The sequence below is a fragment of the Cellulophaga sp. Hel_I_12 genome (assembly GCF_000799565.1).
Classification (GTDB): domain Bacteria; phylum Bacteroidota; class Bacteroidia; order Flavobacteriales; family Flavobacteriaceae; genus Cellulophaga.
In genome coordinates, this window is the sequence record NZ_JUHB01000001.1 from 287,471 (window position 1) to 518,156 (window position 230,686).

The 230,686-nt window shown below is 34.0% G+C and carries 214 protein-coding genes and 3 tRNA genes (2 of these 217 cut by a window edge); 84 read left to right on the forward strand and 133 right to left on the reverse strand.

Annotated elements, in window-relative coordinates; translation table 11 throughout:
- Positions 1 to 184 carry the 5' portion of an alpha/beta hydrolase gene (locus GQ45_RS01420; RefSeq protein ID WP_047419901.1) on the reverse strand. The gene continues 461 nt to the left of window position 1, outside the view, so 184 of the gene's 645 nt are visible here — the first part of the coding sequence; the start codon lies at positions 182 to 184; its stop codon lies off the left edge, out of view.
- Positions 185 to 288: 104 nt separating this feature from the next.
- Between GQ45_RS01420 and GQ45_RS01425 the strand changes: the two genes are divergently transcribed.
- From GQ45_RS01425 to GQ45_RS01440, 4 genes are read left to right on the forward strand one after another with little or no spacing between them, the layout of a single operon-like run.
- Positions 289 to 711 carry a PaaI family thioesterase gene (locus tag GQ45_RS01425; protein WP_047414491.1) on the forward strand — a complete coding sequence of 141 codons (423 nt, stop codon included), beginning with the start codon at positions 289 to 291 and terminating at the stop codon, positions 709 to 711.
- A gap of 1 nt (position 712) precedes the next feature.
- Complete coding sequence (locus GQ45_RS01430) at positions 713 to 1,828, forward strand: chorismate-binding protein (RefSeq protein WP_047414493.1); 1,116 nt, start codon at positions 713 to 715, stop codon at positions 1,826 to 1,828.
- A gap of 17 nt (positions 1,829 to 1,845) precedes the next feature.
- The gene (gene menD, locus GQ45_RS01435) at positions 1,846 to 3,600 is read left to right on the forward strand and encodes a 2-succinyl-5-enolpyruvyl-6-hydroxy-3-cyclohexene-1-carboxylate synthase (protein WP_047414495.1); all 1,755 of its coding nucleotides are present in this window, start codon (positions 1,846 to 1,848) and stop codon (positions 3,598 to 3,600) included.
- Positions 3,601 to 3,638: 38 nt separating this feature from the next.
- Positions 3,639 to 3,983, forward strand: a complete 345-nt coding sequence (locus GQ45_RS01440; protein ID WP_047414497.1) for a DUF2853 family protein — start codon at positions 3,639 to 3,641, stop codon at positions 3,981 to 3,983.
- 317 nt (positions 3,984 to 4,300) lie between these two features.
- Here the strand turns inward: GQ45_RS01440 and GQ45_RS01445 are convergent, their stop codons facing one another.
- On the reverse strand, positions 4,301 to 5,716 hold the full coding sequence (locus tag GQ45_RS01445; RefSeq protein ID WP_047414498.1) for an amidohydrolase family protein: 1,416 nt from the start codon (positions 5,714 to 5,716) through the stop codon (positions 4,301 to 4,303).
- Positions 5,717 to 5,926: 210 nt separating this feature from the next.
- On the opposite strand from GQ45_RS01445, the gene GQ45_RS01450 reads away from it, so the two are divergent.
- The 4 genes from GQ45_RS01450 (at position 5,927) to GQ45_RS01465 (ending at position 9,288) form a co-directional block, all read left to right on the forward strand.
- A complete protein-coding gene (locus tag GQ45_RS01450) occupies positions 5,927 to 6,757 on the forward strand; it encodes a S1 RNA-binding domain-containing protein (RefSeq protein WP_047414500.1) in 831 nt (276 codons plus the stop codon).
- Positions 6,758 to 6,975: 218 nt separating this feature from the next.
- A complete protein-coding gene (locus GQ45_RS01455; RefSeq protein WP_047414502.1) occupies positions 6,976 to 7,575 on the forward strand; it encodes an SPOR domain-containing protein in 600 nt (199 codons plus the stop codon).
- Positions 7,576 to 7,577: 2 nt separating this feature from the next.
- Positions 7,578 to 8,486 carry a 1,4-dihydroxy-2-naphthoate octaprenyltransferase gene (gene menA, locus GQ45_RS01460; protein WP_047414504.1) on the forward strand — a complete coding sequence of 303 codons (909 nt, stop codon included), beginning with the start codon at positions 7,578 to 7,580 and terminating at the stop codon, positions 8,484 to 8,486.
- Positions 8,487 to 8,523: 37 nt separating this feature from the next.
- Positions 8,524 to 9,288, forward strand: a complete 765-nt coding sequence (locus GQ45_RS01465; protein WP_047414506.1) for a LytTR family DNA-binding domain-containing protein — start codon at positions 8,524 to 8,526, stop codon at positions 9,286 to 9,288.
- 469 nt (positions 9,289 to 9,757) lie between these two features.
- On the opposite strand, the gene GQ45_RS01470 is transcribed toward GQ45_RS01465, so the two are convergent.
- The 3 genes from GQ45_RS01470 to GQ45_RS01480 all read right to left on the reverse strand — a co-directional run bounded on the left by GQ45_RS01470 (position 9,758) and on the right by GQ45_RS01480 (position 12,526).
- Positions 9,758 to 10,786, reverse strand: a complete 1,029-nt coding sequence (locus GQ45_RS01470; protein ID WP_047414507.1) for a UDP-glucose--hexose-1-phosphate uridylyltransferase — start codon at positions 10,784 to 10,786, stop codon at positions 9,758 to 9,760.
- An 18-nt stretch (positions 10,787 to 10,804) separates the two neighbouring features.
- A complete protein-coding gene (gene galK, locus GQ45_RS01475) occupies positions 10,805 to 11,953 on the reverse strand; it encodes a galactokinase (RefSeq protein WP_047414509.1) in 1,149 nt (382 codons plus the stop codon).
- 499 nt (positions 11,954 to 12,452) lie between these two features.
- A tRNA-Met gene (locus GQ45_RS01480) sits at positions 12,453 to 12,526 on the reverse strand.
- Positions 12,527 to 12,655: 129 nt separating this feature from the next.
- Between GQ45_RS01480 and GQ45_RS01485 the strand changes: the two genes are divergently transcribed.
- Positions 12,656 to 13,039 carry an START-like domain-containing protein gene (locus tag GQ45_RS01485; protein WP_047419902.1) on the forward strand — a complete coding sequence of 128 codons (384 nt, stop codon included), beginning with the start codon at positions 12,656 to 12,658 and terminating at the stop codon, positions 13,037 to 13,039.
- 55 nt (positions 13,040 to 13,094) lie between these two features.
- Entirely contained in the window at positions 13,095 to 13,940 is an 846-nt protein-coding gene (locus GQ45_RS01490; RefSeq protein WP_047414510.1) for an aminotransferase class IV, read from the forward strand.
- Between the two features lie 62 nt (positions 13,941 to 14,002).
- Here the strand turns inward: GQ45_RS01490 and GQ45_RS01495 are convergent, their stop codons facing one another.
- The 5 genes from GQ45_RS01495 to GQ45_RS01515 form a co-directional block, all read right to left on the reverse strand.
- The gene (locus tag GQ45_RS01495) at positions 14,003 to 14,563 is read right to left on the reverse strand and encodes a YqgE/AlgH family protein (RefSeq protein WP_047414512.1); all 561 of its coding nucleotides are present in this window, start codon (positions 14,561 to 14,563) and stop codon (positions 14,003 to 14,005) included.
- A 110-nt stretch (positions 14,564 to 14,673) separates the two neighbouring features.
- Positions 14,674 to 14,946, reverse strand: coding sequence for an HU family DNA-binding protein (locus GQ45_RS01500; protein ID WP_047414514.1), 273 nt, complete (start codon positions 14,944 to 14,946; stop codon positions 14,674 to 14,676).
- A gap of 172 nt (positions 14,947 to 15,118) precedes the next feature.
- The gene (gene fmt, locus GQ45_RS01505) at positions 15,119 to 16,066 is read right to left on the reverse strand and encodes a methionyl-tRNA formyltransferase (protein WP_047414516.1); all 948 of its coding nucleotides are present in this window, start codon (positions 16,064 to 16,066) and stop codon (positions 15,119 to 15,121) included.
- Positions 16,063 to 17,964, reverse strand: coding sequence for an ATP-dependent DNA helicase RecQ (locus GQ45_RS01510; protein WP_047414518.1), 1,902 nt, complete (start codon positions 17,962 to 17,964; stop codon positions 16,063 to 16,065). Before GQ45_RS01510 ends, fmt begins: the two co-directional genes overlap by 4 nt.
- 6 nt (positions 17,965 to 17,970) lie before the next feature.
- On the reverse strand, positions 17,971 to 18,507 hold the full coding sequence (locus GQ45_RS01515; protein WP_047414520.1) for an AAA family ATPase: 537 nt from the start codon (positions 18,505 to 18,507) through the stop codon (positions 17,971 to 17,973).
- A gap of 233 nt (positions 18,508 to 18,740) precedes the next feature.
- Here GQ45_RS01515 and GQ45_RS01520 point away from each other — a divergent pair, with 233 nt between their 5' ends.
- The 3 genes from GQ45_RS01520 (at position 18,741) to murA (ending at position 21,130) form a co-directional block, all read left to right on the forward strand.
- Entirely contained in the window at positions 18,741 to 19,028 is a 288-nt protein-coding gene (locus GQ45_RS01520) for a DUF493 family protein (RefSeq protein ID WP_047414522.1), read from the forward strand.
- A gap of 97 nt (positions 19,029 to 19,125) precedes the next feature.
- A complete protein-coding gene (locus tag GQ45_RS01525; protein WP_047414523.1) occupies positions 19,126 to 19,806 on the forward strand; it encodes a DUF4290 domain-containing protein in 681 nt (226 codons plus the stop codon).
- A 16-nt stretch (positions 19,807 to 19,822) separates the two neighbouring features.
- Positions 19,823 to 21,130 carry a UDP-N-acetylglucosamine 1-carboxyvinyltransferase gene (murA, locus tag GQ45_RS01530; protein WP_047414525.1) on the forward strand — a complete coding sequence of 436 codons (1,308 nt, stop codon included), beginning with the start codon at positions 19,823 to 19,825 and terminating at the stop codon, positions 21,128 to 21,130.
- Between the two features lie 58 nt (positions 21,131 to 21,188).
- On the opposite strand, the gene GQ45_RS01535 is transcribed toward murA, so the two are convergent.
- From GQ45_RS01535 to GQ45_RS01565, 7 genes are all read right to left on the reverse strand, one after another.
- The gene (locus tag GQ45_RS01535) at positions 21,189 to 22,037 is read right to left on the reverse strand and encodes a peptidylprolyl isomerase (RefSeq protein ID WP_047414527.1); all 849 of its coding nucleotides are present in this window, start codon (positions 22,035 to 22,037) and stop codon (positions 21,189 to 21,191) included.
- Positions 22,038 to 22,047: 10 nt separating this feature from the next.
- Entirely contained in the window at positions 22,048 to 22,614 is a 567-nt protein-coding gene (locus GQ45_RS01540; RefSeq protein ID WP_047414528.1) for a PAS domain-containing protein, read from the reverse strand.
- A 114-nt stretch (positions 22,615 to 22,728) separates the two neighbouring features.
- Positions 22,729 to 23,178 (reverse strand): VOC family protein, encoded by a 450-nt coding sequence (locus tag GQ45_RS01545; protein ID WP_047414531.1) that lies wholly within the window; start codon positions 23,176 to 23,178, stop codon positions 22,729 to 22,731.
- A gap of 225 nt (positions 23,179 to 23,403) precedes the next feature.
- Positions 23,404 to 23,820 (reverse strand): GNAT family N-acetyltransferase, encoded by a 417-nt coding sequence (locus tag GQ45_RS01550; protein ID WP_047414532.1) that lies wholly within the window; start codon positions 23,818 to 23,820, stop codon positions 23,404 to 23,406.
- A 207-nt stretch (positions 23,821 to 24,027) separates the two neighbouring features.
- Positions 24,028 to 25,338 (reverse strand): deoxyribodipyrimidine photo-lyase, encoded by a 1,311-nt coding sequence (locus tag GQ45_RS01555; RefSeq protein ID WP_047414534.1) that lies wholly within the window; start codon positions 25,336 to 25,338, stop codon positions 24,028 to 24,030.
- Positions 25,339 to 25,340: 2 nt separating this feature from the next.
- Positions 25,341 to 26,033, reverse strand: coding sequence for an SDR family NAD(P)-dependent oxidoreductase (locus GQ45_RS01560; protein WP_047414536.1), 693 nt, complete (start codon positions 26,031 to 26,033; stop codon positions 25,341 to 25,343).
- An 89-nt stretch (positions 26,034 to 26,122) separates the two neighbouring features.
- Positions 26,123 to 26,620 (reverse strand): SRPBCC family protein, encoded by a 498-nt coding sequence (locus GQ45_RS01565; protein WP_047414538.1) that lies wholly within the window; start codon positions 26,618 to 26,620, stop codon positions 26,123 to 26,125.
- A gap of 224 nt (positions 26,621 to 26,844) precedes the next feature.
- On the opposite strand from GQ45_RS01565, the gene GQ45_RS01570 reads away from it, so the two are divergent.
- Positions 26,845 to 27,687, forward strand: coding sequence for a DUF2911 domain-containing protein (locus GQ45_RS01570; RefSeq protein ID WP_047414540.1), 843 nt, complete (start codon positions 26,845 to 26,847; stop codon positions 27,685 to 27,687).
- Between the two features lie 262 nt (positions 27,688 to 27,949).
- On the opposite strand, the gene GQ45_RS01575 is transcribed toward GQ45_RS01570, so the two are convergent.
- From GQ45_RS01575 to GQ45_RS01605, 7 genes are all read right to left on the reverse strand, one after another.
- On the reverse strand, positions 27,950 to 29,698 hold the full coding sequence (locus GQ45_RS01575; RefSeq protein ID WP_047414542.1) for a sodium:solute symporter: 1,749 nt from the start codon (positions 29,696 to 29,698) through the stop codon (positions 27,950 to 27,952).
- A gap of 110 nt (positions 29,699 to 29,808) precedes the next feature.
- Positions 29,809 to 32,340, reverse strand: a complete 2,532-nt coding sequence (locus GQ45_RS01580) for a PIG-L family deacetylase (RefSeq protein ID WP_047414545.1) — start codon at positions 32,338 to 32,340, stop codon at positions 29,809 to 29,811.
- A 90-nt stretch (positions 32,341 to 32,430) separates the two neighbouring features.
- Positions 32,431 to 33,000, reverse strand: a complete 570-nt coding sequence (locus tag GQ45_RS01585; protein ID WP_047414546.1) for a mechanosensitive ion channel domain-containing protein — start codon at positions 32,998 to 33,000, stop codon at positions 32,431 to 32,433.
- 187 nt (positions 33,001 to 33,187) lie between these two features.
- A complete protein-coding gene (locus GQ45_RS01590; protein WP_047414549.1) occupies positions 33,188 to 34,123 on the reverse strand; it encodes a hypothetical protein in 936 nt (311 codons plus the stop codon).
- A 118-nt stretch (positions 34,124 to 34,241) separates the two neighbouring features.
- Complete coding sequence (locus GQ45_RS01595; RefSeq protein ID WP_047414551.1) at positions 34,242 to 34,832, reverse strand: Maf family nucleotide pyrophosphatase; 591 nt, start codon at positions 34,830 to 34,832, stop codon at positions 34,242 to 34,244.
- A 5-nt stretch (positions 34,833 to 34,837) separates the two neighbouring features.
- Positions 34,838 to 35,365, reverse strand: a complete 528-nt coding sequence (locus GQ45_RS01600; RefSeq protein WP_047414553.1) for an HAD family hydrolase — start codon at positions 35,363 to 35,365, stop codon at positions 34,838 to 34,840.
- A 32-nt stretch (positions 35,366 to 35,397) separates the two neighbouring features.
- A complete protein-coding gene (locus tag GQ45_RS01605; RefSeq protein ID WP_047414555.1) occupies positions 35,398 to 36,150 on the reverse strand; it encodes a Rossmann-like and DUF2520 domain-containing protein in 753 nt (250 codons plus the stop codon).
- Between the two features lie 328 nt (positions 36,151 to 36,478).
- Here GQ45_RS01605 and ccsA point away from each other — a divergent pair, with 328 nt between their 5' ends.
- From ccsA to bshB1, 3 genes are all read left to right on the forward strand, one after another.
- A complete protein-coding gene (ccsA, locus tag GQ45_RS01610; protein ID WP_047414557.1) occupies positions 36,479 to 39,712 on the forward strand; it encodes a cytochrome c biogenesis protein in 3,234 nt (1,077 codons plus the stop codon).
- Positions 39,713 to 39,754: 42 nt separating this feature from the next.
- A complete protein-coding gene (locus GQ45_RS01615; RefSeq protein ID WP_047414559.1) occupies positions 39,755 to 40,909 on the forward strand; it encodes a PLP-dependent aspartate aminotransferase family protein in 1,155 nt (384 codons plus the stop codon).
- 78 nt (positions 40,910 to 40,987) lie between these two features.
- Complete coding sequence (bshB1, locus tag GQ45_RS01620; RefSeq protein ID WP_047414561.1) at positions 40,988 to 41,710, forward strand: bacillithiol biosynthesis deacetylase BshB1; 723 nt, start codon at positions 40,988 to 40,990, stop codon at positions 41,708 to 41,710.
- A 6-nt stretch (positions 41,711 to 41,716) separates the two neighbouring features.
- On the opposite strand, the gene GQ45_RS01625 is transcribed toward bshB1, so the two are convergent.
- Positions 41,717 to 43,768, reverse strand: coding sequence for an ATP-binding protein (locus tag GQ45_RS01625; RefSeq protein WP_052188096.1), 2,052 nt, complete (start codon positions 43,766 to 43,768; stop codon positions 41,717 to 41,719).
- 299 nt (positions 43,769 to 44,067) lie between these two features.
- Here GQ45_RS01625 and GQ45_RS01630 point away from each other — a divergent pair.
- A tRNA-His gene (locus tag GQ45_RS01630) sits at positions 44,068 to 44,143 on the forward strand.
- Between the two features lie 239 nt (positions 44,144 to 44,382).
- On the opposite strand, the gene GQ45_RS01635 is transcribed toward GQ45_RS01630, so the two are convergent.
- Together GQ45_RS01635 and GQ45_RS01640 are read right to left on the reverse strand one after the other, a co-directional pair.
- On the reverse strand, positions 44,383 to 45,948 hold the full coding sequence (locus tag GQ45_RS01635) for a M28 family peptidase (protein ID WP_047414562.1): 1,566 nt from the start codon (positions 45,946 to 45,948) through the stop codon (positions 44,383 to 44,385).
- 80 nt (positions 45,949 to 46,028) lie between these two features.
- Positions 46,029 to 46,868, reverse strand: a complete 840-nt coding sequence (locus tag GQ45_RS01640; RefSeq protein ID WP_047414565.1) for an AraC family transcriptional regulator — start codon at positions 46,866 to 46,868, stop codon at positions 46,029 to 46,031.
- A 141-nt stretch (positions 46,869 to 47,009) separates the two neighbouring features.
- Between GQ45_RS01640 and GQ45_RS01645 the strand changes: the two genes are divergently transcribed.
- The 7 genes from GQ45_RS01645 to GQ45_RS01675 all read left to right on the forward strand — a co-directional run bounded on the left by GQ45_RS01645 (position 47,010) and on the right by GQ45_RS01675 (position 55,961).
- Complete coding sequence (locus GQ45_RS01645) at positions 47,010 to 47,915, forward strand: dihydrodipicolinate synthase family protein (RefSeq protein ID WP_047414567.1); 906 nt, start codon at positions 47,010 to 47,012, stop codon at positions 47,913 to 47,915.
- 181 nt (positions 47,916 to 48,096) lie between these two features.
- Positions 48,097 to 49,680, forward strand: coding sequence for an aldehyde dehydrogenase (NADP(+)) (locus tag GQ45_RS01650; protein ID WP_047414569.1), 1,584 nt, complete (start codon positions 48,097 to 48,099; stop codon positions 49,678 to 49,680).
- Positions 49,677 to 51,422 carry a DUF885 family protein gene (locus GQ45_RS01655; RefSeq protein WP_156125325.1) on the forward strand — a complete coding sequence of 582 codons (1,746 nt, stop codon included), beginning with the start codon at positions 49,677 to 49,679 and terminating at the stop codon, positions 51,420 to 51,422. Before GQ45_RS01650 ends, GQ45_RS01655 begins: the two co-directional genes overlap by 4 nt.
- Positions 51,415 to 52,422: a 4-hydroxyproline epimerase gene (locus GQ45_RS01660; protein WP_047414571.1), complete on the forward strand. Its 1,008-nt coding sequence runs from the start codon at positions 51,415 to 51,417 to the stop codon at positions 52,420 to 52,422. Before GQ45_RS01655 ends, GQ45_RS01660 begins: the two co-directional genes overlap by 8 nt.
- Before the next feature lies 1 nt (position 52,423).
- Positions 52,424 to 53,677 carry an FAD-binding oxidoreductase gene (locus GQ45_RS01665; protein WP_047414572.1) on the forward strand — a complete coding sequence of 418 codons (1,254 nt, stop codon included), beginning with the start codon at positions 52,424 to 52,426 and terminating at the stop codon, positions 53,675 to 53,677.
- Between the two features lie 395 nt (positions 53,678 to 54,072).
- Complete coding sequence (locus GQ45_RS01670; protein WP_047414573.1) at positions 54,073 to 54,477, forward strand: hypothetical protein; 405 nt, start codon at positions 54,073 to 54,075, stop codon at positions 54,475 to 54,477.
- Positions 54,478 to 55,061: 584 nt separating this feature from the next.
- Positions 55,062 to 55,961 (forward strand): sterol desaturase family protein, encoded by a 900-nt coding sequence (locus GQ45_RS01675; RefSeq protein ID WP_047414574.1) that lies wholly within the window; start codon positions 55,062 to 55,064, stop codon positions 55,959 to 55,961.
- Positions 55,962 to 56,188: 227 nt separating this feature from the next.
- On the opposite strand, the gene GQ45_RS01680 is transcribed toward GQ45_RS01675, so the two are convergent.
- The 7 genes from GQ45_RS01680 to GQ45_RS01710 form a co-directional block, all read right to left on the reverse strand.
- A complete protein-coding gene (locus tag GQ45_RS01680; RefSeq protein ID WP_047419905.1) occupies positions 56,189 to 57,019 on the reverse strand; it encodes an arsenite methyltransferase in 831 nt (276 codons plus the stop codon).
- A gap of 35 nt (positions 57,020 to 57,054) precedes the next feature.
- Positions 57,055 to 57,384, reverse strand: coding sequence for a helix-turn-helix transcriptional regulator (locus GQ45_RS01685; RefSeq protein ID WP_047414575.1), 330 nt, complete (start codon positions 57,382 to 57,384; stop codon positions 57,055 to 57,057).
- A gap of 153 nt (positions 57,385 to 57,537) precedes the next feature.
- Positions 57,538 to 58,152 carry a hypothetical protein gene (locus GQ45_RS01690; protein ID WP_047414576.1) on the reverse strand — a complete coding sequence of 205 codons (615 nt, stop codon included), beginning with the start codon at positions 58,150 to 58,152 and terminating at the stop codon, positions 57,538 to 57,540.
- Positions 58,153 to 58,416: 264 nt separating this feature from the next.
- Positions 58,417 to 59,367 (reverse strand): DUF3365 domain-containing protein, encoded by a 951-nt coding sequence (locus tag GQ45_RS01695; protein ID WP_047414577.1) that lies wholly within the window; start codon positions 59,365 to 59,367, stop codon positions 58,417 to 58,419.
- A gap of 92 nt (positions 59,368 to 59,459) precedes the next feature.
- On the reverse strand, positions 59,460 to 59,726 hold the full coding sequence (locus GQ45_RS01700) for a heavy-metal-associated domain-containing protein (protein ID WP_047414579.1): 267 nt from the start codon (positions 59,724 to 59,726) through the stop codon (positions 59,460 to 59,462).
- Between the two features lie 88 nt (positions 59,727 to 59,814).
- The gene (locus GQ45_RS01705) at positions 59,815 to 60,159 is read right to left on the reverse strand and encodes a rhodanese-like domain-containing protein (RefSeq protein ID WP_047414580.1); all 345 of its coding nucleotides are present in this window, start codon (positions 60,157 to 60,159) and stop codon (positions 59,815 to 59,817) included.
- Between the two features lie 166 nt (positions 60,160 to 60,325).
- A complete protein-coding gene (locus GQ45_RS01710; protein WP_047419906.1) occupies positions 60,326 to 60,958 on the reverse strand; it encodes a Crp/Fnr family transcriptional regulator in 633 nt (210 codons plus the stop codon).
- Between the two features lie 279 nt (positions 60,959 to 61,237).
- Here GQ45_RS01710 and GQ45_RS01715 point away from each other — a divergent pair, with 279 nt between their 5' ends.
- Positions 61,238 to 62,488: a mechanosensitive ion channel family protein gene (locus GQ45_RS01715; RefSeq protein ID WP_047414581.1), complete on the forward strand. Its 1,251-nt coding sequence runs from the start codon at positions 61,238 to 61,240 to the stop codon at positions 62,486 to 62,488.
- Between the two features lie 34 nt (positions 62,489 to 62,522).
- Positions 62,523 to 63,365 carry a DMT family transporter gene (locus GQ45_RS01720; protein ID WP_047414589.1) on the forward strand — a complete coding sequence of 281 codons (843 nt, stop codon included), beginning with the start codon at positions 62,523 to 62,525 and terminating at the stop codon, positions 63,363 to 63,365.
- 127 nt (positions 63,366 to 63,492) lie between these two features.
- Here GQ45_RS01720 and GQ45_RS01725 read toward each other — a convergent pair whose 3' ends face one another.
- The 10 genes from GQ45_RS01725 to GQ45_RS01765 all read right to left on the reverse strand — a co-directional run bounded on the left by GQ45_RS01725 (position 63,493) and on the right by GQ45_RS01765 (position 72,581).
- On the reverse strand, positions 63,493 to 63,867 hold the full coding sequence (locus GQ45_RS01725; RefSeq protein WP_047414591.1) for a hypothetical protein: 375 nt from the start codon (positions 63,865 to 63,867) through the stop codon (positions 63,493 to 63,495).
- Between the two features lie 360 nt (positions 63,868 to 64,227).
- Entirely contained in the window at positions 64,228 to 64,704 is a 477-nt protein-coding gene (locus tag GQ45_RS01730; protein ID WP_047414593.1) for a Dps family protein, read from the reverse strand.
- A gap of 236 nt (positions 64,705 to 64,940) precedes the next feature.
- The gene (gene cls / locus GQ45_RS01735; protein ID WP_047414594.1) at positions 64,941 to 66,395 is read right to left on the reverse strand and encodes a cardiolipin synthase; all 1,455 of its coding nucleotides are present in this window, start codon (positions 66,393 to 66,395) and stop codon (positions 64,941 to 64,943) included.
- Between the two features lie 135 nt (positions 66,396 to 66,530).
- Entirely contained in the window at positions 66,531 to 66,974 is a 444-nt protein-coding gene (locus tag GQ45_RS01740) for a GNAT family N-acetyltransferase (protein ID WP_047414595.1), read from the reverse strand.
- A gap of 96 nt (positions 66,975 to 67,070) precedes the next feature.
- Entirely contained in the window at positions 67,071 to 67,277 is a 207-nt protein-coding gene (locus GQ45_RS17945) for a hypothetical protein (RefSeq protein WP_156125327.1), read from the reverse strand.
- A 141-nt stretch (positions 67,278 to 67,418) separates the two neighbouring features.
- Positions 67,419 to 68,792: an MBL fold metallo-hydrolase RNA specificity domain-containing protein gene (locus tag GQ45_RS01745; RefSeq protein WP_047414596.1), complete on the reverse strand. Its 1,374-nt coding sequence runs from the start codon at positions 68,790 to 68,792 to the stop codon at positions 67,419 to 67,421.
- 2 nt (positions 68,793 to 68,794) lie between these two features.
- Entirely contained in the window at positions 68,795 to 69,643 is an 849-nt protein-coding gene (locus GQ45_RS01750; RefSeq protein ID WP_047414597.1) for a restriction endonuclease, read from the reverse strand.
- Positions 69,644 to 69,851: 208 nt separating this feature from the next.
- A complete protein-coding gene (locus GQ45_RS01755) occupies positions 69,852 to 70,691 on the reverse strand; it encodes a universal stress protein (RefSeq protein WP_047414600.1) in 840 nt (279 codons plus the stop codon).
- Between the two features lie 39 nt (positions 70,692 to 70,730).
- Positions 70,731 to 71,576, reverse strand: a complete 846-nt coding sequence (locus GQ45_RS01760; RefSeq protein WP_047419907.1) for a universal stress protein — start codon at positions 71,574 to 71,576, stop codon at positions 70,731 to 70,733.
- A 150-nt stretch (positions 71,577 to 71,726) separates the two neighbouring features.
- Positions 71,727 to 72,581: a universal stress protein gene (locus GQ45_RS01765; protein WP_231555137.1), complete on the reverse strand. Its 855-nt coding sequence runs from the start codon at positions 72,579 to 72,581 to the stop codon at positions 71,727 to 71,729.
- A 189-nt stretch (positions 72,582 to 72,770) separates the two neighbouring features.
- Between GQ45_RS01765 and GQ45_RS17720 the strand changes: the two genes are divergently transcribed.
- Positions 72,771 to 72,983, forward strand: a complete 213-nt coding sequence (locus GQ45_RS17720; RefSeq protein WP_081980955.1) for a hypothetical protein — start codon at positions 72,771 to 72,773, stop codon at positions 72,981 to 72,983.
- 24 nt (positions 72,984 to 73,007) lie between these two features.
- Here GQ45_RS17720 and GQ45_RS18100 read toward each other — a convergent pair whose 3' ends face one another.
- The 3 genes from GQ45_RS18100 to GQ45_RS17725 all read right to left on the reverse strand — a co-directional run bounded on the left by GQ45_RS18100 (position 73,008) and on the right by GQ45_RS17725 (position 74,635).
- The gene (locus GQ45_RS18100; protein ID WP_197056894.1) at positions 73,008 to 73,154 is read right to left on the reverse strand and encodes a hypothetical protein; all 147 of its coding nucleotides are present in this window, start codon (positions 73,152 to 73,154) and stop codon (positions 73,008 to 73,010) included.
- A gap of 9 nt (positions 73,155 to 73,163) precedes the next feature.
- Complete coding sequence (locus GQ45_RS18290) at positions 73,164 to 73,295, reverse strand: hypothetical protein (RefSeq protein WP_255352025.1); 132 nt, start codon at positions 73,293 to 73,295, stop codon at positions 73,164 to 73,166.
- Positions 73,296 to 74,236: 941 nt separating this feature from the next.
- On the reverse strand, positions 74,237 to 74,635 hold the full coding sequence (locus GQ45_RS17725; protein WP_231555138.1) for a hypothetical protein: 399 nt from the start codon (positions 74,633 to 74,635) through the stop codon (positions 74,237 to 74,239).
- A 187-nt stretch (positions 74,636 to 74,822) separates the two neighbouring features.
- On the opposite strand from GQ45_RS17725, the gene cls (GQ45_RS01775) reads away from it, so the two are divergent.
- A complete protein-coding gene (gene cls / locus GQ45_RS01775) occupies positions 74,823 to 76,229 on the forward strand; it encodes a cardiolipin synthase (RefSeq protein WP_047414604.1) in 1,407 nt (468 codons plus the stop codon).
- Here the strand turns inward: cls (GQ45_RS01775) and GQ45_RS01780 are convergent.
- The 7 genes from GQ45_RS01780 to GQ45_RS01810 all read right to left on the reverse strand — a co-directional run bounded on the left by GQ45_RS01780 (position 76,224) and on the right by GQ45_RS01810 (position 81,581).
- On the reverse strand, positions 76,224 to 77,231 hold the full coding sequence (locus GQ45_RS01780; protein WP_047414606.1) for a 2-hydroxyacid dehydrogenase: 1,008 nt from the start codon (positions 77,229 to 77,231) through the stop codon (positions 76,224 to 76,226). The genes cls (GQ45_RS01775) and GQ45_RS01780 overlap by 6 nt on opposite strands.
- Positions 77,212 to 77,868: a hypothetical protein gene (locus GQ45_RS01785; RefSeq protein ID WP_047414609.1), complete on the reverse strand. Its 657-nt coding sequence runs from the start codon at positions 77,866 to 77,868 to the stop codon at positions 77,212 to 77,214. Before GQ45_RS01785 ends, GQ45_RS01780 begins: the two co-directional genes overlap by 20 nt.
- Positions 77,869 to 77,881: 13 nt before the next feature.
- Positions 77,882 to 78,319, reverse strand: a complete 438-nt coding sequence (locus tag GQ45_RS01790) for a hypothetical protein (RefSeq protein ID WP_047414611.1) — start codon at positions 78,317 to 78,319, stop codon at positions 77,882 to 77,884.
- A 234-nt stretch (positions 78,320 to 78,553) separates the two neighbouring features.
- The gene (locus GQ45_RS01795; RefSeq protein WP_047414615.1) at positions 78,554 to 78,961 is read right to left on the reverse strand and encodes a hypothetical protein; all 408 of its coding nucleotides are present in this window, start codon (positions 78,959 to 78,961) and stop codon (positions 78,554 to 78,556) included.
- Between the two features lie 22 nt (positions 78,962 to 78,983).
- Positions 78,984 to 79,823 (reverse strand): universal stress protein, encoded by an 840-nt coding sequence (locus GQ45_RS01800; RefSeq protein ID WP_047414617.1) that lies wholly within the window; start codon positions 79,821 to 79,823, stop codon positions 78,984 to 78,986.
- Between the two features lie 200 nt (positions 79,824 to 80,023).
- The gene (locus GQ45_RS01805; RefSeq protein ID WP_047414619.1) at positions 80,024 to 80,734 is read right to left on the reverse strand and encodes a universal stress protein; all 711 of its coding nucleotides are present in this window, start codon (positions 80,732 to 80,734) and stop codon (positions 80,024 to 80,026) included.
- A gap of 10 nt (positions 80,735 to 80,744) precedes the next feature.
- Complete coding sequence (locus GQ45_RS01810) at positions 80,745 to 81,581, reverse strand: universal stress protein (RefSeq protein WP_047414620.1); 837 nt, start codon at positions 81,579 to 81,581, stop codon at positions 80,745 to 80,747.
- A 109-nt stretch (positions 81,582 to 81,690) separates the two neighbouring features.
- On the opposite strand from GQ45_RS01810, the gene trxA reads away from it, so the two are divergent.
- Positions 81,691 to 81,990 carry a thioredoxin gene (trxA, locus tag GQ45_RS01815; protein WP_047419910.1) on the forward strand — a complete coding sequence of 100 codons (300 nt, stop codon included), beginning with the start codon at positions 81,691 to 81,693 and terminating at the stop codon, positions 81,988 to 81,990.
- Between the two features lie 27 nt (positions 81,991 to 82,017).
- On the opposite strand, the gene GQ45_RS01820 is transcribed toward trxA, so the two are convergent.
- Positions 82,018 to 82,863, reverse strand: coding sequence for a universal stress protein (locus tag GQ45_RS01820; protein WP_047414621.1), 846 nt, complete (start codon positions 82,861 to 82,863; stop codon positions 82,018 to 82,020).
- 115 nt (positions 82,864 to 82,978) lie between these two features.
- On the opposite strand from GQ45_RS01820, the gene GQ45_RS01825 reads away from it, so the two are divergent.
- Positions 82,979 to 83,452 (forward strand): hypothetical protein, encoded by a 474-nt coding sequence (locus tag GQ45_RS01825; RefSeq protein ID WP_047414622.1) that lies wholly within the window; start codon positions 82,979 to 82,981, stop codon positions 83,450 to 83,452.
- Between the two features lie 8 nt (positions 83,453 to 83,460).
- Here GQ45_RS01825 and GQ45_RS01830 read toward each other — a convergent pair whose 3' ends face one another.
- The gene (locus GQ45_RS01830; RefSeq protein WP_047419912.1) at positions 83,461 to 84,426 is read right to left on the reverse strand and encodes an ROK family protein; all 966 of its coding nucleotides are present in this window, start codon (positions 84,424 to 84,426) and stop codon (positions 83,461 to 83,463) included.
- A gap of 112 nt (positions 84,427 to 84,538) precedes the next feature.
- Between GQ45_RS01830 and GQ45_RS01835 the strand changes: the two genes are divergently transcribed.
- A complete protein-coding gene (locus GQ45_RS01835; protein ID WP_047414623.1) occupies positions 84,539 to 84,847 on the forward strand; it encodes a hypothetical protein in 309 nt (102 codons plus the stop codon).
- Positions 84,848 to 84,946: 99 nt separating this feature from the next.
- Here the strand turns inward: GQ45_RS01835 and GQ45_RS01840 are convergent, their stop codons facing one another.
- The 6 genes from GQ45_RS01840 to GQ45_RS01865 all read right to left on the reverse strand — a co-directional run bounded on the left by GQ45_RS01840 (position 84,947) and on the right by GQ45_RS01865 (position 91,107).
- The gene (locus GQ45_RS01840; protein ID WP_047414627.1) at positions 84,947 to 85,792 is read right to left on the reverse strand and encodes a universal stress protein; all 846 of its coding nucleotides are present in this window, start codon (positions 85,790 to 85,792) and stop codon (positions 84,947 to 84,949) included.
- Between the two features lie 10 nt (positions 85,793 to 85,802).
- Positions 85,803 to 86,660: a universal stress protein gene (locus GQ45_RS01845; RefSeq protein ID WP_047414629.1), complete on the reverse strand. Its 858-nt coding sequence runs from the start codon at positions 86,658 to 86,660 to the stop codon at positions 85,803 to 85,805.
- An 18-nt stretch (positions 86,661 to 86,678) separates the two neighbouring features.
- The gene (locus GQ45_RS01850; protein WP_047414630.1) at positions 86,679 to 87,524 is read right to left on the reverse strand and encodes a universal stress protein; all 846 of its coding nucleotides are present in this window, start codon (positions 87,522 to 87,524) and stop codon (positions 86,679 to 86,681) included.
- A gap of 92 nt (positions 87,525 to 87,616) precedes the next feature.
- On the reverse strand, positions 87,617 to 88,450 hold the full coding sequence (locus tag GQ45_RS01855; protein WP_047414631.1) for a universal stress protein: 834 nt from the start codon (positions 88,448 to 88,450) through the stop codon (positions 87,617 to 87,619).
- A gap of 90 nt (positions 88,451 to 88,540) precedes the next feature.
- On the reverse strand, positions 88,541 to 89,593 hold the full coding sequence (locus GQ45_RS01860) for a response regulator (RefSeq protein ID WP_047414632.1): 1,053 nt from the start codon (positions 89,591 to 89,593) through the stop codon (positions 88,541 to 88,543).
- A gap of 17 nt (positions 89,594 to 89,610) precedes the next feature.
- On the reverse strand, positions 89,611 to 91,107 hold the full coding sequence (locus GQ45_RS01865) for a PAS domain-containing sensor histidine kinase (RefSeq protein WP_047414633.1): 1,497 nt from the start codon (positions 91,105 to 91,107) through the stop codon (positions 89,611 to 89,613).
- Positions 91,108 to 91,200: 93 nt separating this feature from the next.
- On the opposite strand from GQ45_RS01865, the gene GQ45_RS01870 reads away from it, so the two are divergent.
- Positions 91,201 to 91,605 (forward strand): hypothetical protein, encoded by a 405-nt coding sequence (locus tag GQ45_RS01870; protein WP_047414634.1) that lies wholly within the window; start codon positions 91,201 to 91,203, stop codon positions 91,603 to 91,605.
- 1 nt (position 91,606) lies between these two features.
- Here the strand turns inward: GQ45_RS01870 and GQ45_RS01875 are convergent, their stop codons facing one another.
- Both GQ45_RS01875 and hpf read right to left on the reverse strand, forming a co-directional pair.
- Positions 91,607 to 92,428, reverse strand: a complete 822-nt coding sequence (locus GQ45_RS01875; protein WP_047414635.1) for a universal stress protein — start codon at positions 92,426 to 92,428, stop codon at positions 91,607 to 91,609.
- Position 92,429: 1 nt separating this feature from the next.
- Positions 92,430 to 92,741, reverse strand: a complete 312-nt coding sequence (hpf, locus tag GQ45_RS01880) for a ribosome hibernation-promoting factor, HPF/YfiA family (protein ID WP_047414636.1) — start codon at positions 92,739 to 92,741, stop codon at positions 92,430 to 92,432.
- A gap of 125 nt (positions 92,742 to 92,866) precedes the next feature.
- Between hpf and GQ45_RS01885 the strand changes: the two genes are divergently transcribed.
- Complete coding sequence (locus GQ45_RS01885; protein WP_047414640.1) at positions 92,867 to 93,319, forward strand: DUF2267 domain-containing protein; 453 nt, start codon at positions 92,867 to 92,869, stop codon at positions 93,317 to 93,319.
- A gap of 76 nt (positions 93,320 to 93,395) precedes the next feature.
- On the opposite strand, the gene GQ45_RS01890 is transcribed toward GQ45_RS01885, so the two are convergent.
- Positions 93,396 to 94,028: a hypothetical protein gene (locus GQ45_RS01890; protein WP_047414641.1), complete on the reverse strand. Its 633-nt coding sequence runs from the start codon at positions 94,026 to 94,028 to the stop codon at positions 93,396 to 93,398.
- A gap of 177 nt (positions 94,029 to 94,205) precedes the next feature.
- Here GQ45_RS01890 and GQ45_RS01895 point away from each other — a divergent pair, with 177 nt between their 5' ends.
- Complete coding sequence (locus tag GQ45_RS01895; protein WP_047414642.1) at positions 94,206 to 94,847, forward strand: WG repeat-containing protein; 642 nt, start codon at positions 94,206 to 94,208, stop codon at positions 94,845 to 94,847.
- A 4-nt stretch (positions 94,848 to 94,851) separates the two neighbouring features.
- Complete coding sequence (locus GQ45_RS01900; protein WP_047414643.1) at positions 94,852 to 95,610, forward strand: SDR family NAD(P)-dependent oxidoreductase; 759 nt, start codon at positions 94,852 to 94,854, stop codon at positions 95,608 to 95,610.
- Positions 95,611 to 95,657: 47 nt separating this feature from the next.
- On the opposite strand, the gene GQ45_RS01905 is transcribed toward GQ45_RS01900, so the two are convergent.
- Positions 95,658 to 96,047, reverse strand: coding sequence for a DUF302 domain-containing protein (locus GQ45_RS01905; protein WP_047414645.1), 390 nt, complete (start codon positions 96,045 to 96,047; stop codon positions 95,658 to 95,660).
- 5 nt (positions 96,048 to 96,052) lie between these two features.
- The gene (locus GQ45_RS01910; protein ID WP_047414646.1) at positions 96,053 to 97,018 is read right to left on the reverse strand and encodes a 1-phosphofructokinase family hexose kinase; all 966 of its coding nucleotides are present in this window, start codon (positions 97,016 to 97,018) and stop codon (positions 96,053 to 96,055) included.
- A gap of 118 nt (positions 97,019 to 97,136) precedes the next feature.
- Here GQ45_RS01910 and GQ45_RS01915 point away from each other — a divergent pair, with 118 nt between their 5' ends.
- The 5 genes from GQ45_RS01915 to GQ45_RS01935 all read left to right on the forward strand — a co-directional run bounded on the left by GQ45_RS01915 (position 97,137) and on the right by GQ45_RS01935 (position 103,695).
- Positions 97,137 to 98,231, forward strand: coding sequence for a site-2 protease family protein (locus tag GQ45_RS01915; protein WP_047414647.1), 1,095 nt, complete (start codon positions 97,137 to 97,139; stop codon positions 98,229 to 98,231).
- A gap of 393 nt (positions 98,232 to 98,624) precedes the next feature.
- Entirely contained in the window at positions 98,625 to 99,281 is a 657-nt protein-coding gene (locus GQ45_RS01920) for a DUF6799 domain-containing protein (protein WP_047419913.1), read from the forward strand.
- A 79-nt stretch (positions 99,282 to 99,360) separates the two neighbouring features.
- Positions 99,361 to 100,269 (forward strand): hypothetical protein, encoded by a 909-nt coding sequence (locus tag GQ45_RS01925; protein ID WP_047414648.1) that lies wholly within the window; start codon positions 99,361 to 99,363, stop codon positions 100,267 to 100,269.
- A 148-nt stretch (positions 100,270 to 100,417) separates the two neighbouring features.
- On the forward strand, positions 100,418 to 100,882 hold the full coding sequence (locus GQ45_RS01930; RefSeq protein WP_047414649.1) for an Hsp20/alpha crystallin family protein: 465 nt from the start codon (positions 100,418 to 100,420) through the stop codon (positions 100,880 to 100,882).
- Positions 100,883 to 101,028: 146 nt separating this feature from the next.
- Positions 101,029 to 103,695, forward strand: coding sequence for a cation-transporting P-type ATPase (locus GQ45_RS01935; RefSeq protein ID WP_047414651.1), 2,667 nt, complete (start codon positions 101,029 to 101,031; stop codon positions 103,693 to 103,695).
- Between the two features lie 6 nt (positions 103,696 to 103,701).
- Here GQ45_RS01935 and GQ45_RS01940 read toward each other — a convergent pair whose 3' ends face one another.
- Complete coding sequence (locus tag GQ45_RS01940) at positions 103,702 to 104,514, reverse strand: patatin-like phospholipase family protein (RefSeq protein WP_047414652.1); 813 nt, start codon at positions 104,512 to 104,514, stop codon at positions 103,702 to 103,704.
- Positions 104,515 to 104,708: 194 nt separating this feature from the next.
- Here GQ45_RS01940 and GQ45_RS17460 point away from each other — a divergent pair, with 194 nt between their 5' ends.
- Both GQ45_RS17460 and GQ45_RS01950 read left to right on the forward strand, forming a co-directional pair.
- Positions 104,709 to 107,066 carry a PAS domain-containing sensor histidine kinase gene (locus tag GQ45_RS17460; protein ID WP_052188097.1) on the forward strand — a complete coding sequence of 786 codons (2,358 nt, stop codon included), beginning with the start codon at positions 104,709 to 104,711 and terminating at the stop codon, positions 107,064 to 107,066.
- Between the two features lie 10 nt (positions 107,067 to 107,076).
- On the forward strand, positions 107,077 to 108,147 hold the full coding sequence (locus GQ45_RS01950; RefSeq protein ID WP_047414654.1) for a response regulator: 1,071 nt from the start codon (positions 107,077 to 107,079) through the stop codon (positions 108,145 to 108,147).
- A 16-nt stretch (positions 108,148 to 108,163) separates the two neighbouring features.
- Here GQ45_RS01950 and GQ45_RS01955 read toward each other — a convergent pair whose 3' ends face one another.
- The 3 genes from GQ45_RS01955 to GQ45_RS01965 are packed head-to-tail and all read right to left on the reverse strand — an operon-like array spanning position 108,164 to position 109,078.
- Complete coding sequence (locus GQ45_RS01955) at positions 108,164 to 108,394, reverse strand: DUF6327 family protein (protein ID WP_047414656.1); 231 nt, start codon at positions 108,392 to 108,394, stop codon at positions 108,164 to 108,166.
- Entirely contained in the window at positions 108,391 to 108,741 is a 351-nt protein-coding gene (locus GQ45_RS01960) for a hypothetical protein (RefSeq protein WP_047414657.1), read from the reverse strand. Before GQ45_RS01960 ends, GQ45_RS01955 begins: the two co-directional genes overlap by 4 nt.
- Positions 108,742 to 108,748: 7 nt before the next feature.
- On the reverse strand, positions 108,749 to 109,078 hold the full coding sequence (locus GQ45_RS01965; protein ID WP_047414658.1) for a YtxH domain-containing protein: 330 nt from the start codon (positions 109,076 to 109,078) through the stop codon (positions 108,749 to 108,751).
- 143 nt (positions 109,079 to 109,221) lie between these two features.
- Here GQ45_RS01965 and GQ45_RS01970 point away from each other — a divergent pair, with 143 nt between their 5' ends.
- A complete protein-coding gene (locus GQ45_RS01970) occupies positions 109,222 to 109,620 on the forward strand; it encodes a hypothetical protein (protein ID WP_047414659.1) in 399 nt (132 codons plus the stop codon).
- 466 nt (positions 109,621 to 110,086) lie between these two features.
- Here the strand turns inward: GQ45_RS01970 and GQ45_RS01975 are convergent, their stop codons facing one another.
- Together GQ45_RS01975 and ppsA are read right to left on the reverse strand one after the other, a co-directional pair.
- Entirely contained in the window at positions 110,087 to 110,473 is a 387-nt protein-coding gene (locus GQ45_RS01975; RefSeq protein WP_047414665.1) for a hypothetical protein, read from the reverse strand.
- Positions 110,474 to 110,540: 67 nt separating this feature from the next.
- The gene (ppsA, locus tag GQ45_RS01980; RefSeq protein ID WP_231555140.1) at positions 110,541 to 112,997 is read right to left on the reverse strand and encodes a phosphoenolpyruvate synthase; all 2,457 of its coding nucleotides are present in this window, start codon (positions 112,995 to 112,997) and stop codon (positions 110,541 to 110,543) included.
- A gap of 659 nt (positions 112,998 to 113,656) precedes the next feature.
- Here ppsA and GQ45_RS01985 point away from each other — a divergent pair.
- Genes GQ45_RS01985 through GQ45_RS01995 form a run of 3 tightly spaced genes read left to right on the forward strand, consistent with a single transcriptional unit; the run spans position 113,657 to position 114,847 of the window.
- Positions 113,657 to 114,106, forward strand: a complete 450-nt coding sequence (locus GQ45_RS01985) for a hypothetical protein (RefSeq protein ID WP_052188098.1) — start codon at positions 113,657 to 113,659, stop codon at positions 114,104 to 114,106.
- A gap of 10 nt (positions 114,107 to 114,116) precedes the next feature.
- On the forward strand, positions 114,117 to 114,335 hold the full coding sequence (locus GQ45_RS01990; RefSeq protein WP_047414666.1) for a hypothetical protein: 219 nt from the start codon (positions 114,117 to 114,119) through the stop codon (positions 114,333 to 114,335).
- The gene (locus GQ45_RS01995; RefSeq protein WP_047414667.1) at positions 114,332 to 114,847 is read left to right on the forward strand and encodes a hypothetical protein; all 516 of its coding nucleotides are present in this window, start codon (positions 114,332 to 114,334) and stop codon (positions 114,845 to 114,847) included. The genes GQ45_RS01990 and GQ45_RS01995 overlap by 4 nt, the downstream gene beginning before the upstream one ends.
- A gap of 8 nt (positions 114,848 to 114,855) precedes the next feature.
- Here GQ45_RS01995 and GQ45_RS02000 read toward each other — a convergent pair whose 3' ends face one another.
- From GQ45_RS02000 to GQ45_RS02010, 3 genes are read right to left on the reverse strand one after another with little or no spacing between them, the layout of a single operon-like run.
- On the reverse strand, positions 114,856 to 115,836 hold the full coding sequence (locus tag GQ45_RS02000; protein WP_047414668.1) for an MlaD family protein: 981 nt from the start codon (positions 115,834 to 115,836) through the stop codon (positions 114,856 to 114,858).
- A 4-nt stretch (positions 115,837 to 115,840) separates the two neighbouring features.
- The gene (locus GQ45_RS02005) at positions 115,841 to 116,623 is read right to left on the reverse strand and encodes an ABC transporter ATP-binding protein (RefSeq protein ID WP_047419920.1); all 783 of its coding nucleotides are present in this window, start codon (positions 116,621 to 116,623) and stop codon (positions 115,841 to 115,843) included.
- A 1-nt stretch (position 116,624) separates the two neighbouring features.
- A complete protein-coding gene (locus GQ45_RS02010) occupies positions 116,625 to 117,407 on the reverse strand; it encodes an ABC transporter permease (RefSeq protein WP_047414669.1) in 783 nt (260 codons plus the stop codon).
- A gap of 389 nt (positions 117,408 to 117,796) precedes the next feature.
- Here GQ45_RS02010 and GQ45_RS02015 point away from each other — a divergent pair, with 389 nt between their 5' ends.
- Positions 117,797 to 118,576, forward strand: a complete 780-nt coding sequence (locus GQ45_RS02015) for a L,D-transpeptidase (protein WP_231555141.1) — start codon at positions 117,797 to 117,799, stop codon at positions 118,574 to 118,576.
- A 1,244-nt stretch (positions 118,577 to 119,820) separates the two neighbouring features.
- On the opposite strand, the gene GQ45_RS02020 is transcribed toward GQ45_RS02015, so the two are convergent.
- The 6 genes from GQ45_RS02020 to GQ45_RS02045 all read right to left on the reverse strand — a co-directional run bounded on the left by GQ45_RS02020 (position 119,821) and on the right by GQ45_RS02045 (position 127,878).
- Positions 119,821 to 120,717 carry a nucleotidyl transferase AbiEii/AbiGii toxin family protein gene (locus tag GQ45_RS02020; RefSeq protein ID WP_047414671.1) on the reverse strand — a complete coding sequence of 299 codons (897 nt, stop codon included), beginning with the start codon at positions 120,715 to 120,717 and terminating at the stop codon, positions 119,821 to 119,823.
- Entirely contained in the window at positions 120,710 to 121,477 is a 768-nt protein-coding gene (locus GQ45_RS02025; protein WP_047414672.1) for a type IV toxin-antitoxin system AbiEi family antitoxin, read from the reverse strand. The genes GQ45_RS02020 and GQ45_RS02025 overlap by 8 nt, the downstream gene beginning before the upstream one ends.
- A 262-nt stretch (positions 121,478 to 121,739) precedes the next feature.
- Positions 121,740 to 122,951, reverse strand: a complete 1,212-nt coding sequence (locus GQ45_RS02030) for a GIY-YIG nuclease family protein (RefSeq protein WP_047414674.1) — start codon at positions 122,949 to 122,951, stop codon at positions 121,740 to 121,742.
- Positions 122,944 to 124,887 (reverse strand): DEAD/DEAH box helicase, encoded by a 1,944-nt coding sequence (locus GQ45_RS02035; protein ID WP_047414676.1) that lies wholly within the window; start codon positions 124,885 to 124,887, stop codon positions 122,944 to 122,946. Before GQ45_RS02035 ends, GQ45_RS02030 begins: the two co-directional genes overlap by 8 nt.
- Before the next feature lie 3 nt (positions 124,888 to 124,890).
- Positions 124,891 to 127,584: a DNA methyltransferase gene (locus GQ45_RS02040; protein ID WP_047414677.1), complete on the reverse strand. Its 2,694-nt coding sequence runs from the start codon at positions 127,582 to 127,584 to the stop codon at positions 124,891 to 124,893.
- A gap of 75 nt (positions 127,585 to 127,659) precedes the next feature.
- Complete coding sequence (locus tag GQ45_RS02045) at positions 127,660 to 127,878, reverse strand: helix-turn-helix transcriptional regulator (RefSeq protein WP_047414679.1); 219 nt, start codon at positions 127,876 to 127,878, stop codon at positions 127,660 to 127,662.
- A gap of 147 nt (positions 127,879 to 128,025) precedes the next feature.
- Here GQ45_RS02045 and GQ45_RS02050 point away from each other — a divergent pair, with 147 nt between their 5' ends.
- Positions 128,026 to 129,192, forward strand: a complete 1,167-nt coding sequence (locus GQ45_RS02050) for a HEPN domain-containing protein (RefSeq protein ID WP_047414680.1) — start codon at positions 128,026 to 128,028, stop codon at positions 129,190 to 129,192.
- A complete protein-coding gene (locus GQ45_RS02055; RefSeq protein WP_047414681.1) occupies positions 129,192 to 129,551 on the forward strand; it encodes a hypothetical protein in 360 nt (119 codons plus the stop codon). Before GQ45_RS02050 ends, GQ45_RS02055 begins: the two co-directional genes overlap by 1 nt.
- A 70-nt stretch (positions 129,552 to 129,621) precedes the next feature.
- Here GQ45_RS02055 and GQ45_RS02060 read toward each other — a convergent pair whose 3' ends face one another.
- The 12 genes from GQ45_RS02060 to GQ45_RS02115 form a co-directional block, all read right to left on the reverse strand.
- Positions 129,622 to 130,566, reverse strand: coding sequence for an HNH endonuclease domain-containing protein (locus GQ45_RS02060; protein WP_047414682.1), 945 nt, complete (start codon positions 130,564 to 130,566; stop codon positions 129,622 to 129,624).
- Entirely contained in the window at positions 130,550 to 132,757 is a 2,208-nt protein-coding gene (locus GQ45_RS02065) for a hypothetical protein (RefSeq protein WP_047414683.1), read from the reverse strand. Before GQ45_RS02065 ends, GQ45_RS02060 begins: the two co-directional genes overlap by 17 nt.
- 25 nt (positions 132,758 to 132,782) lie before the next feature.
- Positions 132,783 to 132,986 (reverse strand): hypothetical protein, encoded by a 204-nt coding sequence (locus GQ45_RS02070; protein WP_156125329.1) that lies wholly within the window; start codon positions 132,984 to 132,986, stop codon positions 132,783 to 132,785.
- Between the two features lie 67 nt (positions 132,987 to 133,053).
- A complete protein-coding gene (locus GQ45_RS02075; RefSeq protein ID WP_047414685.1) occupies positions 133,054 to 136,236 on the reverse strand; it encodes a DEAD/DEAH box helicase in 3,183 nt (1,060 codons plus the stop codon).
- Between the two features lie 504 nt (positions 136,237 to 136,740).
- Positions 136,741 to 137,055: a DUF6730 family protein gene (locus GQ45_RS02080; RefSeq protein ID WP_047414687.1), complete on the reverse strand. Its 315-nt coding sequence runs from the start codon at positions 137,053 to 137,055 to the stop codon at positions 136,741 to 136,743.
- A 17-nt stretch (positions 137,056 to 137,072) separates the two neighbouring features.
- On the reverse strand, positions 137,073 to 137,936 hold the full coding sequence (locus tag GQ45_RS02085) for a relaxase/mobilization nuclease domain-containing protein (protein ID WP_047414688.1): 864 nt from the start codon (positions 137,934 to 137,936) through the stop codon (positions 137,073 to 137,075).
- Positions 137,933 to 138,448 (reverse strand): mobilization protein MbpA, encoded by a 516-nt coding sequence (gene mbpA, locus GQ45_RS18175; RefSeq protein ID WP_231555142.1) that lies wholly within the window; start codon positions 138,446 to 138,448, stop codon positions 137,933 to 137,935. The genes GQ45_RS02085 and mbpA overlap by 4 nt, the downstream gene beginning before the upstream one ends.
- Positions 138,435 to 139,286, reverse strand: coding sequence for a toprim domain-containing protein (locus GQ45_RS02095; RefSeq protein ID WP_047414689.1), 852 nt, complete (start codon positions 139,284 to 139,286; stop codon positions 138,435 to 138,437). The genes mbpA and GQ45_RS02095 overlap by 14 nt, the downstream gene beginning before the upstream one ends.
- 207 nt (positions 139,287 to 139,493) lie before the next feature.
- On the reverse strand, positions 139,494 to 140,699 hold the full coding sequence (locus GQ45_RS02100) for a primase-helicase family protein (protein WP_047414690.1): 1,206 nt from the start codon (positions 140,697 to 140,699) through the stop codon (positions 139,494 to 139,496).
- 70 nt (positions 140,700 to 140,769) lie between these two features.
- Positions 140,770 to 141,057: a helix-turn-helix domain-containing protein gene (locus GQ45_RS02105; RefSeq protein WP_047414691.1), complete on the reverse strand. Its 288-nt coding sequence runs from the start codon at positions 141,055 to 141,057 to the stop codon at positions 140,770 to 140,772.
- A gap of 355 nt (positions 141,058 to 141,412) precedes the next feature.
- Complete coding sequence (locus GQ45_RS02110; RefSeq protein ID WP_047414692.1) at positions 141,413 to 142,663, reverse strand: site-specific integrase; 1,251 nt, start codon at positions 142,661 to 142,663, stop codon at positions 141,413 to 141,415.
- 249 nt (positions 142,664 to 142,912) lie between these two features.
- Positions 142,913 to 142,997: transfer RNA gene (locus GQ45_RS02115), tRNA-Ser, on the reverse strand.
- 249 nt (positions 142,998 to 143,246) lie between these two features.
- On the opposite strand from GQ45_RS02115, the gene GQ45_RS02120 reads away from it, so the two are divergent.
- Both GQ45_RS02120 and GQ45_RS02125 read left to right on the forward strand, forming a co-directional pair.
- Entirely contained in the window at positions 143,247 to 143,879 is a 633-nt protein-coding gene (locus tag GQ45_RS02120) for an NAD(P)H-dependent oxidoreductase (protein ID WP_047414693.1), read from the forward strand.
- 80 nt (positions 143,880 to 143,959) lie between these two features.
- Entirely contained in the window at positions 143,960 to 145,150 is a 1,191-nt protein-coding gene (locus GQ45_RS02125; protein ID WP_047414694.1) for a DegT/DnrJ/EryC1/StrS aminotransferase family protein, read from the forward strand.
- Here the strand turns inward: GQ45_RS02125 and ribB are convergent.
- From ribB to GQ45_RS02180, 11 genes are all read right to left on the reverse strand, one after another.
- Positions 145,147 to 146,277, reverse strand: coding sequence for a 3,4-dihydroxy-2-butanone-4-phosphate synthase (gene ribB / locus GQ45_RS02130; RefSeq protein ID WP_047419924.1), 1,131 nt, complete (start codon positions 146,275 to 146,277; stop codon positions 145,147 to 145,149). The genes GQ45_RS02125 and ribB overlap by 4 nt on opposite strands.
- Positions 146,278 to 146,282: 5 nt before the next feature.
- Positions 146,283 to 147,761 (reverse strand): LptF/LptG family permease, encoded by a 1,479-nt coding sequence (locus GQ45_RS02135; protein ID WP_081980850.1) that lies wholly within the window; start codon positions 147,759 to 147,761, stop codon positions 146,283 to 146,285.
- 3 nt (positions 147,762 to 147,764) lie between these two features.
- The gene (locus GQ45_RS02140; protein WP_047414696.1) at positions 147,765 to 148,406 is read right to left on the reverse strand and encodes an outer membrane lipoprotein carrier protein LolA; all 642 of its coding nucleotides are present in this window, start codon (positions 148,404 to 148,406) and stop codon (positions 147,765 to 147,767) included.
- Between the two features lie 202 nt (positions 148,407 to 148,608).
- A complete protein-coding gene (locus GQ45_RS02145) occupies positions 148,609 to 150,993 on the reverse strand; it encodes a DNA translocase FtsK (RefSeq protein WP_047414697.1) in 2,385 nt (794 codons plus the stop codon).
- 62 nt (positions 150,994 to 151,055) lie between these two features.
- Positions 151,056 to 151,427 carry a diacylglycerol kinase family protein gene (locus GQ45_RS02150; RefSeq protein WP_047414698.1) on the reverse strand — a complete coding sequence of 124 codons (372 nt, stop codon included), beginning with the start codon at positions 151,425 to 151,427 and terminating at the stop codon, positions 151,056 to 151,058.
- On the reverse strand, positions 151,420 to 151,926 hold the full coding sequence (gene tpx / locus GQ45_RS02155) for a thiol peroxidase (RefSeq protein ID WP_047414700.1): 507 nt from the start codon (positions 151,924 to 151,926) through the stop codon (positions 151,420 to 151,422). The genes GQ45_RS02150 and tpx overlap by 8 nt, the downstream gene beginning before the upstream one ends.
- Positions 151,927 to 152,223: 297 nt before the next feature.
- Positions 152,224 to 152,481 (reverse strand): hypothetical protein, encoded by a 258-nt coding sequence (locus GQ45_RS02160; protein WP_047414702.1) that lies wholly within the window; start codon positions 152,479 to 152,481, stop codon positions 152,224 to 152,226.
- Complete coding sequence (locus GQ45_RS02165; RefSeq protein ID WP_047414704.1) at positions 152,462 to 152,776, reverse strand: co-chaperone YbbN; 315 nt, start codon at positions 152,774 to 152,776, stop codon at positions 152,462 to 152,464. The genes GQ45_RS02160 and GQ45_RS02165 overlap by 20 nt, the downstream gene beginning before the upstream one ends.
- Positions 152,777 to 152,859: 83 nt before the next feature.
- The gene (locus GQ45_RS02170) at positions 152,860 to 153,504 is read right to left on the reverse strand and encodes a peroxiredoxin (protein WP_047414706.1); all 645 of its coding nucleotides are present in this window, start codon (positions 153,502 to 153,504) and stop codon (positions 152,860 to 152,862) included.
- Between the two features lie 266 nt (positions 153,505 to 153,770).
- Positions 153,771 to 155,243, reverse strand: coding sequence for a Na+/H+ antiporter NhaC (gene nhaC, locus GQ45_RS02175; RefSeq protein WP_047414707.1), 1,473 nt, complete (start codon positions 155,241 to 155,243; stop codon positions 153,771 to 153,773).
- A gap of 74 nt (positions 155,244 to 155,317) precedes the next feature.
- Positions 155,318 to 156,535 carry a PLP-dependent aspartate aminotransferase family protein gene (locus tag GQ45_RS02180; protein WP_047414710.1) on the reverse strand — a complete coding sequence of 406 codons (1,218 nt, stop codon included), beginning with the start codon at positions 156,533 to 156,535 and terminating at the stop codon, positions 155,318 to 155,320.
- 156 nt (positions 156,536 to 156,691) lie between these two features.
- Here GQ45_RS02180 and GQ45_RS02185 point away from each other — a divergent pair, with 156 nt between their 5' ends.
- Positions 156,692 to 157,150: an Lrp/AsnC family transcriptional regulator gene (locus GQ45_RS02185; protein ID WP_047414712.1), complete on the forward strand. Its 459-nt coding sequence runs from the start codon at positions 156,692 to 156,694 to the stop codon at positions 157,148 to 157,150.
- A 108-nt stretch (positions 157,151 to 157,258) separates the two neighbouring features.
- Positions 157,259 to 158,665 carry a dihydrolipoyl dehydrogenase gene (gene lpdA, locus GQ45_RS02190; protein ID WP_047414714.1) on the forward strand — a complete coding sequence of 469 codons (1,407 nt, stop codon included), beginning with the start codon at positions 157,259 to 157,261 and terminating at the stop codon, positions 158,663 to 158,665.
- Positions 158,666 to 158,774: 109 nt separating this feature from the next.
- On the opposite strand, the gene GQ45_RS02195 is transcribed toward lpdA, so the two are convergent.
- Entirely contained in the window at positions 158,775 to 159,005 is a 231-nt protein-coding gene (locus GQ45_RS02195) for a CDGSH iron-sulfur domain-containing protein (protein WP_047414716.1), read from the reverse strand.
- Positions 159,006 to 159,062: 57 nt separating this feature from the next.
- On the reverse strand, positions 159,063 to 160,256 hold the full coding sequence (locus GQ45_RS02200) for a heparan-alpha-glucosaminide N-acetyltransferase domain-containing protein (RefSeq protein WP_047414717.1): 1,194 nt from the start codon (positions 160,254 to 160,256) through the stop codon (positions 159,063 to 159,065).
- Positions 160,257 to 160,386: 130 nt separating this feature from the next.
- On the opposite strand from GQ45_RS02200, the gene GQ45_RS02205 reads away from it, so the two are divergent.
- Genes GQ45_RS02205 through GQ45_RS02250 form a run of 10 tightly spaced genes read left to right on the forward strand, consistent with a single transcriptional unit; the run spans position 160,387 to position 175,998 of the window.
- Positions 160,387 to 160,920 carry an NADPH-dependent FMN reductase gene (locus GQ45_RS02205; RefSeq protein WP_047414718.1) on the forward strand — a complete coding sequence of 178 codons (534 nt, stop codon included), beginning with the start codon at positions 160,387 to 160,389 and terminating at the stop codon, positions 160,918 to 160,920.
- Between the two features lie 6 nt (positions 160,921 to 160,926).
- Positions 160,927 to 162,225, forward strand: a complete 1,299-nt coding sequence (locus GQ45_RS02210; protein ID WP_047414721.1) for an anthranilate synthase component I family protein — start codon at positions 160,927 to 160,929, stop codon at positions 162,223 to 162,225.
- A gap of 49 nt (positions 162,226 to 162,274) precedes the next feature.
- Positions 162,275 to 163,585 carry a tRNA lysidine(34) synthetase TilS gene (gene tilS / locus GQ45_RS02215; RefSeq protein ID WP_047414722.1) on the forward strand — a complete coding sequence of 437 codons (1,311 nt, stop codon included), beginning with the start codon at positions 162,275 to 162,277 and terminating at the stop codon, positions 163,583 to 163,585.
- A complete protein-coding gene (locus GQ45_RS02220; protein ID WP_047414724.1) occupies positions 163,578 to 165,545 on the forward strand; it encodes a protein-disulfide reductase DsbD in 1,968 nt (655 codons plus the stop codon). The genes tilS and GQ45_RS02220 overlap by 8 nt, the downstream gene beginning before the upstream one ends.
- Positions 165,546 to 165,596: 51 nt before the next feature.
- Entirely contained in the window at positions 165,597 to 167,984 is a 2,388-nt protein-coding gene (locus GQ45_RS02225) for a penicillin acylase family protein (protein WP_047419926.1), read from the forward strand.
- Between the two features lie 19 nt (positions 167,985 to 168,003).
- A complete protein-coding gene (locus tag GQ45_RS02230) occupies positions 168,004 to 168,717 on the forward strand; it encodes a hypothetical protein (protein WP_047414726.1) in 714 nt (237 codons plus the stop codon).
- A gap of 7 nt (positions 168,718 to 168,724) precedes the next feature.
- On the forward strand, positions 168,725 to 171,487 hold the full coding sequence (locus GQ45_RS02235; protein ID WP_047419928.1) for a carboxypeptidase-like regulatory domain-containing protein: 2,763 nt from the start codon (positions 168,725 to 168,727) through the stop codon (positions 171,485 to 171,487).
- Between the two features lie 6 nt (positions 171,488 to 171,493).
- A complete protein-coding gene (locus tag GQ45_RS02240; RefSeq protein WP_197056896.1) occupies positions 171,494 to 172,666 on the forward strand; it encodes a DUF4249 domain-containing protein in 1,173 nt (390 codons plus the stop codon).
- A 10-nt stretch (positions 172,667 to 172,676) separates the two neighbouring features.
- The gene (locus GQ45_RS02245; RefSeq protein WP_047414730.1) at positions 172,677 to 174,404 is read left to right on the forward strand and encodes a hypothetical protein; all 1,728 of its coding nucleotides are present in this window, start codon (positions 172,677 to 172,679) and stop codon (positions 174,402 to 174,404) included.
- A 58-nt stretch (positions 174,405 to 174,462) separates the two neighbouring features.
- A complete protein-coding gene (locus GQ45_RS02250; protein ID WP_047414732.1) occupies positions 174,463 to 175,998 on the forward strand; it encodes a YifB family Mg chelatase-like AAA ATPase in 1,536 nt (511 codons plus the stop codon).
- Positions 175,999 to 176,038: 40 nt separating this feature from the next.
- Here the strand turns inward: GQ45_RS02250 and GQ45_RS02255 are convergent, their stop codons facing one another.
- Together GQ45_RS02255 and GQ45_RS02260 are read right to left on the reverse strand one after the other, a co-directional pair.
- Positions 176,039 to 176,872: an MBL fold metallo-hydrolase gene (locus tag GQ45_RS02255; protein WP_047414734.1), complete on the reverse strand. Its 834-nt coding sequence runs from the start codon at positions 176,870 to 176,872 to the stop codon at positions 176,039 to 176,041.
- Positions 176,869 to 177,267 carry a hypothetical protein gene (locus tag GQ45_RS02260; RefSeq protein WP_047414736.1) on the reverse strand — a complete coding sequence of 133 codons (399 nt, stop codon included), beginning with the start codon at positions 177,265 to 177,267 and terminating at the stop codon, positions 176,869 to 176,871. The genes GQ45_RS02255 and GQ45_RS02260 overlap by 4 nt, the downstream gene beginning before the upstream one ends.
- Before the next feature lie 367 nt (positions 177,268 to 177,634).
- Here GQ45_RS02260 and GQ45_RS02265 point away from each other — a divergent pair, with 367 nt between their 5' ends.
- A complete protein-coding gene (locus tag GQ45_RS02265; RefSeq protein ID WP_047414737.1) occupies positions 177,635 to 178,357 on the forward strand; it encodes a DUF6503 family protein in 723 nt (240 codons plus the stop codon).
- A 140-nt stretch (positions 178,358 to 178,497) separates the two neighbouring features.
- Here GQ45_RS02265 and GQ45_RS02270 read toward each other — a convergent pair whose 3' ends face one another.
- On the reverse strand, positions 178,498 to 178,941 hold the full coding sequence (locus GQ45_RS02270) for a hypothetical protein (protein ID WP_047414738.1): 444 nt from the start codon (positions 178,939 to 178,941) through the stop codon (positions 178,498 to 178,500).
- 212 nt (positions 178,942 to 179,153) lie between these two features.
- On the opposite strand from GQ45_RS02270, the gene GQ45_RS02275 reads away from it, so the two are divergent.
- Genes GQ45_RS02275 through GQ45_RS02295 form a run of 5 tightly spaced genes read left to right on the forward strand, consistent with a single transcriptional unit; the run spans position 179,154 to position 183,751 of the window.
- On the forward strand, positions 179,154 to 180,251 hold the full coding sequence (locus GQ45_RS02275; RefSeq protein ID WP_047414740.1) for a DUF2891 domain-containing protein: 1,098 nt from the start codon (positions 179,154 to 179,156) through the stop codon (positions 180,249 to 180,251).
- 1 nt (position 180,252) lies between these two features.
- A complete protein-coding gene (locus GQ45_RS02280; protein ID WP_047414743.1) occupies positions 180,253 to 181,449 on the forward strand; it encodes an Nramp family divalent metal transporter in 1,197 nt (398 codons plus the stop codon).
- Entirely contained in the window at positions 181,442 to 182,182 is a 741-nt protein-coding gene (pxpA, locus tag GQ45_RS02285; RefSeq protein WP_047414745.1) for a 5-oxoprolinase subunit PxpA, read from the forward strand. Before GQ45_RS02280 ends, pxpA begins: the two co-directional genes overlap by 8 nt.
- On the forward strand, positions 182,182 to 182,919 hold the full coding sequence (gene pxpB, locus GQ45_RS02290) for a 5-oxoprolinase subunit PxpB (RefSeq protein WP_047414746.1): 738 nt from the start codon (positions 182,182 to 182,184) through the stop codon (positions 182,917 to 182,919). The genes pxpA and pxpB overlap by 1 nt, the downstream gene beginning before the upstream one ends.
- Complete coding sequence (locus GQ45_RS02295) at positions 182,912 to 183,751, forward strand: biotin-dependent carboxyltransferase family protein (RefSeq protein ID WP_047414748.1); 840 nt, start codon at positions 182,912 to 182,914, stop codon at positions 183,749 to 183,751. Before pxpB ends, GQ45_RS02295 begins: the two co-directional genes overlap by 8 nt.
- On the opposite strand, the gene GQ45_RS02300 is transcribed toward GQ45_RS02295, so the two are convergent.
- Positions 183,748 to 185,115, reverse strand: coding sequence for an aldehyde dehydrogenase (locus GQ45_RS02300; protein WP_047414749.1), 1,368 nt, complete (start codon positions 185,113 to 185,115; stop codon positions 183,748 to 183,750). The two genes, GQ45_RS02295 and GQ45_RS02300, sit on opposite strands and share 4 nt — an antisense overlap.
- A gap of 362 nt (positions 185,116 to 185,477) precedes the next feature.
- Here GQ45_RS02300 and ilvD point away from each other — a divergent pair, with 362 nt between their 5' ends.
- The 5 genes from ilvD (at position 185,478) to GQ45_RS02325 (ending at position 192,781) form a co-directional block, all read left to right on the forward strand.
- Positions 185,478 to 187,154 carry a dihydroxy-acid dehydratase gene (ilvD, locus tag GQ45_RS02305; RefSeq protein WP_047414750.1) on the forward strand — a complete coding sequence of 559 codons (1,677 nt, stop codon included), beginning with the start codon at positions 185,478 to 185,480 and terminating at the stop codon, positions 187,152 to 187,154.
- Between the two features lie 47 nt (positions 187,155 to 187,201).
- Positions 187,202 to 188,941, forward strand: a complete 1,740-nt coding sequence (ilvB, locus tag GQ45_RS02310) for a biosynthetic-type acetolactate synthase large subunit (RefSeq protein WP_047414752.1) — start codon at positions 187,202 to 187,204, stop codon at positions 188,939 to 188,941.
- A 43-nt stretch (positions 188,942 to 188,984) separates the two neighbouring features.
- Positions 188,985 to 189,509 (forward strand): acetolactate synthase small subunit, encoded by a 525-nt coding sequence (gene ilvN / locus GQ45_RS02315; protein ID WP_047414754.1) that lies wholly within the window; start codon positions 188,985 to 188,987, stop codon positions 189,507 to 189,509.
- A gap of 35 nt (positions 189,510 to 189,544) precedes the next feature.
- Positions 189,545 to 191,020, forward strand: a complete 1,476-nt coding sequence (ilvC, locus tag GQ45_RS02320) for a ketol-acid reductoisomerase (RefSeq protein ID WP_047414755.1) — start codon at positions 189,545 to 189,547, stop codon at positions 191,018 to 191,020.
- Between the two features lie 183 nt (positions 191,021 to 191,203).
- Complete coding sequence (locus GQ45_RS02325; RefSeq protein ID WP_156125465.1) at positions 191,204 to 192,781, forward strand: NADP-dependent glyceraldehyde-3-phosphate dehydrogenase; 1,578 nt, start codon at positions 191,204 to 191,206, stop codon at positions 192,779 to 192,781.
- A gap of 84 nt (positions 192,782 to 192,865) precedes the next feature.
- On the opposite strand, the gene leuB is transcribed toward GQ45_RS02325, so the two are convergent.
- The 6 genes from leuB to recG all read right to left on the reverse strand — a co-directional run bounded on the left by leuB (position 192,866) and on the right by recG (position 200,403).
- Complete coding sequence (gene leuB, locus GQ45_RS02330; protein WP_047414757.1) at positions 192,866 to 193,921, reverse strand: 3-isopropylmalate dehydrogenase; 1,056 nt, start codon at positions 193,919 to 193,921, stop codon at positions 192,866 to 192,868.
- A gap of 250 nt (positions 193,922 to 194,171) precedes the next feature.
- A complete protein-coding gene (locus tag GQ45_RS02335; RefSeq protein WP_047414760.1) occupies positions 194,172 to 195,689 on the reverse strand; it encodes an alpha-isopropylmalate synthase regulatory domain-containing protein in 1,518 nt (505 codons plus the stop codon).
- Positions 195,690 to 195,755: 66 nt separating this feature from the next.
- Complete coding sequence (gene leuD / locus GQ45_RS02340) at positions 195,756 to 196,352, reverse strand: 3-isopropylmalate dehydratase small subunit (RefSeq protein WP_047414761.1); 597 nt, start codon at positions 196,350 to 196,352, stop codon at positions 195,756 to 195,758.
- A gap of 42 nt (positions 196,353 to 196,394) precedes the next feature.
- A complete protein-coding gene (locus GQ45_RS02345) occupies positions 196,395 to 196,742 on the reverse strand; it encodes a four helix bundle protein (RefSeq protein ID WP_047414763.1) in 348 nt (115 codons plus the stop codon).
- Positions 196,743 to 196,786: 44 nt separating this feature from the next.
- Positions 196,787 to 198,193: a 3-isopropylmalate dehydratase large subunit gene (gene leuC / locus GQ45_RS02350; RefSeq protein ID WP_047414764.1), complete on the reverse strand. Its 1,407-nt coding sequence runs from the start codon at positions 198,191 to 198,193 to the stop codon at positions 196,787 to 196,789.
- Between the two features lie 104 nt (positions 198,194 to 198,297).
- A complete protein-coding gene (gene recG, locus GQ45_RS02355; RefSeq protein WP_047414765.1) occupies positions 198,298 to 200,403 on the reverse strand; it encodes an ATP-dependent DNA helicase RecG in 2,106 nt (701 codons plus the stop codon).
- Between the two features lie 168 nt (positions 200,404 to 200,571).
- On the opposite strand from recG, the gene GQ45_RS02360 reads away from it, so the two are divergent.
- Genes GQ45_RS02360 through GQ45_RS02370 form a run of 3 tightly spaced genes read left to right on the forward strand, consistent with a single transcriptional unit; the run spans position 200,572 to position 204,492 of the window.
- Positions 200,572 to 202,668 carry a M1 family metallopeptidase gene (locus tag GQ45_RS02360; protein ID WP_047414767.1) on the forward strand — a complete coding sequence of 699 codons (2,097 nt, stop codon included), beginning with the start codon at positions 200,572 to 200,574 and terminating at the stop codon, positions 202,666 to 202,668.
- 3 nt (positions 202,669 to 202,671) lie between these two features.
- A complete protein-coding gene (locus GQ45_RS02365; RefSeq protein WP_047414769.1) occupies positions 202,672 to 203,592 on the forward strand; it encodes a patatin family protein in 921 nt (306 codons plus the stop codon).
- Positions 203,593 to 203,595: 3 nt separating this feature from the next.
- Positions 203,596 to 204,492: a patatin family protein gene (locus GQ45_RS02370; RefSeq protein WP_047414771.1), complete on the forward strand. Its 897-nt coding sequence runs from the start codon at positions 203,596 to 203,598 to the stop codon at positions 204,490 to 204,492.
- 235 nt (positions 204,493 to 204,727) lie between these two features.
- On the opposite strand, the gene GQ45_RS02375 is transcribed toward GQ45_RS02370, so the two are convergent.
- The 4 genes from GQ45_RS02375 to GQ45_RS02390 form a co-directional block, all read right to left on the reverse strand.
- Positions 204,728 to 205,246, reverse strand: coding sequence for a hypothetical protein (locus GQ45_RS02375; protein ID WP_047414773.1), 519 nt, complete (start codon positions 205,244 to 205,246; stop codon positions 204,728 to 204,730).
- A 192-nt stretch (positions 205,247 to 205,438) separates the two neighbouring features.
- Complete coding sequence (locus GQ45_RS02380; protein ID WP_156125331.1) at positions 205,439 to 206,119, reverse strand: hypothetical protein; 681 nt, start codon at positions 206,117 to 206,119, stop codon at positions 205,439 to 205,441.
- 269 nt (positions 206,120 to 206,388) lie between these two features.
- Positions 206,389 to 207,666: an amidohydrolase gene (locus GQ45_RS02385; RefSeq protein ID WP_047414776.1), complete on the reverse strand. Its 1,278-nt coding sequence runs from the start codon at positions 207,664 to 207,666 to the stop codon at positions 206,389 to 206,391.
- A 3-nt stretch (positions 207,667 to 207,669) separates the two neighbouring features.
- Positions 207,670 to 208,209: a DsrE family protein gene (locus GQ45_RS02390; protein WP_047414778.1), complete on the reverse strand. Its 540-nt coding sequence runs from the start codon at positions 208,207 to 208,209 to the stop codon at positions 207,670 to 207,672.
- 168 nt (positions 208,210 to 208,377) lie between these two features.
- On the opposite strand from GQ45_RS02390, the gene GQ45_RS02395 reads away from it, so the two are divergent.
- Entirely contained in the window at positions 208,378 to 210,708 is a 2,331-nt protein-coding gene (locus GQ45_RS02395; protein WP_047414780.1) for an ATP-dependent helicase, read from the forward strand.
- A gap of 73 nt (positions 210,709 to 210,781) precedes the next feature.
- Here the strand turns inward: GQ45_RS02395 and GQ45_RS02400 are convergent, their stop codons facing one another.
- Positions 210,782 to 211,633: an alpha/beta hydrolase gene (locus GQ45_RS02400; protein WP_047414782.1), complete on the reverse strand. Its 852-nt coding sequence runs from the start codon at positions 211,631 to 211,633 to the stop codon at positions 210,782 to 210,784.
- 99 nt (positions 211,634 to 211,732) lie between these two features.
- On the opposite strand from GQ45_RS02400, the gene GQ45_RS02405 reads away from it, so the two are divergent.
- Positions 211,733 to 212,353 carry an L-threonylcarbamoyladenylate synthase gene (locus GQ45_RS02405; RefSeq protein ID WP_047419933.1) on the forward strand — a complete coding sequence of 207 codons (621 nt, stop codon included), beginning with the start codon at positions 211,733 to 211,735 and terminating at the stop codon, positions 212,351 to 212,353.
- Positions 212,354 to 212,626: 273 nt separating this feature from the next.
- Here GQ45_RS02405 and GQ45_RS02410 read toward each other — a convergent pair whose 3' ends face one another.
- The 3 genes from GQ45_RS02410 to GQ45_RS02420 all read right to left on the reverse strand — a co-directional run bounded on the left by GQ45_RS02410 (position 212,627) and on the right by GQ45_RS02420 (position 215,099).
- Entirely contained in the window at positions 212,627 to 213,478 is an 852-nt protein-coding gene (locus tag GQ45_RS02410; protein ID WP_047414784.1) for an OmpA family protein, read from the reverse strand.
- A gap of 77 nt (positions 213,479 to 213,555) precedes the next feature.
- Positions 213,556 to 214,560, reverse strand: coding sequence for a glycosyltransferase family 2 protein (locus GQ45_RS02415; protein ID WP_047414786.1), 1,005 nt, complete (start codon positions 214,558 to 214,560; stop codon positions 213,556 to 213,558).
- Between the two features lie 92 nt (positions 214,561 to 214,652).
- Positions 214,653 to 215,099 carry a type I restriction enzyme HsdR N-terminal domain-containing protein gene (locus GQ45_RS02420; protein ID WP_047414788.1) on the reverse strand — a complete coding sequence of 149 codons (447 nt, stop codon included), beginning with the start codon at positions 215,097 to 215,099 and terminating at the stop codon, positions 214,653 to 214,655.
- Between the two features lie 26 nt (positions 215,100 to 215,125).
- Here GQ45_RS02420 and holA point away from each other — a divergent pair, with 26 nt between their 5' ends.
- The gene (holA, locus tag GQ45_RS02425) at positions 215,126 to 216,124 is read left to right on the forward strand and encodes a DNA polymerase III subunit delta (RefSeq protein WP_047414790.1); all 999 of its coding nucleotides are present in this window, start codon (positions 215,126 to 215,128) and stop codon (positions 216,122 to 216,124) included.
- A gap of 1 nt (position 216,125) precedes the next feature.
- Here the strand turns inward: holA and GQ45_RS02430 are convergent, their stop codons facing one another.
- The 5 genes from GQ45_RS02430 to uvrA form a co-directional block, all read right to left on the reverse strand.
- Positions 216,126 to 216,503, reverse strand: a complete 378-nt coding sequence (locus GQ45_RS02430; RefSeq protein WP_047414792.1) for a DoxX family protein — start codon at positions 216,501 to 216,503, stop codon at positions 216,126 to 216,128.
- Positions 216,504 to 216,629: 126 nt separating this feature from the next.
- Positions 216,630 to 219,044 (reverse strand): thiamine pyrophosphate-dependent enzyme, encoded by a 2,415-nt coding sequence (locus tag GQ45_RS02435; RefSeq protein WP_047414794.1) that lies wholly within the window; start codon positions 219,042 to 219,044, stop codon positions 216,630 to 216,632.
- A gap of 162 nt (positions 219,045 to 219,206) precedes the next feature.
- Positions 219,207 to 222,047, reverse strand: a complete 2,841-nt coding sequence (locus GQ45_RS02440; RefSeq protein WP_047414796.1) for a metalloprotease — start codon at positions 222,045 to 222,047, stop codon at positions 219,207 to 219,209.
- Between the two features lie 6 nt (positions 222,048 to 222,053).
- Complete coding sequence (locus GQ45_RS02445) at positions 222,054 to 222,740, reverse strand: TIGR00730 family Rossman fold protein (RefSeq protein ID WP_047414799.1); 687 nt, start codon at positions 222,738 to 222,740, stop codon at positions 222,054 to 222,056.
- Positions 222,741 to 222,773: 33 nt separating this feature from the next.
- Positions 222,774 to 225,608, reverse strand: a complete 2,835-nt coding sequence (uvrA, locus tag GQ45_RS02450; protein ID WP_047414800.1) for an excinuclease ABC subunit UvrA — start codon at positions 225,606 to 225,608, stop codon at positions 222,774 to 222,776.
- 119 nt (positions 225,609 to 225,727) lie between these two features.
- On the opposite strand from uvrA, the gene GQ45_RS02455 reads away from it, so the two are divergent.
- Both GQ45_RS02455 and GQ45_RS02460 read left to right on the forward strand, forming a co-directional pair.
- On the forward strand, positions 225,728 to 226,255 hold the full coding sequence (locus GQ45_RS02455; protein WP_047414802.1) for a hypothetical protein: 528 nt from the start codon (positions 225,728 to 225,730) through the stop codon (positions 226,253 to 226,255).
- Positions 226,256 to 226,418: 163 nt separating this feature from the next.
- Complete coding sequence (locus tag GQ45_RS02460) at positions 226,419 to 227,387, forward strand: DUF3887 domain-containing protein (RefSeq protein ID WP_047414804.1); 969 nt, start codon at positions 226,419 to 226,421, stop codon at positions 227,385 to 227,387.
- 118 nt (positions 227,388 to 227,505) lie between these two features.
- Here the strand turns inward: GQ45_RS02460 and GQ45_RS02465 are convergent, their stop codons facing one another.
- From GQ45_RS02465 to GQ45_RS02470, 3 genes are all read right to left on the reverse strand, one after another.
- A complete protein-coding gene (locus GQ45_RS02465) occupies positions 227,506 to 228,282 on the reverse strand; it encodes a TIGR03915 family putative DNA repair protein (RefSeq protein ID WP_047419935.1) in 777 nt (258 codons plus the stop codon).
- A 141-nt stretch (positions 228,283 to 228,423) separates the two neighbouring features.
- Positions 228,424 to 228,582: a hypothetical protein gene (locus GQ45_RS17950; RefSeq protein WP_156125333.1), complete on the reverse strand. Its 159-nt coding sequence runs from the start codon at positions 228,580 to 228,582 to the stop codon at positions 228,424 to 228,426.
- 26 nt (positions 228,583 to 228,608) lie between these two features.
- Entirely contained in the window at positions 228,609 to 229,868 is a 1,260-nt protein-coding gene (locus GQ45_RS02470; protein WP_047414806.1) for a putative DNA modification/repair radical SAM protein, read from the reverse strand.
- A gap of 121 nt (positions 229,869 to 229,989) precedes the next feature.
- On the opposite strand from GQ45_RS02470, the gene GQ45_RS02475 reads away from it, so the two are divergent.
- Positions 229,990 to 230,686: the 5' portion of a LexA family transcriptional regulator gene (locus GQ45_RS02475; protein ID WP_047414808.1), read on the forward strand. Its footprint extends 59 nt past the window's final position; 697 of the gene's 756 nt are visible here — the first part of the coding sequence; the start codon lies at positions 229,990 to 229,992; its stop codon lies off the right edge, out of view.

Below are 230,686 nucleotides of genomic sequence, written 5' to 3' on the forward strand. Positions count from 1 at the left end.
CCTGAGGAGCAATTATATAATTTTCTTCCGCATTTAAGTCTTTAAAATACTTTAAAAAATAGCGGCCTAAATAGCCAATTCCATGAAAAACTAGCCATATATTTTTAGTGTTTTCTGTAAGTGTATTTAAAGTTTCGTAGGTGTTTGTATGGGTATAGCTTACTTTTTTCTCTAATGTCTGCATCATTTTTTTTTCTAACACTGTAATTTAAGAAGAATATTTAATTTCAAGGCTATGATATGCCTTTTGTTGCCTTCGAAATCCTTAATTTTACATAAAAGATTTACATGAACGATTATAAAGAAAAAATTCTAAAGATTTGTAACGATACTTGCAAGGGTACTCTCATGGAAACTTTAGATATTAGCTATGTAGATGTAGGCGAAAATTTTTTAGTGGGTAAAATGCCTGTGAGTCGAAAAGTGTATCAGCCAGACGGTGTTTTACACGGGGGTGCCATGGTAGCCTTGGCAGAAAGTGTAGGGAGTGCCGCATCATTTATATTCCTAAATGCCCAAGAAGTCACCATTCGAGGTATAGAAATTTCTGCAAATCATGTCAAAAGTATTCGTGAAGGTTTTGTTTTTGCCAAAGCTACGATTATCCACAAAGGGCGCACAACGCAGCTATGGGATATAAAAATCACCGATGCCAATGACAACTTAATCTCCGTTTGTAAATTAACGACTATCGCCTTACCAAAAAAATAATATGTTTAGCGATTTAATTTCAAAAGCCGAAAAACACTATGCGAGTGCAAAACCTTTTGTGCTTTACCGCAAACCAAAAGCACAAACGGTCAAAGGAATATTTCAAACTAATGATGTGTTGCATTATGTGCAGGATTACACCGAAAAGGGTTTTGTTTTTGCCCCGTTCAATTCTGAGGCTAACATTATTTTACTTCAGGTGGATGAAACTGTAGAAGCGGTTTTTGAGGCTATGGGTTATACGGACACGGGTAGGTCAAATGAAAATTCTTTAAATGATGACCATAAAGAATTTCATATTAAACTCATAAAAAAGGGAATCAGGGCGATTGAAGAGAATGAATTTAAAAAAGTAGTGCTTTCTAGGCGTTTAGATATCGCATTTGATACATCTGTATTTGCATTGTTTATCAATTTATTAAAACGTTATAGCAAGGCTTTTTGCTATTTGTTTTACCATCCTAAAGTTGGACTCTGGCTAGGTGCCACGCCAGAATTATTATTAAAAACATCGAACAAACAGCTTAAAACCATGTCGCTCGCAGGTACTCAGCAATATACTGGATTGGAAAATCCTGTTTGGGGTAAAAAAGAGTTAGAGGAACAAGAATTGGTCACAGCGTATATCGCGGATGCTTTGAGTCTTGAAGTTTCAAAAGTAGAAATTTCAGAAACTACTTCGGTCAGAGCAGGTAATTTATGGCATTTGCGAACTTCCGTTTCTGGACATTTAAAAAATAATTCTGTGCAGTCGGTCGTAGCAGCTTTGCACCCTACGCCAGCTGTTTGTGGAATGCCAAGAGCTGCCTCAAAGAATTTTATAGCGCGTTATGAAAACTATGATCGAGAATATTATACCGGCTTTTTAGGTGAATTAAATTTTAAAAAAGTTACCTATCGGGATACCAATAAACGAAACAAAGAAAATCAAGCCTATAAAACCATCAAAAACACCAGCTCTTTGTATGTAAATTTGCGCTGTATGAAGATTAAAAATCAAACAGCATCAATTTATATAGGTGGTGGAATAACTGCCGCATCAATCCCAGAAAAGGAATGGGAAGAAACAAAGGCAAAAAGTGAAACCATGCTGCAAGTTTTTAATAATTTTAGTTAGATAAAAAAGAAAATTACGTGAAATATTCTACGATACCCTCAGCTCAAATTGTAGCGCATTATTGTAAAAAGTACGGTATAAAAGATATTATTATTTCTCCTGGTTCTAGAAATGCTCCGCTAACCATTTCATTTACAGAAGATGCCTATTTTAATTGCTACAGTATTGTTGATGAGCGGGCTGCTGCTTTTTTTGCATTAGGTATAGCGCAACAGCAACGCAAACCAGTGGCGGTTTTATGTACTTCTGGTAGTGCCTTACTCAACTACTATCCTGCAGTTTCAGAAGCTTTTTATAGTGATATACCACTTGTGGTTATTTCTGCCGATAGACCACCTTATAAGATTGATATTGGTGACGGACAAACCATCCGGCAAGACCACGTTTTTGAGCGACATATTGGGTACTCTGCAAACTTAAAACTAGATGTGACTCACGCTACAGCAACAATCAAAAGTCAAGCAAAAGAATTTATTTCAGAAACACTAAGTCTTGAAGAACAGCAGGCAGCTATTGAAAGGTACAATAGTGCAAGCTTACAGGAAGCCTTTGCTAAAGCGGTAGGCAATTGTGAACCTGTGCATATTAACGTACCCTTCGAGGAACCTTTATACACTATTACCGAAGAAAAATACAAACTTACAGAACAGTCAATTTCAGCTACAAAACCTGAAGCATTAAAGGATATTTCTAAATTTGTTTCGCTATGGAAAACAGCCAAACGAAAATTAGTTTTAGTAGGTGTGGATTACCCAGGCCTAGTCGATCAAAAATACTTGGAGCTTCTTGCACAGGATGATTCTGTGATCGTATTGACCGAAACAACTTCAAACCTACACCATCCTAATTTTTTTCCAAGTATCGATAGTTTAATAGCACCTATAGAAAAATCAGCACAAAAAGACATGCTTTTTTCTTTACTTCAGCCTGATATTGTGCTCACTTTCGGAGGTTTAATTGTATCAAAAAAAATAAAAAGTTTTTTACGCAAATACAAACCAAAAGAGCATTGGCATATTGATCAAAAAAAGGCTTATGATACGTTCTTTTCGCTAACCCAGCATTTCAAAACATCAGAGAATACCTTTCTAGGAGCACTTTTGACAGCGCCTACTGTCGTTGAAAGTGATTACTATGCGTTTTGGTCTAGCGTAAAACAAGCCTACGAAAAGAAGAGGACTGAGTATATAGAACAGATCCCTTTTTCAGATATGCTGGCATTCTCGAAAATAGCGGAATCAATTCCTAATAATTACCAACTACATTTAGCAAATAGCTCAACAGTTAGGTATGCCCAATTGTTTGATATAGATCCATCTATTAGCGTTTTTTGTAATCGGGGTACGAGTGGTATCGATGGCAGCACTTCAACAGCTATCGGCGCTTCAATCTATGCCGAAACACCAACACTTTTGATTACAGGGGATTTAAGCTTTTTGTATGATAGCAACGCACTTTGGAATAACTATATACGGCCAGATTTTAGGATTATTGTGATGAACAATGAAGGAGGTGGTATTTTTAGAATATTACCTGGTCAAGAGGATACAGAAAACTTTGAGCGTTTTTTTGAAACTACGCATCACATAAATATTGGAGATGTATGCAAAACCTACCATTTTACCCATGAAATAGTGCAGAACATCGATGATTTAAAAAATTCGCTTCAAAATTTTTATTCGCCTAGTACACAAGCTAAAGTGCTAGAAATTAAAACGCCAAGACTTGTTAATAATAAAATTTTGCTTAGTTATTTTGATTTTATATCTTAGGAGGAAGATTAATAATCATTTAAAGAACACTAACAATTATGAGTAAAAGAGACGAACTAATCGAAAAGTATGCGGCAGACATCAAAGACAAATTTGGAGAAGCAGCGAACATGGATTTATTAACAAAAGTTACTATCGGCCTTGGACCTTCTATTTACAATGCGGATTCTTCTAAAGTTTCAGGAGGAGATGATAAAGAAAAAGAAACCGTTAAAAATAACTATCTAATTAAAAAGTTAGGCATGAAAGAAAGTGCTGATATGATGCCAGCTATTGATAGCGTTCTAGTAAAATACGGTACTTCGAACAAAAATAAATACAGAGCTGTGGTATATTATATGTTATGCAAGCACTTTAAAAAAGAGGCTGCTTACAATAAATAATTCTTTCAAGGGAGCCCTCTTTAGAGCGTGGTGGTATTTGGTGTTTGCATTTTACAGAATGCTCCGTATACAACCGTTTCTTTGTACATCACATTAAATTGCGTAGTCTTGAGACTGCGCTTTTTTTTTGAGCTCTACTTTTTATTTATTTAAATTTCAGTCTTGGTTTATATAAGGGTATGCTCCTTATGCCTTTAACAATAAAGTCTTATAGGATTAATAGGACAATCAGGCTGGTCGTTTTTAATGCCAAGACCAATGAAAGTAAAGCGCATTTCAGTACTTAGAAGAAACCATTTTTTTTGCCTTGTATGTTTTTATTCTAGTAGTGCTTGAAGCATAGCTTCTAAGGCTGTTTTGTTATACACCTTATTGTTCTGGATGACCGTATTAATTTTTTGGGTATTTTTTATATCTGATAAAGGATTTGCATCTAAAAGTACTAGATCCGCATGTTTTCCTATGGCAATTGTACCGTAAGACTTTTCTTTTTTTAGAAAATGCGCGCCGTTATAGGCCGAAGTTTTTAGCACTTGTAATGGTGTCATACCCGTTTGTACCATGGCTTCAAGTTCATGGTGCAAAGAAATACCGGGATAAGTGTAGGAATTATATGCGCCGCTATCCGAACCCGCTAAAAGTTGTACTCCTGCATCATTTAAAGACTTCGTGAGGCTGCCGAAAAATTGATCTAATTCTTTTCTGTCTTTCCTTGTTTTTTCAGAAGCATTCAAAGCACCGTTGATTCGCCCTTGGTACGTTTTTATGAGACCTTTCCCCATATACTTTAAATATAAATCATCTGTATGATCTATTTCGTCTAAATAACTCAAGGTTTTTCCAATATGTAGGGTGGGGACAACGTAGACATTTTTATCTTTTAATAGCGCAAAAGTTGTTTGCGCGGTACTCTCGTCATAGCCTTCTCTCAGTAAAGGCATGGCTTGCCAAAAGCCAATTTCCTTGTTTTTAAGCCTTTGAGTGACCTCGATTTCTGCCGAAGAACAACCTTTCATGACATAATAAAGATGCTCAATGCCATCTATCCCAGCATCCACAGTTTCTTTTAAACTTACGGTAAATGGCATATGGCCTGAGCTAATAAGTCCTCTTTTATCCGTTTCTTTTAAGGTTGTAAGATAAGCTTCTCCAGAAATTCGGCTGTCGTATAATTTTACAAAATCTGTTTGTAAAATTTCTAAACTATCCAAGGCCTTTGCTATGTCTTCCTCTGTGGTGACTTCTAAGGATCCTGCCCAAGTGCCATTGGGCCCATCTATTTTTGGTCCCGAAGTGTAAATTGTAGGGCCATGTAATGTGCCTGCAACAATTTCTTTTTTCCATTGCATGACACTGGAAGTTAAATCGCCACCAGCATCGCGCACTGTGGTAATGCCATTCGCAAGAAATAAGGGTAATAGCTTTTTATTTTCTAAAATAAGACTGTCACCACCTCTAAAGTGTGTATGGTTATCCCAAAAACCAGGTAAGATAAACGTGCCAGAAGCATCTATTATTTTTTTGGAATTAAAAGTTTCAGTACTACCAGAGGGTTCAATTTTTACAATTTTACTAGCGCTAATGTAAAGATCTTGGGATTGTATTTGCCCCGTTTCCAAATCAATTGTTTGACCGTTTTGTATCACAAGGTCGTACGAGTTCGGTTGTTGGTTTTTGCAACCAGTTAATACGAGGTAAGCAAGAATAGGGAGAATATAGTTTTTAAGCTTCATGCTTCTAAAAATACTTCAAATTTATTTACGATTCATCAATTTTACTTTTTTTTATCCGCAGTTGGTAGTGCTTTATATAAACCTCAAGTATAAAGTTGCTAAAGAAATCCATAAATAGACAAACTCAATGATTTCAAAAACACTAATTCATCTATATTCTTTATGGGCTAAGGATGAATTAAATTTACAGATAAAGTGTATTTTTGTAGCATGATTGAATTAGGAAATTATAATACATTAGAAATCCTAAGAGATACAAGTGTTGGTCTCTTTTTAGGTGATGATGAAGGTAACGACGTTTTGCTACCCAATAAGTATGTTCCAGAAATTTACGAAATAGGGGATAAGTTGACTGTTTTTTGTTATTTAGATTATGATGAACGCCCCATAGTAACTTCATTAACGCCTTATATTTTTAGAAACACGTTTAAATTGTTAAAAGTTGTTGAGGTAAATAATATTGGTGCTTTTTTAGATTGGGGTTTAGAAAAACATTTGTTAGTGCCTTTTGGAGAGCAGCGTGTAAAAATGCAAGAAGGTCAATGGTATGTTGTTTACTGTTATTTAGATGAAAAATCATTCAGATTAGTTGCTTCTAATAAGTTAGACAAATTCTTGAATAATGAAACCTTAACGGTTGAAGTTAATGATGAGGTAAATTTAATCATTACACGTCAGAATGATTTAGGTTGGGATGTGATTATCAATAACCAGCATAAAGGACTGATCTACCAAAACGAAGTTTTTAAGAAAATAGCCGTAGGTGATTTGGTAAAGGGATATATTAAGCACATAAGACCTGATCATAAAATTGATGTAAGTCTTCAAGCTTTGGGTTATGTAAGTGTAGAGCCAGCAGCAAATACTATTTACCAAATACTTAAAAAAGAAGGTGGTTATTTAAATTTACACGATAAATCTTCCCCTGAAGCCATAAGTGCAAGATTGCAAATGAGTAAAAAAATTTTCAAGAAAAGTATAGGAACCCTGTATAAAGATCGAAAAATAGCAATTAAACCTGATGGTATTTACTTGCTATAAGGCTAATGAGATAAAAACCTAACAAGAACGCTTAGCTATACGCGAACAAATATTTTGGTGTTTCATCTACAATATTTTGGTTTTCAGATTAATAAATTAGATTAATTTTAAATATTGTAAAAAAAAAACTACTTTTATAACATATAAAAATAATGTGTTTTTAACATAGCTTATTTAGAAAGAAAAGTATATTAATCCCCCCTGTAATCCTAAATTTTATGCCGTTTATTGAAGAAAGTGATTTGCTTGATTTACATAAAGATATAGATAAAGCTCAGATTCTTAACGAAAGATTATTAGATCAAATTAAATACAAGAACAAAGAATTAAAATCAAGTAACCTTCAAAGAAATATTTTAGCGGGTTTTACTGGCTTGTTTCTTTTAGGAGTTCTTGCCTTATATTCTTTTAGTGCGGGGGCACGTAGTAATCTAAAAGAAGATAACAGTAAATTGTTGGTCATGAGTTTAGATAGCCTTAAAGTTATTGAAGCTAGACTTAATAATTTAAAGATGAAAAATGAAGAGCTAAGCACCGTAAAAGAATTTTATTTAGCCAAAGAATTTTTAGATAAAGAAAAAATATACTCTGTACAAATTAAATCATTTATTGATAATAATTTATCGCTTACCACAAACGCGTTAAATAACACCTTGTTTGTAAAAACAAATCCTTTTTATTCTTATTCCTTAGGAAATTTCGAAACCATAGAAGAAGCTAGATCTTTTCGCTATCAACTCGTTAAAATGGGCTTTAGTGATGCTTTTGTAGCTTCTTACCAAAACGGAAAAAGGTTAAAAATAGAAGATCCTTATTAGTTTTGACAAAATTTAAAGCTTGGCTTAACGCAGCTCGACTTCGTACTTTACCATTATCTGTTTCTGGAATTATTGTAGGTGCGGCGCTTGCCCATTTAGAAGGTTATTCGAATGTGTTGATATTTTCTCTAGCTATTTGTACAACTATTGGTTTTCAAGTAACTTCTAATTTTGCCAATGATTATGGTGATGGTGTAAAAGGTACTGATAACGATGATCGCATAGGTCCCAAAAGAGCCTTACAAAGTGGTATTCTAACAGCCAAAGAGCTCAAGACAGGAATTATGGTGTCGGTACTAGTCAATGTAGTGGTATCGATTTGTTTGCTCTTAGTAGCTTTTGGACCAGACCAGATTTTTCTGATATTGTTTTTTTTACTTTTGGCGATCGCTAGTATTTGGGCGGCCATAAAATATACTGTCGGTAATTCAGCCTATGGGTATCGAGGTTTAGGAGATATCTTTGTTTTTTTATTTTTTGGGCTATTAGCTGTTTTGGGTTCGATGTACTTATTTACGAATTACCTAAGCTTTCAAGCTATTTTGCCTGCGATAACTATAGGTCTTTTGAGTACCGCTGTTTTAAATTTAAATAATCTGAGGGATGCTATTTCTGATCAAAAAGCAGGAAAGAATACTATTGTTGTAAAAATAGGATTTGAAAAAGGAAAAATATACCATTTCAGCCTCTTAATTATCGCTTTTTTATCCTTGTTATTTTTTACTTTTTTAAACTATAAATCTTGGGTCAATGTGGTGCATTTACTAGTTTTTATACTTATTTTTACTCACGGCAATAAAATTAGAAAAACGGTACATCCAAAAGACATAGATCCGGAATTAAAAAAACTAGCTTTAAGCACCTTTTTACTGGCCCTTATGTTTTACTTAAGTTTTAATTATTTTTTGTAGCTTTGAATTAACACAACCTTAATAAACTATACCAAATTTGGAACAGCCCATAAAAATACTCATAGTAGAAGATAACGTAATCATCGCAGATGACATGCAGTCTATGTTAGAGGAAATCGGCTATGAAATTGTAGACAATGTTATTGTTTACGAACAAGCAGAAGAAGTTCTTAAAACAAAGCAGGTAGACTTAGTTTTAATTGATATTATTTTAGCCTCGGATAAGACAGGAATAGATTTAGGCAAACATATTAGGGATAAATACAACATCCCATTTATTTTTGTAACATCAAACTCAGATAGGGCTACGGTAGAAAGTGCCAAGACTGTAAAACCTAACGGATATTTGGTAAAACCTTTTGAGCAACAAGATTTATATACCTCCATAGAAATTGCCTTATCTAGCTTTAATTATAATGAAAAACAGGGGAGTAGTGCTAAATCTGAGGCATCAGAAAATGAAGAGGATAGTTTAGTTTCAAATTCTGTTTTAAAAGATTCTATTTTTGTCAAAAAGCAGCATTTATATTATCGAATTCAGTTTAGTGACATACAGTTTATAAAAGCGGATAATGTTTATTTAGAAGTAAATACAGCTGATAAAAAGTTTTTGGTTCGATCTCCATTAAAGGATTACTTAGAAAAACTCCCAGCGAAAAAGTTTTACAGAGCACATAAATCATACATTGTGAATGTAGATCATATTGAAGCTATCAATTCAAAAGATATTTTGATCAATAATAATTTAATTCCGATTTCAAAAGAATTTAAGGAATTTATCATTTCTGCGATGAATTCTTAAACAAGATTTTTTAGTTAAAACTAGCGAGCCGATAAAGTTTTTATCGGCTTTTTTTGTTAAAAAAATCGATGAAATACCAAATCAAAAAGTAAACTTAATTTTTACAACATAAAATACCCATTACACAACAAATTAAAAAAGGGTCTTAACTTTCGTTGTATTTTTGAAATGTAAAATAATAGACCCCAAATCTTATCATTTTCATTTTCTTATAGTGTTTAGTTTTAAAAAAAGACCGTCCAAATTTATTTCGACGGTCTTTTTAATTTTACACTGTTTTCTGAGCCCATTCTAATTAGGGGCTAAATGTAAAAACCAATGTGTTCATTCGTTTTTGAAGGAAATCACATAGCTAACAACTGTAACGATAGTAGTTGCAGTAAAAAAGTACTGATTAATGCTATGCAAACTAGGTCTTAGAGCTTTGTGAACGATTTTTATAAATCAGAGGTTAGGTTATGTTTACTTACTATTTAGCTTTTGATAATACCCTTAAGCTATTTGCGGCTACTTCAGCAGTGATATCTCTTTGAGGGGAACCAAACATTTCATAACCCACCATGAATTTTTTTATACTAGCACTTCTTAATAGCGGAGGGTAAAAACTCATATGCCAATGCCAATGACTATTTTCTTTATTATTTGTGGGTGCTTGGTGTATTCCACTAGAATACGGGAATGAGGTATTAAACAATGTGTCGTATGCTTTTGTAATAACTGAAATCGCCTCAGCAAAAAGGTACGATTCTTTGTTTTTTAATTGGGTAATATCCGATTGGTGTTTTTTAGGAACAATCATTGTTTCAAAAGGCCAAACGGCCCAAAATGGGACCAGCACTACAAAAGCTTCATTTTCAAAAATTATGCGCTCTTTCTTTTCTAGCTCTTGCGAAAGATATTCACCCAGTAAACTGCTTTTATGCTTGCTATAATAGTTGAACTGCTGTTTATCCTTTTTATCAACTTCATTAGGTAATGTCAATTGACTCCAAATTTGCCCATGAGGATGTGGGTTGCTGCAACCCATTACCGCACCTTTGTTTTCAAAAATCTGAACATAATTTATGGATTCTTCAGCACCTAATTTCTTATATTCACGCTGCCAGGCTAAAACTACTTTTTCAATTTCTTCTGTATGCATATCCGCTAGACTTTTTGAGTGATCTGGGCTAAAACAAATCACCTTACAAATGCCTGTTTCACTTTGTGCGGTTAATAATCCATCTTGGATTCGAAAAGGTTTTGAATCTTTTTGTAGGGCAGCGAAATCATTGGTAAATATAAAAACATCCTCATACTCTGGATTCTGTTCTCCATGTATTCTTTTATTACCAGCACAGAGGTAACAAGAAGGGTCATGGATAGGTCTCTCTTCCTTAGTTACTTCTTCGTTTTGCCCTTGCCATGGTCTTTTGGCTCTGTGGGGTGAAACTAAAACCCATTCATTAGTGAGTATATTTAAACGTTTATGAGAATAATCTTGTAGATCTGATTTCATGCTTATTGTGAAATTTAATTAATTGGTCACGTGAGTTCCATTAGAGAGTGTTACCGCATATATGGAACAAGGTGTATGGAATTTGTGCTGATATAGTTTGGCAATTTTTGTTTTAAAAACTTTACTAGCCGATCTTTCGATGAGGTTAATGGTGCAACCCCCAAAGCCGCCGCCCATCATCCGTGCACCCAATATATGAGGGTTTAGTTTTGCTTGATCTACTAAAAAATCTAATTCATCACAACTAACTTTGTATTGATGTTTTAAGCCCTCATGTGAGGCATAGATCAAGGCTCCAAGAGTACCTAATTCTCCTGCAGCTATAGCTTTTGAAGCAAGCAGAACACGATTGTTCTCTTGAATTACAAACAATGCTTTTTGATAATCCTCAAGACTAATTTTATGCTTTATAGTCTTTAAATCAGATGTTGTAGCATCACGCAAAGCTTTGATATGTAATAGGTTAGCAACATTTTCACAAACCAATCGCCTATCATTAAAAGCACTATCCGATAAACTATGTTTTACGTTGGTATTGATTAGTAGTAGTTCGTAGTTTTTAAAATCAATTTTAAAAGCTTTGGCTTCTAAGCTTCTACAATCTAAAAGAAGTGCATTATTTTCAATGCCGAACATGCTCGCGTATTGATCCATGATACCGCATTTTACACCTACATAATTATGCTCTGCACGCTGAGAGATCAGTATCATTTCTTGTTTGGTAAAGGCTAAATTAAAAACTTCATTTAAACCAAAAACAAGGCTATTCTCTAAGGCTGCCGAAGACGACATTCCTGCTCCACTTGGGATATTTCCACCAAATGTGAAGTTGAAATTTCCAAGCTTTTTATTTTTTTTTAGTATTTCAGCCACTACGCCAATGATATAGTTTTGCCAACTGCCATTGGCTAAAGTTTTTAAGTCATGTATAGAAAACTCAAAGACTTCGTCTTTGTCCATAGCATAGGCGGTGGAGGCCTTAGCACTGCTTTTTTGTATGCCTGCCACAATACCTTTATCCACAGCGGCAGGAAATACAAAACCGTCGTTATAATCGGTGTGCTCTCCGATAATATTGATTCTTCCGGGAGAAAAAATAAGTACGGGTTCACTTTTAAATTTAGCAATGAATCCCTCTTTTATGGTATTAATGAAACTAGACTTCATTTTGGTGTATTTAAAAAGCGGTTATTTTAAGAAATAACGCCTAGGTCTTTAGAAAGTAGAAGTGATTCTTCATTTATTTTTTTTATCAATCGCAATAAGTTTTTGTCATCAGGAATACCATAAATAGTTCTTTTATAAAGTATTCTGTTCTTTAAAGATGCAATAATTTCATTCGCTATACCTTAAGATAAGGACAAGGCTTGAACAAAAAAGTGAACTAGCGCTATTCTTCAGCCATCAAATGTACTCTTAATCCTAAAATAAATAGCTTGGGTAGTTTCATTTTTTGGATGCATCTTATGGCAGCTCTAGAAATAGAGAATCCTCTGTTTGTGGTGGTTCTTTGGAAGACATAAAGGTTAAGTGGAAATGGGGGCGTATGAGAGATTAACCTAACCTGAATAGTTTCTTTTTAAGCTGAAAAAGGGTATAATTTTTCTGGGTGGTCCCTAAATAAAAAAAGACAGCTACAAATTCATGTAACTGTCTGATTATCAAGTAGCGAGAACGAGAGTTGAACTCGTGACCTCCGGGTTATGAATCCGACGCTCTAACCAACTGAGCTACCTCGCCTTTTTAACGGCTGCAAATATATAGCTATTTATCTTAGCTATCAAAATAAGAAGCATAAAAATATTATATCAATTTTAATTTTTTAATCCTTTATAAATATATATATTGCCCATTGAAAAAGGATACCTAATGAGTGAAAAAGTAAAATTTGAAATTGAGTTTGTGATACAGTCATCACCTCAATTGTTATATAACTATTTATCCACACCTTCAGGACTTTCGGAGTGGTTTGCAGACAATGTAAACTCCCGTGGTGAAAAGTTTTATTTTATCTGGGACGAATCAGAAGAGGAAGCTAAATTACTGAAACGAAAGAATGAAGAATTTGTTAAGTTTAGGTGGGAAGAGCAAGAGGATGATAGTTACTTCGAAATGCGTATTATCGTAGATGAAATTACCTCTGATGTTTCTTTATTTATCACCGATTTTGCTGAAGAAGATGAAGTAGAAGAAGCTAAAATGCTTTGGTCGAATCAAGTAGGTACTTTAAAGCAAGTTTTAGGCTCATCCTAAGGCTATTTTAGGATAAAACAATATCTTTGACCTTGAATTTATTCAAGGTTTTTTTATGCTTAATTTTAACGGAAACATACTTTCTAAAGACACAAATTTTCTAAGCTCAGAAAATAGAGGACTTAAATATGGGGATTCTCTTTTTGAGACCATCAGAGTCGTCGGCCAAAAAATTTATTTCTGGGAAGATCATTATTTAAGGCTTATGGCTTCTATGCGAATTTTGCGCATGCAAATACCTATGAATTTTACCATGGAATATCTAGAATCTCAAATTCTAGAAACTATTGCAGCGAACGCGCTTGAAAATTCAGCAGTTAGAGTTCGGTTCACCGTTTTTAGAAATGAAGGTGGCCACTACTGTCCCGAAACGAATGAAATTTCATTTATGATTGAGGTCAAATCTCTAGAGACAAATTTTTATACCCTAAACAACGAGCACTATGAAGTGGAGCTTTTTAAAGATTTTTATGTGAATGCAGATATGCTTTCAACCCTAAAAACCAACAATAAAATTATAAATGTAGTAGGAAGCATCTTCGCAAAAGAAAATAAATATCAAAATTGTTTGCTGTTAAATCAACATAAAATGGTGGTTGAAGCGCTCAACGGTAATATTTTTATGGTGGTAGGGAAAACGATTAAAACACCACCGAAAAGTGATGGTTGCTTAAATGGGATTATGCGTAAAAAATTAATTGAAATTAGTAAAAAATTAGAAGGATATACCCTCGAAGAATCTTCTATTTCTCCTTTTGAACTGCAAAAGGCAGACGAGCTTTTTATAAGCAATGCCATAGTAGGGATTCAACCTATCTCTAAATATAGAAAAAAGAATTTTACATCTACCGTCGCTAGCAATTTGATAGGAAAATTAAACACTGTGGCCAGATTAGGATAAAACTAGGTTACCAAGAGGAAACAGCTAAACGGATTAGGCCTGTATATTTTATAATTTTTTAGCTAATTTAAACTTGGGTTTTCTGGCGTGTTTGACCATAACAAATAGTTACCACCCAATTCCATCATTTTTTCTTTCCAAAAGGCGCCAGGAGCTTTTTGAATAATATCACTTTCGTATTTGTTCGGAACAATCACCCAAGATTTTGATAATACTTCCTTATCTAACTGTAAAGAATCCCAACCGGTGTAGCCTAAAAAGAAACGAATGTCATCTTGAGAAATAGTATTAGAATTAATAAGATCCACAATTTTATCGAAATCGCCACCCCAATAAATACCATTCGCTATTTCAATACTATTATCAATTAACTCAGGAACTTTATGGATAAAATATAAGTTATCTTGTTCTACGGGGCCGCCATTGTATACCTCAAAAGGCACTACAATTTCTTTCACTAAATCATTTATCGTGTAGGCTAAGGGTTTGTTTAAGATAAAACCTACAGAACCCTCTTTATTGTGTTCGGCCAGCAAAACAACAGACCTACTAAATGACGTGTCGCCGGCAAGTGAAGGTTCAGCAATTAAAAGTTTTCCTTTTTGAGGTTGAAAAGATATCATAAGACTAAAGCTTAGTGCTTCTAAAATACTCTATTTTTATTAAACTTTACAAAAAGGATAAAAAAAAAGCACTTCGAATGAAGTGCTTTACTAATTTTACTAAAGTATTTTTAGTTTACTGCTTTGGCTAATTCAGCACCAGCTTTAAACTTCACAACGTTTTTAGCAGCAATTTTGATAGTTTTTCCTGTCTGAGGATTTCTACCATCTCTTGCTTCTCTTCTAGATACAGACCAAGATCCGAAACCTACTAAAGAAACTCTATTACCTTTCTTTAGAGAACCTTCAACATTCCCTAAAAATGACTCTAATGCTTTCTTAGCAGCTGCTTTCGTGATGCCAGCGTGTTCTGCCATTGCATCAATTAATTCTGTTTTGTTCATAATTTGTAAAATTTATTAGTGTTAAAATTTTTATACTTAAACAAAATTATAAGGATTTGTCGTTAACGCAAGTAAAACAAGGGGAAATTGCTTTTTTTGTTGATAACTCAGGGGCTTTGTTGATAAAGTAGGGCTTTTTTTACACTTCGTCGAGACCAATCATAGCAAGGGATTAGCCAACTTTTGCATTTTCACCTAAACTGAAACCATTTAATACATCTTGGGTTCGCATTTTTCGTTTGCCTGGTAACTGAATTTCTAAGAGTTCTATAAACCCGTCCTGAACAGCTACTTTGATTGATTTCTTGTCAAATATGACCGTTTTAACCTTATGGTCATGTATTTCTTTGTGTACAGCTACCTTATATATTTTTAAAAATAAGGCCTGATCATTCGTGTATAAAGTAGTCCAAGAAGCGGGGTACGGACTTAATCCTCTTATGTGATTGTATATTTCACCAATAGGTTTATCCCAGTTTATTTCACAAGTTTCTTTATGAATTTTGTAGGCTACTTTTTCTATAGGCGTATTGGGCTGTTTTTTTGTAGTCACTTTTCCAGCTTCAATTTGTTGAACAGTTTGTAGCACTAAATCGGCTCCTAAATTCATGAGCGTGTCGTGCAGCGTACCAGCAGTGTCATCTTCCTTAATGGGAATTTTTGACTGTGCTATTATTTCACCGGTATCTATTTTGTCATCAATAAAAAAAGTAGTGGCTCCCGTATATTTTTCGCCCTTCATAATGGCCCAGTTGATAGGTGCTGCGCCACGATAATCAGGCAATAACGAAGCATGTAAATTAAATGTTCCGAACGCTGGTATTTTCCAAACAACTTTGGGCAACATTCTAAAGGCAACAATAATTTGCAAATTGGCTTGTAGGCTTTTAAGTTCCTCTAAAAACGACTCGCTTTTTAAATTAGGAGGCTGTAGTATTTTTAAATTTTTTGTTAAAGCATATTTTTTTACGGCCGATTCTTGTAACTTTTGTCCACGACCAGCGGGTCTATCGGGAGCTGTAACCACACCTACAATGTTATACTTATGTTGTATGAGCTTATCTAAAATTCCCACAGCGAAATCTGGCGTTCCCATAAATACGATTCTTAAGCTATTCATTTTGATGGTATTTTATATTGGTTTGTTGCATTTAATATAATTAATTCTTCTTCCAGTAAGTTTTGTAATGCTTTTAAAATAACTTCTTCCTTATACAAGACCACTTTCAATAAGGCCCTAGAGGTCATCGGAGTTATTTTAAGTTGGGCTAGAATAACTTCCTTTGCGAGTTCAATTATGCTCTGCGCTATAGGAACAGCTTTTATGCAAATATCACAGGTGCCACAGGGCTCTTTTTTTTCTCCGAAATAGCCTAATAAATAAACACTTCTGCACACTGAATCATTTTTCACATAACCGAGCATGGTATCAATATTTCTAGTTTTTTGTGCGGTAAGTAGGGCTACTTTTTTTGCAAATAAATGAATGGTGCTGTCATCTTCCCGAGGTACGAGAAATATAAGTTCAATGTCGTTATGTTGTGCTTTGTACAGGATTATTTTGTCTTTTTCTAATTGCACTAATGTGCTCACAATGATGCTTTCGGGGAGATTTACTTTTTTAGCAATGGACCAGGTATTGATCTTAGTGTCATATTCGAAAATTCCGCCATAAGTGCGTAAAATTGTTTGAATGATCAAGGCACTTTTACTGTAGGTTTCTATATAATCGAAAACTTGATTCTTCGTGGCAATAAACTGAATACTGGTTTTTTTGGAAAAAGATTCTGACAGTGCTAAAACCGAATTCTGATCTAACATTCGAAGTCCGTTATAGGTTAAAAACGGATTTAAGGTATAGGTATCACAAAAGGCATTAAAATTTAAGGAATACACTTCAGGGCTAAGTTCCCCAAAGGATATCTGAAAGTAATTATTGAGTTTATTATAGAGTTTTTTTAAAAACGGAATGCTCGGTAATCCACTTAAAAACTGACCTTTAACTTGATTTTCATCGGCATTATTTGTAATTAAAATGGCTTTTGCTGGAGTTCCATCTCTACCTGCACGACCGGCTTCTTGGAAATAGTTTTCGATACTATCCGGAATTTGGTAGTGAATTACGGTGCCTACATCGGGCTTATCAATGCCCATTCCAAACGCATTAGTAGCCACCATTACTTGTGATTTATTCGTTAACCAATCTTCTAAGCGTTTGTCTTTTTCTTTTTTGGTTAATCCACCATGGTAATATGCGGAACTTATATTTTGATGAATTAAAAAATTAGTCAGCTCAATGGTAAGTTTTCTAGTTCTCACATAGACAATACTACTTTGTTTTGTTTTTAAAAGTAGTTCTTTTAATTGGTAGGGTTTATCTTCATTGAATTGAACAGAAAAAGCAATATTATCGCGAGAAAATGATGTTTTTTCTAACACATAGTCTTTAAAGTTTAAATTCTCAATGATGTCCTTGGCGACCTGTGGGGTTGCCGTTGCAGTGAGCGCAATCATAGGCGCATTAGGCACCAAATCTTTTAAAATAGCACAGTTGAGATAGGCAGGTCTAAAATCATTTCCCCACTGTGATATACAATGAGCTTCATCAATAGCGATCAGGTTTACATTCATTTGTTGAATACGATCTTTAACGATATCTTGCTGCAGACGTTCAGGGGATATGTATAGAAATTTATAGTTGCCGTATAGACAATTATCTAATAAATCAACAAGGTCATCTTGTGAAATACCGCCAGTTAAGGCTATGGCTTTAATTCCTTTTGCCTTTAAAGTATCTACTTGATTTTTGATCAATGCAATTAAAGGAGACACCACGATACAAATGCCATTTTGCACTAAGGCAGGTATTTGAAAACAAATTGATTTTCCACCTCCTGTTGGCAACAATGCAAGCACATCTTTTTGTGCTAAAACGGCATTGATAATTTGTTCTTGAGATGCTTTAAAATCATCGAAACCCCAATATTGTTTTAAGATGTTTTTCGGGTCTTTTTGCACAAGGGACTACATTAAAGAATTCAAAATAAAATCTACTCTTTTGGCTATAGGTAATTTAGGAACTTCAATAACATCATATCCAAAATTGCTGTATGTTTTTTGCAGACAATCATGAATCTTTACAGCTTCCTCAAAATTTTCATAACGTTCATTGTCAGCAGTATGTATTTCTTTCCAAGGTGGTAGTAAAAATATTTTATCGTAGGTATATTGACGGCATACGCTCGTAAACTCCTCTGGATATTCGGTATTAAAACAATCTAAATAGGCGATTACATCATGAATTCCGCGATCTAGAAAAACGATGGAATCTAAATGCGCTTTGGCCTCTTTAAACTGTGTCACCCTACCTTCTAAAATACGTCGGCTAAAAAGTAGTGGATCCGTTAAAAAAAGTTGTTCAACACCCTCTTTTCTAGCTTGTAAGGTTATTTCTCTAGAAATTTCATGAAAACATGTAAATCCTTTTTCTTCAATAGCTTTAATAACAGATGTTTTTCCGGTGCTTGGTCCGCCGGTAATGACAATTTTTTCAGAACTCAAAAGTTATTTTTTAAGCCACAAAAGTAAGGAATAATGAAGAATTAAAAATAACTAATTTAAAGAATTAAGGCTTAGGCCTTAGCCATTAGGTCTAAAGTAAAAAAATGAACTTGCGAAGGAGTACAGCCTTCTTGAGTGTTTTTTAATCGCAGTATGTGCTCTACGCAATAACTTTTACACTTTCAAGTTTCCACTTTTGTTGGTTTTAAAACTATCTTTGCAAAAAAAATCATATGGATGTAAGTAATCAGAATGAATTTTACGATAAGCTTAAAGAGCGATTACTAAAAACAAGTACATGGCCCACGATTTATTTGTATAAATTTATAGTGCCTACAGAAGGGACTGGAGTAAAAGAAATTGAATCGGTTTTTGATGATATGAATGCAGTATTCATTAGAAAGTTGTCTAAAAACGGAAAATACACGAGTGTTTCCATTAGTTTACTTATGGAAAATCCAGATGCTATTATTGAAAAATACAAAATAGCGACAAAGGTAACAGGCGTTATTTCTTTATAATCGATATAAACTTAGTATATATAACAGATTTTTGTTAATTTGCATGCTTTAAGAGCTTACTTTCCTCTTTATATTAATTAAGAAATACACTTTAAATTTGAGTTTAGCCAACAACGAAGTATTCAATCTAGAATACAATACCGAGCGATCACATCTTATTATACCTGAATATGGTCGCCACTTTCAAAAAATGGTCGACTATGCCATAAGCATTGATGATGACGAAAAGCGCAATGAAATAGCCCAGGCTATTATTAGCGTTATGGGTAATTTACAACCGCATTTTAGAGATGTGCCTGATTTTCAACATAAATTGTGGGATCAGTTATTTATCATGTCTGATTTTAAATTAAAAGTAGACTCTCCTTACCCAATAACAAGTAAAGAGATGTTACAAGAACGACCTGCACCTCTAAGTTATCCTCAGAATTTTCCGAAATATCGTTTTTACGGGAACAACATTAAGTTAATGATTGATGTGGCTATCTCTTGGGATAAGGGGGATAAGCGTGATGGCTTAGAATATGCCATTGCGAATCACATGAAAAAATGTTATTTAAATTGGAATAAAGATACGGTAGAAGATAAGATCATTTTTAAACACTTACATGAATTAAGTGGTGGTGAAATAGACTTAGCCGCTGAGGGTGAAAACCTTACGGATAGTGGGCAGTTTTTAAAAAATAAACCGGCAAAACAAAATTCAAATCGCTCGAATAATAAAAAGAGCAGAACAACAAACTCGAATACTAATAATCGCAGTAAAAAGCGATACTAAAAATATTCAAAATTAAATGGGAACATTTAAAATTGAAGGTGGTCACCAACTACATGGTGAAATCACCCCACAAGGAGCAAAAAATGAAGCTTTACAGATTTTATGTGCTGTTTTATTAACTGCAGAACCTGTAATCATTAGCAATATTCCTGATATTGTAGATGTTAATAAATTAATTTCTCTTCTAGAAGACTTAGGCGTTAAAATTCAGAAAAAAGGACAAGGAACCTATAGTTTTGTTGCTGACGATGTAAATCTAGACTATTTACAATCTGAGCAATTTAAGCAAGATGGCAGAGGCCTTCGAGGGTCTATTATGCTTGTTGGTCCTTTATTAGCGCGATTTGGTAAAGGGTACATTCCTAAACCAGGTGGTGATAAAATAGGGCGCCGAAGGCTAGATACCCATTTTGAAGGTTTTATAAATTTAGGAGCAAAATTTAGATATAACAAAGAAGAATCTTTTTACGGTGTTGAAGCAAAAAAACTTAAAGGCACCTACATGCTTTTAGATGAAGCTTCAGTTACTGGGACAGCAAATATTGTCATGGCGGCTGTATTGGCAGAAGGTACTACCACTATTTATAATGCGGCCTGTGAACCTTATTTACAACAACTTTGTAAGATGTTGAATAGAATGGGTGCTAAAATCACAGGAATTGGATCTAATTTATTAGTCATTGAAGGGGTTACTACACTTGTAGGAACCGAACACCGTATGTTGCCTGATATGATCGAGATTGGTAGCTGGATTGGATTAGCGGCAATGACCCGAAGCGAATTGACGATTAAAAACGTAAGTTGGGATGATTTAGGGCAAATACCTACCGTTTTCCGTAAATTAGGAATAACAATTGAACGAAAGGACGATGATATTTATATTCCTGCACATACTAATGGGTACGAAATTCAAAACTATATAGACGGTTCTATTTTAACCATTGCAGATGCTCCTTGGCCCGGATTAACGCCCGATTTATTGAGTATTATTTTGGTCGTTGCCACACAAGCGAGAGGTGAAGTGTTAATTCATCAAAAAATGTTTGAAAGTCGTTTGTTCTTTGTGGATAAATTACTCGATATGGGCGCTAAAGTAATTTTATGCGATCCACATAGAGCAACAGTAATAGGGCACGATTTTAAATCTACCCTAAAAGCAACAACCATGGTTTCTCCAGATATTAGAGCAGGAGTTTCTTTATTAATTGCAGCGCTTTCTGCGAAGGGAACATCTACGATTCACAATATTGAACAAATAGATCGTGGATACGAAAATATCGATGAGCGTTTACGTGCAATTGGCGCAAAGATTACCAGACTGTAAATAAAATTAGTTATATAGATTGAGCCACAGCATTTGATTTCCAAAAGTTGTGGTTTTTTTATGGGAATTCATTCAAAACCCTAACACTTAAAATTCGGATGTCTTTAAGTGGTCTGTCTAAATCGTTCGTAGCCGTTGACGCAATACTGTCCAGAACTTCGAGTCCTTTTGTGGTTTCTCCGAAAACCGTATAATTTTGGTCTAAATGCGGAGTTCCACCTATGGTTTTGTAAACTTCGCGTTGCGCTTCAGGAATTCTATACAATGCGTAGGTTTCACTTTTTTTATGAAAAGACAAAATGCTATCCGTATAATTTAAGATTTTTTCTGGGTTACCTTCAGTTCTTGCTATTTGTAAAGAATCTAGTAGATAGGAAGAAGTAGGGCTGTTAGCAATTGTATTTTCTGCTAACCATTGGTTTATTCTGCCTTCTGCTATCCTTAATAAGCTGTCATTAAATACTTTTCCTTGTACGATATAAAACTGCATGCCACTTGATGCTCTATCGGGTCTGCTTTCACGTGCGGCTGCCAATACTCCTTTTTTATGAAATAGCTTAGGATGAAATTCTGCTGGAATGGTATAATCGACATCCCCTGAACCTAGGGTATCTTTTGGGTTAAAATTTTTACTATTGGGATCGCCAGCCTGAATCATAAAATTTTTAATTACCCGATGAAACAATACGCTATCATAGGCTTTTTCGGCTATCAATTTTAAGAAATTGTCACGGTGTAATGGAGTTTCATTGTATAATTTTAATTCAATAGCTCCATAATTTGTAAGAATTTCAATAGTAGGCGCTGGTTTTTCAACTGGATTCTTTTTGTTTTCTTTTTTAGGACTACATGCGAATAGAACACTAAAAAAAACAAGGACTACCGAAGTAAAAAGCCGTAATTTCATAGGTGTGGGTTTAGGCAACTTCTTTTTCAATGGCCAAATAATAAGTAGCATCCTTACTAAATATGGGTATTATTTTTATTTGGCACTTATAAGGAGTTTTATCTTTACGATAATTAATGATGATGTCGGTAAAAGGAATGTCTTTAGCAATTTTTCTTCTGATACGGTCTTTGACTTGTTCAGAGGTATTTTCTCCCTGCAAAAAGGAAGGCGTTTTGTCGATGGCAAATGTTTTTGGATAGCCAGTCATATGTGTAAAACCGTCATTAACCCACATAATTTTTTTCTGTTGGTCGGTAATTACTAAGGCATCAAAGCTTTCTTCTTTTAAAATCGTGTTTAAATCAACCTTCCATTGAAATTTATGGGCTAGTTTTTCTAACTCTTGAATATCGTTGTCTTTTTTTAATAGCCCACTCATGTTGGTATAAAACGTACTGTACAAATCCCAACTTAATAAGGGCATTAATTGGCTACCAGCATTTTCAATAGTTAAATGTACTTTTTTATTCTTTTGTTCGGTAAAGGAAGATAAGTAAATATCAAGACCCATCATCTTTGTTAAATTATTTTTCATTCGCTTTTTTTTTGTCAAAGATAGGAATTTTATAGTAGCCAATGATATTCGCTTTATTAGTAAAAAGGTATATTAACATTAGTTCACTAGGGATACCCTAACTTTAATCTTCATTTATTCATTTTGAACGGCATCGTTAATTTCAATCCAATAGCCTTCTGGATCTGTGATGTATATTTGGCGAACGCCATCAGCTCTTAAACTTATGGCCCCTTTTTTTCCTGGCCAGTCTTCATAAGAAATATTATTATCCTTTAAGTGACGGATAACCGCATCTAATTTTTGGGTGGATAAACAAATATGACTTGATTTGTGCTTTTTCATGACCACGTTGGTCTTCAATATTAAATGCAATTGGGTGTTTCCATGTAAGGCAAACCACCTAAAATTAGGATCATTTGTTGGGTGTTCTATTTCCTTTAAGCCTATAGTATTTTTATAGAAATCGCCAGTGGTTTCTAAATCGTTTACAATTAGCGTTGTATGGTCAATTGAAAAATTAAAATCTTGGGCTTCAATAAGTAATGTACAGAAAAGAGCAGTAATACATAGAAGTACTTTCATGGATCGAGAGAATTAAAATTTTGTATTTATACACCGAAATTAGGTATTTCTGTTTATTTTAAGTCTTGTTTGTCCAAATAATCCTCTTTAAACATTTGTACTTTACAGTAGATAGCAGCAATTTCAATGAATACGCTAATAAGAAATCACTAAATCAGTTTCTTAAAGTTTACATATAATCCATGGTAAATGACTTAGGTAATTTTTTAAGGGTATTTTTTTGTTTTAGGAACGGTGCAAAACTTTCTCTAAAATTATAAATTTCACTCCTTTTTTGATGTATGTTTTCGAGGTTTCTTTAAAGCCAAATTTTTTATAGAAGTTGGTTTTATCAGCCCTAGCATTACACCACAGTAGTTTTATGTTTTCTGTAGTAGCAAAGTCAATGGTATGTTGCAATAAATCCGTGCCGTAACCTCTCCCTTGTTCTTCGGTATGGGTGGCAAACTTCCGAAATTGTGCACTTTCCCCATCGATAAAAAGAGAAATGACACTTACAAGTTGTTTATTTTTAAAAAGCCCAAAGTGAATCCCTTTTGTATCCTCTGCAAGTTGAATATATGAAATGGGCTGTTCTGGCCACAGCACAGCGTGACGTAAGGGGTAGGTTTCGACGGCGGTAATCTTTTTAATATTGATCATTTACTCTTTTCTAGTTAGATCTGGTGTGCTAATTCGACTTGCTTAAATAGTACTATCAAAACTAAATTTTATGTTTATTTGATAGCTCTGTTTCCCTTATCGATGTCCAAGACAATGAAAGGAACGATTTAGAAAATTTTTTTTATGCAGCGCCTAAACAAAAGCATAGATTTGAATAGCTTCATCCCCTGAAAAGAATAGTATTTTTTAGTCCAATGCTTCTTTATAGGTCTTTAGGCAGCGTTCCCGAGCCATTTTATGATCAACCATTTTGTCTGGATAGCTTAACTCCTGTAAGTCTGGCACCCATTTCTTGATATATTCTTTTTGTTTGTCAAACTTATCAACTTGAGTCATAGGATTAAAAATTCGGAAGTAAGGCGCAGCGTCGACACCAGAGCCCGCGGCCCACTGCCAATTACCTACATTAGAACTCATATCGTAATCTAATAACTTTTCAGCAAAATAGGCTTCTCCCCAGCGCCAATCTATTAATAAATGCTTGCATAAAAAGCTCGCCGTTAACATTCGAACACGGTTATGCATGAATCCAGTTTCATTTAATTCGCGCATTCCTGCATCAACGAGGGCATAACCGGTTTGTCCGTTTTTCCATTTTTCAAATTCAGCTTCATTATTTCGCCATTCAATACGATCGTATTTAGAGCGGAATGCTTTTTGATGTGTATGTGGAAAATGCCATAAAATCTGCATAAAAAATTCTCGCCAAATTAATTCACTCCAAAAAATCTCGTTTTCTTCTGCAATCGCTTTCTTCATCATTTTACGAATAGAGGCAGTACCAAAACGCAAATGGGGTCCTAATCTAGACGTACCGTTTTCTATAGCCGGAAAATTTCTAGTTTCCTCATAGTTATCGATTAATGTAGGCGTAACGGTATAGTCGGGAACTTCAATCTTAGATTTTTCAAAACCCATATCTGATAAACTCAAGTTTGGCAGTTTCGTATGGGCTATGAGATTTTTTAAATAGCTGTTGGTATACTGAATTTCTAGGTCCTTTTCAGGATTAAAAATCGATTTCCATTTGTTTTTAAAGGGAGTATACACCACATAAGGGTCTCCGTCATCTTTTAAGACATCGTCTTTTTCAAAAATTACTTGATCTTTATGTGTTTTGAACGGTACATTACGGTCCGAAAGTAGTTTTTCTATCTTCGAGTCTCTTTCTTTGGCATAAGGCTCATAATCTCTATTCGTATGAACTTCTTGTACCTCGTACGCTTCTACTAAATTTTGAAATACGTTTTCGGGTGTATCGTGATAAAACGCAATAGAACTTTGATTTTGCTCTTGAAGTTCGTTTCGCATTTTTTGTAAGCTTTCAAATATAAAACTCACACGAGCGTCGTCTTTTGGTAATTTATCTAAAATTTCACGATCAAAAATAAAGATAGGAAGTACCGGGTAATCGCTTTTAAGCGCAGCTAAAAATCCTACATTATCATCTAACCTAAGATCACGACGAAACCAAAAAACAGTAACTTTTTTTGACATATTTAGTTGATATTTAAACTCGACATTCCACCATCAACACCAACCACCTGTCCTGTCATCCAAGTGCTATTATCACCTAATAGAAACAAAGCGATGGCTGCAATATCTGAAGCTTCACCAACACGTTTTAGGGGATGTCTTTCGGACATCATTTCAATTTTTTTATCGTTGTTTAATAATCTTTTTGCTAAGGGTGTATTTACTAATGAAGGAGCTACTACATTAACTCTAATTTTAGGTGCATATTCGGCAGCAAGTGATCTTGCAAAGCCTTCAACAGCCGCTTTAGCAGCAGCAACACTTGTATGAAATGGCATGCCTGTACCAACAGCCACCGTACTAAAAAATACCATACTAGAGTTTTCTGCCATTCTAGAAATAATTGTTTTTACTACCTTAACAAGACTAAAAAAATTAAGTTCCATTTCCTCGTAGAAGGTATCAATACTCATCATTTTAAGAGGTTTTAAGTTGATGCTCCCCGGGCAATAGGCGAATCCATGAATCTCCTCAGGTAAAACCGCTGTGTCTAGAGTATCTGTAAGCGCATCAAAAGGAATATGTGTAATGTTTAAATCAGCAATTTCTTCCTTTGTTCTAGAGGCAACAAAAACATTATGCTCTTTCTGTAATTCTTTTGCCATGGCAAATCCTATTCCGTGTGAACCGCCAATCAATACTATATTTTTTTTCATGTTTTTAGATTAAAAATTTAAAGCTTTAGTTTTATTTATTTAAAAATTTGGGTCTTATTGTACCCATCGAAGCGTAATTAAGAGCAACTCTAGATAGTTCTTAGTGCTAAGAAATTAGGCTTATTTTCCATTTTTCCAAATAAGGCTGTTAGTTTATCCTCGCGATACTTGAAAATTGTTTTTAATTGATTTTTTATTAAAATAGAATTTCCTATTTGGCCTAAAATACCGAAAGGTGCTTTGTAATCGATAATATCTTCCATTTCTACGCCGTTTTCTACTTTTTTAATGAAATGTTTATGGTGCCAAAGGGCATAAGGACCAAAGCGCTGTTCGTCTACAAAATATTCACCTTCTTTTACTTGGGTAATTTCAGTTACCCAACGTGTGGTAAAGCCAGGAAAAGGAGTAACGTTATATTGTATAATTTGTCCTGCAAACATTTTTCTATCCGCACCGGAAAGTACTTGAAAACCCATGGCTTCTGGCGTTATAACCTTAAGGTTATTGGGGTTTGATAAAAATTCCCATGCTTCTTGGGGTGTAATGGGTAAAAATTGTTTGGAGTGTAATTGATGTAGTTTCATTGGCTGTTGTTCATTTTTAAAAAAGTACCCTACGTACGATACATACCGCACAAAGATACTCCCAATTATGTTTAATTAAAAATTAATAAAGTTAAACAAAAAATAAATCTTTAGGAGGCTCACCCATCAGTTCGTATTTTTGTTCATCGGCTTATTTAGGGATTTGTTAACAATTGATAGCCTGCTTTATCACTAGATTTGTGGAAATTAAACAACTAAAAACTATGAAAAAAATAATCTTATTATTAATGATGGGTGCATGTTTCACTACAAATGCACAATTTGCAACACCACAGCCTAGTCCGGCTGCAATGGTAAAACAAGTAGTGGGGCTAACAGATGTTACCTTAGAATACTCAAGACCAGCCATGCGTGGCCGTGCGGTATTTGGAAATTTAGTACCTTTTGAAAAGGTATGGAGAACAGGAGCGAATAAAAACAGTGTTATTTCGTTCAGCACGGATGTTAAAATTGCAGGAAAAGATTTAAAAGCAGGTTCTTATGCTATTTTTTCGAAGCCAGGAGAAAGTGTTTGGGAAGTTTATTTTTACACGAATACTGAAAACTGGGGAGCACCACAAAATTGGGACGCTAGTAAAGTAGCCGCCATTGTGAAAGCAAATCCGATCAAAACGGCTGATAAAGTAGAGTCATTTACCCTAGCGATAAATCATTTATCTGACAATGGGGCGCATTTAGAAATTTCTTGGGATGATACAAAAGTAGCTATTCCGTTTGAAGTGCCTACTGATATGGCTGTAATGGCTTCTATTGATAAGGTAATGAACGGTCCAGGGGCAGGTGATTATTATGCCGCAGCAGTGTATTATTTAAGTGCAGATAAAGATATTAAAAAAGCGAAAGAATGGATGGATAAAGCGATGTCAATGACTGAAAAACCAGCTTATTGGCAATTGAGACAACAGTCACTTATCTATGCAAAAGCAGGGGATAAAAAAGGAGCTATAGCCGCTGCAAAAAAATCATTAGCAGGTGCTGAAGAAGCTAAAAATATGGATTATGTAAAAATGAATACCGACTCTTTAAAAGAATGGGGAGCGATGTAAGTTTTTAAATCATCCGAATAAAAAAACGTCATAAGGCCTAGCGCTTATGACGTTTTTTTATGCCTTATAGATTTTCAATCTTCTCCTGAATTATTTTTGACAAGATATGTAGCTCCGAGTAGTATTTAATACCTAGACACTAAACTTTCTGTTCCCATTAAAGTAGGAAAAATGTTATGTTCAGAACCTCATCTTATATTTAGATTATAAAGTCGCAAAATAACCATTTTAAACTATCGTAAGTTTTTAAGAACTGTAACGGTTAGTCTACTTCACTATTATTTAAAGGTTTATTCAACATATTATCAAACAGCTGGAAAAAAACAGCTATGGCCATAACCAGCACACAGCCAATTAAATTTAAGAGTAGGTAGCTAATTTTCTCTTCGCCATCTTCAAAAACATAAATGAAAGAATAGTAAATAAGAAAAATAAGTAATTGCGTTACGATGGCCGCAATAAAAACGGCATTCCCCTTAACGAATTTTACAAAGAAAGCCAATAGAAAAATACCTAAAACGTTTCCATAAAATATGGAGCCAATGATATTGACAAGCTGAATTAAATTATCAAATAAATTAGTAACACAAGCAATGCCAATTGCAACAATACCCCAAGCAAGAGTAAACCATTTGGCTACAGATACGTAATATTCTTGAGATTTTTCGGAGTTTTTATCGGTATGTCTTTTAAAAATATCTAAGGACGTAATGGTACCTAAAGCATTTAGCTCTGATGCGGTTGAAGACATGGCTGCTGATAAAATAACGGCTAAAAGTAGACCTATGAGTCCTTTTGGGAGGTAATTTAATATAAAGTGAATAAACACATAATCCTTATCGTTTGTTTCTGTCTCGTTATCGGCCTTACTAATTAAGGTTTTAGCAGCTTCTCTATTTCTTTTATCTTTCGCATTAATAGCTATAATGTTTTGCTTTGCGTCAACCGTCGCATCATACTCTTTAATATCTAGAGCTGCCGAAAATTTATCTTGTGCCATTTTTTTCTCCATGGCAAGTTCTTCATGCTCTTGTTGCAATAGCTTGTAATCGTCCGCATAAGAGGATTCTAAAACGGCAGAAGTTGCTGCTGGATTAAAATTTAAAGGTGATGGATTATATTGGTAAAAAACAAATACTAAAACACCAACCAATAGAATGAAAAACTGCATAGGAATTTTAAAAATTCCGTTAAAAATTAAACCAAGTTGACTTTCTCGAACCGATTTACCTGATAAATAGCGTTGTACTTGACTTTGATCTGTGCCAAAATAGGCCAGAAACAAGAAAAGTCCTCCTGTAATTCCGCTCCAAAAGGTATAACGGGTTGATGTATCAAAGCTAAAATCTAGAATATCTAATTTGCCACTAGCTCCCGCTATTTTTAAAGCTTTACTAAAGGTGATATCTGAGGGTAAATAGCCGAGTATAAAGAAAAATGCCACAAACATACCCAACATGATAATAAACATTTGTTGTTTTTGGGTAACGTTGACGGCTTTGGTACCACCAGAAACAGTATAAATCGTTACTATCGTGCCAATAATAATATTTAGTGTAAATAAATCCCAACCTAAAACTGCGGAGAGAATAATAGAAGGAGCGTAAATGGTAATCCCTGCGGCTAATCCACGTTGAATTAAAAACAAAATGGCCGCTAAGGTTCTTGTTTTAACATCGAACCTATTTTCTAAAAATTCATAAGCGGTATAGACTTTTAATTTATAGTAGATGGGTATAAAAACAATACAAATAATGACCATCGCTATGGGAAGTCCAAAATAAAACTGAACAAAGCCCATCCCATCATGAAAAGCTTGTCCAGGGGTAGAAAGAAAGGTAATGGCACTGGCTTGGGTGGCCATAACTGAAAGTCCAACGGTTGTCCAGTTGGCTTCATTACCACCAAGCACATATTCGTTTACGTTTTTGCTTCCCTTAGTTTTCCAAACACCATAACCAACAATAAAGGCAAGTGTTCCTATTAAGATACTCCAATCTAGTACTTCCATAATTATCTATTGCCTGTCATTATAAAATAAAAAATTATGATATAGAGTGCATTAAGCAGCAATACGATGGTGTATTCTTTTTTCCAGATAAATTTATCATCCATGATGCTTTAATTTTTTAGGTTTGTAGTTGTGCTAATGTCTTTTCCAACGGATAACATATTAGCAAATAATTTATAGGCACCTGTTACTCCTGCCGGTAATTCTCTAAAAAAACTAAGTCCAGTATATATATAGTGACCCTTTCCATAAGGGGCTATCAATAAACTGCCTGTTTTGGGCGTCTCATCAACATCATTCATACTTAGAATTGGGGTATATTCACTTGACCATTCTCTAGGGAAGTATAAACCGCGTTCTTGTACCCAGCCATTAAAATCTTCAGGGAGAATTTTATTGGGAAAATTAACTAAGCTATGATTTTTTGCTAGAATCGACACTTCAGCATCTTCTTCGGTTACGCGATCATTTGATAATTGTAGCTCGAAAGGAGCAATGTTTTCGAACTGTTTATCCCATCGTCCAGCAGTATTGTACTGCACAATTAAGGTACCCCCATTTTTTACAAAATCGAGGAGTAATTTCTGTTTAAATTTAAGTTCCGGTACAACATTATAGGCTCTAATCCCCATGACGATGGCGTCATATTTTTGTAATTCACTAAGTGAGGAAACCTGAGCAGGATCAATAGTTTGTACGGTATACCCAATTTGTGTTAAGCTTTCAGGCACGGCGTCACCTGCACCTACAATATAGCCAATATACTGGCCTGCTTTTTTAATATTTAAACGAACAACTTTTGTTTCGGCTGGCATTAAAACAGATTGTTGGGGAATATGATCGTATGCAATGGTTACCAATTCTTTTTGTATTGCTTCCCCATCAATGTTTAGAATAGGATAAATAAAATTTTCATCTTCCGTATTAGGAGGGGTTAAAGTGAAATACAAGGTTTGTTCGTCCTCCTTTTTTTTAATACTAAATGGTTTGCTGTCGCTGTCAATTGTCCACCCATTTGGATACTTCAATTGCAATTCACCTGATGCATTTTCTTTGTGTGCTTTTACAACTACAGCTACTTGCTTAGGCGTACCGTCCGCAAAAATTAGTATTTTATCTTTTATACTTGCCGTTGCTTTGGGCAGTATTTCAAAAGGCTGGTATAATTCCCCTTTGTCAGATTTTGAATAACGGTATACCACAGGTTTTTCGATCACTAAAGTGGTCCCTTCTATGGCAAGCGTAAAATATACCTTATGTACTTTAGGGGTTTCGGGCGCACCAATTAAGGCTTGATCTGATACCGTATATTTTCCCAAGCTTCCTTTTTCGTTTAACCAATACGCATTGGTGTAAGCAGCGCTTTTAGGAATAGTTAAGCTAAGATCGAAATTGAATTTTTTGTTATTTGTTAAATCAATTGCGGCAGCAGCAGTTGCGGTTGGACTGAGAGAGGCGGAAATTAAATTTATTTTAGCAGTGCTACGGTTTAAGGCTTCAATATTCACCTTTAAAGTACCACCAGGATACGAAGTGGCATTTTCAGCAGAAGCTTCTAAATACAAGCCTGTTACGGCTTGAATAATAGCCATTAATTCTTGTGATTTTGTGCTCACCCAATGGGTGTCCTTATTTTTTTGAAGTAAATTATAGGCCTTTAGCAATTCGGGTAAGTGTACGGAAGGGTCTTTAAAATTGAATTTATTTTCAATGTCATATAAAATTTCACCAATAGCTTGACCACCTTCAATTCTTGACCAAGTAGTGTTGATGCCATCAAAAATATTCGTTTTATCTTTGGGTAAATCTCCTTTCAGGAGCTCTATATATTCTGTTTCTGAACCTCGAGATGTAAGGCGCCCAAAACCTTGACATAAGTGTTGGCTGCTAGCCATGGCAGCAATTTCATTATTTGAAAGTCCTAAATTTGGGTAGAAAAGTCCAGTATCGAAACTTAATAAATTGGTTTTATCTGCTTCATCAAATTTTTCTTGATTCCCGTAAAACCACCAAGAAGTATTAAAAAATAAGCGTTTTGGTTGCCAAACATTTGTTTTAGATAATTGGTCTGGATAAATAGCTGGATTGTTCGCTAAGTCAAAGGCTTCGTTACTAAGTAATGCTGATGAAGTATGATGCCCATGTGTAGTGCCAGCACTTCTATGATCAAAGCGGTTGATAATGACATCAGGTTTAAAGGTTCTAATAATCCAAACTACATCACTTAAAACAAGGTCTTTATCCCATATTTTTAAAGTTTCTTTTGGGTGCTTCGAAAAGCCAAAATCTTTTGCTCGGGTAAAAAACTGTTCTCCGCCATCAACGCGTCGCGCAGCTAAAAGTTCTTGAGTTCTTAATACCCCTAGTAATTCTGAAAGTTCAGGGCCAATTAAGTTTTGTCCACCATCACCTCTTGTTAAGGATAAATAGGCGGTTTCCGCTTTTACTTCATTTTCTAAATAGGAAATAAGTCGTGTATTTTCATCATCAGGATGCGCCGCGATATAGAGTGCTTTTCCTAAAAAGTTTAACTTTTGAATGGCTAAATAAAGGTCAGATGAATTTAATTTTTTTGGCACTTGAGCGGAAATACTATTTGATGCTAAAAGCAGCATCACAAAAAATCCAGTAATCTGACGCATAGTCCTATATAATTTAGTTGGTCTCCAAATATAAATATATTAATAAGGAGATACTAGTTTTTAAAGTTACTTTAACAAAAGGGTAGGCTGCTAATCTATATTTTCGTTAATACTTTGATCTTGGTTGTATTCGTATATCTGCACCAGTGCTACTCCTTTCTGTAAAACCAAATTATTAGGATAGGTTAAAATTTCTCCATTACTTCGGCGCAAGTGAAGATGAAAAGCTCTGATATCTTCTATAACATATGTTTCGTGTCCGTTTTTATCGGTTTCATGAATCTCCTTATCAAATATTCTAATGGTATTTCCTATTTTAAAAGGGTAAGAAAAAAAGATAATAACTCCAGCAGTGATGTTGCTCAAAATAGACCATTGAGCAAATAAGGCCACCCCAATAACAGCAAATACAGAAGCTAAAATAGCCCCCAGATCCTTGACATTAACACTCCATACTGGAATTAAAACACCTATAGCAATTAAAGTAAGCGTTATTGAAATATATTTAACAATTAAATTTGTTCTTACTTTATCAAAATCTCCAATTTTACCCACTTTGCGAACGGCTTTGGTGAAAATGAATTTCAAGATAAGGATAATTATAATCGTAATTAACGATGTTATTAATTCTTCTTGATGATTAATCAAAAATTGTTTCATTTATTTTTTAGTTTGAATGTTGTCTACAGCAATGGGTCTCAATAAAATAAAGGTACTAGGCTAAAATGGTTTCAATGATGAACTGCAAATTAAGTCATAGGGAAGCACAAAAGCCAAAACCCCTTTTATAATTCTCAAAAGCCCATCCTTAACCCTAAGCTAGCGATTGATTTTTTTTAATCTTAAATTACAATCCTAAACTGTCGCGCAAAAATAAGTCACTATTCTTATTTTGTTCCCAATAAGGTGTTATAATTCTTTTGTTTTTTTGAGCTGAAGAAATTAAAATTCCATTTTCACTAGTTTCAGTCCAGCTTTCAATGCTGTATGGAAATTGTGTTGTAAATTGAATGGTTATGGTTCTTTTAAGTTCTGTATAATTGATGCTGTAACTGGTAAGTCCGGCTTCTAAAGTTTCCATTTGTGCGGTAGCATTTTGTGCTTTCATTTCTTTATGGTACACACGAATATATTCAAAAGAGGGGATGATACTTACTTCACCTACTGGTAATTGAGTTGGATTTATTCTTATTTTATTCCATATTTCATCTTCAAGTAAGGTTTTATCCAATGAAAATTCTTGATCACCTTCCCTTTCAAAATAGGAATAGGAGGCTATATCAAATTTTTCTTTATTATTTAATTGTGCATATACTTGACCACACCATTCTTGCGCAGAAAACGAAGCTTTTAAGGCATGCGAATGATCACCAACAGGATAAAAAATACTCGTCATAATCGAGTAGGGGTAAATTCCGGTCAGGTAATTTTTAGTACTGTTAAGTTTTAAAACAGGAATATTATCAGGATTTGGACGATCGGCCTTGACTTGTTTTTCGGCAGAAAAGGGCTCCGTAACATAAATAAGTACGGCACTGCCATTTCTTAATTCTCCATAACGCGATTGTTGTAAGGTGTAGGAGGTTATTTCGGCCTTACCCGCATACCAGTATTTTTTAAATTCTTCGGTATGTTGTTTTTTAGGCACGTTGCTCACTGAAGTATCTTCAGTAGTAGCTACACTCACTTCTGTGCTGGTGGTTTCTTCTTTACAAGAAATAAATAGGGATAACACAAGGGCAGAGGTAAAGATAGTCAGTTTGTTTTTCAGGAACTTTGTCATGATATTTTTTTTATAAAAATACGAAGTCTTGAGTCGAAAGTCAAATGTCAAAAGTCAAATGTTGTTTGTAGTTTTAAAGTTTAAATTTTCAAATTATAGTTTAAAAATTTATGGTCAACTAACAGGCAGCCAACGCCATCAAAGTTTCATGCACCAAATGCGTCGGCAAACCTACTACATTGGCGTAAGAGCCTTTTATTTCTTCGATGCCAATAAGTCCTATCCATTCTTGAATTCCGTATCCGCCTGCTTTATCAAAAGGTTTAAAAGAATGTATGTAATACCAAATTTCTTCATCGCTAAGAGATTTAAATTTTACATGGGTAGTACTATGAAGTGTTTTTTGAAACGCTGCCGTGGTAAAACATACGGAAGTAATGACTTCATGCCAATCGTTGGATAAAGTTTTTAGCATTTCATATGCTTCAGTTTGGTCCGCCGGTTTTGCCAAAGAGACATGATTATGCCAAACGACCGTGTCGGAAGTAATCACAACTTGATTTTTTGTTAGTGTACCTTTAAATTTTGAAGCTTTAAGTACCGCTAAATAGTCTGATATTTCGCTGCCTTTTAAATGCTCTGGGTATACTTCGTCGATAGGTCGAACATCGATGCTTACTTCGATGGCTAAATCCTCAAAGAATTGCTTTCTTCTTGGTGATCCAGAAGCTAAAATTATATCTAGCGTTTTTAATTTTTCGGTCCACATACCACTTACGCATTTTGCGCATCAAAATTACCATACCAATCGCCTCGCACTTTTAATACTTGCTCAATAACATCACGTACGCAACCTTCACCGCCATTTTTATGAGAAATATATTTTGAAATCGATTTCACTTCAGGCACAGCATCTTGCGGACAAGTAGCTAAGCCCACCAATTGCATGACGGGAAGATCAGGCAAGTCATCGCCCATATACAATACTTCTTCTGCTTTGATGTTCTTGGCTTTTAAAAATTCTTGTAATTCATTTTCTTTATGATGTGCTCCCAAATAAATATCTTTTACCCCTAACATTTTTAGTCGCTCTCGAACGCCTTCATTGGTCCCTCCCGAGATAATACACACATGATAGCCTTTAGTTAAGGCTGTTTTTAAGGCATAACCATCCTTAACACTCATTTTTCGAAGCATCTCTCCCGTACTGGTAATGAGCAAACTACCATCGGTAAAAACGCCGTCCACATCAAAAACAAAGGTGGTAATCTGGTTTAAATATTCTTTGTAACTTTTTTCCATTCGTATTTTTTTTTGAGCTCCTATGTAAAGGTTTATATTTTTTTTTGAATTGATTCGCTGAGTAGTTTATAAATTTTTTGATTATTTTTTGAAGTCAATTGCTCTAGGTGAGCTTGCATGGTTTGAATGTCATTGCGCATGGCTGGTCCAGTTTGTGCTTCTAAGGGAGTCAAAGCATTAATTTTTAATGCGGTCTCCTGAATCAATGGTTTTAAAATTTCGAACGAAACCTTATTCTCTTCACAAATTTCTTGTCCAATCCGGTACATATAGTTGGTGAAATTATTCACAAAAACTGCGGCTAAATGAAGACTTTGCCGTTGTTCAGTGCTAATATCATAAACGACATCAGAAATGGTTTCGGCGATGAAGTGAAGTATTTTGAGATCTTCGTTTTTGCTTGTTTCTAAGCAAATGGGAATTGTTCTGAAGTTTAATTTTTTTCCTTTTGTAAAGGTCTGTAATGGATAAAAAACACCGTAATTACGTACTTCCGAAAGCGCGGTTACGGGAACGCTACCTGAGGTGTGCACCACTAAACCATTCAGGTGTACTAACTGTTTTGCAAGGGGTTGAATCGCATCATCACTTACTGAAATGATGTACACATCAGCCTTTTTTATAGTTTCTAAGGCTTCCGTTGTTTCTGTTTTCGTAGCAAAATGAGCTAATGATTTTTTACTTCTACCAACTACTTGTACCACGTTAATTGTGTTGTAAGCTAAAAAGGTATCAAACAATTGCGTTGCGACATTACCCGTGCCAATAAGTACTACTGAAACCATGCTCAAAAGTACAAATTTTAAAAATTAAGTGACACCATTTCATTTTAATTTTAATTGGAGCTATGCGAAAAATCAGTTCAGAATTATTTTAGATCTATTTCTTAAAAAATAAGAAATAATTAACATCTTAAAGCTGCTTTTTGCTGAATATTACTTTCTAAATACTGTCAAAAGACCGTACTTTTGCATACTAAAATTTAAATGGATTTTTTTTCAAGTATTTTGCCTTTGCAAATGGCTGCATGTTGATACGTACTTAACTCACGAATTGCTTTTAAAGTCCGAGTTTAGTCTTAAAAACCATTAAAATAAATTTAAAAATTACCAAATGAAAGAACTGCTTAAGAAGTACCTCTTTTCGACCCGATTAATGTCTCTTTTGTTTATTGTTTTTGCCACGGCTATGGCCTTCGGTACGTTTATCGAAAGTTGGTATAGTACGGCGACAGCTCGAATTTATATTTATAACGCCTGGTGGTTCGAGGCTATCATGGTTTTCTTTGTTATAAATTTCGCAGGCAACATGTTTAGGTATAAATTATTCAGTTGGAGTAAATGGCCTGTTTTTTTACTTCATGCGTCTTGGATTTTAATAATCGTAGGTGCTTTTGTAACACGCTATATTAGTTTTGAAGGGATGATGCCTATTCGTGAAGGTGCATCAGAGAAGGTTTTTTATTCTGATAAAACCTTTTTAAATGTGAATGTAGACGGATTGATCGATGGCGAAAAACTTAGGAAGCCACTAGAGCATCCAATTATTGTTACTTCTGAAGGCATAAAATCTACATTGCCATGGCGACAAGATTTTAATGGACAAGATTTTAAAATTTCTTTTGTTGAATTTATTGAAGGCGCTAAAGAAGATATAATTCCTGATGAAAAAGGCAGTCAATATTTAAAAATAGTGGAATCGAGTGGGGGAGAACGGCACGATCATTACCTTGAAAATGGTGAAATATCCAGCATACATAATGTATTGTTCTCATTAAATAAACCTACGGAAGGTGCTATCAATATTGTTACCACTGATAGTACGTATCAAATAAAATCACCTTTTGAAGGCGATTTTATGCGAATGGCAGATCAATTTACAGGGATCTTAACCAAAGATAGTCTGCAAACCCTTCAATTACGTTCTTTGTATAACGTGGCAGGAATGCAATTTGTAATGCCTGACCCTCTAATGAGAGGATCTTATGGAATCGTAAAAGTTCCAGAAGAAGAAAGAACAGAAAAAACAAGAGACGCTATTGTACTCGAAATAAGCTCAAACGGTGAAACGGTACAGCAAAAAATATTAGGTGGTCAAGGAAATGCAGATTACTCTAATCCTGTGACTGTAGGTGGTCTGGACTTTACGATTCGCTACGGGTCTAAAGTGTATGAATTACCTTTTAATGTGCGTTTAAACGATTTTATTGCTGAAAAATATCCAGGCACTGAAAGAGGATTTTCTTCTTTTATGAGTAAAGTTACGGTAGAGGATGAACGGCCATTTGACTATGATATTTATATGAACCATGTATTAGATCACAAAGGCTATCGTTTTTTTCAAGCCAATTTTGATCCTGACGAAAAGGGTACAGGTTTATCCGTAAATCACGATTTTTATGGAACTTGGATTACCTATATTGGTTATTTTCTCTTATATATTGGTCTTATGGGTATTATGTTTTTTGGAAAAACCAGATTTAGAGATTTAGCAAAATCATTAGATAAATTAAACGAAAAGAAAAAAAGCATACTTTCACTTATACTTCTGTTGAGTTTAAATTTAGGAATTCAAGCACAAGAAACACACAGCGCTGATGATGGTCATAATCATGCAGCAAAAACAACTGAAGTACATACTGAAGACGATGGTCATGCTCATGCTGCCCAGCCAAATGAGGCTCAATTAGATTCGATTTTACAAACTACTATTGTTCCTAAAGAGCATGCTTTGGCCTTTGGAAAATTGGTTATTCAAGATGAAGGTGGCCGAATGAAGCCTATTAACACCTATTCCTCAGAGCTTCTAAGAAAATTAAGTTTTAAAGAAAAATATAATGACTTAAACTCGGATCAGGTTTTGGTTTCAATGATGCTAAATCCTGCTTTGTGGTATAACATAGAATTTATAGCCTTAGACAAGAAAGGCAAAAACGATAGTATTCGAAAGATAATAGGCGTACCCAACGAGCAGCGGTACGTTAAAGCCACCGATTTTTTTGACAAAGAAGGGCAATCAAAATTTGAACCTTATTTAGAAAAAGCCTTTTCCACCAATAATCCAAATAAATTTGAAACCGATATAAAGGACACCTATCTACGATTAGGTCTTTTAAATAGAACTTTAGGTGGTGAAATTCTGAAAATATTTCCCCTATTAGATGATGAAAATAATAAATGGATTTCAGCTGTTGAATACCGCTCAGGAAATATTCAGGTAAGTGATTCTCTATATGGTAATTTCATCAATAATGGGTTGCCCTTGTATGTAATGACTTTACGAAATGCTATAAAGACAAATGATTTTTCTCAAGCGGATGAATTATTAAAAGCCTTCAAAAAGAATCAATTAAATCATGGTTTTGAAGTTTTGCCCTCTGAAAATAGAATAAATGCAGAAGTCATTTACAATAAGGCCGATATTTTTAATCGTCTCTATAAATTCTATGCCCTAGTAGGTTTAATGATGTTTTTCTTTTTAATTTTTCAAATATTTAAAGATAGAAAAGCATTACGTATCGGTATTAAAACGTTTAAAATACTAATTTGGGTTCTATTTATCCTACATACCTCTGGATTACTTTTACGCTGGTATATTTCGGGTAATGCTCCTTGGAGTGATGCTTACGAAAGTATTTTGTATGTTTCTTGGGCCACTATGGGAATGGGATTAGCCTTTAGTAAAAAGAGTGATTTTACCATAGCAGCGACTTCATTTATCGTGTCTATGTTGTTGTGGATTGCCCATGGCAACTGGGTAGATCCCGCCATTGCTAACCTGCAGCCTGTATTAGATAGTTATTGGTTAATGATTCACGTATCTGTAATCGTAGGTAGTTATGGGCCATTAACGGTGGGGATGATTTTAGGTGTTGTTTGCCTAATTTTAATGCTTTTAATGAACCAAAAAAATAAAGCAAAAATTGAACATACCATTAAAGAGCTCACCGTTATTAATGAATTAGCGCTTACCATTGGTTTGGTGATGTTAACTATCGGGAACTTTTTAGGAGGGCAATGGGCTAATGAAAGCTGGGGGCGTTATTGGGGCTGGGATCCAAAAGAAACTTGGGCGCTAATTTCAATTATGGTATATGCCTTTGTTTTACATATGCGCTTAGTGCCAGGTTTGCGTGGTAAATGGATCTTTAATTTTGCGAGCGTGGTGGCCTTTGCGAGTATTATGATGACGTATTTTGGGGTAAACTTTTACCTAGCCGGCTTGCATAGTTATGCCAGTGGAGCTCAAGTAATAACACCAGCATTTATTTATTACTTGGTATTTGGAGTTGTACTACTTGGTGCTGTTAGCTTTTGGCGCTATCGCATATATAATCCCAAAAAATAATAATGTAATTTTAGTACTTCAGATTTATAAAAAATAAAAATCATGAGCATAAAAAAACCAGGCTTAAATACTATTTGTACCCATGTTGGTGAGTTAGAGGATAAGGAATACAAAGGAGCAGTCTCTCCCTTATATATGAGTACGTCCTATGCGTTTGAGGATGTTGAAGTAAAACGCTATCCACGCTATTTTAATACTCCAAATCAAGTAGCCTTGTCAAAAAAAATTGCAGCCTTAGAGCATGCTGAATCTGCTATGATATTTGGCAGCGGTATGGCGGCTGTAAGTACAGCGCTAATGGCGTTTTTAAGTGCTGGTGATCACATAGTTTTGCAAAAAACCTTGTATGGCGGTACCTACAATTTAGTCACCGAAGAGTTTCAAAAATTTGGAATTTCTTATTCTTTTACCGAAGGTTTAGAGCCAGCACAATTTGAGGCTAAAATCAAGGAAAACACCAAAGTAATTTACATTGAAACACCATCGAACCCCTTGCTTACAATCACAGATCTAGCGGCAGTTGCTACAATTGCAAAAAAACATGGTTTGGTCTCGATGATTGACAATACCTTTGCAAGTCCAGTCAATCAGAACCCTATTGATTTTGGGATTGATGTTGTTATTCACAGTGCAACAAAATATATGGGAGGCCATTCTGATATTTTAGCAGGTGCGGTAGCTTCCACAGCAGAACATATGGAACGTATTTTTCATTTAGCTAAAAATTTTGGAGGTAGTTTAAGTGATTATACCGTTTGGTTGTTAGAACGTAGTTTAAAAACCATGGGGATTCGTGTAAAAGCTCAAAACGAAAATGCTCAAAAAATGGCCGAATTTCTATATAAAAATAAGGATGTTCAAGCTGTTTATTATCCAGGATTGCCTAGTCATCCGGACCATGAATTGGCCAAAGCTCAAATGAAAGGATTTGGAGGCATGCTTTCCTTTGAATTAAATGAAACTATTGATGCCTATAGGTTTCAAAAAGCATTACAATTGATAAAATCATCCATGAGCCTTGCGGGTGTTGAAAGTACCTTATTATTACCAACAAAAACATCACACGCATTACTTAGCCCAGAAGAAAGGGAACATCAAGGTATCTCAGACCATTTAATTCGCTTTTCTATAGGGATTGAAGAAATTGAAGATTTGATAGAAGATATTTCTCAAGCCATAGAAAAAAGCAAAGCCTAATAGCCTTAACGAGCTAAAGAGTACGCGAAGTAAACCTTAAAAACAGATCAACTTTTTTACCAACTCATACACTAAATTATGAAATTAGATATATTGGCATTCGGTGCACACCCAGATGATGTAGAATTAGGATCAGGGGCGACTATAGCTAAAGAAGTGGCAAACGGAAAAAAAGTAGGAATAGTAGATCTAACGCGTGGAGAATTAGGCACTAGAGGGAATGCAGAATTACGTGACCTGGAAGCTGCAAAAGCAGCAAAGATTCTTGGTGTTGTGGTTAGAGAAAATTTAGAATTTGCAGATGGTTTTTTTAGCAATGATAAAGGGCATCAATTAGCAGTAATTAGAATGCTTCGTAAGTATCGGCCAGAAATTGTGTTATGTAATGCGATACATGACAGGCATATTGATCACGGTAAAGGAAGTGACTTAGTAAGTGATGCTTGTTTTTTAAGCGGTCTGGTTAAAATAGACACCAAGTTTGATGGTGAGGATTCATGGCAAGCCCCTTGGCGACCAAAACATGTATATCATTATATACAATGGAAAAATATTACCCCTGACTTTGTGGTGGATGTTACGGGGTTTATGGACAAAAAAAAGGAAGCAATAGTAGCCTACTCTTCTCAATTTTTTGATCCTAAGAGTAAGGAGCCTGAAACTCCAATAAGTAGTAAAAATTTTACCGAGAGTATTGATTATAGGGCCAAAGATTTAGGAAGACTTATTGGCGTAGCCTACGCAGAAGGCTTTACTGCGGAACGCTTTGTAGGTATAAATACTTTAGATGATTTAATTTAGGCTATGCTATTTTTTAGGCAGTTTTATATAAAATGTACTGCCTTTTCCTATGGAGCTTTCAACCCAAATTTCACCTTCGTTTTTCAAGACCATTTCCTTACATAGCGCTAAGCCAAGACCAGTACCTTTCTCATTTGCTGTGCCGTAAGTCGATACTAAAGTATTAGAATCTGTAAAAATCTTTTGTTTAAACTCTTCTGCCATTCCAACACCATTATCTTGTATCGAAAATTGTATAAAGTCTTCTTCCTCCGTGGCAGAAAAAGTGATATGGCCATTTTTAGGAGTAAACTTTATGGCATTGCTCAATAGGTTTCTAAGTACTACATCTATTTGGTTTTTATCGGCCCAAATTGTATAGGCTTCAGAAACGGTATTTTGAATACTGATTTTTTTATGCTTTGCACTTTCATCTAGAAATTTAATAGTGTCGTTTATCATTGAACTCAAACCTATTTTAATTCGTTCCGAAGTTGCTCCAGTCATTTGCGTTCGTCCCCAAGACAATAAATTATTAAGTGTAAAAGATATGGCATCAACGTCAGTACTAACTTTGGGAATAAACTGCGAAAATTCTTCTTCAGTTATTTCTTTTTCTTTTAGCATTTTTAAAATACTGCCAAGCGCATTTATTGGACCACGTAAATCGTGTCCTATGATAGAAAAAAGCTTGTCTTTGGTATTGTTTATTTCGTTTAATTCAATCTCCCTTTTTTCAAGGGCTTTATTTTTTATGCGCAAAATAGCATTAAAATCTTTCCGAACTTTCGATTGTTTTCTCAGTAAAAAAATGATAAATCCAAAAATTACGAGCGTAAATAAAGCCAAATAGGTATACACATTTTGTTTGGCTAATTCTTTTTCATTGGCTATGGCATCATCTTTTTGTTTTTTATCAAATTCTAATTTTGTTTTTAAATTACCTAAGCTGGTCAAATTTTCCTTTCGAGAAATAGAATCAAAAAAGAGTTTGTATTTCTCATGATATTCCAAAGCTGAAATGGGTTGCAAGTCTTCTTTTTTTATTTGATATAAAATGTCATAAGAATTGGTGCTATTTTCTAATAGTCCTAATTTTTGTGATATTTCTAAAGACGATAAGGCAAAGGCTTCAGCTTCTGTATATTTTTTTTGAATTAAATGAGCTCTAGCGATTTCATTGAGTAGTGGGGCTTTATAAACGTCATCGTCAAGATTTTCATGCAATTCTAAACTTTTTCCATACCAATATAAAGCAAGTGTTGAATTGTCTTGATTTAAATAAATATCTCCTTTTGTTTTATAACAAGAAGACAGCCATTCATAGGACTTATTTTTTTCAAAAATAGCAATACTATAATCTATGTTTAAATTTGCATTTTCAAAATCTTTTAAGTCAACATACAAATCAGCCATATTGGCTTTAGTTTCTCCAATATATTGCTCGTTGCCTAATTCATTATTAATGGCAACAACTTCTTTATAAATATCTAGAGCTTGTTGAAAATCGTTTTGTGCAATGTATAAAATAGCAATATTTTCTTTCACAACAGAAAGGAGTATTTTATCTGAGGTTTTTTCTCCTAATTTAGTGGCTAATAAATAGGCTTTTAATGCTTCTGAATGATTTCCTAAGTCGAAATGGTAATATCCGAGCTTATTTAGGATGGCTCCTTCATTCCGGTTATTATGATCCTTTGCTAATTGCAAACTTTCATTTAAGAGTCGAAGAGATTCGGTGTTCTTTCCTACATTGAAATAGTAATGACTAAGATTAAGTAAGGCGATTATTTCTTCATTGATAAAATTATTTTTTTTAGCAATATCATAGGCTATTTTGGAATAGTGCCTTACACTGTCTAAATTTCTAAAAAAATACAAGTCAGAAATCGTATTATGTAATCTTACATAATCTACGTTGTTTTTATTGAATGATTTAGTATTTTCAATATATGCTAACTCTAGTTTTAGGCTATCTAATGAATTTGACTGAGCCTTACCAGGACTTAGCCATAAAAAGAACAAAATAAGAAGCACCTTTTTCGCAAAGGGCTTTAAAATGGTATAATTTGGTTTCATGAAGCTAGAACTGGTGTTTTTTAATTTTTTTAAAGTCTTTAAATCGTATTTCCTATACTTGTGAATTTTTTTTAAATTAGTAATATGATGTACTTAAACGGTGAATATAAGTATTTTAACGGCTAAATATAATTTAAAGTACATCTGATGTAAAATAATTCTGTCAGAATTTATGGTTTTTAAAGATTTTGTTTACGGCTTTCAATACATTTTTAAAATTTATAGTAAATTTTAAAAATAGCAGGTAATTTATTTTGAAGATAGGAACTAAAAAATTAACTTTGCAGCCGCTTACAAATGGTGGTTGTAGCTCAGCTGGTTAGAGCATCGGTTTGTGGTACCGAGGGTCGCCGGTTCGAACCCGGTCTTCCACCCTATAAGTTTTTAAAAGTCCCGTCTTAAGTGATGGGACTTTTTTGTTTTATACGTATAGGTAGAGGGCTGATACGCCCTTACAAGGCGGAGTTTAAGTAAAGCCATTCTACAGGTATACGTTTTATCTAAGTGGTGTTTTTAAAGTTACTGCTTTTTATATGAAGTTTATAACCCACACCTGTATCCAATAAAAAAGCCTTATCTTTTATGGATAAGGCTTTTTTTTAATCTACTTTTTATTATTTACTGGCTTTGTCCACCACTAAGCGGTCAGCTCTATTGGCAACCTCCCAACCTGTGTAAAACACCAATCGGGTTCTGTTTTCTAATAAATCATAATTTATTTTATCAGGTGTATCTCCTGGTTTATGATAATCATCATGGGTACCATTAAAATAAAAGATAATTGGAATATTATTTTTTACAAAATTGTAATGGTCACTTCTGTAGTAAAATCTGTTAGGATCATTCTCGTCGTTATACGTATAATCTAACTCAACATTCATGTACTTTTTATTTACTTCTTCTGAAATTGTGTGTAAATCTGTACTTAGCTTATCAGAACCAATTAAATAGATATAATTACGATCACCTTCTCTTTTCGGGTCAATGCGGCCAATCATATCTATATTTAAATCCGCTACAGTTTCATTCAAAGGAAAAATAGGATCAATATCCGTATAGTATTGAGAACCTAATAGGCCTTTTTCTTCTCCGGTTACATGTAAAAAAACAACAGATCTCTTTGGACCATGACCAGCATCTGCCGCTTTTTTAAAGGCTTTTGCTATTTCTAATAATGCTACTGTACCTGAACCATCATCATCAGCTCCATTGTTTATTTCACCATCGGCACTAATCCCAATATGATCTAAATGCGAGGAAAATACTAAATATTCATTAGGTTTTTCGGTACCTTTAATAAAAGCAACTACGTTTTCAGAATCTACATCCTCATCTGTGCTTTTAACCGACAATTCAATTTTTTTCGAGATGGTTTTACTGGTGTTTTCGTCAGCTATTGTTGGTAAAAGGTTTTTTGCAAAATCCGCATTGATAAAAAAGTTAAAAAAAGCATTTGGATCCTCTACTTTTAGACCCATTCTACCGCTGTCGTTTTTTTGCATATAATCAAAACGATTCTTATACCGACCAAAATTATTTTCATCGTAGTACAATACGCCTTTTGCACCGTTGTTTTTCGCCGCTTCAAAACGTTTTCCTACAGATTCGGACATGTTACTCCAAACAGATTTCTCGTCACTTCCAGAAATCATATAGGTACCGTCAGAATTCATTGGCTCCCCGGCTTTGATTAAAACTAATTTGCCTTTTACATCTATATTTTTATAATCTGAATAGTTTTCGTCTTCGATACCATAAGCGGCATATACAAGCTCGTTATAGCTACCTTCTGCGGCAGAAAAAGTTAAAAGACCTTCACCATTTTCAAAAGATTTGCCATCCACCAAAATACCACCTTTAGGTAATTTACTTAATTTTAAGGGTACTTTTTGAATGTAGTCACCATCGGCTTTGGCTGCTGCAATGCCTAATTTTTTATATTCATTCGCTAGGTATTCTACTGCTTTTTTCTGACCAGGCTCACCAGTTTCTCTTCCTTCAAATTCATCAGAAGCATATATATAAAGGTGTTCTTTAAGTTCAGCTTCTGTAATGGTCTCTGCATATGCCGAAGGATCAACGATTTCCATTTTTGTGTCCGACGTAGCCTCACTGACTGTTTTTTGAGAAGAATTACAAGCCATAGCTAGTAATGATGCAAATAGTACTATTTTTTTCATTTCTGTTTTAATTATAATTTGTATTTTCAAAAATAGTTAAAACTAAGTACTTTCAAACTAAAAATTCTAAAATGTGTCTTTTAGTTTTTGGCATATCTTGAGGGTGATTTGCTTTTTAATGTTTTAAACTGTCGATTAAAATTTGAAACTGAATTGAAGCCCGAAGCCATGGCTATATTTTCTATCGTATTATCGGTAGTGTTTTCAAGTAGTTGACAGGCATGCTCAATTCTAAATTGAATTAAAAACTGAAAGAAAGTTTTATTGGTTCGCTGTTTAAAAAAGCGACAAAAGGCATTGGGAGTCATATAGATAAGGTCAGCTACATCATTTAAACCAATTTGATTTTGAAAATTCTGAATCACGTAGTCAAAGACCACTTGCATACGTTTTCCTTCTATATCCGTAATTTTTTTCAAGGCCTTGAATTCACTTAACCGAATGCTTTTGGCATTTAAAATGAGTTGAATAATTTGGAAGAACTGTATCAACCGGGATAGCTTATCTGACCTAACCATAGCCTCTATTAATTCATATAACGGTCTTGTGTTTGTAATGACCTTAAAATTTAGCTCGGTCTTAGAAAAAAACTGTTTTAATGGCGCTAATTCAGGAATACTCGCATAGCAATCTTCGAACGACTTTCGGGTAAAAAAGAGTGAAATCATATGGATCCCAGAACTATTTTCGGAACTTTTAAATACATGTGGGTGATTACTTCCGATACAAAATAGGGCTCCTTCTTTAAAAGAATGTGCACTATCTGCAATAATTAACTTTCCTTTTCCTTTTTTAATATAGCTGATTTGTATTTCTTCATGCTGATGCAATTTGCTGTAAAATTCGGATGTTTTATCTACCTGAACAGTGATACTTTCATGTGTTTTTTTGGCTATTTTAAACGGTCGAGCTTTAACCATAAATGTATTTATATGACGCAGATTAACTTTAAAACTGGTAAATATCCTAAAAATAAGGTAATATATGCATATATCTGGTTAAAATAGAAGCATAACAAATTTTGATAACAGCTTATATTTGGCTTATAAAAATAAGTATTGATGAAAATAAACTGGGAAGGCGTTCTGCCAGCTGTCACAACTAAGTTCACAAAAGACGATACATTAGACATGAACATGTTTAATGTAAATATAGAAGCACAGTTACAGGCGGGAGTAAACGGAATTATTTTGGGAGGAACGCTTGGGGAAGCAAGTACCTTAACCGATGGAGAAAAAAAGACTTTAATTAAAGAAACCGTTCGCATGGTTGATGGTAAAGTTCCGGTCATTATAAATATTGCGGAACAAACAACGACTAGCGCTATTGATGCCGCACATAAAGCAGAGAAGTATGGTGCTCATGGGATAATGATGTTGCCACCCATGCGGTATAAAGCTACCGATTTTGAAACGCTAAGGTATTTCAAGAAAATAGCTTCAAGTACCGATTTACCCATAATGATTTATAATAACCCTGTAGATTATAAAATTGAGGTAACTTTAGATATGTTTGAAGAACTTCTAAAACATGAGAATATCCAAGCGGTAAAAGAATCTACAAGAGATGTAACGAACATCATCCGTATTAAAAATAGATTTGGTAATCGCTTACGAATCCTCTGTGGTGTGGATACCTTAGCCTTAGAAACCATGATTACAGGAGCCGATGGTTGGGTGGCTGGTTTGGTGTGTGCATTTCCCAAAGAAACTGTTGCTATTTACAAATTGGTTCAAGCAGGTAGAATTGCAGAAGCTTTGGAAATTTACCGATGGTTTATGCCTATTTTAGAATTAGATATAAGCCCACAATTGGTGCAAAATATTAAATTAGCGGAGGTAGCGACAGGAATCGGGACCGAATTTGTGCGTGAACCAAGATTGCCCTTACAAGGTGAAGAGCGTATTCGTGTTCAAAAAATAATTAATGAAGGCCTTAAAACTAGACCCAAGTTGCCAATTTTGTAAAGATTTTGTGCTGAGTTTAGGATGAACTTTTACTTAATTTTCTAGTTTTTTACATAATTTTTCGTGAAGTTAGCTAGCACTTAAGTAAAAATAATAGAGACCATAAAGTGCATCCGCTAAGCATTCAGGAAACTTATTTTTTCATCCATCAACTTTGCTAATTTTTAAAAAAACTAAAAGAATGATTTCAGGAAAAAATTATATTGGAAATAACCTCTCTGGCTTAAATTCAAAAACCTATACCACCTTCAATCCACAACTAAACCAAGCAAATAAGGAACAATTTTATGAGGCCACACCTAAAGAAATAAACGAAGCTGTTTTGTTAGCTACCGTTGCTTTTGAAAGCTATAAAAAAATAGCAGGATCTAAAAAAGCAGAATTTTTAAATAGTATTGCCGATGAAATTTTAGCTTTAGGTGATTTGTTAATTGAAACCTATTGCAAAGAATCAGGTTTACCTGAAGCAAGAGCAAATGGAGAAAGAGCTAGGACTATTGGACAATTGCGATCTTTTGCAAACCTAGTGGAAGAAGGTTCTTGGGTAGAGGCTACAATCGATACTGCTCAAGCCCTTAGAGAACCTGCTCCAAAACCAGACCTACGTAAAATGATGCTGCCTTTGGGGCCTGTAGTTGTATTTGGTGCCAGTAATTTTCCTTTAGCCTATTCAACCGCTGGAGGTGATACGGCTGCCGCTTTGGCGGCTGGTTGTCCCGTGATTGTAAAAAGTCATCCCATGCATGCTGGTACGGGCGAGTTAGTAGCTTCTGCCATCATAAAAGCTGCTGAAAAAACAGGAATGCCAAACGGTGTTTTCTCTAATTTGAATAGTAGCGGTATTGATGTTGGTGTGCAATTAGTGCAACATCCTCAAGTAAAAGCCGTAGGATTTACTGGCAGTATTACCGGTGGTAGGGCTTTGTTTGATGAAGCGGTTAAGCGTGATGAACCTATCCCAGTTTTTGCGGAAATGGGAAGTATAAATCCAGTAGTTATCTTACCAAGAGCTCTAGAAGTAGATAGTGAAAAATGGGCAAAGACCTATGCGGGATCTATTACGCTTGGAGCTGGTCAATTTTGTACCAACCCAGGTTTACTATTAGGAATAAAAAGTGCTATGCTAAGCAGTTTTATTCAGCGTTTATCCCAAGAAATTGTGAAAATAGATCCTACTTGTATGCTGCATCCCAATATTTATGAATCGTACAAAAAAAACAAGCAAACTTCATTTTCGCAGTCAGGGGTTGAAGTGGTGGCAGATTATAGTCCCACGGTAAACAATAACTACGCGAAACAAGCAGTGGTAAGCGTTGATGGTGCTACTTTTTTAAAAAATACAACGCTACATCATGAGGTTTTTGGTCCTTATTCATTGGTGGTACAATGTGATCATGCTAAAGAATTAGAACTCATTATAGCGACATTAGAAGGACAGTTAACGGGTACCATACTAACCGATACTATTGAAGCTAAAGACTACACAGATGTTATTAGTGCATTGAGTAATAGGGTAGGGCGTATCATTTTTAATGGCGTCCCTACAGGTGTTGAAGTTTGCCCGTCCATGCAACACGGTGGGCCTTATCCTGCCTCTACTGATAGTCGATTTACGGCGGTAGGGGTTCATAGCATCAAAAGATGGATTCGACCATTTTCCTTCCAAGATTGGCCTAATGAATTATTACCACAAGAATTACAGAACGAAAATCCACTACAAATTAGTAGATTAGTCAATGGAAATCACACAAGGAATAAAATATGAATTTGAAATTTGATATCTTAATTTGCTGGTTCCTGTTAGGCCTTTTTATTTCTTGTAAAAACTCTAGCAGAGAAACTTGTGACGGATCCACAGCAACACTTGAAACTTTGATAAAGTCGTACGAGGAGCGTGAAAGCTATGACAAAAAAGCGTATCCTTTAGGCTTGTTTACGGAAGAATATTATAAATCCGAAGCCTCTTATGCCGAAGATCAGATGCAGTATTTTGGCTGTATAGCAATGGATGAGCTTAGCGATACCGAACAGATATCGGCGCAGCTTTTAAAGTTTGTTTTACAAGATAAAATCAACTTCTATAGGTTTGAACAGTATTTAAATCCTTTACTTTCTGATGCTGGCTTTCATTCTAATTTAAACTACATCGTTCGCCCATTAACCAATTATGATCAGGTTAAGGCGTATTTACAGAAACTCAACGCTGTACCAGACTTTGTTGATCAGCATTTTATCAATCTAAGAAAAGGTTTGGAAAAAGGCGTTTCTCAACCCAAGGTTATTTTTAAGGGATATGAGTCTACCTATGATACACATATTGTAGAAAATTCGGAAGATAGCTTTTTCTTTTCTCCCTTTAATTCTTTACCCAACGAACTCACTGAAGGGCAGAAAGACTCGGTTTTAGCTGCTGCACATGAAGCAATTGCTAAACACGTAATTCCTGAATTTAAGAGAATCAAAGTATTTTTTGAAACAGAATATTTGCCAAAAACAAGAACAAGTCTTGGTGTTTCAGAAACCCCTAATGGCGCAGCTTATTACCAAAATCGAATTAATTTTTATACGACAAGTGAAAGTTATTCTGCTGAGGATATTCACCAAATCGGGCTTAAAGAGGTAGCTCGAATAAAAACCCAAATGGAAAAAATTATTCTTGACCTAGGTTTTGAAGGGAGCTTTGCAGATTTTTTACAATTTTTAAGAACAGATGAACAGTTTTATGCGAAAACGCCGAATGAATTGTTGATGATTGCTCGTGATATAGCCAAAAGAGCAGATGCACAGCTGCCTAAATTTTTTAATAAATTACCCAGAAAACCCTACGGTGTTGCTCCAGTACCAGAGGCCATTGCACCTAAATACACGACGGGACGCTATGTGGGTACGTCTGTAAACAGTACTGATCCTGGCTATTATTGGGTAAACACCTATAATTTACCGAGCAGAACATTGTATACAATGCCTGCGCTTACCGTACACGAAGCAGTACCAGGCCATCATTTACAAGGATCATTAAATAATGAATTAGGCGATAGTATTCCTCAATTTAGACGCAACTTATACCTTTCAGCCTATGGTGAGGGTTGGGGATTATACTCAGAATTTCTAGCAGAAGAAATGGGACTGTACACCACGCCTTATGAACATTTTGGGAAACTTACCTACGAAATGTGGAGAGCTTGCCGCTTGGTGGTAGATACAGGTATTCATGCCAAAGGATGGTCTCGACCACAGGTAGTGGGTTATATGACCGAAAATACAGCGCTTTCATTGCATGAAATTAATACAGAAACCGATCGCTATATTTCATGGCCTGGCCAAGCCCTTTCGTATAAAATTGGGGAGCTTAAAATTCGAGAATTAAGAGTATTAGCAGAAAAAGAACTCGTAGAAAAATTTAATATCCGCGAGTTTCATGAAATTATTTTAGGACAAGGCACAGTTACCCTTGCCATATTAGAGAAACGCGTAACTGATTATATTAAAAAGGTAAAAAATGGCTAGCAAAACCTTTTTTTGTGTCGACGCCCATACCTGCGGAAATCCTGTTCGGGTGGTTGCCGGTGGTGGCCCTAATCTAGTGGGGGCTAGTATGAGTGAAAAACGGCAACACTTTTTAAAAGAGTACGATTGGATACGAAAGGGGTTGATGTTCGAACCACGTGGCCATGATATGATGAGTGGTAGCATTTTTTATCCGCCGTCAGATCCAGAGAACGAATTTGGAATTTTATTTATAGAAACAAGTGGTTGTTTACCCATGTGCGGACATGGCACTATTGGGGCCATCACCATCGGTATTGAAGAAGGTTTAATTACACCTCACACTCCGGGTAAAATCCACATGGAAACACCGGCTGGTTTGGTGCATATAGATTACCAACAGACCCACAATAAGGTAGATTGGGTGCGGCTCACCAATGTAAAATCATACTTAGCAGCGACAGAGTTGACTATAGAGTGTGCTGGTTTGGGAGAATTAGTATTTGATGTGTCTTACGGAGGTAATTATTATGCCATCATAGACCCACAAAAGAATTTTAAGGGTATTCAAGAATTTTCGGCTGGGCAACTCATTCAGTTTAGCCAAGAAATTCGTACAAAAATTAATCAAAAATATCCCCATACATTTATTCATCCAGAAGATGAAACTATTCGTGATGTAAGCCATATTCTATGGACTGGTACTACCATTTCACCAATGGCAACAGCGCGTAATGCGGTATTTTATGGGGATAAAGCTATAGATCGTTCGCCTTGTGGTACAGGGACGTCGGCACGTATGGCCCAATGGTATGCTAAAGGAAATTTAGCTTTAGGAGCTGATTTTATTCATGAAAGTTTTATTGGGTCTCAATTTATTGGGCGCGTTGAAAAAGAAACTATATTAGCTGGACAACTGGCTATTATACCAAGTATTCAAGGCTGGGCAAAAATATATGGGTACAACACTATTTGTATTGATGATGATGACCCTTATGCACATGGATTTCAAGTGATTTAAAATGGCAAAAAATATAGTTATTATTGGTGGTGGTATTGTAGGCCTAAGTGCTGCTTATTTTTTACAGAAAGAAGGTCATCAAGTAACGGTACTAGATAAGTCAGCTATCACCACAGGAGCTTCTTTTGTGAATGCGGGGTACATTACGCCGAGTCACATTATTCCCATGGCTTCACCAGGTAAAATTAAACAAGGTATTCAATGGATGTTTAATTCTTCGAGTCCGTTTTACATGAAACCGCGCTGGGATATCGACTTTTTTAAATGGTCATGGTATTTTCATAAATCTTCTACCCATGCTAAAGTTGAAAAGGCTATACCGCTCATTAAAGACATCAACCTTTTAAGTTTTGAATTGTTTAGGGGGATTAAATCTTCTGGTGACTTAGGTGATTTTCAATTGGCAAAGAAGGGCTTAATGATGTTGTATCAAACTCAGAAATCTTACGATCATGAAATACAAGTAGCGAAACGAGCTGAATTTTTAGGTTTAGAAGTAAAAGAGTTAAATAAAGCAGAGATCGCCAAACTGGAGCCTAATATTAAAATCAATGCTGAAGGTGCTATTCATTATGAATGTGACGGACATACCACCCCCACAGAACTGATGCCTAAATTACTCCAGTATTTAACATCGGTCGGCACCCAACTAAAAACAAGTGAAGAGGTGCTTGATATTAAAATTTCAAATCGAAAAATTATAGGATTAACAACTTCAAAAGCTTACTATGAGGCTGATGAAGTGGTTTTGGCTGCTGGTTCTTGGAGTGGAGAACTTGCAAAAAAATTAAAATTGAATATTGCCTTACAAGCCGGAAAGGGCTATAGTATCAATGTAGAACGCCCAACAGGAATAACAATTCCTGCCATTTTGATGGAAAGTAGTATGGCCGTAACCCCCATGCAAGGTTTTACGCGTTTTGCTGGAACAATGGAGTTCTCAGGAATTAATACCATCGTAAGGAAAGAGCGCGTACATTCTATCGCCAATGGTGCAAAAAAGTTTTATCCTGAATTTGAAATTACCCAAGAAGAGCGCAATGCTGCTAAAACAGGATTACGGCCCGTTTCTCCTGATGGATTGCCCTATATTGGAAAATCGAGTGCCTATGACAATCTAACTTTTGCAACAGGGCACGCTATGATGGGTTGGAGCTTGGGCCCGGCTACAGGCAAGCTAGTGGCCGAAATTATCGATGGTAAAAAAACTTCTATGGATATAAGCGCTTTTCACCCCGATCGTAGGTTTAGCTAATGAACTCCATTTTTAAAAATGGTGTGGCCATTAAAAAAGTAAAAGTTGATGTATTTAATTTCTGAGCGTACTATCGTTATCAAGGGTTCTAGAATACATGGAAGGACTATATATGTTCACTTCAAAAAAATTTCTTTTTTATTAATTATGTTTGAAAACTAAAAGTCTAATGCCAACCTTTTTTAAAGGTTTATCTCTAATTGAATAATCACCAACATCTATTTAAAGTTTTAAGGGAAAGCAGTGTATTTTTTCAAAATGATGAACTTTAACTTGATGTTTTATATTAGGAAGCCAAGCGTTTAGATGCTAAATTACTCATGATTTTAAGCGATGATATACGCCTAAAACAACTGATTTATATAGAGATGAATTCATTATTAAAATTTGAATGAATGCAAATAGAATATAACAAAGCTGATCAAACAATTGAAATTAAAGACGATATAAAAACGCATTATTTTGCTTTAAAAATTGTATTAGGTTTAAATGCATTAACTGGAATTTTAAATCTGGCTGGTACGTACAAATCAGGAGTTGGTTTTATTGAACTATTTTGGATATTTATGCTGGTTACAGCACTAGTTTTTTTATACTATTTTACCTTTAGAAAATCGGTTGCAGTATTAATTCCATTGCATCAAATAAAATATGTAAAACAACGCTCTATTCTAGGGCGCAAGCAATTTTCATTGGTGCTTCAGAATGGTAAAAGTCGTGATATTCCTAGTTTTAAAAAACAAGCTGATGTAAATCAACTAAAAGCTTTATGCCAGGAGTTAGGAATTCTTATGAAATAATGTAATAAAACACGTAGTTCTGAAAACTTTGACGCTTTTTATTCCATAGCAAAAACGAGCAGCATTTTCTGGTGGCATCGTAGTGGAAAAAATAGGCCGATTTTAACTAGTGATGTGTAATGAATACACAAATAAACCGACTATGAATCAGGTCAGCAATTTACGCTTTGAGCTAGCAACGGAAAAATAGGGTATTGGCAGTATTGAAAATATGATTTCTATAGTTTTTCGCCATGATATTTTTTGAAAACAAGGTATAAACTGCTATTTCTAGAAAATGGGTTTTAACCATGAAAGAAATACAGAAGGTTTAGAATTTAGGTGACTTCGACAGCCATATTTAGTAAATAGATACGGTTATGAATGATATTTATGTTCTAAATCAATTAGAAAGTTGCGTAAATTTAGCAGCTTATTATGTGTTGCAAATCAAATGAGTTTAAATTTTTGATTCAAAGGATATATTCTAAACACTATTGGCGCTTTAAGCCCTCAGAGTACAGGTTGTGACTTTTGCTTCTTTAATTAAAGTTAAAGCTGTTTTGTATAAAAAGATTTGAATTTATAAGTAAATTTTAAAATTAATGAACGAATACATACAAATTATTATCAATGCTATTGTTGGCACGTTCAATTGGACTTGGAAATCTATTATTTTTGAAGTGCCTTGGTATACCAACTATTTTTGGGGTTTAATTTTAATTTCATTGCTTGTTTGGGGATTAGAAATGCTATTTCCTTGGAGAAAAAATCAATCTGTTTTCCGTAAAGATTTTTGGCTCGATGCTTTTTATATGTTTTTTAATTTTTTTCTATTCGCTATTGTTATCAGTGGTTTTTATAAACTTTTAGCGAAAGTATTTTCTGAACTGGGAGTAGCTGCTAGCAGTTTCGCACTAATCGATTTTTCAACGTGGCCCATGTGGGGACAATTACTCGTGTTTTTTGTGTTGTTAGATTTTGTGCAATGGTTTACCCATATTTTATTACATAAGTATCCATTTTTATGGGAATTTCACAAAGTACATCACAGCGTGAAAGAGATGGGTTTTGCAGCGCATCTACGGTATCATTGGATGGAAAACATATTGTATAAACCTTTAAAGACCCTTGCGGTTATGCTATTGGGTGGTTTTGAACCGGAACAAGCTTATATTGTTCATTTTATAGCCATTACTATTGGTCACTTTAATCATTCAAACATTAAAATTACCTATGGTCCTTTTAAATATCTTTTAAACAATCCTGTGATGCATTTATACCATCATGCACACGAGTTACCAAAAGGAACATATGGTGTAAATTTTGGTATTAGCTTAAGCCTTTGGGATTATATATTTAAAACCAATTATATTCCAGAAGAAAGTGGCACCATTCAATTGGGGTTTGAGGGAGATGATGCTTTTCCCAAAGATTTTCTACACCAGAATATACATGGATTTGTGAAATCTAAAAAAAATGATAATTCGAGTGCTGCACATTGATGACTTTACTAGACTAAAGAATTTCTTTTGGTCATCTCTTTAAATATTGCTTAGTTTTTTAGACACACTTTTGTCCTTTATTTTTTATCACAATACTTAAAACCGCCAAGATTGGCGGTTTTTTATTTTTTATAGCAAAATACATTAAGTAGCCTATGGACTCGATGTGTTTTAACAACAGTTAGTCGAAGGATCGCAAGCATTTGAAGTTTGCACTTCTGATAGGATTAGTTTAGCTTTTCTTGAGGTATTCCTTCTTTTTCTGCATACACGGTGATACTGAAAATCCCTGTTTTACTCTCCTTAAAGGCTTGTATTTCATTTTTTGAAAGGTATTTTTCTAGAATATCATCCGGAATCACAATCGTTTTTTCTTTTTGAATTTTAACAGCCTTAAATCCATTGTTTTCAATTAATTTAAGGTATTGGCTCTTTTGTATGGCACCTGCAACGCAACCTGCATACATTTCGGCATCTTTTAATAAAGATGCTGGTAATTCGCCCACAAGAACAATATCAGAAATACTAAAATGACCTCCTGGCTTTAATACTCTATATATATCTTTGAAAACTTTTTCTTTGTTTGGAACTAAATTCAAAACACAATTACTCACGATTACGTCAGCTATTGCATCACTTAAAGGCATGGCATCAATATCTCCTTCTCGAAACTCGACATTGTTAAAGCCTAATTTTTCGGCGTTGATACGTGCCTTTTGAATCATGATAGGCGTAAAGTCTATGCCGATAACTTTTCCTTCGTTCCCTGTTTCGTTTCGAGCTACAAAACAGTCGTTTCCAGCACCAGAACCTAGGTCAACAACGGTATCGCCCTTTTTTATTTGAGCGAATTGTGTGGGCAATCCACATCCCAATCCTAAATCAGCATCTGCTACGTAGCCACTGGTTTCAGAATAATCATCCATCATGATATTATAGACTTTATTCGATGGGGTAGTGGCACCGCAGCATGAAGAAGCATTTTCAACTTTTCCTTGCTCCGCAATTTTACTGTAGCGTTCTTTAACGATATTTTTTAATTCTTGTTCTTTGTTCATGTTAATTAATTTTTTTTGAAGTGTAAGAATAAATGTTAACAACAATCAGTTTTAGAGATGTCTTGGTTTAAAAAGTGAAGCATGACTTCTTTCATTTTTAGCCAATTTTCCTGGTCAATACAATAACAAACGCTTGTTCCTTCCACATTGCCTCTAATAAGTCCTAAATGTTTTAGCTCTTTTAAATGTTGTGAAATCGTAGGTTGTGCAAGTCCAATTTCAATGACTAAATCGCCGCAAATACACGTATTTATTTTAAATAAATGTTCTAGGATAGCTACTCTAGCTGGATGCCCAAAGACTTTTGCAAACAAGGCAATTTTGTTTTGTTCTTCCGTAAATATCTCAGTTTTAGCTAAGCCCATATCGTGTATGTATTTGTTCATTGCAATATTACGATAAATAAACCCAATTTTTACTTTTTTTAGATTTTATTTTAAAAAGTTAACCTAAGCTACCAAGCTTTAGTTACCATTAAAAGATGTAATTTTTTTTGAGCTGGTGTTTTGGCCTTCTAGTTAGGATGTCAATTGAGCTAATTCAAGTTCTAAATTTTCTCTTGCTTGTTTTTCGTATTTTTGAATAAAGAAGTCGGTTTTGTAGATAGATTTTAATGCTAATATGCTTTTCAGTACTTTTTTTCTTCCTTTTCGATACATAAAATCTGGATAAATTTGATACTCCTTGCGTATATTTTTTGCGTATTGTGTGTATTCGATATTGCTTTTTCCTAAAATAGAAAGATCACAATCTAAAAGTAAATTGGTATCATGATCCTCAGAAAATTTATGTTCTTTGGTGGCTTCAATGGCACGCCTGCATTCTTGGATATATGAAAAGGAGGTTTTTGTTATTCTTTTTTGAAAGAGTAATGAACTTTGTACTTCGTTATCACTTTTAGTGGCGGTATAAATGATGTCGTGGTAATAAACCGCAAAGATGAGGCTATCTAAATTCAAAATTTGTGTTTTTACCTCGTCTAACTCCTTCAGCATATTTTCTAAATGCTCTAAATTATGATAGTAACGTGATTTGGAGGAATATTTTTCCTCAATTTCTTTCCAGCAGTATAAATTATACCTTTCATCTTTTGAATAGCTGCTGATAAGTTGTATGAATTTTTCTTTTAGCATTTTTGAAGACTCTTTATCGCTTAAATTTTAAAGCCTACATAAAACACAAACTCCTCGACCAACATATTCCCTTTCTTGTGCTATAAGGGGCTTGTTTTTGTTCTGCGCTTTGGTTATTCGATTGATGTATTCAAGGTTGTTCATAAAATGAAACTTGTAAAGGATGGGCTTCATTTTCGGATCGGTTTATTCTTTGAACCTAAATATTGAAAAATACTGGCCTTCTAAAATAGGCTAAAAGTGCAATACCTTGGTGAAATAGAATTAATTTTCTACATTAAACTGAATACTCCAAATACCTCTCACTTCATTTTCCGCATAGCCAAGCGCTTTATCATTCGGATACAAATTTTTTATGGCTTTATACGTTTCGGGAGAAACTTCTTTTTCGGTTCCATGACATTGTAAACACATCGCATTTGTAGTTATGGGATAGTAAAAACTAACGGTAGAACCCTGTTTTTTGGTAATAGCTTCTACGGCCGTTTTGTTGCTCATTGCAGTTTTAAAATTTTCAATGTAACCTAGTTCCTCGGTATTTGCTTGGTTTTTTGGGTTTCTTGGTTTATCACTAACGCGTTTAATTTTTGCATTATGAACTGTCGACATACTATCTGTTAAAGGGTAGGCTTGAATAGTACAAAACTCTAAAGCTCCTAATGTGCCTTTTTTTTGAATGGCACTCATTAAGTTTTTGCCTAAGGTTTGTTTCGTAGCAAGAGCATAGCTTAAACCAATGTCTTCTGCGGCACGCTCGGGTGCATTTACTTTTTTACGTTCTTGTTTTTGATGATCTTCAACCCATTCTGGTGCATCAATATCGTGGGTAAACATATAATCGGCAATACGTTCTATATCTTCTTCAGGATAGGGAAGGTAAGGCATAAGTCCAAAACGCTTAACTGCACCGGGCATTTTCGATGTTTCTATACCTGGCTTTTTAGTCCAAGCGATGATATCTTTAATGAATGCTTCTTTAGTAGTATTCTCTTTAGTATAATGCTCCTTTACAGCAATCATAGGAGGAGCAATTCGGTTTTTAGCCTTAGCATTGGGGTTATGGCAGCTATAACAGTTCGTTTCCATGAGTTCTTTACCGCGATGTTGTTCTGTGTTTTCGACATTAATTTGTCGCACACTAACATCTGATTTTTTACCAGTCTCTTTACAGGCCACTAGGCTTATAAAAATTACAAGAAGCATCTCTTTTTTCATGGAAACAATTTTAGTTGCTATGTTTAACGAGCGTGTTTAAACCTGAAGCAGATTTTATTTTTATGCTAAGTGAATTTTAGGCCCTTTTATGCTTAGGACATTTTACCAGTAGCACAGCTTACAAACGATTTGGCTTTTGATGTCAATGAATTTTCTTCGTCAATAGCAGGATAGCCTATTTGTTTAAGTTTTTCTTTGACCTTTAAAGTACTTTCTGCACTGTCAGAAGTAAATGATATCGTAGCTGTTTCTATGTTAACGTTAATCCCAGTAATATTCGGAATAGCTGTTATTTTTGAGCTTATTGTTTTTGCACAGCCACCACATTTTAAATTCTGAACGATGATTGAATTTTGCATATATCTAGACCTCTTTAAATAAAAACACGTTGTTTATATAATTTACTTTTGTTCAGCTTTACCAAGACCCAAGACCCAAGACCCAAATTTAGCTCCAAGCAGAATAACCACCTTTTAGATTTACCACCTCAGTAAAGCCCATTTTAACTAACTTTTTGGCGGCACTCATACTGCGAGCTCCAGAACGACAGTAGACATAAACAGGACTTTCTTTTTGATACTTTTCAAATTTTTTTTCAAAGGCAGCACTATTAAAAACATCAATATTTGCCGCATTTTTTATATGTCCAGCGCCAAATTCGGAGGAAGTTCTCACATCTACCAGTTGTACTTTTTTACCTTGTATGGCCATTTTAAATTCGGCCACATTTAAATTTTTTATAGCTTTTAATGTTTCACTTTTTGTTCCAAATAATTGACTTAAAAACGACATATTTTTTTCTATTTAATTTGAGTAAATTTTAAAAATGGAAGTAGTAAAAACCACCTCACTACTTCCATTAAAACAACCAACCAATAAACTTTCTCTAAGTTTATTGTTGCAAATTTAGAGCGATTATAAGTGTTTTACAGTAACCTAAGTTACATAGGATGATTTTTTATAAATCAATAATTTTTATAAAATTACGGTATAGTTTTATTTTGCCCATTTCTTCTAATTTTTTTAAAAGCCTTGAAATAACTACCCGAGAACTGTGTAGATCGTAGGCAATTTCTTGATGGGTATTGTGAATCGTATCTTCTTTGTTAATACGCGATTTTTCTTTTAAAAAATTAAGTAAACGTTCATCCATATTCTGAAAGGCAATCGAATCCACAGTCAGTAAAAGTTCATTTACTCTTTTGTGATAGCTTTCAAATACAAAATTCCGCCACGATTTATATTTCGCCGTCCATTCTTCCATTTTCTGAACCGGAATCATAATTAAAACTGTATCAAGCTCCGCAATGGCCCTAATTTCACTTTTAGAATTGGCGATACAACAGGTTAAAGTCATCGAACAAGTTTCACCCTTTTCTAAATAATATAAAAGTAGTTCATCTCCATCAGCATCTTCTCGAAGTATTTTAATAGCTCCTGAAATTAATAAGGGCATGCTTTTTATATATTCTCCGATTTCTATTAATTTATAACCCTCTGGAACTTCTTTAAAAGTACCAATGGCCACAATTTCATCTAGTAATTCTTTTTCAAAAATTGTCCCGTAATTATCATACAGTTGTTGTAACATAAGCTTCAAGTATTGACTTTCAAAAATACAGCTATTCAAAGATTGTTGCAAGTAAATTAATCCATATGGCTCTTTCATTCTTTTCATCTTTGGCTAAGCTTACCCTATAGATTTGAAAAGATTAGAATGTAGTCACAAAATTAGCGACTGAATGTGATTTTTTGTTAGGAAAGAATTATTCGTTTTACATTTTCATCTCTAGTACAGAATTAACTCTATTATTATACCCACAAATACGGCTACAAGCCGTAGTTTTGTTTTTTGAAAAAAAGCACGATGATGAATGATACTTTTGGACGTTTATTATACGATTATTTAGTAAAAATTGGAATAAACCAGGATGTAGTTGCCTTACTAAATTCGGCGATTATATTAACTTTGGCGCTCCTTTTAGCTTGGATTCTCGATTGGATTATTTGGAAATTTTTACGTTCATTTAGTATTAGGCTTGCGAAAACTACAAAGTCAAACTTTGATAATTTTTTAGTTTCCAATCGCGTTCCACGAGCTTTGGCGCACATTATTCCCTTATTCGTATTATTTGAATTTTCTCCTATAATATTTTTTGATTTTAAATATGTTGGGGGTTTAGCGCTAAAATTGCTTTATGTATTGACCGTCATCTTAGTTTTATCTATTGTTAAAAGAATTTTATCGGCTATAAAAGACTATTTGAGAACACTCCCGCACTTAAAAGATAAACCATTAGACAGCTACATTCAAGTACTTATGATTTTTGCCTGGTTGGGAGGTATTTTAACCATCTTTGCCATATTATCAGGAAGTTCTGTTTGGCAGTTTTTTACGGCACTAGGGGCGGCTTCAGCAGTTATTCTATTGATTTTTAAAGATTCTATTTTAGGTTTTGTTGCCAGTATACAGGTGAGTATTAATGACATGGTTCGTATAGGTGATTGGATTACTTTTGAAAAATATGGCGCAGACGGTGATGTTATCGAGATTAATTTAGCTACGGTGAAAGTTCAAAATTTTGATAAAACAATTACCACGATACCGACCTATGCCATGATTTCTGATTCCTTTAAAAATTGGCGTGGTATGCAAAATTCTGGGGGAAGACGTATAAAACGTTCCCTGATTATCCGTCAAAAAAGTATCCGTTTTTTAACCGAAAAAGACATTGTTGAATTAAAGAAAATTCAGTTGATTGCATCGTATTTAAATACCCGAAGTGAGCAAATAAATAAGTACAATGAACAGCATGAAATTAATAAAGAGGTGACTATAAACGGTAGAAACCTTACCAATATTGGCGTATTTAGAAAGTATATAGAAACCTACTTAGAAAATCATTCTGCGATTAATAAAAAAATGACCTTGATGACACGACAGTTGAGTCCTACACCACAGGGAATTCCATTAGAAATTTACGCGTTTAGTGCTGATAAACGGTGGGAAAATTACGAATATGTGATGGCAGATATTTTCGATCATCTCTTAGCTTCTTTGGATTATTTTGATTTAGAAGTGTTTGAATTACCGGTTTCTTTTGAAGCATTAAACCCTTAGTAAATACGCTTAGCTTGGCAAGAAAACTCACAAAATGGAATTAAAAAAGGCATTTATCTTTATGCTTATCAGTACCTTGTCATTTTCTTTAATGAATGCCATTGTAAAATATTTAGTGCATTTGCCAGCGTATGAATTGGTTTTTTTTAGATCCTTAGGAACTTTACTTTTTTCAACATCATTTTTAGTCTTCCATAAAATTCCCATTTTAGGAAATAAAAGAAAATTATTACTGTCAAGGGCAATCTTTGGTGTTATTTCAATGACCTTATTCTTCATGTCATTGAAATATTTAACCATGGGAACAGCGGTATCATTACGTTATATAGCGCCTATTTTTGCCGCAATTTTCGCCATCTTTATGCTTAGAGAAAAGGTTAAACTCATTCAGTGGTTATTTTTTGCGATTGCTTTTGGAGGCGTTTTGGTGTTGAAAGGACTGGATAAAGAAATAGATACGTTTGGCCTTAGTTTAATCATCGGTGCGGCATTTTTTAGTGGCTTAGTTTTTGTGACGATTACTAAAATAGGGAAACAAGATCATCCTGTTGTCGTGGTCAATTATTTTATGTTTGTCGCTACTTTGGTGGGTGGTTTTTTAATGCTTTTTAATTTTGTGACACCTAAGGGTATAGAATGGCTTTTATTGTTGTTATTAGGAGTATTTGGCTATTTTGGACAATTGTACATGACAAAAGCTTTTCAATCAGCAAGTACCAACCAAGTTGCTCCTTTCAAATACATTGAAGTTGTTTTTACAGTGATACTTGGTTTTTTTTGGTTTCAAGAAAGCTATAGTCTTTGGAGTTTGTTGGGTATTTTGATGATTATTGGTGGTCTGGTACTTAATGCTTTATACAAAAGAGGTTCGCTCTAAATTCTTCCTATCATAAAATCGATTTTAAAAGGCTCGGAATTCTTTTGTTGGCGTACTTGAGTTTGAATGATCAAGTGCGCTTCTAAATTCTTAGACAAACCTTAACGAAACCCGCTATTACATGAAATTAGTGCTCTATTTCCACAGGGTCAAAAGTACTATGTTCTTTAAATTGCTCGTAAATTAACTGTTTTTCTTTTAAGGTAAATTTTTTACTTTCAAACCAGTCGTGAATAGCAATTTTCTTGTTCTCGACTTGAGCATTTCTAATGGCTTTTAAGGTCACTAAATGCCAATGTACCCCCTTTTGTCTCGAAACAGAATATCCTATACTTTCTGTGATATACGAGATTCTGGGTTGGTTTACCAAACGGACGCCATTTTTTAAAATAACTAATGTTTTTGTTACTTCTACAACTTCCGAAAATGAGTATCGTATAAAATCATCAAAGCCATCTTGTTTTGTATTGTATACCTTATCGCCAATCTGTAATGCATCCATATCTTGAGAAAGGTGGCAAAAATAAGCTTCTGAGTTTGTATTGGAAGAATTAAAAGAAGGTAAATTATTAACAAATAATTTATAACATAGTTGTTAAATTAGTTTTATGTTGCTCCTGTAATCGTTCTAAATTACCATCATAAACCCGATCTATGAACCATAAAAAAGAAATAGCAAAAAGCTTAAAACGCAAGACCTTCATAAAAGTCTTTGCTTCTCAGAAGTAATTGTGGCCTTAGAAATTTAATTAAAGGTTTACAGTCATTAATGCTATGCTTTATATCCGTATTAAAACAAAAAAGTTGCCTTGACATAAAAATGTAAAGACAACTTGTATATATGTTAAAAAATGTAGTGTGTTTATTTGGCGATGGTAGCTCTGAGCATCCAAGCCATTTCCTCATGTTCTTGCATTAAGCCTGTCAAGAAATCTCCTGAACCTGCATCTTTAAAATCTTCATCGACTTTAGATATATTTTCTCTAATAAATTGTATGATGGTGTCATGATCTTCTAGTAGGGCTTTTATATAGTCATGGCTGGTATTATCCCCTTGGTATTTTTCAGTCAGATGTGTTAATTCTAAAAATTCTTTTAGCGTTCCAGGAGCGTAATGTCCTAACTTACGAATTCGTTCTGCCACGCTATCCGTAAATAACTTTATAGCATTGTAATGCTCTTCAAAAAATACGTGTTTCGTATGAAAATCATGACCCTCTAAATTCCAATGGGCTTTCAATGTTTTTGTATATAAAACAAATTCATCAGCTAATAATGTTTCGAGTATCGCTGTTACTTTTTTTCTGTTGTCTTCTGATATTCCAATATTCGTCTTCATAAATCTTATTTTCTGTTTTATCCAAAATTAATAGATTTACTGCTGTATGCTTATCGCATTTAGGTTAATTATTGACGCTAACTAAACTCCATTTTTTCACGCCATAAGATAAACGACTATTTTTTTTAAAAATCACTATTTCATGAAAATTAAACACTTTTCCTTGAACTAAATTTATTGTTCAACGAATTGGTTCTTTTGGTATTTAAATCAACACTATATGATTACTTATGCAATCATAAAAAAGGAGATAATAACCTGACTATTTTTTCCCAAAGAACTAGGTGTTTTGGTCGGTTCAACCAATTTATAGCATTTATTTGTTCTGATGCTATTAAATCGTTTTCAAAAACATCAGCTAGTTGTTGGGCTATTTTTTTACTATAGACCATGGCATTGACTTCAAAATTGAGATCAAAACTTCGATAATCCATATTAGCAGACCCAATAATGGCTAAATCATCGTCGATGACCATAGTCTTCGCATGAACAAATCCTTTATTGTATTGGTATATTTTTGCACCATACCTAAGTAATTCTGTATAATAAGCATTGGCCACGGCGTTCACCATTTTTGAATCTGATATACCCGGAATTAATATACGAACGTCTAAGCCGCTTTGAATGGCAATTATTAAAGCATCCATTAAACTTTCTCCAGGAATAAAATATGGACTAGTAATAAAAATTCTTTTTTTAGCCAAATTAATGGCTTTTAATAAGGAATAGAAAATAACAGGCTGCGAACTATCAGGGCCTGAGGCAGCAATTTGCATAGCTTCTTTGCCAATAGTTTTATTTTGCGTGTAATCTTTAAAATAGATAGGACTATAGGCTAATTTATTTGGACTACAAAAATTCCAATCACAGATAAAAAGATATTGTAGTTGCGCTGTTGCTTGACCTGTAACCATTAAATGGGTATCACGCCAAAATAAATGATCTTTTAAAGGCGTATCATTTCGGTATTTATCACTCACATTAATCCCACCAATAAAGCCAACACAGGTATCAATAATTACTATTTTTCTATGATTTCTATAATTAAGTCTATTGGCCAATGCATACCATTTTATTTTATAAATCGGTGCTGTTTGTACGCCAGCCTCATTTAATTTCTCAATAAAAGATTTGTCTAAGCTATGACTTCCAAAATCATCATATATAAACCTTACTTCAACACCTTCTTTTGCTTTTTTTATAAGCAGGTCTGCCACTTGATTTCCAGTAACATCATTTTCATAAATGTAATATTCCATGTGAATATGTGATGTAGCTTTCTCAAGGGCGCTTAATAGTTCAGGAAACTTCTCTTCGCCATTAATCAACAATTTAATTTCGTTGTTTGCGGTAAGTTGGCTGATGCCTGAATTTTGAATATATTCGATTAATTGCTGATAATGATCTGATATAATTCCTGAATGGGTAATGGCATTCGCGTATGATTTTTTTCTCTGGGTTATTTGCTTCCAAAGAGGTTCATCTAGTAGAATTTTTTTGCTGTATATTTTTCTTTTTCTGTAATTAATTCCGAAGGAGAAGTAAAAAAACACTCCTATAAAAGGGACAAAAATGATAAAAAGAATGTAGGCTAAAGCCTTAGTACTGCTGCGGGTATCTAATAATACTCGAAATATGATCACAAGAATTACAAGGATGTAAGTTATTTGTGCAGCTAAAATCCAACTCATACTAAAGACTATTGTTTACTGTTCATTATTCATTTTCTAGCCATAGGGCATCGCTATTAAAAAAATATCAATTACGTATATTTTTACGATTTTTCTATTGTAAATTAAGCTTAATATATATATAATCTATTGCTTTTAAATCATTTTTAAAGTCATTATGATTCGTTCTTCATGGTCTAGAAAATAGTTGTCTAAAATTAAGTCACCTAAGAAACCTAATTCTTTGTAAATTTTAATGGCAGCTAGATTGTCTGGGTACACCGTTAGGGCAATTTCTTCTATAGGTTCTGCTTTCACAACGGTGATTAATGTTTCGGTTAATTGTTTTCCTAAACCTTTTCCTCTTGCCTCTAAAGCCACTCCTAAAGACAAAATCCAAGCTTTCTTTTCATTGGTATTTATACCACCTAATGCATAGCCTAAAACCTTGTCGTCTTCTTTCGCTACCAAAAAATAAGCGCCAGAAATATCAAAAAGCTGTCGTACCACAAAAGCAGGATAAGCATCGGTATTAAAAATTTGTTGTTCAATGGCAATAATGCTTTCGAGGTCTTCTAATTGCGCTTTTTCTATAGTCATTATTATCTTTTCTTTTTCAATGGTAAAGTGATTGGCTACTACAGGAGTAGGTTGGGAAAATTTACTGAGTTTAAAATACCTTTTTCGATCTCTTAATTACGCATAAAGGTCCATTAAATTTAGTGGTATAAGAACACTTGTATTGACTGCGGAGGAACTTTTACTTGCCCCTATAAATAGGCTGATAGCCTCAAAGTCGAGTATGTTATAAGAAGACAAAATTAAAAGTGCATGTGTTCTAGAGGCTAAGGGAGATAGTTTTAGGCTTGCTACAAGTTTTGGCTTCTCCGTGTTTTTAGTCATGTTATACTCAACAATTATTAAGTTTTATAAAAATAGTATTAGTTCATGTAATAACAATCCAAATGGCCAGAAATTTCTATAACCCTGTTTCTAAAACTATTTAAATTTTTGAAAAGTGCTGCTTTGAATCGTAATATTTTTTTAAAGCCTTATTTTTTCTACTTCATGTAGTTTTGGAATATGAACATTCCACGAAAAGGTTTCCTTAATTTTAACTCTAAAGGCATCTAATGCAGCAGGTTCTCCATGGATTAAAAATACTTTTTCTGGAATATTTTTAATAGTACCCATCCAATGAAGTAAGTCTTCTTGATCTGCATGTGCAGATAAACTTTCAATGCTCTCAATTTTGGCTTTTACGGGGTAGTATTTGCCGAAAAATTTAATTTCGTGCGCTCCATCTTTTAATTGTCGGCCTCGTGTACCTTCTGCTTGGTAACCCACCAATAAAACCGTGGTTGTGGGCTCGTCAATAAGTTGCTGTAAATAGGTTAATACTCTACCACCAGTCACCATGCCACTGCCAGCGATGATAATTTTTGAGCGTTTATCATCAATAGTTTCCCAGGTTTCTCGGTAAGAACTTACAATGTTAAAATGATGAAGCATAGCCTTATATGCTTCAGGACTTAGTTTATGCCATTTGGAGAATCTATTAAAAACATCTAATACATTATTGCCCATGGGGCTATCAATAAAAATAGGAATATTCGGAATTTTATTTTTCTTGTACAATTCCCAAAGAATAAACATTAATGTTTGCAAGCGTTCTACGGCAAAGCTGGGAATAATAAGATTTCCTTGGTTATGGATTGTTTCTTTAATTAAAGTGGCCAATTTAGCTTCTATGTCTTCTTTTGGATGTAATTTATCGCCATAGGTGCTTTCTATGCATAGATAATCTGCCCATTCGGGTCTCATTGGTTCCCGTAATAAATAATCTTTTCTTCTACCTATATCGCCTGAGAATACAAACTTTTTGCCAAGGATATCTAACTCAATAAAAACGGCACCAATAATATGCCCGTTGTACTGCATCCGATAAGAAATATGATCCGCTATGGATATCCATTTATTTTCTTTGGAAACTTGAAATAATCTCAGTGTTTTTTCTACATCTTCCAGTCTATAGTAAGGCAGAGCAGGATGGTGTTTTGTGTACTGTTCTTTATTGGCCTTTTGGGCTTCCTCTTCATGTATTTTCGCGCTATCTCTTAAAATAATTTCAGCAATAGCCAGAGTAGGAGCAGTGCCTATTATTTTGCCTTTAAAACCTTGCATGACTAAGCGTGGCAAATAGCCTACATGATCTAAATGTCCATGGGTTAATAGCACCATGTCGATGGCCGAAACGTCAACAGCTAAAGCTTGCCAATTAATTTTTCTAAGTTCTTTTAAGCCTTGAAACATCCCGCAATCTATAAGTATATTGAGCTCTGAAGTTTCCACTAAAAACTTAGAACCAGTGACAACTCCTGAGGCGCCAAGAAAAGTGATAGTAGCATATTTTTCCATAATTATTCGTTTTCAAGAGTACATAAATGTTTAATTTCGTTTAGAATTTTCTGCTTTCGTAGCTCTGAAATACCGAGGTGATCTAAATAAAATTTATCGTCTAATAGGTCGCGACAGAGCACGATATTTCGACCTAATAAAAACTGTTTTTCTCGATTGCTGAGGATGGTAGAAACGGTAATTGGGTATAGTCCTAAAGAATCAATCAAATCTTTTAAGCCTTCATTTTTTGGATAATCCCAACTTATTAAATACAAACCACAGCAATTACCATACTTTAAAGCGTCTTCGGTAAATCTAGTATTTGTAACCAGCCATCCTTTTCTAAGTTTATTATTTTTTGAATTTTTACTCCAATGAGTTTTTACATCTTGAAAGCGAGAATGGATATAAAGCGGAATTTTCACATTACACTTAAATTCTTTTTCACTGTGGAATTTACATTCTACAACGGTAGTTTCATTATCTTTTATAGCTATGACATCTATTTCGTGACTTACGCAATGCCCTTGTAAAATTTTATTAACTTCTGTTCGGTATCCAGAGTTTTCTAACAAGGCGCTAATAAAGCGCTCAAAAGGAAAGCCTGTTGGTCCTAATTCATAGATTGCTTTTTTTAGTTTATAGCGCGAGGCAAAATGACTTTCTTTTTTCTTAAGCAAGGCGAAGGCTCTATGATATACTTCTTTGGTAGAAATTCCTTGGTATAGTTCATCACGAACTACATTAATAATGTTGTCGATAGTGGCTTTATCTGCTTTAGTTTTATTTAAAGAAGCACGCAATTTCTCAAAAGAAAACTTTGCTTTTTCCCCAGATGATTTTATAATTTCAATAGGTGTGTTTTCCATAGGTTACTTTTAAGAAATTTTTATTTTTAAATAGACTGTTGTTAAGGTCTAATGATTTGTATAACAGCAGCATCATCACAATACGCCTCTTTGGGCTAGGATTTCGAAAAATTTGAAAACGAAATTTTTTAGTTTTTTCACAAAAATTAGTATCGAAAGCTCGCGAAGGGCGTGTTCAGAGAGTAAAAATCAAAAATGAAAGTAATTTCTATTTTTCTGTAATACAAGGCACAATTAAAAACGGTATTGTTGTTTTAAAACCTAGTTTTTTTATGATGGGTTCGTTGATTAAATTCTCTAAAAAACTATGCTTGTAATTTACCATTGCCAAAATATTTATATCATGAATATCGATAAAATCTTTAACTCCTTGTGCAACATTGTCGTAATCTCGCATCCAATGAAAGCTATGTAAATGACTTTCCATCACTTTTTTTAGTTGTTCTAGATTTGTTTCTTGTATGGGCGTTAAATTTTCCTTTTCATTGATATGGACCACCCTAATCCTAGCATTAAAATGGGAACTCCACGTTGTGATTGGTTCTAATTCTTCTCCGTAAAACCTATTAAAATCTGTTGGGAAGGCTATTTGTGCTGGGTTTTTAAATACACTTTCCTCAGGAACTATTAGTATGGGACAATCTTTTATTTTCAGAATACTCGCTACGGTATTGCTGCCAAAGAAAATACCCTTTGCTTTTGAAGCACCTTTCGTGCCCATGACCACTAAATTAATTTTAAAGGTTTGGATGGCTTGTAAAATAGCATCCTGTAAATCTTCGGGGCTTAAAACAATTTTAAATTCATGTTTGCTATTTGGATATGTTTTTTTTGCTTTTTCGACAAGTTCATTAAGCTCTAACTTATTATTTTCGGCCATAATGGTCGATAATTTGTTGGAACGTATAGCGGCACTCGAAACTTTGAGTTTCGCGGCATGCATAAAGTAAAAAGTACATGAATCCTTGGCGTACAATTGCAGAATATAGGAAGCCGCACGCCAAGCATTATTTGAAAAATCGGTAGGTAATAATATATTTTCGTTCATTGTAAATGTTTTATTTGTTATTATTGTTTTGACGTTTTTTTACTGATTTGATGGAATCACTAAAAATGGAATTTGTAAATGAAAACCAATTTGATGGATGGTTGATTTAAAAAATAAGTTTTCAAAAAATGAATGTTTGTTATTGATCATGACCAATAAATTAACTTTAGTTTTTATTTGAAATTGAGTAATGGCCTCAGCGACTTCCATGTGCTTAAATTGATGAAAAACAAAGGCTAATTCTTTACATTCTTGTGTTAAAATTTCTTTATTCTTTTCCTGTTTTTGCGTTAACTGATTACCATCGCTTACATACATGGCATTTATTCTAGCCGTATGCGTTTGGGCTAAATCTTTTAGTAATGCTAATTGATTGTTCCGGTAATCAAGTTCTAAATCAGTCGGGAATAAAATATCATGCGGATTTTCATAATCAAAATTTGATGGGATGGCTAAAATGGGGCATTTAATTTCTTTAAAAACATGAACGGTATTAGACCCAAATAACACTTCTTTTGCCCCTGTTGCGCCTTTAGTTCCCATGACAATGATAAGCTTAGGGTACTTTTCGGCATATTCTTTTATGGCTCCAATTAAAGTGTCGAATCGAGACCTAGTTTCAAAATGGTGAAAGGAGTTCACTTTGAACGTGTTTGAAATACGATTTTTAAGTTCTTTTAAATTAAGTTGTGAATTGCTACGTAAGGCATCGCCTATGCCAAATTGAGCAGGTGCTCCGATAGCATATTCAAGATTGTAAATAATGGGTGTATAGGTATGTAATAGGTGAAATGTGCACTTTTCATCCTTAAAAAGTTGAATTGCGTACCTGATAGCATTCCAAGAATTTTCAGAAAAATCAGTAGGGAGAAGAATGTGTTTCATGATATTTTTCATTTAATGTTTTAGGCTTTTAAAAAGCATGCAGTAATGCGGTACAAATAATTTATTGCGAGGTAGGTTTTAGCGTTGAAATATGAGATATAACACATGGCATCTATCCATAAAATAGGTGTAATCAACAATTCATCTCGATCATCTATTTGTATTTTGTAAGGCTAAAATTGGAATCTCGAGTTCTAAACTTACTTCATCCAATGTTGTCGGGAAAAGCATATCTTCTAAAAACGAATGCTGTGTATTTACCATCGTTAAAAGATCTATATTCTTTTCTTTTATGTATTTTTTAATACCCTCTTCTACTTTTTTAGCATCTTCTGTATAATAACTTGTCTTGTTTTCTTGTAATTCATCTTTTATAAATGTTTGATTATCTTCTTGGCGAATTGATAATTTATAGGGTTTTGATATATGCACTACATGAATATGACTGCGATAGGGTTTTGCCAATTCTGATACTAATTTTAACTCTCGACGCTTATAGGGAATCAAGTAATTGGTCGGAAATAAGATTTGTTTGGGTTGTGTATTGGTATAATTCGTAGGTATCGCTAAAACAGGACATTGAACATATTTTAAAACTTGAAAGGTTTGACTACCAAAAAGAATAGTTCTTTTGTTCGATTTTCCTTTAGTTCCCATGACAATTAAATCTATATTTTTATCTTCTACAATAGCATTTGCTTCATCGACAAGGGTATTATTGGCAGAAATAGTATGATAGCTATATCTTGGATTTGGGGCTAATTCTTGAACTGTAGCGATAAGATTTTTTAATTTATTTTCGGATTCATTTTTAACACGTTCTAACACCTCTGTAAATACTTGTCGAGAAGTTAAATCGTCATGATCATAAAATTCGTTTTTATAGGCATGCATAAAATAAAAGTCTACTTTTTGGTATTTAAAGAATTGTAAGGCATACTTTATAGCGTTCATGGAATTGTCTGAAAAACCGTTGGTAACAATATGGTCATCATAGTACTTCAATTAAATCTTGAAACTAAAAATAATTTATTCACAGACCATATACTATGATAATTGTCATGTAAAATTTAATAGCAAGATCTCATAAGAGCGCTAACGACTAGTGTTTTTATAATAATTGTAAACGTCAAACTAAAACTTTAGCTGGGATTGTTTAAATTTGGTCAGATTATTATACCTAAGCTAGATACTTTGAATACCAATAAGTACGTATTATTTTCATCTGACCATCAATATGTGGTAGAATACCTATTTAATCAATTGGTTTTAAGTAATAGTATTTCAGAAGCTTTGATTTTTGAAAATTATGAACTCGCTATTCGGTTTCAAAAAACAATTGTAGAAGAGTGTAAGTGTCAATGTTCTATAAATACGTACATTGAATTTAATTCATCGAACACATAAATGCTGTTCGTGATTTTTAAAGAATTATGATTCTTTAGCTTTTTTAAGAATAGCTTTTAGTCGGTCTTTTCTAAGCTCCTTTTCGGCTTTCTTTTTATTTACTTTTCTAGCCATGAGCTTGGCGTGTTTGGCTTTATTTTTTGTATTTTTTTGACCTTTAGGTTTTGGCATCGTAAGTTTTTATGAGTTTATTTTTTCTAAACTTATACAAGCATTTGAAGCAGTTCCTGCGCTGCAACCTTCATATTCAAAAAGTTCTGCAGTAATCTCACGAATACTTGGATCGTCTTCACTGAATATAATACTAATCATGACATAAGTTAATTTTAAGGTATAAGTAAACAAGGATAATAAGATAAAAAAATATCTCTTTTAGTTAAAGAAAATGATTTTTAAATTGGTTTTATAAATATTTTAGAAGCAAATGTTAAAATTTAGAAAAACGTACTAAACTGATCTAGGTCATGTTCGAACTAAAATTAGTATATTATCTTAGCGGTATAATTAAAGAAAATTTCGTTCATTGAAAATAAAGAAAAGAGGGGATTATAACTATTTTTATACCATTTGAATTCTGAATTAACTTAGTAGTAAGTTCTGTAGGGATCAGTATAAGAGGCAGAAATAGTAAAAAATTTCTTCTAGGAAATCGGAACATTCGGTGTTCCGATTTCTTTTTTAAAATACTAAAACATGTTTAAGTACTATCGCAAGGCAGTATTTATCTTAGTAAAGGAATAAATGATGTTAGTATCTAAATGAATAGTGTAACACATTTTGTAAAAAAAATGTTGAAATTAGGATTAAAAGATCATAGCGATATTTATTACTTTATGGAAAACAGGAAGTTGAAACTTCCTGTTTTTTCTTAAAATTACTTAGCAAGGTTTCTAAGCAGTAATGCCTTAGAAATTATACATAGGTGATCTAGAATTTTTTTTAGCTTTAGAATATGCATAATTATAGTACGGTAGTATTTAGTTGTAGTACTTACTAAGTAAAAAAAGTTAGTTATCACCTTACAAAGGACTGTAATGCTGGAATAGTATTTCAGTCCTTTTTAACATATGATATGATCAGGGACTTATCCTTGAAAAAGTATATAGCCTAGGAAAGTTCGAATAGTTTTTATGAATATTGTCTACCATATCATTTTACGATTAAAATGAAGGACAGATTAGAACAAAAAAAATATTTGAGCTTTGAAAAGAAACAAGTGTACCAAAGGTACGCTTGTTTTTATTTTATACTTTTTAGTTACGATTTCTCGTAGCACTGTTTTTTGAAGTTCTATATTTGCTTTTGCTATAGTTATCATGATAACTGCGAATATTGTCATCCGTATAATTACGAACCCTTTCATATCTTGATCTTCTTAAATCAATATCTTTATATCTTAAGGGTAGGGAACTTCTGCGAACCCAAACACCAGCATCTAAATACACATAAGAATTCGCTGATAAGTCATAATAGAAACTATAGTCAGGAAAATATACATAGCGAACCATTTCTAAGCGATTAGGATAAAACCATGATGGTGGCAGATTATTTGATTTCGATGAAAATACAATTGTACCACAGCTTGATAACATTAGAAGTGTTAAATAAACTAGAAATAACAAGAATGAACGAATAAGGTTTTTCATTTCCATAGCCTTAGTTTTAAAAACAAAGTAAAGGGTCTTTTGTACTTTATGAAATGATTTAGGTCATCCCATTTTGTTTTTTTGTAGAGCAAAGTTTCCATTTCTATAATCTAGGGATAAAATGACCAATATCATAAAAAGTATACTTATATCAGTGTACTTTGAACTGTATGAAAGTTTAGAAAGGAGGAACATGTTAACGATTTTATTTTTAGTCTTTTATCTTGTAGTTGCATTATTCATAATCACAAGTATACTGCTTCATGGAGCAAAACCATCTAAGACGTTAGGGTGGCTTCTAGCCATATTTACAATTCCGGTTGGAGGTATCATTTTATATCTCTTACTAGGTCGAAATCGAAGAAAAAGCAAATTACTAAAACTAAAGAAAGCAATATTTTTAAAGCTTCCAAAGCCTTCAACTGAACATATGGCTTCTATGAGTGGGAAGTACAGGAAGTTGATGACTCTTATTTATAAAAACGCTCATTTTCCGCCAACCTCGAATAATCAGCTTCAATTATTAAAAGATGGTAAAACAACTTTTGAATCTATTTTTAAGACATTAGAAAAAGCTCAAAGTAAAATACATTTACAGTACTATATATTCGAAGAAGGAATACTCACAGACCGCTTGTTGCTTTTATTTGAAGAAAAGGTAAAACAAGGTGTTCAGGTACGAATGATCTATGATGGCGTTGGTAGTTTTTCACTAAGCAAGTTATATTTAAAAAAGTTAAAAGTAATTGGGGTAAAGGTTTATCCTTTTCTTCCTTTTAAGTTTGGTCGTTTTCTTTCCTCACTCAACTATAGAAATCATCGAAAAATAATAGTAGTAGATAGTGAAATTGCATTTACAGGAGGTATTAATATATCAGATAAATATTTAAAGGGTGATCATAGTTTGGGTAATTGGCATGATATGCATTTAAAAATCGAAGGACCTGCAGCAGCTCATTTAGATTACGTTTTTGCTATGGATTGGTATTTGGTTAGTCAAGAAACCATAATACCTATTACTTCATTAAAGCCAAGTACTTCTGAAACTACTGGCAAACTTGTGCAAATTGTATCAGGGGGTCCAGATGATGATTTTCCATCATTAGAACAAGCTTATTTCACCATAATGAATAAGGCAAAAAAATACCTTTATATTACGAATCCTTACATTATTCCTGGTCCCGCAATTATGCAAGCGCTGCAAACAGCAGCTTTAGGAGGTGTAGATGTTCGTTTACTAGTATCTGAGAAAATAGATAGTAAAATTGTAGGTTGGAGTGTAAAATCATACTTTGAAGCTTTACTGAAATCAGGTATAAAAATCTATCTTTTTCCTGATGGCTTTTTACATAGTAAAATTATTGTGAGTGACGATTCCGTTTCAACTATAGGTACAGCAAATTTAGATGATCGAAGCTTTGAGCAGAACTACGAAGTCAATGCTATTATATATGATCAAGAATTTGCTATGTTGCTAAAAGATGATTTTTTAAAAGATGCTCAAATCAGCAGTATGCTTTCATATCAAGAATATATTAAAAGACCATGGAGCGATAAGTTAAAAGAAGGTTTTGGTAAAGTATTCAGTCCTGTTTTATGAGTCTGCCATCTCAAGACCTAATTCATTTTTACCCACTGTATGAGCCAACCAACTATCAATATTTTTGAAGGTAATTTCGGCAATGTGTTGTAAAGCTTCTTTGGTGACAAAGGCTTGATGCGGTGTGAGCAGCACATTAGAAAAAGTTAATAATTTTTTTAAATCTTCATCTTTAATACTGTCTTTACTATTATCTTTAAAGAACGTACCTTTTTCTTTTTCATAAACGTCGGTGCAATAGCCAGCAATGGCACCTTTCTCTAAGGCTTCGATTAGTGCTTTAGTATCCACTAAGGCACCTCTTGATGTATTTATTAAAATTGTATCTGACGACATTAAAGCTAGTTTTTCTTTATTAATCAGATAGTAATTTTGATAGCTCAAAGGAATATGTAGACTTATAATTGCTGCTTTTTTATAAATTTCATCTAAAGTTACATAAGTAACATCGCACAGTTCAACCAGATCATCATCTGGTTGAAGATCATTAGCCAATATTTTACAGCCAAAACCATGCATAATCTTCACCATTATACTCCCAATTCTTCCAGTACCTATAATACCTACTGTTTTACCATGTAAATTAAAACCCATTAAATTATTTTGTAAAAAATTGTAGGCATGTACTTGTTCATTAGCCATTATTATTTTTCTATTTAGGGTAAGCAATAAAGCTACAGCATGTTCTGCAATTGCGTGCGGGGAATAATCTGGAGCATTAGCGACTTGAAAGCCTAAATTTTTAGCCACCTTAAGATTTATATTATTGAAACCCGCCGAGCGTATGGTGATAAAACGCACACCCAAATCCCATAGTTTTTCTAGTACTATGGCTGATGCATCATCACCTGAAAATATACAAATAATTCTATAACCAACTGCTTTGAAAACGGTTTCAGTATCTAAAGCATCTGGTGTAAAAGTAATTTGATACTTGTTGATATTGGCAGCACTTATAAAAGGAATTTCAAAGGCTTTAGCACTATAAACTAGTATTTTCATGGGTGATTTCTTTTTTGAATATTAAATCTTGATCTTCCATAGCTAGAATCACTAATTTTATATAGTCATCGATTGTTTTTTCTATATTTTTAGGGTCTGTGATATCTATACTTCCTCTCCAAATCATCGCTCTTTCTTTACCTTCACAAATACAATATAGGGTTGTCTCTGCATGGTAAACAGTAAATTCATCGTAGTAATCCTCGTCATAATAAATACCTTGGTGTGATCGATAATCTTCATTAAATCGACCCTTATAATTATCTAATTTTGATATGGCTTTTATAAAGCTTTCTCTATCTTCAGAGCCTGTTATTTTAGTAAATAAAATGGCATCAAAATCTTTATCTAAAAGGCTTTGCTCCACAGCATCTAATTCCTTCTCAGTTTTTGCTGAATTCGTAAAGGCTATATCAAAAACATCTAAACTGGCTACAGCCTCTACATTTCTTTGTTTGAATTCTTGCTGTAATTTGTCCTCAAAATTTTCTCTAGCTTCTGCATTTGCAGTCATTCCAACTATTAAAACCTTGTTTGCATTAAAAATTACGATATCTGGATTTTTCCAGTTTTCCACAAGACTAACGGGGGAACAGCCGATTAAAAATAAAGTAGTTATAAACAGTAGTTTTTTCATCGGATACGTATATTTAATGAAGTAAACGTTTATCCTTTTTTATGGCTAGTGATACAATTTTAAAAAGCTCTTTTTTGATGGCTCTATTTTTTTCGATGTAAGTGCTTATGGCAACGATAAGCTTTTTATGAGTTTCTAAATAGGCTTTTTCCATCTCTAGTTGGTCAATAGTATCTACCATAATCTCTAATTGCTTTTCATGCTTTTGAACCATTTTTAATAAAGGCCCTAAATCGTCTTCTAATTTTTTTAGATTGATTATGGTATTTTTACTTTCTTTAAAGAATGATGTATCAATTAATTGCCGTGTGTATGATTGAACTAAGTCATTTAAAAATAGCTGTTCATCTTTAATGAAATTTAATTCGGATAGCCACTGTTTAATAGTTTCATGCATTTCTTCGGCACTTAACCATTCTAAATAGGTGTATTTTAAAATATTATTTTTCATGTCTTTTTTATAGTGTGCTATTAATTAAAATAATCAAGCTTTAATAGTTTTTTTCAGAATAATAGTGGTGAAAATAATGACGATAATACGCTATAATAAGGTTTTAATTCTTTTTATGATGATAGTGACTTTTAAAATATTAAAAGTGTCTGCATAATGAATGCTGAAAATTATTAGCGCTAACGAATTGATTTTTTGTGTTAGAATTTCAAATATTCAGCATTCATTTGATGCTTATTTTTTAAAAAAATCTCTAACTAATGCTTTTACTTGGTTCTCAGTCATACTATCAGCCTTTGCCACTGTTTTTACTTTAAGAGCCAAAGGAATATGATGTTCTTTTAAGTACTTACTAAACTTTTCATTGGTGTTTGCAGGACCAAACAAAGCAATGGCATCGGCGTTTTTAACAGCATTGGCCAAATTTGTAAAGTATGCTTTTAATTGGGACTTTTCTCTTTCGGTATACGTACTTTCATGTGTTATATTTTGAGTACTACCTGTTTTTGCTCGAGAGCCACCTGTACCTGTTCTGTTGAAAAATTCAATTTCCGAAAAAACCGTCTCTAATTTTTCACCTGAATCGCTCAAATAAACAATATGACTTTTTTCTTTATCTATCCAAATTCCAATATTTTTCATAAGTATTATTTTAAATTTATTATTAATGTAAGGCCAATATGGGCGTAATAGCGTCATATCCTATTTCTTTAACCAATGGTTTAGAAAAGATATTACCAAAAAAGAAGTGTTTCCGATTAATAAATGCAATCATATCACTATTTCTACTTTCTACAAATGAGGTAATACCTTCCGATAAATCAGTATCAGAAAGGACATGAAAACTATATTCAACCACACTTAATATAGCTTCTAAAAGTTGTTTGTTATCTTCTTGCGCGGTAGTCAGTTTATTTTCTTTCTTAATATGTAATACCCGAATAGAAGCGCTGTGTAATTTTGCTATTTCAATAAGATAGTTCATTTCTTTACGCTTGTAACTGGTTTTGTAATCTGTAGGAAAAACAATTTCCTTTAGTGGAGAAAATTGAGTGTTTTCAGGAATAGCAAGCACTGGACAAGCTGTAATTTTTTCCATAGTTTTTACGGTGTTACTTCCTAAAATTAAATCTTTAGCATTAGTGGCTCCTTTGGTTCCCATAATTACGATATCGATATCTTTTTTGGCTAATTGTTCTTTGATCGCTTCTGATAGAAAATTAAAGCTTGAGATGGTATGGTATGTATGTTTAGGATTATCATGATGAAGCTTTAAGGTATTTAAAAATTTTACAAAGAAGGCTTTAGATTGGTTTTCTGTATGCTCGTAAGTCTCAGAACCTGGTTCTGGTAATACTAATGTACTGGTGGTATAACCTTCTAATTGAAAAACATTTAAAAAATAAAATTCGCAGTTCACTTTTGCATAAAGGTTTAACGCATAGCGGGTAGCATTTAATGCATTTTTCGAAAAATCAGTAGGAATTAATATTCTTTTGTCCATAATATTTTTTTAAGTTTTTCGATTATAATTGTCAACTTTATTGAGCATTACTAATAGCAAGTATTATTCTTCATAAGGAAGTATTAATAAAGGTATATCCGCAGAAATACTAACATCTTTAATAACGGGTTCTCGTATTATTTTTTCAAAAAAACTATGTTTATAATGTATCATCGAAAACAAATCAATATGCTGTTTTTTTAAAAAGCATCAATTACTTGCGCTTTAGCTGAAAAATTTTGGATCCAATGAAAACTATAGCTATACTCCTTTAGACAATTTTCTAAAAGTTTTCTTTTTAATTCTTGTTCGGCATCTAATATCTCATTTTCGTTTATGTGCATCACTCGAATGTTGGCATTAGAAAGTGATGCAATAAAGCGTAGTGGCGCTATATTTTTCTCTCCACAACCTTTTTTAAAGTTAGTTATAAAAGCAATTTCTTTTAGGGTTTTAAAATTTATTTGTTTGGGTACCGCCAAAATTGGACATAAGTTTATAGAATTCGCAACTTGTACGGTATTACTTCCCATAAAAAGATCCTTAGCACTGGTATTTCCTTTATTTCCCATCACTACAAAATCAATAGCATGATAATGGATGATTTTTTTTAAAATTTTGGTTAATGTGCCTTTTTTCGATATCGTTTCAAAGCTATGTATAGGATTATCAGTATCTAAGTTTATTTTATGAAGTACATGTAATAATTTCTCTTTAGAACTAATCTCTAATAATTTTAGTAATTTTTTATCACCAAAAAGTGATGTTTTTTTTTCTTCTAAAGGTGTAAGCTTATCAAAGACATTTAATATGTAAAAAGTACAGGACTTTGCCGCCAATAATTGTGTGCTATAAAACAGCGCGGCGTAGGCATCGTTTGAAAAATCAGTAGTAACTAGAATATTTTTCATTAAACCATTTTTATAATTGGGGAATGACCATAAAAGGTACCGTAATGTGAAATCCTAATTTTTTGATGACTGGTTCTATAAAAAGACGCTCTAAAAAAGTATGTTTGTTTTGTATCATCACTAGAAGATTTATTTTATTTTTCACTTGAAATTGATTGATAGCATTAATTACTTCATTATCTGGCATTTCGTGAAAAAGACTCATAGTACTTATAAGTTTCTCTAATTGTTTTTTATATTTTTTCTGGAGCGTATTTAAATCTAACCCAGCACGAACGTGCATTACATTGATACGGGAATTATGCTGTTGAGCGATAATGAACAAAGATTCTAATGCTTCTTTTTTGTAATCAATTTCATAATCTGTTGGGAATAATATTTCTTTTGGAGCTTCATATTCAAAATTCGGGGGTACTACAATTATGGGGCGTTTTGTTTTTTTTATTACATGAACAGCGTTAGACCCAAAAAGAATCTCCTTAGCACCTGTTGCTCCTGTAGTTCCCATAATGATCATATCTATCTCTTCTTGTTCTGTAGTCTCTATAACTTCGTTGACTAAGGTGTTAAAAGCAGTGCGAATTTTAAACGTGTGATTTGTATTTTTATATTGACTTTCTAAACGAACTTTTAGTTTTTCTAGACGATTCGTTGAGGTCTCTTGCATAACATCACCCAAACCTATGAGTCCTGGACTTCCTAATAAATATTCGGTTTGGTAAACAGGCGGTGTATAGGTATGCAATAAAAAGAAAGTACATTTTAGATCTTTAAAAACAAGTAATGCATATCTAATTGCTTCAAAGGCATTATCGGAAAAATCGGTAGGGAGCAAAATTCGTTTCATGATCTTTTATCTTTCTATAAATTTAAGGCTGAATAATTTTAAAAACTATGATATTGGTCAGTTCACTATTTTATTAATTTTAGTATTTTTATTTTTTAAATTATTGCAAATGAAACTTAATTTCAAAACAATTATCGACTCTGAAGTTCCAGTTCTTATTGATTTTTATGCTGATTGGTGTGGACCATGTAAAGCATTAGCCCCTATATTAAAGCAAGTAAAAGACGAGATGGGTGACGCTATAAAAATTATTAAAATTGATGTAGATAAAAATCAATCTACAGCTTCAAAATTCCAAGTTCGTGGAGTGCCGACCTTAATATTGTTTAAAAAAGGGGAGCAGCTCTGGCGACAATCAGGTGTACTCCAAAAAAATGATCTTATTAATGTTGTTAAATCTCATTCCTAATACTTGGTCAAAAAAATTGATGCCATTTTATTCGGATTTGTGTAAAACTAAAAGTGGTGTTGTTGTTTGGTAGCTAATTTTTTCAACCGTTGGTTTTACAAAAAAACGTTCTAAAAAATTTAAATTCTTGGTTATCATAACCACCATATCTAGTTCTCTACTTTCTGTAAAACATCGTATAGAGGTCTCTAGTTTTTCTCCTGTTATTTTATGAAAACTATGTTGAATCTCCTTAAAATTAGTAGCTAACCGTTCTTTGTTATCCATTTGTAAAACATTAAAGTCAGCGCCATTAAGTACAACATACAAAAAGCGTATAGTGGAGTTATGGATTAATGCTATGTCTTTTAGATGATCTAATGTTTTTATATTATAGTCTATTTTAAAATCTGTCGGAAAGCCAATTTCTTTTGGTTTTTTAAAAACTGTATGTTCAGGTATTGCTAAAATTGAACATTTTATTTTGGCTATTACATTTCCTGTGTTACTCCCAATAGCTACTGCTTTTAAACCTGTTGCTCCTTTGGTACCCATAATAATGAGATCAATATTCTTGTCTTTTACTTCTTTTTGTATATGATCCGTAAAAAAGCCATAAAAAGCCATAGTATGAAAGCTATGTTTAGTATTGAAAGGTAAATGCTCTATGTCTTTTAGTACTTTATGGAGTTGTTCGGTAGTTTCTTTTAAAATAGTTTCTTCAATAATTTCAGGTGTTATAAATACTGCCGATTCTCCTCCAGAATACGATTTTATTGGATTTACATGAATAAGGTAAAAAGTGCATTTGCTTTTTTTGAAAAATTCCATACCATAAGTAATTGCATTCCATGAATTTTCAGAGAAGTCAGTAGGAATAAGTATGTTTTTCATTTTAGGTGCCTTTTAAGATATAGGATAAATTTAATGGAGTATAAATTGTTTTCAAATGACTTTGGTCATTTGATATCTAATACAACGGCGTTAGTTTTAGACAAAATTTTAACTCATGAAAAAAATAGAAGAAAATATGCTAAAAAAAGATACTTCTTCAAAGATTTTAGCTTGGTATGCGGCATCTAAAGAATGGATTTCAACTATTGAATTTTATTTAGATAGTTTTTTTACTATGAAAAATATTATAGATCGCTATCTTGATAAAATTTTAAAAAATGAAAATTTAGATGAAATCAGAGAATGTGTTATGCGACTTCAAGATATTCGATATTCATGTAGTGAAGCCTTAGAAAAAGTTAAATTACATAAAGGGGTATTGGTTGAGTTTCAGGATAAGAAATTACAACCAATTGCTTCGCTGGAAAAAGAACACTTAAGATTAAAGAAAATTATGGGCACTTGCCACAAAAATTTTAAGGAGATTAAAAATGAGGTTTTTAGTATTACAGAGCATACTCTTCAAATAAGTAAAGAAGAAAATTTAGCTATAGAACTAGAGAAAATAAAAGTAGCAAGAAATAATTAATTAATTAATTAATATTTGGCCTCTAAGCTTACCCATGCTAATGCAGCAGGACCTAATACAGCATCTGAGCTTGTTGCGTTTGAAAGCAATACTTTAATTTTTCCTTTGTAAGCACTAAACAAATACTTTTCCATATTGTTTAGGATAGGTTTTAAAAGAATATCTCCAGCCTTACTTAATCCACCAGATATAATAAAAGCTTCAGGATCTAGATGGGCAACAGTATCTGCCATTTTGCTTCCTAGTATTTTACCCGTTTTTTCAAAAGCATTTAGGGCTATAAGATCACCGGCTAAAGCTGCTTTGGAGATATCTGTTCCAGTCATTTCTGAAAAACTAATAGTTCTTAAAACAGAGTCTTCCCGCATTTCAGAAAGTAACTCAAAAACTGTTCTTTTAATACCAGTTACTGAAGCGTAGGTTTCTAAACAGCCTTGTAAACCGCAATTACACATTCTACCTTGTGGATCAACATTTACATGACCAATTTCCCCAGCGGCCCCATGTTCTCCAATTAATAATTTTCCATCTGTTATAATTCCACTTCCCAGACCTGTACCCAAAGTTAAGGTTACAAAGTTTTTCATGCCTTTGGCAGACCCAAATATCAGTTCCCCCAAAGCCGCTGCGTTTGCATCATTAGCAATAAAAACGGGTAACTTAAAAGCTTTTTTTATGGTTTCTAAAAGTGGAATAGCTTTGCCCCATTTAAGGTTTGGAGGATTTTCTATTTGGCCAGAATATGGGTTTGCATTTGGTGCTCCAACACCGACAGCAATAATTTTAATATCAGAATTTTGTTTTAAAATAAGCGCTTCAACTTCAGATTTTAGTTTTATCATAAAGACTGAGAAGGGTTTTTCTGCTTCTGTTTCAAAAACTTTTTTATCTAAAATGTGACCATCTTTGCTTACTAGACCTATTTTCGTTAAGCTACCGCCTATATCAATTCCTAATACTGTTTGTTTCGCCATTTTCATGATTTTTTAATCGTCTACAAAAGAAAATAATTTTTAATTCTTTCCAACTGATGCATATCATTTTATAAGCCGTAGTCTTTGTTTAATTTGTAGAAAATTCAACATTATGCAAGCTCTCGCAACCTTAAAAAATATAAATTCTAATTCTTGTAAAGAATTAATAGTTCGTAATTTAAGTAGAATTCTTGATATTCGAATCCTTGATATTGATCTTGATATTGGTATTCTCAGTTTTACTTATAGCACGCAACATTCTTTTGAACAGGTAAAAAAAGAACTACATAGAATTGGATATCCTATTCAGAATTACACAAATACTTCTAAAAAGGAATCAAAATTTCAAAAAGCTACTTCTCAAAATTCAACTGAATTTAAAGTAAGAGGTAGAAGACCTTATTATTCTTTTAATCCATAAAAAACTATAAACTCGAATTTTTTACCATAAATATCTTGGAAAAAAATCAAAATTTTACTGTTTTTAAATAATTCAAAAAATGTAACACACTCTATTTAATTAGCCTTCAGGAAGCATTAAAACAGGGATGGCTGAATGGAAAGCAGTTTTTTTTACCACAGGTTCTCTAATAAATTTCTCCCAAAAACTGTGTTGATTACGCATCATAACCATCAAATTTACTTCGTTTTCAACAATATATTTTGCAATAGTTTTACTTAAACTTATCTCAAACGCCATATGATGATGTGAATAGGGAATCGAAACAAGCCGTTCTTCTATGCGTTCTTTGTTTATTTTTTGCTTGGCACTTAATCTAAATTCACTAGTTATATGGAGTATTTGTATGTTGGCCTTCCAAATAGCTGCTAGCTGGCTTAGAGGAAGCAGTTCTGATTTACTTGGAGCTCTATCAAAATTAGTTGAAAAAACTAAAGTTTTTAATTGTTGAAAATGATACCCAGAGGGTATCACCAACACTGGTCGCTTCTTAATATGCTTTAATACTTTTACGGTAGTACTTCCTATAAAAATTTCTTTTGCACCTGTTGCTCCTTGAGTACCCATGGCAATAAGATCAATATCTTTACCTATAATTATCGAATCTAATGCTTCGTTGAGCGTATCTGCTTTTGAAATTGTTTCAATGCTGTGATTCGAATTGATATGATTTTTGTTTAAATAGATTAACATTTTCTCTAATTCTTGTTCGGTATATTTTGAAAGGGAATCATAAATAATTCCTAAGCGTTGCTGACTACTTTTTCCAATAAAATTCAACTGTTTAGGTTCATACACATGTAGTAGATAAAATTTACATGAAATCTTTGCATACAGTTTTAGGGTTGTGAATATCGCGTTCCAAGAATTATCAGAGAAATCGGTGGGTAAAATAATTTTTAACATGGTATATTTTTTAATTTGTTTTTAGTATCGAAGAAAAAGGAAGCACTAAAAAAGGAACAGTAGAATAATAACCTATAGAATCTATGCTGGTTCTTACAATCAAACGCTCTAAAAATGAAAGTTTATGGTTCATGATTGCTAAAAAATCGGTTTGGTGCTCTGCTATATATTCATGGATGGCGTTAGGCATTAATTTGCCTCTTAATTCTTCGAAAGAATGTTCAATACCTTTAAAATGGTTCGCTATTATTTTTTTATTTACTTTTTGATCTTCCGTTAGGTCGTAGGTATCCTTTACGTTTAAAATACGCAAGGATGCCTTTTGTACTCTGGCAATATCAAGCAATATTTTTAATTCTTCTTTTTGGAGCCTTGTTCGATAATCGGAGGGAAATAAAATCGACTTTATTTCTTTGAATTTGTAGTTGTTTGGAATTACCAATACTGGTTTTGTAGCTTTTCGTAACACGTGAACGGTATGCGTGCCTAAAAATATTTCTTTGACTCCTGTTGCGCCCTGTGTTCCCATAACAATTAAATCTATTTTTTCGTTTTGGGTGATACTTAAAATTTCATCAGTCAAGGTATTGAATGCCGCAAAGGTTTTAAATTGGTGTTTTGGATTATTGTATTTGGTTTTTATTTCAAGAAGGGTAGTTTCAAGACCTTCAAGCGCTACATCTATCCCTACATCTGGAATAGCACTAAAACTAGGGCCTCCTAACATATAATCAAGTCGGTAAAAAGCAGGTGTGTAGGTGTGAAGGATATGAAAAAAACATTTTTCATTTTTAAATAATTCAATCGCATAAACAATGGCATTCCAAGCATTCTCTGAGAAATCTGTAGTTAAAAGTATTTTTCGCATTTTTTACAGTTTTAAAGTTTATCGAGATAAATTTTGTAATACTAAAAAGGGTAGCTTTAAATGCAGGCCAATTTCATCAACGGTAGATCGGTATAACATATCTTCTAAAAATGAGTGTCTAGAATTAACCATAACCAATAAATCTATTTCATTTGTGCCTATAAATTCTAAGATAGCTTCAGCTTTATTTTTTACAGGGGATCTCTCAAAAGATAAATAAGCTTTAGATAATGATTCTTGTAAAAATCTTTTATTGTCTATCTGTCGATAACTTAAATCCTCAAAATCAGAAATATGAAGACAATATAGTTGTGATTTGAATAAGGCAGCAAGGGTGTTTAATAATTTTAATTCTCTACGTTTATAGGGTATCATATAATCTGTAGGGAATAGTATTTTTTTTGGTTGTCGATATTCATAATTCTCTGGGATGGCTAGTACAGGGCATTTCACATATTTAAATACCTGTACTGTATGGCTACCGAAAGTGATTTTTTTATCAGCAGTTGCTCCTTTGGTACCCATAACTACTAAGTCTATATTTTGTTCGTCTGCAAAATCATTTACAGCATCGACTAAAGATTCAAAAACGGCTATTGCTTTGTAGGTGTGTTTTGGGTTATGTTCTTTTAGGGTAATTTTTTCAACGAGCTCTTTTAATACGTATTCCGAATTCTTTTGTACAGTTTCTTTTTGTTCTTTAAATGAATCGCCATTCGGTTTTTTAAAGGGGCCATAAACTTCATCAGCGAAGGCATGAAGAAAATAAAAGTTTGTCTCTTCACATTTGTATAATTGTATTGCATACTGAATAGCATGCAGTGCATTGGTAGAAAAGTCGGTAGGGATTAAAACGGTTCTCATAGCTTTCTATTTTAGAATAAGAATATAAAAATAAAAGCACTCGCATATAAAAACTATGACCTTAGTCATGTAACACCAACTAATGATAAGAATTACTCGTGAAGTACAAAGAGTGGTAATTTGGTATGAAAACTCAACTGTTCTGCTGCGGAGTCAAATAAAAGTTGTTCTAAAAAATTGAGATTCTTGGCGGTCATCATCAGCATTTCTATTTTTCTAGTAGCCGTAAACTCTTCCACCACAGTGGCTACTTTTTTGTTTGGCATAGTTTCAAAACTATGCGATGCTGTAAAAAGTTCATTTAGGTAATCTTTTAAGTAGACTCTATTTTGTTCTTGAAATGGTGTTGTACTTTTTTTAATGGCAGCGAAATTCAGAACTTTTAATTTAGCTTGGTTGGTATGTAGCACTTCTGCTATTTCTTCTAGAATAGCGTGGGAATAAAAAATGGTGTAATCTGTAAGTAAAGCAATGTTTTTTACACTGATGAAGTTTGTTTTTTCTGGAATTACCAAAACATTAGTGGCTACTTTAGTGATCACATCGCCAGTGTTACTTCCAATTACTTTTTTTAGTCCTGAGGCACCTTTAGTGCCCATTACAATTAAATCAATATTTTTCTTGTCAATTGTTTTTCTAATACTATGAATAAGATTGCCATACGTTTCTGTGATGCTAAATGTATGGTTGTTATTTATTTTTAGTGCTTTTATTTGAGCCTCTAAATCAGCGATTTTTTCTTTAATTAGAAGTTTGTTATTTTCTTGAAATGTTAAAAATGAATTATGTTGCACACCTGACTCGTATAATGTACCAACATGCAAAATGTAAAAATGGCAAGGAATATTATCGAAAAATGTTACTGCATATTGAAGAGCACGCCAGGCATTATTCGAAAAATCTGTAGGGATAAGTATATTCTTCATTTGGTATAACTACCGTACGAAAGTAGGTGGTTAAGAATGATGTAACCATGATATTTGTCATAAAATTTGTAATTACATCATTTTTTGTTGCTAACATACATATTCAAGTGCTTTGAGCTCTTTTATTTTAATATTCCTTCCTTCTATAGTGATTAACCCTTCCTTTTTGAACACCGAAAGTGTACGGATTAGAGTTTCTGTGGCAATACCTGCCACACTTGCAAGATCTGTTCGTGATATTTTTATGGTGTCTTCGGTTTTTTTATTCATAATCTCCGCAAATTGCAGTAAGGTTTGCGCTGTTTTTTTGCGCACTGAACTATAGGCCATCTGTAAGAGTTGTGCTTTTATTTCTGTTATGTCATTTGAAAATAACTCTATCAATTCTAAAGAAATTGTATGATTGTTTTCTAAAATTTGTTTTAACTTTTCTTTTGAAACTCCAACTAGTTTTGTAACCTCAATACATGTTGCAGATTCGTTATAGGGTATATTATTTAAAAAAGAAGTGAATCCTAAAAAGTTATTGGCTTCGTGTAAAGAGGTAATCAGTTCTTTACCATCTTCATCAATCGTATGGCATTTTACAAGACCTTCTAAAATTAAGTAAATCATGTTAGAGTTTGAGCCTTCTTTATAAATTACTTTTCCTTGGCGAAAATGAATAATTTCTCCATTATCATCAAAAAAATTCTTAAGCTCCTGTAAACTTAGTTTAGTATCTTTTGATGGTTCTGGTTTTTCGTATCTTTCCTGTTCCATGCGTTTTAAAAGTACAGCTTTGGCTAAACGACTTTCAATAGCACTTATTAAATCTTCTTCTTCAAAAGGTTTGGTCAGGTAATCATCTGCTCCCATATCCATTCCTTTTCTTATTTCTTTATGCTCTGTTTTTGCAGATAAGAATATAAACGGAATATGTTTGGTTTTTTTATCAGCAGATAAATTTTCTATTACGCCATAGCCATCAACTTCGGGCATCATAATATCACAAATAATGATATCAGGAAGCTCTTCTTTTGCAAGCTTAATCCCGACTTTTCCATTTGGAGCAGTTATTATGGCATAGTCCGAGAGTTCTAGTAATTCTTTAGTATTCTCGCGTAGTGCTCTGTCATCCTCAATTAGTAAAATTTTTTTCATTTTTTCTATTTTTTGGATTATTGCGGTATGTTTATGGTAAAGGTAGACCCACTGTTTTCTGTACTCATAAAATGAATAGAGGCTCCTAAATTTTCTAAATGTTGTTTGCAAATATTTAAACCGATACCTGTACCCTGAATTAAAAGTGCATTTTCTGCTCTAAAATAACGATCAAAAACATACATTTGATCTTTCGATGAAATACCAATACCGTGGTCTATTACACTTATAACTAAGTTGTTAATTTGTAGCTTAACTACAATTTTTATAGTTGTATTTTCAGGAGAATATTTAATAGCGTTGTGCACTAAATTAGAAAGTACAAGTTCTAATGTTTTTTCATCAAAAAGTATTATAATTTCATCAATTTCTTGTGGATAAGCTATTTTTTGACCCGTTTTAAGTAACATATTTGCACTGTAGATAACCTCGTTTATAAGTTTACTTAGTGGAAATTCTTGTATGTTATAATTTACCTTTCCAGAATCTAGTCGCTCGATAGAAAGAAAATCAGTAAGGATAGTATCTAGATGGCGAACCTTATTTTTTATGGTGTTTACGTGCTTTTCTCTTTTCTCTTGTTGTTCCGTTGCGGTGTATTTTGAGAGTAAAGTTACGGAGGTAAGGATACTACTTAAAGGCGTTTTAAATTCATGAGAAACTAAAGATAAAAAACGTGTTTTTAATTCGTTAAGCTCTTTTTCTTTATCAAGTGCTTCTGAAAGTTGCTTGGTTCGTTCTTTTACAGTTTTCTCTAATTTTTCTGTATAATTTTTACGTTCGGTAATATCAAGAATAATAGCTACATAGACTTTACTATCGCCGTTGCTTGATTTTTGCAGATGTACTTCCACTGGATAGGTAGATCCATTTTTGCGTTGGTGCACTGTTTCAAAGGTTATCTTGACTTCACCCGTAATTAATGGATGAATTATTTTATTGAATTGTTTAAGGTTCATCAAAGGTTTTATGTCAATAGGAGTCATTAACTTAAGCTCTTCTAACGAATAGCCTAAATTACGTTGCGCCTCCTTGTTCACATTTACAAATAATAAAGACTTTTGATTGAAAACATAAATTTCATTTAAAGATTCTTCAAATATGGTTGCCCAATGGCTTAATTCTTTTTGTTTGCGTTTTCTCTTGGTAATATCAATAACTAGGGCCATGACATAGGTAGCCCCGTACAATTCAAATGGGTTTAGGCCGGCTTCAACAGGAAATTCCTTTCCATCTTTTTTTATGCCATATAAATCTTTGCCATGACCCATTTGGCGCTTTTCGCTTTTGTCAATAAAGCTAGTTACATGGTGCCCATGGTTTTTATGGTATTTCTGAGGGATAAGTATAGCCAAAGGTTTACCCAAAAGTTCATCTTTTAGATAGCCAAACATTTGTTCTGCCGAAGAATTGGTTGCTACAATGATTTGGTCTGTATTTACAACGATAATACCTTCAGAAACTCCCTCGGAGAGTATGTTAAAAATATTACTATTTTTTTGGAAAACCTGCATATCTCAAAGTTAAAACTTTACAACTGATTTATATCATAGAAAATGAAAGGTCGTAGTTTTATTTTTAAATCTTACCAACGATAAATATACAACATGTTAAATTCAAAAAAAATAGGTATTGAAATCTACCAAAACTTAGGAAAACTTTTTTATGCAGTAGCTATGGCTGATGGAACTGCCCATGTCAAAGAGTTAAATAAACTTAAAGAAATTGTGCGTCAAGAATGGATACATGTTGATCGCATTGAAGACAGCTTTCATTCAGACGCGGCCTACCAAATTGAGACTGTTTTTGATTGGCTCTTAGAAAAAGAAATTAATAGTGAGGACAGCTTTAAAGAATTTAGTGATTTTTATAAAGAATACCCTGAACTTTTTACAAAGCCCATAAAAAGCTTAATTATGCAAACAGCGAATGCTATAGCGTTTTCGTATGCAGGTAAAAATAAGTCAGAACTGATTGTGATGGCTAAAATAGCATTATTATTTAAAAAATAAGTTACAACGTAACAGTAAGTATAGGGTGATCTGCATGGTTTGCCAAATCCTCTCCAATACTACCTATTAAAAAATTTGATATTCCTTTTCTGCCATGCGTTGCGATGGCCATAATATCAATTTTTTCTTTTCTACTATAATTAAAAAGTCCTTGTTCTACGCTATAATCATTGTATATGTCTACCATTTGATCAGCTTCCATTGCTTTAAATAAAAACTTGGATATTTTCTCTTGAACTTCTAACATGCTTAGAAAATTATCTGGGGTATTGATATAGATCAATTTTAATTTCGCTGAGAAAATTTCGGCAAAGGCTTTGATTTTTTTTAAAGCAGCAATAGCATCATCTTGAAAACTACAAGCAAAAAGAATTTTTTCAACCTTAAAATTCGGATTTGGGTTTTTTATAATGAGCACTGGAATATTGGCGCTACGTACTACTTTTTCCGTATTGGAACCAAAAAACAATTCATTAAAACCACTTGTGCCATGTGAACCCATGACGATTAAATCTGAATGCTCTTCGTAAGCTATCGTATTTAGCTCATTAAAATTTTTGTAATTCTGTACTATTTTATTTATGCTAATACCTTTCAAGTAGGGCTTATCTAAAAAAGGTTTAAATCTTTTTTTGGCCTGTTTTAAATAATAGTTTGCTTCTTCTTGTTCCTGAATTTCATTTTTCGCAAGTACAGCTTCTGAAAGACCTAACATATGAATCACTGTTATTGTGGCATTTTGTTGTTGGGCAATAACTGCTGCAACTTGTAAAGCATTTGATGCATGCTCAGAGAAATCTAAGGGTACTAGTATATTAGTCATTTTATAGTGTTTTTTTGCGTTTACTAATTTTTTCTTTACGTTTTTGCAATTGCTTATTTAGATCTGAAAGTGTTGCAGCGGCAGCTTTTTCAAAATTGTTTTCATTAGATTTGGCAAAAATTCTGGGTCCAGGAGCACTTAATTGCACTTCGCATATTTTTCCATTACCTGTAGGGTCATTTTCCACCTTAAAAAGTACATCAGCGCGGATTAAAAATTGAAATTTATGGGCTAGTTTATTAAGGTTACGTGTAACTATTTCATTCAACGATTCACTAGTTGGCATATCTTGGTACTGAATATTTATTGTCATTTTATTTTAGCTTTAAAATCATATTCGAAAATAGCAATCCCACTTCTTTTTTAAAATGACATAAGTCATTTCATTATAATTGGTAAATCACCAAATTTATAATTCACTATTAAATTTAAGAAATCATGGCACTCAATTTTAATCAATATGCAACAGAGGGAAATACGTTTTTAAAGGAGTACACCAAAGAATTAGATTTGGGCAAGGATACCGATAAGGCAGGAAGAATATTTACAGCAATAATGCATGCTTTACGCGATATTATTCCAATAGAAGAATCTTTACAATTGCTTGCACAATTACCTATGTTTTTGAAAGGTGTTTATGTAAATGGATGGAGCATTAAAAAAACAAGACCTAAGGTAAAACAAGTTGCAGAATTTCTAGATTTGGTAAGAGAACATGATGGTCCTTCAGCAGTTAATGACTTTGAATATGGTGACGAGGTGGCGCAACAATATGTGGATACCACATTTCTATACTTAAGAAAATACATTTCTCTTGGCGAATTGGAGGATATTAGAGATTCCCTTCCAAAAAACCTGAAGAACTTAATTCATTTTAATGTTATGTTTTAATTTATGCCATCAAGCGAGTTCAATAAAAAATCCATAAGCACATTTAAACTCATGGATTTTTGATATGAATGAAATGCTATTTTTTAGTGATAAGGTTTTCTTTTTCCATTTGCTTTATAATTCGAGCAACATAATCTTTTATGGTAGCTGACATATTCTGAGGACTAACAATATCAAATGTACCAACCCATACTAACGATTTGTTATCGGCTTGATTAATATTGTATAGAGAGGTTTCAAGGTGATATACTTTAAAATTAGAATAGTAATTAGGTGTAAAATATACATCTTGATACCTGTAATAGTATCGTCCAAATCGTGTCCATCTGTTATTCATAGTATAATAACCAGGCGAATAATTTGTTTGTTCATCTACCCCTTTAACAGTTGTAATTAAAATAGCATCAAAACCTTCTTTTGCCAATTTTGAAACCATAGCGTTTATTTCTGCTTCATTTTTTTTTGTTTCTGTAAAGCTTTCTTCCAGAACAGTGCCACTTTCATTAGCATTAATATTTCGTCGGCTAAGTGCAAGTTGTAAATCTTCTTCAAAAATCTTTCTGGCCGTCAGGTTATCGGTCATTCCGATGACCAATAATTTTTCAGGCTTAAATTCAGCAATTTCTTTGTTTTTCCAGCTATCAACAAAACGTGTAGATGAACACGAAGTGAAGATGATAAATACCATAAAAAGTGATTTGATTTTCATATTTTTTTTTATGTTGTAAAACTATATTATTAGATTTTCTTTTGCCATGACCTAAGTCATTTCAATTTAAATATAGCTTGGAAAGTCAACATAGTATTAGTAATGCCACTGAATGACTAAGGTCATTTTACAGAATAGTTTAGGAGTTTACTTTTGTATCAATTAAAACTACTACACATGAAACATTTTAATTTTATATGGATAATAGTATTGATACTACCAATTACACTAACGGCTCAAAGTATCAAAGGGATTGACGAAATAGGACCATTTAGTGAAGGTTTGGCTGCCATACGAAAAGGAAATCAATGGGGCTTTATCAATGAAGAGGGTATTTTAGTCATCGATTTTAGAAATGATATCTATTGGAATAAAGATGCGGACATAGCTAAAGCCGATATTTCAGGAATAAAATACCCTATTTTTAAAAATGGAAGATGCTTAATTACTAAAAATGTAGAAGATGGTGTTCCTGTATTTGGTTATATTAATACCAGCGGTGATGTAGTTATTGAGCCCAAATTTTTAAATGTATATCCTTTTAAAGATGGCTATGCCACTGGTGTATTATTTACTAAAACACTTAAAGGAGAAAATGAATTTAAATTAAAAGTATACGAATTTAAGTTTTTTGATGTGCTCTTTAACACTGAAGGAGAAATTATAGAATATTTTGAAAAAAGGGATGCTATTCAAATGACTAAAAAACGATATAAAATGCCTTGGATTGGCTCAAAAATCTTAGCGAACGGCCTAATGGGTATATATACAAAAGATGATAAGGCATGGGAAATAAAAAATATGGGTATAAAAGAATAAAAAAATGGAACGATTAAAAGATAAAACAGCTATAATAACTGGTGGAGCAGGAGGGATAGGCTTTGCTACAGCAAAACTTTTTTTACAAGAAGGCGCCAAAGTAGTTCTCGTTGATGTTGATAAAGAAAATCTTGAAAAGGCGAGTCATGAATTAAATCACAAAAATCTTTCTTTTTGTGTTGCGGACGTATCCAAAATTAAAGATACCGAAAAGTACATAGCAAAAACTTTAGATGTGTATGGCAAAATTGATATTTTATTTGCTAATGCGGGCATAGAAGGTACTACAAAGCCTATCGCTGAATATCCTGATGCTATATTTGATAAGGTTATTGCCGTAAACCTTAAAGGAGTCTGGCTGGGTTGTAAGCATGTAATTCCGAAAATGGAGCAGGGTAGTAGTGTTATGATTACCTCTTCTGTAGCAGGATTAAAAGGTTTTACAAATTTGGGTGCTTATGTGGCTACAAAGCATGCAGTAGTAGGTCTTATGCGTGTAGCAGCTTTGGAATATGCTCCCAAAAAAATACGAGTAAACACCATACATCCAGGACCAGTTAATAATGAGATGATGCGCCGAATAGAAAAAGATATGTCTCCAGAAAATCCAGAACAAGTACTTAAAAGTTTTGAGGCAACGGTTCCGTTTGGACGTTATGTAGCATCAAGAGAAATTGCTGAAATGGCATTATTTCTGGCTTCAAACGAAAGTAAGTTTATTACAGGTCAAACTCATGTGGTAGATGGTGGAATGCTCATTTAATATAGGGGCCTATTGTTAATCCTTAAATAACTTATTATAAATTAAACTTAAAGACTCTGAATAACTTTTTCTAATTTATTTTGTACTTCTTCTGAAATCTCTTGTAAAGCCTGATTCTTTATGGCCTGCATGGAGGCAACTGGGTTTACTGCTGCCACTTCAATCACACCCTTTTCTTTTTCTTGAACTATCACATTACATGGAAGCATGGTGCCAATTTTATCTTCTTTCAAGATGGCTTGATACGCAAAGCTAGGATTACAAGCTCCTATAATTTTATAGTTTTGAAGATCAACACTTAGCTTTTTTTTGAAGGTAGCTTTCATATCAATTTCTGTAAGTACTCCAAAACCTTCCTTTTGTAGGGCATCTTTAGTTTTTTCGATAGCTTCATCAAAGCTGATATTCTCTAATAGGGTTTTAAAATAATAGTCCATTTTTTTTAGGTATTAATATTAATCTTAGTATTTTCTTTAGAATTCTCAGTGATCCATTTATAAAGAGCATCAACATCTTTTTTTCTGCATAGTTGAGTCCCAGGAGTCATCGTTGCTGCTGTACCGCAGGCTACACCGTATTTAGCCATTTCAACTAAAGATTTTCCTTGCGCTAAGCCTAGAATCATTCCAGCAACCATGCTATCTCCAGCGCCAATTGTACTTTGTTGTAAAACAATAGGAGCTGCAATATAGTCTACCGTATTTTTAGTAACCATAACTGCGCCCTGAGGTCCAAGGGATACCACCATAACCTCACAAGGGTTATTTCTCAAAAAATTTTGGGCAAGTGTTTCTATTTCTGAAAAGTGTATAGCGTCTACGCCACATAATCTGCTTAGCTCCCCCAAATTCGGCTTTAACAAGAACACTCCTGCTTTGGCACCATAAACTAAAGGCTCTCCAGAAGAATCTAGAATAAATTTTACTTTTTTACTTTTAGCAATAGTAGCCACTTTTGCAAAAAAGTCCACAGACATTTTAGGAGAAAGACTTCCACTAGCAACCAGATAATCACCTTCTGATAAAATAAGCTCTAGGTGTTTTAATACTTTTGTACATTCTTCTTCAGAAACATCAGGGCCAGGCATTCCAAAACGAAATTGTTGATGCGTTGTCGTATCTGTTACAGCGAGATTTTCTCTTGTCCAGCCAAGAATGGGTATCATTTGTTGTGAAATATTTTCAGCCTCTAATAATTGGTGAAGATGTGTACCCGTTGGCCCTCCAGCCAAATAAAGGCATGTAGAGATTTCATTTAATTCATGAATCACTCTAGAAATATTTATTCCGCCACCACCTGCCTCGAAAATAGGAGTAGTACATCTTAATTTACTATTAGGTTTAATGCAAGTAACAGTTGTGCTTTTATCAATAGCTGGATTAACGGTGAGCGTCACTATATTTTTCATTCTGATGCTGTTTATCTAAGGTCAAAAAACAAATTTACCCCCAAACTGAGCTTTATACTATGACCAAAATCATTTTTATATCTAAGAATTAAAAATATCTTTCATTAAAATTTACAATATGAAAGGTTTTTTAGACTTAGGAAAAGTTGTAGGTGTGCAACTTAAAGTACATTGGACATTTGCATTATTACTTATTTGGGCTGGGTACATAGAATTTCAAAATAGTGGAGATATCAATAGAGTACTTATAAATCAAGGATTTATATTGGTATTGATGGCTTGTGTAATTTTACATGAACTTGGGCATGCATTAATGGCAAGACGTTTTAATATTAAAACAGAAAAAATAATATTATTGCCTATAGGTGGGGTGGCTACTTTAGAAAAAATGCCAGAAAAACCTGGTCAAGAATTGCTGGTTGCACTAGCAGGTCCGGCCGTTAACCTTATTATAGCTATAGTAATAGCTTTACTAATTCCAATAAAAAGTTACTTTAATTTTGAAGCAGTATTTGTTGATGAAATTCTCTATTCCACTTCATTTCAAAATTTTTTATTCTATCTTTTCATTGTAAATATACTGCTCGTATTATTTAATCTTGTCCCTGCATTTCCTATGGATGGTGGTCGAGTGCTTAGAGCTTTGTTAACTTATAAATTAGGAAGAGTAGAGGCAACGCAAATAGCCTCAGGTATTGGTCAAGCCATGGCCTTTGTATTTTTTATACTGGGCTTTTTTTTAAATCCTTTTTTAATATTAATCGCCTTCTTCATTTTTTTTGCTGCCTATGGGGAGAACCAAATGGTACAACAAGAATCGTTATTAAAAGGGCATACTGTAAAAGAAGCTACCTTAACTGCAATCACTATTTTAAACCCAGAAAATAGCGTTCAAGAAGTTATTGACCTTATTCTTGCAGGTACTGAGAGAGATTTTGTAGTTGCAGAAAATGGTAATGTAGTAGGTATTGTTAGCCAAAAAGATATTATCAAAAATGTAAAAACGCCAAATATGCACTTAAAAAACATCATGAAGAAAGATGTTGAAGCCATTGAATCGTCGGTTGAAATAAGTACGATTTTACAGCTTTTTGGCAAAGAAAAAAATAAATTTTACCCCGTTACTAAAAACGGAAAACTTATAGGTGCAATAGATATGTACAATGTAAGTGAGTTTATGATTTTAAAGGCACAAAATAGCATAAACGTTTAGTCCTAATTTATCTTTGATAAGATAATTAGCTTACTGGCCGATGTATAGTTTATTTTATTGAATTCTATACTGTTGTGTGACAATGTATACTAAACCTTATATAATACTCCATTATTGTTTATGAATTAAAAAGGCTAAGGTATAAAAATACTGATGGTTGATTTTATTATCTCTTTAAAGTAGGTTAAAGAACGTTTATTAATTTTAACGGGAGTAGCTTTTAAAAAGTTGCTCCCTTTTTTTTTCCAATTTTTTAGACTTCAGCTACATCAAGTAAATAACTCAAAAAATATTCAAATCTTGATTATTTATGGGATTGTACTGATTCAAGTCATTTTGTATAACACTGTACCTCAATACATTTACCCTATTATTAATTCAAAATATAAAAAAATGAAAAAATTACTTTTTTTAACAGCATTTATAGCCATAGGAACTAGTGCTTTGTTTTCTCAAGATAAAGATCAAGTTCGCGATAGAGACCAAGACCGCCTAATGTTGGTTGATGGTGATGTACTTCAAATACGTGATCGTGACCAAATTCGTTTGCAAGACCCAATTACCTTAAAAGATGGGACAATGGTATATGCAGATGGTTCTTATATGACCAGAGATCGAGACAGATTGCAATTGAAAGATGGGGAGTGTTTAGACAATGATGGTATAAAGTATAGAAATGAATATCAATACCGGTTCAAGGTTCAACAAGAAAATAAAGGTTTAAGCGAGGCACAAATTCAGGAGCGTAATCAAAACAGATTTCAAATAATGGTAATAGATGGAGAAGCCTTTCAAATTAGAAATCAGGAACAAAATAGACTTCAACAGCAACTTAACCTTGGTGATGGCATTGTAGTAAATCCGGATGGAAGTTACCAAGATGAGCAAAGAAAACAATTGAAACTTCAAGAAGGGGAATGTATTAATATGGATGGTGCCATGTTTAAAAATACCTACCAGCATAGAAAAATAATGGCTAAAAAAAACATAATGAAGAATAAAGTAAAAACAAAGCCAATGGTGCAAAAAAAGAAAAAAGGTACAGAATAAAAGTACAGGAAGCAGGTTGTGTAGTTTGAATAATTGGACAGAATCTGCTTCTTTCTTAAAGCTATTAATACGTTAAATTATGAAACTAAAATTTAGAATTGTTTTGTTGTTTTTTTTAATAACACAGATTCATCTAATAGCACAGAACAATAAAAATTCAACAGAAGAAATCACCTCAAAAAATGAATCTTATCTTCTAACAGATATTAGTTTTATTAATGATGCAGTATTTATGGGAAGGCTTGATTCTATTGCAGCACCTTATATTTTCCCTTCTATTGGGTACTATGATAAATCGGGTTTTTATGTGGACGTTTCGGCATCTTATTTGACTAATGCTTCCGAAAATCGAATAGATTTATTTTTAGGAAGTTTAGGCTATAATTTTGAAGATAAAAATTGGCGAGGCGGTATTTCAGGAACCACTTACTTTTTTAATGAAGATAGTTACAATGTAAAGTCGGAGATTATCGGAGATATTTCTGGGTTTTTAAGCTATGATCTCAAAGTAATTCAGGCATCGCTTTTTGTAAGTACCTATTTTAATAATGGTAGCTCCGCTGATATTTTTGGAGGATTTATGCTTGATCGCACCTTTTATTCCAAGGATAATTCTTTTTTAATTAATCCTTCTGCGATCCTTTATGCTGGGTCTCAAAATTTTTATCAAGAATACTACAGTACCAGTAGACTTGGAAATAGAAAGGGTAAAGGGCAGGCTTCTGGAGCTTCTGAACCTACCACAGTAGCAACAAATATTGAAGTTAAGGAAGCATCAAAATTTAAAATTTTGAACCTAGAACTAAGTTTGCCAATACAATACTACTACAAATCTTATATATTTTCTTTCACTCCTGTATTGGCATTACCACAAACTCCGGCAACGATAACAACTACAGATGCTATAATAGCGGAAGACTTGGAAAGTGTATTTTACTTTTCTGTTGGAATAGGATATTGGTTTACTACAAAAAAGAAGAAGCCATAAAGAACTTCTTAAAAATTATTTATTTTAAGACTATGTAGATTATACGTAAATAAGAATATTATCACTGATCTAAATCATTTTGTAACAGCCTGCTAGAGAGTACTTTTGATACGTAAATAAATAAGTTTAATCCTTAAAATAGAACATTATGTCACTAGTAAAATTTAAAAGAAAACCATTTGGTAATTTAGTAACTCAAGATTTTTTTGATATGGATGATTTTTTCGATAATCGTGGATGGGTAAGAGATATGTTACCCGAACGTTTTTGGAATGGAAAACGAGGAGAACCAGCCTTAAATATTAAAGAAACAGACGATCGTTTTGAAATAGAATTAGCAGCTCCTGGATTCGCGAAAAAAGATTTTGAAGTTACCATCGATGATGGTTGCTTGAACATTAAAGCAGAAAAATCAGCATCGGATGAAGAATCAGATAAGAACTTTACTAGACGCGAGTTTAGTTACCAATCTTTTGAACGCTCTTTACAATTGCCAGAAACTGTTAAGCAAGAAGCTATTAAAGCCGCTTATAAAGATGGAATTTTGAGTTTTAATTTAACAAAGAAAGAAGAAGTAAAAAAAATACCGCCTAAAAAGGTTCAGATTGCTTAGAAATTTAAAATTTCGATTTTAAATTTCGGAATAACCCTCTTTTAACAATCAAATTACTAAAATGTAAAATGGTTTTGTTTGAGGGTTCTTTTTTTGTATCACTATTTTTTGTGTTGTTCAATATATAAATATTAGATTTTTTTAAAATGATTAAAAATGCATTTTCTATTCAAATTTTTGCTGTTGTTGAGCAATTAAAGAGTTCACTTGAAAACGGATTGACTATTGAAAATGCAGAAAAGTATTTGCATGTTTATGGTGAAAACCAAGTGCCAGAACATCGTCCTAAAAAAAGAGCAAAGATTCTTTTAGACCAATTCATAGATCCTATTATTTGGATATTAATTATAGCAGCCTTTTTGTCTTTTATTTTTCTTAATTGGTTAGAGGGTATTGCTATTCTAGTTGCAGTATTAATTTCAATAGCCATTGGTTTTTTTATGGAGTTTCAAGCAATCAGGTCTTTGGAGACTTTAAGAAAAATGGGGCAAGCGACGGCAAAGGTAAAACGTTCTGGAAAAATAATTATTGTAAAAGCTTCTGAATTGGTTGTGGGAGATTTAATGCTTTTGGAAAGTGGTGATATTATCTCTGCGGATGCTCGTTTGTTTGAAGTAGACAATCTTTCTGTTAAAGAATCTGCTTTAACAGGTGAGAGCTTACCTATATTCAAAAAAACAGGCGTCTTACCTGATAATACTCCAATAACTCATCAATCAAATATGGTGTTTAAGGGTACTATGATTATTACTGGATTTGCCAAGGCTATTGTTACCGCTACAGGTAAATATTCTCAATTAGGGAATATACAGCAAATGGGTATAGATGCTCTTCAACAAATCACACCACTTGAGAAAAAACTCAATAATTTAAGCAAACGGCTTGTTTGGTTTACTTTGGTTATGGTATTGTTAATTGTAATAACAGGTTATTTACAAGGTAAAAATTTATTATTTATGATTGAAACTGGCGTTGCTTTGGCGGTTGCAGCAATTCCAGAAGGGCTCCTAATTGTTTCGACCATTGCCTTATCTCAAGGAATGTTACGACTGTCAAAAAGACAAGTCATTATTAAAAAATTGGAAGCTGTAGAGACTCTTGGAGCTACTAACATAATATGTACAGATAAAACAGGTACACTTACCGAAGACCTTATGGAAGTTCATTCGGTTATTTCTGCGGATAACTTTGATTTAAATAAAACTTTTCAAAATGATTTACAATTTGAAAAGTCGAAATATACAAAAACTTTTGAAATGCTGCTTTTGGCAGGTGTTTTATGTAACAATGTAAAATATGATTTTCAAGAAATTCATGGAGATGCTATAGAGGTTGCATTACTCAAATATGCTAAACAAATAGGATATCAAATAGAGTCGTTTAGAAAATTATATCCTGAAATGTTAGAATTACCCTTCGATGCTAATCGCAAATTAATGGCTACTGCTCATTATAAAGATAAAAGTTTTGCTGTTTTTTCTAAAGGAGCTTTCGAAAGTTTAATTAATCATTGTGATACAATTTTAGAAGAAGGCAAAATAAAGGTATTTGATGACACCCAAATTTGGGAAAATAAAGTTGAGGAACTAGCTTCTCAAGGTATGCGAACGTTGGCGTTTGCATATAAAGAAGTAGTGGATGCACCTACTATAGATAATATACTTTATGGTCTCACTTTTTTAGGAATAATAGGATTTATTGATCCTGCTCGAAAAGATGTTAAGGCGACAATTAATGTTTATAAAAATGCAGGTATTAAGGTGGTAATGATGACTGGAGATCATCCTGCAACTTCAAAAAAAATTGCAGAAGAAATAGGATTATTACAGCCAACATCCCTAAATGATGCTGTTATTCATGGAAAAGCGCTTCATGGAATTGAAAATTTTGGCCTAAACGATAATGACAAACTATTAAAAGCATCGGTCTTTGCTCGTGTTACACCAGAACAAAAATTGGCACTCGTTAGTTTTTATCAAAAGAATAATTACATAGTAGGTATGATTGGTGATGGCATTAATGATGTACCAGCACTTAGAAAAGCTGATATAGGAATAGCCATGGGAATTCGCGGAACTGGAGCGGCAAGAGAAGCAGCTGATGTTATTCTAAAGAACGATACTTTTACCGCTATAGAATTAGCTATACATCAGGGTCGAGTGGTTTTTCAGAACATCCGTCAATTTGTGGTATTTCTAATATCCTGTAATTTTGCAGAAATACTTTCTGTTGGAATGGCTGCCCTACTCAATTTACCTTCTCCATTATTACCCCTTCAAATTTTATTTCTCAATTTAGTAACTGATACATTTCCGGCATTAGCATTGGGTTTAGGCAAAGGATCAAAAAATATTATGAAAGAGCCGGCCAGAAACCCAAAAGAGGCAATAATGACTAAAGATGATTGGTTTTTTACAGTTTTATACGGAATTTGTATTACAAGTGCAGTTTTAGGGATGGTAATTTATAGTGATATGGTATTAGGCTTACCATCGAAAAAAATAAACAATATGGCATTCTTTACTTTGGTTTTTGCACAATTACTGAATGTTTTTAATATTCCTAAACAAAAACTGTTATTTTCTAAAAATGAAGTGACTACTAATTTATGGATTTGGGGAGCATTAATCGTATCACTTGTTTTTACTTTTTCTGCTTATTTTATTATACCTATTGCCAAAGCACTGGGTTTAGAACCATTAAAATTTAGTGAGATAGTTTTAACATTATTATTTGCCTTAGGGGCAATTTTTGCTGCACAAATTATTAAATATATAAGCCTATGTATAGGAAAATCAAAAACTAGTATATAGTTGAATCTAAGTGGCAAAACCATTCATTGCCTCGAACTCAGCTTCTAATAATGGTGTTTTTACAAGGTGAGTATTATTGGCTAATGCTTTTTTTGCTGACCTATAGCCAAGATTAAAAATGGTATCTATATTTTTTAGAGAAAACATTCCAAAGTTCATCATTTCGTCAGGACGTATAAGTACATCACAATCTTGAAATTTTTTAAATGTTTCGTGAGATATCATGATATGGAATACACGCTCCATAACATTATGGGCATGCTTTAAATCTCCAATTTTTACATTTTCAAAAGGATTTACATAAACCCCAATGACCTGATCACAATACATTTTTATAAGATCTACAGGAAAATTATTTAGTGTGCCACCGTCGGTATAGTAGCCATTTTCAATTTTAATAGGTGCAAATATTCCAGGTACTGCCGAAGAAGCCAAAATAGGTTTAATAAGTTCACCAGTGCTAAATACTTTTAAAGTGCCATCAAGTAAATTAGTAGCAGTTATATAAAGCTTTTTTTGTAAAGAATTAAAATTATCATGGGGTAGATAGGTGTTGAATTGATCATAGAATTTTTCCGTATCAATAAATCCTGGTTTATTCTTTGCGTACTTTGTGACACTAAAAATCTGCGTACTTTTAAAAAAGTCTAATATTTCTTGCCATGTACAACCTCCTGCATAAAGAGCACCCACGATAGCACCTGCACTAGTACCTGCAATATAGCTTGGGCAGATATTATATTCTTCTAAGGCTTTTAGTACACCTATATGTGCAATTCCACGGGTACCACCGCCAGAAAGTACTAAACCAACAGTCATTTTTGAATAGGTTTTTTATGCTGTTGCGAAAATAATTTTTATTAAAAGTATGTACTATGATAAGTATCATATAAAGTAATTTAAAAGAGTTTATTTATCCTATAAAAACTTTAATAGTTAGCCATAGGGATGATGAATATCATATTTATACCTATTTAACTAACTTATATTTGGTACATACACCGTAGTATCACATGGCAGCTCAATTAATAAATCAAGAATTATATCGAAGTATTTTTGAATCATCTTCACAAGGAATTCTTGTGGTAGATGATTTTGGCTCCATTCTACATGCAAACCAGGCAATAGCAACACTTTTTGAATATCCTTCTGAGGATTTAGTTACTCTAAAATTAGAAATGCTAATTCCTATAGCTTTAGGTGGCGCCCAGTCTGAGCTACAAAAAAAGTATGCTGATGCCCTTAAAAGAAAATCTTTTGGGAAGTTTAAATTGTTAGGACTTAAAAAAGGCGGTTCTCACTTGTCGCTACTGATTAATTTACACCCAACAATCGTAAATGGTAAAGAGCTGGTAATTGTATTTGTAACTGATGGTACTGAAAATCTTTTATTGGCGCATGAATTAGAAGTTAGTGAAGAAAAAAACAGAGCTATTCTCCAAGCACTACCAGATATAATAGTTATACAAGATAGAGAAGGTACGTTTTTAGAGATACAATCTTCCAATAATTTTCAATTTCCTTACCCTATCCGGCAAATAAAAGGTAAAAAAATAAGTGATTTTATTTCTGGTGACCTTGAATGTAAACATATTCTAAAAACACTTCAGCAGGTTATACGTATAAAAAAAATGGAAATTATTGAAGTTGCCATTCCTATTTTAAATAGAAAAGTTGACTTTGAAGCTCGTATTGTACCTTTTGAAAAGGATAAGGTTTTGGTGGTTTTAAGAGATATTACCAAATCAAAAGCAATTCAAAATGTATTAGATACCAGAAATAGAGCACTAGAAGTGGCCGGAAACGGTATTGTTATTGTTGATGCGCAAGACCCTATATTACCTATCATATATTGTAATAAATCTTTCACTGAATTAACGGGGTATTCTTATGAAGAAGTCATAGGAATTAACTGTGCCTTTTTACAGAATGATGATCGAGATCAAGTAGCGATTAGGACTATGGTTAAAGCCATTAAAAATCAAGAATCATGTAGGGTTGTACTTCGAAATTATAGAAAAAATGGAACGCTTTTTTGGAATGAAGTGAGTATTACTCCTTTATTTAATGAGGAAAAAAAACTGACACATTTTATTGGAGTTCAAAATGATGTAACCGAAATTATTGAAAACAGAAAAAAATTAGAGCGTTACACTGAAAAATTAGAGGAAACAATAGAAGGGCGCACCACAGAACTGAAAGCAACAGTAGAAAAGTTAGTAGCAACCAATCAAGATTTGAAAGATCAGATGGTCTCTACAAAAGTTGCAGAAGAAAAAATAAGAACAAGTCAAGCTATGTTTACAGCGATAGCTCAAAACTTTCCTAATGGTGTTATTATTGTATTTAATACAAAGTTTGAATTGGTTTATGTAGAAGGGGAAGAATTAGATCGGATTGCCTTAAAAAAGTCCGATATCGAAGGAGAGAAGCTAGATCAAATATCTTTTTTTTCGGATAAACAAAAATTGAAATTAAAAGAAGATATCAAAAAAACATTAGATGGTGCAGCAATTTCTTCCGAAGTAGATTTTCAAGGGCAGAGCTATACCGTGAACTCAACACCACTTTTTGGTGATCATAGAAAAATAGTATGGGCTTTATTTGTGTATAATAATGTCACGGAACAAAAAAAAATACAACAAAATTTAGAGGCATCTTTAAAAATTGAACAAGAATTAAACGAATTAAAATCACGTTTTATTTCTATGGCTTCTCATGAGTTCAGAACACCGTTGAGCGCTATTTTGTCTTCAGCAATTTTAATTGGTAAACAAAATGAAGCAGGGAATGAGGAGCGCAGGTTAAAACATGTATTTCGGATTCGCAATAATGTAAAAAATTTAGTGATAATTTTAAACGATTTTCTATCATTAAGTAGACTAGAAGAAGGTAAAATTATTCCTGTTTCTCAGCATTTTGAATTAATTGAGTTTTCGAAATTAGTTATGGAAGAAATGAAAACAACCAAGAAAGATGGGCAAAAAATAGTATTGCTAACGGAAGAACCCAAGGTATATGTAGATCTCGACCCTAAATTAATAAGTCATGTACTTATAAATTTACTCTCCAATGCCACCAAGTATTCCAAAGAAAATCAAAAAATACTTTTAGAAATTTCAGCAACTACAACACATGTAACGTTGACCATTAGTGATAAAGGAATTGGTATTCCTATAGAAGAACAGGAGAAGCTTTTTGAGCGTTTTTTTCGAGCAACAAACGCCACAAATATCCAAGGTACTGGACTAGGCCTGCATATTGTAAAACATTATGTTGAATTAATGGATGGAATGGTAAGTTTTACCAGTGAATTGGGAAAAGGCACTTCTTTTAAAGTAAAATTACCTTTAAAAATGGTTAAATCTTAAATGTATCGTTATGAAAAAAATACTATTAATTGAAGATAATGTTGATGTACGTGAAAATACCGCAGACATTTTAGAATTCGCAAACTACGAGGTAATGACTGCTGAAAATGGTAAAATAGGAATAGCAAAATCAATACAATTTAAACCAGATATCGTAGTGTGCGATATTATGATGCCAGAGCTTGATGGCTACGAGGTATTAAAAGCTTTAGCCAAAAACACTAGTACGGCCAGCATACCTTTCATTTTTCTTACAGCAAAAACAAATAGAGCTGATGTTCGAATGGGTATGAACTTAGGTGCAGATGATTACTTAACCAAACCTTTCGAAGAACATGAATTATTAGAAGCCATTTCGAGTCGTTTAACTAAGAATGAATTTTTAAAAAAAAAAATTTCCAAAAATTTAGAAGGACTTAATTCATTTTTAGATGAAGCATCGGCCTACATAAATATGGAAAGCTTAACTCTAGGGCATACGCTAAAACATTATGAAAAAAAAGATATTATTTTCTGGGAAGGCGATAATGCGCATTCTTTGTATTTTATAGAGAAAGGGGCTGTAAAAACATATAAAAACACTTCAGAAGGAAAAGAATTAGTCACTGGAATTTATAGTTCAGGAGATTTTATTGGACAACTTTCATTATTGAATACTTTAGGATGTTATGTAGAAAATGCTACTGTTTTAGAAGATGCACAGGTGGCGGCAATTCCAAAAGGCGATTTTATTAAATTACTTTTTGAAAATAATATAGTTTCTCAAAAATTCATCAATTTAATATCCAATAATTTAATAGAAGTACAAACACAATTGTTAGATATGGCTTTTGCCTCAGTGCGCAAGAGAGCAGCAAAGGCTCTTATTGAATTACACAATAAGGGTCTTATAACAAACGTACCAGACACTGGAATGGCAATACCGAGGGAAGATTTTGCTGGTATGATTGGGACAGCTACGGAAACCGCCATTAGAACGCTATCTGATTTTAAAGATGAAGGTATCATAACGACAGATCGCAGTCGCCGAATTATTATTTTAACCATTGATAAATTGCATAAAATCGCTGAGCGCGGATAAAAAGTAAAAAAAGAAATTAATTTTCCCTTTTTATTCTTTGAAATAGCATTTTCATTTTTTTTAAAACAAGCGTTAACACCATTTGTTGAATATTGCCACTTAAATTTTGAACTACGTGTGAAGGCTGTAGTTTTAATTTTGTTTGGTTGTAGATCAACCTTAAGCTTTCCATTTCAATTTCTCTATGGATTTTTAAAATATGAAGTCTTTCATCAATTTCTTCAAAAGAATGGTAGTGTTTATTCATAATTCATCGAAATAAAGGGCAGATAATTTTTTAATCACAGGCTTATTTATGCGTTTTTTAACGATATAAATAAGTATGGTCACCATACCGTAAAAACCACCAACGACTATAAACCCTAGTGAATAGCTATCTAGTGCTTCACCTAGAGCCAACGAGATCCCAAACGATAAAAAAAGCAAAGAAATTACTAGTGCTAAACCCATTAAAATAGATTGTAAACCCGCTGTAAAAAACCGTGTCAAAATCTTAAACACCCTAAGCTTAATATATTCTTCACTTTGTGCTAAATAAGATCTTATAGCGGCCTCAGCCTCTATAAGATCTTTTTTTGTGTTTTCTAAAGCCATAAAAATTCTACTTTTGAAATTGTGCGTTTTTCTTTTTTAAATCCTCTAGTTTACGTTCTAAAGTTTCAATAATATCATCGGCCTTATAGCTCATCGTAGAAATGGCTTCATCTAATTTTCGGTCAAAGATGTCTTTTTTCTCGTTGGCTGTTTTTGTAAGTTCGTCTTTAGCATGGCTTATACGTTCGCTAAGGTCGTGGCTTGCATCTTCTACTTTACGTTTAATTTTATGCCGCGTTTCACTGCCCTTATCTGGGGCATATAATATTCCTATCCCCGCACCAAGTGCAGCTCCGGTTAATAATGCCAATAAAACATTTCCACTGTTGTCTGTCATGATTTTTAATTTTTAAGATTATACGATAATTTAATTTATTGCTCTAAATTAAGGCTATAGTAAATGTTTTGAAATGATTTGAATCATTTCAAAACTGAGTTTTAATTTTCAGCTTTGAGCACAAAATAAAATCTAAAAATCAAATGAAAACAAAAATTACAGATCCAAAAAAAGAATTTCTTTTAGGTGCAGGGCTAGATGTTTTGCATCAAGAAAGTAAAGAGTGGCAGGAGAATATAGCCTTTTGGCAAGATGAAACTAAATTCTTCAATACTATTTTAACCAAAAAAGAACGCCAGGAATCAGAATATACAAGTCTTCTAAAAAATCTAGAAAGGGTACATCATCACCTTTTTAATTTTATGTCTAAAGATATTATAGAACACGAAAAATTTCTCTCAAGGTTAGTGAAAGGTGAAAAGGGCTTATCAGATGAAAATTATAGAGGACAGCATAAAGAGCTAAAGGAAAAAATGGAGGTTTTTAATCAGGACTTTAAAACTTTTAAAAAAATGGTTTTTGCTTATGTTAAGAAACTTTAAGTCTAGCAGTACATGTCTAAAAAGTCTTTACCACAAAATAGCTATTTAAGATAATTATTTGGTTTTTTTATACGTAAATATGAAACTTACTATTTTTAAAATCGTTGATAGAAAATCAGATAGTATAGCTAATTTTTTGGATTATTATTATTTCTTGCGTATGCCTTATTTGGCAAGTGATTTTTTAGAAAAGGGCTAACTGTCTCGGCAAATTACTAATGCCGAATCAAAAGCCATTATGGCAGCTGAATCTTCTGGGGAAGCTAAAGAACAACATTTTCTACCAATATTTAGCGCCATGAACCAAGAAATAATACAAGATTGTAAACTTTCTAAACTTGCCTGCGGCCTTGTACTAATGAATGCAAATGAAATTATCTCGGCAGTAGGGATATTTCAAGTTAATTTAATTAAAAGTAATTTAGTCTATTCTAATTTAATAGTACGGTTATCTTTTTTAAACCTACTACATATACTTGGTCAAAAATTTAAAAAAATCTTTTTTGAGATCGGCATAAATAGCTCTTTGTACTTCTATTTTGTCTCTAAAATCTAAGTGTTTTTTAACTAGTGTTATATCTAAAGCATCTGCACCTGACTTTAATTGTCCAGTTATTCTTATTTCATGCACAGCTATCGTTTCTAACATATCTTCTATAACACCACCGTGAAGTATAAACTCATTTTGAAAATGTTCTAACTGTATCAGCATTTCTTTTTTGGTGTATCTAGTGACAAGTTCACTTAATCGATTATTGAAAAACTTTAGCTCATCTTTCCAAAATAAAAGTTCTAGTTTCCAAAGCTCATGTTCAAAGTGTAAGTTTGAATTTGATATTGTTTTTGTATTCATTTTTATTTATTTAAGATTAAAAATATTTTGAGGCTTAATGGTTTTTATTAGTACATCTAAAATGCTACTAATTACTACTCGATGCTGAGCCAAATGCTACCAAGCTATCTTCTGCATTTGTTACATTTTCAATCCCCTGTAATAATGCATCTGGATTAAAAGAAATGCTATTAATACCTTCCTGAACTAAAAATTTTGCAAACTCAGGAAAATCGCTTGGCGCCTGACCGCATAAACCTATATTTGTTTTAGTTTCATGTGCAGATTTTATAGCTAATGAAATCATTTTTTTAGCCGCTTCATCATTCTCATCGAATAATTCACCCATAAGCTCAGAATCTCTGTCAATTCCTAATGTTAATTGGGTAAGGTCATTAGAGCCAATAGAAAAGCCATCAAATAGTTTAGCAAATTCTTTGGCTAATATAACATTACTTGGAATTTCAATCATGGTATAGATTTCAAGACCATTTTCACCTCGTTTTAGTCCATTTTCTTCCATGACAGAAAGTACTTTTTCACCTTCTGATAGTGTTCTACAAAAAGGCACCATTACTTTAAGATTTGAGAGTCCCATGGTTTCGCGCACCTTTTTTATGGCAGCACATTCTAAGGCAAAGCCTGCTTTATACAAGTCATTATAGTATCTGGAAGCACCTCTAAAACCAAGCATAGGGTTTTCTTCATGAGGTTCAAAATTTAGGCCTCCAATTAGGTTTGCATATTCATTTGTTTTAAAATCGCTAAGTCTTACAATAACTTCTTTTGGATAAAAGGCAGCGGCTATTGTTGCAATTCCTTCGGATAATTTATCAATGAAGTATGTTTTTTTGTTGCTATAATTTTTAGTGATTTTTTCTATTCTGTTTTTGACAGCATCATCTTTGATGCCTTCAAAATTAACTAGTGCCATAGGGTGAATTTGTACTAGATGTGTAATAATAAACTCCATACGTAATAATCCAACACCATTATTCGGATAAAACGAAAGTTGAAATGCATTTTCAGGATCAGCAAGAATCAATTTAACTTCAGTACGTGGCATTCGAATCCCTGAAAAATTAATTTGTTTTTCTTGGTACGCTAGTTTACCCTCATAAATATACCCAGTTTTTCCTTCTGCGCATGACATGGTAATTGTTTGGCCGTTTTTTAGTACCGCCGTAGCATTACCGCAGCCTACAATGGCAGGAACTCCTAATTCGCGAGCTACAATTGCAGCATGACTGGTTCTACCGCCCTTATTCGTGATAATACCTCCAACTTGTTTTAGTAATGGATCCCAATCGGGAGTAATAGTATCAGTGACAATTACCGTGTCTGTAGTTAAATCTTTAGCTTCTTTTGGACTGCTCAATAAAACAACTTGACCAACCTTTATTTTAGAACCTATGGCATTGCCTTGTGACAAGCTCTTTCCTTTTTCTACTACTTTATACTCAATATGTATATTTTTATTTTTACTGTGGTGCACCGTTTCTGGGCGAGCTTGAGTAATAAAGAGTTCATTAGAAATTCCATCTTTTGCCCACTCAATATCCATGGGTTTGTCGTAATGTTCTTCAATAAGTAATGCCCATGTTGATAAAACTTTAACTTCTTCATCATTCAATACAAACTGATTTTGTTTTTCAATGGGAGTGTCAATATTTATTGTGGTCATTTTATCTTCTTTGCCACCGTAAATCATGGTTAATTTTTTATCAGCTAACTTTTTTTGTAGAATAGGGTAGTGGTTGGTTTTTAGGCTTGGCTTAAAAATATAAAATTCATCAGGATTTACAGTTCCTTGCACTATATTTTCTCCTAAACCCCACACCCCAGATAGTAAAATAACATTTTCAAAACCCGATTCTGGTTCTATAGTAAAACCAACACCAGAACACCCTTTATCTGAACGTACCATTAATTGCACACCAACTGATAAGGCAATATCTTCATGTTTAAAACCCTTATCTTCTCGGTATTTAATAGCACGATTGGTATAGAGTGAGGCAAAGCATTTTTTTACAGCCCCTAAGACAGCCTCTTTTCCTTCTATGTTCAAATAGGTATCATGTTGACCTGCAAAACTTGCATCAGGAAGATCTTCTGCAGTGGCACTACTCCTTACGGCAACAGCTACGTTCGTGTCTCCACACAAGTTTTTATAGGCATCGGTAATAGCCTTATTAAATTCTGTTGAGAATTCGCTTTTAAGAATTAAGTGTCTCGCACGTTCTCCGATCAATGTTAAATTTTGATACTGTTTTTTATCTAAGCCATTAATGATGTTTTCTAATGCTTCTTGTATCTTATTTTCTTTGAGAAAACTCCAAAAAGCAAATGAAGTAGTTGCAAAACCATTAGGAATACGAACACCTTTAGTCGTCAATTGGTTGTACATTTCTCCTAGTGATGCATTTTTTCCACCAACCTGACTAATATCGTGGATACTAATGGTACTAAACGTTTTAATAAGCATCTTCTCTAAATTTAATGATGTTTCAAAAGTAATGCTGCTTATTGCTAAAACCAATGACATACATCAGTCTATATATTTTCTTAAGCTCTTTGTTTGCTTTTTATTTCATTACTATTTATGTGGTATACTATAGGAGTACAATCCGTATTTATTTTACCTAAAAAGTAGTTATTAACTTTTGGCGGTACCTTTTCTTTTTTGAGAAGTAGATTTTTTACTACTTTTTAAAATACAAAGTAGGTGTTTTGCATTTATGGCACTTAATGCCGTGAATTCTCTAAATAATTAAACTGATTTGCACTAATCTAAAGCACAAATCTTATGGACCTATAAAAAACAATGTTATTTTTTAGCATAGCCTCAATCTTATTAACCGTACCCGAGTAGGTCACGATGCCATGATGCCTGGCATCATATAAATTGGTAATTGGAATTATACCTGAATTGCCTTGTGAGATATATGCGATACCACATATATAATTTCCCCTTAAAGCTTAAGGCTAAAGCATGTTTGAATTACAGTCCCGATATAGCTTCTTTTGGGAAACCTGTAGTACCTAATAGAGTCTTCCGGATTGGGTATTTATAATAATTATAGTACATCTAGTAATATAGCAAACCATTTAAAATAATAATAATCATGGCAGGTTTTATGCCCATGACTTGAATCATTTTGTAAAGCAATATGCTGATGTACATTTATAGTACAACTATAAATTATGAGTACTGAAAAAAATACAGCTAAAAAAAATCTTGATAAAAATGAGCTTTGGTACCCATGGTTTGTACTAACGAATCATTGGAAATCTGATGTGGAATTTTATCGGGAGGATCTTCGTTTTTTATTACACCTTATGAGTACGTATGCTATATGGATTAGTAAATCAGAAAATGTAAAAATGGTAGAAGAATTAAAAAATAAGCTCCTTCATTTAAAAGCAATAACTAAAAATTTAATCACTAAAATAAGTACATACAACCTTCAATTGGGTTATTTGGTTGAGGGCTCTTTCAAGATGGACGCTGAAACAATTAAAACAGATCATGAGCACTTAGCTACTGAATTAGTTGAATTTGTTAAACAATTTCGTAAAAACAGGAAGGAGGTATTTGCCACATCCAAATACATAATAAATGATGAAGAATTAACACACATACTATATTCTTAAAACTTTAATTATGAAAAAATTTCATCAAATATTAGAGGATATTACGCGTGTCACAAGCGTTATAGAAACTAAATATCCTGAGCTTTATCAATTCTTAGATGAAAACCCAATAACTATTCCATCGTTTGTTCATCCCAATTTGGACATCACCATTCTTGAAGATTATTTCGACGATTTAAATGAGCTTCTAAAACATCATTTAGAAACACGTAAAACAAAAATGGTATGAAAGTATTAAAAAAAATTCTGTGGCTATTTTTAAGCTTAATGATTTTATTTTTGATTTTTCTCTTTTGGTATCAAAACAAATATTCAATGGATGTTGTTGAACCCTATCAAGTGAACTCTCCTCAGCTAAAAAAAACATTACTAATAGCAAGTCAAGGAAGTCATTTTAAGAATAAAGTAACTTCGGGAATAGTGGACAATTACAAAACCGATTCACTTTTTATTCATGTCATCGATGTAAGTTCTTTGGATACCATTAAGGTGAAGGATTATAATGCCCTATTAATTTTACATACTTGGGAAACTTGGAATCCTCCAGTATCTGTTGAAAAATTTATTAAACGTACAAAAAAAGATGCTTCTAAAATTGTAGTTTTTACAACGTCAGGAGATGGTAATTATAAAATGGATGGGGTAGATGCCATCACAGGAGAATCCAAATTAGCAGATGTGCCCTTATATATCGATAAAGTTACAGCTAAGTTAAACCCCATTTTGAAGCTTGAAAAGTAAATTTATTTTTAGTTTTTTTCTTCTTTTTTTGCTTTTCGTTCTTGTTTTCTAAAATAACCTCTCGTTAGAAAATTGTGTTTTAAAGCTTCCATGTTTTCATTAAAACGTGCTGTTCCTTGTTCCACATTAAGCATTGTTTTTTCTAATTGTTGTACGAATGTAGAATCTTTAGAAACGTAGTTTATCAATCCATTACCTTCTTTCATACCGCTAATTAAAGAATTCAAATCTTGTGAAATCTTATGTATTTCTACACTAGATAATTCTAAATTTTTGATGCTATTTCGCATGTTTCCAGCAGTAATAGTATCTGAAAGTAACACACCGGCAGTACTTTCATCAAAATCTATATTTTTAATAATCGCATTGAATTCAGCAATGCTAGCGTTCGCTTGGATACTTGTATTTTTTAAATTGATAATTGTTTGATGCAGGTTATTTGCCATCACTGTATCATTAAGTAAGCTACCGAAAGTACCTTTTCCTTGTGTTAATGATTTTGTTACTTTCAACAAATCAGCAGTTAATAAAGCTGCATTTTCATTGGTTGTGTTCAAGGTGTTCATCATATCTTGAGTGGCCACCTTACTGTAAGCGTTGAGTTCATCATCTGGTTGTATCAAGCGCTCTTCTTCTACACCAGGGATTATATTTATAAGCATGCTGCCCACTAATCCGTCAGAACCAATAGAAGCAATAGCACTCTTTTTAATATGTTTTAGCATTTTATTATCAATAATCATATGCACTTTTATGGTGGTGTCATTAATCATTTCTATTTTCTTTACTGTGCCTACGTTAATGCCAGAGAAACGCACATTATTTCCATTTTGGAGTCCGTTAGCATTTTTAAATACCGTACTTACCGAAAAAGTTTTTCCAAACATATTCTGTCGGTTCCCAATCAAATAAGCGGCGAGAACCAATAGTAAAGTGCCAAGAACCACAAAAATGCCTAATTTCAGATTTTCTAATTTTGTTTTTGCCATACTATTATTTTTTAAAGAAAGCTTCTACCTTCGGGTCTTTATGTGCTGATAATTCAGCATAAGTGCCTTCTGCATAATTTAATCCGTCTACCAATAAAATCATTCGCTCTGAAATTACTCGTGCGCAATCTACATCGTGTGTTATTATTAATGATGACGTACCGTATTTCTTTTGGATACTGCGCATCAACTCAATAATCTCTTTTGATGTAATTGGGTCTAAACCACTGGTAGGTTCATCATACAAAATTACTTTTGGTTTTAGAATAAGAGTTCTCGCCAGCGCAACACGTCTTTTCATCCCACCAGAAAGTTCCACCGGCATTAAATCTATGGCATGTGCCAAACCTACATTTTCTAAAGCCTCCAGAACCAAAGGCGTAGTGTCAGCTATATCACCTAGTTTTCCCTTATGCCTACGCATTGGAAATTCTAAATTTTCTCGAACCGTCATAGAATCATACAATGCACTACCTTGAAAAAGGAAACCTATTTCTGAGCGCAATTCATCTAAAGTTTTCTGATCTAAAGTGGCTATTTCTTTGCCTAAAACTTCAATATAACCAGAATCAGGTTCCATAAGCCCTATCAAACATTTTATCATTACTGATTTTCCAGAGCCCGATTTTCCCATGATTACCAAATTCTCTCCTTTGTGTAGGGTTAAATTAAAACCATCTAAAACAACGTTATCACCAAACCTTTTACTTAGATTTTTAATAGCAATGACTACCTCGCGTTCATCGATGCTGTCATTTGCTTGTATGCGTTTTGTTTTAGCTTCCATATTATAGTTCATAAAAAATATCAGTAACGAAAACGGCAATAAAATCAACAATAAAAAGCAGTAAAGATGCCATTACTACGGCTGTATTTGCCGCAATACCCACGCCTGCAGTTCCTTTACTTGAGAAATACCCTTTAAAACAACCCACAAGCCCAATCACAAAACCAAATAAGAACGATTTTATCGTAGCGGGAATTAAATCGCCAAAAGTTAAAGCATCAAATACAGTATTGAAGTACAGCAGAAAGGAAACATCACCCTTTAAATTCTCCACTAGTGCTGAACCATATAAAGCAATTAAATCGCCAAAAATTACTAATAACGGCAACATTAAGGTCGTTGCTACTATTCGAGTGACGACTAAATATTTAAACGGATTGGTACCTGAAACTTCCATAGCATCTATTTGTTCAGTAACGCGCATGGAACCTAATTCTGCACCTATGCCCGATGCAATGCGCCCAGCACAAATTAAAGCTGTTATTACCGGGCCAATTTCTCTCACAATAGAAATACCTACCATATTAGGCATCCAAGAGACGGCTCCAAATTGAAGTAAAGTGGGTCGTGATTGTAGCGTAAGTACCAAACCAATAATGAATCCTGTGATTGCCACTAATAATAAAGACCGAACGCCTATTTGATAACATTGACGTAACAGTTCTTTAAATTCATAGGGAGGTTTGAGTACTTCTTTAAAAAAACGACCTGCGAAATGAGACAATTCACCAACTTCTATAAAGAATTGCTTTATTTTATACGTCATTTCGTATACCAAAGGCATTTTATTTTATTATTTAATTCAATCAAATATAGTTTAGGTTTGATAGATTAAAAATGACCAATATCATGAACTAGAAATTAAACATCTTTAGAAATAAGAAGTCTGAATTTAAAAAATTACTACGGGTATGATTAAAGTCATATGTTCCAATAAATGGGACTACTATTTTTGAACAATGCTGATCATCTAACGAAAGACCACTTTAAATTGTATAAAAAAAGCACTTCATGACAAATAGGAATACAAGATATAAACTTTACTTATTTTTTATTTTATGTCTTTATGTATCCTGTAAAGAGAGTAATTTAAATGGGATAAAAAATAAGGGTACACGTACTGAAATTATAAACGACACTGTAAATATTGAAGTAATACCAAAAAGTGTGGAAGTGTCTCGTGATATAAGGATCAGGGATTATTTTATGTATATGGATTCATTGGTGCATCATTATGATACTTTAGTTCCTTATTCTTTTTCTGAGCATCTTTTAGTTCGTTACAATCCATGGATTATAGACACACTTGCAAATACTGACTATTACCGCATGGCAGCTCGTGATTCATTTATTTACGATCAGCGTAACATGGTTGTTTTAGCTAAAGGGAATATCTTACACATACCAGATTCTTTATCAGCTTGTAAATTACTGCAACAATTTGAGGACACAGAAATTGATGTAAATATACCTGAATACAAACTCAGACTATTTCAAGATTCTACCTTAAAATATACATTTCCCGTTCGTGTGGGTCAAGATAGAAAACGTTTTCTTGCTTTTGGCAATAGAGAAACAGATTTACGTACAAAAGAGGGGAAGGGTTCTATTATAAAGCATGTAAAAAATCCAGATTTTTATAATCCAGTGGATGGTAAACAATTTTATCTTACCAAAAGAGATGATGGCAACACAACATTAATGCCTCAGATTCCTTGGATAGAAACACAAATAAATGGCCTTAGAAACGGTCAAATGATTCACCCAACGACCAATCCTAAAACTTTAGAAAAGGCATATTCTAATGGCTGTATTGGAACAAAAGAAGCAGATGCCTGGATTATCTATTATTACGCTCCACTAGGTACTAAAATTACAATTCGCTATGATTTAAATACCTACGAAGAGGGTAGGGTTGTAAATATTCTAAAAGATATTTATAAGAAAGAATAGTAAAGCTGCTCAAGAATTTGGAACATTCTTTTCAGTACCTATTTTTAGGTGTTTTTTTGAGAGATTCCGTACATCATAAATCGCCCCCTTGTTTTCAATATTAATATATAAATCTGGAAGAAGCCGAATTAGTTTTTCTGTTTTTGTACATCCTATTTAAAATTATGTAGCCTTTATTCCGGACGGGTCAAATGGCACCACAACAACATTGTAAGCATTGTAACTAAGCCCTACAGGGTAGGACCGATAAAAAATTCTGTAACCTACACTGTAAAAATGCCTACCAATTCAACCTCGCTAAAGAACAACCAGAACGATTTTATAATAGTGTAGACAATCAGTTGAAGCTTAACCGCAAGGCCAGAACTGATCAATGTAATGAGATTTGATGCTAATTTTTTACCCACTTTTGGAATAATCAAAAAGGAGAAGTCTACCTGATGGTGTATGAATATGGTTTTATGAAAATAAAAGAGCAAACTAATGAAAAGTAGGCATTAGTACTCTGGCAAGAATAAATGAATTAGCCCCTTTTAGATGGATATTAAATGATATTAATTAATATCATAAAAAATAAAAAACCCTGTAAATCAACGATTTACAGGGTTTTTGGTGCCTTTTAAAGGACTTTTCGCGGAGAAAGAGGAACTATCCGTAATCTTATTTTTACTTATTTTATTGGGTTTATGGGAGGTCATTTTAGGTATATACGCACCGAATTACGCACCTATATTATTTATTCATCTAATTAAATTCAAAACATACTAAATTATCTCAAAAATTATAAAGTGTTTTTCTCTAAAATAATCTCAATAGTTTACTCTTAATAAAATACATCAATTTTTAGTTTAGTTTAATCGTTTTTTTAAACCTCTTTTTGAAAAAATATTAATCCTTACTTGTTTTTAAATTCAATAGACAAATGCCATAATTTTCCCTGAAATATTTCCTGTCTATTATGTTCTTTTGTAATAACTTTCAATAGACTTTTAACTTGAGGGGTAGTTGGGGGGTACTTGGGGGGTTAGTTGTTCGAAAGCAGGAAATTCTAAATCCTTGTAAACTCTCATCAATTCCTTATTTATAACACTATAAAAATTGTATTTCTCAAAAATTAAATTTTGTCCAACCACTTACTCGGTAACTTGCTCGGTAACTTGTTCGGTAACTTGTTCGGTTGCGTGACCGGGTTATGTGGAAAGGAGTATGTTATATAAAAAATGATCGAAAAAATTATAATCAGATTAACCCATAAGTAAACTTTCTAGTTCCTTCAAATTGGAGTTATGCTTTTCCGGATTATTTTCCTTAAGTGCTAGCAAGTTTTGAAACTTCCATTGTATGGCTGGAAACTTTTCAAAATAATAAACACTCCAATCAGGGGAAGCATTTTTAAAATTTATTATAAAATTTTTATCACTTTTAGTTAGTCCTACTTGTACAACTTCAATTAGTTTTTTTCGAGTTTGCTCAAAATCCGCATACGAAAAAGGTTGTTCTGTCATACCCATAAATTGGTTTGCAAAAGCTTGTTCTTGATTTATCAAATTAGGAAATAGTATTTCTTTAATAGGTCTTTTACTGCTTAACAATGTGAACAAGAACCCTACTTTTATTTCTTCTGTAAATCCTTCATTTTCTAGTAAATCCTTTACATCAAATAAATCTCTTGGATGTTGTCTATCCAATGCTGCCACTATTTTTCCACCATACAACTGTCCAAACGATACTCCTTGAATTGAACAAAAGGCATCGAAATCTTCTTGCGCTTTATCACATAAAACCAAAGCACTAGTATCACCTATCAAGCCCCTGATACCTTGATTTACTTCAATTTTAATTAAAGCATCTTTATTACTTATTTGTAATTTTAGTTTGTCTTTTTCATGTACTACCAATAAATTTGGAAAAATTATATTCAGACGTCTCTTTATTTCATCTAAAGCATTATTAATTTTAGTAAAAGACGTTATTCTATCTTCTATAGGTATATATGTTAAATCAATATCAACTGACAACCTAGGCATATCCCTTACAAATAAATTGATAGCAGTTCCTCCATGAAGCGCAAAACACTTTTCTTTTGCTACCTCAGGAATTACGCTTAATAGTAAACGTACTTGGTTTTTATAATTATTCATCCACCAAATTTTTAGGAATCGTTATTTTATATTCTGGGTTATACACACCATCAACAACGATTTGTCGTTTCCCTTTTCCTAAGTCAATATTCTCAACTTTTACAAATTCTAGCCACGGATGTTGACACTTATTAGCCAGATATAAAAACAATCGTTTTACTTTTACGGATGTACAAGATTCTAGCAGTTGTTGTACTTGATTAGGACGTAAATTATTTAACCCTTCCATAAGCTCATAGCATTCTTTTAAATCTTGCTTTTTAGGAGCTAAATACAAACACTCCATGATTGCTCGTGCTGCACCCGATACTTTAATAGAAAATCCATTAACTTCTATTTCTGTCAAACCAATATCAGCAGGCAGAAATGACGTAGAATAATAATTTATCTCCATACCCCAATTATAATTTTTCAACCAAGAAGGGATGCGCTCATTTTCATCTCCAAAAAGTGTAAACTGCTGTCTTGAAAATTCTAGATAATGAGCCTTTCCTAAAAGATTTAAAGCTGATTTGCCACCTGGATGTATACTGACCTTACCTTGCGATTGCAAAGCAAATACGGCTCCTTCGATGGTTGCAGTGTCACCGCTTTTTACAAAAGCTCCATTATTTAAAGGGGTTATCCAATTGCTTTTTTTATATCTACTCAATAACTGATCAGAATACCCATTCGCTACTAACCATGAAGTAAGATACACGGCATTCTGTGGCCAATCTTGCAAAAGAGCGTTTATTTTTTGTTCTTTTTCTAAACTCATAGTATAGTTTTTAGGAAAATTATAAACCAAATATATGAAGTAGTTTATAATTATTTAAATTTATAAACTATTAGTTTAGTTTTTTAATAAAAAATAAACTCAAGTTGTTAGATTTAATCTTCTAATAAAAATGCTAAATACAGTGATTCCATGATAATATATGCATTTTATTGTATTACCTCTTATGTAACAATAAGACCTAAAAATCGGGGTCTATTGTTACACGAATGGTAAAGGTGGCTTAAGTACAAATCCCCTCTATTTATCTTTTAATCAATGCCTTAATATTACTATCATATTTATAGTTTACAATTTCTTCTGATTCTAATAATCGAAATGCTTTTTGAATTATAGGCAAAGGCACAACGAACCATTCTCTAGGTGTCATTCTTCTTCCAGTATCATCGTTAATATCTATGTTTAAACAAGCCTCTGCAAAAAAGCGGTGGATTAACAGTTCAAACTTTTGGGTATTCATATTATAGGTTTTATATGCATCAATAATTGTTACATCTGCAAATAAATAAGTTGGTTCTTTATATGCATTTTTAATACGCTTTGGAACAGGAACAGTAGAATATCCAATCTTATACAAATCCTTTATAGTAGCTATATCTTTGTGATTGGATTTAGATTTAAGAACGTAAATCCATCCAGTCTGAACATCTTCTTCATTTACAGAATTTACGTTATCAAATAATTCTTTTTCTATTTCCGTTTCGGTATGTGAAACAATTTTACCATCATTATCTTTATGTAAAAGAGCTTTGTCCAATGAGCGATAAAGCATATTACTCATTGTCCCATTTTCAAAAATGATACGTGTACGCCCATCCTTACGAAGTCTATCACCAGAAGGAAGTGTGACATTATCAGTTTCAATATTTGCTTCTTCTAAAAACAATAACACGCCGTTTAGAACATAATAAGAACCTGCTTTTAAATTTTTATCAGCGTTTTCATATGTAAATAACCGTCTTTTGCCTTGCTTTAATTCTTCATGGACCTTTTTAAACATTGATTCGTAGGACAAAAACTCCTTATCCTTCATTGCTTTTCTTTGAGCTACAAAATCAGATTCTGCTCTTTCTGTGGAGCTTGGCACGTTAGTTAACTTAAAAATAGATAATGTTTCTTCGGTGTCTAAAATTCCTAAATCGTCATCGTTTAAAATATCTGCTACCGATTTTATTTCTTCTTTTGTATTTAAAAGGTTATGCGTGTCATAGGATTTGAGAATTTCTACTTTTTTTGAATCTTTGCGTAATGCTTTTAATCTTGATAGTAATTTAAATTCAGTGACATTAGTTGCTTCTGGTTCTCTGTTGTTTTTTTCAAAAAAGGCATTAATTTCTTGGAACGATTCAATCAATCGTTCATCTTCCGTTTTTACATTAGATTCTTTTGCCTTGGAATCTAATATTCCAAACTCATCATCATTGAATATATCTTCTAATGTTTTCTTTTTATCCATTAGTTGCTGCTTTACGCTTTTGTTCTTTTAAAAATATAATGGCTTCTGCTAAACGTCTTTCTTGTGGGTCGAATGCTTGTATGCTTGGTTGTTCTCCTGTTTTTGCTATCCAGTTTTTAATTTTGGGCCATAAAATGATAGCTTCTTCTTCGGTCATTTGAATTCTAGTGGCATCAATAGTTTCTTGAATGGCTTTAAAAACAGAAGCCGTAACCGATTTCGATAGAATTTCAAATGCTTTTTGAAATGGGTTAATAGTGTCTATTAAATCAATATTTATATCGTCAATATTTACAAAGCTATCAGCCATTCGTATAAAACGTTTATCTCCAACTTCTTCAATCGTTCCGTTTTTAATAACGGAATCTACCACAATATGTTGACGTACCGATTCAACTTCTTCGTCGGTTAAATCTGGATAAGTTTCTTTAATGATTTTAGGTATTAAAACTTTATTAATCACTTCGGGGTCTACATTGCCAGGCATGGCTTTAAGCATTTGGTCATCCTGCATAATTTTAGCCTTCAAGTCATTAATATCACTTTCAATGATATCTTTTGCTCTTTGCGAACTTGGTAATTTGAATCCTCGTATTTTTATATAATCCTCACCGTCTTCCTCAACACCATCTAGTTCATCTTCTTCTGGAAATTTAGGTTTAAACTTAAAATTGGGTGCTAAAACCTGTTCCATTAGTAAAGATGCTGTGATGGCTTTGAGCATATTGTTTACAGATAATTTAACCAAATCATCTTCGGCATCGGGTTGTGCAATTAAATTGGTAAACTGCGAATGGGTTTTGTTTTCACTATCTCTTGTTGCCCTGCCAATAATTTGAATAATTTCCGTTAATGAACCTCTATAACCAACCGTTAATGCATGTTCGCAATATGGCCAATCAAAGCCCTCTTTAGCCATCCCTAAAGCAATAATAATATCTATATCATCAACACTGGAAACTTTGCGTAAATACTCTTGTATTTTGTCTCTATCCTTTTGGTTATCGTGAACTAAATCTGCAATCTTTAACGTTTTACCTGTGGTTTTACTTATCACATATAAAACGCCTGTATCTGGGTCTTGGTAATCCAACTCACCAATGCTATCGATAATTCTATTGACTTCTTCATATTTATCTTTTGTAGATTCACCAGAATTGACACTTGGAATATGAATGATTGTCTTTTTATTTTCGTCCAATATTTCATTAATGGCTGATGTATATCGACCTTGGTAAAAATGATAGCCAATCCCTAACGACTTTAAATAATTATACCCATTTAGTTGTTGGTAATAATCGTATTTAACCTTTATAAACTTTGCTTCATCTTCGGGTAATAAAATAGGCACACTATCGCCTCTAAAAAACGAGCCTGTCATGGCTACTACATGTACATTAGATTTTTCCATGACACTGCTTAAAACAATCCCTAATTTATTATCGCCATCTACAGAGACGTGATGAAATTCATCTATTGCTAACAAACAATCATTCAATTGTTTTTCATCTATGGCTTCAAATGCAAAACGCAAGGTAGCGTGAGTACATATAAGTATTTTTTCTTCACTTTCTAAAAAGTTTAAGAATGCAGTTACCTTACTTTTTTCTACACCGGGTGTGCATAAATTATATCTTGGGTTAGGCTCCCAATCTGCAAAAAATCCATGTTTTTTTAAGTCTGTTTTAGCAAAGGAACTACCAATTGAGCGTTCTGGCACTGCAACAATTACTTTTTTAATACCTTGATTTACTAATTTATCTAACCCAATAAACATTAAGGCACGCGATTTACCTGAAGCTGGTGGTGCTTTAATTAACAAATATTGAGCAGTACGAGCCTCAAATGCTTTTTGTTGCATTTCTCGCATACCATATTCGTTGGTCTTTTTACTTTTTCCTGTTTGTTGATAGGTAACGTGTACGATGTCTGGCATATATTAGGCTTTCTTTTTACGTGTTTGTTTTGGCTTCTCCATCAATGTATTTTTATTTATCATTTTTTCATATTCCTTAAAAAGATATTCTAAACGCTCTGTATCACTTTCAAAAGGTTTTAAACGATAACAACGCTCTATGGCTAAATCTAATTGATGATGTGCTCCTTTTAAGCCTTTAGGCATTTTATTGGAGTCATATAACTGTGCTAACGTTTTACCTGAATGTTTTTCTCTTTCTTCTAACACTTCAAAAACGTGCAGATTAATTTGTTCTTTTTGTTTTTTAGTGATTTCTGGAAAGGGAAAGGTATTATAGCAAATAGATGAAGAATAGCGTATTCGACTATCTAATCTACCACCAACTGTTTTAACCCAACACATATGCATTTTTGAGTTGATTACACCAAACAACCAAGGTTCAGGGTTATAAACAGCTTGAGCTGAAGCATAAATAACTGGGCCTTCTTCTATAAAACCAATAGGTATATAATCTCTTTCTTCCGAAGTAACACAAGGTATTAGTAAGCAAGGTTGAGAATAATATCTATCTTCTGCAAACTTATAAGGAGTTTCAGCTAACTGAATTGTTGCAATCTTTGTACTCGCTTCTCTCATTTTTTTGACACCAAGAAGTCTTCTTTCAATTTCTTTTTCGTTAATAATATCTTCAATATTATCTTCAGTTATATATAAACACCATCGTTTAATATCTTTTATCAATTCTTGAGCACCAATAAATTCTTTTATTATAGGTTTTAACTTTTCATTTTTGGATAGTTTATAATATTCTGTTTCCTCTAATAATAAAAAACCTCCATCGGCTGGGATACTTCCTTTTATCATTTTCGGTAAATTACTAATTGAATTTGTCATTCTACCAACTTGAATATTAGGACCATCGACTAAATAAGCATTAATATTTTGAACAAGTTTCTTTGTTTTCCCGTTTAATATATATTTATCATCTTTTGAAAGATTTCTAATTCCAATAACAACAACAGTTACGCCAGCATTCCCTTTTGCATTATTTGTCCACTTAAAAGCTTCATAAGCAAAGAATATTTCTTTATTATTCAATAAGTTATTCCATAATATACTTAATTGGTCGCCTTGACATATGGAATTTGTTGTTACGAAAGCGTATTTTGCATTAAAGGAATTTATATATTGAGATGCTATATAAAACCAAGCAGATATATAATCAAGTGATTTATAATTTTTTAAGCCTCTAAAGACAAAAGCCATATCTTGTTTGTGCTCTTTCTTTTGATTTCGAGTACCATAGTAAGGTGGATTGCCAAGTATAAAAACTTCATCCACTAAATCAATTGGACAAACTGCTTTCCAATCAATTCGAATGGCATTCCCTTGTGTAATATGCCCCGCTTCTTTTAAAGGTAAAATAGGTTTGGCTTTACCAAAATCAAATAATTCATCAATAAAAAACTTGTTCATTTGGTGTTCTGCTAACCATAAGGAGAGGATGGCCATTTCGTGTGCAAAATCGTCTAACTCTATACCGTAAAATTGGGAGAGTTTAACTTCGGTAAATACAAATGAGTATTGCGGCTCTAACTCATTTATTTGTTGCCAAATTTTTATTTCTAACTTTCGCAATTCCTTGTAGGCAATAATTAAAAAATTACCGCTACCACAAGCAGGGTCGAATATTTTTAGTTTGGATAGTCTGTAAATTAATTGGCGTAATTTTTTGGTATTGTCTTTGTGTTTTTCAAACTCTTCATACAATTCGTTTAAAAATAAAGGCTCTATCACCTTCATAATATTAGGCACAGAGGTATAATGCATCCCTAAACCACTACGATAAGCAGGATTTACCACCGCTTGTATCATGGAACCAAAAATATCTGGGTTTATTTCGCTCCAATTTAGGTCGGCGCACTCCATAATAATCTTGCGTGCTTCTTTAGTGAATTTTGGAGACACAATAGTATCTTTAAATAGTCCACCATTTACATATGGGAATTCTTTAAAATGTGATGCTTCCTTGCTATTGTCTTGTGTGTTAAGCACCTTAAACAATCTATCTAAAAAAATATTCACATCAGAGCCATCCTCTTTAGTATGTTGAGACAAGGTATCTGTGAACATACCCTCAATAGGGAAAATATCGGTGTCTTCAGCAAAAAAGCAAAAGAGTAACCGTGATAAAAAGATATTTAGGTTGTGACCACCATCATCATAAATATTAGGGTTTTCAGTAACCAGAATATCATAGAGTTTTGCCATTTTATAGGAGGCTTTCCTATCTGCAAAATTCTCATTTTTTTGAGAATATTTTTCTTGACCTGCCCAAGGTAAAAAGAAACTAAAATGTTTATGAATGTCTAGAATAGGGGTGTCTAGTGCTAAACCAGTTCTTATGTCTTTTGCAAGAAGTGTTTTATAATCGGTTACAATTACAAAACGAGGGTTATGTTTTAAGGATTCAGGGTCTTTGGTTAACTCATCAATAGTGTTAAGTAGCGTTCCAGATTCTACTTCTTTAAAAAGCATTTTGCTTTTATAAAGCACTTCACCTTTTATATTAGATAAGTTAAAATCGCCTTTTTTTAATCGAGTTATCGAGGTTTTAGAAATACCGTATGCTTGAAGCAAATCGAATACAAATTCTTCTTTGTTAAAGTTTGCAACTAAAGCGGTGACGTTTTTTTCTATTTGAGATGCGTTCACTAGTTTGTTTAGGTTTAGCTTGGTTTAGAGTTTTAAAATCTTCTTTAATAATTCAATTATAAAAACTGAATTATGTTACTCTTTAGGTAAGTAAAGATCTTTAAAAATTTCTTTAAAAATTTCCCCCGGATCAATATCAATGGCCAAAGCAATTAAATAAAGTTCATCTGCTCGAAGTTTAGTTGATTCATTAGAACTCAATTGCGACAGTCTAGCCTGACTTATTCCTGTACGCCTGGATACCATAGCTCTATTCACTGATTTTTTAGTAAAATATAACCCTAAAGTTGTCATAAATATTTCGATTTTTTATAGATAAATATACTTTGAATATAGAAAAATGTAGAATTTCTAAAGTTTAATTTTGAATTTTGATAGATTATATATAGATTTGTTTAGATAGTCTAAAGAAATATTAAGAATACAAATATTTGCTTAATCATGAACATAGAAAAAAATAAATCAGAACACAATATTACTAGCAAATTAACTTTGCTTCTTGAAGTAAAATACATTTTTAAAGCCATTCAAGAAACTACTAGAAATAATCAAGTCATGTTTATTGTTTTACTGGAAGGAAATTGTTCTTCCCTAACCAAAGAATTATCCTCTATGGTTGCTAAAATATTTCAGGAAGAAACGGATTTTTTATATAGGATATTCTCGTTTGAATATGCTCAACAACAACTAATGGAAGAAAACCTATTTTTTGTTCATGGGTGTACTTGGGATAAACTAATCTATCAAAATCCTGATGCAGCATTGGACAGTTTTCATGAATACTATATACCCCAAAAAACACTAGGTAACATACAATCAGCTTTCGAAAAAGAACACCATAAAATATCCGCCTTTCTTGATGGTGCGACCTTTTTTATCGAAAAGAATAATCTGTCACATGCCGCTTATATGTTGCACCAATATATAGAACTGTGGTTTCGCTTTGTCGCTCTTTTTACAATGGGCAAGGAACGTAAAAGCCATAGCATTAAGGAACTTCAAATCTATATTAAAACATTTGCCCCGGAACTGGGCAATCTTTTCAATACCGACATAGAGGAGGAGCAAAACCTTTTAAAATTGCTGGATGATGCGTATATATCCACCCGCTATGAGAACAATTATTATATCAACCAAGAACAGATTTATAAAATATTGGAGAAAGCCAATAAAATGGAATCATTGGCTACATCATTGTTTAAAAACAAATTGGATGCCTGTATTGTTCAATCTTCCAAACCAAAGGAACTCAATGTTCCCAACGAGCAATGTTCACTCCCAAATGATGGCACAGAGTTATTGAATTTCATTAATTCCCTATCCGAAAAGGATTTTTCATCCTTAAAACCATATCCCTTTAAAAAAGAGCTTTACACAATTGGAATGGTTACTGAGGGCTATTTGGAAACCTCTTTTATGATATCTAACCTTCTAAAGGTTTGCATCATAGCGATGGAGTCAGAATGCTGCTCCACACGTTCCATTCCTGAACCAGACCATAATATTAAGGAAGTTTTGGGTTATATCTTGGATATGATACCCCACAATGAAATGGAACTTTTGGACACCCTCAGATATTTAGCATTAGAAACAGAAACAAGCAGCTGATGAAAGGAAAAAAGAAACATAAAAAAACATTAAAAAGAATTCAAGAGGAATTATCACGTAGAGAGGGACTGTTGAAGCCTGCTGGATATTCATGCAACCATAAACCTATGATGAAAGGAGAATTTCCAATAGGGGATAATGATGAACTTTTATTCAGTATATCCTGTTTATTGAAAACCTGTGTATTGGCACTTGAGGGAGACACTACTTTTTCATCCTCTGCAATTTCTAATGCAGACCCGAAGTCTAATGTTATTGTAGCGTTAGAATTCATTATCAATCTACTGCCTAGGGAACAAATGGTTTTATTAGATGAAATTACTCAAATCCTTTCCGAAGTAGAATATAAAAAAGTATAAACCCAATACCATTTATTAAAAGAATGAAGTAAATTAGATTCCATAATTATATCACAAAAATTATTCTATTTTAAATCAATTTCAGCTGCCTAGCAATATCCTGAGTAAATTTAGACATTGGTCGTTTATGAATATCTTTAGAATTTGTATAATTTCCCACTAGCAATCTTTCGGCCATTGGAATTTTATTGGGGTATAGTTTTTTAAAAGAATTCCTCAAAGATTCTAAATAATTTTTGTTATAAATTAATGCTTTGAGAATTAGCTCTTCAGCTAAATCCTTTTGTGTAGAATAAATACCTTCAATATCAAATTGGTCATTATAACCCTTTTTCTCTGAATCATCAAATTCAATCTTCAAATTTTCCACAGTACCATTGACCCTATATGAGACTAGTGATTTTTTGTCAATTTGAAATGTAAACGGAGACTCTCTCAAATCAATAGGATCATCGGAATATACATTGAAATTGACCATTCCGCTTCGTTTGACATTATTACAAGAACCACACACAGGTAATAAATTAAAAAAAGAAATACTGAAACATGGATAATCGGATTTTGGATAAAAATGATCTACTTGAAATTTGGCAGATCTTTTACCATTCAAAGTTCTAACAGTTACGGCCAATTGAGAATTGCAATAAATACAGGATTTAAGACCACTTGCTTCAAAATATTTAGCATAAAAAACATTTCTCAAACCAGAATAATCCATCCTTTTAAGCAATTCATTCTTAAACTCCCTATTTTGACTAGCCATTATTGAACCGTTAATGATAATATCAAAATCATCTTTCGCAATTTTTAAATCGTTTGGCCTAATCATTACAATACTTTCAAATTCTGCAATCAACTTATCAAGATAATTTTGCTGTTGTGCATTAAGATTAATTGGTGCAGGGTTATTTCTGAATTCAAAAACAGACCGTTTCGCTTTATCAATTATTGTTTTAATTTCAGTTTGATTAGTGGCTAAAATATTTTCAATGACCGCATTATTTATTGATATCATTCTTTTTTTTATTTTTTAGGTCTTCTAACTTTTTAATTTCTTCATCAATTTTTTTCTCATCATAAAAATTACTTAAGAACAACTCCTTCAAATCAAACTTTAACAAGGGCTCTCCTATCATATTAATAAATTTTTCAGCAGACTCAGTATCCCAAAGTAATTTTGGTTTATCTTCCTTTTCAGGCGATTGCTCTCCATCTTTATATGTTAAAAACTTAAGCAAATCTTTAATTTTTTCTTTGGCATATTCTCCCATAAATCCGTTGGAAAGAAAAAACTCATTTGCTAATAAATCATGAACATTTGCCGCATAAGTTTCTTCATTATCATAAGGCTCAATTGAGCCATCATTTAGCTTTAAAATGTTGTCAGAAGGTATGTCAGAAAGTATAAATGGAGAGTGAGTCAAAAAAATAATATTGTAACCCGCATCACTCCAATTCAATGAATTAATAGCTTTAATGAGTTCGCTGACATATATTCTCTGAAATTCTGGATGAAAGCATAACTCAACTTCATCTAACAAAATATTAAAATTTTTATAAGATACTCTATCATCACTATCAACTGAAGCTATTGAATTTAAATTCAATAAATGATAAATTATAGAATTTATACTATAAATCATTTGCTTCTCACCTGAACTCAAATCCTTGAAAAATCCCTTATCCTTAAATTCAAAATCTATTTCAAAAAAAGAAGGTGGTAAATAATTAGTCAAACTATGTTTTAGATGTGCATTTTTAATCCTTTCATCAAAATCAGTAATGGAAGGATTTAAGTGCCAATCATTCTCGACATAAGCAATTTCATTCTTTAAATTTGATTCTATATTCAAATTTATATAATCTGATATACCATCTTTTATGGGAGTTGTAATAAGAAATGTTTTTTGCTTTGAGTCACTAATGTTATAATAATTATAAATAAGAAAGTTCAATGCCTGTCTTAATTTAAAAGTACTATGTGAAAAATCTTCCACTAATAAGTTGAAACCATCCTCAATAATCTCATCTGTTGCGTTCTTTCTAAAAATCCTATTTCTGTATGCTTTATATTGTGAGTATTTTTTAATAATGATTTCGGTTTTTCTTAAAATGTACTCTACAGTCAGTTTTTTAATTTTATCGTGGTTAATATCCACTTCCAACCGTGAATAATCGATTTTGGGATAAAATGATTTAATCAGAAGTTTTAAATGTTTCTTTTTCCATTTTTGGGTATATTCTAAATAAATTGATTTTTCATCTATGGAAATTAAATAATCTGGAATCTGACCAGTTTTTAAGCTATCACCCTCCAAAACATTAAATTTTCTAAAATCAATATTTAAGAGAAGTTTTTGAATAAGTTTACCATTTATTAAACCTCTAAAACCCTCATCATCATATTGTCCTTCAGTTTTTTTTGTAAAAACATTACTTAATAACCTTGATTTTGATAAGTAGGTAACCCTATTAATATCTATTACACCTTCGGTTCTCATAGGATTCAAAACAATTGGTGTCTTGTATCCATCGTTTTTATGAAAAATAGATTTCAACCAAACCCCTATTTCATTTGTGTTTAAACCATATAGAGAATAGTTGGCCAAAATTGAATAGAAAAAAGTGTGATAAAGAGTTTCAATATTTATTTTGTCAATTTCTTTGTCTACATTATTAAGAGTTATTTCCTCCTTTATTTCGAATGTTATTTTATTTTGACTATTTACATCTTTTTCCGATATGCTGAATATTACTTGTTTAAAAGTATCCTTTCTTTTTATAATTGAATAAATCTTATCATTTACACAATATAACAATTCACAATCAAGGCCTTTAAAATTTTCAATTTCTAATTCAAGCCGGTTTTCATCACTGTTATTAAGTTCATGCTCTTTGATAAAATCATCAAGAATTATGAGTTTTAGTTTTACTGCTAAACAAAAGATAAAACCACTTAATAGTTCAACAATAGTACTTTTTCCACTTCCATTTTTTCCTACAATAGCTGAAACACTAATATTACTTTCAAAAAGAATTTCTGGTACTTTTTGATAATAATGAATTTGATGAATTAAATTTTCTTCACTAAGGATAAAATCATAATCTTGATAGAACTTGTAGATTACATCAAGATTCAGATTTTTCAAAAGTTTTTGACTATGGTCTTTCAGTGGTCTTATTGCAAGTAATTTAAATTTGCTCATGCTTTAGCTTCTTAATCAATGATCATTATTTAATTAATTCAGGTTCTGAATTTCTCCACTTAATCAAAATCCTATTATTTTCTTCCTCAATACTAAAATATAAGGAATCTGATTTTCCAAAAAACTCTCCCTTGCACTTATAAATTCTTCTATAATCTCTCGACTCATGGTCAATAAAAATTACAATATCATCATCGGGTAGAGGATTGTCAATTTTAATTCTATACATAGAATTTTCACTTCTAGTACTTGGTCTGATTGTTCTATTTTTTATAATTAATCCCATATTAAATTAGCTACTTATTAAAATAACATTTAAGTTCCGTTTCTGTCATTTCTATGACAGTAGAGAAAATAGAACCCAGAAAGTTTTTCATGTCCAGTGTTAATAAAGGAGTTTCCACTCCTGGCTGTGCAATAGCAAATTCAAATTTTACGTCTGAATATTTTAAAGCTTTTTTAACCACGTCCAAATCTTCCTTGTTACCCAAATAGAACCGTTTACCTTTTAATACACCGTCTCCATTTCGCCTTTCCATATGCTTTAAAAGTTCTTCCGGCTTCCACTTATACCTCAAGGAGATTATTGCTTGACCACAAACTTCATACAAGTCCGATTTTCTTGCACCAGCCTTTTCTTTGGAATATTTACAATGTATCAATTCAAATCTAACTATATCTAAATCCATGAATATAGCTATGATATCGGCCTTCTCACCCGAATTATCATCATTGAAAACAATTCTAGCACCTCGTTCAACAAGAATTTTCATCATATATTCCTGAATAGAGTTATCTCGTTTTGAACCATTTTTATACATAGATTCAACTGTGTAATCAACCTTCTCCCAAGACAAATTTTCAATACGTTCAGAAGGAATAGCAACAATAAAAGAGTCTTTATACTCTGTTAAAATACATCCAGCAATGGTGTCACCATTAAGAAGAAACATAGTTGGTGGATTTCTCTCGAAAAATTCTTTTAATGGTATTCCTTCCGCTTTAAGACCCTCTACATAATACTTACTATTATCAAGACCTATAATATTAAAACCGTTTTCACCTCCTAATGTTATTGAAAAAAGAATAACTTCACCTTCGGGCATTGTTACTGAAAAATTAGCTTTCTCTTTTTCAAGAGAACTATTATTTAATGTACATTCAGAAATCAAAAAAGAACTTACAGAACCTTTCTTTTTTATTTCAATCCTGTGTATTTTTTCGTATAGTTCCTCACTCCAATCTGTAGCTAAAATAATTGTACTATCATCATATACTTTCAATTCGGTTTTATCAGCAGAATCTACTAGTAATTGATTGGAATCTATTGTTCTATCAGTCACTAAAGCTCCAATTTTTAAACACCATTTTTTCCACTCCATCACATTTCCAATTCGAGCTGGACTCCATATTTTTCCTTTCACGGAAGCACCTATGCTTTCTGGATGTCCATTTCTAAACCCAACACCCACAAAGTCAGACTTCTTCACTTTATTCCCTTCTTTCCATCTTTTTAATTCTGTAGTAACATCAGAACCACTCAAACGAGAATATCTGTGCAAATGACTTGCAGGTTTGAAAACACCTGCATGAACAATACTTAATCTGCTAATAGAATCAAATGATCTAAATACCTCATCACCATTGATTATGTCTGGCTTTTCTTGGTCAGATATTTTAGAGACTAAAATATTATGGTCTAATCTTTTTTCAGAATATCCTATATAGAGTAAATTTGAATTTTTGTCAAAATGCATAACAATCAAATTCCAAGTTTGGTCTTTAAGCGAATCTACTTTGGCCCATTTTACCTTTTCTATTGTCTGGGTGGTAAAGTAAAAAATGCCTTCATCTTCGTTTATGTAAGGTTGAGAAAGTTTGTATTTATTTAAATTAAATGCCAATGAAAAATTTCTCCATTCGACCTTTTCGCACTTATAACATACGCAACTCAATGCAGGAAAAACCAACTTTGGATTTAATTGAACATCATGGGAGTCAAAGCCAGACAAAGGTTTACAACCCTGTAGAAAATTTAATAAAGATTCTGCTTCTTCTTTCTTTGCATCAGCTATTTCGCTAATTACCTTTTCCCAGCCTGTACCTTCCTGAAATAAATTTTCAAGCTCTACGGATATTTTTTCATCAGCATAATTAACTACGAAAGAAGCCTTGCCTAATCCCTTTTTCGGTCTTGTGAACCTACCTATGAATTGTAGAATAACAGATAGTGACTTATGTATACCATGTACAGCTGCAATTTTTAATTCTGGAAAATCAAAGCCCTCACTCAACATATCCACACAGACAATAATATTATATTGCCTGGCTTTTATCTTTTGTACTTCTTCTCTTTTATTATCAATTTTACTGTGTATTAAAACTATCTTTTCCTTTGGAAACCATTCTTTATATTTTTTAAACAATTCTTCTGATTGTATATGATTATTGGCCCTAACCATCATACAGTGTTCAACATAACCACATTCCCTATCAGTCAAAAGTCGACTCATTGCAGCACGCGCAATGGCTTCATCTTTCTTTTGTGGATGTTTCTCATCAACAGATATTAATGAAATTTCTGAAAAACAATTATCTGTTAATGCTTGAGACAATGGGTAATTATAAACAAATTTTCCATCAATAGGCCTACGGTCATTCCTATAAGGGGTAGCGGTAAATTGCACTATCTTGGAATGATTAAAAAGAGTCTTGATACTTTCCCATGAATTTGCCTTGACATGATGAGCCTCATCAAAAAATACATGAGAAAATAAAGGTTTTAATGCTTCTAAAATTTCAATAGGTGCTTTAGAAATTAATGCAGGCGTTGAAATTACAACATCAGCTTTCTCAAGGTGTTCAATTTGTTTTATTTCATTTAGGGTCTTTTTAAGTACACACACTGTAGGATTTTGAAAATATTCAGGTATCACGCCCAACTCTCTCAACATTCCCCACGACTCAAATTTTTCAGCAATTTGATTCTTTAAATCAATAGTTGGAACTATTACCAATGTCCGTTTAGCCTTTTCGGCTAAAGTTGTTACTATCATTGTTTCAGTCTTTCCCGTACCTGTTGGCAACACAATTGTAGCAGGATCAGTCGAAATTGACCAATGGGATAACAATGAATAAACGGCTCCTTTTTGAGCTGCTCTCAAAGACATATTATTTTTTCCGATGCCATCTATTTTCACACTATCAAGCTGACCCCTATAATCAGAATGAACTTGGTTTAGGATACTTTTTATCTCATAAAAATCTTTTAATTTTTTACAATTTGCTACAAATGAAAAATGCTCATTACCAATTTTAAAGGTTTCTCCATTTTGATGGGCTGCATTTATTTTCCAGCGACCTTTAGGAAAGCCCAATTGAGAAACTGCACCAATTTTATTTTTGTAATACTTAAAGTAAAGAGGTTTCAATAAATTAATATCGAGTTCGTATTGAAATTCAAAAGCAGTCTGTTTCATTAAAAAAATTAATTAGAATAATGAGTTTGGCGTATTTATTGGCAATCAAAGAGATTATTTTTGAGCTTTATAAATAGCTTAAATTAAATTCAATCTTTTCAGATACTATGCGGAAATCCTCATAACATCTACATTATTCGCTATATCTATTTAGGGAGAATTACGAAGATAAATAATAAACCCATATTACAAACAAAACGCCTGAAAATTTTCCAAAGCAAATTCCGTTGCTGATAAATAAATCATGGTCGGAGACATCCCCACCTGAACTGCTGTAAGACAGGAAGACACAAGGATTACTGCAAACTATCTATATAAACCAATTCCCCTAGGAAGAATCAACAGAAATAGCTTTTGTTATACTCTTAATACCAGCTATAGTCAAGAAAATAAAGGATAGTGACAAGGATAGCATTTTTCAAAATACATAACTTAATCAATCAACTAAAAACCATCTTATTACATTAATAAAAGATTTTGATGCAATTAAAAAAATGCTAATTATTACTTCAAAAAATTGTATACAACAATAATTACTAAAAGGATTAATGAAATTATAAATACCACAACGGCCCAAGTAGGATAAATTTTAGCTTGGTTAATTTTAGCATTAAAGCGATTCTCAAAACCTTCTATCAAGTTCTTATGTATGTATATTTGTTTTTGATGTGCTTCAATAATTGTTTTGTATTCGGAAACATCCATCTTGATTTTGGTGTCTTTTAATTGTTCATTGATTTTTTCTAGTTTCTCGATACCCTTCTTAAAGTCATCCATTTCATTGACCAGTAGGGCTGTTAGTTCTTCAAGTTTTGTCATGATTGTTATGTTTAAGTTTAATATCCGATTCCCATGCCTTTATCAATGGCTCTTTTAATAACATACTTGGTTATTTTTAGTGCCAAGCTTGGTGCCAAGTCAACCATCTTGTCTGCAAGTTTAATACTTATATTGTTTTCCTTTAAAATACTTGCGCCCTGAATCCCGGACATCTGTTTTCCGATATTTCCAATGGACATATTGCGGTGTACCTCGCTTCCCTTCAGGTTATGCCCATCAAACTCAAACCGAAAGCCCTGAAGCTTATTTTGGTTGTTTATGGTTGGAATAACTTTTACCCCATTGGTCTCCATCGCCTTGACATAATCATCAAAGGATTTGGGCTGGAACTGTTTCATGGTCAGGTCATGCCTTCGTTTGATTTCAGTACGGATTTCCATCAAATTGAAAGCTTTTTCAAATTGCACCTGTTTGACCGTGGTCAGCTGCATACGTTCAGCCACCCTTTCAGCGGCCAATTGGCTGCGCTTCCCTATAAAACTATCGTTATAGGCAACACCCCTAAAATCAATACGGTTGACATATAAATGGATATGCTTATGCTCCTTATCCTGATGTACAAAAGCGATGGCCTGACGTTCGCCCAGGTTCATGTCCTTTATAAAACGTGCCGTGATTTCATTGAGTTCCTTTGTTCCCAAGTGTTTGCCATCTTCAATGGTCGGACTGATGACAAAGGAGAGGGTATTCTTGGTACAATGGTAGTTCAGGTCCTGGACCATTTTGAACTCCTTGGTGATCTCTGCAGGCGTATCCCCATGCAGGAATTCCTTCAGTACGATCTGGGCATCCTTTTCCTGGTTCCATCCGTAGGACATGGAAGCCCGGGTATGTGATATACTTTTTCCTTTTCCTATCATGGTTGAAATTTTTTAAGATGTGCCTTGATGTCGTTCGCCAAGGCATGGACTTCTTCCATAAGCTTGGGGTTCCGTTTTTTGAACATGTTCCCAATGGACTTAAAGTTGTTATGGTACTTGATGAGCATTTTATAAAGTTCGATGTGCTCCTCGGTAAAACGTTCAGTAATTTCCTGTTCAAATAGGCTACGCCGTATGTATTCACTTAATGTCAAACCGCTTCTGGCTGCTTTGATATTCAAAAGCTTCTTTTCATAGATGGTACATCGAAACTTAACTAGGTCACTTTTCCCCTTAAACACTCTTTTTTTTTCTTTGCGACCTTCGGGAGCAAACGAGAATGTGTCCACAGACACACATCTCGAATTCCTACCGACCATGATTTCGTTTTCCATTACAATCCGTTTCATATCCAATTCTATACTATCCGATTGGCTCAGTGCTTTGGCAGGAATCTTTACAGTCCGTTCCCTATCATCATTTGGTTTGAAATTAAAATCATCCGCTTTCATGGCACAACAAATCGTTTAAATCATTATGGTTTTTATAGATATGGCTTTGATCCATGATATGCTTATGATGATCCATTAGATACTTGGCAGACTGTCTTCCAGCATTATCATTATCCAGATAAATAAGGACAGATTCATAGGCCTTTAAATATGGTTCAATGGTTTTTATGAAGGCTATGGAATTCAAAACAATGATATCTGAAGTTTTTATTTGGATGTCATCTAAAGTGGCCAGTGATAACAAATCAAACATCCCCTCCAGAATGATGAGTTGTTTGTTATTGTTTTGGAGGTAGGTATAGGATTTTGGGCTGCTACTGTTTTTAAATAGTTTGTTCCTCAGTTCCCAACCACCTTGATGGTTCTGTAAGCCAATGGCAAAAAATCGGTTTTCCTTATGCTGGTACCAAACCTCTTTGCAAAAGGTCTTGGCAGTGTTTATCGGAATGCCCCTTGAACCCAGATATTGAATGAGGGCAGGGTGCGTGATGTCCTGAACCTTAACAATGCCAAGTCCTGTGTCGTTGTCTTTAAAAATCCGTTGCTCTCTAAATGTGTTTTTTGCGACCCCATCGTTTAAAAATGCCAAGGCTTCACCTATGGAACATTTTAGAATCCGACATACAAGGTCTATCACGTTACCGCCCACACCTTCACCATGGTCGTACCATCGGTTCTTGGTTTTAGAGACTTTAAAAGAGGCTTGGGTTTCTGACCTGAAAGGACTCAGAAACCAAGCTTCTTTTTCCACTGTCCTTTTGGGAAAGTGCCCTAATTTTTCCAGTGTTTTTTCCACTGAAAAATTACGGGCTGTTTCACAATTTATTTTTTCTTTCATAAGCCAATGTGTTTTTAGGTGTATTTTTGTTTTTTTGATGATTTCCTCTGTTAAGCCTTATAAACATTACGTTTGTTCAGTCATCAATGTGTCATCATTTCATCATTCTTGGTTTTTTATGGCATTATCCTGTCATCATTATATTTTTTGATGACAAAATGATGAATACATGATGACGGCTTAAGCTCAACAAATACAGCGATTTCGTCATCCTGTCATCAAATCATCAAAATTTTCGGTTAAAAATGATTTCTCAACGGTAAAATAGCGTCCTTTGGCATCGATTAGGTTGATATCGCCATCTGTCCAAATCACAAATTTCTGATAGCTATTGGAGTTGTCCTTGTTGCTTAACCTCCAATCATTTTTGAGCAGCCTTCGTAGTTGGGTCAGATCCGTTTTTACCCGAGTCCTGTTCAGTGCCAATAATGCATCCATGGGACAAAGGTCAACAGCTTCCAAATCAAATTTCTCAATCACTCCCATCAGAATACTGGCCAGTTCTTTTTCTACCCGGTTGCGATTGTTTTGCACCAACTTTACCAGGGCATTTGTTTTGATCTGGTGTGCGGTGAACCACATACGGGTCAAATGCTTTGAATGTAATTTTCGATTTGCTAAGTAGTATAGGAAAGCTGGAATCTCTTCAACTAATTTCTCTAAATAATTTGTTTGTTCTACCTCTAAGGTTGGCACTTTAATTACCCAAAACCGTGTTTCATTGGCATCAATTTTTATAAAGCTTTCCTCATTATTGCTGCACAGGATAAACTTGCCAAAAAACTCAACCTCTCGCTTGTCCTTGCCCTTGGCTTCCAGTTTATTGATGTTGGTGGTGCTCAGGTATTTGATGCGTTCGGTCAGCTCTTCCTTATTGAAAAGGACTTCATCGATACATATCAGGAGTTTGTTTGCCCAATCGGCATTGAACTGGCTGCTGAAACTATCATTGGTCAGGTAGGTCAGGTTGTTCTCAAAGATTTCCTTGAGCCATTTTAAAAAGGTACTTTTCCCTGTGGAGCGTTCCTTGGACACCAAACATAATATTGGTAGCACTTGGATGGGTTTTAGATACAATAATTGCAGATAATCCAATCCAAGTTCGTAGTGTTTACCAAAGATGTGCTTTACAAATTTTAGGGATAAGGTAACGTCTCCCTCTTTGGGCACTTTGCCCAAAGGGGAATAGATGTTATAGAACCCAAGATATTCCTGTTTAAATTCTATATGGCTCGGAATACAGGTAAAGCCATCGTATTTAGGGATTTTACTCAAATGGTCTTTACCATGGTCCTGTTTGATGGTCTCCATGTTCCAATGCACCAGAATTTCATTGAAGTGACCGGCTATGGTCGGAGCCTTGACGAGTTTGTAATAGGACGTGCCCACACGTATATAAGGTATCTGTTTCATAAGAAGTGTTTTTGTGCCATGGGAAGTCACGGCAAATCGTTTGACTTGTTTGCTGTTGCTTTATAAAAGTTTAAGCATGCTTATTCGCCAGATTACCAGTTTGGGAGTTGTCCTTTATTTCCATTCTTGGTTCTCGCTGATGTTGGAGTAACCAATCTACAAGCTTCTTTTTATCAAAAAAGACCATTTTACCGTTGGGTTTGGAGTGTGGAATTTTTCCGGAAGCTGTGAGTTTGTATAGATAACTTCGCGAAATGCCCGTATAGTCACTGGCTTCATCAAAGGTCAATACTTCTTTGCTTCCTATAAGTAGTTTCTCTAAACGATCCAGTCGTTCCAGTATTAAAATAGTGTCCATTTTTATTGTTTTAGGTTAATAAAATGAACAAAAGCGCTTTTGCTTTCCCTTATGGGATTAAGGTAATAAAGGTATAAAACAGGGCTATTGAAAGAAGAAAAAAAATTAATTAGTTATTCACAAATAATTGATATACAATATATTAAGTTAAAATAAACTAATTTTTATGACCACAAAATAAAAACATTTTAATTGGTAAAATCTGGTATCATTTAGCATGAAATTAAATGACCAAAAAAACGCGGTTTTTGGGAAGATTATGGGTTATTAACAATAGAAAACAAAGATTTTGATCGATTTCGGGATTTAAAACGGCTAATATTATATCGCTGCTATTTTAAAACATCAAATTAGCTTATTGATTTATAGATTTTTTTTCATTGTTTTGTTCAATAGCATCCATTTTCAATCTCAAAGCATTCATATCTTCACTTACTTTTTTATCTATAATTTTAGCATAGTGCTGTGTCGTCCTCAAAGATTTATGCCCAAGCATTTTACTTACTGATTCAATAGGAACCCCGTTTGTAAGTGTTACAGTAGTAGCAAAGGTGTGACGTGCTAAATGAAATGTTAGATTTTTATTTATTTCACATAAATCTGCAATTTCTTTGAGATAAGCATTCATTTTTTGGTTGCTTAAAACAGGGAGCAAAAGTTCAGTGTCCAAAGATTCCTGATGTGCTTCGTATTTATCAATAATTGCCTGGGGAATTGAAAGAATAGGAATATTACTTCTTGTATCTGTTTTTGTTCTTTTGGTTTTAATCCAATTTTGGCCATCAATACCAATAACAATATCATTTTTGGTAAGCTTTTTTACATCAGCATAGGCCAAACCAGTAAAGCAACTAAAAATAAAGATGTCCTTAACTTGGTTCAATCGGTCAGTTGAAAAATCCTTTTCAACTATTTTTTGAATTTCATCACTTGTTAGAAATTCCCTGTCCACAATTTTAAGTTTGGCTTTCCAATGGATAAAAGGGTCTTTGCTAATCCAGTCATTGGCATAGGCAATGCGAATGATTTTTTTAAAATTCGTTATGTATTTAATTGCTGAATTGTGAGCACAGTTTCTTGTAGTTTTTAGATAATATTCAAATCCAGTAATAAACTTAAGATCTACTTCTCTAACAGGAATATCTTTAACTTGATACTCTTTTAGTATATAATCAGTAACATGCTTCATTGCCGTTTTATAGCGTTCCGCTGTTCCTGCTGAAAAATCTTTGCCAATTAATTCATTAACTTGATCATTGTGTTCTTGAAAAATCGCTAATAGCATCTTTTGATTGCTATTCTTTCCTAAATAGATGTTTTTGATTTTTTCTGCAGTAATCAAAATGTTATTTTCCGATAGCTGTTCTTGAATTTTATTAATCTTAAGTTCTATTGAGAGAAGATATTTATTCAATTCCCGAACGTCGGGAGTAGTGCCTCTTATTTTACCTGCATCAGAATTCCATCGCGTTAATTGCACTTTACGCCTTATGCTAAACTCACTTCGCTTACCATTTACAGTAATACGTGCATATATGGGCGCATAACCGTTTTTGTCAATATCGTTTCCTCGAGGGTAGAATAGGATGGAGAATGTAGTTTGCATCGGTGCGTATTTTTTATCTCCACTAAAATACAAAAAAAATATAAATTATAAAAATCAAGATACGATTGTAATACACTGTATTACTGTATTTTACAATCAATTCGGTGCGTAAATTTTATTTTAAAAAATACGCACCGAATCCCGCACTTTTTATTTGATATTTTTTAGTTTTATTTGATATTGAATAAAATTAAAAACCCTGTAAACATTTAATTTACAGGGTTTTAGTGGAATTTGATACATTCCCAGCGGAGAAAGAGGGATTCGAACCCCCGGAGGTGTGACCCTCAACAGTTTTCAAGACTGCCGCATTCGACCACTCTGCCATTTCTCCAAGTGTCTATTGCCTTTGCCTTTTCAGTGCACTAAGCCCTGATTGGAAATTTGACTTCCCATTGGCGGGTGCAAATATAACAACCTTTTTTGAATTTTATCAAAGGTTTTAAAATATTTTTCAAAAATAATTTATAGCTGAAATTTATATTTTATGAATAGCAAATAACCCACCGCTTTTAGACTTTCACTTATCGAATAAAAGCTTAAAATGACTAACTTTGACAGCAAAAAATAATTGATAAAGAAAATGACGAATAGTATTCAACAATTACAATGGCGTTATGCAGTGAAAAAGTTTGATGATGCTAAAATTCTCCCTGAAGCTAAAATTCAAATTTTAAAAGAGGCTTTTAATTTAACCGCAACTTCTTACGGTTTGCAGCCCATTAAAATGTTAGTCATCAAAGATAAAAAGCTTCAAGATCAACTAGTACCAGTTTCTTACCATCAAAAACAAGTAGGACAAGCGTCGCATCTTTTAGTTTTTTGCATTGAATCACAAATAGACGAAACCTATATAAACAATTATTTTAAAAATGTCAAGAAGCTTAGAAACACATCTGATGAAATTTTAAATCCTTTTAAAAATTTTTTAATTCAAGATTTTTCTAAAAAAACCATAGACGAAATTAAAACATGGGCTACCAATCAGGCCTATTTAGCCATGGGTAATCTATTAACAGTATGTGCCATAGAAGAAATCGATGCCTGCCCTATGGAAGGTTTTTTAGCCAAGGAATATCATGAAATTTTAAAATTAAAGGAAAAGAATTTAGAAGTTGTTTTAGTTTTACCGGTAGGGTATAGAGCAGAGGACGATGTATTTTCTAATTTCGCCAAAGTTCGAAAACCACTTAGTGACTGTGTCATTGATTTGTAATTTTAATATTTTTAACAAAGCATCAGGTACTAAAGCAAACTAGACAAGAAGACAAAATACAATAACTAAAATTTAAAAGAATGCCTGGATTTGAATTTTTTGGAGACTTAGAGCGAAAAGAAGTGAATGATGTTTTAGATTCAGGAGTTTTAATGCGTTACGGTTTTGATAAGGCTCGCAACCATTGGAAAGCCTTAGAATTAGAACAACAGGTAGCTGAGCGAATGGAAGTAAAGCACGCTCACGTGGTAAGTAGCGGAACCGCGGCCTTGACCGTGGCCTTAATGGCGACGCATATCAATTCAGGCGATGAAGTAATTTTACCCACCTTTACTTTTGTAGCTTCTTTTGAAGCCATACTTTCGGTTGGTGCTGTTCCAATTTTAGTTGATGTAGATGATACCTTAGGATTAAATGCCGAGGCTGTTGAAAAAGCGATTACCAAAAAAACAAAGGCGGTAATGGCAGTGCATATGTGTGGTTCCATGGCAGACTTAACCAGCTTACGAAAGGTATGTAAAAAGCACAAGTTAATACTAATTGAAGATGCTTGCCAAGCAATTGGTGGTACGTTTAACAACAAACCTCTAGGTTCTATTGGTAAAATAGGTTGTTTTTCTTTTGATTATGTAAAAACGATTACCTGTGGTGAAGGTGGTGCTATCATAACGAATAGTAAAGATTTATTTACAAAGGCACAGGCGTATACAGATCATGGTCATGATCACTTAGGAACGGATAGGGGAGCAGACAAGCACCCTATTTTAGGATATAATTTTAGAATATCAGAACTTAATGCTGCAGTAGGTGTGGCGCAAGTAAAACGCTTAGATGATTTTATTGCCATTCAAAAAAAGCATTACCGTATTATTGAAGAAGTTTTAAAAAATATTCCAGAAGTAACATTTAGACGAATACCCAAAGGAGGAGTTCAAAATTATTCCTTTTTTAATTTCTTTTTGCCAACAAAAGCGGCTACGAAAAGAGTCCACGAGGCATTTGGGAAACAAGGTGTAGATGCTACATTTTATTGGTTCGACAACAACTGGCATTACCACAAGAAATGGGACCACTTAAAACATTTAAAGGGCTTGAATTATTTTTCAAATGCGCAATATGATGGCCTACCCAATTATTATAAGTCTGACTTTTCTGCCTCAGATGCTATTATTTCTAAAACTATCTCTTGCCTTATAAAACTAAGCTGGACAGAAGAAGAAGTTAGGGAAAGGGCTCAAAAAATGGCTAAAATTATCAAGGAATTAGGCTAGTAAGATACATAATCTACAATTTCAAGACCATAGCCTTCAATACCCACTCTTTTTGTTTGAATTGTGTTGGTTAGCAAACGTATTTTTGAAATATTTAGATCGTGTAAAATTTGAGCGCCAACACCAAAATCTTTCGAATCCATTTCTATTTTAGGTGCTTTTATTTGGCCATTCGTTTGTAATTCTTTTAAGGCAGAAAGGCGATTTAAAAGGTTTAAGGATTGAATTTCTTGATTGATAAATACAAAAGCTCCTTTTCCAGCGGTGTTAATGGCATGAAACATGTCTTCTAGTTTTTTATCAGGATTATTCGTTAAAGTCCCTAGAATATCATTATTAATTAACGTAGAATTAATCCGAGTCAATATTTCCTCGTCTTTTTTCCATGATCCTTTGGTGAGGGCAATATGTATTTGATCATTGGTGGTTTGTTGATAGGCGCGCAACCTAAAATCTCCAAAACGTGTTGTAATGGTAAAATCTTCTTTCTTCTCAATAAGACTATCGTGTTCCATACGATAAGCGATAAGGGCCTCGATGGATACAATTTTTAAATCATGCTTTTTGGCTACTTTTAGTAGTTCAGGTAAACGTGCCATGGTACCGTCCTCATTCATGATTTCGACAATTACTCCTGCCGGTTGCAAACCAGCTAAACGCGCAAAATCTATGGCAGCTTCTGTATGACCAGTTCGTCTTAAAACACCTCCCTCTTTGGCAACTAGCGGAAAAATATGACCAGGTCTGGCCAATTCATACGATTTTGTTGTAGAATCCGTGAGTGCTAAAATTGTTCTAGCTCTATCTGAGGCTGAAATACCAGTTGTAACGCCATTTCCTTTTAAATCCACAGATACCGTAAATGCGGTTTCCATATGATCGGTGTTATTGGTAACCATCATGGGTAAGCCTAACTCTTTGCATCTACTTTCAGTCAAAGGAGTACAAATTAAACCACGGCCATGATACGCCATAAAGTTGACCATTTCTGGGGTTACTAATTCTGCCGCCGCAAGAAAGTCACCTTCATTTTCTCTATTCTCATCATCGACGACGATAATAACTTTTCCGTTTTTAATATCGTTAATCGCATCTTCAATAGTATCAAGATGAATACTTTTTTCCATGTTCATTATTTTGTACGAATTCTTTTTAAGATTAAATTTTGAAAAAAATCGATCATGCTTCCAAAATTTATAAGTCCTTTATCTGCTGTGGCTCTTTTGGTTAAGAAAATACCTAAAGGCATCATAATCAAGGTAGAAGCCCAAGCTCCTAAAATAGGGTTCATATTACCTTCTTTAGCATAGTTTTCAGCAAAAACGCCTATAAAATAATAGGTTAAAAATAAAACAATAGCAATGACCATAGGTAGGCCTAGACCACCTTTTCTAATGATGGCCCCTAAAGGAGCTCCTACAAAAAATAAAATAATACAGGATAAGGCCAACGCAAACTTTTTGTGAAGCGATACAATGTGCATATTGTAAATTTTGAATCGTTTATCTAATTCATCTTTCTTACTTTCAATAGAACCGATAATATTTGTTGTAGTATTTAAAGCCGAGGTTAAAATCTGCGCTTTTTGGTAGGGTTCAAATAAATTTACAAGCCTTAAAGTGTCAATATTTTTCTTAAACAACTCTAATGAATCAGCAGGCCTGCTCATTAATTTTGTTTGGGCAATACTGTCCGATGCTGATAAGATTAAAAAAGCACCCATTCGATTAGAAATACTTTTAGAAAAAGTACCAACAATAGCTTTATTATTGGTATTTATAGAATCGGCATCCTTAATTAAGCGCGATACATTTTTCATCTTATCGGTGGTCACCTCGCGGTCTTCTTCTAAATTAACATCGAGCCGAGAAATATCTTGGTTTAGGGTATAGGTGTCGAAGCTAGATTTTGCAAACGGTTGTTTTCTATTTTCATTTGCATCTTTAGTCTTTCGTTCCTCGTAATAATACCCATCTCTTAGAACAAGTTGCAGAATATCTGAGCCTTCACTACTTACTAATTCTCCCGTTTTAGCCTTAATTACCGTGTTGTTGACATTATTATCTAGTTTTCTATGAATAATAACATTGTCAAGATATCGCTCATTTTCTCCGTACTTTCGATCCACTTTCATATTCATATTGGTGCCTTCTAAATCACTAAAAGCACCCTCGACGATCGCAGTGGATGGTTTTACTTGGCCAATATTTTTACGAAGATTATATATTTTTTGTTCCGCAGCAGGGATCACACTATTGGCAAAATAAAACACCAAAACGCCTAGTAAAGAAACAAAAATGATTAAAACAGCCATAGATCGTTGCAAGGAAATGCCAGAAGCCTTCATTGCTGCAAATTCATAGTTTTCTGCTAGGGACCCAAAAGTAAGTATAGAAGCTAGTAGTACCGTTAAGGGCAGTACTTTCTCTGAAAGATTGGGCATAATATAAAACAAAAATTTACCAATAATGACAATATCTAAACCTTTGCCTGCCAAATCATCAATAAATAGCCAAATCGTTTGGAATATGAAGATGAGCATCAAGATAGCAAACGAGCTGAAGAAATTATATAGAAAACGCTTTAAAATATAACTGTCTAATATTCTCAAGATCTAATTTTTGATGATGTAGTATCCTTGTTTTTTGTACTTTGCTTCATCAAAAGTAAATAAGCTTTTCGATAAAAGTTGATTTGTTTTAAAAGAATTAACAGTGATGGTAGTTTTTGTACCATTTTTGCCTGTTTCTATAAGTTTATAAATATGTTTTGTTTCTGCATCTACCCCTAACAAAATGGTTTTAATTTCAGAATTCGTATCCATGGGTGTTAACTTGACAAATTGTATTTTACGCCCTTCAATGGTCTGCATAATATCCCAGGCATAGGTATGCCCAGTTTTATAGAAAGTAAGCATTTTTGACGGTGTAATTGTATTTTCATCATCAGATTTGTTTTCTATAGTAACTTCCTCGTTTTCAGGAACTATGGTGTATACTTTATTTCCATCAAAGATTTGCTGAGCCCCTAAATAATTAAACAAGTACTTATCGCCTTGCATCGTAACATCACCTCTAGTTTCTTGATTGATATTCGCTTCTTTATTTTGTAAGCTATACTTGAAATCTACATAAATATTATCATATGATTTAACTTTAGTATACACTTCATCTAATAATGTTTTTGCTTTTGCAGCATTTTGTGCCGTACCTGAGGCAGACGCTAAAAGGATAATAAATACCAGTAATTTTTTCATTTTAAATAGTTTTAAGCTCTAGACTTTTTACCAAAGCTGAAATTTGTAATAGTTAATTTTTTTTATCAATAAAGGATAAAATCACTGATGAGCGATTCTAAATAAAATGTATAGTGTAAACCCAAAGTATATATTTGTTTTCAAAGGAACACTTTCCCATGCAACTCACCTTCGTTTTTTAGGGTTTAAATCTATATTTCATTTAGCCTTTTTCATTATTTAATAGCTGATCTAAGGCCACCATATCAGAGATTAAAACTTGTCGCGCTTTGCTGCCTTCAAATTGCCCAACGATACCAGCAGCTTCTAGTTGATCTATAATTCTACCAGCCCTATTGTACCCTAATTTTAATTTTCTTTGAATTAAAGAGGCTGAACCTTGTTGTGCAATGACAATCACTTCAGCGGCATCTCGAAACAAAGCATCTCTTTCTGATATATCATAATCAATACTTGTGCCAGAATCTTCACCCACATATTCAGGTAATAAATGAGCATCCGGGAAACCTCGTTGAGAACCTATATACTCCACTATTTTGGCAACCTCTGGAGTATCCACAAAAGCACACTGAATACGAGTAACATCGTTACCTTGCGTATACAACATATCGCCTCTACCTATTAACTGATCGGCGCCTTGTGCGTCTAAAATGGTTCTTGAATCTATTTTTGAGGTTACTCTAAAAGCGATTCTCGCTGGGAAATTAGCTTTTATAATCCCAGTAATTACGTTTACCGACGGTCTTTGTGTGGCTATAATTAAATGAATTCCAATGGCTCTAGCTAATTGCGCTAAACGAGCAATGGGAGTTTCTACTTCTTTACCAGCGGTCATAATTAAATCGGCAAATTCATCAATCACTAAAACAATATACGGCAAGTACATGTGTCCGTCATTCGGATTTAACTTCCGAGCTTTGAACTTTGTATTGTATTCTTTGATATTACGAACGAGAGCTAATTTAAGTAGTTCGTACCTATTGTCCATCTCTATACAGAGTGAATTTAAAGTGTGAATTACTTTTGTATTATCGGTAATAATGGCATCATCGGTGTCAGGCAATTTGGCTAAAAAATGACGTTCAATTTTGTTGAAAAGCGTAAGTTCTACTTTTTTAGGATCTATAAGCACAAACTTTACTTCCGAAGGGTGTTTTTTGTATAAGAGCGATGTCAATACTGCATTTAAACCAACAGATTTACCTTGTCCTGTGGCACCTGCCATTAACAAATGCGGCATTTTTGCCAAATCAACTACAAAGGTTTCGTTACTAATCGTTTTACCAAAAGCAATAGGAAGTTGCATTTCTGCCTTTTGGAACTTACTAGACGTAATGACCGATCGCATCGAAACAATAGTAGCGTTTTTATTAGGAACTTCAATACCAATGGTACCTTTTCCTGGAATTGGAGCAATAATCCGAATACCTAAAGCAGCAAGCGATAGTGCTATATCATCCTCTAAGTTTTTAATTTTTGAAATACGAATACCGGCTTCTGGGACAATTTCATACAAGGTTACGGTAGGACCGATAGTAGCTTTAATTTGAGCAATACCGATTTTATAATTTTTTAAGGTTTCTACAATCTTATTTTTATTTTCCTCAAGTTCTTCCTGATTTATAGTAATTCCACCGGTAACGCCATGTTGATCTAATAACTCTATGGTTGGAAACTTATAATTACCCAATTCTAAGGTAGGATCAAACTCTCCAAAATCTTCCACTAATTTATTAGCCAGCGAATCTAAATCTTCCACTTCTTCGACAACACTTTTCACCTCCATTTTAAGATCATCGATAACCTCTTCTTCTTTTGGAATCGTAACTTCAAATCCATCAGCTAGGGTTTTAGCCTCTGGTTCTAAAGGAGGGATGTCTTTTTTATGCGTGTAGGTATCAATCAGTGCTTGTTTCTCTTCCTTGGCAATTAAATCCTCAATTTCTTCGTCAGTATAGGTTTTTGAAGTTTCCTTATTTTTAAATTCGGAAGATATTTCTTTTTTATTCTTGGTATAAAAATCACTTATGAGATCAGGAGTTACTTTGAATAGGCGCACTAAAATAAAAACCAAACCAAATAACAAGAGCAGAAATACTCCTAATTTCCCCGTATAATCCTGTAAGTAATCGTTCATTTCATAGCCAACGATACCCCCTAACAAAGGGTACGATTCCGCAAAAAAACCAAGGGCAATAGCAGTCCATATAATGAAAACCATACCCCAACTCCATTTTCTGAGTAGCCCTGTAGCTTTTAAACTCAAAAAAAGTTTTAAACCTGTTAAAAAAAATAAAAACGTAAAAATGAAAGAGGCTATACCAAAGCCTTTATAGATAAAAAAGTGGCTAATACTTGCTCCAAACTTGTTGAGTAAGTTTTTTGTTTCTTTATTTCTAGAAACAAATTCAGACAATAAGCTTTGATCTCCTTTCCAAGTAAAATAGAATGAAATAAAAGAAAAGAAGAGTGCTACACTAAAAAGCATGATTAAGCTTCCTAGGATAATTTTATTTTGTTTTGATAATGAAAAGAAACTCTTTTTGGGAGTTGCAGTTTTTTTTGGGCTTTTTGTCTTCTTTGCCATTAAGTCATTAATTCTTGGGGCTAAAATACGAATTTAGCATTTAAGCTTAGGGGATTGTAGTTTTAAAAAAATTTGGGAACATAGATGATTAAACCTATAATCGTAGCCGCTATAGAAACAATCATCACGGCTCCGGCCGCAATATCCTTTATAAAACCAATTTTAGGATCAAATTCGGGCTGAATAAAATCGGCTACTTTTTCTACAGCAGTATTCATACCTTCAATGCCTATCACTAAAGCAATAGCGAAGATTTGAAGAATCCATTCGGTGTTTGATATTTCGAAATAAAAGCCAGCAGCGGTGATTAAAAGTCCTATAAACACTTGAACTTTAATACTAGCTTCTGTTTTTATTAAAAGTAAAGCTCCGCGCAAAGCGAAGCCCACACTTTTTACTCGGTTTACAACAAACGATTCCTTTTTTTTATTCATCTAACAAGGCCTCTAACGCTGCTTTATAATTTGGTTCGTCAACAATTTCAGCAACTTGTTCCGTATAAACAACTTTTCCCTGTTCGTTTAAAACAATGACAGCTCTCGAATGTAAAGGTGCTAAAGGACCATCAGAAAATGATAATCCGTACGAACTACCAAAATTACCATCTTTGAAATCAGATAGCATTTCTACACTTTTAATCCCTTCCGCACCACAAAAACGAGCTTGTGCAAAGGGTAAATCTTTTGAAATGCACAGCACTATGGTATTCTCTAATTCAGATGCTTCTTGGTTAAATTGGCGCACAGATTGTGCACATGTTCCTGTATCTATGCTTGGAAAAATATTTAGAACTACTTTTTTACCTCTATAATCGGCTAAAGTTGCCGTAGATAAATCGTTTTTAGTGAGCTCAAAATTGGGTGCTGAAACCCCTTTTGATGGCAAATTTCCTATGGTGTAAATTTGATTTCCTTTTAGTGTTACTGTAGCCATAATCCTTGTGTTTAATTTGAGGTGAAATTATAAAATATATCCCTAAAAACTAAGTAAAATTAGTTGAAAATATAAAAGTCCATTTATTGTAGTAAACGGACTTTCTTTTCTAATTATTTAGTCGAGCCTTTGATAACATGATGCTAAAGAAAAACTATATACCTTGATACGTTTGTAAAATGAAAATCCTTAAAAACCAGCCCCTTAACTCTAAAGTTTTTAATAAGCATCTAAACTTCATTAAAAAAAATGAAAATAGTTAGGGTAGCCCGTAATTTAGATTAAAACGAATCCTACTTACTTATCGATAGCACCCATAACGCGTTGCATAAAACTATTCAAGGCTTCTTTTTGTGGAGTTCCGCTTTTGATGGCTTTTTGAACTTCAAGGGCGCCATACATATTCGAAATTAATTCCCCGATAACATCAAGTTCTTCATCTTTTAAAGAAGATACTTCCGTCAAGTCCTCTAAGGTTTCTATCGTTTCAATAATATAGTCTTCATCGTTTTTCTCGATAAAACTCGTTAAATGTTTAATTACTGGTAATTTCATGAATCAATTCTTTTAAAACCTCGTATTTGTTAGTTTGTATCTGATTTTTAAGCTTACCTCCTGTAAAAGCGGCGAAGGTAGGTAAATTGTCTACGTTCGCTAATTTTCTAGATTCAGGGAATTTCTCAGCATCTACCATAACAAAAGTAATGGTCTCGTTTTCTGTAGCTTCCTTTTTAAATTTTGGCTTCATAATACGGCAATTTCCGCACCATGTAGCCGAATATTGAACCATAACATTTTGGTTTTGGTCAATTATCTCTTTTAAATTATCTTGTTCTAATTCTAAAATCATCAGTATGTGTTTTATTTTTATTTTAAACAAAATAACCTATTGCCTTTAGTGACAATAGATTATTTCTGTATGGTTTTTTGTTCTTAGTTAGCGTGAGCAGACAAGTAACTAGCAACTCCAGATCTGTCAGCAGTCATCGCATTTTTACCTTCTTCCCAGTTTGCTGGACAAACTTCGCCTTTTTCTTGTACGTGGGTGTAAGCATCGATTAAACGTAGGTATTCATTTACGTTTCTCCCTAATGGCATATGATTAATTCCTTCGTGAAATACAGTACCCTCTTCATCGATTAAATACGTAGCTCTATAAGTAACATTATCACCTTCAACAGTTACTACGCCTGTTTCTTCATTGTATTGTTCATTGGTAATGTCTAAAATACCTAAGGTAGACGCTAAATTTCTATTGCTATCTGCTAAGATTGGGTAGGTAACACCTTCGATCCCGCCATTATCTTTGGCTGTACTTAACCAAGCAAAGTGCACTTCGGCCGTATCACAAGAGGCTCCGATAACCATGGTGTTTTTTTTCTCAAACTCTCCTAATGCCGCTTGAAAAGCATGTAATTCTGTAGGGCATACAAAAGTGAAATCTTTTGGATACCAAAAAAGTAGTACCTTTTTATTGTTTTTTTGAGCTTCTTCTAATACATTTATTTTAAAAGTATCTCCTAAATCGTTCATTGCATTTACACTTAAATTTGGAAACTTTTTACCTACAATTGCCATAGTACTTTATGTTTTTTATTGTTAAAATCTATGGCAAAATTAAGACTATTATGAAAGGTTATCGCGGCTTTGGATTGCTATATTTGATAGGTGTATAGTCTTTACAAATGGACTCGAATTAAATGCATTTTCTTTATCAAAACGAGAATTTTGAGCCGTTTATTCGGCGAGTTTGATAAAGAAAAGAATCATAAATTGACAAAAACTAAAAACTGTTTTTTTTAATTAATGAGAAGTATTTAAAAAGAAATTATCCTTTAGTTTTTTTATGATTTTTTGGCACTAACCAATTGTCTTATTTTAATATTGAGACCAGCAAAAGTGAGGGTCATAATAGGGCTTAACCAGTTGAAAATAGCATATATAAAATAGTCTCCCGTGCTTACGCCTAATACCCCCGATTGATAAGCACCACAGGTATTCCAAGGAATTAATACCGAAGTTACGGTGCCCGAGTCTTCTAAAGTTCTACTTAAATTTTCTGGGGCTAATTTTTTGTCTTGATATGCCTTTTTAAACATTTTACCCGGAATCACGATGGCTAGGTATTGGTCACTAGCAATAGTATTAAGGCCCAAACAACTAATAACGGTACTTGAAAAAAGTCCGAATGTGGAAGTAGCGATCGATAATAGTGCTTTTGTAATCCTGGCTAGGGCTCCGATACCATCCATAATACCGCCAAAGACCATGGCACAACATATTAAGTAAATCGTCCAAAGCATCCCTTCCATTCCGCCTGAGCTGAATAACTCATTTAGTTTATCATTGTCGGTTACAATGGCTGTATCGGTAAAAATAGCATTAAAAAGTGCTGTTACTTCTGATTCATGAAGTGTTTCTAATATTTGAGTTTGAAAAATCATGGCAAAAATGGCTGCCAGTCCAACGCCTACGCCTAAGGCCACCAAGGGTTTTGTTTTAAAAAGGATTAAAACAATAACCACAATAGGTACAATAAATAAATAAGGTGTTATGGCAAAGGTGGTTTCAATTGTTTTTAATAAACCGCTAATATCTGCAGTTCCTGTGGTATCAATATTTAAACTAATGATGGTAAAAACTACTAAAGTAATAAGTATGGTAGGCACTGTTGTATAGGCCATATATTTAATGTGAGTGAACAGATCTGTTCCTGCCATAGCTGGAGCTAAATTTGTAGTATCGCTTAAAGGCGACATTTTATCACCGAAATAAGCACCAGAAATAACGGCACCAGCAATCATTCCCGTAGGAATTCCAAGGGCAGTTCCTATACCTACCAATGCAATACCAACGGTAGCTGAAGTGGTCCATGAACTCCCTGTAGCAATAGAAATAATAGCTGCAATAATTACAGAGGCTGGTAAAAAAATTGTGGGGTTTAATACTTGTAATCCATAATAAACCATGGCCGGAATAATACCACTTACCAACCAGGTACCCGCCAAGGCCCCGACTAAAAATAAAATCATGATGGGAATAAAAACGCTTCGCAAATTTTCCCATATTTCTTTGGCCATTGTTTTTAAGGTAGACTTATTAAATAAACCTACGATAGCCGCAAAAACACCTCCAATAAGTAAAATAAATTGGTTAGAATATTCTCCCAGGACCTCACCGCCTGCAAAGAAAATATTATAGGCTAACATAGCCATTAAGAGTACGACAGGAATTAATGCCTCCCAAATACTTAGTTCTCTGTTCTCTACAATATGTTCATTTTCAGGACCGGAGGGGTTTAAACTTTGGTTTTGCATTAAAGTATCTCGTTAGTTATCTGGTAATAATACGATTTTGCTGGTTTTCATGCAAGAAATGTCATTCCCTAATTTTAAGATACAGGCTTTAGGTTCAATATATGTAATTGCTCCATACAGCCTTTCATGGTCTTGTAAGTTCTTTCAATATCGTTGTCTAACCCAATAGAAAATCTAATTAAGCCTTCTGATAATCCCATTGCTATTTGCTCCTCTAATGGAATTTCAGAAGATGTTGAAGTGCCCGGTGCACTAAATAGGGTTTTATAAAATCCAAGACTAACCGCTAAATACCCAAGATTTTTCTCTTGCATCAACTCCATTAAAGCGTTTGCATTCTCTAATGAACCCACATTTAGGGTTAAAAGACCCCCATACCCATATTCAGAATTCATTTGAGTTTTCATGGTTTGGTGTCCGGGATGTGATGCTAATCCAGGGTAGGAAACTTTGAGTCCGTCTTGCTCAAACTTCTCAGCTAAGTACAAAGCATTTTCACTGTGCTTTTTCATTCTTATGTGCAACGTGCGCATATTTTTTAAGATCGATGAGGCTCGCAAACTGTCTAAGGTACTGCCCAACAACATTCCAGCTCCAGAATTCACATCTTTTAAGCTCAAACAAAAATCAGTGGTTCCACAAACTACACCTGCAACGCAATCGCTAGTGCCGTTTATAAATTTCGTTAAACTATGAATCACAACATCTGCACCTAATTTTCCAGGAGCTACGGATAAAGGTGAAAATGTATTATCAACGACAAGAGGTAATTCATGCTTTTTTGCCAATGTTGAGATGGCTGCGATATTTGCTACTTCTAAAAGTGGATTGCTAACGGCTTCACAATATATCATTTTAGTACTATCGGTAATGGCATTTTCAATAGCCTCGATAGAGGTTGTATCCACAAAGGAAACTTTGATGTTAAACTTTTTCAAGAAATTTTTCATAAAAGCATAGGTTCCGCCATAAATTGTTCTGCTACTTACAATATGATCACCAGAATTACACATTTGCAAAATTACCGCCGTAATAGCTCCCATACCGCTACCATAAACGTTAGCGGTTTCTGTGCCTTCCAAAGCAGCTAAAGCTTCACCTAAATATAAGTTTGATGGTGAAGAGTGACGACTATATAAATAACAGCCTTCTGTATTTCCCTCAAAAGTATCAAACATTGTTTTTGCTGATATAAAGGTATAGGTTGAAGAATCTGAAATAGAAGGGTTGACACCTCCATACTCTCCAAAATATTGTAAATCTTGTAACTTATCTGACGCCTTGTAGTTCATGCTATTAAATTTTTAGAACTACCAAATTAAATATATTTAGTTTTAAAACCAATACAATTCGTGTAAAGCAAACTATTTAACTAATAAAAATCATATAATTAGTTTATTAATCTATTATTGTTATGTTTTGGCTATATTAGATGAAAATTTATCTAAATGATTTTTGACGAAACTGATCGAAAACTTTTGAGTTTATTACAACAAGATTGTAAACGAACCACTAAAGAGTATGCCATTAGCCTAAACTTATCGGTTACAGCGGTTTACGAGCGTATAAAGCGACTGGAAAAAACCGGTACCATTAGTAAGTATGTGGCTTTAGTCGATAAAAAACAGGTCGAAAGGCCTTTCACGGTACTTTGCCATGTAAAACTGGCACAACATACAAAAGACTATGTAACGCTGTTTGAAAGAGAAGTTGTAAAATTAAAAGAGGTGGTCGAGTGTTATCACATCAGCGGGGATTACGATTATATTTTAAAAATTCATGTGAGTGATATGGAAAAATACAGAGAATTTATGGTGTCAAAACTTACTGCGATTCATCACATAGGAAGCACACAGAGTTCTTTTGTGATCGCAGAAGTGAAGCATACTACAGCGATTGCCTTGTGAAAATTAAAAAGAAAATTGACCTAAAAAAATACAAGTTTAGGGGCTAGAACAATAGTTTAAGAGAAAATAGTGCTAATTTTGTGCTGTTTATAAAATTCAATCAAAGATATGAGTAAATACGATGTAGCCATTATTGGTTCAGGACCAGGAGGATATGTTGCAGCTATTCGCTGCGCACAATTAGGAATGAAAACAGCCATAATTGAAAAGTATAGTACCTTAGGTGGTACATGTTTAAATGTAGGTTGCATCCCTTCGAAAGCTTTATTAGACTCTTCACATCATTATGAAGATGCGATAAAACATTTTGAGGATCACGGTATTGAAATACCAGGAGAAATAAAATTGAACCTAGAAAAAATGATTTCTCGCAAACAAGGAGTAGTGGATATGACTACCAAGGGGATTCAATTTTTGATGGATAAAAACAAAATTGATGTTTTTGAAGGTATCGGTAGCTTTAAAGATGCTACTCATATAAATATCAAGAAAAACGATGGAAAAACAGAAACTATTGAAGCAAAAAACACCATAATTGCCACCGGATCTAAGCCCTCTAGTTTGCCATTTATTACATTAGATAAAGAACGTGTTATTACCTCTACAGAGGCTTTAAAGCTTAAAGAAGTGCCTAAACATATGATTGTCATTGGTGGTGGTGTTATTGGTTTAGAGTTAGGGCAAGTATACAAGCGCTTAGGTGCTGAAGTTACCGTTGTAGAGTATATGGACAGGATCATCCCAACCATGGACGGTGATTTGTCTAAGGAATTAATGAAAGTTATGAAAAAGCAAAAAGTTAAATTTGAGCTTTCGCATAAAGTAAAATCTGTAGCGCGTAAAGGTAAAGAAATCGTTGTCAAAGCAGATAATAAAAAAGGAGAAGAAGTTAGTTTTACGGCAGATTATTGTTTAGTTGCTGTGGGTCGTCATGCCTACACTGAGGGATTAAATTTAGAAGCGGCAGGTGTACAATTAGAAGAAAGAGGAAGAGTAGCCGTTAATGAACATTTAAGAACCAATGTCGCTAACATTTATGCCATAGGTGATGTTATAAAAGGGGCTATGTTAGCTCATAAAGCCGAAGAAGAAGGTACTTTAGTCGCTGAAATTATAGCGGGTCAAAAACCACATATTGATTATAACTTAATACCTGGTGTAGTCTATACGTGGCCAGAAGTAGCGTCCGTAGGCAAAACAGAAGAACAATTAAAAGAAGCTGGAATTGAGTATAAGTCAGGCTCTTTCCCGATGCGTGCTTTAGGCAGATCCAGGGCAAGTGGTGATACCGATGGATTTGTAAAAATATTAGCCGATAAAAAAACAGATGAAGTTTTAGGGGTACATATGATTGGTGCCCGTGTTGCTGATTTAATAGCTGAAGGAGTTACGGCTATGGAATTCAGAGCATCTGCTGAAGATATCGCTCGTATGAGTCATGCGCATCCAACCTATGCAGAAGCAGTAAAAGAAGCGGCACTAGCGGCAACAGCCAATAGGGCATTGCACGTATAGTTTATACAGCTTTAAAGCATTAAAAAGGGCTACTTAAATTTTTAAGTAGCCCTTTTTTCGTCGGTTGATCTTTTAATAAGCACCGTCAAATGACACTGCCTTTCGATCACTATTTATTATGTGAGCCATCACAATACGGTGGATTACTTGTTTTTTTACAAGTACATAAAAATGCCTTTTTATCTTCTTCAACGGTAAATCGCATGGGTGGCGTAGCATTTTGCGCTCTGTGTGAACCATCGCAAAAAGGTTGATTGCTACTATGGCTGCATGTACACCAACTGTAAGCCTTATCTTTTTCTAAATCAATTCCTATGGGACTGTAATTTTTTTCGCTCATGGTCTTTTTTTTGAGCGTGAAGATACTTGAAACTTTGGATTACTAGGTATGTGAAAATTAATCTTTAATTAATCTAAATAACTTCAGAGTAGTAGTTCTTAGCTTTATGACATAGCCTTTAAACAATTTTGAAGCGAATAAAAGCCAGGGATCTAAAGGTTCAAAAAGTTGTACACGCTTGGTTTTAATACTCGTCTTTATAGCTATTTTATGGTTTTCATAATATAAAGCCGTAGCAGTGCTTACCAACATAAAAAATAAAGCGCCAACTATAACTGCCATAGGAGAAAGGCTGTGATGTAAAAAATAATACAATCCTAAACCAATGAAACTGCCATATAAAATAATGTAGTGAACTACATAAATAGAAAGGGTACTTTGCCCTATTTTTAATAAAGTAGGGTGTGTTAATAAACCACGTAAAATCATAAAAATGGCAAATACAAGAAATACATCGCCTAAACGAATAAATAAATAATTATTAAAGAATACATCAGCTATGAGCTGAATGTTCGTATACTTTGCTAAGGCTAAAAACAGTTCAGAAGAACCAAAAATTAAACTTAAGCCTAGTACAATTGATACTGAAATAGCTACTGGATATAGATATTTAGCTTCTTTAAATTTTGAAAATAGGATAGATAAAAACGCCCCACAAGTGGCGTAACCAAACCAAGGAAAAATCGTAAAAACCGATCCGTTGGCTTTCGTTAAAAAGTTCGCGAGCGAAACCGGTAAATAATTGTGAGACCATTGCTTATAGGTAGGCTCGAAAATAAATAATAGAAGAGTAATCGTGATGAGTAATAAAGGGAAAAATGCCTTTCTTTTGGTGGTCAGTACATAGAGCCCTACAATTCCTAAAATAGAGAAACCTATACAATGTAAAACATCAATATAATAGAAAGAGTCATAGATGTAACCCCCAAATAAACCCCAGAAATTCAATCGCAATAAATATCCAATAAATATAAGTTGTAAACCTCTTTTTATTCCTTTGGTTACTCTAGGGTTATCAAATCCAGATTTTTCACCCTTAATAAGTAAAAAAGTAAAAATAAATCCGGAAACCGTGAAAAAAACAGGAGCTGTAACTCCCCTAAAATAAAGCCAAAGCGTATATCCAAAATTTGATGTATCTCTAAAGGCATTATCTAATAAACCATCCACAAAATGTCCTTGGAGCATCATCAAAATAGCCCAAGCACGCATGGCGTCAATAAAATAGAGTCTGTTTGGTTTAGATATCATACTTCATATTTACTGTATATACTTGTTAAACAGTGTCTTTGGATGTTTTAACGCGCAAAATTAGATAAAATTTGTTTATGTCTGCATATTTTGCGGTATTTTCGTTGAATTAAAAATAGTATTCTTCAATATGGCAGTAGTTTTAGCTTTTGCAGGTAGTAATTCATCGGTTTCAATAAATTTTAAACTTATAAATTTTACGGTTAGTTTACTTCAAAGCCATGAGGTAAAGTCGATTAATTTAGCCAATTACCCCTTTCCGATGTACAGTTATGATGAAGAAAAAAATAATGGCTATGATACCGCTTTAATAAGCCTAAAAAATGAAATTAAAAATTCAGACGGAATCCTTATAGCTGTTAATGAACACAACGGACATCCATCAGCTTATTTTAAAAACCTGATAGATTGGCTTTCTCGAATAGAACGAAAATTTTTAGCGGACAAAAAAATTTTTTTAATGGCAACCTCTGGTGGCCAACGTGGCGCGATAAGCGCCTTAGAAGTTGTTGAGAATTTGCTTCCTAGATTTGGAGCAGAAATTACAGCGACCTTTTCATTGCCCTCTTTTGGTGAAAATTTTGATGAAGAAAAGGGAATTATGCACGAAGAATTGGCTACAGCACATAAAAAGGCATTGCAATTATTTCTTTCAAAATTATAACTTCTTGTGCGTACAAAAATTTCTTTTCGAGTTGATGATATTTCTACATTTAAAGTATCGCTTTTACAATGGGCGCAGCAGTTTTATGAAATTGTTTGGTTAGATAGTAATGACAATGAACAAAAATACAGTTCGTTCGATGCTATTTTAGCTGTTGATGCGCTTACAGCCATAAAAACAGATGCTACACATGCTTTTGAAGATTTAAAAGTATATCAAAATGAAACCAAAGATTGGTTATTTGGCTACCTATCGTATGATTTAAAGAATGATGTAGAACAGCTTACATCAAAGAACTACGATGGCATAGAATTTCCTGAGCTGTACTTTTTTCAACCAAAAAGACTTATTAAAATCCAAAATAATACGGTTGAATTTGATTATTTACAGATGGTTGAGGATGAAATTGAAGCTGATTATAAGAGCATTTTGAACCTTTCTTTTGATACCACTTTAGATCATACGCAACTCGAAAAATCATTGTCTATTAAAATGCGCATTTTTAAGGACGAGTATTTTAAACAAGTCACACAAATACTTTCACATATTCACCGTGGCGATATTTACGAAGTTAATTTTTGTCAAGAGTTTTACATTGAAAACCAACAAATTGATCCTATCAAAGTATATCAAAATTTGAATGCTATTTCTAAAGCGCCTTTTGCTTCATTCTTAAAGATAAATGATAAATTTTTGTTGTGTGCTTCTCCTGAGCGCTACTTAAAAAAAGTGGGACCAAAAGTAATTTCCCAACCCATTAAAGGCACTGCAAAACGTTCTAAAAATAAAGAACAGGACCATCAATTAAAGTATAATTTAGAACACAACGAAAAAGAGCGCGCCGAGAATATCATGATTGTAGATTTAGTACGAAATGATCTCTCTAAATATGCAATTAAAGGCAGTGTTCAGGTAGAAGAGTTGTGTAAAGTGTACAGTTTTGACCAGGTACATCAAATGATTTCTACAGTCGTTGCAGAGGTTGCTGACGATTTGAATCCGGTATCGATCATAAAAAGCACGTTTCCGATGGGCAGTATGACGGGGGCTCCAAAAATATCTGCGATGCAAATTATTGAAGATTTAGAAGCCTTTAAACGCGGTTTGTATAGCGGTGCTGTGGGTTACTTTACGCCAGAAAATGATTTTGATTTTAATGTGGTCATTCGCAGTATTTTATACAATTCTAGCAAACCTTATATTTCTTTTGCAGTAGGGAGCGCTATTACTGCAAAAGCTACTCCTGAGCATGAATACCAAGAATGTTTGTTAAAAGCAAAGGCCATGCGTACAGTGTTAGAATAAGCCATGTGATTTACTGTATTCATCTGCTAAATTTAGTTATTTTTACATCGTGTTACACGAATTCAAAAAACATATTGATTTAAAGTTCCAAAATTTATTGGAGGAGCCTTTTTTATTGGCCTGTAGCGGAGGTGTTGATAGTGTGGTACTGGTGCATATGTGTTCTGAACTACAGCTAGATTTTTCTGTGGCACATTGTAATTTTAAATTAAGAGGAGCCGCTAGTGATGCCGATGAGGCCTTTGTAAAAGATTTAGCAATTTCCCTAAATAAAAGATGTTTCTCTAGAACTTTTGATACTATTGGCTATATCAATACTCAAAAAGTATCCTTACAAGTGGCTGCTCGAGAGCTTAGATATGCTTGGTTTTCAACAATTCTAAAAGAAAATAATATAGCTACTGTAGTAACCGCCCACCAAGCAGATGATAATTTAGAAACTTTTTTAATCAATGTATCACGAGGTACCGGTATTGAAGGCTTAACGAGTATTCCAGAAAAAACAGCAGCTATTTCAAGGCCTTTATTAGCCTTCTCAAGGGATGAAATTTTGAACTATGCCCAAGAACATCACTTAGTCTGGAGAGAGGATGAAAGTAATAAAGAAACCAAATACTTACGCAATAAAATTCGGCATACGATTGTGCCTCATTTAAAGGAGTTGCATCCAAATTTTCTCAATAATTTTTTAAAAACTCAAACGTTCTTGGGGCAAACGGCTTTGCTGCTAGATGTTCATATTGAAGCGCTTAGAACTACTATTTTCAAAAAAGAAAAGGATATTTTCAAAATTGAAATTGATGCTTTAGAAAAGCTAAATCCTTTAAAAACCTACATTTACCTGCTTTTTAAACCTTATGGATTTCATGATGCCTCGGCAATAATATCGCTTTTTGGTAGTTTATCAGGGAAAGAACTCTTAAGTCCAACACATCGCTTATTAAAAGATAGAAACTTTTTTTTAGTACAGGAAATAAAGGGGTCAACACCCAATTTTTACGAAATAAAAGAAGGCGAAACATCTATGCTTTACCCGATACATTTAAAAAAGGAAGTTGTTTTAAGCATGGATGAAATAGCACCAAATTGCTTATATGTTGATGCTAGAACTTTGAAATATCCTTTAATTGTAAGGAAGGCAAAAATAGGCGACTATTTTTATCCCTTTGGAATGCAAGGAAGAAAAAAGCTCAGCAAGTTTTTTAAAGACGAAAAATATAGTCAAATTGATAAAGAGAATCAATGGTTGTTATGTTCTGAAAAAAACATCATTTGGGTTATTGGGAAAAGAGTAGATAATCGCTTTAAAATAAGCCCTGAAACAAAAGAAATAATAAAATTCACTTTATATAATGAATAAGTTTTTACTCCTATTTTTCACTCTATTCCTTAATTTTTCAGGGTTTTCCCAAAACGATGCAAATCCTGTTGTCTGGTCACAAGAATTAAACAAAATCTCAGAAACTGAATACGAGTTAATTATTAAGGGCGCTATAGCTACAGATTGGTATGTTTATTCGCAATATACCGCTGAAGGAGGCTCGCAACCTAGCGAATTTGAGTTTATAAAACTTGGCGAAGATTACGAATTAATGGGCACAGCCGAAGAGAGTGAAACCATTACGACGTATAGTGATATTTTTGAGGTTGAAGAAACGTATTTTAAAGAAAACCTGAGGTTTACCCAAAAGATAAAAGTACTTAAACCTGACCTTAATCAGGTTAATGTGGTGTTGTATTATCAAGTTTGTAAAGATGTCTGCATTCCTGGGGAGATAGAATTTATTTTTGCTTTGGGCGATGGCCCTCTAAATTTAGAAGAGAAAACTGTTGACGAACGCAGTAAAATATTAAGTGATGAACTTATTTTAGATTTGAAAAATAAAGAAGCTTTGACAGATGGTGTTGTAGAAGCTGTAAATGGCAATTCGAGCTTGTGGATGATTTTTGGTCTAGGTTTTTTAGGTGGATTAATAGCCTTATTGACACCTTGTGTTTTTCCAATGATTCCGCTTACCGTTTCGTTTTTTACGAAACAATCAGGTACAAAAAGTAAAGGAATTTTGAATGCGATTTTATATGGTTTTTTTATCGTTTTAATTTATTTTTTATTCAGCCTACCCTTCCATGTATTCGATTCCGTAGATTCGCAAATTCTAAATACTATAGCCACTAATGTTTGGCTTAATGTGGCCTTTTTTCTAATATTTTTATTCTTTGCTTTTTCATTTTTTGGATATTACGAATTGACTTTACCGAGTTCATGGGCCAATAAAATGGATAATGCTTCGTCAAAAGCAGGTGGTGTCATCGGGATCTTTTTCATGGCCGTAACACTGGCAATTGTTTCTTTTTCTTGTACCGGTCCCATTTTAGGTGGACTTCTGGGAAGTACGGCTTTAGCGGAAGGTGACGTAGCGACCAATTTATCCACAGGAATGTTAGGTTTTGGTGTGGCTTTAGCTTTGCCCTTTGCCTTATTTGCACTTTTCCCAGCTTGGTTAAATTCTTTACCTAAATCTGGCGGATGGATGACGACCGTAAAAGTAGTTTTAGGCTTTTTAGAATTAGCCTTAGCCCTAAAGTTTTTATCGAATGCCGATTTAGTAGGCAATTGGGGCATTTTAAAACGAGAACTATTTTTAGGGATTTGGATTCTCTTATTTGCTTTGTTAGCACTTTATTTATTTGGAATTTTGCGTTTCCCACACGATGGTCCTAGACAAAAATTAGCAGCTACCCGTAAAATAGTTGCTTTTATTAGTGCAGGTTTTGTACTTTATTTGGTTTTAGGATTAGCCAAAGTGATACCTTTAAAATTATTGAGCGGATTTCCTCCGCCAGAGTTTTATAGTGTATTTGAGCAAGAAAGCGATTGTCCGCTTGGCGTAAATTGCTTTAAAGATTTTGACGAAGGTGTTGCTTATGCTAAAACAATAAATAAGCCTATTTTGCTTGATTTTACAGGTTGGGCATGTGTCAACTGTCGTAAAATGGAAGAAAATGTATGGACTGAACCTGATATTTATCCGATGATTAAAAACGATTATGTGTTAATCTCATTATATATTGATGATCGCAAAGAACTTCCTGAACTAGAGCAATTTGATTTTAAGTTCAACTCGGGCCGTGTCAAGCGAATCGAAACGATAGGGCAGAAGTGGGGCACTTTTCAAACCCTAAACTTCAATGCCGCATCACAACCCTATTACGTATTACTTTCACCAGATCTAAAAGTCTTAAATACCGAAATTCAATATACGGATGCTCAGACCTATAAAGCGTGGCTGATAAAGGGCTTAGAGAATTTTAGGGAGTGATTGTTTTCTAGATTTGGAATTAGTGTTATCTTTCCAAAAAACTATATCTCCTTGAAAAAACTAAAAAAAGTTGCCCTAATCCTTGTAGGTTTTTTAGCCTTAGTTGCCATCGGAATCTTTATTTTTATCCAAACACTGAAACCAAAATATAGCGGAGAAGTTGCTTTGGCGAAGCTCAATAATGAAGTTGAAGTGTATTATGATACCTACGGAATTCCGCATATTTACGGCAAGTCAGAGAAAGATGCTTTTAGAGCTTTAGGGTATGTGCATGCCCAAGATCGTTTGTGGCAAATGGAATTGTTACGTAGAATTGCCCCAGGAAAATTATCCGAAGTTTTTGGCGTCGACATGATTTCTACAGATAAGTTTTTATTGTCTTTAGGGATTGATGATGCCTCTGAAAAAACAATAGCCGAAATGGATAAAAATTCGGAAACCCTACAATTAACTCAGGCGTATTTAGATGGTGTTAATGCCTTTATAGATGAGGGTCCAACCCCCGTAGAATTTTATTTAACAGGTTTAGACAAAACTCACTTTGTCATTAAAGACGTTTATAATACCATTGGGTATATGGCCTTTAGTTTTGCCATGGCACACAAGACAGATCCTTTGTTAACGAATATTAAAGAAACCTTAGGTGCTGCTTATTTAGCAGATTTAGAAATAGGAGAGAATCCGAACCTAACTTTAATTCATAACTATCCATCCCAAAAAGATACGCTAAAAAAAACTATATCAAGCTTAGCTTTCTCAGCCTTAGAAAAGCTACCGGTTCCTTTATTTGAAGGAAGTAATAGCTGGGTCATCGCCCCAGAGAAAACAAAAAACGGAAAAGTAATTTTTGCAAACGATCCGCATATTGGTTTTTCACAACCATCGGTATGGTACGAAGCTCATGTGAGTACCCCATCCTACGAGAAATATGGCTACCATTTGGCCGGAGTTCCGTTTCCATTGTTAGGTCATGACCGTAGTTTAGCCTATGGTTTAACCATGTTTGAAAATGATGATATTGATTTTTACTACGAAGAAATACATTCAAGCGATGCCAATCAATATACATATAAAGGAGAGTGGAAAAGCTTTGAAACCGTAACAAAAACTATCAAAGTTAAAGATGCGGATGACATTATTTTTTCTTTTAAAAAATCAGTTCACGGACCTATTTTAAACGGAATAGCGGATCAAATTAGCGGCGATAAGCCCGTAGCTATGAAATGGATTTATACCGAAGTAGAGAATAAAACCTTAGATGCCTTTTATGCGATCATTCATGCCAAAGGTCTTGAAGATTTCAAAACAGCTTTAGCAGCTATTCATGCGCCTGGTTTAAACATTATGTACGGCGATGCAGAAGACAATATTGCCTGGTTTGGTACGGCAAAACTATACCAAATGCCTGATAGTGTCAATACCAAATTAATACTCAACGGCAGTACAGGCCAACAAGAACCACTGCGTTTTTTAGATTTTTCAGAAAACCCCAAAGCAATTAACCCTCCTTGGAACTACGTGTATTCTGCAAATAATCAAGCTGATTCAATTTTAGGGAAAATTTATCCAGGCTACTATTTACCAGAAAATAGAGCCAAACGTATTGTTCGTTTATTAGAGTCAAAAAATGATTGGGACATGGTATCGGCCAGTAAAATGATCAATGATGTTACCTCACCAATCAACCCAGCTATTGCCGCCAATTTAATACCGCTAGTAGTTACTTCAAAATTGTCAGACCAACAAAAAGCAGCCTTAGGAGCATTAGAAATTTGGGATGGAACAGCAAATTTAGATAGCTATAATTCCACGCTTTACCATAAATGGATTTACTTTTTCTTAAAAAGCACGTTTCAAGATGAATTAGGAGAAGAGCACTTTAATCAACTAGTATCAACACATTTTGCTAAAAGATTGATTGCCCCTATGTCTGGAAAAACAGAATCTGTTTGGTGGGATAATATAAATACAGCGACCCTAGAAACCAGAAGTGATATTGCGAACACTTCTTTTTTACAGGCCTACAAAGCTTTAGAAAAATCCTTAGGTCAAAATTATACAAAATGGACATGGGATAAGGTGCATACCATTGAACACCCGCATCCCATTGGGCAGGTCGAGGCTTTACGCTCCTATTTTAACGTAGGGCCGTTTCCCGTAAATGGAACCCGAGAGGTCATTAATAATATGTCGTTTAATTATACGGAAGATGACGTGTATAAGGTTACTTCTGGACCTTCCACTCGTAGAATAATTGATTTTTCAGATCTAGAAAATAGCATTAGTATTTTACCTACCGGCCAATCGGGTAACATTTTTAGTCCGCATTACCAAGATCAAGCAGAAATGTTTTTGAATGGAAACTTTAGAAAAATGATGATGAATAAAGAAGAGATCATAAGACTATCAAAAAATAAACTTACATTTAAACAAAAATAATTTCTTGGTGTTTGTGCATATGAAAAAGAAAATTTTAGTTTTATTTTTTCTCAATTTAAATTTTGGATTCGTTACAACTGCACAGACCTCCATGGTTGATGTTTACAATTGGTTTGATTCAATCCATGGTGATGAGAATGCTGAATTGTACAGTGGAATTTTATTTGTTGACGAATTTAAAGTAACCAATGACAAACATCGTTTTTTTAAAACAGATAGTTTTGTAGTCGGTACCGTATCATACAACGGAAATACGTATTACAATCAAGACCTAAAGTATGATTTATTGACAGATGAATTGCTTGTAAAACCAAAGACCGCCACGAGTGCCTTAGTCCTCCAAATAGTAAAAAACAAAATTGATAGTTTTAGCCTAAAGGATCAAAAATTCATTAAACTTAATCCTAATGCAAGTCTAAGTTCTGAAACAGAATTTTATGAGAAACTTTCCGAAAATAAAATTATTATTTTGTTAAAGAAACATTCGGCCATTAACTTAGGTCCAAGTAATGAAGTATTGTATTACGAGTTTAGATACAAATCAAAATTTTTTATCCAGTATAAGAATGTGGTTTTTGCAGCAAATACGAAAAATGACATAATTGCAGCATTTCCCGAACAAAAAAAAATGATTAGAAAAACCTTTAAAAAGAATAAGCTTTTAAGAAAAGCAAATCCTGATAGTTTTATGCAATATTTGAGTGATGAACTTGAAACTTTTTACTCAAACTAAAGGAAGTATGAAAGTATTTTTAAGTCTATTTGTTTTTATTACCGTCTTATGCAATCTAAATGCTCAGGATAATAAAAAACTAATAACCCTAAGCTTTACCAACGAAACCAAACAACAAGTTTTTTATAAAATTGAGAATACTACGAGTTATTCTTTTTTCTATATCGACAAATGGTTAGATACTCGTGTATTTTCCGGAGACTTTAAAGCAGTGCCCATTGAAAGTATTTTAGACTCGTTATTTACGGATTCAGAGTTAAATTTTATAATACTTGAAGACACAAAAGTTATTGTAACACAGAATAATTTGATTTATGATGAGCTTCCGGATCGATTTTTTGGAGATTCTTTACAAAAGAAAACCCAGATAATTACGCAAACAGCTATAAACCCCGTATTGGTAAATAAATCAAGAATCAACACCAATAACACTATTGAAACTTTTAAAATTGGTAGAGAGCAAAAGAATACTATTACAAATAGCTATGAATTAAAAGGTTACATAACGAACGAAGAAAGTCTAGAACCGATTGTAGGGTTATCAATTTTGGTGGAAGGGACAAATATTTTTACGATCACTGATGCCAATGGCTTTTACAAAATTCAACTACCTATAGGAGAAAATATACTTGATTTTAAATCTATGGGGATTGAAAACGTAAAAAAAAGAGTTATAATTTATAATAATGGAGTACTTAATGTTGGTTTACGTGAAGGCTTTGAGTTGCTCAACGAAGTTATCGTGCAAGCTGATGCCAATAAGAATATTGACGAAACGGCAGGAGGTACCGTTTCGATTGATGTTGAAGAGTCAAAAAATATTCCATTAGTGTTAGGAGAAAGAGATGTTTTGAAAGTAGCCACAACATTACCAGGCATTTCTACAACGGGCGAAGGATCAGAAGGATTTAATGTCAGAGGAGGAAATTCAGATCAGAATTTAATTTTATTTGATGATGCAGTTATTTACAATCCTCAACATTTTTTTGGAATCTTTTCAGCCCTAAATCCTTTTGCACTTGGGAGTGTTAATATTTATAAAGGGAGTATGCCTTCTGAGTTTGGTGGCAGACTTTCATCTGTTTTCGATATTAAAACCATTAATGGAAATAATGAAAAAATAGTTGGTGAAGGTTCCGTAGGACCTGTAACGAGCAATATACTATTAGAAGTTCCGGTAATTAAAGGAAAATCGTCTTTAATATTTGGTGGTAGAGCTGCATATTCTAATTGGCTTTTGAGATCTTTGAATGAAGAATCACTAAATAGTAGTCAAGCTTCTTTCTATGATTTTTTGGTGAGTTACAACCATAAAATAAATGATAATAACAACATTAAAGCAACAGGTTATATCAGTAGGGATGATTTTAGTATTGCTTCTGATTCTATATTCGGCTATGAAAACAAAATAGTTTCCTTAAAATGGGATCATAAATTTAGCGACAGAAGTTCAGGAAACATCGTAGTTTCGAACAGCCAATATATTTTTGATATTGGTTTTGAAAGTGATAGAAATAATGATTTTTTATTAGACTATAAATTAAATGAAACAGAAGCCAAAATAAAAGCTAATTACGCGTTTAATCCCAAGTTTAAATTAGATTTTGGCCTTTCTACGAAACTCTACACGATCAACCCTGGAAACATACGACCTAAAGGGAATTCAACAATTCAGCCACTAACAATAGCAGAAGAACGCGCTTTGGAATCTGCAGTTTTTGTTTCAAGAAATTTTGATATCAATGAAAAACTTTCTTTTGAAACGGGCTTGAGGTATTCATTTTATGCAGCTTTAGGCGAGAGCGTGCAAAGAGAGTTTGAGTCTGGCGAGCCCAGAAATGAAGATACCGTAATCAATACCATAAATTACGATAGAAATGAAGTTGTAAAAACCTACGGAGCGCCAGAAATAAGACTATCTGGGAGGTATAAGTTTTTTCAAGATTTGGCTTTAAAAATGAGCTATTCTAACACTGTTCAATATATCCATAGGTTATCAAATAATGTAACAGTTTCTCCTATTGATACATGGAAACTATCTGATTTAAATATTGAACCACAACGAGGACAACAGATGTCATTAGGCTTATTTAAAAATTTTGAAAGTAATATTTACGAAGTAAGCTTAGAAGGGTTTTACAAAAAATCTACTAATATTCTCGATTTTAAAACAGGTGCTGAATTGTTATTGAATCAAGATATAGCAACCGAAGTATTACAAGGAGAAGGAAAATCATATGGTGTAGAATTGCTTTTAGCTAAAAATGTAGGAAAATTTAATGGTTGGTTGGGGTATACGTATTCAAGATCATTTTTAAGGCTTGATAGTGCGTTTGATGAAGAACGAATAAATGATGGTAATTTTTTTCCGTCAAATTTTGATAAGCCACATGATTTTAGTTTCGTGGCAAATTATAAGTTTACAAAAAGATTCAGTTTAGCGACTAATTTTGTATATCAAACAGGTCGCCCTATTACTGTACCGGTAGGTAATTTTTCTTATAACAATAATGAATATGTTGTTTTTAGTGACCGCAATAGTTTCAGGATTCCTGATTTTATTCGCTTAGATTTGGGCTTTAATATTGAAGGTAATCATAAAAAACAAAAATTAGCACATAGTTTTTGGACCTTTTCAATATATAATGTGTTGGGTAGAAATAACCCTTTTTCTGTGTTTTTTGTTAATGAAGACGATCAAATAAAAGCGGTACAAACTTCAATCTTCGCTATTCCAGTACCCTCGATCACCTATAATTTTAAATTTTAAATGGCTATGAAAATGAATAAAATGCGCCATGCTTATAATAGCCTCATTCTTGTGTTTTTCCTTTTTGGCTGTACTGAAGTTATTGTAATTGAAACGCAAGATTTTGAAGATATAGTAGTGATTAGCGCTAACATAACAAGTGAAACGAAGCAGCAAGAAATAAATATTAGTAGAACGTATAAAGTAGGTTTCCAAGATATAAAAGAAAGTGGTGCTAGGGTCATGGTAACGGATGATTTAGGTGCTAATTTTGAATTTAGTGAAAGTACTCCGGGTACCTATATTTCTGATATTGTTTTTGCAGCGCAGTTAGATAGGAATTATAAACTAACTATAACTACTACCGATGGGAACAGCTATAGTTCTGAATCAGTTTCCCCTATTAATACCGCATTTCTGGAAGATGTAAGAGTCGAAGCTGTTACAGATAATAATGGAGAAGAAGGAATAGCTATAAAGGTAGATAGCTTTGATCCAGAAGAAAAAGCCAGGTATTTCAGGTATGAATATGAAGAAACTTACCTTATTCAATCGTTGTTTAACAACAGCAAAGATTTAATTATTGTTTCAGAAAATCCCCCGACTTTTGAAACTGTTCCTAAATCCAAAGAAGAAAATATTTGTTATAATACAGTCTTTTCAAATGAAATTTTGATTGCGAGCTCTGATCAAACCACTGATGGTCGCGTTACTAATTTTCAACTAAATTTTATACCGCGAGATGATCTAAAAATAAGAAGAAGGTACAGTATTTTGGTGCATCAATTTGTGCAGTCTAGAGAAGCAAATGCCTTTTATAAATCACTACTAGATTTTTCAAGTAATGAAAATTTATTTATACAAACCCAACCCGGTTTTATTTCGGGAAATATCAAATCAGAAAATACCAAGGCAAAGGTTTTAGGTTTTTTTGAAGTTTCTATGCTTAGTTCAAAACGTATCTTTTTTAATTTCCGTGATGTTTTTCCTGAAGGTTTGTCTTCTAGATATACTTTAGGTTGTGGCATTGAAGAATTTGATTCTTCTCGCTATGACGTTTTACTATCGCGTTTACAAGGTGGAAGGGTAAAATTTTTAAGTTTTGAACAAGATACAGGTACCTACAAAGTTGCTCGCGATCTATGTGTTGATTGCACTTTACATGGAACCAATATAAAACCTGATTTTTGGATAGATTAACCTTTTAATCATGAATATGAAGAAAAATACTGTATTCTTTTTTCTCTTTTGCGCAATTTTCGTTCTAAAAGCCCAGAATATACAGCATAATGATATAAAAACTGTTCTTAAAACATTAGATCAAGAAGCCGCTTATGTGACTTATAACACTAATGTACTATTAGTTGGTGAATCATTTTTTTATAAATTTCACGCTATAAATAAAACGAATAAACCAAGTGTGATAAGTAGAATTGGGTATATAGAACTTGTGAATGAATCTTTAGAAGTTGTTGCTCGACAAAAATTGCAGTTAATTAACGGAATGGCTTACGGTGATATTTTTATGCCAACCGCTATTCCTTCTGGAAATTACAAACTATTGGCTTACACGCAATGGATGAAAAATTGGGGGGTTGATAGTTTTTTTCAATCTGACATAAGCATTATTAATCCGTTTCAATCGAATCAGAAAGCTATTTTAAAGGATTCGGCAGCGACTATAGCGCCTATTCCTAATTTAAAAACTATAATAAATAACACTGGACTTAGCCTTCATTTAGAAAAAGATGTGTTCTCCAAAAGGGAAAAGGTTAGCGTCGATGTCAATAGTAATGCTGATGATATTATTCATGGAAATTACACGGTGCTGGTAAGAAAAAAAGAATTGCTATCGAATACACTTTCGGAGAAAGCAAAGCCTATCCCTAAAACGCCGCTCAATACTAAATTTTTTGTTCCTGAAATGCGTGGTGAACTTGTTTGCGGCAAAATTATTGCGAAAAAGAACCTTTTACTTGTTGACAATAAAAAAGTAGCTTTAAGTATTTTAAATACAGATTATCAATTGAAAATAGCCAGTACCGATAGTGACGGTAATTTTTGTATTTCGATTTCCGATAATCCCTTAGATAAAAAGGGTATCTTACAAGTTCTGGGTGATGATGAGGGTAATTATGAAATCGTTTTAAATGAAAAATCTGGCATTGATTATGAACAGCTCCAATTTAAAAAATTTGAGTTAGATGCTAGCATGAAACAAGCAATATTAAATCGAAGTATTCATAATCAAATAGAGAATGCCTTTTATAGCATAAAGCCCGACACTATAAAAATGCCAACTAAAAGGCTTCCTTTTTATGGAAAAGTTGGAACAACGTACTTATTAGATGATTATACTCGATTTCCTAGCTTTAGCGAAACAGTCATTGAAATAATTAGGAATGTAAGAATCACTAAAAAAGGTTTGAATAAAAATGATATCCTCATTACTGGCATTAAGGAAAATTATAATGACGGTGCCTATAAACCTTTAATTGTTGTGGATGGTATTGTTGTGCAAGATGTAGATGATTTAATAGGGTACAATGCCAATAAGATCAAAAGTATCACGGTTGTTAGAGAAAAATACATGTTGGGTGCTTATGTATTCGCCGGAATTTTTGATGTCATAACCTTTGAACAAGATTTTGCACAAACCTATACGAATCCAAAAATCAAGGAAGTAATTTTCAATACCAATGTAAATCATAAAATATATTTTAAACAACAATACGCCAGTTCCATGGTCGAAAAATATAGTCATATACCAGACTACAGGCATCAATTATATTGGAATCCTGAGTTTGCTGTTTCAGCGCCAGAAAATACTTTTGACTTTTATACCTCAGATGTGGCTGGTGTTTTTCAAGTAACTCTTTTGGGATTTTCTAAGTCAGGAAAATTTATACAAGTGCAAAGAAATTTTGAAGTGGAATAATTTTTTGTAATGAACAACTTACAAAAATATTTTCCTATTTTTAAGGAAAATACAATCCATGCTTACAAAAGTTTTTGGGAGTGCCGTCTTTGGTGTTGAAGCCACTACCATCACCGTTGAAGTAAATATTGATAAAGGGGTAGGGTATCATTTAGTGGGTCTGCCAGACAATGCCATCAAAGAAAGTAACTACAGAATAGCGGCTGCTTTACAAAACAACGGATTTAAAATCCCAGGTAAAAAACTGACTATAAATATGGCGCCCGCCGATTTACGTAAAGAAGGTTCGGCTTATGACTTAACCTTAGCTATAGGCATTTTAACGGCATCTGGACAAATAAAATCCGATGCTGTAGAAAAGTATATTATTATGGGTGAACTTTCGCTAGATGGAAGTTTACAACCTATAAAAGGTGCTTTACCTATTGCGATAAAAGCAAAAGAAGAAGGTTTTACAGGGTTTATTTTACCCGAAGATAATGCAAGAGAAGCAGCGATAGTTAGCGGATTAGAGGTATACGGCATTAAAAACATTAAAGAAGTAATTGATTTTTTTGACAAAGCAACACCCTTAGAACAAACCATTATTGATACCCGAGCAGAATTTTATAAAACCCTAGATTTTCCCGAGTTCGATTTTTCGGATGTCAGAGGGCAAGAAAGTATTAAACGTTGTATGGAAATTGCCGCTGCTGGCGGACATAATATTATTTTAATTGGTCCTCCTGGGGCGGGTAAAACAATGCTAGCCAAACGTTTACCTTCTATTTTACCACCAATGACCTTGCATGAGGCTTTAGAAACGACAAAAATTCATAGTGTAGTCGGTAAAATAAAAAATATGGGGTTAATGAATCAACGACCTTTTCGAAGCCCACATCATACCATATCAGACGTGGCTCTCGTAGGCGGCGGGGCCTATCCGCAACCTGGAGAAATATCCCTTTCACACAACGGCGTTTTATTTTTAGACGAATTACCAGAATTTAAACGGGGTGTTTTAGAAGTGATGCGGCAACCACTCGAAGACCGCGAAGTGACCATTTCTAGAGCCCGTTTCACGGTAACTTACCCTAGCAGTTTTATGTTGGTGGCGAGTATGAACCCAAGTCCAGGTGGTTATTTTAATGACCCTGATGCACCAGTAACTTCTTCTCCAGCAGAAATGCAACGCTATTTGAGTAAAATTTCTGGTCCCCTATTAGACCGAATCGATATTCATATTGAAGTGACTCCTGTACCCTTTGAAAAACTATCGGAGGAACGAAAAGGAGAGGGAAGCGTGGAAATTAGAAAACGAGTAACTGCCGCTCGTGAACTACAGACGAAACGTTTTGAGGAAATGGAAAATGTGCATTACAATGCGCAAATGAATACCAAAGATATTCGGAACTACTGCAAAATGGACGATGCCTCGAAAGAACTCCTAAAAAACGCTATGGAACGTCTAAACTTGTCAGCTCGTGCGTATGACCGTATTTTAAAAGTAGCTAGAACAATTGCAGATTTAGATGCAGCAGATGATGTTACGGGTGTGCATATCAGCGAAGCTATTCAATATAGGAGCTTGGATCGCGAAGGTTGGTTGGGGTAGCCATAAGCGTCTAAGAACACCAGCTTATAATTGACTTTAATTAAACTTCAATTTCTTGCCCTTGAACTGCTAATTCAATAGGAAAGTCATAATTTACCGTACTCATAAAAGTTTTAAACATTTCAGTTCGTTCGTCATCAGTATTTGTTGGATCATGATGAAATAGTATTAAGTGTTTGGCCTTTGCCCTTGAACAAAATTCTGCAGCTATTTCAAGAGAACTATGTCCCCATCCCACTTTGGTCTGGTACTCTTTTTTACTGTATTGTGAGTCGTGGATAAGAAGATCAGATTGATAGGCCAAATTAAAACCGGAAACCCAATCATCATCCGGAAAAAGGTGTGATTTTCCAATGACAGGTTCGTGATCTGGCATATAGGTTATTGATTTGGATCCACACTTTATGCGGAAACCAACCGTTGGCCCAGGATGACTTATGTATTCTGAAGATATTTCAAATTTTCCAATTTTAAAATTTGTATTTGGTAATTCTTTTATGATAAGTGTTGCAGGGATATCCCTTAATGGTATCGGAAAAAGTGGTGGTGACAAAAATCGGTTTAATCTAGATTGGAGTGATTCTGAGCTACCGCTAGGTCCCCAAATATGAACCTCCTTTTTGGGATTAAACAATGGCTTACAAAATGCCAGTCCTTGTATATGATCCATATGTAAATGAGTCAATAAAATATTGATTCTAGAAGCCTTATAATAGCGATCAAAATCGACGCCTAAAATTCCAGTACCTGCATCAATAATAATTCGTTCATCACCATGAATAACTTCTATGCAAGAAGTATTGCCCCCATAAGTTTGATTTGTTGGGGAGGAAGTTGGATATGCTCCGCGTGTACCATGTAGCTTTACTTTCATAGTTTAACTTCATTATCCCAGAAAATTGCCATGGCTCCTGAAAATACTTTAGATCTCCCTATTATGGGAATAGAGGTTACTGATATTTTAGTTGATTTGCCGTTCAAGGATTTAATCCAAAAGGTTTTGTGAGCTGGAACTTTATTTCTTATAGTTTGCACTAAAGGAAGTTCCAATGGGTTTAAATCCTTACCATCTTCATCATGCGGAAAAAATGACGTGCCCCAATCGTCTACGGGCATAGGACCTGTATCTTGAAATTTTTTACCAAGTATTCCTTCTGCCGGTTCGTTGTAAAATAGTAAGGTTCCTTCAGGATTTACAATAAAAACTGGTACGGTAAGACAATCTGCTAACTGTCTGCTTAAAATAATTTCGATTTCGTGTGCAGGCATAGGAAGGAAATTTAGCAGTGTTATATTTAAATATAAGAAAAATTGTTCAAATGGTCTATAATTATCGCGAGAATAGGTAGTTACTTCCTAAAAGATTAAAATTTCTAAAACTTAAAAGATATGCCCAATATGCTAGGGCTATATTGACATATGATGCCCGATAGTGCGGATTGGTATTCCCTGATTAAATTCGTATTTACTATTCATAATATGTAAGTTTTTGAAGAAAAGAACCAACCACCATCAACAAGCAACGAAAAACTACAGCGTTTTACTATGAACTTTTAGTACTTCAAAATTAAAATTATTAGAACTAATCAAGGTTACACCAAGTTTTTACTATATCTTATCAATATAAAAATAGGAAATGAGCAAATATTTCATGGTTTTAGTATTTTTTATGGGTTTAATACCTTCAATAGCACAAAACATTTCTGCACCTGAATTGTTAGATAAGGCCATTGCTTATCACGACCCAAATGGTATTTGGAGCAGTCTTCAAGGAAAATTATTTATAACCATGAGTTATCCAGACGGAAGGGAAAGACGTAGTGAAATTAAAATTGACTTACCAAAGCAATACTTTGAATTAACTTCAACTACCGAAGGAAATACTATAGTACAAACCTTAGATAAGGGAGATTGTATTCTAAAGTTCAACGGGAGCACCAAAATATCAGAGGAGGATTTAAAGGCACATCGGTTGAGTTGTGATCGTGCTCAGATGATGAAGAACTATTACCTCTATTTATACGGTCTTCCAATGAAATTGAAGGATGAAGGTACTTTTTTAGAGGCTAAAGTACAGCGTAAAGCATTCAAAGGAAAAGAATATTTAGTACTAAAAGTTACCTATGATGAAAATGTAGGGAAGGATATTTGGTATTTTTATTTTGACCCAGTTAGTTATGCCATGGAGGTCTATCAATTCTTTCATGATGAGTCTAAAAACGATGGAGAATATATTCTCCTAAGTGAATTGGAAACTATGGGAACTATTAAAATGCCAAAAAAACGTGAATGGTATTACAATAAAGATGATAAACACTTAGGCACTGACACACTAACCAAAGCTTTAATACTAGACTAAGAGCCTATTTAATCAAAGCTTTAGCTTGTTTCATAGTTCACAAACTTTGCTGATGTATAATGCTTCAATTAATATTTAAAAGCCTTTTTGACTAAGAATCAACCACCAAAAAAGGAACAACATGTACCGAAAACCATCAATTACAAGGTTTTAATAGTCACTTTTAAGCCTTCGACAATAGCCTCAATATTTTTTACCGTTTCTTTAGGGTAGTATTTAATGACCACATGTGGAATCCGGATGGTAGTAAATCCATTTTTAAAAGAATGCATCGCTTCTTCTAAATCTACAATGGCTTGTTCATGCGAAATGGTGTTATAATCAGTGTCAATCTCAATATTGAGTTTTACACGTGAAATAGCTAAATCAATAGATTTTTTTCCATCCCACCATTCCAGCATCGAAGTAATTCCGATGGCTTTCAGGCCGTAATATAGTTGTACGGCTTCAACAGGGGTATTTTTTAAAGAGACTAATTTGTCTATTCTCATTTTATGCTGTTTGCAGAGTTCTACTCCGTAGATGTCAAAGGCATTTTTATGATCAATATAACTTAGTTCTTTATTACATTCTAAACATTTCATAAGTAGGTTAAATAGGTATTCGGGATTATTATAACCGTAATTTTTTAAAAATAGTATAGGAAGATTTAATATTTTAGACGAATGACATTTTTTTAGATGAACAGCACTCCATCATGTCGTTCATCTATAGTTTTTAGTTCTTTTTTTTCTTGGCAAGATTCAAATGCTTTTCATTTGTTCTCTTTATATTTACCTACAAATCAATCTTTGGTATGACAAAACAAATTATAATACTCATGCTTGTGTTTTCACTATTTGGTTGTAAGCCCCGAGAAGAGAAATCAGCCTTAGCTAAAAACGCAGTCGAAGCCCCAGTTTTATCTTTTAAAGAAGCGAACAGATTAGCTCGTTTGCCTTTAGAATGTATGCAAGTAGAATACCCCAATAAGCTCAATCAATCACTTAATGATGCTACTCATATAGCTGCACCAAAGAATTTACATCCTGCATTTTATGGTTGTTATGACTGGCATTCTTCCGTACATGGGCATTGGTCTTTGGTGTCTTTATTGAAGCAATTTCCTAGTTTGCATAGCGCTGCAACAATTCGTCAAAAATTGACTGAAAATATGTCAGAAGCTCATATTTTACAAGAAGTGGCCTATTTTAAAATGGAAGGCAACGGTACTTTTGAACGTACCTATGGGTGGGCATGGGTTTTAAAATTGGCCGAGGAACTTCATGCCTGGGATGATTCTTTAGCCAGAGATGTAGAGCGTAATTTACAACCCCTTACAGACTATATCGTAAAAGCCTATAGCAGTTTCCTTCCTAAATTAAATTATCCTATTCGTGTAGGGGAACATACCAATACGGCATTTGGATTGCGATTGGCCCTAGATTATGCTGAGAGCGTAAATGATGAGGAGTTTATACAGGTCATTAAAACAAATGCATTGCGATTTTATGCTCTTGATGCAGCTTGTCCTCTAGATTGGGAGCCAAGCGGATTCGACTTTTTGTCTCCCTGTTTAGAAGAAGCTAATTTAATGCGAAGTTTATACGCTCCTGACGAGTTTAAAATTTGGTTTGATGCTTTTTTACCCGAATTAACAGATCCTGAATACAGATTACGACCAGGAGAGGTTTCTGATAGAACCGATGGTAAATTGGTGCATCTAGATGGATTAAATTTTAGTAGGGCTTGGTCTTTGTATGGCATTGCGAATGCCATACCTGAGTATACGCATTTAAAAGATATAGCCGCGGAACATATTCATTATTCACTACCAAACATTGTAGATGGCAATTATAGCGGCACGCACTGGTTAGGTAGTTTTGCATTGCATGCCTTAAACCACAGTAAATAAAATGTTTAAAAAACTAGGTCCTGGAGTTTTAGTTGCCGCTGCCTTTATTGGTCCGGGGACAGTAACCGCCTGCACCTTAGCAGGGGCTAAATTTGGCTATGCCTTACTTTGGGCGATGCTACTTTCTATACTAGCCACCGTGGTTTTGCAAGAAATGGCAGCACGACTGGGCATTATTAGTCAGCAAGGATTAGCGGATGTCATTAAATCTGAACTAAAAACACCCTGGATCAAATATGCCATTATTGCGATTATTTTAGGGGCTATTGTAATAGGTAATGCAGCCTATGAAGGCGGTAATATCGGTGGCGCCACTTTAGGACTAGAAGCTATTTTCGGAATAGAATACACTAAATTCTACCCCTTTAGTATCGGAATTATTGCATTTGCTTTATTGTACTTTGGAAATTATAAAGTACTTGAAACTGCGTTAGTTTCTTTAGTTATCCTAATGAGTGTATCCTTTTTAATAACTGCGATAATCACCAAGCCAGATATTGGAGCAATTTTTCAAGGCTTATTTGTTCCATCAGTTCCCGAACAAAGTATTTTGACAATTATGGCATTGGTGGGTACCACCGTGGTACCCTATAATTTGTTTCTGCATGCTTCTTTGGTGAGCGAAAAATGGACTACGTCAGACCTAAAACCTGCACGCTGGGATACGCTTGTGTCAATTACTTTAGGCGGTTTAGTTTCCATGGGAATTATGGTAGCAGCAACCACCATCCCAAATAAAGACATCAGTAGTGTACTAGATTTGGCTAAGGGTTTAGAACCTTTGTATGGTAGTGCTGCTAAATATTGTATTGGAATTGGACTTTTTGCTGCAGGCATTACTTCTGCAATTACGGCACCACTCGCGGCTGCTTATGTAGTTAATAGTTGTTTTGGTTGGAAAGCCACCTTGGCCGATTGGCGTTTTAAATTGGTTTGGATGTTGATTATTGGTTTAGGGGTTTTTTTCCTATCCTTTGGCATAAAACCCATAGAAATCATAAAATTTGCACAAATAGCAAACGGAATTTTATTACCCATCATAGCTATTTTTTTATTGTGGGTGGTAAATCGAAAATCGGTCTTAGGGACGTATAAAAATAATGTAATTCAAAACAGTGTAGGCATCTTAATTATTATCATAACCTTAATTTTAGCCATAAAAACTATAGGAACCGTCTTAGGATATTCAGATGTATAAGTATGCCATTGATATCAATGCAGATCTAGGCGAAGGTGTGGGGAACGAAGGGCAATTAATTCCTTTTTTATCATCCTGTAACATCGCGTGCGGAGGTCATGCTGGTGATGAAAAATCAATGCGCAGCACTATTCAGCTAGCGCATCAGCATCAAGTAAAAATTGGCGCACATCCCTCATACCCTGACACCAAAAACTTTGGAAGGCTTTCAATGCAAATGACCCCAAAAGCTTTGATTGAAAGTATAAAAAGTCAAATTTCGTATTTTAAATCAGTTTGTGATGAAGAAAAAGCAGTGCTACATCATATAAAACCACATGGTGCTTTATATAATGATGTAGCAAAAAATGCAGACTTGGCTAAGATTTTTCTAAAAGCTATCTCATCCTTTAAAAAGGAAATAAAACTTTATGTTCCTTATGCTTCTGAGATTGCAAAAGTGGCTTTAAAAGAAGAATTTACCCTTGTTTATGAAGCTTTTTTAGATCGAAATTACAATGATGATTTAAGTTTAGTTTCGCGTCAGCAGAATAATGCAATACTTGAAAATCCACCTGAAATTTTAGCACAACTTTTAAGCATTGTAGAAGACCATCAGCTCAGAACAATCACGGGTAAATTCGTAAAAATAAATGCAGAAACCTTTTGTATTCATGGCGATACTGATGCTGCTCTTGAAATTTTAGCGTATCTTCATAGTCATGTTTCAAACCATCAAATTAGTATTAAATAGTGAATAAATATCCCATTTCTATCCGACCCTTTGGTGTTCATGCTGTTTTAATTGAATGGCCTGAAAAAGTTGAAGAAGCCATTCTCAATGATATCTTATCGTTTATAGCGCATTTAAGACAAAACTGTCTAAAAGAAGGCAATTGGGAATTGGTACCAGCATACAACTCACTAACGCTAATTTTGCGATATGATACCATTAATTTTGATACTTTTAAAGCACAACTAGAAATTTGGTATGCTGAAAAAAAAGCTGGTATTCGTGTTCAAAACTATCTTTGGCGATTTCCTGTTTGTTATGACGATTCCTTCGGAATTGACCTTGAAGAAGTAGCCCAAAAGTTAAACTTAAGTGTAGCAGCACTTATTGAAAAACATACTACACATGTTTATACGGTTTATGGTATTGGTTTTTTACCAGGTTTTATGTATTTGGGAGGTATACCAAAAGATTTAGAAATTCCCCGAAGAGCATCACCACGAGCAAAAGTATTAAAAGGGGCTGTAGGCTTGGCAGGAAAACAAACAGGTATTTATCCACAAGAATCGCCTGGGGGATGGAATATTTTGGGCAATTCATCCGTACCTATTTTTGATCCTAAAAAAGATACCCCATGTTTGGTCAAAGTTGGTGATAAAGTGCAATTCTACTCCATTTCAAAAGCGGAGTATGATTTACATAAAATTGAAGCCGAAGTAGGAATTTATCAAATGGAAAAAATTAAAATCGATGCTTAAAGTTTTAAAATCGGGTTTTTATACCACAATTCAAGATATTGGCAGGTTTGGGCTGAGGGACAAGGGAGTGCCTATTTCGGGAATTATGGATATAGAAACGGTGTTTAAATTAAACGCTCTTTTAGAAAACCAAGAAGATGCTGCCGTTTTAGAAATAACCATGACCGGACCAACCTTAGAGTTTGAAGAAGACACCTTTATTACCCTTGGAGGTGCAGAATTTTCAATGACCTTAAATAATGAACCGATAGAGAATTTTAAAGTGATAAAAATTAAATCGGGTGATATTCTCTCTTACGGACGACTAAAAAAAGGATTTAGAGGATATTTAGCGATAAAAGGTGGCTTTACCTCAAAAAAGGTATTACAAAGTAGATCGTACTACCCATCGATAAATCCTAAAGGGCTTATCAAAGATAGGGCGCTAATACCCTATGAGAAAACAACTGTTTTTAAACCTAAATTATCAGAAATGAAAGTTGATGACCATTTAGACGAAAATATGTTACTCGTTGGAAAGGGGCCAGAGTTTACCATGCTTTCTGATAAGCAATTAGAGCATCTTTTTTTTAAAGAATTTAGCATCGCAAATGAAAACAACCGAATGGCTTATCAGTTGAATGAACCAATACGTGGGCATAAGGTTTCTATGTTAACCTCAGCAACATTACCAGGTACCGTTCAATTTACACCCAATGGAAAACTAATTATTTTAATGAAAGACGGACAAACGACAGGCGGTTATCCAAGAATTTTACAACTTACCGATAAAGCCATTTCTGTGCTAGCACAGAAAAAAGCTGGAGACCTTGTTTTGTTTAAATTGATTTAAAACAGATTCTTAATCATTTTTGCATATTTTAAGGGCAAGGTATATGGTGGGTAACGTAGCGGAATATCTAACCAAGTTCCTTTTTTAACAATAGCTTTCGAATGGGAAAATAAGTCGAACGAAGTTCTTCCATGATAAGCACCTATTCCACTAGGTCCAACGCCACCAAAGGGCAACTTTTTATTCGTAATCTGTATGATGGTATCATTTATAGCACCACCACCAAAACTGTATTTTTTTAGTAATTTATTTTGGAAATCTTTGTTATTGCTAAAGATATACGTAGCTAGAGGTTTACCGTAATTCGAAATATAACTATGAATGTCTTCTTCATTTTCATAACTAAGAATGGGAAGAATAGGACCAAAAATTTCACCTTTCATTAATGGGCTATCTCGTTTAGGTTCATCAACAAGTGTAGGTGCCAAATAATTATCAGCATCATTCCTTTCCCCTCCAAATAAAATGCTTTCCCCTGCTAACATGTCCACTAATCCCTGGTAATGATTTTTACTAACCGTTCTGGCATAATCTGAAGATGCTTCAATTTGTTCACCATAAAATTGAGTGATCGCTTTTTTCAAGGCTTCAATGAGTTCACTTTTTACCGATGTATGTACCAAAATATAATCGGTGGCGATACACGTTTGACCGGCATTTAAAAACTTACCCCAAACAATACGTTTTGCAGCCACATCGATGGCAGCTGTGCCATCTACAATAGTCGGATTTTTACCTCCAAGCTCTAAGGTTACTGGCGTTAAATGTTTTGCAGCACTTTCATATACAATTTGGCCCACCCGTGTGCTTCCTGTAAAGAAAATATAATCCCATTTCTGAGCTAATAATTCTTGTGAGGTTTCAACACCACCTTCAACAACGCTTACATAATCTTTTGGAAAAACCTTTGTAATAATTTCTGCCACAATTCTAGAGGTATTTGGGGTAATTTCAGAAGGCTTAATCACGGCTGTATTTCCTGCTGCAATAGCTCCAATTAAAGGGGCGATGGCTAATTGAAATGGATAATTCCAAGGTGCTATAATTAAAACGTTGCCGTAAGGTTCCTTATAGATGTAATCGGATGAGGGCCAGTTTAATAAAGTACCAGATATTCTTTTTGGTTTAGCCCAAGTATGAAGTTTACGAATAGCGCTTTTTAATTCGGCCATCACAAACTGAGTCTCTGCAGCTAATGTTTCAAATCTAGGCTTTTTAAAGTCAGCATATAAGGCGTCACAAATAGCATCTTCTTGAAGTTCTATTTCTTTTAATAGTTTTTTTAGATATGCTTTTCGGAAGGGAATTTCCTTCGTTTGCTGTGTTTCGAAAAAAGTGCTGTGCTGTTGTAATAATTGCTTCATCCTTCAAAAATAATTAAAAATGCATACATTTTTTGCCTTCATAAAGATATTCTATAGCTTCAAAAAACGACTAGAAAATTCAATTTTTATAAATACAATCGTCAGTAAGGTCTCTATACACAGATAATACAACTTTTTTTATGTTGTTTAAGTGCTTCATCGGGCTTAAACAAATGTTTAAAAGTATTGAATGTGGTACAAATGATGTATTTATATCGCTGAATTACAACTAGTTATGTCATTTTAATTAAAATTGGATTTGGACTAGTACCTTTTGTTAAAAAATTAGTGACTTATAAACAATTACCTTTGAAAGTATAGAGAATAGTGAAGAGAACACGAATATAGAAGCATATAATTGAATGGAATTAAATAAATATAGTAAAACCGTTACTCAAGACCCTACACAACCAGCAGCAAAAGCAATGTTATATGGTATTGGTTTTAAGGATGAAGATTTTGAAAAACCAATAATTGGCGTAGCTAGTACTGGCTACGAAGGGAATCCTTGTAATATGCATTTGAATGATTTAGCGAAGCTTGTAAAGCAAGGAATAAACGCTGAAGCTTCGGTAGGTTTAATTTTTAATACCATCGGGGTTAGTGATGGCATCTCTATGGGTACTCCTGGAATGCGTTATTCTTTACCCTCCAGAGATATTATTGCCGATTCCATGGAAACAGTGGTACAAGCCATGAGTTATGATGGTTTGGTAACCGTAGTGGGCTGTGATAAAAATATGCCGGGTGCCCTTATGGCTATGATACGCTTAAACAGACCTTCTATTTTAGTGTATGGTGGTACTATTGCTTCGGGTTGTCATAACGACAAAAAATTAGATGTGGTGTCTGCCTTTGAGGCTTGGGGCGAAAAAGTAGCGGGAACGATGAAAGAGGATGAGTTTCAATGCATCATTAAAAAATCAATTCCAGGTGCTGGTGCTTGTGGCGGAATGTATACCGCAAATACAATGGCATCGGCTATTGAGGCCCTCGGTATGGCTTTGCCTTATAACTCTTCGAACCCTGCCATTAGTAAAAACAAAGAGGCAGAATGTATTAAGGCAGGGAAAATGATGTTTTATTTATTAGAAAAGGATATTAAACCTTTAGATATTATCACTCGAAAATCCATAGAAAATGCGGTTCGCCTCATAACCATTATGGGTGGATCTACCAATGCGGTACTACATTTCTTGGCCATTGCTAGGGCAGCAGCTATTGATTTTAGTTTACAAGATTTTCAACACATTAGCGATACCACACCGTTCATTGCAGATTTAAAACCAAGCGGAAAATACTTAATGGAAGACGTTCACCGAATTGGTGGAATCCCAGCGGTATTAAAATATTTATTAAAAAACGGACTACTACATGGCGATTGTTTAACCGTTACAGGTAAAACCTTAGCAGAAAACTTAGCCGATGTGCCTGATTTAGAGCCAGGGCAAGAGGTAATTAGGCCTTTAGATAATCCAATAAAAGCTACAGGGCATTTGAGAATGTTGTATGGAAACCTAGCAGAAAACGGTTCTGTGGCTAAAATAACAGGTAAAGAAGGTTTAAGATTTCAAGGAACTGCAAAAGTATTTAATAGCGAGTATGATGCTAATGATGGCATTCGAGACGGACAGGTAAAAAAAGGGGATGTAGTGGTTATCCGTTACGAAGGTCCAAAAGGCGGTCCCGGAATGCCAGAAATGCTAAAGCCAACAGCTGCAATTATGGGTGCTGGTGTAGGCAAAGAAGTTGCGCTAATCACGGATGGTCGTTTTTCGGGTGGAACTCATGGTTTTGTGGTAGGACATATTTCTCCAGAAGCTCAGGAAGGTGGCACCATAGCACTTATTAATGATGGTGATATAATTACAATTGATGCCGAAACAAATTCCATTACTCTTGAAGTTTCTACAGAAGAATTGTCGCAACGAAAAGCCTTATGGATTCAGCCTGAATTAAAGTTTAAAAAAGGGGTGTTGTATAAATACGCACGTTCCGTTTCGTCTGCATCCCAAGGATGTGTTACGGATGAATTTTAAAATTATTTTTCATTTCCGTGAAGACGGACATCTTTATTCGAGATACTATGAGTACACAGATTATAAAAGAAAAAAAGACAGAAACGGCCTCAAAAACTACGATAAAAATATCGGGTGCTGAGGCCATAATTCATTGCTTATTAGCGGAAGGTGTTGACTTAATATACGGGTATCCCGGTGGTGCTATCATGCCGGTTTATGATGAATTGTATAAATTTCAAGATAAGCTTACGCATATCTTAACACGTCATGAACAAGGGGCAACGCATGCAGCACAAGGTTATGCGCGTGTTTCTGGTCGTGTAGGGGTAGCCATAGCCACTTCAGGTCCTGGCGCTACAAACTTAGTTACTGGATTGGCGGATGCCCAAATCGATTCTACACCTATGGTCTGTATTACCGGCCAGGTTGGGAGTCATTTATTGGGTTCTGATGCTTTCCAAGAAACTGATATTGTGGGCATATCCACTCCCGTGACCAAGTGGAACTATCAAATAACCAAAGCTTCCGAAATTCCAGCCATTATGGCGAAGGCCTTTTATATCGCTAAATCGGGTCGTCCTGGTCCTGTTTTAATTGATATCACCAAAGACGCTCAGTTTGATACGTTTGAATTTTCTTATGAAAAATGTAAAGGCGTTCGCAGTTATAATCCAGTTCCAAAACCAGACCTTACTAAAATTAGCCAAGCTGCTCAATGGATTAATGAAGCTAAAAAACCTTTTATCGTTTATGGTCAAGGAGTTATTTTAGGGCAAGCTGAAAATGAACTAAAAGAATTAGTTGAAAAAGCAGGAATTCCTGCCGCTTGGACTATTTTAGGCTTATCGGCCATGGATACTGATCATTCGCTAAATGTAGGTATGGTAGGGATGCATGGAAATTACGGACCCAATGTGTTAACCAATGAATGTGATTTATTGATTGCTATCGGAATGCGTTTTGATGACCGTGTTACAGGAAATTTAGCGACCTATGCAAAACAAGCAAAGGTGATTCATTTTGAAATAGACCCGGCAGAAGTCAATAAAAATGTAAAAGCAGATGTGGCGATTTTAGGGAACGCCAAAGAAACATTGCAGTTATTGCTACCTAAAATAAAAGAGAATACGCACGAGGCATGGCATAGCGAATTCAAGAAAAAATACGAGATCGAATTTAACGAAGTCATAGATAAGGAAATAAACCCTACAAAAGATGGCTTAACCATGGCAGAAGTCATTAAAGAGATTAACATCGCTTCAAATAACAATGCCATTATTGTAACCGATGTGGGGCAACACCAAATGGTGGCCTGTCGGTATGCAAAATTCAATCAAACCAAGAGTAATGTTACTTCTGGCGGATTAGGAACTATGGGTTTTGCTTTACCTGCCGCTATTGGTGCTAAAATGGGCGCCGAAGATCGTGAAGTAGTAGCGATTATCGGCGACGGTGGCTACCAAATGACCATTCAAGAATTAGGGGTCATATTTCAACATCAAGTAGCCGTAAAAATAGTAGTATTAAATAATGATCATTTGGGCATGGTGCGTCAATGGCAGGAGTTGTTTTTTGAACGCAGGTATGCGTCTACAGTAATGGTAAATCCTGACTTTGTGAAAATTGCAGAAGGCTATCATATTGAAGCAAAACGAGTAAGTGATCGCAAAGATTTAAAATCCACGGTTCAGGCCATGATGGCCTCAAATAAGCCCTATTTCTTAGAGGTAAAAGTAGAAAAAGAAGATAATGTTTTTCCGATGATTCCCACAGGGGCCTCAGTTTCTGATATTAGATTAAAATAATGCAGTACCTCATTAATGCTTAACACTTGAAGTAGATAACGCAATGGAGAAAAAGTGGTTTACGATATCAATATATTCTGAGAATAATGTTGGTTTATTAAATAGAATTTCGGGTATTTTTCTAAAAAGACATATCAATATAGAGAGCCTTAATGTTTCAAAATCTGAAATCCAAGATGTTTCTAAATTTACGGTAGTTGTTTTTATGGAAGAAGAATTAGCTCGTAAAGTGGTGGGTCAAATTGAAAAACAAATTGAAGTGATAAAAGCCTATTATCACGAAGATGATGACACTATTTATCAAGAATCTGTGTTATTCAAAATAGCGTCAAACCTTTTGTTTGATGAACGTCAGATTCAAAATATCATCAAGGATAGTAACGCAACCATTGTTACCGTTTCTAGAGATTTCTTTGTTTTAGCAAAAACAGGTAGAAAACATGAAATAGACGAAATGTACCAACAATTAGCACCCTTCGGCATCATGCAATTTGTGCGTTCTGGCCGAATAGCAGTCACCAAGGCAGAAATGCCGATATCATCAATTCTAGCAGCATTTAAAAAATAAATACAAATCAATTTTAAAATAAACGAGTTTATACCATGGCAAATTATTTCAATACTCTTTCCTTACGAGAAAAATTAACCCAATTAGGACAATGTAGGTTCATGTCTACCCATGAATTTACCGATGGTGTAGCGGCTTTAAAAGGTAAAAAAATTGTGATTGTAGGTTGTGGAGCGCAAGGCCTAAATCAAGGTTTAAATATGCGTGATTCTGGATTAGATATTGCTTACACGCTACGTGAAGCCGCCATAAAAGAACAACGACAATCTTATAAAAATGCCAAAGAAAATGGCTTTACCGTGGATAGCTACGAGGCCCTAATTCCAAGTGCAGACCTAGTGATTAATTTAACACCAGATAAGCAACACACTAGTGTTGTAAAAGCCATAATGCCTTTGATGAAAAAGGGAGCCACCTTGTCCTATTCACATGGGTTTAATATTGTGGAAGAGGGTACACAAATCCGTAAAGATTTAACCGTTATTATGGTGGCGCCAAAATGCCCAGGTTCAGAAGTTAGGGAAGAATATAAGAGAGGTTTTGGCGTACCTACCTTAATTGCAGTCCACCCTGATAATGATCCTCAAAATAAAGGATTTGAACAAGCCAAAGCCTATGCTGTCGCTACAGGTGGTGATAAAGCAGGAGTATTAGAGTCATCATTCGTTGCTGAGGTAAAGTCTGATTTAATGGGTGAACAAACCATTCTTTGTGGTTTGCTACAAACAGGCTCAATTCTTTGTTTTAATAAAATGATAGCGAAAGGTATCGATGCAGGATATGCCTCAAAATTAATACAATACGGCTGGGAAACCGTTACTGAAGGTTTAAAATATGGGGGCATAACCCATATGATGGATCGGTTGTCAAATCCTGCTAAAATAAAAGCATTTGAATTATCAGAAGAATTAAAAGACATTATGAGACCCCTTTTTCAAAAGCATATGGATGATATTATCGAAGGAGAGTTTTCAAAAACCATGATGGAAGATTGGGCGAATGAGGATAAAAACTTATTAACTTGGAGAGCAGCAACAGGGGAAACTGCTTTTGAAAAAACGCCAGCCGGGAATGATAAAATTTCTGAACAAGAATATTATGATCATGGAGTTTTAATGGTAGCCATGGTTAGGGCAGGTGTAGAATTAGCTTTTGAAGCTATGACCGAATCTGGTATTGTTGCAGAATCTGCTTATTATGAATCTTTACATGAAACTCCCTTAATTGCTAATACCATTGCCCGAAAAAAATTATTCGAAATGAATCGCGTAATTTCAGATACGGCAGAGTACGGTTGTTATTTGTTTGACCATGCCTGCAAACCATTACTAAGCGATTTTATGAAAAAAATAGATACGGATGTGATTGGTAAAAAATTCGGTGAAGGCAAAGGCAACGGAATTGATAATGCCAAATTAATACATGTCAACAAAGCATTAAGATCGCATCCTGTTGAAATTGTTGGTGCACGATTAAGAGCCTCTATGACGGCGATGAAACCAATAGTATAAGCAGGCATTAGTTATAAATCGAGCAGAAATTTTAGTGCAAAAAATACATAACTGGGCAGCAATATTTTCAAGAAAATTGATGCTAGTTGTTTTTTGTGTTTTACACACAGCATAAAGTAACTGTTGGGAAAAAAGATTTATTTGAGTACCTTGTTTAAAAAAATGAAAATGACTAAAACCACAATGAGAATTCCGGAAGAGTATCAAATTAATACGACCATAGCACAAAAAACCTATTTGGTAGATGGGGTGTTAAAATCTTGGACAGGTGCAACTACGAACGTGTATTCCACCATATCTTCCACCGAAAAATACGAACCAACCTTACTAGGAAGTATTCCAGATATGGGTGAATCGGAGGCTTTAGAGGCTTTAGATGCTGCTACGACTGCCTACGCAAGAGGGCAAGGCGTTTGGCCTACGATGCATGTTAAAGATAGAATTACCTGTATGGTCGACTTCGTCAAAAAGATGGAAACCAAACGAGAAGAGATTGTAAAATTATTGATGTGGGAAATTGGTAAATCATTACCTGATTCACAAAAGGAGTTCGACCGTACTGTGGAATACATTTATGATACTATTGAAGACTATAAAAAACTAGATCGTGATAGTGCTAAATTCCAAAAGCACGATGGCGTTTATGCCCATATAAAAAGAGGACCACTAGGCGTTGTTTTGTGTTTAGGACCTTATAATTATCCATTAAATGAAACTTTTGCATTGTTGATTCCTGCGATTATCATGGGAAATACAGCCATATTTAAACCAGCAAAGCACGGCGTTTTGTTAATAACGCCATTGTTAGAAGCTTTTCAAAGTTGTTTCCCAAAAGGGGTTATAAATATACTTTTTGGTAGAGGTAGGGCAGTAGCGGCACCGATTATGAAAACGGGTAAGGTTGATGTTTTAGCCTTGATAGGTAACAGTAAATCGGCCAATGCATTACAAAATCAACACCCAAAAAGTAACCGTCTACGTCTGGTTTTAGGCTTAGAAGCAAAGAATCCAGCTATTATTTTACCCGATGCCGATTTAGATTTAGCGGTCGATGAATGCATCGCAGGGACCTTATCCTTTAATGGTCAGCGTTGTACAGCTTTAAAGGTAGTTTATGTGCACGAGGATATTCTGCATGAGTTCAATACACGTTTTTCAAAACGTGTTGATGCATTAAAATTTGGAAACCCTTGGGATGATGGAGTAAAACTAACGCCTTTACCGGAACCCGAAAAACCAGCCTACATTCAAGGTTTAATTGACGATGCACTACAAAAGGGCGCTAAAATCATCAATAAAAAAGGCGGAGAACATTCCGACAATTTTATATGGCCTGCGGTTTTATATCCTGTGACTAAAGATATGCTAGTGTATCAAGAAGAGCAATTTGGTCCCGTAATTCCCGTATTGTCGTTCAAAGATATAGAAGAACCTTTGGATGATATGGCAGCATCGAATTACGGACAACAAGTGAGTTTGTTTGGTAAAGATGTATACGCACTTTCACCCTTAATTGATACCTTGGTAAACCTCGTATGTCGCGTAAATTTAAACAGTTCTTGTCAACGTGGTCCTGATGTATACCCGTTTACTGGACGAAAAGATTCTGCGCAAGCAACATTGAGTGTGCATGATGCTTTGCGTTCTTTTTCTATTAGAACTTTTGTAGCCTTTAAAGACAATGAATTAAATACAGAAATTATTGAGCAGTTATTGGAGGCAAAGCTTTCAAACTTTGTAAGTACCGACTATATTTTGTGATTTTTAGATCATTTTTTAAGTATAAAAAAGCGGCCATTCTCGAAAATCAAGAATGGCCGCTTTTATTATTGCCGGTAGATAGTTTTAAATATGCTTCGCTAACCAATCACCAACTTCACTGGTTTTATAGGCTTTAGCATGTTCTGCTAAATCTTCGGTAACCATACCTTCTACTAAAGATTTGTTCACTACCACACGGATGGCCTCCGCTTCCTCTGCTAAACCAAAATCCTCGAATAGCATAGCAGCTGATAAAATAGTTGCTAGCGGATTTGCAATATCTTTTCCTGCTGCTTGCGGATACGAACCGTGGATGGGCTCGTATAATCTTGCTTTTTCTCCAACAGAGGCAGATGGCATAAGTCCCATTGAGCCTGAAATTACAGACGCTTCATCGGTTAAAATATCTCCGAATAAATTCTCAGTAATCATCACGTCGTACGAATTGGGCCATTGCACCAAACGCATGGCCACAGCATCGACAAATTCATAAGAAACAGTCACTTCAGGATAATCTTTTTCCATGGCTTGAACGGTCTCTCGCCATAATCTAGACGATTCTAAAACATTCGCTTTATCAACACAGCATAATTTTTTTCCACGAGTCATGGCCAATTCAAAGCCTTTTTTTGCCAAACGTTGAATTTCCGCTCTGGTATAGGTCATGGTGTCAAAAGCGGTATTACCGTTATCCAAACGTCCTCTTTCTCCAAAGTAAATGCCACCAGTCAGTTCTCTTAAAATAATTAAATCGGTCCCTTCAATACGTTCTCTTTTTAAAGGTGATTTATCAATTAAAGAGGGAAAGGTAAAGGTTGGACGTACATTGGCAAAGAGACCCAATTTTTTTCGCATTTTTAATAATCCTTGCTCTGGCCTTACGGTGGCTGAAGGATCATTATCATATTTTGGATGACCAATGGCGCCAAAAAGCACCGCATCAGCAGCTTCACAAATGGCATGTGTGCTATCAGGATAAGGTTCTCCACAAGCATCAATAGCTGCAGCACCTGTTAATGCCGGTGTCCAGGTGATTTCATGCTTATATTTTATGGCAATGGCATTCGATACTTTAACGGCTTGATCTATGACTTCAGGACCAATTCCATCTCCTGCTAAAAGGGCAATAGTTAATTTCATAATTGTTTTTTTGCGATAAGCTTTAAGCTTTAGGCTCTAAGCTAAAAATTTATTTTTAGTTCGTAATTGAAAGGTACGAAGCACTTTGTTTTCGTAACTCTGTTTCTAAACCATGGTATTTGCTTGTTTTCAACTTTTCATTAAATTCAAACCGTTTGCTTTGTACGTTTAATTTCTTTCGTATTTTTTGAACTTGAACTCTTGCATTGAGTGAAGCCGAAGTGCGAACTTGAACTTGCTCTTCCTCTTGTCAAATGATATTCAACATTTTCTCTGTCGCTTTGATAGCGGATACCGTTTGATCAGAATCTAATCCACGGGTAATAAACTCTTTTCCGTTGCTTTCCCAAGTGATGATGGTTTCACAAAGGGCATCGGAAGTACTTCCAGGAGGTATCCGTACCGCATAATCTGTCAATTTTGGCAGGCTAATTTTCAAAGTTTTATACACCGTTTTTAATGCATTCATAAAAGCATCAAATTGACCATCTCCCTGGGCGTGCTCTTCAAATAATTTACCTTCAATTTCAACAGCAACAGCAGCAGAAGGTTGCAAGCCTTTAGCATGTGAAAGTAAATAAGACTTAATGATCGCTTTTGTTTCGATGCCTGTACTGTCTAAAACATCAGAAATAATATAGGGTAAATCTTCTTTGGTAACGCGTTCTTTTTTATCCCCTAATTCAATAATGCGCTGGGTTACTTTTTTTAATTCTTCATTATTCAATGTAAGCCCTAATTCTTGTAGGTTTTTTTGAATATTTGCTTTTCCTGATGTTTTACCAAGGGCATATTGCCTTTTACGACCAAAGCGTTCAGGCAGTAAATCATTAAAATACAGGTTGTTTTTAGAATCTCCGTCGGCATGAATACCCGCGGTTTGCGTAAAAACATTAGCACCTACAATAGGTTTGTTGGCCGGAATACCAAAACCCGTGAAGGCAGAAACAAGTTTACTGACCTTATAGAGTGATGATTCGTTAACATTGGTCTGTATATTTGGTAAAAAATCATTGATTACCGCAATAACACTGGCTAAAGGAGCATTCCCAGCTCGTTCGCCCATGCCGTTTACCGTTAAATGTAATCCCTGACAACCCGCTTTTAAGGCTTCCATGACATTGGCAACACTCAAATCATAGTCATTATGCCCATGAAAATCAAAATGTAATTTTGGATATTTTTTTACAATAGCCTCTACATACGCGAAAGTCTCTGTAGGCGTTAAAATGCCAAGTGTATCCGGTAAAAGAATTCTTTTTAATGGCTGCGTCGATAAAAAGTCTAATAATTGAAATACATATTCTTGTGAGTTGCGCATTCCATTACTCCAATCTTCCAAATACACATTGGTAGCAATGCCTTGCTCTTGTGCTAATTTTATTACTGCCGCAATTTCTGTAAAATGTTCTTTTGGGGTTTTCTTGAGTTGATGGGTTAAGTGGTTTAAAGAACCTTTGGTTAACAAGTTTTGAACTTTTGCGCCAGCTTTTACCATCCAGTCGATTGAAACTCCTTGGTCAACAAAAGTTAAAACTTCAATTCTATCTAAATACTCCTTGGTTTTAGCCCATGTGGTTATTTGTTTTACCGCAGTTAATTCACCTTCAGAAACTCTTGCAGAAGCAACTTCAATGCGATCTACTTTTAGCTCATCTAAAAGTAATTTAGCAAGGCTAAGCTTTTCAGAAACTGAAAACGAAACGCCAGAGGTTTGTTCCCCATCGCGCAGTGTCGTATCCATAATTTCGATTTTTCTATGCTGCATAAAAGTTTTACTACTATTAAATTGATTCGTTTAGCGCATTTTTACTTAAAAAGTAGTTCCATACAACTAGAGCGGGGTATTTTGGGCAAATGTTTCAATATCACTTTTGATATTCATCAAGTAATCAATATCATCAAACCCATTCAACATATTATCTTTTTTATAACCATTGATGTCAAATGATTCTTTCTCACCTGTAGCTATTAAAGTTACTTTTTGCTCTTGAAGGTTTACTTCGATTTGAGTTTTAGGGTTTTTATCGATTTCTGCAAATATTTTGTTTGAAAAATCAGCACTTACCTGTACAGGTAAAACGCCAATATTTAGACAGTTTGCTTTGAAAATATCTGCAAAAAAACTGGAGATCACACATCGGAATCCGTAATCATAAACTGCCCAAGCAGCATGCTCTCGAGAAGATCCAGAACCAAAATTGCGCCCTCCAACTAAAATTTTACCTGAATAGGTAGGGTCATTCAAGACAAAATCTTTCTTGGGAGTAGCATCGGTATTAAAACGCCAATCTCTAAATAGGTTGTCACCAAAACCTTCACGTGTCGTGGCTTTTAAAAAGCGTGCGGGTATAATTTGATCGGTATCTATATTTTCAATAGGTAACGGAACTGCTGTACTTTTTAATAAGGTAAATTTATCGTATGCCATATTTATTATGCTATGCGCTTAGCGCTGAACGCTATTCGCGAATTATATTTGGTTAATTAGGTTATTTAGACTTCGCTTAACTTTATTTACTTTATCGCTTTGAGTTTCAAAATCTTCTGGCTTGATAAAGCCTAAATCTTTCACTAACAATAAAAAATATTCTAACTCAGTTGCAGAACCTCTTGCTATGACTAAATATCTTTTAAATTCTTGATCTGAATCTCTACCACAGCCTTCTGCAATATTTGATGGAATTGAATAGGCAGCTCTGCGCATTTGACTTGTCAGAGAATAAACTTCATCTTTTGGAAATTTTGAGGTCAGTATATAAATCATTAATGCAATTTCATGACCTAATTCCCAAACATTATATTTTTTATAATCTCTCATTTATTTATGCGTTTAGCGGTTTGCGCTAAGCGTATAGCAGTTTACTAAGCGAATTCCTTCATTAAGGTTCTAGGATCAGTTACTTTTCCCGTAACAGCTGCAGCCGCAGCAACTAGAGGCGAAGCTAAGAGCGTTCTAGACCCAGGACCTTGCCTTCCTTCAAAATTTCGATTGGAGGTACTTACGGCTAATTTTCCTGCAGGCACTTTATCGTCGTTCATGGCCAAACATGCGGAACATCCCGGTTCCCTAAGTTCAAAACCAGCTTCATGAATAATGTCTAACAAGCCTTCTGCTTTTATAGCAGCTTCTACTTGATGTGAGCCTGGCACTAACCATGCGGTGACATTTTTTGCCTTTTTTCGTCCTTTAATAATAGAGGCAAAGGCTCTAAAGTCTTCAATTCGTCCATTCGTACAACTCCCGATAAAAACAAAATCGATAGGTTTTCCTATCATACTTTCACCCTCATTGAAGGCCATATAGCCTAATGATTTTTTATAGGTGCTGACACCACCTTCTACTTGGTCTGCATTTGGAATGTTTTTTAAAATTCCCATCCCCATCCCAGGATTGGTTCCGTAGGTGATCATTGGTTCTATATCAGAGGCATCAAAATAAATTTCCTTATCAAATTCAGCATCTTTGTCGGTATATAGTGATTCCCAGTATACCATTGCTTTATCCCAAGCGGCACCCGTTGGTGTAAATTCTCGTCCTTTTATGTAATTGAATGTTTTTTCGTCTGGAGCAATCATCCCACCACGTGCGCCCATTTCGATACTTAGATTGCATACAGTCATTCGGCCTTCCATCGACATATTTTCAAATACATCGCCTGCATACTCTACAAAATACCCTGTAGCACCAGACGTGGTTAATCGTGAAATAATATATAAGGCGACATCTTTTGGTGTTACCGCAAAATTTAGTTTTCCGCTAACATTAATCCGCATTTTTTTTGGCTTGGGCTGCATGATACATTGTGTAGCCAAAACCATTTCTACTTCCGACGTACCAATACCAAAAGCAATAGCACCAAAAGCACCATGTGTTGACGTATGTGAATCACCACAAACAATAGTTGCGCCGGGTTGTGTAATGCCATATTCTGGTCCAACAACATGTACAATACCATTTTTAGCATGGCCTAAGCCCCAATGGCTAATGCCGTGTTCTTTTGCATTTTCCTCTAATGCCTTTAACTGATTTGCAGAAAGAGGATCTTCAACAGGTAAATGTTGGTTCATAGTAGGTGTGTTATGATCTGCGGTTGCAAAAGTACGCTCTGGATATAAAACACGAATCCCTCTTGTTTTAAGACCTAGGAAGGCTACAGGGCTAGTTACTTCATGTACTAAATGTCGATCGATAAACAATACATCTGGTCCGTCTTCTACATGTTTTACGACATGGGAATCCCATACTTTGTCAAATAGTGTTTGCTTCATGTTGATGTGATAAAACTTTAATTTTTCGTACTCTAAAAAGAGCAATGACAAATTTATTACATATAGAATTCTTTCCTTTAAAAATAGTCTTGGAATTACGACGTTCAACTAATATATTTCCAAATATTTTTATGCTTTACAAGCTGGGCATAGGTAGTACGGATAGCGCTATTTTCTTCTTTTCTAAGGCTTGGATCATCTTTCAAAACCTGTAAGGCATAAAACCTTGCGGTCTTTAAAATATCATTATCCTTTACGATATCGGCAATCTTTAAGTTCAACATACCGCTTTGCTGTGTTCCCATTAAATCGCCAGGACCCCGAAGTTTTAGATCTACTTCGGCAATATCAAACCCATCGTTGGTGCGTACCATGGTATTTAGTCTTGTTTTTGCTTCGGTAGATAGTTTATGACTGGTCATTAAGATGCAGAAACTCTGGTCTGCCCCGCGGCCAACACGCCCTCGCAATTGATGTAATTGTGATAAACCAAAGCGTTCAGCACTCTCAATAATCATGACGGATGCATTCGGAACATTGACACCAACTTCAATAACGGTAGTAGCCACCATTATTTGTGTTTCCCCCTTTACAAAACGCTGCATTTCAAATTCTTTATCTACAGGCTTCATTTGTCCGTGTACGATTGAAATTTGATACTCTGGCATAGGAAAATCTCTTGCAATACTCTCATAACCATCCATTAAATCTTTGTAATCTAAGACTTCTGATTCTTGAATAAGAGGGTAGACCACATATATTTGGCGCCCTTTTTTAATTTCTTCTCGAATAAATTGAAATACTTTTAATCGGTTAGCATCGTAACGATGCACGGTTTTTATGGGCTTTCTACCTGGTGGAAGTTCATCGATTACAGAAATATCTAAATCTCCATATAAGCTCATGGCCAAGGTTCTTGGAATCGGTGTCGCGGTCATCACCAAAACATGAGGTGGAATATCGTTTTTATGCCACAATTTAGATCGTTGTGCCACACCAAATCTATGTTGTTCATCTACAATAGCAAGGCCTAAATTTTTATACTGTACTTTATCTTCTAAAAGTGCGTGGGTGCCTATCAAAATATGAAGCTCTCCATTTTCTAACTGCTCGTGAATGAGCTTTCTCGCTGATTTTTTAACCGAACCGGTTAATAATGCAATATGAATACCTAAGGAACCTACTAAGGCTTCAATACCCACAAAATGTTGCTGGGCTAAAATTTCGGTTGGGGCCATTAAACAGGCCTGAAAGCCATTATCAATAGCTAACAGCATCGACATTAAAGCAACAATGGTTTTTCCTGAACCTACATCACCTTGTAAAAGGCGGTTCATTTGGGCATTACTTCCTAAGTCTGCCCTAATTTCTTTTAGTACCCTTTTTTGAGCGTTCGTAAGTTCAAAAGGCAAATGCTGCGTATAGAATTCGTTAAAAAGTGTACCCACTTTGTCAAAATTGAAGCCTTTAATACGCTGTTTATGTAACATATTTTTAGCAATTAGCTGTAATTGTACATAAAATAGCTCTTCAAACTTAAGTCTAAATTGCGCCTTCGCTAATACGAGTTGACTTTGCGGAAAATGAATGGCAAACATGGCTTCACTTTTCGAAATTAGTTTTAAGTCATCGATGATTGCGGGCGATAAGGCTTCTGAAAATATACCTTTTAAATCGCTAAAGAGCTGCTGAATTAATTTGCTGATTACCCGATTGCTAATCCCTTTATTGCTTAGTTTTTCGGTGGATGGGTAAACGGGTTGCATCATCACTTTTAACCCTTGTTCATGTTCCGAAAGTAGTTCCATTTCTGGATGAGGCATGGAAAAATTCTGGTTATAAAAATTTGTTTTTCCAAAAACAACATAAGGAGTGTTCAGCTGTAAATTTTCACGAATCCATTTTTGACCTCGAAACCAAACCAATTCCATTTTACCAGTGTCATCCATAAAAGTAGCCACCAAACGTTTTCCTTTTTGTTGTTCAACAGTTTTAATATGAATGATTTTTCCAATGATCTGAACATCAGCGGAATTTCGTTGTAGTTGGTTAATTTTATAGTACTGCGTTTTATCGATATACCTGTTTGGAAAGAGCTGAATAAGGTCTTGATAGGTATGAATACCGAGTTCTGTCTTCAATGAATCTGCCCTATTGGGGCCAACACCTTTGAGATAGGCAATAGGGGTTTGAAGGTAATTCGCATTCATCCGACTAAATTACACGTTCAATTAAAAAACTACAACTATAATTTGGTTTGTTTTTTAAGACAATGCGATTTTGATGTTTGGTTGCTGTAAATACCTTATAATGCTTTAAATCAAGACCTAGTTGGGACTATTGTAGGCTTATTCTGTTTGAATAATTATATTTGTCCTATGACACGAAACTTGCTCCTTCTTTTATTTTTTATAGTTTTTCCCAAAGCCACGCTAATAGCCCAAATTCAGGGCGAGGTTGATTTTGAAAGCGCAAAAATTTCTTTAGAAATAGCTCCTGTAGAAAAAAAAATCAGCGGTACTGTGGCTTATAATTTTAAAGTTTTGAATGCTGTAGATTCCATTTTTTTAGATGCCAAACAAATGAAATTTGTAAGTGTTCATTGCAATGGTAAAAAGATTAAATATAAGAATAGTGGCGAGCAAATAATTATATATAAAAAATTTAAAAAAGGATCCGATCATTCTTTAACGATTCAGTATACGGCTATTCCTGAACAAACAGTTTATTTTGTTGGTTATGATGATGTTGTTCAAGGAAATGAGCAGATTTGGACGCAAGGACAAGGGAAATATAGCAGTCATTGGGTGCCTAGTTTTGATGATGTCAATGAAAAGGTGGAGTTCGATATCACCATCACTTTTGATGCTAGGTATCACATCATTTCAAATGGAAAATTAATAGCATCCACCCCGAATAACAACCAAACGACTACTTGGTCTTTCGATATGCAAAAACCGATGAGTAGTTATTTGTTGGCTTTTGCTATTGGAAATTACACGAAGGATACCATCCAAAGTACAAGCGGAATCCCGATCGAATTATATCATTATCCGCAAGACAGTCTAAAGGTAGAACCAACGTATCGTTTTACAAAAACAATGTTCGACTTTTTAGAAACCGAAATTGGGGTACCGTATCCATGGCAAAATTATAAGCAAATTCCGGTCAAAGATTTTTTGTATGCAGGAATGGAAAACACCACGGCTACCATTTTTTCCGATGCTTTTGTGATAGATTCCGTTGCTTTTACGGATAAAAACTATGTGAATGTGAATGCACACGAATTGGCACACCAGTGGTTCGGAGATATGATTACTGCAGTAGATGGAAACCATCATTGGCTGCAAGAGGGTTTTGCCACCTATTATGCCTTGTTAGCTGAAAAAGAGATTTTTGGAGATGATTATTTTTATTGGAAGTTATATGAAACTGCCGAGCAGCTTTATGTTCTGTCAGAGGAAGGAAAAGGCGAAGCCTTAATGAACGCTAAAGCTAGTAGTTTAACTTTTTATCAAAAAGGTGCCTGGGCTTTGGTGCTCCTAAGAAATGAAATTGGTGAAAAAGCCTTTAAAAACGGAATTAAAAACTACTTAGAAAAGTATAAATTTAAAAATGTAACAACTCAAAATTTTATATTTGAAATGGAGCAGGCGAGTGGTATGGACTTCTCTAATTTTACATCGGAATGGCTGATAAGCACTAGGTTTCCCATTAGTAAGGTTATTTCATTTTTAACTATTAATGCTAAAAGTTTAGCGTCGTATTTTGAGCTCAAAGAAACAGAGCAAAAAAAGCTAGACGAACATGAACAATTAAAACTTATAGAAGATATTTATCATGAAACAAGGTCTACAGCCTTAAAAAGGCAATTGATTTTAGACTATTTTCCATTATTTTCTGAGGATTTTGTTTTAAAAATTATAGCATCTAAAGATCTTCAAATTCGCCAAGCCTTACTTTTGTCAACTGAGCAAATTTCTGAAAATCTAAGAGGTGCTTATGAAAGCTTATTATCGGATAAGAGCTATATAACGGTAGAAGCTGCCTTATTTAAATTATGGGCTAGCTTTCCCGAACATCAAAAAAAATACTTAGATAATACGCAGGCTGTTATTGGTTTTCCTGATAAAAATGTTAGATTAATCTGGCTTACTTTGGCCATTGCTACGCCCAATTATAATGGTCTTAAAACAAAAGAATATTTTGATGAACTTAGTGCTTACACCAATTCGGAATTCTCGATAGAAACACGCCAAACGGCTTTCAGCTATTTGCATCAAACTTTGGGATTAACAGACACTAACTTAAAAGACTTAGCTAAGGCCGCCATGCATCATAGTTGGCAGTTTAGAAAATTTGCGCGAAATTTAATTGAGGAAATACTGAAAGACACCGATTATAAAAATAGATTTACAGCGCTGATAACTACGCTAAATTTAGAAGAACAACGTTATATAAAAAGTAAACTGTAAAAAATGAGAGCTTTAGTTATTTCAGGAGGTGGTAGTAAAGGTGCTTTTGCAGGTGGCGTAGCACAATATTTGATTGAAGAAGCGCATCACAATTACGATTTATTTATTGGCACGTCAACAGGTAGTCTTCTAATTTCGCACTTGGCCTTACATAAAATTGAAAAAATAAAAGAAATTTATACCTCGGTAACACAAAATGATATTTTCAGCAATTGCCCCTTTAATATTCATAAAAAACATGGAATTGAAACAATTGGTGTGCACCACTTAAACGTTTTAAAAAACTTCTATAAGGGTAGTAAAACTTTTGGCGAAAGTTATAATTTGTTGCAATTAATAAAAAACACGATCAGTTTAGAGGAATTTGAAGTTTTAAAAAATGGACCTAAAGAAATCGTTGTTACCGTTTCCAATCTTTCCCTAAATCAGGTAGAATATAAGTCTATCAACGACTTTAGTTATGATGAGTTCTGTGAATGGATTTGGATTTCTTGTAATTATACCCCTTTTATGAGTCTTGTAAAAAAGAACGGGTGTGAATATGCTGATGGTGGTTTAGGTACCATGGTGCCTATTGAAGATGCTATTCGACGCGGTGCCACCACCATCGATGCCATTATATTACAAACAGAAGTAACACATTTAAACAGAATGCCCTCAAAAAACGTATTCTCCTTATTAACCAATATGTTTGCGTTTATGCTGGACCGTATTGAGCATCAAAATATAAGAATAGGTAAGTTTGTGGCCAACCATAATGGGGTGATTATTAACTTTTATTACACGCCAACTGTTTTAACGACTAATTCTCTTATTTTTGACAAAGATAAGATGACTACATGGTGGCAAAGTGGTTTTAATTATGCCAAATTTAAGAGTACAGAGAGTAGTGAGTTAGAACCTCAAACCCAACTTAATTTATAACATTTGAAAGCATTAGTAATTAGTGGTGGAGGCAGTAAAGGTGCTTTTGCGGGTGGTGTGGCACAATATTTAATAGAAGTTAAAAAAAAGCAATACGACCTTTTTTTAGGCACTTCTACGGGTAGTCTTTTAATTCCACAATTAGCCCTAAATAACATCGGTAAATTATATGATATTTATACCAATGTAAATCAAAACTCTATTTTTAGTCTAAATCCGTTTATCGTCAAGAAAAGAGATAATAGAGAGTATGTGACTATTAATTATTTCACCACCTTATTGCAATTTATCAAACGGAAAAGAACTTTCGGTGAAAGTGGGGCATTGCGTCGTACGATTAAAAAGAATTTTTCTCCTCAAGAATTTCAAGAACTCAAAAAATCGAATAAAACGCTTGTAGTGACGGTATCAAACCTATCCAAAAATAGGGTAGAGTATAAGCAATTAACTGATTTTAATTATGATGAATTTTGTGATTGGATTTGGATTTCCTGTAATTATATTCCCTTTATGTCTTTGGTGACTAAAAACGGTTTTGAATATGGCGACGGTGGCTTGGGTTGCGTTGTGCCCATTCGTGAGGCCATTAAGCGAGGTGCTACAGAAGTTGATGCTATTATTTTAGAATCAGAAAATTTAAATCAGCATAAAGTTTTAGGTAAAAATCCGTTTTCATTGATGCTCAGTATTTATGGTTTTGTATTAGACCAAATAGAATATCATGATGTTTCCGAAGGGGTATTATCTGCAAAACTTAATAATGTAAAACTCAATTTATATTATACACCAACAAGCCTTACCGAAAACTCCTTAGTTTTTAATAAAAAATTAATGCACGATTGGTGGCTACAGGGCTTCGGTTATGCAGAAGCAAAATTCAATGGTGTTAAAGAAAATTAGGTATTCGTTCATGCTTGTTCGAAAAAAATAATATTATCGCTATTTTGTTTTGAACTTGCTCTCGAATTACGTAGACTTTAAAATTGCTGGGTATTGCCTTGACCTAAATTTTAAGGTGCTGGCAGATTTTTGGATGGTTGTTTGCCATACAATGTCACATGGTAAATCATCAGATCTTCAAATTGGTAAATCAGTGCAATGCTACATGGAAGGCATTGTATCCTTCATCATTTTTTTACCACAAACTACTAATTTCTTTTTTGACAAAAGACAAAGCTGTTCCGGACGGGGAGGCTTTATCCATCGTATCACTCAACACATCTTCTCGTAATTTATCAGCCGTCTCGGAGTCGCTCATGGCCGCTTTTCTGATCGATTGAATTGTGGCGCTTTTTGCCGCCTTGATGATATTCCAGCAGTCATCGGTAATGTATATTTGTTGAGAAAGATTGTGCTCAAATTCCGTTTCAATACTTCGAATTAAAAGCGATTCATAATCGTTCTTATTGGTAGATTTTGGAACAACACGTACCACAAGACTCGGAATTGAAATTCGTTCTAAAAACAATGCCATTCGCTCATAAGCCTGCAAACGAATGGGTAAGGTACTTTTTTGAGTATCTTTTTGCAACAGGTATCGTCTACGACCTTCTTCATTCTTAGTATGTAGTTTAAAAAAATAAAAGGCAACAACGCCTGTGACTACAGCTGGTAATAAAAAAGCAAAGGCTTGTAGAATTTGATCTCCGTTCATAATACGTTTGGTTTTATTTAGTTTACCTTTTTTAAACGACTCTTTTTTTAAAAAAGTATTTCCTATTCCTTTTTTTATAATTCCAAGAGCTGCTAGTTTGATACTTTTAGTTGATCAAACAATAATTTGATATGAAAGCCTTATTAAAAATTTAATTTTTATAAAAAATGTAGCAACTTAAGGGTGGAAACCTTACTTGTTCGCCGCTTTAAATTGTTCGCGAAGTTCAAAGTAAAAGGCATCAAATTTTGGAAATACTTTGATACTCATTCCCTCTGAAAAAGCGCCATCTTTTGCTGTAGGATGTATCCGGTTTGCATTAATACTATGTTTTTTTAAAAATAAATTCACCAACATGGTGGCTTGATTCAATGCCACATCAAATTCCCCAGTATTGGTGAGCGTTTCAACCACGATATTTGTATCTCGGTAATTTTTTAAAACCGTTGCTATTTGGCTGACCATCGATTCTGAGTTTGCTTTTTGAGCGGCATCTTTACTCACTAAACCTTCGCGGATAGCTTGGTTTAAAGAAATAATGACAGCCCCATTTGATACACTGATGTTCGCCGATTCTCCTAAGGCTTTTTTAAAATCAGTGAGCACCAATAAAGCAAGGGAGTCATGACTACTAAAACGATCTGTGATTTTTTTTAATTGAATTTCTTTATCCCGTAAACTTTCTAATGTTTTACCGATATTTTCAGATTTTTCGATAGAAGCAGAAGTAAAATTATTGATATTTTGCATTAAAGATTTATTGGTCTCTAATAATTCATCTGCTTGTACTTTATAGGAGTCAGCTTCTGTTTTGCTGACAATTTCTTTTTTTCTTGAAATAGCCAATTGGTTTTGAATCGAATCTTTAGCCATTTTTAAACTTTCGATCTCGAGAAGTAAGTCGCTCTTTTTTTGAGCTTGTATGGGGCTTATGCCTAGTAAAATGATAAATAAGAAAAAAGAATATTTAAGCATCATCAAAAGTATTAATTTGTTAAGGTGATTTATAATTCGTTTAATTTAAATTTTATAGTATTTATGGTTGTCCTTTAAAGTGATCAATTCGTTGAAAATGAGCAAAATAGTGTAGTAGTAAATTAATTGCTTAATCTATGAGGGACTAATAAACTGACACAGTAATGCTAACTTTTATTCAAAAAATCTAAACTCATGGCTGTCATTGTTTTAACGCCCAATAATAAGCCACTATCATCGATTTTAAAATCAGGAGTATGGTGTGGGAAAGCTTGAGTGTTTCCTGGTGTCATTCCTCCTAAGAAGAAATAAAAACCGGGAATGACTTTTTGAAAATAAGAAAAATCTTCAGCACCCGTTACCGCTTTTTGGGGTATTACCCTATCTTTTCCAGCTACACGTTCTAAAGTAGGAAGCATTTGCACTACTAAATCAGGATCATTATAGGTTATTTCTGTACTGTTGATAATTTCAATAGTGGCATCGCCACCATAAGCTTTTGCTAGTGCAGGTACCATTTCTTGCATTCTGCGATTAATTAGTTTCTGCATGTCGTAGTCCAGAGTCCTTATGGTTCCAATCATTTCAGCAGTTTCTGGAATAATATTAAACCGCACGCCACTGGTAATTTTACCAACGGTAATTACTGCTGCTTCGTTTGTAAGTTCTGCTTCACGGCTAATAATGGTCTGTAAGCCATCAATAATTTTAGCACTAATTAAGATAGGATCAACGCCAGACCAGGGTTGAGAACCATGACTTTGCTTTCCTTTGACTTGAATCACAAATCGCTGTGCAGCGGCCATAGTACCACCTGATTTGTAACGAATTGTCCCTACAGGCGTACTTGAATTAATATGTAATCCAAATATCGCATCAACTTTAGGATTTTCTAAAACACCTTCTTTAATCATCAAAGAAGCTCCGCCTTCTTCCCCTGGAGGTGCACCTTCTTCGGCAGGTTGAAAAATAAACTTAACTGTACCTTTAATTTTATCTTTATTTTTAGAAAGCACTTCGGCAACGCCCATTAAAATAGCAATGTGGGTATCGTGACCACAGGCATGCATGACACCTACTTTTTCTCCGGCGAACTCACCAATTTCAGATGATTTAAAGGGTAAATCATTACGTTCAGTAACGGGTAGGGCATCTATATCTGCGCGCAAACCTATTACCTTACCTGGTTTATCACCTTTTAATATACCTACCACTCCTGTTTTTGCTACACCTGTTTGTACTTCTATTCCAAGTGATTTTAAATGTTTGGCTATTTTCTCCGCTGTCTTAAATTCTCTATTTGATAATTCTGGAAATTGATGAAAATCTCTGCGCCAATCAATTACTTTAGATGCTACTTTTTCAAAATCTTTTTCTAATCCAGCGTTTTGTGCTAAAAGGATTCCTCCGCAAAAAAGGCAAAAAATAAGTATCAGTTTAGTCATAATTTAAAATTTTATCAGGTTATAATCGTTTTTTTGTAATTGGATTAGCGCTGTCATTGCTGATAATGCAACTTGTACATTGGGAAGCAACTCTTCTTTGCTAAAGCCTCTGGAATGTATGGACTGCCCACAAACAATCACTTGCCCGCCAGCAGCTTGAAGTGCAGAAATAAGTTCCGCATTCGGGTTGTTAGTTCCATATCTTTTTTGATATGCCTCGTTACTCATAAGATCTTTTGTTGCCAAATTATGCAGTATTAAAGCAACTTTAAGATTTTCCGGTGGAACCCCTGCTTGAGCATGCATATTTAAAAAACGAGCAGCAGTTTCTATAGACTTGTTGAGTTCCCCTTGGTTATCAGGAGTACTCATGATATCAAAAACAGCTTTAAATTCTAAAGAAGTATCTGTCTTAAAATCTGGATTTTCAATTTTAGATACTTTTCCAAATTCCATAATGACAGGACCAGCTGCCCTATCTTGTGCCCATCCAGAAAAAAGAAAACCACACAAGGCGATACTCCATAAAAATATTGGTTTCATTATCAAACAGTTATAAAAATTAAGATAAACTAAATTACTCTAGTCTTTCAAATATATTGAAATTCAATAGAATGAGGTGCTATTGTTCATAATTATTGAAAATAGCATTTTAGTTTGCTAGCAATAATCGTTAATTTCACGCCTCCTTAAAATAATAATCAAATACACTTGGAAAACTATATTAATCAGTTAAATGAAGCTCAGAAAGCACCCGTACTGCATAAAGATGGCCCCTTAATTGTTATTGCAGGCGCTGGTTCAGGAAAAACACGTGTTTTAACCTTTCGTATTGCTTATTTGATGAGTAAAGGCATTGATGCTTTTAATATTTTGGCGCTTACTTTTACGAACAAAGCAGCGCGAGAAATGAAAGACCGTATTGCTAGTATCGTTGGAAATTCTGAAGCTAAAAACTTGATGATGGGTACTTTTCATTCTGTTTTTGCAAAATTATTGCGTTATGATGGCGACAAATTAGGTTTTCCTAGCAATTTCACCATATATGATACCCAAGATTCTCAACGCTTAATTGCAGCCATCATTAAAGAAATGGGCTTAGATAAAGACATCTATAAATATAAGCAGGTACAAAATAGAATATCATCCTATAAAAATAGCCTAATTACGGTGCGGGCTTATTTTAATGATACGGACTTACAAGAAGCCGATGCTATGGCGAAAAGACCTAGAATGGGTGACATTTATCAGAATTATGTGGATCGATGCTTTAAAGCAGGAGCGATGGATTTTGATGATTTACTACTGCGAACGAACGAATTATTAAATCGTTTTCCTGAGGTACTCGCCAAATACCAAGATCGTTTTCGTTATATTTTGGTGGATGAGTACCAGGATACGAATCACTCACAGTATTTAATTATAAAAGCCTTGTCTGATAAGTTTCAAAATATTTGTGTAGTAGGTGATGATGCACAAAGTATTTATTCTTTTCGTGGTGCTAATATTAGCAATATTTTAAATTTTCAAAAAGATTACGATGATGTTGCGATGTATCGCTTAGAACAAAACTATCGTTCTACCCGAAATATTGTAAATGCTGCGAATTCTATAATTGCCAAGAATAAAAATCAACTAGAAAAAATTGTTTGGACCGATAATGATGATGGGGCAGCTATTATAATTCATCGCAGTCCTACAGATGCTGAAGAGGGTAGGTTTGTAGCGGGTTCTATTTTTGAAAATCGAATGCAGCACCAAATGCCTAATGGAAATTTTGCAGTGTTGTACCGAACAAATTCACAGTCGCGAGCCATAGAAGATGGCTTAAGAAAGCGGGATATTCCGTATCGTATTTATGGGGGATTGTCATTTTACCAACGAAAAGAAATAAAGGATATATTATCCTATTTGAGATTGGTCATAAACCCTAAGGACGAGGAAGCGTTAAAAAGAGTCATTAATTTCCCTGGTCGGGGTATAGGACAAACAACGATTGATAAATTGGTAGTCGCTGCAAATCATTATGGTCGTTCTATTTTTGAAGTTATTGAAAACATCGATAAAATAAATTTAAAGATTAATTCAGGGACAAAAAATAAATTGGTCGATTTTACCACCATGATTAAAAGTTTTCAAATCATGAATGAAACGAGCGATGCATTTGTTTTATCTGAGCATGTGGCTAAGAAAACAGGAATTTTATTAGAGTTTAAAAAAGACGGAACACCGGAAGGGATTGCCCGTATGGATAATATTGAGGAGCTACTGAACGGTATTAAAGATTTTGTTGAAGGGCAAAGAGAAGTTGTTGATGCTACCGGAAATATTAGTGAATTTTTAGAAGATGTAGCCCTGGCGACAGATTTAGATAACGATAAAGGAGATGATGATCGAGTGGCCTTAATGACCATACATTTAGCGAAAGGCTTAGAATTTCCGTACGTATATATTGTAGGGATGGAGGAAGATTTGTTCCCGTCTGGCATGAGTATGAATACGCGGAGTGAATTAGAAGAGGAGCGTCGTTTGTTCTATGTAGCACTTACTCGAGCAGAAAAACAAGCCTATTTAACCTATACACAAAACAGGTATCGTTGGGGCAAACTAATCGATGCAGAACCAAGTCGTTTTTTAGAAGAGATTGATGAGCAGTATGTTGAAAATTTAACGCCTATTGATAAAGCGGGTTACCGCTATAAATCCTTAATTGACACTGATATTTTTGGCGATGTTGATAAAAGCAAATTACGTCAAGATAAACCTAAAAGTGGCGTACCACCAACCAATCTACGACCTAATGAAAATCAGCTACAAAAGCTAAGGAGGTTGAAACCAGATTTAGCACAGCCAATTGGTAATACGAACGTTATTGATCCTAAGCTACAGGAAGGTAGTCTTATCAATCATACCCGATTTGGCAGAGGTAGGGTGCTTAAATTAGAAGGTGTTGGTAATGATCGAAAAGCTGAAATTCAGTTTGATGGCGCAGGCATAAAAAAATTATTACTGCGTTTTGCAAAATTAGAGGTTATAGAATGATTTGTTGGGGCTGGTATAGCTGCTTTTAATTTTTTTGAAAAAAAACACAACTGTCATTCCTGAACGGCCTTATTTACTGATGAGTTTCTATAAACGCTTTAAGTCGAACAGAAGTATCTAATAAAGGTAACAAAATCCATCCATGACCTTCATTTTCATACACTTTTAGTTCATGAGGAACTTCTAATTCTGTTAACCTAGCGGCTAAGGATTGCCATTGCGAATTTGGTATTAGAGGATCAACTCCCCCATAAAATAAGGCTGTAGGTGGCGATGTACTTTTAACTTGATACAAGGGACTAGCTGATTTCAGAAAATCAGGATCCGTTCCAAATTGCCCGATCATAGATTTTAAACCTTGATTTTCAGTATTTTGATAGCTATCATCCATTAAATTTGTGGGTCCAACAATGCTACACACCCAATTTACTTGATGAGTAGTATCAAAGGCATAAGACCAAAGTAGGGATAAATGACCACCAGCACTTACACCAATAAAACTTAATTCTTCTCCAAGGATATATTCTTGCTTTTTCAACTTTAGATGATCTACTACTGCCGTAATATCGTTGACTTGCATAGGATGAGGATTCTGGTTTCCAGTCACCAATCGATAATTTAAATTAACGACCGCCATGTTTGGAAAATTCTGTTGTATAAAATCTTTAAATCCGTTCATTTCAACTTTATCGCCTTCAAACCAGCCCCCACCATGAACTAGTATCACTACTTTTGTGTTAAAGTTTCTCTCTTTTGGAAGATAAATATCATAGACCTGTCGCGGATCATCACCATAAGAAATGTTACCCAATTGTTGGTATGTTAATTTTGAAGGCCCATTGCCTATTTCTGAATTTGTAGTTTCGCAATTACAAAAGCTTAAAAGTAAATATAGAAGCCCAAAAGAGAAAATAGTAATTTTCATGCTGTATTATTTAAATAGCAAAAGCTAAAAACTCGCCCTAAGCTTTTAATAGATGAAATTTTGATGTATTTTGTAAAACGTTTTATTTCATATAAAAGTATGGCTGAATTTATAAAAATATATCCTGAAAATCCTAATCCTAAGGAGGTTAAAAAAGTGGTTAGCATCCTACAAAAAGGGGGGTTAGTTATTTATCCTACGGATACTGTTTATGGTTTGGGTTGTGATATCACCAATTCCAAGGCTTTAGAAAAGATTGCCAGAATTAAAGGGATAAAATTAGATAAGGCTAATTGGTCTTTTATTTGTGCAGACCTCAGTAATTTATCAGACTATGTAAAGCAAATTGATACAAAAACCTTTAAGATTTTAAAGCGTGCACTGCCTGGCCCCTATACTTTTATATTACCCGGAAACAATAATTTACCCAAAGAATTTAAAAAGAAGAAAACCGTGGGGATAAGAGTTCCTGACAATAGCATTACTAAGGCTATTGTTGAAGCCTTAGGAAACCCTATTGTATCGACTTCAATTCGGGATGAGGATGAATTGTTAGAATATACGACAGACCCAGAATTAATCTACGAAAAATGGCAAAACTTAGTAGATCTCGTGATTGATGGTGGTTATGGGGATAATGTGGCATCTACAGTGATCGATTTATCCGAAGATGAACCTCTTGTTATAAGAGAGGGCAAGGGAAGTATTGATATTTTCTAAAAAAAGTGCATCTGCTTTTGGATGAAGTTGTTGTGTAGTGCGATTTAAATTTTTTGTCTTTCCCTTCCATTGTATTTAATGGTTGATCTAAAGCTACATACCCGAACGTATCACGAGCAATAGCGGCAAAATATTTTAAGAAAAAACTTCCAATTAATTTTAAATCTACTGAGCTAAACAGTACCACGCCAAAATGTTACCCCTGTATTTAAAATTTAGATAAAAAAAAGTCCGCTCAAGGCGGACTTTTTAATATGTTCTAATTTTTAAGAATTAGTTGATTTTAGGATCTTTCATTCCTTCTTCAATCATTTCGTAGAATTGGTCTATTTTTGGAAGTACAACAATACGTGTTCTTCTATTTTTAGATTTATCTGTCGCAGATACAGGAACATATTCTGATCTTGCCGCTGCAGTCATACGCTTAGGATCAACATTGTAATCGTTCTGTAAAATACGAACTACAGCCGTTGCACGTTTAGCACTTAAATCCCAGTTGTCTAACAAGGTACCATTTCCTCTGTAAGGTACATTATCTGTATGGCCTTCTACCATGAAGTCGAAATCTGGCTTATTATTTACCACTTTCGCTACTTTACCTAATACCTCTTTAGCTCTACTAGTTACGTTATAGCTACCACTACTGAATAATAATTTATCAGATATAGATACAAATACAACACCTTTTTCAACGCTAATCTCAATATCTTCATCATCAAGATTTCCTAAAACACCTTTTAAGCTTTGAACTAAGGCTAAGTTTACAGAATCTCTACGCGTAATCGCATCGTTTAATTTTCTGATCGTTAAATCCTTTTCTTGTAAACTTTCTAATGATTTTTCTAAATTTTGAGCCCCTTTAGAAGATAAGGTGGTCAAGTTACCCATGTTGTTAATCAAATCTTGATTGTTACTTTTTAGGAATGCATTTTGATCTTCTAAAGTCTTTAAACGAGAACTAGCAGATGCCTTTTCTTCCAAACAACTGTTTAATTTAACCGTTGCAGAATTTAATAAATCCTGAGTTTCTTGATTCTTCGCTTCTAATTCAGCGTATTTTTTTTGTGACACACAAGAGGATAACAATAACATAACCCCTAAACTGCCTAAAATTATTTTTTTCATAAATGTTAATTCTTAAATTAAATTGTTAATTCTACGCAAAATTATACAAATAAAAATGCTGTTAGCATTACTATTCGTTAATCTTTTACTAAAATGTTAAACTTTCTTACATGATATACGAAATGAGACCATACAATGGATGTCGTTGCATAGTAATTAGGCATATATTTTGTTTTTTCTCGTTTTTTATAGATTTTAATAAAGTTTTTATAAAAACTCAAGTGTGCTCGCAAAATGGCAAAGCAATGACTAAACTTTCCTTGAAAAATAAATCTTAAGCCAGCAACACCGTCCAACAAAAGTCGAATGCATATAATTACAAATGCCTTTTTTCGAGGCAAGTTTTTCGTGATAGAATATAAAGAATTACGAAAGTTTAAATAGGTCTTTTTAGGGTTCATATTACTTAATGTAGAGCCCCCTAAATGATACACTTTTGAGGTGCCCACATATAAAATTTTATAACCGTGATTATGTGCTCGCCAACACAGATCAACTTCTTCTTGATGAGCGAAATAATCTTCATCAAAACCGTTCAATTCTTTAAAAACGGCGCTTTTGATAAACAGACAAGCACCTGTAGCCCAAAAAATTTCTCTAATGTCGTTGTATTGACCCTTATCTTTTTCTAGAGCCTGAAATATTCTTCCACGACAAAAAGGATAGCCCAGCTGATCAATAAAACCACCGGCTGCACCAGCATACTCGAAAAAATCTCTTTTTTTGTAATCTAAAATTTTAGGTTGAATGATAGCTACCTCTGGGTTGTTTTTAAAGGTATTTATGATTGGCTCTAACCAGTTTTCTGTAACTTCAACATCAGAATTCAGCAAACAATACAGCGGTGCGTCGACCTGCTTTAAGGCATCATTATATCCTTTTGCAAATCCGCCATTCGTTGCGTTTTGAATTATTTTTATTTCAGGATACTGTTGTTTTATGAATGAAATAGACTTATCGGTAGAGGCATTATCTGCTACATAAATGTCAGCATTTTTAGAATATTCATGCACGGAGGGTAAAAATTGCTCTAATAATTTTTCTCCATTCCAGTTTAATATAACAATAGCTATTTTCGACATGTATGATGAGCCCGAGACTTTCTAGGCCAAACTTAACAGTGTGGCCATACTTAGTACACACTTGGTTTAATTTAATTTTTTAAAGGCACAAATTAACGGCTAAAATCAGGAATTTCCTTTAAAAAGCAATATTTTTCTTGATCAAAATCCATTTTACAATAAAAATGCTGCAATCCGTTAGTGACCATTAAAAATTCAGCCCGTAATTGAAAATTATAGCTTGCTATTTGATCAAATGTAATTTGTGTTACCATTACTTCAGGAGCTTTACACTCTACCAATAGCGCTATGGTTCCGTCAGCTTTAAACACGATAATATCATATCGTTTTACTAAGCCATTAAGTTTTAGTTGTTTTTCTACATTGATAAGACTTAAAGGATATTTTTTTTGATCTAAAAGGTAGTGCACAACATGTTGTCGCACCCATTCTTCCGGTTGTAAAATGACAAACTTTTTACGAACAACATCAAAAATATAGATTTTATTTTCGCTATTTTTGAATCGAAAATTATAGCTAGGGAAGTTTAAAACTTGCATGTCACAAATTTGATGATTTTTTCTGAATGGATGAAGTAAAAAAAATAGTTAACGATATAAAAGCAAGAATTATAAAACCCATTTATTTCTTTATTGGGGAAGAAGCCTATTATATTGACAGGTTATCCGAATATATAGAAAAAAGCGTTTTAACCGAAGAAGAGCGCGGCTTTAACCAAATGGTCATGTATGGGAAGGAGTCTACTATTGAAGATATCATAAGCAATGCAAAACGATATCCCATGATGGCAGAGCACCAAGTTATTATTGTAAAAGAGGCACAACATTTAGCAAAATCTATAGATAAACTTATCCCATACGTTGAAAATCCGCAAGTAACAACCGTTTTAGTTTTTTGTTTTAAATATTCAAAACTCGATAAGAGAAAGAAAATATTCAAACTCATTCAAAAACATGGGGTTTTATTTGAAAGTAAAAAATTGTATGACAATCAGATTCCGGACTGGATTCGAAAAGTTTTATTAGGGAGCGGTTATTCTATTACCCCAAAAGCTGCTATTCTATTGGCGGAATTTTTAGGGAATGATTTAGGTAAAATTCATAACGAATTAGAAAAACTAAAAATTGTTATTTCAAAATCCCAAGAAATTACACCCGAAGTTATAGAACAAAATATAGGCATCAGTAAAGACTATAATAATTTTGAGCTTAAAAAGGCTTTAGGGGAACGAAATGTTATAAAGGTGACCAGAATCCTAAACTATTTTGCACAAAACCCAAAGGATAATCCATTTGTGGTCACCATTACGTTGCTCCACAGTTTTTTTACTCAATTACTGCAATATCATGGAATGAATGATCATAATCCAAAAAGTGTTGCCAGTGTTCTAGGTATACATCCTTTTTTTGTCACCGAATACCAAATTGCAGCGAAAAATTATCCCATGAAAAAGGTGAGCAGTATTATTGCTGATTTGCGTGAACTAGACATCAAAGGAAAAGGAGTGGGCGCTAATTTAGAACCCAAAGAACTGCTTAAAGAACTTTTGATAAAAATTATGTAACTTATTTTTTGTCAAAACTATATTTACCAGGACCAACCAGCATAATCACAACAAAAAAGGTTAAATAAAGTAGTGCCATTTCTTTCTTGGCTAAGGGATCTGCGCCGTGAGCAATAAAGGCCGCAACAGCCATAGTAATTGCCGCAGGTAGTGCGGCCCATCTGGTTTTGATGCCAATTATTATTAATATAGGACAAACAAGTTCACCTATTACAGCCAAAAAAAGTGAAGGGGCAGCACCAATCCCTATGGGGTCTCCAAATTGAATATCACCGCTGATTAAGTTTTGAAATTTAGGGATTCCGTGGGTGATCATTAAGACAGAAGGCACTATTCTTAAAAGTGCTAAACCGATATCATTACTTATTTTTTTTTGCATTACGGGGAGGTTTTGGGATAAATGTACTACAATTTTTCAACTTTTGACAAAAGAATAATGAGTTGTTACAAAACCATACTAAGGCCATACCTGCGTTTTGATTTTAAGCTATTAAAAAACAACTATTTACTTTAATTTAGGGTAATCCGAAGGATTAACTTCATGCATAATCCCGTATATTTTTTCAAAAATATCTTCTGCATTAGGCTTAGAAAAATAATCGCCATCTGTAGAATAGGAGGGTCTATGACTATTCGCTGTAAGTGTTTGAGGTGCACTATCCAAAAATTTGTAAGCCCCTTGCTTTTCTAGTATTTCTTGTAAAAGATAGGCAGAACATCCTCCTGGAACATCTTCATCAACAATTAAAAGTCTATTTGTTTTTTTAACACTTTTTAAAACGTCATGATCTAAATCAAAGGGTAATAAACTTTGTGCATCAATAACTTCAATGTCGATCCCGACCTCTCTTAATTCTTCTGCTACCTGAATGACAATTCGCAAGGTAGACCCATAGGATAAAACCGTAAGATCATTACCTGTTTTAATTGTTTCAACCAATCCAATAGGCGTGCAAACGTCACTCAAGTTAGTAGGTAATTCTTCTTTTAAACGATAGCCGTTTAAACACTCTATAACGATCGCTGGTTCATCACTTTGAAGTAGCGTATTGTAAAAACCAGCAGCTTTTACCATATTTCTTGGCACTAGAATATACATGCCTCGTAACAAATGAATAATACCACCCATTTGAGATCCAGAATGCCAAATACCTTCTAAACGATGGCCTCTTGTTCTAATGATTAAGGGTGCTTTTTGTTGCCCTACCGTTCTATACAATAAAGTAGCCAAATCATCACTCAAGGTCTGTAAGCCGTAAAGTACATAGTCTAAATATTGTATTTCCGCTATGGGTCTTAGACCTCTTAAGGCCAGACCAATCCCTTGGCCCACAATAGTAGCTTCTCGAATGCCAGTATCGGCAATTCTTAATTCGCCATATTTCGCTTGTAAGCCCTCTAAACCTTGGTTAACATCACCGATGGCACCCGTATCTTCCCCAAAAATTAATGCTTCTGGATATTTTGAGAATATGGCATCAAAGTTTTCTTTTAAAACTACTCTACCATCAACCTTTTCAGAAGTCTCGTCATAACAAGGTTTTACTTCTTTGACATTGGTAGCCTTATTGGGTAAATCACTATATAAATGCGAGCTAAATTTGGGCTGCATTTCTTTATAAAACTGATCAATCCATTCGGTTAACTCCGCCTTTGCTTCATTATTTTCACCTAGTAAGTATCGCAATACTTTTCTAGCTTTAGAGGCTAAATCTTTTTTGATAGGCTCATCGATAGCTATTAAATCATTTTTTATTTTAGCTATAAACGCTTTATTAGGACTGCTTGCTGAAATTTTTTCGAACAACTCAATTAAGGTTTTTTTAGCTTCTTTATGAGGTTCTAAAAATTCGTTCCAAGCTTCTTTCTTTGCATTTCTAACCTGCTTTTTAATATCTTTCTCAACGAGCTTAAGTTCTTCGTCAGTGGCAATGCCTATTTCAAGAATCCATTCTCTAAAACGCTTGTTACAATCATTTTCTCTTTCCCATGCTAAACGGTCTTCACTTTTATAACGTTCGTGAGAGCCAGAAGTAGAATGCCCTTGGGGTTGTGTAAGCTCTACCACGTGAATTAATACAGGAACATGTTCTTCTCTAGCGATATCAGCAGCATTTTCATAGGCATGGATAAGGGCAGTATAATCCCAACCATTTACCTTTAAAATTTCATAGCCTTTATCTTTTTCAGTTCTTTGAAAACCTTTTAAAATTTCAGAAATATCTTCTTTTGTAGTTTGGTGTCTTGCGTGAACAGAAATACCATAATTATCATCCCATACACTTATCACCATAGGTACTTGTAAAACACCTGCAGCATTGATAGTTTCAAAAAAGTGACCTTCACTAGTACTTGCATTGCCAATGGTTCCCCATGCCACTTCATTTCCATTGTTAGAAAAATTAGTGGTATCAATACCCTTAACATTTCTATATATTTTTGAAGCCTGAGCTAAACCTAAAAGTCTTGGCATTTGACCTGCAGTTGGCGATATATCTGCACTACTATTTTTTTGTGCCGTTAGGTCTTTCCACGAGCCGTCTTTATGTAAACTAGACGTTGCAAAATGACCTCCCATTTGTCGACCAGCACTCATAGGTTCTTTGGCTAAATCTGTTGTTGCATATAAACCATGGAAAAACTCTTTGGGGGTTAAATGCCCCAATGCCATCATAAAGGTTTGATCGCGGTAGTATCCACTTCTAAAGTCTCCATTTTTGAAGGAACGAGCCATAGCCAATTGAGGTAGTTCTTTACCGTCACCAAAAATACCAAACTTAGCTTTTCCAGTAAGTACTTCTCGTCTTCCAAGCAAACTACATTCTCTACTAAGTGTCGCTATTTCATAATCGTTGAGGATCTGAACTTTAAAATCATCAAAGGAAATATCATTGCTAGACTGTTGTAGATTAACTTTCATTTTTAATATTTATAATTTTTACAAAAATATCAAAATAGAATGAATTTCACAATCCTAAACTTGTTATAAATCTTTATGATTCTTTAAAATATCGTTATTATAAAGAGTTACAATTACCATATTTTTAAATAATAATTTAAAAACTGAGAATATCACAATGTTTTAGAACCATTTTCTAGTAAAAAGACTGGTAAGGGTTCTAGGACTTAAGGTTACTATAAAACGTATTTTTTGGCCATAATCTGGCTGTGCAATTTCCCAACCATTATTAGAATAAAAGGGTAAATACAATTCAAAATAATCGGTTACTAAATTTAAACGAACTCCGGCATCATACACAAATCTGGTAGTTTCATTTTTATTTTTTATGAGCCCAATATCGCCATAAGCTTCAATCCATCGCCAAACGCTTAAACTTGTGTTATTGGTAAACATAAAGTTATTGGCGAACGGATTTTCCAGTCTTGATTTAAAGCCACCCTCTGCAATTATAATTTGCTGACTGTAAATCCCTGAAGATTCTGATCTTCCCAAGTAATTATAATCAAACAAATAATCTGTAGGACGATCTAAGGCAAAACTAAAATAATCTGAATCTGTTTTATTGGTAATGAATTTTCCAGCAAAAAAACGAGTGTTGAACTGCATGTTATTTTCAAATAATTTGCGATATTCTAAATTGAAGGAAAGCTTACTGAAATTACCTGCATATTGTGCGTCGGCAAACCAAGAAAAGTAATTTATGATTCCATTTTTAAAACTAGAATAACGAACATTAAGCACACTATAATCAGGTGGCGTTTCTAATTCTTCTAAACCTTCTCCGATAGATCTAAAAATATTAACATGTCTAAATCTTAAAAAATCTCTACGATCAGATCTAAAATCATCAGGTCGCCATCCGAATACTACAGATGGTGTAATAGAGGTGTATCTTGAATTTTTTTGAAAGTGAAAGGAAGAAGCGTTTACTAGGTAATTGGATAAGTAAAAACCAGTTTTATTATGATATTTTCTAAATCCAAATCCGACGGATCCTACCAAAGCTTTTTCGTTTGTCGAATAACTAGGCGAGATATCATATAAAAAGGGTCGCTCTAAAAAGGTCTTATTATAAATCCTCATGGCCGGCGTTATGCCATCATAAAGATTAAAGCGCACCGTAGGAACATAAAATATTTGATTGTAAAATGGGTCTTCAGTATCTTTAAAAAACTGAAATTTTAATTTTTTGTTACTGGCTAACAAACCTCCTAAGGATTTCCAGTTATCCCGTTGATTAAATTCTGGAATTTTCTGATCGTAGTTGAGTACTAATTTATCCTCTCCTAATCTGGGAATGGTAAAGATTTTGGTACTATCAATGCCCGTAAACCAGTATTGCGACACCACCGAATCGTTTTTAAGACCAAATAGCGATATAGGTACCATCGTACCGGTTTTATTTTTTAGCGTAACCTGTAAGGAATCTGCGGTCTTGTATACTTTTTTAATTTTAAAATCAATTCTCTCGTTGGTGCTCACGTATTCATTTAAAAACCAAGAGATATCTTTATCGACATTGGTATCTAATATTTTTTCAAAATCTTTTGAAGATACAGGCCTAAGCTTATATTGCGCAAAAAAATCCTTGATACTTTTGTCCACTTTTTCTTTACCCACATAATTCCCTAAAAACGATAAGCCAGCTCCAGCTTTATAACGGTTTCCAATTTTTTGATTAAATTTTAATAGAGAATCATTAGAAGTCGTTAAAGGCTGATCTATATTTTTTCGAGCTGCATACATGTACAATAGCGGGTACTGCTCTGTAAACTTTATCTTAGCCAAGTTGTAACTTCTAAATCCCCAAATATTGGAAAGTTTTCCTAGTAGTTTTTGATCGGGATAATTCTCTTCAACATAGGATATCATCATATAATTGACCAAGGCGTCAATCACATATTTTTCTTTTCTAGGATCAAGAAAAAGGGTTTCAACAAGAAAACTATTTAAGGCTGTTTTTAAAAATTTTAATTCAAATTGAAATTGATTTTCATAAGGCCTAATAAAAGAGGGCAGTTGGTTAATGCCATAAAGAGGGTCTTTATTGTAATCTATAGTACTAACGAGTAAGTCTGTATGTGGAAAACTGCCTAAATGTTTGTAAATGTAATTTGCTACTTTATCTATGGCAATGGTTTTTGAGATTTCATCATATTTCGTGACGTTTATGTCGGTGGTAACCGTAATATGTTCTGTCTCGTGTTTTACAAAAAAATTATAGGGGGCTATAATTAAATCACAACTTTTTCTATAATCACCTCTTAGTTTAATTTCTATGGAATCTTCTAACTCTTCCTTAGTTTCTTTTTCAAAATTTGATATCAGAAACAGATTCTTGGGATAATTAAAAACCAGGTCTGTATTGGTAATTCCTGTATATAAATCTTCTAAATCTTTATTGGAGTACAAATGCCATTTGCCGTCATATACAGCAGGTGTTAAGTACCAATCTTTTAGGTAATACTCGTTTTTTTGACTGTATCCAAATAAGGTAAACTTGCTAGGGGGAAGTTGAACCTGGTAGGTTAAATTCAGAGTAGCATACTCGTTTGGAGCAAGCTTATGATTTAATTTAATTTTTAAAATATCCTCTTCAGCACCGCGTTCCCAAGCAACCATTGAAAATTTATCATCAACGATTCCGTAAATTTTGGTAAAGCCCCTTTCATCATCTTTGGCTAAATGAAAACTTTTTTTAAACTCTTCTTCGAATCGTTTGGCTAATGGTGTTTTTTTATTGCTGTAGGCATTGGCCCAATCGTTAAAATAGAGCACTTCTAAAGTGTCTTGTGAAGAATTAAAAAACTTAAATTCTTGAATTATATTAAGTGTTTTTGTGTCTCCCTTTAGGGTAGCGTTAATTTTATTACTATGCTGCGCAACACTCCACTGACCGAAAAAAAGCAGTACAGTGAAAAAAAGAATATTTAAAAAAAAAGTAAATTTCTTAAAAAACATACACACTTAAAAATTAGGACTATGTAGATGTCCTTTATAGAAATTATCGATTATTTCCACAATTTCTTCTTTTGTATCTACCAATTGAATAAGGTCTAAATCTTTAGGACTAATGTTTCCGGCCTTAAGCATCGTATTTTTTACCCAATCAAAAAGACCTTCCCAAAATTCAGTACCCACTAAAATAATGGGAAATTTTTCTATTTTATTGGTCTGGATTAAAGTGATGGCTTCAAAAAGCTCATCTAAAGTTCCAAAACCTCCTGGCATCACCACAAATCCTTGGCTATATTTAACAAACATCACCTTTCTCACAAAAAAATAATCAAAATCTAAACTTTTATCGCGATCAATATAAGGGTTGTCATGTTGTTCAAAAGGAAGGTCAATATTTAAGCCTACCGAAATTCCGCCTGCTAAATGTGCACCACGGTTGCCGGCTTCCATAATTCCAGGACCACCTCCGGTAATAATACCGTAACCAGCTTCTGCTATACTCTTGGCAACGTCAACTCCTAATTGATAATATTTATCTCCTTCTTTTGTTCGTGCGGAACCAAAAATAGAAACACAAGGACCAATCTGACTCATCTTCTCGTAGCCGTTAACAAATTCACCCATAATCTTGAACAAGGCCCAAGAATCATTTGTTTTTATTTCGTTCCAGCCTTTATGATGTTGCTCTTTTCTCATTTTTTAAAACTTATAACTTTTTGAAGCTAAGAATCACAAACCTAATTCTTTTCTCAGAAACTTTGCCGTATAACTCTTTTTATCTTTACTTAGTTCTTCAGGAGAACCTTTTGCAACAACCATGCCGCCGGCTTTCCCGCCTTCGTAGCCTATATCTATTAAATAATCGGCCATTTTTATCACATCCATATTGTGTTCTATGACTAGAATAGTATTCCCTTTATCAACGAGTACATTTAAGACTTCCATTAATACCCGAATATCTTCAAAATGAAGTCCTGTAGTGGGCTCATCTAAAATATAAAAGGTATTTCCTGTATCTCTTTTTGATAGCTCTGTAGCTAATTTAATACGCTGAGCTTCGCCTCCCGATAAGGTGGTTGATTGTTGCCCCAAAGAAATATAGCCTAAACCAACATCTTGTATTGTTTTTACTTTTCTATAAATTTTAGGAATTAACTCAAAAAATGCAACCGCTTCATTAATGGTCATATCTAAAACATCGGCAATAGATTTTCCCTTATACCGTATTTCTAGTGTTTCTCTATTAAAACGCTTGCCATTACAGGTTTCACATTCCACATAGACATCGGGTAAAAAATTCATTTCGATAACTCTGAGGCCACCCCCTTGGCAGGTTTCACAACGACCACCTTTAACATTAAAACTAAATCGGCCTGGTTTATAACCCCTTATGGCTGCTTCGGGAGTTTTGGTAAATAAGCTTCGTATTTCGCTAAAAACCCCTGTATAGGTTGCCGGGTTGGAACGAGGAGTTCTACCAATTGGCGATTGATTAATATCAATGACCTTATCGATATGCTCTAAGCCTGTAATTTTCTTGTATGGTTTTGGAATTTTGACACCATTAAAATAATGAGCGTTCATGATCGGATAAAGGGTTTCGTTTATTAAGGTAGATTTTCCACTACCAGAAACGCCTGTGACGCCTATAAGCTGTCCTAAAGGCAAGCTGATAGAAACGTTTTTTAAATTATTGCCGGTACAGCCGGTTAAAGTGATCGTTTTTCCGTTTCCTTTTCTTCGCGTTTTGGGGACTTCAATTTTTCGTTTTCCTGTGATATAGTCCGCAGTTAATGTATTGAATTTTTTTAAATCAGATGGTTTTCCTTCCGATATAATCTCTCCGCCATATTTACCCGCTCTAGGACCAATATCAATGACATGATCCGCTCTTTCAATCATATCTTTATCATGTTCAACCACAATAACAGAATTTCCTAAATCTCTTAGGGATTCTAAAGATTTTATCAAGCGTTCATTATCGCGTTGATGCAGGCCAATACTTGGTTCATCTAAAATATAGAGTACACCGACTAATTGTGAGCCTATTTGGGTTGCTAATCGAATACGTTGGGCTTCACCACCAGAAAGCGATTTTGAGTTGCGGTTCAATGACAAATAATCTAAACCTACATCTAACAAGAATTGAATTCTAGTACTAATTTCTTTAATGATTTCTTCCGCTATCTTCAGCTGATTTCCTTCAATTTTTTTAGGGAGATTTTTAAAGAACTGTGCTAGCTCGGTAATATCTAAATTTGCTAGTTCCGCGATGTTTTTTTCATCGACCTTGAAATTTAGGGATTCTTTACGCAACCTAGAGCCTGAGCAAGTGGGACATTCAATTTTGTCCATATACTCCTTAGCCCAACGTTTTAAGGAAGTAGAAGCAGCTTCATCGAACTGACTTTTTATAAAGTTAGCAATCCCTTCGTAATCAATTTTATACGTTCGCTTAACCCCTAAAGTTTTTGAATCAATGACAAAGGATTCGTTGGCACCATTTAAGAGCACCTGCAAGGCTTCTATTGGTAGTTTATCAATAGGGTCGCTCAGCTCAAAGTTGTAACGTTGTGCAATGGTTTCAATTTGCTTAAAAGCCCAAGATTTTTTATAAGGACCAAGCGGAGCAATACCACCAGCCTTAATAGATAATTTTCTATCAGGAAAAATCTTGGCTTCATTTACTTCATAAATATGACCCAAACCGCTGCAATCTGGACACATGCCCTTGGGCGAATTAAATGAAAAAGTATTTGGCTCAGGATTTGGATAGGATATACCGGTAGTAGGACACATTAAATCACGACTAAAATAACGCGCTATTTTCTCGTCCTCCTCTAAAACCATTAAAACATTTTCACCGCTATACATAGCCGTATTTATCGATTCTGCTAAACGTTTATCAAAATCTTCGGTATCTATAACTTTTAATCGATCAATAACAATTTCAATATCGTGAACCTTATAGCGGTCTACTTTCATGCCTTTGACGATATCTTTTACTTCGCCATCGACACGTACTTTGACGAAGCCTTGTTTTGCTATTTGCTCAAACAGTTCTCGATAATGCCCTTTTCTAGATTTAATAACAGGCGCTAAAATATTTATTTTTTTAGAGAGGTATTCACTTTTAATTAATTCACGAATTTGATCGTCTGTATAACTAACCATCTTTTCGCCGGTATTATAGCTATAGGCATCACCTGCCCTGGCAAATAATAGACGTAAAAAATCGTAAATCTCGGTAATTGTACCAACGGTAGATCTCGGTGATTTTGATGTGGTTTTTTGTTCAATGGCAATGACCGGTGAAAGTCCGTCTATTTTATCCACATCAGGGCGTTCTAGTCCACCTAGAAATTGTCGTGCGTAGGCAGAAAAAGTTTCGATATAGCGGCGTTGACCTTCTGCATAAATTGTATCGAAAGCAAGCGACGACTTACCACTGCCAGAAAGACCTGTAATCACTACAAGTTTTTCTCTGGGAATGGTAATATCAATATTTTTAAGGTTGTGAACGCGAGCGCCTTTTACCTCAATATTTTCTTCGTAATTTATCATTTTCTATAGCAAAGTTGCAAAAATACAATTTTGACTACGAAAACAGTAATTCATTTGATTTAGTTTTTTGACAATTGAAAAGCTTAACATAAATTAGCATTTAGAACTAAAATTTAAAGATGCAATTATTAGGAATTGGCTCGCGAATACTACATCCTGAACTTGGAAAAGGAGTGGTAACAAATGTAACCTCCAAACATTATTGGGTTACTTTTATAGAAAAAGGCTTAGAAACGATTGAATTGGATGCAGAATTTGAGGTTATTGAGGCTTTGGAGGATGATGTTGATACCATCAGTTTCTCGGAAGTGGAGCAATCATTAATTACTATTTTAAGAAAATGGAGTGATGTGAGTGCTGTAACACCCATAGCAGACAAGTGGAAAGGTGGAACACTAGTGTTACAACCTAGTGATGCTCATTTATCAAACAAAGAAATTCCCATAGATACGTTCTTTCATAAAATTGTTATGGTTCGTGATCGCATTCGGGTGATGGAGCAAAAGATAAATGCCAGCAAAAACCTTGACGACCAAGAAAAAGTTGACTTACAACAATACCTTACGAGAATTTATGGAAGTTTAACGACGTTTAATGTGTTATTCAAAAACCAAAGTGACCATTTTGTTGGAGATAAATCTAAATAATTTAGTGTTGGTTGATCGTTTATTGTTGGTAGTAACTACATGGTAAAAAATTGACAAACGACAACTTTCAATATAGAGATTAGGGCTCTAACAGCCGAGTTTCAAGAGCTTCAAATGATGCTAATGTGTCTGTATCATTGTTTTGAAATAGTAAAAAATAGATATGAAATATGTAATCTTAAATATTTTTTTAATGACTTCTTTATTCTGTTTCTCACAAACGAAACAGAAAATTTATAATGAAGTTGCTTCTGAGTTCCAATCTAAATTTAATGGTGAGAATTATGAAGGTATTCATAATATGTTAAATGATGTGATGAAGAGTATTATTTCTAGGAGTGAAATAATTGATTTTTTAAATTCAGTTAGGTCTAATTTTGGAACCATAAAAAAGATGGACTTTTATGGAGTAAATAATTCAGCTTATGTTTATCGAAGCAATTTTGAAAATGGCATTGTCGATATTTCATTTTCCTTAAATAAAAACAGCGAAATTACTTGTTTATTTATCCCAAGAAATAATATTGAAAATTCTTCAGTCTTAAAAAGAAATACTACTAAAATGATTTTTCCATTCAAGGAAGAATCTTTTGTCTATTGGGGTGGGGAAACCATAGAACAAAATTACCACATGGCTGATTTGAGCCAGCAATATGCGCTTGATATATTAATGGTTTCGGATGGTACACCATATAAAGGGAATCCAGAAAAAAATGAAAGTTATTTTATTTTCGGTAAAGACATTATTGCACCTTGTGATGCCAAGGTTGTAAAAGTAATAGATGGGATTGAAGATAATGTTCCAGGAAAATTAAATAAGAATGAAATTACTGGAAATACCATAGTTCTAGAAACAGCTAGTAAAGAATACTTGCTGTTTGGCCACATCAAAGCTAACTCAATTTTATATAAAGAAGGAGATTTGGTTGAACAGGGTCAGGTAATCGCTCGATGTGGTAATTCTGGAAATACAACTCAAGCTCATTTACATTTTCAGCTTCAAAATACGGATGAATTATGGAATACTATTGGCGCAAAAATTTATTTTGATGAAGTAATTGTTAATGGTGAAACAAAAAAGGATTATATGCCAAAAAAAGAAGATTTTGTAAGAAACAAAAAAGACTTTTAGAGTAAAAAAATTCACAACATCGGCTATAAATAATTGATTACTTAACCTCTAAATGCAAATAAATAAAAAATCTATAGCCCTGACTGTTTGATATTAGTACCCGTATCAAATAAGGAACTTATACCGCTTGTTTCTTTTCGCTTAAGTATTTCCAATACCGGGTAGGAACATGTTGTTGGTGTAATTTTAGATTGATACGCGATTTAATGTTCGTACTTTTAAAGTAGGTATTCCAAAGCTCTTGGTAGTCATGCTCTGTAGGGGTAAAGACATTACTTTTATGTATGCTGTTGGTTTGCATTTCATTTAAATCAAGAGTTACTAGTTCAACAGATTTTAGGTCATAAAACAATCCGTATTTTCGTTTCACATCATAAATAAGCCATTGTTGATCTGCATAGCGCGAACGAAAATGTTTTGAAATTAAAGGCAATACATCAAAATCGGGCTCAATAGGAGCAAAATAAATACCATCTTTCGTAAGTTGAAAACGTACAAAGGCCTCCATTCTATGTTTTTCTCGTCCTACGGATTTTGCAATCTGGCAGGTACGCAATACAATATCATCTGAGAAATTTAGATGCATGAATTCGGTTTTAGAGAATAGCTTTTGAATATAGTGATAGAGTAGTAGTTCCCTATTTTTTGTTTCACTTAAAAACGTAAAATAAATATTTTTAATGGCTACGGTACTTTTCTTTTCTATACCGCTCCAAACGCGTTTAGCTTTATCCATTTCCGTAAATACAATTTCGGTTTCTGAAAATAACCCTCTTTGCACATCAGAATTCCTTTGCATATCAGCCACTTGAATTTTTTCTTCAAAAGCCTTAAATACACAGGTTAAAAAGCCATTAAAACTTCCATCATAAATTAAAATTTTTGCTTCTTTCATAGTATGGGTTTTTATATTTCTAATCTCTTTTCTGCTTTCTCGAGTGGTTTTCATTTCGTAATCCAAAACACCATGTAACGCCTTGTGAATAAAAAGGCTAGGTGTCAGGCTCGTGAGCTAATTAAATTTAGAATTCACTTTTTAATCCAAAAGTCTTTGATAGTTATTTCTTTTGCAATTATTTGGATTTAAAGGCCTTCGCCATAATTTTTTAAGGGCACTTTTCCATTCAACGATACTATATCCAATACTTAAAATACTGTTTTGTGTTTTTTCTATATAGAAGAAGGTCTTTTTCATTTTGGTCGTTTTTGTACTTTATTGTTTTAGTTGAATAAGGATAATTGCGTACTGTATTGATTTCTAAATTTCCCTTGTGAATTTTGTAAAATCAAGCTTTTAATTTGAGATGATTGTAAATCTTGATGCCTGTAACTAGTGTCACAAATCATAAAATACTTAGCCCTGTTTAAGGCCACACCGATTTTTTTAAGATGTTCCCAATTTAGTTTTCTAAATTTTCTAGCTTGTATAATTTTATGAACAGAATACATCCCTAAGCCAGGAATTCGAGCTAACATTCTAGGTTCGGCAGTATTTACATCGATAGGGAATTCATTTAAATTTCTAAGGGCCCAACCTAATTTAGGATCTACATCAACATCTAAATTGGGATGATTTTGATTCAAGAGCTCATGAACACTAAAACCGTAAAATCGAAGCAACCAATCGGTTTGATAAAGTCTATTTTCACGTAACATAGGTACCTGAGACCCTATAGCAGGCAAGCGTACATCGTTAGCCACGGGAACATAAGCAGAGTAGTAGACCCGCTTCATTTGATAGGTTTTATAATAATGCACTGCGGAGTACATAATATCCTTATCTGATTCCCCTGTGGCTCCAATAATCATCTGTGTGCTTTGACCTGCGGGAGCATATGTAGGTGTACTTTTTATAATTTTTCTGTCCGCTTGGTATTGAATGATTTCATTCTTAACTTTTAACATGGGCTTTGTAAAGTCTTCATGTTTTTTGTCTGGAGCCAATAATTTTAAGCCAGAAATGGTGGGAACTTCAATGTTTACCGATAAGCGATCGGCATACAAACCTGCTTCGCGCATGAGTTCGTCACTGGCGCCGGGAATCGATTTTAAATGAATATAGCCATTAAAATTCTCTTCTAATCGTAGTTTTTTTGCCACAGCCACTAAGCGTTCCATGGTATAGTCGGGAGTTTTAAAAATTCCAGAACTTAAGAAAAGACCTTCAATATAATTTCTTCGATAAAAATTAATCGTTAAATCCACCACTTCTTGAATCTTGAATGCAGCTCTTTCTACATCGTTACTTTTTCTAGTTACACAGTAGGCACAATCAAAAATGCAATGATTGGTTAAAAGAATCTTCAACAAAGAAACACAACGACCATCCTCGGTGTACGAATGGCAAATGCCTATGCCCGAACTATCGCCTAAACCATTGTTGGTATTCTTGCGTTTACTGCCACTGCTAGAACATGACACATCATATTTGGCAGCATCTGCTAAAATGTTCAACTTTTGTTTTATACGTTCAAAATTCATATGCTGTGTTTGTAACAATTCCAAAATTATGGAATATATCCTAATTATGGAAATATTCCATATAATATTTTGGATATATTCCAAAAAGTGTATATTTGAGGAGAATAGAAGGCATACACTTATGGAAAACGAAATAACATTAAAGCGATTTATTGAAGTACGACGCGACTTAGGCTATACGCAAGCGGAGTTTGCTACTCTTTTAGGGGTTTCGAATACCACAGCAGATATTGAACGTGGAAGAACAAAACTTTCAGGAAAAATTGTGGTGGAGTTATTTAAGCAATTTAAAATAAATCCGCTTTGGTTATTTGGCGATAGTGAGCATAAATATTTGGAAAGCTCAAATACTAGCGTAATTCCAAAAGTTGTAACGGTCGACATGTCTGATAATGAAAATATGGTTTTAGTAAATGCTAAAGCTGCTGCGGGATATCCTCAAAACATTCAAGATGTTAGTTGGTACCAACAATTACCTGCTTTTGATTTGCCAATTCCAGAATTTAGAAATGCGACCTACCGTGGTTTTCAAGTGGAAGGAGACAGTATGTTACCTAATTTAAAACCTGGCGAGTGGGTGCTTGCAAAAGCAATTGAACACATAGATGATGTCAGTCCCAATAAAATATACGTCGTAGTGCTACAAGATGCTGTTTTGGTAAAAAAGGTAATTAAAAAACCTAACTCCAATAACGTTACCTTAGTTTCTTTAAACGAAAGCTATCCGCCTTACGAGATTAAGCCATTTCAAATACAAGAAATCTGGCAGGTGAATAGTAAAATAACCTTTGGCGTTGATGCCACTACCGAAACTGGAC

Excerpts from the sequence above, each read along its gene's own strand:
- GQ45_RS01565 (WP_047414538.1), bottom strand. The coding sequence starts at position 26,620 with ATGAAACTACATCAATTACACTCCAAACAATTTTTACCCATTACACCC.
- GQ45_RS02280 (WP_047414743.1), top strand. The coding sequence starts at position 180,253 with ATGTTTAAAAAACTAGGTCCTGGAGTTTTAGTTGCCGCTGCCTTTATT.
- GQ45_RS01965 (WP_047414658.1), bottom strand. The coding sequence starts at position 109,078 with ATGACAGACAACAGTGGAAATGTTTTATTGGCATTATTAACCGGAGCT.
- GQ45_RS01695 (WP_047414577.1), bottom strand. The coding sequence starts at position 59,367 with ATGAAAAAAGAGATGCTTCTTGTAATTTTTATAAGCCTAGTGGCCTGT.
- GQ45_RS17950 (WP_156125333.1), bottom strand. The coding sequence starts at position 228,582 with ATGAAAAAGACCTTCTTCTATATAGAAAAAACACAAAACAGTATTTTA.
- GQ45_RS02060 (WP_047414682.1), bottom strand. The coding sequence starts at position 130,566 with ATGATATCAATAAATAATGCGGTCATTGAAAATATTTTAGCCACTAAT.
- GQ45_RS02080 (WP_047414687.1), bottom strand. The coding sequence starts at position 137,055 with ATGACAAAACTTGAAGAACTAACAGCCCTACTGGTCAATGAAATGGAT.
- GQ45_RS01750 (WP_047414597.1), bottom strand. The coding sequence starts at position 69,643 with ATGGAAAACACACCTATTGAAATTATAAAATCATCTGGGGAAAAAGCA.
- GQ45_RS01845 (WP_047414629.1), bottom strand. The coding sequence starts at position 86,660 with ATGCGAAAAATACTTTTAACTACAGATTTCTCAGAGAATGCTTGGAAT.
- cls (WP_047414594.1), bottom strand. The coding sequence starts at position 66,395 with ATGAGTTGGATTTTAGCTGCACAAATAACTTACATCCTTGTAATTCTT.
- GQ45_RS01830 (WP_047419912.1), bottom strand. The coding sequence starts at position 84,426 with ATGGCGAAACAAACAGTATTAGGAATTGATATAGGCGGTAGCTTAACG.
- GQ45_RS01975 (WP_047414665.1), bottom strand. The coding sequence starts at position 110,473 with ATGAATACAAAAACAATATCAAATTCAAACTTACACTTTGAACATGAG.
- GQ45_RS02410 (WP_047414784.1), bottom strand. The coding sequence starts at position 213,478 with ATGAAAAAAATAATTTTAGGCAGTTTAGGGGTTATGTTATTGTTATCC.
- GQ45_RS01685 (WP_047414575.1), bottom strand. The coding sequence starts at position 57,384 with ATGGGCTTAGCTAAAACTGAGATATTTACGGAAGAACAAAACAAAATT.
- GQ45_RS01805 (WP_047414619.1), bottom strand. The coding sequence starts at position 80,734 with ATGAAAAATATTCTAGTTACTACTGATTTTTCAAACGATGCCTACGCC.
- GQ45_RS01960 (WP_047414657.1), bottom strand. The coding sequence starts at position 108,741 with ATGGCTTTAGAAAACACAAAAAAAGATCTTATAGAGGCTGAGGCCGCT.
- GQ45_RS02235 (WP_047419928.1), top strand. The coding sequence starts at position 168,725 with ATGAAAGTATTTTTAAGTCTATTTGTTTTTATTACCGTCTTATGCAAT.
- GQ45_RS02455 (WP_047414802.1), top strand. The coding sequence starts at position 225,728 with ATGCAATTATTAGGAATTGGCTCGCGAATACTACATCCTGAACTTGGA.
- GQ45_RS01710 (WP_047419906.1), bottom strand. The coding sequence starts at position 60,958 with ATGTTACAACAACTGTATGATAATTACGGGACAATTTTTGAAAAAGAA.
- GQ45_RS01875 (WP_047414635.1), bottom strand. The coding sequence starts at position 92,428 with ATGACTAATATACTAGTACCCTTAGATTTCTCTGAGCATGCATCAAAT.
- GQ45_RS02045 (WP_047414679.1), bottom strand. The coding sequence starts at position 127,878 with ATGACAACTTTAGGGTTATATTTTACTAAAAAATCAGTGAATAGAGCT.
- GQ45_RS01700 (WP_047414579.1), bottom strand. The coding sequence starts at position 59,726 with ATGCAAAATTCAATCATCGTTCAGAATTTAAAATGTGGTGGCTGTGCA.
- GQ45_RS17460 (WP_052188097.1), top strand. The coding sequence starts at position 104,709 with ATGGCAGCTCAATTAATAAATCAAGAATTATATCGAAGTATTTTTGAA.
- GQ45_RS02160 (WP_047414702.1), bottom strand. The coding sequence starts at position 152,481 with ATGAAATTACCAGTAATTAAACATTTAACGAGTTTTATCGAGAAAAAC.
- GQ45_RS02275 (WP_047414740.1), top strand. The coding sequence starts at position 179,154 with ATGACAAAACAAATTATAATACTCATGCTTGTGTTTTCACTATTTGGT.
- GQ45_RS17725 (WP_231555138.1), bottom strand. The coding sequence starts at position 74,635 with ATGGAAATGAAAAACCTTATTCGTTCATTCTTGTTATTTCTAGTTTAT.
- GQ45_RS02185 (WP_047414712.1), top strand. The coding sequence starts at position 156,692 with ATGATTTTTGACGAAACTGATCGAAAACTTTTGAGTTTATTACAACAA.
- GQ45_RS02025 (WP_047414672.1), bottom strand. The coding sequence starts at position 121,477 with ATGAGTTTAGAAAAAGAACAAAAAATAAACGCTCTTTTGCAAGATTGG.
- ilvN (WP_047414754.1), top strand. The coding sequence starts at position 188,985 with ATGGAGAAAAAGTGGTTTACGATATCAATATATTCTGAGAATAATGTT.
- GQ45_RS02050 (WP_047414680.1), top strand. The coding sequence starts at position 128,026 with ATGAACATAGAAAAAAATAAATCAGAACACAATATTACTAGCAAATTA.
- GQ45_RS02375 (WP_047414773.1), bottom strand. The coding sequence starts at position 205,246 with ATGAACGGAGATCAAATTCTACAAGCCTTTGCTTTTTTATTACCAGCT.
- GQ45_RS01890 (WP_047414641.1), bottom strand. The coding sequence starts at position 94,028 with ATGAAAATCAAATCACTTTTTATGGTATTTATCATCTTCACTTCGTGT.
- GQ45_RS18100 (WP_197056894.1), bottom strand. The coding sequence starts at position 73,154 with ATGCCAAAACCTAAAGGTCAAAAAAATACAAAAAATAAAGCCAAACAC.
- GQ45_RS01490 (WP_047414510.1), top strand. The coding sequence starts at position 13,095 with ATGCTTAATTTTAACGGAAACATACTTTCTAAAGACACAAATTTTCTA.
- mbpA (WP_231555142.1), bottom strand. The coding sequence starts at position 138,448 with ATGAAAGCGGATGATTTTAATTTCAAACCAAATGATGATAGGGAACGG.
- GQ45_RS02300 (WP_047414749.1), bottom strand. The coding sequence starts at position 185,115 with ATGAAGCAATTATTACAACAGCACAGCACTTTTTTCGAAACACAGCAA.
- GQ45_RS02230 (WP_047414726.1), top strand. The coding sequence starts at position 168,004 with ATGAAAAAGAAAATTTTAGTTTTATTTTTTCTCAATTTAAATTTTGGA.
- uvrA (WP_047414800.1), bottom strand. The coding sequence starts at position 225,608 with ATGATAAATTACGAAGAAAATATTGAGGTAAAAGGCGCTCGCGTTCAC.
- GQ45_RS02055 (WP_047414681.1), top strand. The coding sequence starts at position 129,192 with ATGAAAGGAAAAAAGAAACATAAAAAAACATTAAAAAGAATTCAAGAG.
- GQ45_RS02180 (WP_047414710.1), bottom strand. The coding sequence starts at position 156,535 with ATGAACTACAAGGCGTCAGATAAGTTACAAGATTTACAATATTTTGGA.
- GQ45_RS02465 (WP_047419935.1), bottom strand. The coding sequence starts at position 228,282 with ATGAAAGAAGCAAAAATTTTAATTTATGATGGAAGTTTTAATGGCTTT.
- GQ45_RS02365 (WP_047414769.1), top strand. The coding sequence starts at position 202,672 with ATGAGAGCTTTAGTTATTTCAGGAGGTGGTAGTAAAGGTGCTTTTGCA.
- GQ45_RS01745 (WP_047414596.1), bottom strand. The coding sequence starts at position 68,792 with ATGGAAAAATATGCTACTATCACTTTTCTTGGCGCCTCAGGAGTTGTC.
- GQ45_RS01640 (WP_047414565.1), bottom strand. The coding sequence starts at position 46,868 with ATGGTTAAAGCTCGACCGTTTAAAATAGCCAAAAAAACACATGAAAGT.
- GQ45_RS01810 (WP_047414620.1), bottom strand. The coding sequence starts at position 81,581 with ATGAAACGAATTTTGCTCCCTACCGATTTTTCCGATAATGCCTTTGAA.
- GQ45_RS01760 (WP_047419907.1), bottom strand. The coding sequence starts at position 71,576 with ATGAAACACATTCTTCTCCCTACTGATTTTTCTGAAAATTCTTGGAAT.
- GQ45_RS01725 (WP_047414591.1), bottom strand. The coding sequence starts at position 63,867 with ATGGATGCATTACAGATTGGCGATAAGGTATACAATACAAAACAAGAT.
- hpf (WP_047414636.1), bottom strand. The coding sequence starts at position 92,741 with ATGACAATAAATATTCAGTACCAAGATATGCCAACTAGTGAATCGTTG.
- leuC (WP_047414764.1), bottom strand. The coding sequence starts at position 198,193 with ATGAAGCAAACACTATTTGACAAAGTATGGGATTCCCATGTCGTAAAA.
- GQ45_RS02120 (WP_047414693.1), top strand. The coding sequence starts at position 143,247 with ATGACGAATAGTATTCAACAATTACAATGGCGTTATGCAGTGAAAAAG.
- GQ45_RS02440 (WP_047414796.1), bottom strand. The coding sequence starts at position 222,047 with ATGTTTTTTAAGAAATTTACTTTTTTTTTAAATATTCTTTTTTTCACT.
- GQ45_RS01470 (WP_047414507.1), bottom strand. The coding sequence starts at position 10,786 with ATGAAATCAGATCTACAAGATTATTCTCATAAACGTTTAAATATACTC.
- leuD (WP_047414761.1), bottom strand. The coding sequence starts at position 196,352 with ATGGCATACGATAAATTTACCTTATTAAAAAGTACAGCAGTTCCGTTA.
- trxA (WP_047419910.1), top strand. The coding sequence starts at position 81,691 with ATGAAACTTAATTTCAAAACAATTATCGACTCTGAAGTTCCAGTTCTT.
- GQ45_RS02105 (WP_047414691.1), bottom strand. The coding sequence starts at position 141,057 with ATGGACACTATTTTAATACTGGAACGACTGGATCGTTTAGAGAAACTA.
- GQ45_RS01590 (WP_047414549.1), bottom strand. The coding sequence starts at position 34,123 with ATGACAAAGTTCCTGAAAAACAAACTGACTATCTTTACCTCTGCCCTT.
- GQ45_RS01535 (WP_047414527.1), bottom strand. The coding sequence starts at position 22,037 with ATGAAATTACGGCTTTTTACTTCGGTAGTCCTTGTTTTTTTTAGTGTT.
- GQ45_RS02095 (WP_047414689.1), bottom strand. The coding sequence starts at position 139,286 with ATGAAAGAAAAAATAAATTGTGAAACAGCCCGTAATTTTTCAGTGGAA.
- murA (WP_047414525.1), top strand. The coding sequence starts at position 19,823 with ATGGGAACATTTAAAATTGAAGGTGGTCACCAACTACATGGTGAAATC.
- ilvD (WP_047414750.1), top strand. The coding sequence starts at position 185,478 with ATGGAATTAAATAAATATAGTAAAACCGTTACTCAAGACCCTACACAA.
- GQ45_RS01440 (WP_047414497.1), top strand. The coding sequence starts at position 3,639 with ATGAGTAAAAGAGACGAACTAATCGAAAAGTATGCGGCAGACATCAAA.
- GQ45_RS01645 (WP_047414567.1), top strand. The coding sequence starts at position 47,010 with ATGAAAATAAACTGGGAAGGCGTTCTGCCAGCTGTCACAACTAAGTTC.
- GQ45_RS01520 (WP_047414522.1), top strand. The coding sequence starts at position 18,741 with ATGGATGTAAGTAATCAGAATGAATTTTACGATAAGCTTAAAGAGCGA.
- GQ45_RS01715 (WP_047414581.1), top strand. The coding sequence starts at position 61,238 with ATGAATGATACTTTTGGACGTTTATTATACGATTATTTAGTAAAAATT.
- GQ45_RS01955 (WP_047414656.1), bottom strand. The coding sequence starts at position 108,394 with ATGAATAAACACTACCATTCTTTTGAAGAAATTGATGAAAGACTTCAT.
- GQ45_RS01860 (WP_047414632.1), bottom strand. The coding sequence starts at position 89,593 with ATGAAAAAAATTTTACTAATTGAGGATGACAGAGCACTACGCGAGAAT.
- cls (WP_047414604.1), top strand. The coding sequence starts at position 74,823 with ATGTTAACGATTTTATTTTTAGTCTTTTATCTTGTAGTTGCATTATTC.
- recG (WP_047414765.1), bottom strand. The coding sequence starts at position 200,403 with ATGAATGCGAATTACCTTCAAACCCCTATTGCCTATCTCAAAGGTGTT.
- GQ45_RS01655 (WP_156125325.1), top strand. The coding sequence starts at position 49,677 with ATGAATTTGAAATTTGATATCTTAATTTGCTGGTTCCTGTTAGGCCTT.
- GQ45_RS02005 (WP_047419920.1), bottom strand. The coding sequence starts at position 116,623 with ATGGAAGCTAAAACAAAACGCATACAAGCAAATGACAGCATCGATGAA.
- GQ45_RS01940 (WP_047414652.1), bottom strand. The coding sequence starts at position 104,514 with ATGACTGTTGGTTTAGTACTTTCTGGCGGTGGTACCCGTGGAATTGCA.
- GQ45_RS01820 (WP_047414621.1), bottom strand. The coding sequence starts at position 82,863 with ATGAAAAACATACTTATTCCTACTGACTTCTCTGAAAATTCATGGAAT.
- GQ45_RS02400 (WP_047414782.1), bottom strand. The coding sequence starts at position 211,633 with ATGAAAATTACTATTTTCTCTTTTGGGCTTCTATATTTACTTTTAAGC.
- GQ45_RS02150 (WP_047414698.1), bottom strand. The coding sequence starts at position 151,427 with ATGAATAAAAAAAAGGAATCGTTTGTTGTAAACCGAGTAAAAAGTGTG.
- GQ45_RS02470 (WP_047414806.1), bottom strand. The coding sequence starts at position 229,868 with ATGAATTTTGAACGTATAAAACAAAAGTTGAACATTTTAGCAGATGCT.
- GQ45_RS02430 (WP_047414792.1), bottom strand. The coding sequence starts at position 216,503 with ATGCAAAAAAAAATAAGTAATGATATCGGTTTAGCACTTTTAAGAATA.
- GQ45_RS02420 (WP_047414788.1), bottom strand. The coding sequence starts at position 215,099 with ATGCAAGTTTTAAACTTCCCTAGCTATAATTTTCGATTCAAAAATAGC.
- GQ45_RS01925 (WP_047414648.1), top strand. The coding sequence starts at position 99,361 with ATGAAACTAAAATTTAGAATTGTTTTGTTGTTTTTTTTAATAACACAG.
- GQ45_RS01580 (WP_047414545.1), bottom strand. The coding sequence starts at position 32,340 with ATGCGTCAGATTACTGGATTTTTTGTGATGCTGCTTTTAGCATCAAAT.
- ribB (WP_047419924.1), bottom strand. The coding sequence starts at position 146,277 with ATGGAAAAAAGTATTCATCTTGATACTATTGAAGATGCGATTAACGAT.
- GQ45_RS02445 (WP_047414799.1), bottom strand. The coding sequence starts at position 222,740 with ATGAGAAAAGAGCAACATCATAAAGGCTGGAACGAAATAAAAACAAAT.
- GQ45_RS01495 (WP_047414512.1), bottom strand. The coding sequence starts at position 14,563 with ATGATATCTTTTCAACCTCAAAAAGGAAAACTTTTAATTGCTGAACCT.
- GQ45_RS02030 (WP_047414674.1), bottom strand. The coding sequence starts at position 122,951 with ATGGATAAAAAGAAAACATTAGAAGATATATTCAATGATGATGAGTTT.
- GQ45_RS01795 (WP_047414615.1), bottom strand. The coding sequence starts at position 78,961 with ATGAAAAATATTGGAATTTGGATAGATAAAGAAAAAAGTCATATTGTT.
- GQ45_RS01930 (WP_047414649.1), top strand. The coding sequence starts at position 100,418 with ATGTCACTAGTAAAATTTAAAAGAAAACCATTTGGTAATTTAGTAACT.
- GQ45_RS02000 (WP_047414668.1), bottom strand. The coding sequence starts at position 115,836 with ATGGCAAAAACAAAATTAGAAAATCTGAAATTAGGCATTTTTGTGGTT.
- GQ45_RS01950 (WP_047414654.1), top strand. The coding sequence starts at position 107,077 with ATGAAAAAAATACTATTAATTGAAGATAATGTTGATGTACGTGAAAAT.
- GQ45_RS02085 (WP_047414688.1), bottom strand. The coding sequence starts at position 137,936 with ATGATAGGAAAAGGAAAAAGTATATCACATACCCGGGCTTCCATGTCC.
- leuB (WP_047414757.1), bottom strand. The coding sequence starts at position 193,921 with ATGAAATTAACTATTGCCCTTTTAGCAGGAGATGGAATTGGTCCTGAA.
- GQ45_RS01850 (WP_047414630.1), bottom strand. The coding sequence starts at position 87,524 with ATGAGAACCGTTTTAATCCCTACCGACTTTTCTACCAATGCACTGCAT.
- GQ45_RS02020 (WP_047414671.1), bottom strand. The coding sequence starts at position 120,717 with ATGAATAATTATAAAAACCAAGTACGTTTACTATTAAGCGTAATTCCT.
- GQ45_RS01635 (WP_047414562.1), bottom strand. The coding sequence starts at position 45,948 with ATGAAAAAAATAGTACTATTTGCATCATTACTAGCTATGGCTTGTAAT.
- GQ45_RS02325 (WP_156125465.1), top strand. The coding sequence starts at position 191,204 with ATGAGAATTCCGGAAGAGTATCAAATTAATACGACCATAGCACAAAAA.
- GQ45_RS02140 (WP_047414696.1), bottom strand. The coding sequence starts at position 148,406 with ATGAAAAAATTACTGGTATTTATTATCCTTTTAGCGTCTGCCTCAGGT.
- GQ45_RS02270 (WP_047414738.1), bottom strand. The coding sequence starts at position 178,941 with ATGAAATGTTTAGAATGTAATAAAGAACTAAGTTATATTGATCATAAA.
- tpx (WP_047414700.1), bottom strand. The coding sequence starts at position 151,926 with ATGGCTACAGTAACACTAAAAGGAAATCAAATTTACACCATAGGAAAT.
- ilvC (WP_047414755.1), top strand. The coding sequence starts at position 189,545 with ATGGCAAATTATTTCAATACTCTTTCCTTACGAGAAAAATTAACCCAA.
- GQ45_RS01780 (WP_047414606.1), bottom strand. The coding sequence starts at position 77,231 with ATGAAAATACTAGTTTATAGTGCTAAAGCCTTTGAAATTCCTTTTATA.
- bshB1 (WP_047414561.1), top strand. The coding sequence starts at position 40,988 with ATGAAATTAGATATATTGGCATTCGGTGCACACCCAGATGATGTAGAA.
- GQ45_RS01575 (WP_047414542.1), bottom strand. The coding sequence starts at position 29,698 with ATGGAAGTACTAGATTGGAGTATCTTAATAGGAACACTTGCCTTTATT.
- ppsA (WP_231555140.1), bottom strand. The coding sequence starts at position 112,997 with ATGTCATTGGTTTTAGCAATAAGCAGCATTACTTTTGAAACATCATTA.
- GQ45_RS02245 (WP_047414730.1), top strand. The coding sequence starts at position 172,677 with ATGAATATGAAGAAAAATACTGTATTCTTTTTTCTCTTTTGCGCAATT.
- GQ45_RS01840 (WP_047414627.1), bottom strand. The coding sequence starts at position 85,792 with ATGTTAAAAATTATTTTACCCACCGATTTCTCTGATAATTCTTGGAAC.
- GQ45_RS01995 (WP_047414667.1), top strand. The coding sequence starts at position 114,332 with ATGAAAGTATTAAAAAAAATTCTGTGGCTATTTTTAAGCTTAATGATT.
- GQ45_RS02125 (WP_047414694.1), top strand. The coding sequence starts at position 143,960 with ATGCCTGGATTTGAATTTTTTGGAGACTTAGAGCGAAAAGAAGTGAAT.
- GQ45_RS01690 (WP_047414576.1), bottom strand. The coding sequence starts at position 58,152 with ATGCTAAAAGAAAAATTCATACAACTTATCAGCAGCTATTCAAAAGAT.
- GQ45_RS01790 (WP_047414611.1), bottom strand. The coding sequence starts at position 78,319 with ATGAAAAATAATATTTTAAAATACACCTATTTAGAATGGTTAAGTGCC.
- GQ45_RS01970 (WP_047414659.1), top strand. The coding sequence starts at position 109,222 with ATGAAAACAAAAATTACAGATCCAAAAAAAGAATTTCTTTTAGGTGCA.
- GQ45_RS02170 (WP_047414706.1), bottom strand. The coding sequence starts at position 153,504 with ATGGCAATTGTAGGTAAAAAGTTTCCAAATTTAAGTGTAAATGCAATG.
- GQ45_RS01665 (WP_047414572.1), top strand. The coding sequence starts at position 52,424 with ATGGCAAAAAATATAGTTATTATTGGTGGTGGTATTGTAGGCCTAAGT.
- fmt (WP_047414516.1), bottom strand. The coding sequence starts at position 16,066 with ATGAATAGCTTAAGAATCGTATTTATGGGAACGCCAGATTTCGCTGTG.
- GQ45_RS01445 (WP_047414498.1), bottom strand. The coding sequence starts at position 5,716 with ATGAAGCTTAAAAACTATATTCTCCCTATTCTTGCTTACCTCGTATTA.
- GQ45_RS02345 (WP_047414763.1), bottom strand. The coding sequence starts at position 196,742 with ATGAGAGATTATAAAAAATATAATGTTTGGGAATTAGGTCATGAAATT.
- ccsA (WP_047414557.1), top strand. The coding sequence starts at position 36,479 with ATGAAAGAACTGCTTAAGAAGTACCTCTTTTCGACCCGATTAATGTCT.
- GQ45_RS01555 (WP_047414534.1), bottom strand. The coding sequence starts at position 25,338 with ATGTCAAAAAAAGTTACTGTTTTTTGGTTTCGTCGTGATCTTAGGTTA.
- pxpA (WP_047414745.1), top strand. The coding sequence starts at position 181,442 with ATGTATAAGTATGCCATTGATATCAATGCAGATCTAGGCGAAGGTGTG.
- GQ45_RS02335 (WP_047414760.1), bottom strand. The coding sequence starts at position 195,689 with ATGCAGCATAGAAAAATCGAAATTATGGATACGACACTGCGCGATGGG.
- GQ45_RS01825 (WP_047414622.1), top strand. The coding sequence starts at position 82,979 with ATGAAAAAAATAGAAGAAAATATGCTAAAAAAAGATACTTCTTCAAAG.
- GQ45_RS02205 (WP_047414718.1), top strand. The coding sequence starts at position 160,387 with ATGGCAGTAGTTTTAGCTTTTGCAGGTAGTAATTCATCGGTTTCAATA.
- GQ45_RS01650 (WP_047414569.1), top strand. The coding sequence starts at position 48,097 with ATGATTTCAGGAAAAAATTATATTGGAAATAACCTCTCTGGCTTAAAT.
- galK (WP_047414509.1), bottom strand. The coding sequence starts at position 11,953 with ATGAAGTCTAGTTTCATTAATACCATAAAAGAGGGATTCATTGCTAAA.
- GQ45_RS01740 (WP_047414595.1), bottom strand. The coding sequence starts at position 66,974 with ATGACTATAGAAAAAGCGCAATTAGAAGACCTCGAAAGCATTATTGCC.
- GQ45_RS01425 (WP_047414491.1), top strand. The coding sequence starts at position 289 with ATGAACGATTATAAAGAAAAAATTCTAAAGATTTGTAACGATACTTGC.
- GQ45_RS01730 (WP_047414593.1), bottom strand. The coding sequence starts at position 64,704 with ATGAAGACGAATATTGGAATATCAGAAGACAACAGAAAAAAAGTAACA.
- GQ45_RS02435 (WP_047414794.1), bottom strand. The coding sequence starts at position 219,044 with ATGAAAGTTAATCTACAACAGTCTAGCAATGATATTTCCTTTGATGAT.
- GQ45_RS02240 (WP_197056896.1), top strand. The coding sequence starts at position 171,494 with ATGAAAATGAATAAAATGCGCCATGCTTATAATAGCCTCATTCTTGTG.
- GQ45_RS01560 (WP_047414536.1), bottom strand. The coding sequence starts at position 26,033 with ATGAAAAAAAATATAGTATTGATTGGCGGTTCACACGGAATAGGATTT.
- GQ45_RS02460 (WP_047414804.1), top strand. The coding sequence starts at position 226,419 with ATGAAATATGTAATCTTAAATATTTTTTTAATGACTTCTTTATTCTGT.
- GQ45_RS02265 (WP_047414737.1), top strand. The coding sequence starts at position 177,635 with ATGAGCAAATATTTCATGGTTTTAGTATTTTTTATGGGTTTAATACCT.
- GQ45_RS01920 (WP_047419913.1), top strand. The coding sequence starts at position 98,625 with ATGAAAAAATTACTTTTTTTAACAGCATTTATAGCCATAGGAACTAGT.
- GQ45_RS02390 (WP_047414778.1), bottom strand. The coding sequence starts at position 208,209 with ATGAAACCAATATTTTTATGGAGTATCGCCTTGTGTGGTTTTCTTTTT.
- GQ45_RS01605 (WP_047414555.1), bottom strand. The coding sequence starts at position 36,150 with ATGGTTTCAGTAGTACTTATTGGCACGGGTAATGTCGCAACGCAATTG.
- GQ45_RS02405 (WP_047419933.1), top strand. The coding sequence starts at position 211,733 with ATGGCTGAATTTATAAAAATATATCCTGAAAATCCTAATCCTAAGGAG.
- GQ45_RS01500 (WP_047414514.1), bottom strand. The coding sequence starts at position 14,946 with ATGAACAAAACAGAATTAATTGATGCAATGGCAGAACACGCTGGCATC.
- GQ45_RS02200 (WP_047414717.1), bottom strand. The coding sequence starts at position 160,256 with ATGATATCTAAACCAAACAGACTCTATTTTATTGACGCCATGCGTGCT.
- GQ45_RS01660 (WP_047414571.1), top strand. The coding sequence starts at position 51,415 with ATGGCTAGCAAAACCTTTTTTTGTGTCGACGCCCATACCTGCGGAAAT.
- ilvB (WP_047414752.1), top strand. The coding sequence starts at position 187,202 with ATGAGTACACAGATTATAAAAGAAAAAAAGACAGAAACGGCCTCAAAA.
- GQ45_RS02070 (WP_156125329.1), bottom strand. The coding sequence starts at position 132,986 with ATGTATAGAATTAAAATTGACAATCCTCTACCCGATGATGATATTGTA.
- GQ45_RS02100 (WP_047414690.1), bottom strand. The coding sequence starts at position 140,699 with ATGAAACAGATACCTTATATACGTGTGGGCACGTCCTATTACAAACTC.
- GQ45_RS01540 (WP_047414528.1), bottom strand. The coding sequence starts at position 22,614 with ATGAAAAATAATTTAACAAAGATGATGGGTCTTGATATTTACTTATCT.
- GQ45_RS01625 (WP_052188096.1), bottom strand. The coding sequence starts at position 43,768 with ATGAAACCAAATTATACCATTTTAAAGCCCTTTGCGAAAAAGGTGCTT.
- GQ45_RS01680 (WP_047419905.1), bottom strand. The coding sequence starts at position 57,019 with ATGAACAAAGAACAAGAATTAAAAAATATCGTTAAAGAACGCTACAGT.
- GQ45_RS02250 (WP_047414732.1), top strand. The coding sequence starts at position 174,463 with ATGCTTACAAAAGTTTTTGGGAGTGCCGTCTTTGGTGTTGAAGCCACT.
- GQ45_RS17945 (WP_156125327.1), bottom strand. The coding sequence starts at position 67,277 with ATGACTAAAAACACGGAGAAGCCAAAACTTGTAGCAAGCCTAAAACTA.
- GQ45_RS02385 (WP_047414776.1), bottom strand. The coding sequence starts at position 207,666 with ATGACTAAACTGATACTTATTTTTTGCCTTTTTTGCGGAGGAATCCTT.
- GQ45_RS02145 (WP_047414697.1), bottom strand. The coding sequence starts at position 150,993 with ATGGCAAAGAAGACAAAAAGCCCAAAAAAAACTGCAACTCCCAAAAAG.
- GQ45_RS01905 (WP_047414645.1), bottom strand. The coding sequence starts at position 96,047 with ATGGACTATTATTTTAAAACCCTATTAGAGAATATCAGCTTTGATGAA.
- GQ45_RS02260 (WP_047414736.1), bottom strand. The coding sequence starts at position 177,267 with ATGCCTGCACACGAAATCGAAATTATTTTAAGCAGACAGTTAGCAGAT.
- GQ45_RS02360 (WP_047414767.1), top strand. The coding sequence starts at position 200,572 with ATGACACGAAACTTGCTCCTTCTTTTATTTTTTATAGTTTTTCCCAAA.
- GQ45_RS01615 (WP_047414559.1), top strand. The coding sequence starts at position 39,755 with ATGAGCATAAAAAAACCAGGCTTAAATACTATTTGTACCCATGTTGGT.
- lpdA (WP_047414714.1), top strand. The coding sequence starts at position 157,259 with ATGAGTAAATACGATGTAGCCATTATTGGTTCAGGACCAGGAGGATAT.
- GQ45_RS01855 (WP_047414631.1), bottom strand. The coding sequence starts at position 88,450 with ATGAAGAATATACTTATCCCTACAGATTTTTCGAATAATGCCTGGCGT.
- GQ45_RS02415 (WP_047414786.1), bottom strand. The coding sequence starts at position 214,560 with ATGTCGAAAATAGCTATTGTTATATTAAACTGGAATGGAGAAAAATTA.
- GQ45_RS02110 (WP_047414692.1), bottom strand. The coding sequence starts at position 142,663 with ATGCAAACTACATTCTCCATCCTATTCTACCCTCGAGGAAACGATATT.
- GQ45_RS01990 (WP_047414666.1), top strand. The coding sequence starts at position 114,117 with ATGAAAAAATTTCATCAAATATTAGAGGATATTACGCGTGTCACAAGC.
- GQ45_RS01600 (WP_047414553.1), bottom strand. The coding sequence starts at position 35,365 with ATGGAAAAAAGTTACAAAGAATATTTAAACCAGATTACCACCTTTGTT.
- GQ45_RS01455 (WP_047414502.1), top strand. The coding sequence starts at position 6,976 with ATGCCGTTTATTGAAGAAAGTGATTTGCTTGATTTACATAAAGATATA.
- GQ45_RS01870 (WP_047414634.1), top strand. The coding sequence starts at position 91,201 with ATGTTAAATTCAAAAAAAATAGGTATTGAAATCTACCAAAACTTAGGA.
- GQ45_RS01545 (WP_047414531.1), bottom strand. The coding sequence starts at position 23,178 with ATGAAAGTACTTCTATGTATTACTGCTCTTTTCTGTACATTACTTATT.
- GQ45_RS02035 (WP_047414676.1), bottom strand. The coding sequence starts at position 124,887 with ATGCCAGACATCGTACACGTTACCTATCAACAAACAGGAAAAAGTAAA.
- GQ45_RS01430 (WP_047414493.1), top strand. The coding sequence starts at position 713 with ATGTTTAGCGATTTAATTTCAAAAGCCGAAAAACACTATGCGAGTGCA.
- GQ45_RS01720 (WP_047414589.1), top strand. The coding sequence starts at position 62,523 with ATGGAATTAAAAAAGGCATTTATCTTTATGCTTATCAGTACCTTGTCA.
- GQ45_RS01595 (WP_047414551.1), bottom strand. The coding sequence starts at position 34,832 with ATGTGGACCGAAAAATTAAAAACGCTAGATATAATTTTAGCTTCTGGA.
- GQ45_RS01885 (WP_047414640.1), top strand. The coding sequence starts at position 92,867 with ATGGCACTCAATTTTAATCAATATGCAACAGAGGGAAATACGTTTTTA.
- GQ45_RS01835 (WP_047414623.1), top strand. The coding sequence starts at position 84,539 with ATGCAAGCTCTCGCAACCTTAAAAAATATAAATTCTAATTCTTGTAAA.
- GQ45_RS18290 (WP_255352025.1), bottom strand. The coding sequence starts at position 73,295 with ATGATTAGTATTATATTCAGTGAAGACGATCCAAGTATTCGTGAGATT.
- holA (WP_047414790.1), top strand. The coding sequence starts at position 215,126 with ATGGATGAAGTAAAAAAAATAGTTAACGATATAAAAGCAAGAATTATA.
- GQ45_RS02075 (WP_047414685.1), bottom strand. The coding sequence starts at position 136,236 with ATGAAACAGACTGCTTTTGAATTTCAATACGAACTCGATATTAATTTA.
- nhaC (WP_047414707.1), bottom strand. The coding sequence starts at position 155,243 with ATGCAAAACCAAAGTTTAAACCCCTCCGGTCCTGAAAATGAACATATT.
- GQ45_RS01585 (WP_047414546.1), bottom strand. The coding sequence starts at position 33,000 with ATGAAACAATTTTTGATTAATCATCAAGAAGAATTAATAACATCGTTA.
- GQ45_RS01935 (WP_047414651.1), top strand. The coding sequence starts at position 101,029 with ATGATTAAAAATGCATTTTCTATTCAAATTTTTGCTGTTGTTGAGCAA.
- GQ45_RS02380 (WP_156125331.1), bottom strand. The coding sequence starts at position 206,119 with ATGGCTAAAGATTCGATTCAAAACCAATTGGCTATTTCAAGAAAAAAA.
- GQ45_RS01865 (WP_047414633.1), bottom strand. The coding sequence starts at position 91,107 with ATGCAGGTTTTCCAAAAAAATAGTAATATTTTTAACATACTCTCCGAG.
- GQ45_RS01570 (WP_047414540.1), top strand. The coding sequence starts at position 26,845 with ATGAAAAAAATAATCTTATTATTAATGATGGGTGCATGTTTCACTACA.
- GQ45_RS02295 (WP_047414748.1), top strand. The coding sequence starts at position 182,912 with ATGCTTAAAGTTTTAAAATCGGGTTTTTATACCACAATTCAAGATATT.
- GQ45_RS02010 (WP_047414669.1), bottom strand. The coding sequence starts at position 117,407 with ATGCCTTTGGTATACGAAATGACGTATAAAATAAAGCAATTCTTTATA.
- GQ45_RS02255 (WP_047414734.1), bottom strand. The coding sequence starts at position 176,872 with ATGAAAGTAAAGCTACATGGTACACGCGGAGCATATCCAACTTCCTCC.
- GQ45_RS01785 (WP_047414609.1), bottom strand. The coding sequence starts at position 77,868 with ATGAAAAAACTACTGTTTATAACTACTTTATTTTTAATCGGCTGTTCC.
- GQ45_RS01705 (WP_047414580.1), bottom strand. The coding sequence starts at position 60,159 with ATGTCGTTTTTAAGTCAATTATTTGGAACAAAAAGTGAAACATTAAAA.
- GQ45_RS02165 (WP_047414704.1), bottom strand. The coding sequence starts at position 152,776 with ATGATTTTAGAATTAGAACAAGATAATTTAAAAGAGATAATTGACCAA.
- GQ45_RS01755 (WP_047414600.1), bottom strand. The coding sequence starts at position 70,691 with ATGAACGAAAATATATTATTACCTACCGATTTTTCAAATAATGCTTGG.
- GQ45_RS01670 (WP_047414573.1), top strand. The coding sequence starts at position 54,073 with ATGCAAATAGAATATAACAAAGCTGATCAAACAATTGAAATTAAAGAC.
- GQ45_RS01915 (WP_047414647.1), top strand. The coding sequence starts at position 97,137 with ATGAAAGGTTTTTTAGACTTAGGAAAAGTTGTAGGTGTGCAACTTAAA.
- GQ45_RS01900 (WP_047414643.1), top strand. The coding sequence starts at position 94,852 with ATGGAACGATTAAAAGATAAAACAGCTATAATAACTGGTGGAGCAGGA.
- GQ45_RS01675 (WP_047414574.1), top strand. The coding sequence starts at position 55,062 with ATGAACGAATACATACAAATTATTATCAATGCTATTGTTGGCACGTTC.
- GQ45_RS01985 (WP_052188098.1), top strand. The coding sequence starts at position 113,657 with ATGAGTACTGAAAAAAATACAGCTAAAAAAAATCTTGATAAAAATGAG.
- GQ45_RS01800 (WP_047414617.1), bottom strand. The coding sequence starts at position 79,823 with ATGGACAAAAGAATATTAATTCCTACTGATTTTTCGAAAAATGCATTA.
- GQ45_RS02065 (WP_047414683.1), bottom strand. The coding sequence starts at position 132,757 with ATGAGCAAATTTAAATTACTTGCAATAAGACCACTGAAAGACCATAGT.
- GQ45_RS02220 (WP_047414724.1), top strand. The coding sequence starts at position 163,578 with ATGAATAAGTTTTTACTCCTATTTTTCACTCTATTCCTTAATTTTTCA.
- GQ45_RS01450 (WP_047414500.1), top strand. The coding sequence starts at position 5,927 with ATGATTGAATTAGGAAATTATAATACATTAGAAATCCTAAGAGATACA.
- GQ45_RS01550 (WP_047414532.1), bottom strand. The coding sequence starts at position 23,820 with ATGATCAATATTAAAAAGATTACCGCCGTCGAAACCTACCCCTTACGT.
- GQ45_RS01895 (WP_047414642.1), top strand. The coding sequence starts at position 94,206 with ATGAAACATTTTAATTTTATATGGATAATAGTATTGATACTACCAATT.
- GQ45_RS01910 (WP_047414646.1), bottom strand. The coding sequence starts at position 97,018 with ATGAAAAATATAGTGACGCTCACCGTTAATCCAGCTATTGATAAAAGC.
- GQ45_RS02195 (WP_047414716.1), bottom strand. The coding sequence starts at position 159,005 with ATGAGCGAAAAAAATTACAGTCCCATAGGAATTGATTTAGAAAAAGAT.
- GQ45_RS01485 (WP_047419902.1), top strand. The coding sequence starts at position 12,656 with ATGAGTGAAAAAGTAAAATTTGAAATTGAGTTTGTGATACAGTCATCA.